This window comes from Rhodococcus sp. MS16, assembly GCF_013277795.1.
Classification (GTDB): Bacteria; Actinomycetota; Actinomycetes; order Mycobacteriales; family Mycobacteriaceae; genus Rhodococcus_F; species Rhodococcus_F globerula.
The window spans coordinates 510719-741404 of record NZ_VBTM01000003.1 but is presented as its reverse complement, the minus strand read 5'-3'; the positions used below and the strand labels follow the sequence as shown (position 1 = coordinate 741404).

200 protein-coding genes and 4 pseudogenes (1 of these 204 only partly in view) are annotated in these 230686 nt (G+C 61.4%); 116 read left to right on the top strand and 88 right to left on the bottom strand.

All coding sequences use genetic code 11. The features are described from left to right. Positions 1-309: 309 nt before the first annotated feature. A complete protein-coding gene (thrS, locus tag FEZ60_RS08465) occupies positions 310-1545 on the top strand; it encodes a threonine--tRNA ligase (protein WP_172935908.1) in 1236 nt (411 codons plus the stop codon). Here the strand turns inward: thrS and FEZ60_RS08460 are convergent. Further along, on the bottom strand, positions 1542-1988 hold the full coding sequence (locus FEZ60_RS08460; RefSeq protein ID WP_003945852.1) for a MarR family transcriptional regulator: 447 nt from the start codon (positions 1986-1988) through the stop codon (positions 1542-1544). The two genes, thrS and FEZ60_RS08460, sit on opposite strands and share 4 nt — an antisense overlap. Positions 1989-2131: 143 nt before the next feature. Here FEZ60_RS08460 and FEZ60_RS08455 point away from each other — a divergent pair, with 143 nt between their 5' ends. After that, entirely contained in the window at positions 2132-3313 is a 1182-nt protein-coding gene (locus FEZ60_RS08455) for an MFS transporter (protein WP_172935907.1), read from the top strand. 123 nt (positions 3314-3436) lie between these two features. Here the strand turns inward: FEZ60_RS08455 and FEZ60_RS32870 are convergent, their stop codons facing one another. From FEZ60_RS32870 to FEZ60_RS08440, 3 genes are all read right to left on the bottom strand, one after another. Then, positions 3437-4483, bottom strand: a complete 1047-nt coding sequence (locus tag FEZ60_RS32870) for a transglycosylase family protein (RefSeq protein WP_172935906.1) — start codon at positions 4481-4483, stop codon at positions 3437-3439. A gap of 1019 nt (positions 4484-5502) precedes the next feature. Then, a complete protein-coding gene (locus tag FEZ60_RS08445) occupies positions 5503-6231 on the bottom strand; it encodes an acetoacetate decarboxylase family protein (protein WP_172935905.1) in 729 nt (242 codons plus the stop codon). After that, on the bottom strand, positions 6228-7067 hold the full coding sequence (locus FEZ60_RS08440) for an SDR family oxidoreductase (RefSeq protein WP_084702952.1): 840 nt from the start codon (positions 7065-7067) through the stop codon (positions 6228-6230). Before FEZ60_RS08440 ends, FEZ60_RS08445 begins: the two co-directional genes overlap by 4 nt. A 135-nt stretch (positions 7068-7202) precedes the next feature. Here FEZ60_RS08440 and FEZ60_RS08435 point away from each other — a divergent pair, with 135 nt between their 5' ends. Continuing rightward, a complete protein-coding gene (locus FEZ60_RS08435; RefSeq protein WP_172935904.1) occupies positions 7203-8408 on the top strand; it encodes a cytochrome P450 in 1206 nt (401 codons plus the stop codon). On the opposite strand, the gene FEZ60_RS08430 is transcribed toward FEZ60_RS08435, so the two are convergent. Beyond that, positions 8397-8831 (bottom strand): cupin, encoded by a 435-nt coding sequence (locus tag FEZ60_RS08430; RefSeq protein WP_033232441.1) that lies wholly within the window; start codon positions 8829-8831, stop codon positions 8397-8399. The genes FEZ60_RS08435 and FEZ60_RS08430 overlap by 12 nt on opposite strands. A 186-nt stretch (positions 8832-9017) precedes the next feature. After that, positions 9018-9542: a hypothetical protein gene (locus FEZ60_RS08425; RefSeq protein WP_033232439.1), complete on the bottom strand. Its 525-nt coding sequence runs from the start codon at positions 9540-9542 to the stop codon at positions 9018-9020. A 273-nt stretch (positions 9543-9815) separates the two neighbouring features. Between FEZ60_RS08425 and FEZ60_RS08420 the strand changes: the two genes are divergently transcribed. Then, positions 9816-10442 carry a hypothetical protein gene (locus FEZ60_RS08420; protein WP_172935903.1) on the top strand — a complete coding sequence of 209 codons (627 nt, stop codon included), beginning with the start codon at positions 9816-9818 and terminating at the stop codon, positions 10440-10442. 24 nt (positions 10443-10466) lie between these two features. Here the strand turns inward: FEZ60_RS08420 and FEZ60_RS08415 are convergent. After that, positions 10467-10598, bottom strand: a pseudogene (locus FEZ60_RS08415) (glutathione-dependent formaldehyde dehydrogenase); the annotation flags it as partial. On the opposite strand from FEZ60_RS08415, the gene FEZ60_RS08410 reads away from it, so the two are divergent. Further along, the gene (locus tag FEZ60_RS08410; RefSeq protein WP_095888202.1) at positions 10572-10841 is read left to right on the top strand and encodes a DUF4235 domain-containing protein; all 270 of its coding nucleotides are present in this window, start codon (positions 10572-10574) and stop codon (positions 10839-10841) included. The pseudogene FEZ60_RS08415 and the gene FEZ60_RS08410 overlap by 27 nt on opposite strands. A 45-nt stretch (positions 10842-10886) precedes the next feature. Beyond that, positions 10887-11390, top strand: a complete 504-nt coding sequence (locus tag FEZ60_RS08405) for a TspO/MBR family protein (protein WP_080711651.1) — start codon at positions 10887-10889, stop codon at positions 11388-11390. A gap of 334 nt (positions 11391-11724) precedes the next feature. Here the strand turns inward: FEZ60_RS08405 and FEZ60_RS08400 are convergent, their stop codons facing one another. The 4 genes from FEZ60_RS08400 to FEZ60_RS08385 form a co-directional block, all read right to left on the bottom strand. Continuing rightward, complete coding sequence (locus FEZ60_RS08400; RefSeq protein WP_233363998.1) at positions 11725-12678, bottom strand: PQQ-dependent sugar dehydrogenase; 954 nt, start codon at positions 12676-12678, stop codon at positions 11725-11727. A gap of 352 nt (positions 12679-13030) precedes the next feature. Then, positions 13031-13543 carry a cyclophilin-like fold protein gene (locus FEZ60_RS08395; protein ID WP_095888204.1) on the bottom strand — a complete coding sequence of 171 codons (513 nt, stop codon included), beginning with the start codon at positions 13541-13543 and terminating at the stop codon, positions 13031-13033. A gap of 109 nt (positions 13544-13652) precedes the next feature. Further along, complete coding sequence (locus FEZ60_RS08390; RefSeq protein WP_172935902.1) at positions 13653-14696, bottom strand: NAD(P)-dependent alcohol dehydrogenase; 1044 nt, start codon at positions 14694-14696, stop codon at positions 13653-13655. Between the two features lie 46 nt (positions 14697-14742). After that, on the bottom strand, positions 14743-15972 hold the full coding sequence (locus tag FEZ60_RS08385; RefSeq protein ID WP_202025787.1) for an MFS transporter: 1230 nt from the start codon (positions 15970-15972) through the stop codon (positions 14743-14745). 205 nt (positions 15973-16177) lie between these two features. Here FEZ60_RS08385 and FEZ60_RS08380 point away from each other — a divergent pair, with 205 nt between their 5' ends. Both FEZ60_RS08380 and FEZ60_RS08375 read left to right on the top strand, forming a co-directional pair. Continuing rightward, positions 16178-17074, top strand: a complete 897-nt coding sequence (locus FEZ60_RS08380) for a helix-turn-helix transcriptional regulator (protein ID WP_033232431.1) — start codon at positions 16178-16180, stop codon at positions 17072-17074. A gap of 138 nt (positions 17075-17212) precedes the next feature. After that, positions 17213-17569, top strand: coding sequence for a hypothetical protein (locus tag FEZ60_RS08375; protein ID WP_095888206.1), 357 nt, complete (start codon positions 17213-17215; stop codon positions 17567-17569). Between the two features lie 2 nt (positions 17570-17571). Here the strand turns inward: FEZ60_RS08375 and FEZ60_RS08370 are convergent, their stop codons facing one another. From FEZ60_RS08370 to FEZ60_RS08355, 4 genes are all read right to left on the bottom strand, one after another. Beyond that, complete coding sequence (locus FEZ60_RS08370; RefSeq protein ID WP_033232660.1) at positions 17572-18654, bottom strand: ABC transporter substrate-binding protein; 1083 nt, start codon at positions 18652-18654, stop codon at positions 17572-17574. Positions 18655-18732: 78 nt separating this feature from the next. Continuing rightward, positions 18733-19530: an ABC transporter permease subunit gene (locus FEZ60_RS08365; RefSeq protein WP_172935901.1), complete on the bottom strand. Its 798-nt coding sequence runs from the start codon at positions 19528-19530 to the stop codon at positions 18733-18735. Continuing rightward, positions 19527-20357, bottom strand: coding sequence for an ABC transporter permease subunit (locus tag FEZ60_RS08360; protein WP_033232426.1), 831 nt, complete (start codon positions 20355-20357; stop codon positions 19527-19529). Before FEZ60_RS08360 ends, FEZ60_RS08365 begins: the two co-directional genes overlap by 4 nt. After that, a complete protein-coding gene (locus FEZ60_RS08355) occupies positions 20354-21154 on the bottom strand; it encodes an ABC transporter ATP-binding protein (protein ID WP_033232658.1) in 801 nt (266 codons plus the stop codon). Before FEZ60_RS08355 ends, FEZ60_RS08360 begins: the two co-directional genes overlap by 4 nt. Before the next feature lie 155 nt (positions 21155-21309). Here FEZ60_RS08355 and recC point away from each other — a divergent pair, with 155 nt between their 5' ends. From recC to recD, 3 genes are read left to right on the top strand one after another with little or no spacing between them, the layout of a single operon-like run. Further along, positions 21310-24588 carry an exodeoxyribonuclease V subunit gamma gene (gene recC / locus FEZ60_RS08350; protein ID WP_172935900.1) on the top strand — a complete coding sequence of 1093 codons (3279 nt, stop codon included), beginning with the start codon at positions 21310-21312 and terminating at the stop codon, positions 24586-24588. 2 nt (positions 24589-24590) lie between these two features. After that, entirely contained in the window at positions 24591-27899 is a 3309-nt protein-coding gene (locus FEZ60_RS08345) for a UvrD-helicase domain-containing protein (protein ID WP_172935899.1), read from the top strand. Continuing rightward, entirely contained in the window at positions 27896-29761 is a 1866-nt protein-coding gene (gene recD, locus FEZ60_RS08340) for an exodeoxyribonuclease V subunit alpha (RefSeq protein ID WP_033232420.1), read from the top strand. Before FEZ60_RS08345 ends, recD begins: the two co-directional genes overlap by 4 nt. On the opposite strand, the gene FEZ60_RS08335 is transcribed toward recD, so the two are convergent. From FEZ60_RS08335 to FEZ60_RS08315, 5 genes are all read right to left on the bottom strand, one after another. Continuing rightward, positions 29749-30405, bottom strand: a complete 657-nt coding sequence (locus FEZ60_RS08335; RefSeq protein ID WP_242484470.1) for a helix-turn-helix domain-containing protein — start codon at positions 30403-30405, stop codon at positions 29749-29751. The genes recD and FEZ60_RS08335 overlap by 13 nt on opposite strands. A gap of 89 nt (positions 30406-30494) precedes the next feature. After that, a complete protein-coding gene (locus FEZ60_RS08330; RefSeq protein WP_172935898.1) occupies positions 30495-32045 on the bottom strand; it encodes an AMP-binding protein in 1551 nt (516 codons plus the stop codon). Between the two features lie 124 nt (positions 32046-32169). Continuing rightward, on the bottom strand, positions 32170-33063 hold the full coding sequence (locus FEZ60_RS08325; RefSeq protein ID WP_172935897.1) for a hypothetical protein: 894 nt from the start codon (positions 33061-33063) through the stop codon (positions 32170-32172). A gap of 38 nt (positions 33064-33101) precedes the next feature. Continuing rightward, a complete protein-coding gene (locus FEZ60_RS08320) occupies positions 33102-34292 on the bottom strand; it encodes an aromatic ring-hydroxylating dioxygenase subunit alpha (protein WP_172935896.1) in 1191 nt (396 codons plus the stop codon). 195 nt (positions 34293-34487) lie between these two features. Continuing rightward, complete coding sequence (locus FEZ60_RS08315; RefSeq protein ID WP_172935895.1) at positions 34488-35282, bottom strand: enoyl-CoA hydratase; 795 nt, start codon at positions 35280-35282, stop codon at positions 34488-34490. A gap of 201 nt (positions 35283-35483) precedes the next feature. Here FEZ60_RS08315 and FEZ60_RS08310 point away from each other — a divergent pair, with 201 nt between their 5' ends. The 4 genes and pseudogenes from FEZ60_RS08310 to FEZ60_RS08295 all read left to right on the top strand — a co-directional run bounded on the left by FEZ60_RS08310 (position 35484) and on the right by FEZ60_RS08295 (position 39761). Beyond that, the gene (locus FEZ60_RS08310) at positions 35484-36284 is read left to right on the top strand and encodes a crotonase/enoyl-CoA hydratase family protein (protein ID WP_172935894.1); all 801 of its coding nucleotides are present in this window, start codon (positions 35484-35486) and stop codon (positions 36282-36284) included. A gap of 48 nt (positions 36285-36332) precedes the next feature. After that, the gene (locus FEZ60_RS08305) at positions 36333-37526 is read left to right on the top strand and encodes an acetyl-CoA C-acyltransferase (RefSeq protein ID WP_172935893.1); all 1194 of its coding nucleotides are present in this window, start codon (positions 36333-36335) and stop codon (positions 37524-37526) included. Positions 37527-37584: 58 nt separating this feature from the next. Beyond that, entirely contained in the window at positions 37585-38568 is a 984-nt protein-coding gene (locus tag FEZ60_RS08300) for a nitronate monooxygenase (RefSeq protein WP_172935892.1), read from the top strand. Between the two features lie 33 nt (positions 38569-38601). Beyond that, a pseudogene (locus FEZ60_RS08295) lies at positions 38602-39761 on the top strand (acyl-CoA dehydrogenase family protein). A gap of 85 nt (positions 39762-39846) precedes the next feature. On the opposite strand, the gene FEZ60_RS08290 reads toward FEZ60_RS08295, so the two are convergent. Next, positions 39847-40443 carry a TetR/AcrR family transcriptional regulator gene (locus tag FEZ60_RS08290; RefSeq protein WP_172935891.1) on the bottom strand — a complete coding sequence of 199 codons (597 nt, stop codon included), beginning with the start codon at positions 40441-40443 and terminating at the stop codon, positions 39847-39849. Positions 40444-40514: 71 nt separating this feature from the next. Between FEZ60_RS08290 and FEZ60_RS08285 the strand changes: the two genes are divergently transcribed. The 15 genes from FEZ60_RS08285 (at position 40515) to FEZ60_RS08215 (ending at position 62237) form a co-directional block, all read left to right on the top strand. Beyond that, a complete protein-coding gene (locus FEZ60_RS08285) occupies positions 40515-41675 on the top strand; it encodes a Rieske 2Fe-2S domain-containing protein (RefSeq protein ID WP_172935890.1) in 1161 nt (386 codons plus the stop codon). An 8-nt stretch (positions 41676-41683) separates the two neighbouring features. Further along, complete coding sequence (locus tag FEZ60_RS08280; RefSeq protein ID WP_172935889.1) at positions 41684-42319, top strand: PaaI family thioesterase; 636 nt, start codon at positions 41684-41686, stop codon at positions 42317-42319. Between the two features lie 42 nt (positions 42320-42361). Further along, positions 42362-43609: a CoA transferase gene (locus tag FEZ60_RS08275; RefSeq protein ID WP_172935888.1), complete on the top strand. Its 1248-nt coding sequence runs from the start codon at positions 42362-42364 to the stop codon at positions 43607-43609. A 327-nt stretch (positions 43610-43936) separates the two neighbouring features. Further along, a complete protein-coding gene (locus tag FEZ60_RS08270) occupies positions 43937-45481 on the top strand; it encodes an AMP-binding protein (protein WP_172935887.1) in 1545 nt (514 codons plus the stop codon). Between the two features lie 297 nt (positions 45482-45778). Further along, entirely contained in the window at positions 45779-47335 is a 1557-nt protein-coding gene (locus FEZ60_RS08265) for an AMP-binding protein (protein ID WP_172935886.1), read from the top strand. A 1-nt stretch (position 47336) separates the two neighbouring features. After that, a complete protein-coding gene (locus FEZ60_RS08260; protein WP_172935885.1) occupies positions 47337-48710 on the top strand; it encodes an MFS transporter in 1374 nt (457 codons plus the stop codon). Between the two features lie 16 nt (positions 48711-48726). Continuing rightward, positions 48727-50874, top strand: a complete 2148-nt coding sequence (locus tag FEZ60_RS08255) for a molybdopterin-dependent oxidoreductase (protein WP_172935884.1) — start codon at positions 48727-48729, stop codon at positions 50872-50874. Between the two features lie 60 nt (positions 50875-50934). Further along, positions 50935-53178: a molybdopterin-dependent oxidoreductase gene (locus tag FEZ60_RS08250; protein ID WP_172935883.1), complete on the top strand. Its 2244-nt coding sequence runs from the start codon at positions 50935-50937 to the stop codon at positions 53176-53178. 11 nt (positions 53179-53189) lie between these two features. Next, positions 53190-54842, top strand: a complete 1653-nt coding sequence (locus tag FEZ60_RS08245; RefSeq protein WP_172935882.1) for an FAD-dependent oxidoreductase — start codon at positions 53190-53192, stop codon at positions 54840-54842. Between the two features lie 126 nt (positions 54843-54968). Then, positions 54969-56492, top strand: coding sequence for an AMP-binding protein (locus FEZ60_RS08240; RefSeq protein ID WP_172935881.1), 1524 nt, complete (start codon positions 54969-54971; stop codon positions 56490-56492). Positions 56493-56497: 5 nt separating this feature from the next. Then, positions 56498-57241, top strand: coding sequence for an SDR family NAD(P)-dependent oxidoreductase (locus FEZ60_RS08235; protein WP_172935880.1), 744 nt, complete (start codon positions 56498-56500; stop codon positions 57239-57241). 282 nt (positions 57242-57523) lie between these two features. Next, positions 57524-58735, top strand: coding sequence for an ABC transporter substrate-binding protein (locus FEZ60_RS08230; protein ID WP_172935879.1), 1212 nt, complete (start codon positions 57524-57526; stop codon positions 58733-58735). A 93-nt stretch (positions 58736-58828) separates the two neighbouring features. Then, on the top strand, positions 58829-60826 hold the full coding sequence (locus tag FEZ60_RS08225) for an ABC transporter permease (protein WP_172935878.1): 1998 nt from the start codon (positions 58829-58831) through the stop codon (positions 60824-60826). Then, positions 60826-61518: an ABC transporter ATP-binding protein gene (locus FEZ60_RS08220; protein WP_172935877.1), complete on the top strand. Its 693-nt coding sequence runs from the start codon at positions 60826-60828 to the stop codon at positions 61516-61518. Before FEZ60_RS08225 ends, FEZ60_RS08220 begins: the two co-directional genes overlap by 1 nt. Further along, entirely contained in the window at positions 61515-62237 is a 723-nt protein-coding gene (locus tag FEZ60_RS08215) for an ABC transporter ATP-binding protein (protein WP_172935876.1), read from the top strand. The genes FEZ60_RS08220 and FEZ60_RS08215 overlap by 4 nt, the downstream gene beginning before the upstream one ends. A gap of 80 nt (positions 62238-62317) precedes the next feature. Here FEZ60_RS08215 and FEZ60_RS08210 read toward each other — a convergent pair whose 3' ends face one another. Then, positions 62318-63154 carry a glucose 1-dehydrogenase gene (locus FEZ60_RS08210; protein ID WP_172935875.1) on the bottom strand — a complete coding sequence of 279 codons (837 nt, stop codon included), beginning with the start codon at positions 63152-63154 and terminating at the stop codon, positions 62318-62320. Positions 63155-63304: 150 nt separating this feature from the next. Here FEZ60_RS08210 and FEZ60_RS08205 point away from each other — a divergent pair, with 150 nt between their 5' ends. The 8 genes from FEZ60_RS08205 (at position 63305) to FEZ60_RS08170 (ending at position 72665) form a co-directional block, all read left to right on the top strand. Beyond that, entirely contained in the window at positions 63305-64114 is an 810-nt protein-coding gene (locus tag FEZ60_RS08205; RefSeq protein WP_138871834.1) for an enoyl-CoA hydratase-related protein, read from the top strand. A gap of 34 nt (positions 64115-64148) precedes the next feature. Continuing rightward, on the top strand, positions 64149-65186 hold the full coding sequence (locus FEZ60_RS08200; RefSeq protein ID WP_172935874.1) for an LLM class F420-dependent oxidoreductase: 1038 nt from the start codon (positions 64149-64151) through the stop codon (positions 65184-65186). Continuing rightward, entirely contained in the window at positions 65183-66664 is a 1482-nt protein-coding gene (locus FEZ60_RS08195; protein WP_172935873.1) for an acetyl-CoA acetyltransferase, read from the top strand. The genes FEZ60_RS08200 and FEZ60_RS08195 overlap by 4 nt, the downstream gene beginning before the upstream one ends. A 92-nt stretch (positions 66665-66756) precedes the next feature. Then, positions 66757-67071 (top strand): hypothetical protein, encoded by a 315-nt coding sequence (locus FEZ60_RS08190; RefSeq protein ID WP_138871837.1) that lies wholly within the window; start codon positions 66757-66759, stop codon positions 67069-67071. After that, entirely contained in the window at positions 67068-67496 is a 429-nt protein-coding gene (locus FEZ60_RS08185) for an OB-fold domain-containing protein (protein WP_172935872.1), read from the top strand. The genes FEZ60_RS08190 and FEZ60_RS08185 overlap by 4 nt, the downstream gene beginning before the upstream one ends. Next, entirely contained in the window at positions 67493-68677 is a 1185-nt protein-coding gene (locus FEZ60_RS08180) for a transporter (RefSeq protein WP_172935871.1), read from the top strand. The genes FEZ60_RS08185 and FEZ60_RS08180 overlap by 4 nt, the downstream gene beginning before the upstream one ends. Before the next feature lie 28 nt (positions 68678-68705). Further along, positions 68706-70166 carry an aldehyde dehydrogenase gene (locus FEZ60_RS08175; RefSeq protein WP_172935870.1) on the top strand — a complete coding sequence of 487 codons (1461 nt, stop codon included), beginning with the start codon at positions 68706-68708 and terminating at the stop codon, positions 70164-70166. Between the two features lie 54 nt (positions 70167-70220). Next, on the top strand, positions 70221-72665 hold the full coding sequence (locus tag FEZ60_RS08170; protein WP_172935869.1) for a CoA transferase: 2445 nt from the start codon (positions 70221-70223) through the stop codon (positions 72663-72665). 60 nt (positions 72666-72725) lie between these two features. Here the strand turns inward: FEZ60_RS08170 and FEZ60_RS08165 are convergent, their stop codons facing one another. From FEZ60_RS08165 to FEZ60_RS08155, 3 genes are all read right to left on the bottom strand, one after another. Next, positions 72726-73025, bottom strand: a complete 300-nt coding sequence (locus FEZ60_RS08165) for an antibiotic biosynthesis monooxygenase family protein (RefSeq protein ID WP_172935868.1) — start codon at positions 73023-73025, stop codon at positions 72726-72728. Positions 73026-73093: 68 nt separating this feature from the next. Further along, on the bottom strand, positions 73094-74245 hold the full coding sequence (locus tag FEZ60_RS08160) for an acyl-CoA dehydrogenase family protein (RefSeq protein ID WP_172935867.1): 1152 nt from the start codon (positions 74243-74245) through the stop codon (positions 73094-73096). Positions 74246-74261: 16 nt separating this feature from the next. After that, positions 74262-75431 (bottom strand): SRPBCC family protein, encoded by a 1170-nt coding sequence (locus FEZ60_RS08155; protein WP_138871844.1) that lies wholly within the window; start codon positions 75429-75431, stop codon positions 74262-74264. Between the two features lie 153 nt (positions 75432-75584). Between FEZ60_RS08155 and FEZ60_RS08150 the strand changes: the two genes are divergently transcribed. From FEZ60_RS08150 to FEZ60_RS08140, 3 genes are all read left to right on the top strand, one after another. After that, positions 75585-76553, top strand: a complete 969-nt coding sequence (locus FEZ60_RS08150) for a GNAT family N-acetyltransferase (RefSeq protein ID WP_172935866.1) — start codon at positions 75585-75587, stop codon at positions 76551-76553. Positions 76554-76788: 235 nt separating this feature from the next. After that, positions 76789-77613: a mycofactocin-coupled SDR family oxidoreductase gene (locus tag FEZ60_RS08145; RefSeq protein WP_138871846.1), complete on the top strand. Its 825-nt coding sequence runs from the start codon at positions 76789-76791 to the stop codon at positions 77611-77613. Positions 77614-77632: 19 nt separating this feature from the next. Next, positions 77633-79129: an aldehyde dehydrogenase gene (locus FEZ60_RS08140; RefSeq protein WP_172935865.1), complete on the top strand. Its 1497-nt coding sequence runs from the start codon at positions 77633-77635 to the stop codon at positions 79127-79129. A gap of 78 nt (positions 79130-79207) precedes the next feature. On the opposite strand, the gene FEZ60_RS08135 is transcribed toward FEZ60_RS08140, so the two are convergent. From FEZ60_RS08135 to FEZ60_RS08125, 3 genes are read right to left on the bottom strand one after another with little or no spacing between them, the layout of a single operon-like run. Continuing rightward, positions 79208-79828: a TetR family transcriptional regulator gene (locus FEZ60_RS08135; RefSeq protein WP_172935864.1), complete on the bottom strand. Its 621-nt coding sequence runs from the start codon at positions 79826-79828 to the stop codon at positions 79208-79210. Between the two features lie 56 nt (positions 79829-79884). Continuing rightward, on the bottom strand, positions 79885-80757 hold the full coding sequence (locus FEZ60_RS08130; protein WP_172935863.1) for an alpha/beta hydrolase: 873 nt from the start codon (positions 80755-80757) through the stop codon (positions 79885-79887). Between the two features lie 22 nt (positions 80758-80779). Then, positions 80780-81559, bottom strand: coding sequence for an SDR family oxidoreductase (locus FEZ60_RS08125; RefSeq protein ID WP_172935862.1), 780 nt, complete (start codon positions 81557-81559; stop codon positions 80780-80782). Between the two features lie 97 nt (positions 81560-81656). Here FEZ60_RS08125 and FEZ60_RS08120 point away from each other — a divergent pair, with 97 nt between their 5' ends. From FEZ60_RS08120 to FEZ60_RS08090, 7 genes are all read left to right on the top strand, one after another. Next, entirely contained in the window at positions 81657-82619 is a 963-nt protein-coding gene (locus FEZ60_RS08120; RefSeq protein WP_172935861.1) for a PDR/VanB family oxidoreductase, read from the top strand. Between the two features lie 59 nt (positions 82620-82678). After that, the gene (locus FEZ60_RS08115) at positions 82679-84091 is read left to right on the top strand and encodes an MFS transporter (RefSeq protein WP_172935860.1); all 1413 of its coding nucleotides are present in this window, start codon (positions 82679-82681) and stop codon (positions 84089-84091) included. Between the two features lie 209 nt (positions 84092-84300). Next, positions 84301-85176, top strand: a complete 876-nt coding sequence (locus tag FEZ60_RS08110; protein ID WP_172935859.1) for an SDR family NAD(P)-dependent oxidoreductase — start codon at positions 84301-84303, stop codon at positions 85174-85176. Between the two features lie 112 nt (positions 85177-85288). Beyond that, entirely contained in the window at positions 85289-86521 is a 1233-nt protein-coding gene (locus FEZ60_RS08105; protein WP_172935858.1) for a cytochrome P450, read from the top strand. A gap of 129 nt (positions 86522-86650) precedes the next feature. Then, complete coding sequence (locus FEZ60_RS08100) at positions 86651-88168, top strand: AMP-binding protein (RefSeq protein WP_172935857.1); 1518 nt, start codon at positions 86651-86653, stop codon at positions 88166-88168. Between the two features lie 34 nt (positions 88169-88202). Next, the gene (locus FEZ60_RS08095; protein ID WP_172935856.1) at positions 88203-89045 is read left to right on the top strand and encodes an enoyl-CoA hydratase-related protein; all 843 of its coding nucleotides are present in this window, start codon (positions 88203-88205) and stop codon (positions 89043-89045) included. Positions 89046-89154: 109 nt separating this feature from the next. Continuing rightward, positions 89155-90459, top strand: a complete 1305-nt coding sequence (locus tag FEZ60_RS08090) for a hypothetical protein (RefSeq protein WP_045068530.1) — start codon at positions 89155-89157, stop codon at positions 90457-90459. 68 nt (positions 90460-90527) lie between these two features. On the opposite strand, the gene FEZ60_RS08085 is transcribed toward FEZ60_RS08090, so the two are convergent. Further along, on the bottom strand, positions 90528-91829 hold the full coding sequence (locus FEZ60_RS08085; RefSeq protein WP_033232418.1) for a TrpB-like pyridoxal phosphate-dependent enzyme: 1302 nt from the start codon (positions 91827-91829) through the stop codon (positions 90528-90530). 358 nt (positions 91830-92187) lie between these two features. Between FEZ60_RS08085 and FEZ60_RS08080 the strand changes: the two genes are divergently transcribed. Continuing rightward, positions 92188-92766 carry a TetR/AcrR family transcriptional regulator gene (locus FEZ60_RS08080; RefSeq protein ID WP_172935988.1) on the top strand — a complete coding sequence of 193 codons (579 nt, stop codon included), beginning with the start codon at positions 92188-92190 and terminating at the stop codon, positions 92764-92766. Here the strand turns inward: FEZ60_RS08080 and FEZ60_RS08075 are convergent. Continuing rightward, positions 92744-93619: an aldo/keto reductase gene (locus tag FEZ60_RS08075; protein ID WP_045068533.1), complete on the bottom strand. Its 876-nt coding sequence runs from the start codon at positions 93617-93619 to the stop codon at positions 92744-92746. The genes FEZ60_RS08080 and FEZ60_RS08075 overlap by 23 nt on opposite strands. 51 nt (positions 93620-93670) lie before the next feature. Between FEZ60_RS08075 and FEZ60_RS08070 the strand changes: the two genes are divergently transcribed. Then, complete coding sequence (locus FEZ60_RS08070; RefSeq protein ID WP_033232415.1) at positions 93671-94495, top strand: Cof-type HAD-IIB family hydrolase; 825 nt, start codon at positions 93671-93673, stop codon at positions 94493-94495. Here FEZ60_RS08070 and FEZ60_RS08065 read toward each other — a convergent pair. From FEZ60_RS08065 to FEZ60_RS08015, 10 genes and pseudogenes are all read right to left on the bottom strand, one after another. Beyond that, positions 94492-95013 (bottom strand): CinA family protein, encoded by a 522-nt coding sequence (locus tag FEZ60_RS08065; protein WP_045068535.1) that lies wholly within the window; start codon positions 95011-95013, stop codon positions 94492-94494. The two genes, FEZ60_RS08070 and FEZ60_RS08065, sit on opposite strands and share 4 nt — an antisense overlap. 159 nt (positions 95014-95172) lie before the next feature. Further along, positions 95173-95726 (bottom strand): annotated as a pseudogene (locus FEZ60_RS08055) (catalase); the annotation flags it as partial. A gap of 152 nt (positions 95727-95878) precedes the next feature. Next, on the bottom strand, positions 95879-96760 hold the full coding sequence (locus FEZ60_RS08050; protein WP_092806198.1) for an alpha/beta fold hydrolase: 882 nt from the start codon (positions 96758-96760) through the stop codon (positions 95879-95881). A 215-nt stretch (positions 96761-96975) separates the two neighbouring features. After that, positions 96976-97641 (bottom strand): hypothetical protein, encoded by a 666-nt coding sequence (locus tag FEZ60_RS08045; RefSeq protein ID WP_033232412.1) that lies wholly within the window; start codon positions 97639-97641, stop codon positions 96976-96978. Positions 97642-97764: 123 nt separating this feature from the next. After that, a complete protein-coding gene (locus tag FEZ60_RS08040) occupies positions 97765-98529 on the bottom strand; it encodes an SDR family NAD(P)-dependent oxidoreductase (RefSeq protein ID WP_033232411.1) in 765 nt (254 codons plus the stop codon). 425 nt (positions 98530-98954) lie between these two features. Beyond that, positions 98955-100007, bottom strand: coding sequence for an acyl-CoA dehydrogenase family protein (locus tag FEZ60_RS08035; RefSeq protein WP_033232410.1), 1053 nt, complete (start codon positions 100005-100007; stop codon positions 98955-98957). After that, positions 100004-100969, bottom strand: a complete 966-nt coding sequence (locus FEZ60_RS08030; protein ID WP_033232409.1) for an acyl-CoA dehydrogenase — start codon at positions 100967-100969, stop codon at positions 100004-100006. Before FEZ60_RS08030 ends, FEZ60_RS08035 begins: the two co-directional genes overlap by 4 nt. After that, the gene (locus tag FEZ60_RS08025) at positions 100966-102126 is read right to left on the bottom strand and encodes an acyl-CoA dehydrogenase family protein (protein WP_033232408.1); all 1161 of its coding nucleotides are present in this window, start codon (positions 102124-102126) and stop codon (positions 100966-100968) included. The genes FEZ60_RS08030 and FEZ60_RS08025 overlap by 4 nt, the downstream gene beginning before the upstream one ends. Continuing rightward, a complete protein-coding gene (locus tag FEZ60_RS08020) occupies positions 102126-102998 on the bottom strand; it encodes an enoyl-CoA hydratase (protein ID WP_033232406.1) in 873 nt (290 codons plus the stop codon). Before FEZ60_RS08020 ends, FEZ60_RS08025 begins: the two co-directional genes overlap by 1 nt. After that, positions 102995-104536 carry a FadD3 family acyl-CoA ligase gene (locus FEZ60_RS08015; protein ID WP_033232405.1) on the bottom strand — a complete coding sequence of 514 codons (1542 nt, stop codon included), beginning with the start codon at positions 104534-104536 and terminating at the stop codon, positions 102995-102997. Before FEZ60_RS08015 ends, FEZ60_RS08020 begins: the two co-directional genes overlap by 4 nt. A 55-nt stretch (positions 104537-104591) precedes the next feature. Between FEZ60_RS08015 and FEZ60_RS08010 the strand changes: the two genes are divergently transcribed. The 4 genes from FEZ60_RS08010 (at position 104592) to FEZ60_RS07995 (ending at position 108525) form a co-directional block, all read left to right on the top strand. Further along, the gene (locus FEZ60_RS08010) at positions 104592-105821 is read left to right on the top strand and encodes an acyl-CoA dehydrogenase family protein (protein ID WP_172935855.1); all 1230 of its coding nucleotides are present in this window, start codon (positions 104592-104594) and stop codon (positions 105819-105821) included. Continuing rightward, a complete protein-coding gene (locus FEZ60_RS08005; RefSeq protein ID WP_172935854.1) occupies positions 105822-106634 on the top strand; it encodes an SDR family oxidoreductase in 813 nt (270 codons plus the stop codon). It begins immediately after the preceding gene. Between the two features lie 74 nt (positions 106635-106708). Continuing rightward, the gene (locus FEZ60_RS08000; protein ID WP_045068555.1) at positions 106709-107365 is read left to right on the top strand and encodes a TetR/AcrR family transcriptional regulator; all 657 of its coding nucleotides are present in this window, start codon (positions 106709-106711) and stop codon (positions 107363-107365) included. 11 nt (positions 107366-107376) lie between these two features. Further along, entirely contained in the window at positions 107377-108525 is a 1149-nt protein-coding gene (locus FEZ60_RS07995) for an acetyl-CoA C-acetyltransferase (protein ID WP_033232400.1), read from the top strand. 41 nt (positions 108526-108566) lie between these two features. Here the strand turns inward: FEZ60_RS07995 and FEZ60_RS07990 are convergent, their stop codons facing one another. Together FEZ60_RS07990 and FEZ60_RS07985 are read right to left on the bottom strand one after the other, a co-directional pair. Continuing rightward, positions 108567-108887, bottom strand: coding sequence for a DUF4333 domain-containing protein (locus FEZ60_RS07990; RefSeq protein ID WP_172935853.1), 321 nt, complete (start codon positions 108885-108887; stop codon positions 108567-108569). Between the two features lie 99 nt (positions 108888-108986). Next, a complete protein-coding gene (locus tag FEZ60_RS07985) occupies positions 108987-110384 on the bottom strand; it encodes a cytochrome P450 (protein ID WP_172935852.1) in 1398 nt (465 codons plus the stop codon). 95 nt (positions 110385-110479) lie between these two features. On the opposite strand from FEZ60_RS07985, the gene FEZ60_RS07980 reads away from it, so the two are divergent. Beyond that, positions 110480-111079 (top strand): TetR/AcrR family transcriptional regulator, encoded by a 600-nt coding sequence (locus FEZ60_RS07980; RefSeq protein WP_033232397.1) that lies wholly within the window; start codon positions 110480-110482, stop codon positions 111077-111079. A gap of 16 nt (positions 111080-111095) precedes the next feature. Here the strand turns inward: FEZ60_RS07980 and FEZ60_RS07975 are convergent, their stop codons facing one another. Beyond that, complete coding sequence (locus FEZ60_RS07975) at positions 111096-111974, bottom strand: bile acid:sodium symporter family protein (RefSeq protein WP_172935851.1); 879 nt, start codon at positions 111972-111974, stop codon at positions 111096-111098. Between the two features lie 128 nt (positions 111975-112102). Between FEZ60_RS07975 and FEZ60_RS07970 the strand changes: the two genes are divergently transcribed. The 6 genes from FEZ60_RS07970 (at position 112103) to FEZ60_RS07945 (ending at position 117020) form a co-directional block, all read left to right on the top strand. Beyond that, the gene (locus FEZ60_RS07970) at positions 112103-112375 is read left to right on the top strand and encodes a DUF2277 domain-containing protein (RefSeq protein WP_033232393.1); all 273 of its coding nucleotides are present in this window, start codon (positions 112103-112105) and stop codon (positions 112373-112375) included. Positions 112376-112380: 5 nt separating this feature from the next. Continuing rightward, entirely contained in the window at positions 112381-113802 is a 1422-nt protein-coding gene (locus FEZ60_RS33085) for an alpha/beta hydrolase (protein ID WP_172935850.1), read from the top strand. Between the two features lie 67 nt (positions 113803-113869). Further along, entirely contained in the window at positions 113870-114865 is a 996-nt protein-coding gene (locus tag FEZ60_RS07960) for an aldo/keto reductase (RefSeq protein WP_172935849.1), read from the top strand. A gap of 47 nt (positions 114866-114912) precedes the next feature. Then, a complete protein-coding gene (locus tag FEZ60_RS07955; RefSeq protein ID WP_092806214.1) occupies positions 114913-116187 on the top strand; it encodes an MFS transporter in 1275 nt (424 codons plus the stop codon). A gap of 53 nt (positions 116188-116240) precedes the next feature. Continuing rightward, the gene (locus FEZ60_RS07950) at positions 116241-116666 is read left to right on the top strand and encodes a DUF6325 family protein (protein WP_045068561.1); all 426 of its coding nucleotides are present in this window, start codon (positions 116241-116243) and stop codon (positions 116664-116666) included. Between the two features lie 36 nt (positions 116667-116702). Then, positions 116703-117020: an SHOCT domain-containing protein gene (locus FEZ60_RS07945; protein WP_045068564.1), complete on the top strand. Its 318-nt coding sequence runs from the start codon at positions 116703-116705 to the stop codon at positions 117018-117020. A 3-nt stretch (positions 117021-117023) separates the two neighbouring features. On the opposite strand, the gene FEZ60_RS07940 is transcribed toward FEZ60_RS07945, so the two are convergent. Continuing rightward, positions 117024-118004, bottom strand: coding sequence for an endonuclease/exonuclease/phosphatase family protein (locus FEZ60_RS07940; RefSeq protein WP_172935848.1), 981 nt, complete (start codon positions 118002-118004; stop codon positions 117024-117026). A 251-nt stretch (positions 118005-118255) separates the two neighbouring features. After that, positions 118256-119671 carry a wax ester/triacylglycerol synthase family O-acyltransferase gene (locus FEZ60_RS07935; protein WP_172935847.1) on the bottom strand — a complete coding sequence of 472 codons (1416 nt, stop codon included), beginning with the start codon at positions 119669-119671 and terminating at the stop codon, positions 118256-118258. Positions 119672-120099: 428 nt separating this feature from the next. Between FEZ60_RS07935 and FEZ60_RS07930 the strand changes: the two genes are divergently transcribed. From FEZ60_RS07930 to FEZ60_RS07900, 7 genes are all read left to right on the top strand, one after another. Further along, entirely contained in the window at positions 120100-123375 is a 3276-nt protein-coding gene (locus FEZ60_RS07930; RefSeq protein WP_141486536.1) for a protein kinase, read from the top strand. 100 nt (positions 123376-123475) lie between these two features. Further along, positions 123476-125404, top strand: coding sequence for a molecular chaperone HtpG (gene htpG, locus FEZ60_RS07925; protein WP_045068594.1), 1929 nt, complete (start codon positions 123476-123478; stop codon positions 125402-125404). 155 nt (positions 125405-125559) lie between these two features. Continuing rightward, a complete protein-coding gene (locus FEZ60_RS07920; protein WP_045069662.1) occupies positions 125560-126099 on the top strand; it encodes a DinB family protein in 540 nt (179 codons plus the stop codon). A gap of 82 nt (positions 126100-126181) precedes the next feature. Next, the gene (locus FEZ60_RS07915) at positions 126182-127762 is read left to right on the top strand and encodes an FAD-binding oxidoreductase (RefSeq protein ID WP_045068597.1); all 1581 of its coding nucleotides are present in this window, start codon (positions 126182-126184) and stop codon (positions 127760-127762) included. Continuing rightward, positions 127759-128676, top strand: coding sequence for a diacylglycerol kinase (locus FEZ60_RS07910; RefSeq protein ID WP_172935846.1), 918 nt, complete (start codon positions 127759-127761; stop codon positions 128674-128676). The genes FEZ60_RS07915 and FEZ60_RS07910 overlap by 4 nt, the downstream gene beginning before the upstream one ends. A 51-nt stretch (positions 128677-128727) precedes the next feature. Continuing rightward, entirely contained in the window at positions 128728-128922 is a 195-nt protein-coding gene (locus FEZ60_RS07905; protein WP_033232380.1) for a hypothetical protein, read from the top strand. Between the two features lie 47 nt (positions 128923-128969). Next, complete coding sequence (locus tag FEZ60_RS07900; RefSeq protein ID WP_172935845.1) at positions 128970-129656, top strand: TetR/AcrR family transcriptional regulator; 687 nt, start codon at positions 128970-128972, stop codon at positions 129654-129656. A gap of 8 nt (positions 129657-129664) precedes the next feature. On the opposite strand, the gene FEZ60_RS07895 is transcribed toward FEZ60_RS07900, so the two are convergent. Beyond that, a complete protein-coding gene (locus FEZ60_RS07895) occupies positions 129665-130849 on the bottom strand; it encodes a metallophosphoesterase (protein ID WP_033232377.1) in 1185 nt (394 codons plus the stop codon). Positions 130850-130972: 123 nt separating this feature from the next. Here FEZ60_RS07895 and FEZ60_RS07890 point away from each other — a divergent pair, with 123 nt between their 5' ends. Further along, positions 130973-131590 (top strand): GyrI-like domain-containing protein, encoded by a 618-nt coding sequence (locus FEZ60_RS07890; RefSeq protein ID WP_033232375.1) that lies wholly within the window; start codon positions 130973-130975, stop codon positions 131588-131590. On the opposite strand, the gene FEZ60_RS07885 is transcribed toward FEZ60_RS07890, so the two are convergent. From FEZ60_RS07885 to FEZ60_RS07875, 3 genes are all read right to left on the bottom strand, one after another. Then, a complete protein-coding gene (locus tag FEZ60_RS07885; RefSeq protein WP_172935844.1) occupies positions 131569-132465 on the bottom strand; it encodes an oxygenase MpaB family protein in 897 nt (298 codons plus the stop codon). The genes FEZ60_RS07890 and FEZ60_RS07885 overlap by 22 nt on opposite strands. Positions 132466-132579: 114 nt before the next feature. Further along, positions 132580-132969: a S4 domain-containing protein gene (locus FEZ60_RS07880; protein ID WP_033232374.1), complete on the bottom strand. Its 390-nt coding sequence runs from the start codon at positions 132967-132969 to the stop codon at positions 132580-132582. Positions 132970-133028: 59 nt separating this feature from the next. After that, complete coding sequence (locus FEZ60_RS07875; protein WP_172935843.1) at positions 133029-134624, bottom strand: MFS transporter; 1596 nt, start codon at positions 134622-134624, stop codon at positions 133029-133031. Positions 134625-134733: 109 nt separating this feature from the next. Between FEZ60_RS07875 and FEZ60_RS07870 the strand changes: the two genes are divergently transcribed. After that, positions 134734-135183: a MarR family winged helix-turn-helix transcriptional regulator gene (locus FEZ60_RS07870; protein WP_172935842.1), complete on the top strand. Its 450-nt coding sequence runs from the start codon at positions 134734-134736 to the stop codon at positions 135181-135183. A gap of 69 nt (positions 135184-135252) precedes the next feature. On the opposite strand, the gene FEZ60_RS07865 is transcribed toward FEZ60_RS07870, so the two are convergent. From FEZ60_RS07865 to FEZ60_RS07830, 8 genes are all read right to left on the bottom strand, one after another. Next, entirely contained in the window at positions 135253-136101 is an 849-nt protein-coding gene (locus FEZ60_RS07865; RefSeq protein ID WP_033232372.1) for a 3-hydroxybutyryl-CoA dehydrogenase, read from the bottom strand. Positions 136102-136186: 85 nt separating this feature from the next. Then, the gene (locus FEZ60_RS07860; RefSeq protein WP_045068613.1) at positions 136187-137344 is read right to left on the bottom strand and encodes an acyl-CoA dehydrogenase; all 1158 of its coding nucleotides are present in this window, start codon (positions 137342-137344) and stop codon (positions 136187-136189) included. Between the two features lie 149 nt (positions 137345-137493). Beyond that, a complete protein-coding gene (locus tag FEZ60_RS07855; RefSeq protein ID WP_172935841.1) occupies positions 137494-138186 on the bottom strand; it encodes a TetR family transcriptional regulator in 693 nt (230 codons plus the stop codon). Positions 138187-138269: 83 nt separating this feature from the next. Next, the gene (locus FEZ60_RS07850) at positions 138270-139784 is read right to left on the bottom strand and encodes a polysaccharide deacetylase family protein (protein WP_172935840.1); all 1515 of its coding nucleotides are present in this window, start codon (positions 139782-139784) and stop codon (positions 138270-138272) included. Between the two features lie 76 nt (positions 139785-139860). Continuing rightward, positions 139861-141648: a glutamine--fructose-6-phosphate transaminase (isomerizing) gene (gene glmS, locus FEZ60_RS07845; protein ID WP_172935839.1), complete on the bottom strand. Its 1788-nt coding sequence runs from the start codon at positions 141646-141648 to the stop codon at positions 139861-139863. 123 nt (positions 141649-141771) lie between these two features. Continuing rightward, positions 141772-142794 carry a glycosyl hydrolase family 18 protein gene (locus FEZ60_RS07840; RefSeq protein WP_172935838.1) on the bottom strand — a complete coding sequence of 341 codons (1023 nt, stop codon included), beginning with the start codon at positions 142792-142794 and terminating at the stop codon, positions 141772-141774. Positions 142795-142861: 67 nt separating this feature from the next. Beyond that, positions 142862-143839: an NAD-dependent epimerase/dehydratase family protein gene (locus FEZ60_RS07835; RefSeq protein WP_172935837.1), complete on the bottom strand. Its 978-nt coding sequence runs from the start codon at positions 143837-143839 to the stop codon at positions 142862-142864. Continuing rightward, positions 143836-145212, bottom strand: a complete 1377-nt coding sequence (locus tag FEZ60_RS07830; protein ID WP_172935836.1) for a nucleotide sugar dehydrogenase — start codon at positions 145210-145212, stop codon at positions 143836-143838. The genes FEZ60_RS07835 and FEZ60_RS07830 overlap by 4 nt, the downstream gene beginning before the upstream one ends. A gap of 774 nt (positions 145213-145986) precedes the next feature. Between FEZ60_RS07830 and FEZ60_RS07825 the strand changes: the two genes are divergently transcribed. Further along, positions 145987-147309: a glycosyltransferase family 2 protein gene (locus tag FEZ60_RS07825; protein WP_202025782.1), complete on the top strand. Its 1323-nt coding sequence runs from the start codon at positions 145987-145989 to the stop codon at positions 147307-147309. Here the strand turns inward: FEZ60_RS07825 and FEZ60_RS07820 are convergent. After that, positions 147288-147908: a TetR family transcriptional regulator gene (locus FEZ60_RS07820; protein ID WP_172935835.1), complete on the bottom strand. Its 621-nt coding sequence runs from the start codon at positions 147906-147908 to the stop codon at positions 147288-147290. The two genes, FEZ60_RS07825 and FEZ60_RS07820, sit on opposite strands and share 22 nt — an antisense overlap. A gap of 121 nt (positions 147909-148029) precedes the next feature. Between FEZ60_RS07820 and FEZ60_RS07815 the strand changes: the two genes are divergently transcribed. Genes FEZ60_RS07815 through FEZ60_RS07780 form a run of 8 tightly spaced genes read left to right on the top strand, consistent with a single transcriptional unit; the run spans position 148030 to position 157245 of the window. After that, a complete protein-coding gene (locus FEZ60_RS07815) occupies positions 148030-148722 on the top strand; it encodes a tyrosine-protein phosphatase (RefSeq protein ID WP_172935834.1) in 693 nt (230 codons plus the stop codon). A 45-nt stretch (positions 148723-148767) separates the two neighbouring features. Next, the gene (locus tag FEZ60_RS07810) at positions 148768-150294 is read left to right on the top strand and encodes an ABC transporter substrate-binding protein (protein ID WP_172935833.1); all 1527 of its coding nucleotides are present in this window, start codon (positions 148768-148770) and stop codon (positions 150292-150294) included. After that, a complete protein-coding gene (locus FEZ60_RS07805) occupies positions 150291-151238 on the top strand; it encodes an ABC transporter permease (RefSeq protein ID WP_219110844.1) in 948 nt (315 codons plus the stop codon). The genes FEZ60_RS07810 and FEZ60_RS07805 overlap by 4 nt, the downstream gene beginning before the upstream one ends. After that, positions 151228-152088, top strand: a complete 861-nt coding sequence (locus tag FEZ60_RS33080) for an ABC transporter permease (protein WP_172935831.1) — start codon at positions 151228-151230, stop codon at positions 152086-152088. The genes FEZ60_RS07805 and FEZ60_RS33080 overlap by 11 nt, the downstream gene beginning before the upstream one ends. Then, positions 152085-153080, top strand: coding sequence for an ABC transporter ATP-binding protein (locus tag FEZ60_RS07795; RefSeq protein ID WP_172935830.1), 996 nt, complete (start codon positions 152085-152087; stop codon positions 153078-153080). Before FEZ60_RS33080 ends, FEZ60_RS07795 begins: the two co-directional genes overlap by 4 nt. Next, the gene (locus tag FEZ60_RS07790; protein ID WP_172935829.1) at positions 153080-154105 is read left to right on the top strand and encodes an ABC transporter ATP-binding protein; all 1026 of its coding nucleotides are present in this window, start codon (positions 153080-153082) and stop codon (positions 154103-154105) included. The genes FEZ60_RS07795 and FEZ60_RS07790 overlap by 1 nt, the downstream gene beginning before the upstream one ends. A gap of 6 nt (positions 154106-154111) precedes the next feature. Beyond that, the gene (locus FEZ60_RS07785) at positions 154112-155500 is read left to right on the top strand and encodes a family 1 glycosylhydrolase (RefSeq protein ID WP_172935828.1); all 1389 of its coding nucleotides are present in this window, start codon (positions 154112-154114) and stop codon (positions 155498-155500) included. Beyond that, positions 155500-157245 (top strand): glycoside hydrolase family 3 N-terminal domain-containing protein, encoded by a 1746-nt coding sequence (locus tag FEZ60_RS07780; RefSeq protein WP_172935827.1) that lies wholly within the window; start codon positions 155500-155502, stop codon positions 157243-157245. Before FEZ60_RS07785 ends, FEZ60_RS07780 begins: the two co-directional genes overlap by 1 nt. A gap of 1 nt (position 157246) precedes the next feature. On the opposite strand, the gene FEZ60_RS07775 is transcribed toward FEZ60_RS07780, so the two are convergent. Further along, the gene (locus FEZ60_RS07775) at positions 157247-158854 is read right to left on the bottom strand and encodes an AMP-binding protein (protein ID WP_172935826.1); all 1608 of its coding nucleotides are present in this window, start codon (positions 158852-158854) and stop codon (positions 157247-157249) included. Between the two features lie 157 nt (positions 158855-159011). On the opposite strand from FEZ60_RS07775, the gene FEZ60_RS07770 reads away from it, so the two are divergent. The 12 genes and pseudogenes from FEZ60_RS07770 to FEZ60_RS07715 all read left to right on the top strand — a co-directional run bounded on the left by FEZ60_RS07770 (position 159012) and on the right by FEZ60_RS07715 (position 172832). Continuing rightward, a complete protein-coding gene (locus FEZ60_RS07770) occupies positions 159012-159863 on the top strand; it encodes a LuxR C-terminal-related transcriptional regulator (protein WP_172935825.1) in 852 nt (283 codons plus the stop codon). A 32-nt stretch (positions 159864-159895) separates the two neighbouring features. After that, positions 159896-160444: a GNAT family N-acetyltransferase gene (locus FEZ60_RS07765; RefSeq protein WP_172935824.1), complete on the top strand. Its 549-nt coding sequence runs from the start codon at positions 159896-159898 to the stop codon at positions 160442-160444. Positions 160445-160625: 181 nt separating this feature from the next. Continuing rightward, complete coding sequence (locus FEZ60_RS07760) at positions 160626-162053, top strand: amidase (protein WP_172935823.1); 1428 nt, start codon at positions 160626-160628, stop codon at positions 162051-162053. A 259-nt stretch (positions 162054-162312) separates the two neighbouring features. Next, positions 162313-163947: pseudogene (locus tag FEZ60_RS07755) on the top strand (class I adenylate-forming enzyme family protein); the annotation flags it as partial. Between the two features lie 90 nt (positions 163948-164037). Further along, a complete protein-coding gene (locus FEZ60_RS07750; RefSeq protein WP_116102378.1) occupies positions 164038-165483 on the top strand; it encodes a carboxyl transferase domain-containing protein in 1446 nt (481 codons plus the stop codon). Between the two features lie 11 nt (positions 165484-165494). After that, positions 165495-166490, top strand: coding sequence for a nitronate monooxygenase (locus FEZ60_RS07745; protein ID WP_245005914.1), 996 nt, complete (start codon positions 165495-165497; stop codon positions 166488-166490). A gap of 196 nt (positions 166491-166686) precedes the next feature. Next, positions 166687-168267 carry an ABC transporter substrate-binding protein gene (locus FEZ60_RS07740; protein ID WP_172935822.1) on the top strand — a complete coding sequence of 527 codons (1581 nt, stop codon included), beginning with the start codon at positions 166687-166689 and terminating at the stop codon, positions 168265-168267. Between the two features lie 134 nt (positions 168268-168401). Continuing rightward, positions 168402-169343 carry an ABC transporter permease gene (locus FEZ60_RS07735; protein ID WP_033232363.1) on the top strand — a complete coding sequence of 314 codons (942 nt, stop codon included), beginning with the start codon at positions 168402-168404 and terminating at the stop codon, positions 169341-169343. Beyond that, complete coding sequence (locus FEZ60_RS07730; RefSeq protein ID WP_080711646.1) at positions 169340-170230, top strand: ABC transporter permease; 891 nt, start codon at positions 169340-169342, stop codon at positions 170228-170230. Before FEZ60_RS07735 ends, FEZ60_RS07730 begins: the two co-directional genes overlap by 4 nt. Continuing rightward, the gene (locus FEZ60_RS07725) at positions 170214-171263 is read left to right on the top strand and encodes an ABC transporter ATP-binding protein (protein ID WP_045068627.1); all 1050 of its coding nucleotides are present in this window, start codon (positions 170214-170216) and stop codon (positions 171261-171263) included. Before FEZ60_RS07730 ends, FEZ60_RS07725 begins: the two co-directional genes overlap by 17 nt. Beyond that, positions 171260-172099, top strand: a complete 840-nt coding sequence (locus tag FEZ60_RS07720; protein ID WP_051730357.1) for an ATP-binding cassette domain-containing protein — start codon at positions 171260-171262, stop codon at positions 172097-172099. The genes FEZ60_RS07725 and FEZ60_RS07720 overlap by 4 nt, the downstream gene beginning before the upstream one ends. Before the next feature lie 10 nt (positions 172100-172109). Next, complete coding sequence (locus tag FEZ60_RS07715) at positions 172110-172832, top strand: hypothetical protein (RefSeq protein WP_172935821.1); 723 nt, start codon at positions 172110-172112, stop codon at positions 172830-172832. Here FEZ60_RS07715 and FEZ60_RS07710 read toward each other — a convergent pair. Next, on the bottom strand, positions 172826-173554 hold the full coding sequence (locus tag FEZ60_RS07710) for an IclR family transcriptional regulator (RefSeq protein WP_033232627.1): 729 nt from the start codon (positions 173552-173554) through the stop codon (positions 172826-172828). The two genes, FEZ60_RS07715 and FEZ60_RS07710, sit on opposite strands and share 7 nt — an antisense overlap. A 51-nt stretch (positions 173555-173605) precedes the next feature. Here FEZ60_RS07710 and FEZ60_RS07705 point away from each other — a divergent pair, with 51 nt between their 5' ends. Genes FEZ60_RS07705 through FEZ60_RS07665 form a run of 9 tightly spaced genes read left to right on the top strand, consistent with a single transcriptional unit; the run spans position 173606 to position 181940 of the window. Further along, complete coding sequence (locus FEZ60_RS07705) at positions 173606-174433, top strand: class II aldolase/adducin family protein (protein WP_233363947.1); 828 nt, start codon at positions 173606-173608, stop codon at positions 174431-174433. Between the two features lie 45 nt (positions 174434-174478). After that, positions 174479-175657, top strand: a complete 1179-nt coding sequence (locus FEZ60_RS07700; protein ID WP_095968543.1) for an acyl-CoA dehydrogenase family protein — start codon at positions 174479-174481, stop codon at positions 175655-175657. A 39-nt stretch (positions 175658-175696) separates the two neighbouring features. Next, positions 175697-176836, top strand: coding sequence for an acyl-CoA dehydrogenase family protein (locus tag FEZ60_RS07695; protein ID WP_116102313.1), 1140 nt, complete (start codon positions 175697-175699; stop codon positions 176834-176836). Further along, complete coding sequence (locus FEZ60_RS07690; RefSeq protein WP_172935820.1) at positions 176829-178040, top strand: CoA transferase; 1212 nt, start codon at positions 176829-176831, stop codon at positions 178038-178040. Before FEZ60_RS07695 ends, FEZ60_RS07690 begins: the two co-directional genes overlap by 8 nt. After that, positions 178037-179308, top strand: a complete 1272-nt coding sequence (locus FEZ60_RS07685) for a CoA transferase (RefSeq protein WP_045068632.1) — start codon at positions 178037-178039, stop codon at positions 179306-179308. The genes FEZ60_RS07690 and FEZ60_RS07685 overlap by 4 nt, the downstream gene beginning before the upstream one ends. A gap of 12 nt (positions 179309-179320) precedes the next feature. After that, complete coding sequence (locus FEZ60_RS07680) at positions 179321-179845, top strand: MaoC family dehydratase N-terminal domain-containing protein (protein WP_172935819.1); 525 nt, start codon at positions 179321-179323, stop codon at positions 179843-179845. An 18-nt stretch (positions 179846-179863) separates the two neighbouring features. Continuing rightward, positions 179864-180319, top strand: coding sequence for a MaoC/PaaZ C-terminal domain-containing protein (locus FEZ60_RS07675; protein ID WP_033232356.1), 456 nt, complete (start codon positions 179864-179866; stop codon positions 180317-180319). Further along, the gene (locus tag FEZ60_RS07670; protein ID WP_172935818.1) at positions 180319-181521 is read left to right on the top strand and encodes a thiolase family protein; all 1203 of its coding nucleotides are present in this window, start codon (positions 180319-180321) and stop codon (positions 181519-181521) included. The genes FEZ60_RS07675 and FEZ60_RS07670 overlap by 1 nt, the downstream gene beginning before the upstream one ends. A 2-nt stretch (positions 181522-181523) precedes the next feature. Then, positions 181524-181940 carry an OB-fold domain-containing protein gene (locus tag FEZ60_RS07665; RefSeq protein WP_116102305.1) on the top strand — a complete coding sequence of 139 codons (417 nt, stop codon included), beginning with the start codon at positions 181524-181526 and terminating at the stop codon, positions 181938-181940. A gap of 51 nt (positions 181941-181991) precedes the next feature. Here FEZ60_RS07665 and FEZ60_RS07660 read toward each other — a convergent pair whose 3' ends face one another. Beyond that, complete coding sequence (locus tag FEZ60_RS07660; RefSeq protein ID WP_033232351.1) at positions 181992-182645, bottom strand: PadR family transcriptional regulator; 654 nt, start codon at positions 182643-182645, stop codon at positions 181992-181994. 168 nt (positions 182646-182813) lie between these two features. Here FEZ60_RS07660 and FEZ60_RS07655 point away from each other — a divergent pair, with 168 nt between their 5' ends. Next, positions 182814-184286: an AMP-binding protein gene (locus tag FEZ60_RS07655; protein WP_172935817.1), complete on the top strand. Its 1473-nt coding sequence runs from the start codon at positions 182814-182816 to the stop codon at positions 184284-184286. A 16-nt stretch (positions 184287-184302) separates the two neighbouring features. Here the strand turns inward: FEZ60_RS07655 and FEZ60_RS07650 are convergent, their stop codons facing one another. The 11 genes from FEZ60_RS07650 to FEZ60_RS07600 all read right to left on the bottom strand — a co-directional run bounded on the left by FEZ60_RS07650 (position 184303) and on the right by FEZ60_RS07600 (position 199531). Further along, positions 184303-184983 (bottom strand): 3'-5' exonuclease, encoded by a 681-nt coding sequence (locus tag FEZ60_RS07650; protein ID WP_033232348.1) that lies wholly within the window; start codon positions 184981-184983, stop codon positions 184303-184305. 82 nt (positions 184984-185065) lie between these two features. Further along, the gene (gene menC / locus FEZ60_RS07645; RefSeq protein ID WP_172935816.1) at positions 185066-186199 is read right to left on the bottom strand and encodes an o-succinylbenzoate synthase; all 1134 of its coding nucleotides are present in this window, start codon (positions 186197-186199) and stop codon (positions 185066-185068) included. A gap of 7 nt (positions 186200-186206) precedes the next feature. Beyond that, positions 186207-187013, bottom strand: coding sequence for a GNAT family N-acetyltransferase (locus FEZ60_RS07640; RefSeq protein ID WP_095888252.1), 807 nt, complete (start codon positions 187011-187013; stop codon positions 186207-186209). Continuing rightward, positions 187003-188154: a M20 family metallopeptidase gene (locus FEZ60_RS07635; protein WP_141486516.1), complete on the bottom strand. Its 1152-nt coding sequence runs from the start codon at positions 188152-188154 to the stop codon at positions 187003-187005. Before FEZ60_RS07635 ends, FEZ60_RS07640 begins: the two co-directional genes overlap by 11 nt. Next, entirely contained in the window at positions 188151-191501 is a 3351-nt protein-coding gene (locus FEZ60_RS07630; RefSeq protein WP_172935815.1) for a serine hydrolase, read from the bottom strand. The genes FEZ60_RS07635 and FEZ60_RS07630 overlap by 4 nt, the downstream gene beginning before the upstream one ends. Beyond that, a complete protein-coding gene (locus FEZ60_RS07625) occupies positions 191498-192289 on the bottom strand; it encodes an ATP-binding cassette domain-containing protein (RefSeq protein ID WP_095888255.1) in 792 nt (263 codons plus the stop codon). The genes FEZ60_RS07630 and FEZ60_RS07625 overlap by 4 nt, the downstream gene beginning before the upstream one ends. Then, positions 192286-194133 carry a dipeptide/oligopeptide/nickel ABC transporter permease/ATP-binding protein gene (locus tag FEZ60_RS07620; protein ID WP_242484466.1) on the bottom strand — a complete coding sequence of 616 codons (1848 nt, stop codon included), beginning with the start codon at positions 194131-194133 and terminating at the stop codon, positions 192286-192288. Before FEZ60_RS07620 ends, FEZ60_RS07625 begins: the two co-directional genes overlap by 4 nt. Position 194134: 1 nt before the next feature. Then, entirely contained in the window at positions 194135-195148 is a 1014-nt protein-coding gene (locus FEZ60_RS07615) for an ABC transporter permease (RefSeq protein ID WP_242484465.1), read from the bottom strand. Positions 195149-195240: 92 nt separating this feature from the next. Continuing rightward, on the bottom strand, positions 195241-196674 hold the full coding sequence (locus tag FEZ60_RS07610; protein ID WP_242484464.1) for an ABC transporter substrate-binding protein: 1434 nt from the start codon (positions 196672-196674) through the stop codon (positions 195241-195243). Positions 196675-196986: 312 nt separating this feature from the next. Then, the gene (locus FEZ60_RS07605; RefSeq protein WP_141486513.1) at positions 196987-198588 is read right to left on the bottom strand and encodes a helix-turn-helix domain-containing protein; all 1602 of its coding nucleotides are present in this window, start codon (positions 198586-198588) and stop codon (positions 196987-196989) included. A gap of 28 nt (positions 198589-198616) precedes the next feature. Next, a complete protein-coding gene (locus tag FEZ60_RS07600) occupies positions 198617-199531 on the bottom strand; it encodes an SDR family NAD(P)-dependent oxidoreductase (protein WP_033232345.1) in 915 nt (304 codons plus the stop codon). A gap of 84 nt (positions 199532-199615) precedes the next feature. Between FEZ60_RS07600 and FEZ60_RS07595 the strand changes: the two genes are divergently transcribed. Together FEZ60_RS07595 and FEZ60_RS07590 are read left to right on the top strand one after the other, a co-directional pair. Beyond that, entirely contained in the window at positions 199616-200233 is a 618-nt protein-coding gene (locus FEZ60_RS07595; protein WP_033232344.1) for a TetR/AcrR family transcriptional regulator, read from the top strand. Positions 200234-200320: 87 nt separating this feature from the next. Further along, positions 200321-201742 carry a cytosine permease gene (locus FEZ60_RS07590; RefSeq protein ID WP_116102375.1) on the top strand — a complete coding sequence of 474 codons (1422 nt, stop codon included), beginning with the start codon at positions 200321-200323 and terminating at the stop codon, positions 201740-201742. Here FEZ60_RS07590 and FEZ60_RS07585 read toward each other — a convergent pair. After that, complete coding sequence (locus FEZ60_RS07585) at positions 201623-203236, bottom strand: PucR family transcriptional regulator (RefSeq protein ID WP_172935814.1); 1614 nt, start codon at positions 203234-203236, stop codon at positions 201623-201625. The genes FEZ60_RS07590 and FEZ60_RS07585 overlap by 120 nt on opposite strands. Before the next feature lie 106 nt (positions 203237-203342). On the opposite strand from FEZ60_RS07585, the gene FEZ60_RS07580 reads away from it, so the two are divergent. The 3 genes from FEZ60_RS07580 (at position 203343) to FEZ60_RS07570 (ending at position 206194) form a co-directional block, all read left to right on the top strand. Continuing rightward, positions 203343-203822 (top strand): nucleoside deaminase, encoded by a 480-nt coding sequence (locus FEZ60_RS07580; RefSeq protein ID WP_172935813.1) that lies wholly within the window; start codon positions 203343-203345, stop codon positions 203820-203822. Beyond that, on the top strand, positions 203819-204775 hold the full coding sequence (locus FEZ60_RS07575) for a 2-oxoglutarate and iron-dependent oxygenase domain-containing protein (protein ID WP_033232342.1): 957 nt from the start codon (positions 203819-203821) through the stop codon (positions 204773-204775). The genes FEZ60_RS07580 and FEZ60_RS07575 overlap by 4 nt, the downstream gene beginning before the upstream one ends. A gap of 267 nt (positions 204776-205042) precedes the next feature. After that, a complete protein-coding gene (locus FEZ60_RS07570; protein WP_045068640.1) occupies positions 205043-206194 on the top strand; it encodes a magnesium and cobalt transport protein CorA in 1152 nt (383 codons plus the stop codon). A 48-nt stretch (positions 206195-206242) separates the two neighbouring features. Here the strand turns inward: FEZ60_RS07570 and FEZ60_RS07565 are convergent, their stop codons facing one another. Beyond that, positions 206243-206863, bottom strand: coding sequence for a hypothetical protein (locus FEZ60_RS07565; protein ID WP_092806276.1), 621 nt, complete (start codon positions 206861-206863; stop codon positions 206243-206245). A gap of 89 nt (positions 206864-206952) precedes the next feature. Here FEZ60_RS07565 and FEZ60_RS07560 point away from each other — a divergent pair, with 89 nt between their 5' ends. From FEZ60_RS07560 to FEZ60_RS07535, 6 genes are all read left to right on the top strand, one after another. After that, positions 206953-207999 carry an ATP-dependent DNA ligase gene (locus tag FEZ60_RS07560; RefSeq protein ID WP_033232338.1) on the top strand — a complete coding sequence of 349 codons (1047 nt, stop codon included), beginning with the start codon at positions 206953-206955 and terminating at the stop codon, positions 207997-207999. Beyond that, positions 207999-209042, top strand: a complete 1044-nt coding sequence (gene ligD / locus FEZ60_RS07555; RefSeq protein WP_033232336.1) for a non-homologous end-joining DNA ligase — start codon at positions 207999-208001, stop codon at positions 209040-209042. Before FEZ60_RS07560 ends, ligD begins: the two co-directional genes overlap by 1 nt. A 49-nt stretch (positions 209043-209091) precedes the next feature. Beyond that, a complete protein-coding gene (locus FEZ60_RS07550) occupies positions 209092-209604 on the top strand; it encodes a DUF6764 family protein (RefSeq protein WP_033232335.1) in 513 nt (170 codons plus the stop codon). 107 nt (positions 209605-209711) lie between these two features. Then, positions 209712-210923, top strand: a complete 1212-nt coding sequence (locus FEZ60_RS07545; RefSeq protein WP_095888677.1) for a serine hydrolase domain-containing protein — start codon at positions 209712-209714, stop codon at positions 210921-210923. Between the two features lie 14 nt (positions 210924-210937). Further along, on the top strand, positions 210938-211804 hold the full coding sequence (locus FEZ60_RS07540) for a hypothetical protein (RefSeq protein ID WP_095888261.1): 867 nt from the start codon (positions 210938-210940) through the stop codon (positions 211802-211804). A gap of 81 nt (positions 211805-211885) precedes the next feature. After that, positions 211886-213568 carry an FAD-dependent oxidoreductase gene (locus FEZ60_RS07535; RefSeq protein ID WP_141486508.1) on the top strand — a complete coding sequence of 561 codons (1683 nt, stop codon included), beginning with the start codon at positions 211886-211888 and terminating at the stop codon, positions 213566-213568. A gap of 10 nt (positions 213569-213578) precedes the next feature. Here the strand turns inward: FEZ60_RS07535 and FEZ60_RS07530 are convergent, their stop codons facing one another. Then, positions 213579-215366 carry an ABC transporter ATP-binding protein/permease gene (locus FEZ60_RS07530; RefSeq protein WP_141486507.1) on the bottom strand — a complete coding sequence of 596 codons (1788 nt, stop codon included), beginning with the start codon at positions 215364-215366 and terminating at the stop codon, positions 213579-213581. 283 nt (positions 215367-215649) lie between these two features. Between FEZ60_RS07530 and FEZ60_RS07525 the strand changes: the two genes are divergently transcribed. Both FEZ60_RS07525 and FEZ60_RS07520 read left to right on the top strand, forming a co-directional pair. Continuing rightward, on the top strand, positions 215650-216567 hold the full coding sequence (locus tag FEZ60_RS07525) for an Ig-like domain-containing protein (protein WP_033232330.1): 918 nt from the start codon (positions 215650-215652) through the stop codon (positions 216565-216567). Between the two features lie 21 nt (positions 216568-216588). After that, a complete protein-coding gene (locus tag FEZ60_RS07520) occupies positions 216589-216915 on the top strand; it encodes a YnfA family protein (RefSeq protein WP_033232329.1) in 327 nt (108 codons plus the stop codon). Between the two features lie 65 nt (positions 216916-216980). On the opposite strand, the gene FEZ60_RS07515 is transcribed toward FEZ60_RS07520, so the two are convergent. The 4 genes from FEZ60_RS07515 to FEZ60_RS07500 form a co-directional block, all read right to left on the bottom strand. Then, a complete protein-coding gene (locus FEZ60_RS07515; protein ID WP_033232328.1) occupies positions 216981-217652 on the bottom strand; it encodes a GNAT family N-acetyltransferase in 672 nt (223 codons plus the stop codon). 107 nt (positions 217653-217759) lie between these two features. Continuing rightward, entirely contained in the window at positions 217760-218173 is a 414-nt protein-coding gene (locus tag FEZ60_RS07510; protein ID WP_033232327.1) for a hypothetical protein, read from the bottom strand. A gap of 58 nt (positions 218174-218231) precedes the next feature. Then, complete coding sequence (locus FEZ60_RS07505; RefSeq protein ID WP_033232325.1) at positions 218232-218723, bottom strand: nitroreductase family deazaflavin-dependent oxidoreductase; 492 nt, start codon at positions 218721-218723, stop codon at positions 218232-218234. A gap of 1 nt (position 218724) precedes the next feature. Then, a complete protein-coding gene (locus tag FEZ60_RS07500) occupies positions 218725-219888 on the bottom strand; it encodes a steroid 3-ketoacyl-CoA thiolase (protein ID WP_045068661.1) in 1164 nt (387 codons plus the stop codon). 175 nt (positions 219889-220063) lie between these two features. Here FEZ60_RS07500 and FEZ60_RS07495 point away from each other — a divergent pair, with 175 nt between their 5' ends. Further along, entirely contained in the window at positions 220064-221314 is a 1251-nt protein-coding gene (locus tag FEZ60_RS07495) for a cytochrome P450 (RefSeq protein WP_033232323.1), read from the top strand. A gap of 212 nt (positions 221315-221526) precedes the next feature. Here FEZ60_RS07495 and FEZ60_RS07490 read toward each other — a convergent pair whose 3' ends face one another. From FEZ60_RS07490 to FEZ60_RS07465, 6 genes are all read right to left on the bottom strand, one after another. Then, the gene (locus FEZ60_RS07490; protein ID WP_172935812.1) at positions 221527-221907 is read right to left on the bottom strand and encodes a VOC family protein; all 381 of its coding nucleotides are present in this window, start codon (positions 221905-221907) and stop codon (positions 221527-221529) included. 153 nt (positions 221908-222060) lie between these two features. Then, positions 222061-222471, bottom strand: a complete 411-nt coding sequence (locus FEZ60_RS07485) for a nuclear transport factor 2 family protein (protein WP_033232322.1) — start codon at positions 222469-222471, stop codon at positions 222061-222063. Positions 222472-222479: 8 nt separating this feature from the next. Then, on the bottom strand, positions 222480-223343 hold the full coding sequence (locus tag FEZ60_RS07480; RefSeq protein ID WP_033232321.1) for a TIGR03619 family F420-dependent LLM class oxidoreductase: 864 nt from the start codon (positions 223341-223343) through the stop codon (positions 222480-222482). 33 nt (positions 223344-223376) lie between these two features. Then, positions 223377-224558 (bottom strand): thiolase domain-containing protein, encoded by a 1182-nt coding sequence (locus FEZ60_RS07475; protein ID WP_033232320.1) that lies wholly within the window; start codon positions 224556-224558, stop codon positions 223377-223379. Beyond that, the gene (locus tag FEZ60_RS07470; RefSeq protein WP_033232319.1) at positions 224558-225628 is read right to left on the bottom strand and encodes a thiolase domain-containing protein; all 1071 of its coding nucleotides are present in this window, start codon (positions 225626-225628) and stop codon (positions 224558-224560) included. The genes FEZ60_RS07475 and FEZ60_RS07470 overlap by 1 nt, the downstream gene beginning before the upstream one ends. A gap of 11 nt (positions 225629-225639) precedes the next feature. Beyond that, entirely contained in the window at positions 225640-226617 is a 978-nt protein-coding gene (locus tag FEZ60_RS07465) for an OB-fold nucleic acid binding domain-containing protein (protein WP_179300839.1), read from the bottom strand. A gap of 73 nt (positions 226618-226690) precedes the next feature. Here FEZ60_RS07465 and FEZ60_RS07460 point away from each other — a divergent pair, with 73 nt between their 5' ends. Then, positions 226691-227728: an LLM class F420-dependent oxidoreductase gene (locus tag FEZ60_RS07460; protein WP_045068664.1), complete on the top strand. Its 1038-nt coding sequence runs from the start codon at positions 226691-226693 to the stop codon at positions 227726-227728. A gap of 64 nt (positions 227729-227792) precedes the next feature. On the opposite strand, the gene FEZ60_RS07455 is transcribed toward FEZ60_RS07460, so the two are convergent. The 3 genes in view from FEZ60_RS07455 to FEZ60_RS07445 are tightly spaced (each overlapping or abutting the next) and all read right to left on the bottom strand, a layout consistent with a single transcriptional unit that may run on beyond the window. Next, positions 227793-229217 carry an NAD(P)/FAD-dependent oxidoreductase gene (locus tag FEZ60_RS07455; protein ID WP_095888263.1) on the bottom strand — a complete coding sequence of 475 codons (1425 nt, stop codon included), beginning with the start codon at positions 229215-229217 and terminating at the stop codon, positions 227793-227795. Beyond that, the gene (locus FEZ60_RS07450; RefSeq protein ID WP_095888264.1) at positions 229218-229502 is read right to left on the bottom strand and encodes a (2Fe-2S)-binding protein; all 285 of its coding nucleotides are present in this window, start codon (positions 229500-229502) and stop codon (positions 229218-229220) included. It lies immediately after the preceding gene. Beyond that, positions 229492-230686, bottom strand: the 3' portion of a protein-coding gene (locus tag FEZ60_RS07445) for an FAD-binding oxidoreductase (RefSeq protein ID WP_172935811.1). The gene runs 11 nt beyond the window's last position; 1195 of the gene's 1206 nt are visible here — the last part of the coding sequence; its start codon lies beyond the right edge, outside the window; the stop codon is at positions 229492-229494. The genes FEZ60_RS07450 and FEZ60_RS07445 overlap by 11 nt, the downstream gene beginning before the upstream one ends.

Here is a 230686-nt window from a genome sequence, read left to right as displayed (position 1 = left end):
GAGAACCTCACGTTCGGACATGATTGCCGAAACTTCGCTCTTCGTGGGTGTTTCCTTCGCTACTACTGCGCCTTCCCAGTTGCGTCAGCATAGATCCCCGGTAATCCGGGCCGTCGATGGGTCGGAAGTTAATGTAACCTGACGTACATGGTCAGCTTTGCGCACAACACGACGACGCCGGTTTCCTTCCGGCGCATCGATTAGCACCTGCTGACCGAACCCTTTTCCGCCCCGGGAGTTATCGCCCCGGGGTTGTTCTGTTTCTTCGCTCCGATGCGCGACTCCCCTTGAACGATTTGGAGAGCTCTCATGAGCGTTGACCACCGCGAACTCGGACGCGAGCTGGAATTTTTCACCACCACCCCCATCGTCGGAGCGGGCCTTCCGCTCTGGTTGCCGGACGGCGCGATCATCAGGAGCGAACTCGAGAAGTTCGCGGCCGAGCAAGCTGCTCGGTCCGGATGCCGCGGTGTCTACACCCCGGTGATGGCGAAGAAGGAGTTGTACGAGAGATCTGGGCATTGGTCCAAGTTCTCGGAAGACATGTTCCCCGAAATGCAGATAGGTGGGGAATCATTTCTTCTTCGTCCTGCTAACTGTCCTCATCACGCACAGGTATTCGCCGCGCGCGGCCGTAGTTATCGCGAACTCCCTTTCCGCCTTCGCGAACTCGGCTCGATGTTCCGTAGCGAACTCTCCGGTGTTCTCAGCGGACTGAGCCGCGTCAGGCAGATCAATCTCGACGACGCACACGTCTTCTGCACTCGTGACCAAGTTCGAGCCGAAGTGATCGTTGCGATCGACGCGATCGAGTACTGCTACTCGACTCTCGGGATTGCCGAACGGGAATATCGGCTTTCGATCAGAGGGGCAGTGAGTGGAGGGGCAGCGGGGCAGTACCTCGGCACCGACGAACAGTGGGCCACCGCCGAGGATCAACTTCGCAGCGCACTGAATGCGCGCTCGATCGACTACGTGGAAGCCAAGGGAGAGGCTGCGTTCTACGGGCCCAAGATCGACGTCCAAGTGCGAGATGCGAACGGCCGCGAAGAAACACTCTCGACCGTCCAACTCGACTTCAACCAACCGGAGCGGTTCGGGCTCGAGTACACAGCGGAGGACGGAACCAAGGATCGTCCGGTGATGATCCATCGAGGCCTGCTGGGTTCGATGGAACGTATGACCGCGCTCTTGATCGAAAGGTTCGAAGGTCGGATGCCGCCGTGGCTGGCGCCCAACCAGGTCTCGATCCTGCCCGTCGGCGACCGGCATCAGGATGCGGCCGAGCGTCTACGGGCAGATCTCGAGGCTCGCGATGTCCGCGTGGCCGTTGCGTCCGAAGGGTCGTTGGGACGCCGCATCCGCGAGGCTCGTACTCATCGGGATTCGTACGTCGCCGTGATCGGGGACAACGAAGTGCGGGGCGGCACCGTCGACACTCTGATCCCGGCGCGGGATGAGCGGGCCGTCGTCGACGCGGGAGTGTTTGTCGATCAGGTGGTCGCGGACATCAACGAGCGTGCCCTGCTTCCGGCAGGGTTCTAGCCGACGGGAAGTTCGTGGAGCGCCCGCACCAACGGCGCGAGTTCGGGTGTCTTGCATGCCTCGTCGAGTGCGGCTTCGAGGGTGGCGTCGTGTGTCGGCCGTGCGCTTTCGAGAAGCTCGCGGCCGGCCGGTGTCAACTCGGTGTAGATGCCTCGACGGTCGTCGGCGCACAGGATTCGGGTCAGTAGTCCACGATCTTCGAGACGGTTGACCAATCGCGTCGTGGCACTGCTGCTCAGCGCGGCAGCGCGAGCCAGCTGGGCCATGCGCATGTGCCAGCCGTCTTGGCGGCTCAACGCGTCGAGGACTGTGTATTCGACGACGGACAGTTTGTGCTCACGCTGGAGAGCGCGTTCCAATTCGGTGTCGAGGGCGCCGTGCAGCGCTGCGAGCGTGCGCCACCCTTGCGAACGGATTTCGACGGCGTCGTCGGCGATCCCCATGTGATTCTCCTTGTCCGATTCCTGCCGCTCCAGGTTACCAGCTTGCGCATGTAGCGCGCGCGTGCAACTATTTATAGCGCGCATGCAACTACTGCACACGCCCGCTAACGGCTTACGCGTAAATCTGTGAAAGGAACATCGAGATGCCATTGGGTCTCATTGCCCTCGCTATGGGCGGGTTCGGGATCGGCCTCACCGAATTTGTCATCATGGGCCTGCTGCCCGAGGTCTCCGCCGATTTCGAGGTCACCGAAGCCGTAGCGGGCTACCTGATCTCCGGCTACGCACTGTCCGTCGCGATCGGTGCAATTCTGGTGACTGCGGCCGTCATCCGGTTCGAGCGCAAGAAGGTCCTACTCTCGCTGATGGTGCTCTTCATCATCGGCAACCTGATGTCCGCGCTGGCCCCCTCATACGAGGTGATGATGGGTGGGCGCATCGTTGCGGCCCTGTGCCACGGCGCGTTCTTCGGCATCGGATCGGTGGTCGCCGCCGGAATGGTCGCACCGGACAAGCGTGCAGGTGCCATCGCAATGATGTTCTCCGGGTTGACCATTGCCAATGTTCTCGGCGTTCCGTTCGGCACGATGCTCGGCCAACAGTTCGGATGGCGCTCGACATTCTGGGCGATCACCGTCATCGGCATTGTCGCGCTGATCGGGATCGCGGCTCTGGTGCCTACGACGCCGGCACCAACGACGGGCGGCGGCCTGCGCGGCGAACTCGGAGCCTTCCGCAACAAACAGGTGTGGCTCTCGATCGCGATCACGATTCTCGGCTACGGCGGAATGTTCGGCGCGTTCACGTACATCGCGTTCACTCTCACCGAGGTGAGTGGCTTTGCAGCGTCCAGTGTTCCGTGGTTGCTGATCCTTTTCGGTTCCGGTCTGTTTGTCGGCAACGTCCTCGGTGGGAAGGCCGCCGACCGTTCGCTGACGAAGGCGCTGGTCTGGATTCTCGCGATCTTGACCGTCGTTCTGATCGTGTTCGCGGCGTCTGCAGAGAGCAAGGTCATGACCGTGATCTCACTGTTCTTCATGGGCGCCTTCGGTTTTGCGACGGTACCAGGGCTGCAGATGCGGATCATGAATTACGCGTCGGAGGCGCCGACTATGGCGTCGGGCGCCAATATCGCCGCTTTCAATGTCGGAAATGCATTGGGCGCGTGGCTCGGTGGTCTCACCATTGCCGCGGGGCTCGGCTTCACCTCCCCGATCTGGATGGGTGCCGCCGTCACCGTGGTCGGTTTGGTGGTGCTGCTCCTCGCGTCGTCGATGGACAGGTCGGAGAAGACTCCGGAGCGGGACGGCGTACTGGTCGGGTAGTGCCGGGTTGTCCAGGTCCGTACCCCCACTTCACCTGAGCGAACGTACCTTTCGGCGCATCCAAGGCGGCAAAAGGTACGTTCGCTCAGTCGGGCATGAGCCCGCAGCAGCTGACTTCCAGCATCAGAACTTGATCAGATCGCCCACGAAGATCTGGTCGGGATTGGTGATCCACGCATTCATGGCCCACACCTCTTGCCAATTCTTCCCTCTTGCCGAAGCGAGGTCGAACAGCGTATCGCCTGCGGACACGGTCACCGTGTCGCCGACTGCCGACGTGGCAGGCTCTGGTGCCGGAGCATTCAACGCGGGTGCGAACGTCGGTCCGGGCGTGACGCTAGCCCCGGTATCGCACGCGCCGGTCGACTTCAGGAAGGCGACGGGATCGACGGCGCCGCCGCTGTGAATGCGCAGATGCAGATGCGGGCCGGTCGAGCTGCCGGTATTACCCGTGGCACCGATTTGGTCGCCGGCCTCGACGTGAGAGCCTTCACCGACCCACGTTTCGGAGAGGTGGCCCATCTGGATCTGCTCGCCGGTATCGGCTTCGAGCTGGATGTAGGTTCCGTATCCGCCGGGGTCATATGGTCCGGCAACCGAGATCGTGCCCGACGTCGGGGCATGGAGGACCGTTCCGACGTTGACCGCGAAGTCCGCTCCATCGTGTCCGGCGTGGAACCCCTGCGAGAGCACCCCATCTACCGGCCACTCCCAACTGCAGCTGTTACCAGCATGAAGAGGGGCTACGTGGATGGCTTCTTCGGCAGAAGGCAGTGTCGATGAGATCACGTTGGCTGAACCAGGGGTGACTCCACCCCAGCCGAGGTGTGTGCCACACACCGGCCACGCACCGATGCCCTGAGCGTCGAGTGTTGCCTCCGCTGCTGCGACTTGATCCGCGACCGACGCCATGTCAGCACGGGCCGGTGCATCGGCTGGCTTGTAGGCATCCCACGTCGACTGCGTGAACTGCAGTCCGCCGTAGAACCCGTTGCCCGTGTTGATGCTCCAGTTTCCGGAACTCTCGCACATGGCCACTTGCGACCAGTCGTGTGCGCTGGCTACGCCCGTGTTGGCGAAGGTGCCGATGGCTGTCAGAGCGCCTGCTCCGGCAGCGAGTGTGATGAATCGTGTGGCGTGAGAACGGTGGTGTTTCCTGTGTTTTCCCATGATCTTTTCCTTGATCGGTGTCGGCAATCTCGCGGCACGCAGCGGTGATCAACTGCTGAGCAGCGTGGTGTACGAGATCGCCCATGCTGGAAGGCGATTGAAGATGAGTTGACAACAAGTGCGCCAACAGTTCTCGCTATCCGTGGACAATTATTTGCATTGACCGAATTGGTCAGGCCAATCTCTTTGTTACAGAGCGCTTCTCGGGTGAAGAGGGAGCGTGCCGATAGTTCCTTCCGGTTTCATGGTCACGATTTGTGAGTCACGCCAAGGTTGTTGCCTCGCCCACATGCGTACAACGGCCCAATTACCCGGTGGCATACCTGTTTCGCGGATTACGCCAATTTTTGACAAGTCGAACCAAGCCGACCGGTACCACGTTTTTCAGGGCAACTGGTCGATGAACTCCACGTTGGCCGATTGGGTGGCCTTGCTGGTATTGCCGGGTATTCAACTGTGCCAGAAGGATTCTGGGTGGACCATCATGTCCTGGGAACGTTAGCAGCGGGTCTGGCGCGATCGGGCTGAGGAAACAGACTGACCGAGTTGCCACTGGTTCATGGCGCAGAAACTATTGATTTCTCACGCGGCATTATTGTCTTCGGGCCAACTCGGGGGCAGGTGAGAAATCATTTTCGTAGTGCGAGCGGCGTCGTTTGGCGGGGTAGGTCTACGGCAAAGCTACATGTCAAACAGGTTGGACCCTCGGCATTGATTGCGAAGGTAGTGACGCGCGATGACCCGAAAATAGGTACCCGAATGGGTCATTCGACCCGTGTGAGGAGAAACGCCGGATGCCAGAGTGGAGCACACGGATTCACCCGAAGCTGTTCCACAATAGAAAACTTGCGACACGCCTTGCGCTCCCAGTGATCGATTGGCGCAACCCTTGTGAGGGATCTGTGTCGCACCCTGAGGGTCGCAGTCTGCGCCCGGGGATGAGCCCTCCTGCGGAGTCCCGACAAAGGTGGCACCGCAGGAGGGCATTCAAACGCGTTCGCGCAATGAGGCAGACGCCGTCAGATGGTTGTCGCCTCACCGAATGTCATGGAGAGGTTGGTGATCGTGGTTGTCATCAAAGCTCGTTTCGGCAGGCCGAGCCGTCGTAGTTCGGCGGCCATCGGGTGGGTGCCAAGCTGGAGCTCCGCACCACCAGGGCGAGATTTGACGCCGGTGGGAGCCATGTCCCACGACGTACAGCGGGTGATGCCGTCGAGATGTGAATATGCGGCAAGTGACATGTTCGCTCCCGAGCCGGGAACGCTCACTCCCGATTTCACGCTCAACTGCGCGATGAGTTTGCCGTCGTGAGATACCGAACCGCGTTTGACGGAACCGACATGCTCGGTATCGAACTCCGCCATCACCTTCGGGAATCCCCAGATCTCACGGCCGGCGGCCTTGGTGAACTCGCCGTCGACGGGCAGTTCATGGATGAGGGCGCCCGCTGTGCCGGACGTGAGCGCACGAAGGTCGCCCAGCACCGAAATTTCCGGTGGGGCGGTATGGCTTCGCACCATGTATGTCACGCCGAATTCGTTGTACGGTCCCAGATCTCCGTCCACGTAGTCGACAAATACCAGTCCGCACAGTGCGCGCCCCGGGCGGAATTGCAGAACGGTCAGTCCGGTGTGGTTGATGATCGACTGGGCAGTAACACTCGGAACGGAGAACATCGCCATGAACGCGGAGGCGGTACGGACTTCTACGGGCATCTCGACGGTCTTGCCCAGGATGGTATAGCTCATGCCACCACCCCGCGGAGTCCGTCGGCGCCGTACACGGATTCGAGCATCGAGCGGAAATCCGGTCCGCGACGCAGCATTTGACCGCCGTCGACGTTGATGATCTGTCCGGTGATCCACGTGGAGTCCGGTCCGAGGAGGAATGTCGCGAGTGCTGCGATGTCCTCCACTTCGCCGACACGTGCGAGGGGAGTGTTGGCCATGTAGTCGTCGAGAATCGGTCCACCGTCGGTGATGAGCGCGACCAGATCGGTCCGGGTGAGGCCGGGACGAATCGCATTGACTCGAATATTGCTGGCACCCAGTTCATCTGCCGCCAACTGTACGAGATGGTCGACGCCGGATTTCGACACGCCGTACGCTCCGAACCATCGATGTGTGTTGCTGCTCGCGATCGACGAGATCGCCACGATGGAACCACCGCCTCCGGAGACGAGGGCACGTGCGCCGTGCTTGATCGTCAGCATCGTGCCGGTCACGTTGAGGTCTACCGTGCGGCGCCACGCATCGACGTCGAGTTGGGTCACCGGGGCGATGGTTTCGTTGCCACCGGCGCAGGCAACAACGCCGTCGAGTGTTCCCGTTGCCTCGACCGCGGATGCGACTGCAGCGATGACCTCGGCTTCGACGGTTATGTCGGTGGGTACAGCAGTGACGGAGCCGGACCCGTTGCGGGCACGAATCGAGTTGGCCGCAACATCGAGTTTGTCCTTGTTTCGTCCGCAGATCGTGACGTGGGCACCGGCTCCGGCGAGCGCACCGGCAATGCCGAATCCGATGCCGCTTCCGCCTCCGGTCACAAGTACCGATCTGCCTGCAAAGGCGGTGTTGTCGCCCATGTCCATCTCCCGGTTGTCGTCTGCGCGGTGTACACGGATCGAGGTGGGCCGAAGAACTTCGGCAATAACGCCCCGAGCTCTATAGGAACAGGTTCTACTTGTTGAGGCAAGGGTTTCTCGAGAGAGGACGGCGAGATGGCGAATCGGCCGAACTTCGACCTGATCGACGGGCGCTTCTATTCCGGTGATCTCGGCGATGTGCGCGACGCATACGCGTGGATGCGTGAGCACGAACCCGTGTACCGAGACAGCGCGAACGGCATCACCGCCGCTGCAAGCTACGCCGCCGTCATCGCGGCCGAGCGAGACCCTGCGTTGTTCTCCAATGCCGGCGGCATCAGACCCGAAACCGGTCCGCTTCCGCAGATGATCGACATGGACGATCCAGAGCACCTCACGCGTCGACGCCTCGTCAATGCCGGATTCACCAAAAGGAAGGTCGAAGCAAAACGCGATCGGATTCGACAGATCTGTGACCAGTTGATCGATGCTGTCTGTGAGAGCGGGGAAGCGGACTTCGTGGCCGATCTTGCCGCGCCGTTGCCGATGGCGGTCATCGGCGACATGCTCGGTGTGCGTCCGCAAGAACGCGCGGTGTTCCTGCGGTGGTCGGACGATTTGGTGAAAGCGCTGGGTAGTAACGCTTCCCCAGAGCAACTTCAGGCGATGATGGCGGCGTACGTCGATTTCACCGAGCACATGACCCGGACGATCAGGGAGCGTCGGTCAGCCCCAGCAGACGACTTGATCAGCACGTTGATTCACAGCGAGATCGACGGAGAGGCGCTGTCGGACCAGGAAATTGTCAACGAGTCGTTGTTGATTCTGATCGGCGGCGACGAAACAACGCGCCACGTGCTCAGCGGAGGGATGGAACAACTACTGCGCCACCCAAATCAGTACCGAACGCTGGCCGCCGACCCGGAGATGATTCCGTTGGCGATGGAAGAGATGCTGCGATGGTCGTCGCCGATCAAGAACATGGCCCGCACACTTACCCGCGACACGGATTTCTTCGGTGCGCGTCTGAAAGCGGGAGAGAAGATGCTGCTGCTCTTCGAGTCGGCGAACTTCGACGACGCTGTGTTCGTGGATGCGCCGCAGTTCGATATCGGTCGGACACCGAACCCACACGTCGCGTTCGGGTTCGGCACGCATTTCTGCTTGGGTAATCAGCTGGCGAGGCTGGAAGGAACGATCATGTTCGAGCAGCTTTTCCAGCGTTTACCGGGGATGGAACTGGCGACGGACGCACCACTACCGCGTCGCGCCGCCAACTTCGTGTCCGGCATCGAATCGATGCCGATACGATTCCCGCTCGCCAATCTGCTACCCGGGTAGTTGGCAGTTGGGCGCTGCCGCGTCCTCGGACAAGGGACTGCCCGTGGGGTTGACGTAAACGACAAGGAGAACCAGGGGAGTGGTCTGCGAATTGTTGCCGATGTGAACGTGATCCGATCCGCTCGGTTCGATGAGGGTGTTACCGGTCTGATAGAAGCCGTCGACCGAGCAATCGGATCGGTAGTGGCTCAAGGTGCCGCCGGCAACGGCGGCGTACAGAACACCGTCGTGGAAGTGCCAGCCGGTGGATCCACCCGGGTCGACAGTGATTTTGCGCAGCACATAGTCCTTGTCGCCGAACGTCACCTGCCCGAGGATTTCGCCGTGCACTCCGGTGCTCGGTGTCGCCGACGCGACGGTGGGAGTCACCGCAAGACCGCAAGCTGCAGTCAGAGCAAGTAGAACTCGATGTCGTATACGCATGAGCAGGCCTCTCGAATGGGTGTGCTCATGAGTGTCCCCCGGCAATGCTTGAATTGTCGGATATTAGGGACTGTGGTTGTAAACAGTCAGGAGTATTACGCGGACAACGCAGTTGGTACGTGAAGTTCTGTTTCGGCAAACCCGTTCCTCGTCCGGAACGTTGCCTCCGAGGTGATGTCCGTGGTGTTACCCGTGCTCGGTGTGGGACTTTTCCGAGTCGGGACGATTGAACGCATCAGTTGCGGCACGGTGGTGCAGATCCGTCACCGTGGAAATCTGCTTTGATACCAGTGCATTGAGTTCGCGATGCTGGTCCTCGGTCTCGCCGGCCGGGATATCGCGCAGAACTTCCCACATCGCACTTTTTCCGCAGAGCGCGGTTCGCATGACTTCCAGGGCAGCTAGTTTCACGAGACGACGCTGCCACAGTGCATCGATGTGAACCAGTTTTCTCAGCCGATTCAATCCCGCATCGATCACCGGATAGCGAGGTAGCGAAATTTCCTGAGTGTCTTCGATCAGTTGCAATAACTGTCCGATTTCGTACTCCAATTCGTTCGGCAGCGAATCCAGCCGTCCCTCCGCCCACGATCCGTAGGAGTCGACGAGCGATCTCGCGAGCTGTAGACCCAACATTGCACCACAGAGGTGTGTGACCAGGTAGGCCGTGGCGATGTGTTCCTCGGATGATCGAGATTGATTTCCGAACATGTTCGCCCTTCCTTGATGCTGTGTGCAGTGTTTTCCTTCGCGAGATGCTCGCGATCAGCTGAACGCGGTGGCGCCGATTTATGCGTGGAGCACGGCATATGTGGGATTGTGCTTGCTGATTCTTCGTTTGCCGACAGTGGCTTCAGGGTATTCCGAGAGTGGTGATCGCGGTAGAGCAACTAGCCGTGTGTATCCGTCGATACTACAGTCGCGCGCGACTTGTCGGGACTTGATCGAGCGGCCCCTGGTTCGCGCACGACAAGGAGTGGAATCATGTTTCGTCAGAATGCATCTCGGCACGAGAGGCATGAATCGTCTGCAGGCGATGCAGCCCCGGCAAATGACTACGCAGCCTCTGATCGCGCGGCGGTGCCGGTTCGAGAAACAACGCCTGGTCGGATGTGGGTGCCTCGCACCCGTGGTGCTGTCAGTGGCCTGGCCCTGATTCTGCTTGGACTCTGGGGAGCGTTTATACCGTTTGTGGGTCCGTACTTCTCGTTTTCTTTCACGCCGGATGAGGCGTGGACCTGGACTTCCGCTCGGGGTTGGCTCGAAGTGTTGCCGGGTGCAGTGACCGTGGTTGGCGGGATCCTGCTCTTGTTCAGCGCCAACCGCGCCGTCGCCGGCTTCGGCGCGTGGCTCGGTGTTGTCGGCGGCGCATGGTTCATCGTCGGACCGGTGCTGGCGCCCGTGCTGCACATCGGAGACCCTGGAAGCCCGACAGCAACCCGGCCCGGATTTCAGGCATTGCAACAGTTGGCGTTCTTCGATGGCCTCGGTGCGGTGATCCTGTTTTTCGGCGCGGTCGCTGTCGGGCGTCTTTCCCTGCGAAGTCATCGAGACGTGCGACGCGCGCAGCGACTCGCAGATACGCACGTTGCAGATACACCAGCCCCATGACGGCGAACTTCGACGGCATCATGAAGGCATGATGCCGTCCACCCATTTCTTGCCGTTTGCCTGTCCCAGGCGAAGCTGAATCTGCTTGTCGAACATAGTCATCAGTGGAAGTGGATCGATCATCCCGCCATGGAGCACGCTCAGCGAATTGCTGCCACTCCACTTTCGCTCGCAACGAGTGTTCTCGGCGGAATCGCCGCCGGTGCTGTGTTTCAACAAGTTTGGAAGCGTGTCGCGCACGAGGGCGAAGCGCCTGACCCGCACGATCTGACCAGGTCAAGCAAGGAGGTTCTCATTTCCGCAGCACTGCAGGGAGCAATTTTTGCAGTGGTCAAAGCGGCAGTGGATCGCATGGGTGCAAAAGGCTACCGCGCACTCGCACATGAGAATCCGGTCTGACTTCGGCTTCACCGCGACCACACCGACGACGGTAGGGATAGATTGATGAGCGAACAGCTACTGAACCGGCTTCCGAAGAATTTGGCGAGGACCGGAGCGTTTACCACCCTCACGGCTCTCGTCGGGTCTGCGGCCGGCCGTAGCCCCGAAAAAACATCGTGGTTCAGGAACTTGCGCAAGCCGGCATTTCAACCGCCGGCCGTTGTTTTTCCGGTCGTATGGACCGCCTTGTATGCCGATATTGCTGTCAGTTCCGCCATTGCACTTGATCGACTCCAAGAGGAGGGAGACCGTGCCGATGAACGAAGGTTGGCACTGGCACTACTGGCTAACCTCGCCGTCAATGCAGGCTGGAGTTGGGTCTTCTTTCGCTCACATCGACTCGCTGCTGCACCCGTCATCGCGGCAGCCCTAGCTGTCAGTAGTTCTGATCTGGCGATGCGAGTTGGGCGCGTCGACCGCTCTGCGGGCCTTGCACTGGTTCCGTATCCGCTGTGGTGCTCGTTCGCCACAGTCCTCTCTGCTGCAATCTGGAGAAACAATCGCTAAAAGTAGGATTGCGAGATGCACAAAGTTGCTAGTCGACGCCGGAGTGGAGCGAAATCGACTGCAACAGTTGTGGAATCGTAATGTGTCTCAGAAACCCGTCTCACCTTCTTCGGTGCCACCAGAGCGCCAGGATCACGTTTTCTACGTTGATCGGGACGGTGACGGCGCAGATGGTTGGGGATGCTTCTGATTCGCGGCGACAAGTCGTATGAAACACGAAGCGATTGCGCCGTACGACAGTGCTGATGCTCAAGATTTCAATCCAGATCCGTTGCTACGGAATCATTCTCGAACCGGTTGCGGGTGGGGTCAGGTTGCCGGCTGACGATGCCTCTTACCGCATGCTTGGATGCACACGGAGGATGCGGTCGTCCTCGGGACCCGGTTCGCCGCGGCCATCGGTGTTGTTGGTGATGAGCCACAGGTCCCCGTCCGGGGACTCGGCGACATCGCGGATGCGGCCGTACTCGCCGCTGAAATAGTCGGTCGAAGTGGCAGGGTGGGCGCTCGGGACAGCTCGCAGGACCTGACCGCGGAGATTGGCGATGAACAGTGTCCCTTCAATGTTGACCATGCCACTGGGGCTGGCCTCGCTGGGCTCCCACTGCTGTACGGGGTCGGTGAAACCGTCGGTGTCGGCGATGCCTTCGACAGTAGGCCACCCGTAGTTGCTGCCGGGGGTGATGATGTTCAGTTCGTCCCAGGTGTCTTGTCCGAATTCGGTGGCGAACATCGTTCCGTCGTCAGACCAGGCCAGACCCTGAGGGTTGCGGTGCCCGTAGCTGTAGGTGAGTGAGTCCGGGAACGGGTTGTCTTCGGGGACATCACCGTCGGGGGTCATCCGTAAAATCTTCCCGGCAAGGGAGGCTGGGTCCTGTGCGGTGCCGCGCTGTCCGGCATCACCTGTTGCGGCGTACAGCATTCCGTCGGGGCCGAACGCGATCCGTCCGCCGTCGTGCCATCCGGCGGCCGGGATCTGATCGATGATGGTCTGTGGTTCGCCGAGCGAGAGTGATCCGGCTGTTCCGGTCACGGAATACCGCTGGATGCGGTTTCCACTCGATGCTGTGGAATACACGTACAGCCGACTCTGATCGTCGACCGCCATACCCAGGAGACCACCTTCGCCGCTGCCGGTGACGCCTGTGACCGTTCCGATTTCGCGTGCGGTGCCGTCCTCTGCGAGTTCGAGGATTCGCGCGCTGTCGCGTTCGCTGACCAGGGGTGTGCCGTCGAGGAACACCACCGACCACGGGGCTTGCAGGTTTGTCGTGACGTGGGAGGGCACGGATGTCCCGAGAGACGGGTGCGCCGTTGAGTGAGAGGAAGTAGAGGTCGTCGCGGAGGGTATGGGCTGCGCGGTGCACGAGGCCAGGAGAGCGCCCACAGTGAGTCCTGCGGCGATAAATGTGTACCGGGATGATGTGCGGGTCATAGCTCTCCATGTTTGCCGCGGATTCGCGGTCGGTGTGGATGGTCAGGATGGGTGTCGCCGTCACGTTGTCGCCGCGAGGCGGGGGTCGATGTGTGCGGCAGAGTTGTTCGGATTCGTTTTCGAAATCAATAGTGGCGAAGTATCTCTCGGGGTTCAGCACATCTGGCAGCCTGTGCCCGTGGGCAGAAGTTTGTTGGCTCGGTATCTACTGCTGGTGGACCACTTCGGCGGTGACGTCTCCGCCCTCGAGGCGGCTCAGCTGCTCGACGGATCCGTCGTAGGTGCCCAGGTGAATGGTCTGATCCGAGTAGCCGATGCCGTCGGTGTCGTAGTAGAAGCCGATATTCCCCCACGGTGCGTAATAGATGAGATCACCGTCCTCGGGGTCGGATCCAGGCGAGCGGTCTGTCTCCAGTTTTCGGGGCAGTTGGCTGATCTTTTCCCTTCCCGCGAATTCTTCGACTGACAATGTGAGTGGAAGCATCGAGAGGAAATCACGGGTTGTGGGATTGTCCGATTCGATCGTGACGTCGACTGCAGTTTCACCCGAGGTGAAGCGCACTACGGTTCCTTCGGCAGAACTGCTAGCAGAAGCGATGCCAGGTGGGAAGGTGGCGGAAATTGCCGACGTCGAGGAGGCGGGCCCCGCAGGGGTCGTGCATCCGGCGGCGGCGAACACGATTGCCGCTGATCCTGTGATGAGGAGCTTTCGTCGCATCGTTTTCCTTCTTCTCGGTTGCAGTTCACAGGTTCGGCCCGCAGTGAACGGGACCATCGCCTAGGTGTGGCCGAAGTTCTGCCCTCCGGCCACACCGGAAACGTGGGGTCTAGACGAGGGTCGCAGTATCGATGACGAACCGGTACCGAACATCGGAGGCAAGGACGCGTTCGTAGGCATCGTTGATCTGATCGGCGGCGATGAGTTCGGTTTCGGGAGCGATGCCGTGCTCGGCGCAGAAGTCGAGCATTTCCTGGGTCTCGCGGATGCCGCCGATCGCAGACCCGGCGAAGGAGCGTCGCCCCAGGATCAGCGAAAATACGTTCACCGGAAGCGGTTCCGGCGGTGCGCCGACGTTGACAAGGGAACCGTCGAGCGTCAGCAACTTCAGGTAGGAGCTGATATCGATTTGTGCGCTGACGGTGTTCACGATCAGATCGAAGGTGTCTGCGAGATCGAGGAACGTTGCCGGGTCACTGGTGGCGTAGTAGTGATCTGCACCTAGACGCAAGCCGTCGTCCTTCTTGCTCAGCGTCTGGGACAGGACGGTGACATCGGCCCCCAGCGCGTGTGCGATCTGGACGGCCATGTGGCCGAGTCCACCCATCCCCACGATGGCAACTTTCTTGCCGGGGCCGGCGCCCCAATGTTCGAGTGGTGAGTAGGTGGTGATGCCGGCGCACAGCAGTGGGGCGGCCGCTGCGAGGTCGATGCTCACCGGAACGCGAAGGACGAAGTCTTCGTCGACGACGACGTGGGTGGAGTACCCGCCCTGGGTGATCGTGCCGTCGCGGTCCACGCTGCCGTAGGTCGCGATGTTGCCTTCGCGGCAGTACTGCTCATCGCCGCCACGGCAGTTGACGCATTCGCGGCACGAGTTGACCATGCAGCCGACACCCACACGATCACCGACGGCGTGCTTGGTGACGGCGCAGCCCACTTCGGTGACGATGCCGACGATTTCGTGGCCGGGGGCGAGGGGGTAGTTCTGGGGGCCCCAGTCTCCGCGGACGGTGTGGATGTCCGAGTGGCAGATTCCGGCGTACTTGATTTCGATGAGCACGTCACTCGGGCCGACGTCGCGGCGTTCGATGTGTGTGCGGCGTAAGGGTTCGGTTGCAGACGGGGCGGCGTAGGCGGTGACGGTGTGCATGTTCTATCTCCTGGTGTGTGGTCAGTCGGATGAGTGTGACGGTGGGCTATCGGGCGGGGAATGCTGTGCGGCGGGCAGTGAATGCGATGGAGACGGCAATTGCGGTGAGCCCGATCATGAGGAAAGGCAGGGCCATTCCGTCGAAGGTGCTCACGAGTACGGCACCCAGGACTCCGGCCGCGAAGATGGCGACATTGAACGCGACCCCGAGCATGGAGTTGGCGATGTCTGCGTTCTCGCCGCTTGCTGCGCTGATGGCTGTTTGCAGCTGTGGCGCCGCGCCGCCGAAGGCGACTCCCCAGAGAACAACGGCGACGAGCACCGCAGCGGGCGAGTGGCTTCCGGCAACGAAAACTACACCCGCGGTGAGGAAGAGGAAGAGGCTGCCTAAAATCAGTGGCCGAGGGACACGGTCGATGAGGGCGCCGGTGATCGCGATGCCGATCAGTGCGGAAACCCCGAACACCATCAGAGCCACGTCTACGGAGATCGGCACATTCGCGGTCCGTAGATAGGTCGCGATGTAGGTGTAGAGCGTGTTGTGCGCGAGCATCCATGCAAAAATGACGACGAGTATGACGGTGACGCCGGGAATGGCAAACAGCCGCACGAGGGGGACGCGTGATTCCGCAGGTTGCCCTGGGGCGTCGGGAACGATCGTCAGGGCGAGGACGGCGGTGACAATAGTCAATACGGAGATGACTCCGAAAGACCAGCGCCAGTCGAATGTTGTGCCGAGCCACGATCCGAAAGGCGTTCCTATGGCCAAGCCGAGGGGTGTGCCGATCGAGGCAATGGTGAGGGCTCGCCCGGCAATTTCCGGGGCGGTGATGCGGCGTGCATATCCTGCGAGCATTCCCCACACCAGACCGGAGAAAGCACCGGCTGCGAACCTCGCCGTCAACGTCGCCGCGATATCCGGGGAGAACACGGCGATGGTGTTGGCGATCAGGAATCCCAGGATGCCGACGAGGAACACAGGTTTGCGTCGCATGCCGCGGGTGAATGCTATGGCCGGGATGGTGAGTACCACGGTACCCAGAGCGTAGGCGCTGACCAGCTGTCCCGCGGTCCCTTCGGCGATGTTGAGGCCGCCCGCGATTTGCGGCAGGAGCCCGGCGGGCATCGTTTCGGTGGTGATGAGGATGAACCCCATGAGCGCCATGACGAGCAGTGCATGCAACGGTAGGCGGCCGTGTGGATACGACGAGTCCACGAGTCTGGCCGGCATCGATGTGGTTGGCTCGACGATACCGTCGTTGGAAGTGGATTGCATTAGTACGCTTACGGTTTCGATCGACTCGGTGTCTGAATTCAAGGTGGGTTCGTTTCTTCCTTGTGGACGGCCGCTGAAAGTCGCAGGCGAGACCTTCGTCTCTCGATCACCAGCACACCACTCATTGCGCATAGCAGGGAGTCCCGGTTGGTGGGGGTACTACAAGGGACTCCCTCGACACCGGGACCTCGACTAGCGTCGACGTATGGACAATCGAGCGGAAGTCCGGGAATTCCTGACCTCACGTCGCGCCCTGGTCACTCCGGAACAGGTCGGACTCCCAGCGGGAACCAACCGGCGGGTCGAGGGGCTTCGCCGCAGTGAGGTCGCGACCCTGGCCGGGGTGAGCATCGAGTACTACACACGGATAGAACGCGGCGCAATCAGCGGCGCCTCACCCGAGGTGCTCGACAGTCTCGCCAAGGCACTGTGCCTTGATGATGCCGAGCGGGCGCATTTGTTCGATCTCGCCCATGCAGCAAGTCCCGTGGCCAGGCCCCCGCGGCGCCGCAATTCGAAGACGTGGCTGCCGCACCAGAGTCTGCAGTGGGCCCTCGACGCGATCACCGCCGGCCCGGCATTTGTCCGCAACGGACGCATGGACATCCTTGCCGGCAACATGCTTGCCCGAGCGTTCTACGGGGACGTCTACGACATGCCGGGCCAGCCGCCGAACATCGCCCGGTACACCTTCCTCGACGAGCGGGCACGAGACTTCTACCCCGACTGGGACCTCTTTGCCGAGGTGACGGTTGCCATCTTGCGCACCGAAGCCGCCCGCGACCCACACAACAAGGAACTTCACGACCTTATCGGCGAGCTCAGCACCCGTTGTGAAGACTTTCGTCGTCGGTGGAGTGCACACAATGTCCGACACCACGGCACCGGGTCAAAGACCTTCCACCACCCAGTTGTCGGTGAACTCACCCTGGCGTACGAGGGCCTCGAGATGGCGGCCGAACCCGGCCTGACACTGACCATCTACTCCGCAGAGCCGGGCTCCGGATCCGAACAAGCGCTGCGACTGCTCGCCTCATGGGCTGCCAGCGAATACGGTGCTCCGGTTCCCGCTTCGCCGGCAAAGGAATCCACCGGCCACTGACTCCGGGATGCACTTTGCTACATACCGGATCGCACACCGATAGTCGGTCAAGTCTGGGACAGAGCCGGCGACCTCGGTTCGCGCTGATCCCTGATTGACACGCCTCACGTCGGCTCCGGGCGTCAGTAGGATTGCGTGATGCACAAAGTTGCGAGTCGACGCCGGAGTCAGCCGCCGCCCGCGCGGTTCTTGTTCGAAGCTCTGATCGATCCGCATCGGGAGCCCGTTCGGCACTGGCTCGATTTGCGGGACAACGAGATTGAGCCGAGGATTATCGAGGCGGTTGAACCGGAGTTGGTGGTCTGGTCTTCGATCTGGCCCGACCGCCCGGATGCGATAATCCGTTTCGACATCGAGGCGGTCGGCAACAGTACGACACTGTGTTGGACGTTGTTCGTGGAGGATCCGGTCCCGACAGAGTCCGAGGTTGTCCGCTTGCGCAAACGGATCAACACACTGATCAACGCGAACCTGCGGTTCACCTTCGGTCAGTAGCGTCAGATGAGATCCGGGTTTTCGGCGTATACCTCCTCGAGGATCGACAGGTCGAACAGTTGATCTGCTGAGATCTCCAGTCCGGCTTTGGCCAATGCCGCAATGTTCTGTTCGATCAATGCCGGGGTCATCGTGAATAATCCGTTTGCCTTGGTGTCGGCCGAGACCACAAGATCGTTCTGTGCGGTCGCTTCCTTGGTCTGTTCCTCGAGTTCGAGGTTCTGGTCCTTGCCGTACACCTCGACTGCGAGGCGGGCGGATTCTGCGGGATCGGCGACAGCGTCGCGCCAGCCCTGGATTTCGGCCTTCAGGAAGGCTTTGAGCTTGTCTCGCTCGTTGTCGATGGTCGATTGCAGGACGGTGAACGATTCGGCTACGAGTGGCAGATTGTAGTCCGCGAATAGGAAGTGGGCGTTGGGAAAACCTTTTGCCGCCAGGGTGATCGGCTCGTTGGTGACGTAGGAGACCCAACCGTCTACCTCGCCGTTTGCCAGTGGGCTGGGGTCGAATTGAGCGGGCACTATGGTCATCTGACTTTCGGTGAGCCCGTTCGCGGCCAGGAGAGCGCCGAAGACCAGCTGATTGGAATCCTGGACACCGATCTTCTTGCCGATCATATCCTGCGGCGAATTAATCGGTGCTGCAGCGGAACTGACAATCGCAAACGGATTCTTCTGGAAGGTTGCGCCGACGATCTTCGCCTCGAGTCCGTCGAGAACAGCGGGAGCGGTGAGCTGCGGAGCTGACATGCCGATCCACACCTTGCCGGTGTCCAATCCGGCTTCGACACCGGTGCCGGCGGCGCCGCCCGCAACAAGTTCGACGTTCCCGAATCCGGCGTCCTTGTAGTAGCCCTTGTCGAGGGCGAAGTATTCACCGGCAAATTCGATGTTCTTGATCCAGGACAATTGCACTGCAACAGTTCCGAATTCGGATCCGTCGTCGGAAGTGCCACCGCTCGAGGCTGTGGAATCACTACTGCAGGCGAGCAATGACGCGCTGCCTGCCACAGCGATGCCGGTCAGTGCGGAGTAACGGAAGAAAGCTCGGCGGTCCACCTGGCGAACGGGCTTGAAAGGCGTCATGAACCGGAACACTAGGGGCAGTCGATTTCGTCGAGTTTGCTTGGCGGACACTATTTGTTGAGGTTGTGTTAACAGTTCTCACGCTTTGCCTGCCGAAGGACCGAAATGGGACAAGGCGAGGTTCTCGAAGATTCCGACAATGGCGTAAAGGATGATCGACACGACCGTGATCACCACGATGGACGCCCACAACTCGTTGTACTGGTAGCGCGGAATCGCCTTGATCATGCTCGATCCCAGGCCTTGACCGCTACCGAGCCACTCGCCGATCAGCGCTCCGATCAGTGCTCCGGGCACAGAGACGCGCGCGGCGGCGAACACTGCGGGAAGTGCCGAGGGAACCGACACCATTCGCAGTGCAGTCCAACGACTCCCGCCGTATGCGGCAATGAGGTCCTGAGCTTGCGTTGGCGCTGCCCTCAATCCGACCATGATCATGACCAGTGCGGGGAAGAATACGACGATGGCGACCATTACTGTGACGCCGACGATTCCGCGTCCGAAGATCAACACGATGATCGGGGTCATCGCGACGAGCGGCACGGACCGCAGCAGCATCGCTACCGGCATGAATGTCTGTTCTACGGTGCGGGATACGACAAAGATCGAGGCTACGACAATCGCGGCCGTCATTCCGACGGCAAATCCGACACCCGCATCGCGCAGGGTGATGAGCAGATTGTCGAGGATTCCGGCCCTCGCGTCAGCGGATTTCGGTCCGGAGAACAGGTATTCCCACAGATCGGCCGGTGTTTTTCCCACGCGCGGTCCGACTTGGGGAAAGGCGTTGAGAAAGACGACCCAGATGACGAGTAGCAGTGCGGACGCAATGGCGATCGGAGCGAGGAATCTGAATGTTCCTCGTACCGCGGTCATTTCTGTGCTCCCGGAGCCGACGTCCACGGTGTCACGATCTTTGCGACCGCGGCAACGAGGGCGTATCCCAGGCCGGCGAGCAGAGCTGCGGCGATAGCCATTCCCCACGTCCGAGGGACGTTGTACGACGATTGTGCGGCCGTCAAGGCAACTCCGATTCCGCTGTCGACACCGCCGAGGTACTCACCGAGGATGGCGCCGAGGACAGCCGACGGCGCGGCAATCTTGAGAGCGGCAAATGTGCTCGGAAGTGCGCTCACCAGTTGTACTTTGGTGAACTTCTGCCAGCGCCCACCGCCGTATGCGGCGACCAGGTCGAGGCTCGCTTTGTCGGCGGATCGTAGGCCGGCGAGAGTTCCGACCATGGTTGTGAAGAAGCAGTACATCGCCGCCAGGAAGATCGTCGGGGTCCGTCCACCGAAGACCACCAGGATGATCGGGCCGAGGGCGAGCAGTGGTGTGCAGTAGCTGAGGATCGCAAGTTGAGTGGCGAGACTCTCGATCGGCGGGATGAGAACAACCAAGACTGCCAGGATGATCGCCAGCAAGTTTCCCCACAGGAAGCCTTGTAAGGCGCCGTAAGCGGTGACAGTGAAATTGGGGCCGTAGAGCGCCCAACCGTCGTCGAACATCGTCGAGATCACAACCCACGGTGTGGGGATCGTGCCGCCCGCAACGCCGGCAGCCGCGAGAATCCACCAGATTGCTATCAGCCCACAGATTCCGATGGCGCCGCCGAGCCAGGTGGGACGTGTGAAGCCCCGCCGCCTCGTCGGAATGGGTTCTGCAGCTGCGGTGGCAACATTTTCGATATCGGTAATTGTCATGCAACGCCTGCTTTTCCGAACAGGAGACCCGACAGGTAGTCGTGGATCGCGTGGAATTCGGGCGTACGCATCATCTCGGGGGTGCGCGGACGAGGGAGATCGATGGGAACAACTTCGAGGACACGTCCGGGCCGAGGACTCATGACGGCAACAACATCCGAGAGGAACACCGCCTCCGAGATGCCGTGAGTCACCATCAACGTTGTCGCCGGTTTCTCGGTCCAGATTCGAAGTAGTTCCATGTTGAGACGTTGGCGGGTCATGTCGTCGAGCGCACCGAATGGTTCGTCGAGGAGGAGGACACTCGGCTTGACGACAAGCGAGCGAGCGATCGAGACGCGCTGACGCATACCGCCCGAGAGTTGAGCGGGTTTTGCCTTCTCGAATCCTTCGAGGCCGACAAGAGCGATCAGATCGGCTATCAACTCCGGGTCCGGATCGATTCCGGCGACCTGGAGTGGCAGCTTGATGTTGGAAGTCACGGTCCGCCACGGGAGGAGAGCAGAATCCTGAAAGGCGATTCCGAGTTCCCGGCGTTTTGTCAGTTCGGCGGGCGTTTGCCCGTTGACCAGCGCAGTTCCCGCGCTCGGAGTGTCGAGTCCGGCGAGGATGCGCAGGACAGTGGACTTACCGCAGCCGGACGGCCCGAGCAGGGACAGGAAAGTTCCCTCGCTCGTCTGCAATGAGACGTCGGTCAATGCGGTCACCGACCGCCGTCCCATCGTGAAGGTCTTACCGAGGCCCGATATGTCGAGACCTGTTCCGAGAGGACGAGGTGTGGTGATGGGACTGGTCATTTCCGCACAGTACGAAGGTTCGATTGCAGGCATGTTGCCTGCTCGTCACTGCTGTGTGAGGGGCTTGCGGCCGCGGGTGCGAGTTCGTGTCGCACTCGCGTGGTGAGATGGACGCATCCGAGTTCAGGACATCGCGGGATCGAAAGGGGCGAGGGTTGCTGAAGCTGTATCGTGCCGAGCGCGCCGACACGTTGGTCTGCGCTCTGTCCACTCTTCTCCGCTCGCCGTTGTCGGATCCGTTTGCCCGGGAGATAGTCGCTGTGCCGGCAAAAGGGGTGGAACGCTGGCTCAATCAGCAGCTTTCCTCACGATTGGGCACTGCGACGGAATCCTCGCAGGACGGCATCTCCGCGAACATCAGCTTTCCCTCGCCGGTTCGACTGGTCGACGACGTCCTCGCTACGGTGAGTGGTGTCGGCGCGGACAATGATCCGTGGGCGCCGACGCGCTTGGTGTGGACAGTTCTGGGTGCCATCGATGATTCCATTTCCGAACCGTGGTGCGGCGTGCTTGCCAAGCATCTCCGTGGACACGGGGTGGGGCGACGCTTTGCGTCGGCGTCGCATGTCACCGATCTGTTCTCCAGCTACGCGGCGCAGCGTCCCCAGATGCTGATCGAGTGGGCGGCCGGTCGGTTCACCGACGGCCACGGGTTACCGCTTGCCCAGGACTTCGAATGGCAAGCCAAGTTGTGGACGGTTGTCGCGGAGCGAATCGACGTGGCAGGTCCGGCCGAGCGACTCATGTCGGTGTGCAGCCGGCTGAGTGATGACGCTACTGTTATTTCTCTACCGGAACGTATTTCGGTGTTCGGTCCCACCCGACTGCCAGTTGATCAGCGAATGATTCTCGAGGCCTTGGCGACTCATCGAGACGTGCACGTCTGGCTGCCACATCCAAGCCCCGCGCTGTGGGACGAGATGAGCTCCCAATTGTCGTCGGGGGCGGTCGCCACTCGCCGTTCGGACGACAACTCTGCGTTGATCTCGCCGAACCCACTGTTGTCCAGTCTTGCCCGTGATGTTCGTGAAATGCAATCAAGTCTGGCAAACACCGATCTCACTTCGGAATATCTGCCTGCTACATCAGGCGCACCGACCCTTCTGGCGGCAATACAGGCGGACATCGTGGCCGATCGTGCCCCTGCGGGTGGAGTGAAACCCGATGGGAGCGTACAGGTTCACGCGTGCCATGGCGCGGCTCGTCAGGTCGAGGTCCTGCGAGAGTGCCTGTTGCGGTTGTTCGAAGACGATCCGACGCTCGAACCCCGCGATGTCCTGGTGATGTGCCCGGATGTCGAAACATATGCGCCCCTGGTGCGTGGCGCGTTCGGGCAGGGTGTTCAGGGACACCCCGGTCACCGCCTTCGCGTCCGCCTTGCTGATCGTGGTCTGCGTCAGACAAATCCGATGCTGGCTGTGCTGGGCACTCTGCTCGAACTGGCAGACGGCCGCGCCACGGCCAGCCAGGTTCTCGATCTTGCCACCAGTGTGCCGGTACGTACCCGATTCGCGTTCTCCGACGATGAATTGGAGCGTCTGCGCGAGTGGACCGGAGCGGCCGGGGCGCGATGGGGCATCGACATCAGGCAGCGGGCAACGTTCGGTCTGGCCGGTTTCAAGCAGAACACGTTCAACACTGCCGTTGACCGTATTCTGTTGGGAGCCAGCGCAGACGAGTCGGAAAATGCGTGGCTGGACCTCGCATTGCCCCTTGACGACGTCGAAAGCACAGACATCGACCTCAGTGGCCGCTTTGCCGAGTACATCGACAGACTGGCGGTCTCGTTGCGTGATCTCGCGGGCCCCCATTCGCCGTCGGATTGGCTTCGGGTGTTGCTCAGAGCGTTGGACCTTCTCACCGATGCGGCACCGGACGACGCCTGGCAGAGTGCGTCGGCACAGCGAATTCTTGCGAGTGCGGTCGAGTTCGGTTCTGACACCACACTTCAACTCTCCGACATCCGTGCACTTCTTTCGAAGAGTCTGGCGGGGCGGCCGACTCGGGCCAATTTCCGTACCGGTGAATTAACCGTGTGCACCATGGTGCCGATGCGGTCGGTACCGCACCGGGTTGTTGTACTGCTCGGACTTGACGACGAGGTGTTTCCGCGCTCCGGCGGCGTCGACGGAGACGACATCCTGGCTCGCGATCCTGTTGTCGGGGAGCGGGATCTGCGTAGCGAAGACAGGCAACTGCTGCTCGATGCGGTGATGTCGGCCGGTGAACACCTGCTGCTGCTGTACACCGGTGCAGATCCCGTGACCGGCGCATCCCGCCCACCGGCTATTCCGCTCAGCGGGTTGCTCGATGTCCTGAAGTTGGCGGTGGGACCGAACGACCTGGACCAGGTTGTGACCCGGCACCCGTTGCAGTCATTCGACAAACGGAATTTCGAGGTGGAAAAACCGTTCAGCTTCGACGCCGCAGCGTTGGCAGGCGCCCGTGCCATCACCCAGGCGCCGGTCCCACCGCCGTCGCTTCGGTCGGCGTCGTTGCCGTCGATACCGCCACGCGACGTCAACCTCGCGGACCTGGCATCGTTCCTCACTCACCCGGCGCGGGGATTCCTGCGCCAGCGACTCGGTGTGCGGGTACCGGAACTCGGCGACGACATCGCCGATTCACTCGACGCGGAACTCGACGGGCTTGCGACCTGGGAGCTGGGAGATCGAATGCTCCTCTCTCGCTTGACCGGACGCAGTTCGGCGGACTTCCGGGCTGCTGAATGGCGGCGAGGCACGTTGCCGCCGTACAAACTGGGCAGCGCCGTGTTGGGTAACATCGAGTGGGTAGTGGATCAGTTGGCGTCACTCGCACTGCCACACATGGTCGGAGATGCCGCTTCCGTCGACGTTGCAGTCGATCTTGGTGGAGGTAGACGGCTGAGCGGAACCGTGACGGGAGTGTACGGAAATTCGGTTGTGCGGGCGCAGTATTCGTCGTTGGCGCCCAAGCATCGGGTAAGCGCGTGGGTCAATTTGCTGGCGCTTGCCGCTGCCGGCGATCACGGGCAGGTCAATGCGATCACGGTGGGGCGCGGTGGAAACCAGCGCGCGGCAACACGTTCCGTTCTGTCCGCTCCCGAGAACCCGCTCGATGTCCTTCTTCAGTTGGTCGATCTGCTCGATCGGGGTTTGCGCGGTCCGATTCCGATGTGGGTCAATACCACCGCCGAATACGCGAAAAGGCGTTTTGCCGGACAGTCGATCGACAATGCCATGAGCAGTGCCGAGGCCACATGGGGGCGGCAATTCAGCGACGGTGACGATCCCAGCAATGTCTACGTCTTCGGTGAATCCAGTTCCTTTGCCGACCTCGCCGCTACGGCGCCACTCGAGGACGAATGTGTCTGGGCCGAGGAGCCAACCCGGTTCGGCGTCCTTGCCAACCGGTTGTGGTTGCCCGTGTTGCTCAACGAAAGTGCGGAGTAGTCATGGACTTCGACCTGCTTGGCCCCCTTCCTTCCGGCACAACGGTATTGGAAGCAAGCGCGGGCACGGGTAAGACCTACGCGATTGTGGGTCTGGCAACTCGGTGTGTCGCCGAAGGTGTGGCGGATATTTCGCAGGTACTGCTGGTTACGTTCAGTAGGGCTGCAACACAGGAGCTTCGGGAGCGGACGCGTGAGCGATTCGCTGGTGTATCGGCTGCGCTGGCCGACCCGGACCGTGCTCGTCACTCGGACGACGTGTTGATTCGTCATCTGGCATCTGCCGGCGACGAAGAGGTGGCACGTCGTCGCCGCCGACTTCTGCAGGCACTCGCGGAGTTCGATTCCGGCACCATGACCACAACGCACAGCTTCTGCCAACGGATGCTCGACGGTCTGGGTATCGCGGGTGAGCGGGAACCGGATGCGACGTTTGTCGAATCGGTTGACGATCTGATCGACGAGGTTGTGTCCGATCTTTACCTCGTCCGCTACAGCGCCCTGGATACGTCCCCACCGTTTTCTGTGAAGGATGCGCTGGCGATCGCGCGGAGTGCGGTCGCAGACGGGCAAGCTGTACTCGAACCCGATGCCGACGAGGACACCATCCCGGGGCAGCGGGTGTTGTTCGCGGCGGCAGCGCGGGATGAGGTCGAACGACGCAAACGTGCCAGGGGGATTCGCGACTTCAACGACCTCCTGACGTTGCTGCACGGGGTGCTCGCCGACCCCGACTACGGACAGGAAGCCTGTCGCCGCGTGCGCGAGAAGTTTCGTGTGGTCCTGATCGACGAATTCCAGGACACCGACCCACTGCAATGGGATATCTTGCGCCTCGCGTTTCACGGGCACACCACGTTGGTTCTTGTCGGTGACCCCAAGCAGGCTATCTACGCGTTCCGTGGAGCGGAGGTGCTGAGCTACCTCGACGCCGTACAGCAGGCCGATTCGCATCAGGAACTCACTACCAATTGGCGCAGTGACCCCGGTCTGCTGGCTGCGCTCGAGCATCTGTACGGCGGTGCCGCGCTGGGTAACGACAGCATCGTCGCTCATCCGGTTGCGTCGTCGCACAAGGTTTCCCGGCTTCCCGGGCAGCCGTCGATGCGTTTGCGTTATCTGCCGCGCACCGGCGCAGGTCCGCTCAATCGGTCGCAATTTCCCGCGGTCGGCAGATTGCGGAGCCGAATCGCCGACGACTTGGCCGCCGACGTCGTGCGCGTGCTCTCGAGTGGTTCCGAGCTGAGTCTCGGTGGTGTGAGCCGGCCTGTTGTACCCGGCGACATTGCCGTCCTGGTGCGTAATCACAAGCAAGCCGAGATGATTCGTGGCACGTTGGAACTCGTCGGTGTTCCGTCTGTATTGACCGGCGGCTCCAGCGTCTTCGCGACGGCGAGCGCAAAACACTGGCTATGGCTGTTGCAGGCCGTCGAGCAGCCTCACCGTGCAGACCGGGTGCGACTGGCTGCGCTGTCGCCGATTCTGGGCCATACGCCCGAGGCGATGGATTCCGATGGCGACGCCGTCGTGGCTGCCGTGTCCGGGCAGTTGCGAATGTTTGCCGAGCTGTTCCAGCGAATCGGGTTTGCGGCGGTGTTCGAAAAAATATCGGGTGAAACAGGTTTGGAGCGAAGAATCCTGTCGTCGCCGTCCGGCGAACGTGATTTCACCGATCTGCGTCACGTGGCGCAATTGCTCGGCCGAGTCGCGGCCGAAGAATCGTTCGGCCTGAGCGCCCTCGTACGGTGGTTGGGGGATCGGATCAAGGACCCGGCGTCGGGAAGCGTGAGTGATCGCAGCAGACGTCTGGACAGCGACGCAGCGGCAGTGCAGATCGCCACGGTTCACGCCAGCAAGGGCCTCGAGTTCCCGATTGTGTACGTGCCCTTCGGTTGGGACAGCGTCGGCGGATTCGCCGCAGCGACCCAGATGCTCCACGACGGCGACGGACGCCGGATTCTCGACGTCGGTGGGGCTGAAGGGCCGGGTTACAACACTCGGAAGCTGACTGCTGAAACGGAGGGAGCGGGCGAAGAGTTGCGTCTGCTGTACGTGGCGCTCACCCGGGCGCAGTGTCAGCTTGTTCTTTGGTGGGCACCGGCATACGGTACGTCGCGGTCTGCGTTGCACAGGTTGCTACTCGGGCGTACACCCGGAATCGTGGAGCCCGCCCGAGTGGTGAAAGTACTTGATGACGGCGCCATTGCCACGCGATTGGAATCGTGGCCGGCGGACCACTCGAACGTGATTTCCGTCGAGTCGGTCGGGCCGCACCCACCGTCGGTCGATCGTTGGTCCGAATCCGTCTCGGAGACCTACGAGTTGGAGGCAGCCCGCTTCGATCGTGACCTGGATACGCTGTGGCGCCGGACGTCGTATTCGGCGTTGACGGCGGGCGCTCATCATGCGCCCACCACCGGCAGTGAGGTCGAGGATCCGGGGAAGGACGACGAACCGGCGGACTTCGTGGACGTCGGACCCGTGGAAGCCTCACCGCTGGAGGCATTGCCGTCGCCGATGAACGGACTTCCCGCGGGCGCCGCGTTCGGCACGTTGGTTCACGAAATTCTCGAAGTTGTCGATACCTCCGCTGTGGACTTACGCAGCGAACTCGAGATGCGATGTGCACAGGCGGTTTCTGCGCGGGCTGCGGACCTGGACCCGGTGGCGCTGGCGAATGCGCTCTTTGCAGTCATGCACACGCCACTGGGCTTCGGAACGCTGGCGACAATCGATCCTTCGGATCGACTGCCGGAGTTGGACTTCGAATTGCCGCTGGCCGGTGGTGACGATCCGGTGTCATTGACGGTCACGCTGCGTCAGGTGGCCGAACTTCTCCGAAAGCATCTGCCGCACGACGACATTCTGGCGGGTTATGCCGATCACCTGGGCCGGGTCGACGCCATACCGATGCGGGGATTCCTGACCGGCAGTATCGATGCAGTACTGCGCATTCCGGGGCCGTCGTTCGTGATCGTCGACTACAAGACCAACAGGTTGGGGCGCGGTGATCTCACGGCTGCGCATTACACCCGGGACCTGATGGCAGCTGAGATGATTCGCTCGCATTATCCGCTCCAGGCTCTGTTGTATTCGGTTGCATTGCATCGCTATCTGCGGTGGCGACTTGCGGATTACGATCCGGGGCGGCATCTGGGCGGAGCGCAGTATCAGTTTGTCCGGGGGATGCTCGGACCGGAAAGTCCGCCGGAATGCGGTGTATTCGAGTGGAAACCACCGGCCGCGCTCATCGTCGAGTTGTCGGATCTGCTCGCGGGTCGATCTTCGCCTGACGTACTGGAGTTCTCATGACCGAAGCGCAGTTGGCCCAGCGAGCACGTGGGATCGTGCGCACGTTCAACGAGGCCGGGGTCCTTCTGGCCGCCGACGTCCACGTTGCTGTCAGATTGTGCACGCTGGGCGGGGAACCGTCGCCAGGCGTGATGTTGGTGGCCGCGTTGGCGGTTCGGGCGGTGCGCTCGGGATCGGTTTGCCTGGATCTACGACGCATGCAGGATGTCAGCGTCGACGGGGCCACCGAAGCCGAACTTGCCGCGTTACCCTGGCCGGAACCTGAAGCGGTGATCAGCGCGTTGCGGTTGAGCCCCTTGGTGATCGGCGGAACTGCCGGGCCGTTGCGACCGCTGCGACTGGTGGATAGCGACGACGGAGAGTTGCTGTACCTGGATCGGTACTTTTTGCAGGAGCAGACAATTCGTCGCGTACTGGACGAGCGAGCCGAGACGCATCCGACAGTCGACACCGAACAGTCGCGCACCCGATTGCAGACAACTTTTCAGGGGGATTCAGGCCATACCAGTGGCCCTGACCGTCAGCGCATTGCGGCAGCCCTGTCGCTCACACACTGGACAACGGTTATCGCGGGTGGCCCGGGTACCGGCAAAACCCACACGGTGGCACGTATTCTTGCGCTGCTTCTCGAAGAGCACGGCAGCGAGTTACGAATCGGTCTGGCTGCGCCCACCGGCAAAGCGGCTGCGCGATTGCAGGAGTCGGTGCGCGAGCAGGCGGAGCAGTTGAAACTTCCGGCAGACCTCACGGCGATGACGCTGCACCGTTTGTTGGGCTGGCAACGGGGCAGCGCCAGCAGGTTCAAGTACAACGCGTCCAACCGCCTGCCGTTCGATGTGATCGTGGTGGACGAGACGTCGATGGTGTCGTTGACGTTGATGGCTCGATTACTCGAGGCCGTGCGTCCTGACGCGCGACTGCTGTTGGTCGGAGATCCGGATCAGTTGACGTCGGTGGATGCCGGCGCGGTCCTCGCGGATCTTGTTGCACGACCGTCGAATGCGGAGGGAAACAAGGCGCTGGCCGACATTGTCGGTGCGGACTTGGAACCTGGAGGTACTGCCGAATCACTCACCGCGCACGATCGTGAACGTCTCCGCGGCGGCATAGTTCAACTTTCCCGTGGCCGACGATTCGGCGGAATCATTGCGCAGTTGGCAAGCGCGGTTCGGGAGGGCAAGGCAGAGGAGGTTATCGGCCTTCTTCGTAGCGGTGATCCCGCCGTGTCGTTTCACGCGCCCGAAGACCTCGACGCGCTGCGTTCCGATATCGTCACGAGCGCTGAGTCCGCGACTGGATTCGCGAAGCAGGGTGACGCGATGAGAGCGCTGAAAGCGATGGAATCGCATCGGCTTCTGTGCGCACACCGCGACGGCCCGTACGGCGTCAGCCGGTGGGCAAAACAGGCCATGGACTGGGTGGGGGCTGAGGCAGGGGAGTTCCTGAATCCTGAACAGTGGTATCCCGGCCAGCCGCTGTTGGTCACAGCCAACGACTACGAGGTCGGCATCTACAACGGAGATACCGGAGTCATTGTCGAGGGCGAGGGCGGAGTGCTCATGGCAGCCTTCCAGCGCGGCGACAACAATTTCCAGTTGCACCCGAGCTCATTGTCCTCCGTGCAGACGGTCTATGCGATGACCATCCACCGAAGCCAGGGCAGTCAATACGACACCGTCTCCGTCATGTTGCCGGCCGAGGCGTCGTCGCTGCTCACTCGGGAGTTGTTGTACACCGCGATTACTCGCGCGCGAACTCATGTTCGCGTGATCGGAACAGAGGAGTCCGTGCGCGCCGGCGTCGAACGCCAAGTGCTCCGGGCCAGTGGCTTGCGGCGTGCCATCCGTCCCTACGACGGTTGATCGAGCTGGAGCTCGCGGCGTGAGTAGTCTGCTTCGGCACCGTCCATGAAGACCCGCAGCATCTCGGTGAAGAGCTTCGCGTCCGACCAGTTACCCTGCTGCATAGACTCGTTCAGTTGGTCGTCGAACTGGTCAGGATTGGCGAAGGGGGCCATTGCGGGGCGTCCGGTGGCAACGCACATAGCCGCCCCGATGGTCATCCGATGGGTCGCTTCGAGAATGAACATCTGATAGTTGGTGGGGACATTCGCAGCGGCCAGTACCAGGCAGTGCTCGGCGTAGAGCTTTTCGAGCAAACCGCGTGGGAAGTACTCGACGACGAGCGGTGCGGCCCGAGAATGCTTCAGGAGTGTCTCCCGGAATCTGACCGAGGCCTCGATCAGCCATTGTTTCCAGTCGCCTCCGACGGGAGCGGGTGTTCGCGGAGTTTCCATGACAATGGATCGCGCCACTCCTGCGAGGATTTCGGCCTTGTCGGAGAAGTGATTGTAGAGCGAAGGAGCCTTCACTCCCAGTGCCGCCGCGATTCGTTCGAGACTCAGCGATCCCGGACCGTCCGCGTCGGCAATTTCGATTGCCGCGCGGATCACCGTTTCACGTTGTATCAATGGTTTCCGGCCCATACCGACCCTTACTTCGATCATGCCGTCACCCACGTGTGCGGCAAGTCCTCACATCATTATGGCGTGGGTGACGTCGCGGCCGGCAACCTGCCCGGCATGAACGCTCCCGCTCAGGAAAGTCGGTCGGAGGTTTCCAGGTGCCGTGGCGAAACCTGTGCGGCCCGCTGGGGTAGATCATTGAATTGCACACGAAGAGGGGCCTTGTTGATCTTCATTCCCGCAGTCCGCGGCAACGGATCGGTGAGGAACTCCACGTACCGCGGGCTCTTGTACCGCGCCAGCCGGGCACGACAGTGCTCGACGACGGCTTCTGCCGTCAGGGATCCAGCGGCTCGGAGGAGCACCGCGGGTGTCTCTCCGAAACTGTCGTCGGGCACTCCGATGACGGCTACTTCGAGGATTCCCGGGATCTCCATGATCACGCGTTCGATTTCCGCGGCGTAGATGTTCATACCACCGGAGATGATGACGTCCTTGATTCGGCCCACAATTCGAATCGCGCCGCTGGCGTCCCGCGTTCCGATGTCACCGGTATGCAACCAGCCGCCCTCGAAGTTTGCCTTGGTGAGTTCGTCGTTGCGCCAGTATCCAGCGGCTACGCCCGGACCGGAGATCAGGATTTCTCCCGGAGTGTCAGGGGCGCAGGGTGTTCCATTCGCATCGGCGATCATGAACTCGTTGAGAACGCCTCCGAGCCCAACGCTGTCGGGCTGATTGAGTGCCATGTCCACCGAGGGAATCGTTGCGTTGGACTGTGATTCGGTCAGCCCGTATACCTGGCGCAATCCGACGCCCTTGTCCGACCAGGCCCGGATCAGTTCCACCGTCACAGGATTACCTCCGGTGAAAGCTACTGTCAGGGAAGAGAGGTCCGCGCTCGCAAATTCCGGGATCGCGGCCATTTGTTCGTAGAAGATCGTGGTGGCACCCAAGTGTGTGATTTTGCAGTCGCGGATCAGCGCCAGAGCAACGCTGGGATCCCAGTCGGGGAGGAAGACTGAACTGCCGCCGAGCGTCAACGGCCCGAGGAAGCCGTTGAGGAGTCCGGCCGCAAACGACATCGAACTGACGTTGAGTGACCGCGCTCGCATGAAAGACGGTTCTTGCAGGCACCACTCGAAGAAGGCGCTCAGCAGTGATTCATGGGTGTAAACAACGCCTTTGGGGTGTCCGGTCGACCCCGACGTGGAGAGAATGCACACCGGATCGGTACCGGGGCTCTGTAGCTTCGGCAGAGCCACGATCGCGGTGGAAGAGTTGCCGATCTGCTCCAGATCCAGGACGGGGAACTGTACCGACGTCTCGGAGAGTGCTGTTTCTACGGCGGTCCTTGCGTGTGCCGCGGAGATCACCACTCGAGGTTCGAGTTGTTCGACGGCCGGCCCGATCTCGGCGGGACCATTTCGTTCGTTGAGCGGACAAATGATCGCACCGAGTTTGAGTACCCCGAGTGCTGTGGCGGCCCACGTGGTGGAACTACGGCCGATGATCGCGACACGGTCACCGTGTGAGACGCCGTGCGCCATGAGTTCGGCAGCTGCGCGTGCGGCGGCGCTGTCGAGTTCTTGCCAGGACAGTTGTGCCCCGCCACATTCGATTGCCGCAGCGTCAGGCTGGCGTGTGGCCCACGCATTGAGTGGTCGGAGAATGTTACTGGGCATCTAAGACATCCTTAGCTGTGTGCAGGAGTGTGATCCAGGTCTCCCAATAGACTAATGTCATTAGGCAAAAAGTCAACAGTAAGTATCTACTTCGTAGGGAGCCGTCTCGGGGGGAGGTGAAGATCTACTTCGGTTGACTTTCAATGCAATTCGATGATCGGGAGAACAGAATGTCGGTTCGGTCATGTTGGAATGCTGCTGATCGGAACGCGCCGAATAGCTCGTCGTCCAAGGCGTCGACAGTGGTTTCGATGGATTCGGCGCCAAATTCCCAGAGGAAATCCACCGCAGAACGGACTGCGGCAATCAGGGGCGAACCTGTTGGCGCGGAACGTGGTTCCGTGATCGTCAGGCTCCGGATCGTTCCCACCCCGTTGTGCACGTCCACATCCACCGTCGCGGTGTTGCTGACGATCCGTGTAGCAGGACTAGTTCGCTTGTCTCTTAGTTGGTCCCAGACGGTATCCGTACGCTGCTCTTCGCGGCATTCATCGATGTGCACGGCGGGGGTGCGGGCTGAATCCGATACCGCCCGGGAATTGCCGTAGTCGCGGTGGGAGGGAAGCAGCAGATGATGTCGTTGGCCGATCACGACCGCATCGAAGCGCATTCCGAGGCGCAGGGCGGCAGGATGTGAACCGTATGCACAACCGAGGAACGCTGTGGTGTCGCTGTCGATCCATTGTCTGGATTCCGATTCTTCGTTGCCGAGTTCCTCGAACACAGCGGTAGCGACGCCAGTCGAGCGGAAGTCCGGATCGACTGTGAAGTCGATCGTTGCAATCTGTTCTGGTGTTGTGATCACGGTCAGTACTGCTGCCAACTGGGGTTCGCTCGATACGGGCGCGTTCCAACGATGCAGGAGCGTGCGAACTTCGGCGGTGACGCAGTGCGCGGATGCCGGTGTGGATTGCCGGTGCGGGGCGGAGAAGTCCATCTCGGCGTCGGCTGCTCGGGCGCGATCCAGCAAGCCGACGGCGGCACCGGTGGGGAGGCCCCGGTACCAGTTCAGTGACATGACGGAGGGATCCTCGACACTGGATTTCTCCGGCATGGTCAGGCCTCCGAAGTCCCGTAGATGAGCCGGTCGACTTCGCGGCGAAAGAGGTGGCTGGACAACTCGTTTCGGCCGAGCAACATCGTTCCGGCATCCATGCTGGACAGCACTCGTTGTGAACCGTCGAGGATGGGGAAATCTTCATCGTGGAGTATCGAGACCAGAAAATTCCAGTTCTTCTTCCAGCGTTTCTCCCAGTGTTCCTGGGCTAATCCACTGTCCTCGACGGTAGGAGCGAGGATCCGCATCTGCATGATCGACTCGTTGGGGTTTGCCCCTACCGGACGAAATGTCAGGATCTCAATGTGAGTGGCGTGTTTGAGCAGCATGGTATTCGGTGCGAGGTAGCAACTCTCGATCGTGTGCTTCTCCATTGACTCGTCCCACGTGACGTCGTGACCGATGAACTGGTCGACGCTCTTTCGGCCGGTGAGAAACCAGAAGTGTCGTCCGTAGTCCTGCAGCGTTACGGCGTTGGTGTGCAACATCTTTCCGGCGGTATTCGGGTGCGCGTACTTCACGTGGTAGTTGTCGAGAAAACCGTCCTGCAGGATCTTCCAGTTCGTAGGGCGGCGGTAAGTGTGGGGATCTATGCTTACGAGCTTCTCGACATTGAAGTCGGCGAGAATTGCGTCCATCTCGGGACCCAACCAGGCTGCTACGTCGATTTCTCGGTGAGCATTGTCGATTACCCAGATGAATCCGTGACGTTCTTCGACGGGTATTTCTACCAGTCCGAATTTCGAGCGATCGAAGTCGCCGAATGTCGTGTCGAGCGTGACCGTGCGAAGTTCGCCGTTGGGATCGTAGGACCACCGGTGATAGACGCATGAGAAGATGCGGCATTTTCCGGATTCTTCCGACACGAGTTGGGCGCCGCGATGTCGGCACGCGTTGACGAATGCCTTGACGCTTCCGTCCTTTTGTCTGACCACTACAACCTTGTTGCGCGGGAGTTCGACTGAGATGAAGTCGTTCTTGCCTGCAAGTTCCGAGGTGTGCGCAACGATGAACGGAACTTCGCCGAAGATTTTGTCTCGTTCGAGTTCGGCACGTGCCGGATCCGTGTAGTCAGTGGCCTTGAACAGGGCGATCTCGTTCCACTGGTCGGTGACGGAGTCGTTGAGGTGGTTGAGCAAGTTCCGAAGGGCTTGATCGCGGATGCCCTGCAAGTCGAGGTCGACGCTCATGATGGGGATCTCCTTCTTCGTCCATGCGCAGTGCTTGGGGTACATGCCACCGAATATGTTGCGTTGCATTCGGTTTCGAAACCGCGGTGCACCGTGGTGCACCGCTCGTCGGCGACCCTCTCGACTAATAAACTATCGCCATTAGTCTTGGTGCGTCAAGCATCGGTTTGGCGAAGGCGTCCCTGGAGTGTCTGGTCAGGCGATAGTCGCTCGCCCGAATGCGGCGGGACGCTTTTCGCGGAAGGCCTGAACGCCCTCGCTGAAGTCGGGTTCGCTGATCAATTCGAGCTGCCCTGATCGCTCACGCTCCAGTGCGTTGTGTATTTCGGTGAGAGTCGCCGCATTGATCGCGGATTTCGTGGTGCCAAGTGCGTGAGCAGGGCCGTCGGCAATCCGCCGAGTCAGTGCTCCGACGGACTCGGCGAAGTTGTCGTCCGGATATGTTGCGGCAATCAACCCGATGTCGGCGGCAGTCGCCGCGGGGAGACGTTCTGCGAGCAAAGCCATCCTGAGGGCTCTTGCACGTCCGATCGATGCTGCGACGAGTGCAGTGGCGCCGCCGTCCGGCATCAACCCGATCTTGGTGAATGCGAGCAACAGGTAGCTGGATTCGGTTGCGACGGTGAGGTCACATGCGAGCGCCAGGGACACGCCAACTCCTGCGGCCGGTCCGTTGATCGCACCGATGACCGGATGGGGAAACGTGATGATTTCGGTGACGGAGCGGTTTGCCGCGTCGATGGTGGCGGGGGACGGTGGGTCGGAGATCTCCTCGATGCTCGACAGATCGGCACCAGTGCAGAACGTTCGTCCCGATCCTGTCAGCACCGCAACCCGGATCGCAGAGTCATTGCGGTAGTGGTTCAGCGTTGAGGCGATCGCGTCGAGTGATTCCGTGGTGACGGCGTTCATTCGAGACGGGCGGTTGACGGTGATGCGGAGAACGTTGCCGTCGACGGTGACGTCGATGCCGGCGAGATCATTACTCATGTGTTTCCAATCGGTGTCTTATTGGCAAGGTGGTCGTTCTTGCAGCGGAATAGCTTTCGCCCCCGCTGCCGCAACCTGGCCGGCGGAACGGACTCGACGATGCGTCTTCGCTGTGAATGTTCTGATCTGTTGTTGATCGATATTACCTAACTACTGTAGGTTTGGGCGATCTGCAGTTTTCGACAATTACGGAGGGCACACATGGCCGACCAGTCGACCGTGATCGAGTCGGCGGCGCTGTATGAGCGCCGCGGTGGGATTGCAATCATCACTCTCAATCGCCCACGGGCATTGAATGCTGTCAATCAGGCGCTGTCGACGGCAGTCGGTTCCTTCCTCGAACAGGCGGATTCCGACCCGCAGGTGCGGGTCGTCGTCATCACGGGCGCCGGTCGGGCATTCTGTGCCGGCGCAGATCTGAAGGCGCTCGGCGGGGGAGAAGATCTATCCGCCCGAGGACATCGCGAGTGGGGTTTTGCCGGGTTCGTCGAGCATTGGATCAGTAAGCCGACCATTGCGGCGGTTAATGGGTTTGCCCTCGGAGGCGGTACCGAACTGGTGCTGGCCAGCGACCTCGCAGTTGTCGACGAGACCGCGTCGTTGGGGCTTCCCGAGGTGAAGCGGGGGTTGTTCGCCGCAGCCGGCGGGGTGATTCGGTTGGCGCAACAGATCCCGCGGAAAGTGGCCCTCGAGATGGCGTTGACGGGCGAACCGATCACCGCTGCGCAGGGTAAGGAATTGGGTTTGGTCAATCGTGTTGCACCCGCAGGCACAGCCCTCGAGGTTGCACTCGAGTTGGCTGAACAGATCGCCGCGAATGCGCCACTGGCGGTGCGTGAATCGAAGTCGGTGATCCATCAGACCGCGTCGGGTGCGGATTGGGAACCGGATGTGTGGGCCGCAAATGCGAAGTCCATGAAAATTGTGTTCACGAGTGCCGATGCAGCCGAGGGGCCTGCGGCGTTTGCGCAGAAACGCGCACCCGTGTGGCAAGGGCGCTGACGCCGCGCTGACCTGCACCACCGACATCCTTCGATCAAAGGAAACAACATGACCAACGCAGTAATCGTCGACGTAGTTCGTCTGGCTTCAGGCAAGGGCAAACCAGGCGGTGCGCTGTCGGGAACGCATCCGGTGGAACTCCTGGCACATGTGTTGCGCAGCATCGTCGAACGCAACGGGATCGACCCGGCGCAGGTCGACGACGTGATCGGCGGTTGCGTGCAGCAGGTAGGCGAGCAGTCACTCAACATCACCCGCACGGCGTTGCTCTCGGCCGGATTCCCGGATTCGGTGCCCGCGACCACGATTGACCGCCAGTGTGGATCGAGCCAGCAAGCCGCTCATTTTGCTGCGCAGGGTGTGATCGCCGGCGCTTACGACATGGTGATCGCGGCCGGTGTCGAGTCGATGAGCAGGATTCCCATGGGGACGGCGTCGATGGGACAAGACGCGTCAGGACCTGGGATCGTGGCTCGCTACCCGGAAGGGCTGGTAAATCAAGGTATTTCGGCGGAACTGATCTCGGCGAAATGGAAACTGGACCGCGAGACCCTTGATGCGTTTTCTGCCCAGTCACATCAGCGCGCTGCTGCTGCCGCGGCCGCCGGATACTTCGACAAGGAAATCCTGCCTATCGAGGTGGCCAACGCGGCCGGAGAAACAGTGCTGCACACGGTTGACGAGACCGTGCGCGCCTCGACCACCGCTGACGGTCTGGCGGGGCTGCGGCCGTCGTTCTACACCGAGGAGTATGCGACGCGGTTTCCCGAGGCACCGTGGCAGATCACGCCGGGTAACTCCTCGCCGTTGACGGACGGTGCATCAGCGGTGCTGATCATGAGCGAGGAGATGGCAGCCAAGCTCGGACTGACGCCGAGGGCGCGATTCCGCGCGTTTTCGGTGGCGGGCGACGATCCGGTATTCATGCTCACCGCGCCGATCCCCGCAACCCACAAGGTCCTCGCCCGTTCGGGGCTGAGCATCGACGACATCGACGCCTACGAAGTCAACGAGGCGTTTGCGCCGGTGCCGTTGGCCTGGGCACACGAGTTCGGTGCCGATCCGGCCAAGCTCAACCCGTGGGGTGGTGCGATCTCACTTGGACATGCCTTGGGATCGTCGGGTACTCGCTTGCTGAGCACGCTGGTGTGCCACTTGGAGGCTACCGGTGGCCGCTACGGACTGCAGACGATGTGTGAGGGTGCCGGAATGGCAAACGCGACCATCATCGAACGTATCTGACTCTGTACCAACACATCTGATCAGACTGATAATCACCCGATTCGCGAGGAGCTCTTCTGTGCTGACCACTGCTTTCACCAAGACCTTCGGAGTTCGTCATCCCATCGTGCAGGGCGGCATGCAGTGGGTCGGGAGAGCCGAATTGGTGGCGGCCGTTGCGAACTCCGGCGCACTCGGCATGATCACAGCGCTGACTCAGCCGACACCCGACGATCTTGCCAAGGAGATTGCGCGAACCCGCGAGCTCACCGATCAACCATTCGGAGTCAACCTCACGATTCTCCCCGCGATCACACCGCCGCCCTACGACGAATATCGCCAGGTGATCATCGACTCCGGGATCAAGATCGTCGAGACTGCCGGCTCGAACCCCGGCCCGCATCTGCCTCAATTCCACGCGGCCGGGGTGAAGGTTCTCCACAAGTGCACCAGCGTCCGGCATGCGGTAAAGGCCCAGGATCTCGGCGTTGACGGAATCAGTATCGACGGGTTCGAATGTGCCGGTCATCCGGGCGAAGACGACGTACCCGGCCTGGTGCTCATCGCCGCAGCAGCGGAGAAGATCAGCATTCCGATGATCGCGTCCGGCGGATTTGCCGATGCGCGAGGGTTGGTCGCTGCCTTGGCACTTGGCGCCGACGGTATCAACATGGGTACGCGGTTCATGTGCACCGAAGAATCGCCGATTCACCGCAACATCAAGGAAGCGATCGTTGCGGCCACCGAGGTCGACACCGAACTGATTTTCCGGTCACTACGCAATACCGCCCGTGTGGCGCGTAACAGCGTGAGTCGAGAGGTCGTCGAAATTCTCTCCAACGGTGGTCAATTCGAGGACGTACGTGATCTTGTCGCGGGTGCGCGGGGACGAACCGTGTACGAGAACGGTGATCCTGAAGCCGGCATCTGGACCGTCGGAACTGCGCAGGGTTTGATCCACGACATTCCCACCGTCGGTGACCTGGTTAATCGTATGGTCGCCGAGGCCGAAGCTCTGATTGCCGAGCGCCTTGTCGGTGTCCTCGATCCGATAAACGCCTGACCCTGAGCAGATCAACGGTTGAGGAGAATAACCATGCAACGCAGTCTCTTCGAGACGGACCACGACGCGTATCGGGACACGGTTCGTGAGTTCCTGGCCCGTGAGGTCGAACCGTACTACGAGCAGTGGGAAGCCGATCGGCTCATCGACCGATCTGCGTGGCTCGCGGCGGGCAAGTCCGGCATCATCGGTCTCTCGATACCGGAGGAGTTCGGGGGTTCCGGAGTCGGAGACTATCGCTTCCGGTGTGTGGTCTCCGAGGAAATCGCGCGTGCGGCTACCACGTCGTTCGGGCAGAGCGTGACCTTGCAGGACGATATTGCGATCCCGTACATCAAGGATCTGGGCACCGAGGAACAGAAGCGGCGATGGTTGCCTGGAATGGCGGCCGGTGAACTGATCGGGGCAATTGCCATGACGGAGCCTGGCGCCGGGAGCGATCTGCAGGGTGTCAAGAGTACTGCCGTTCTCGATGGCGATCATTGGATCCTGAACGGCCAGAAGACCTTTATCACCAATGGTATTCATTCCGATCTGGTGATCGTCGTGGCCCGCACCGACCCCAGTGCCGGATCGAGAGGGTTCTCGTTACTTGTGGTCGAGCGAGGGATGGAGGGATTCAGTCGCGGGCGAAAGCTGCACAAGGTCGGCCTTGCCAGTCAGGACACCGCGGAACTGGTCTTCGAGAACGTCCGGGTGCCCGCCACAAATCTGCTGGGCGCCGAAGGGCGTGGCTTTGTGCACCTGATGGAGCGTCTGCCTCTCGAACGGCTGTCTATCGCAGTCAACGCGATTGCCGCGGCTCGATCGGCTTCGGCTGGACTAGCCGGTATGTGTTCGAGCGCAGAGCGTTCGGAAAGCGGATCGGGGATTTGCAGAACACTCGATTTGCTCTCGCGGAGATGTTGACCGAGATCGAGGTGACCGAGTCTCACGTCGACCGGTGCGTTCTGGCCCTCAATGCGGGGGAACTGTCTGCTGTCGACGCGTCGAAAGCGAAGTGGTGGGCCACGGAGTTGCAGAAGCGAGTGGTCGATCGTTGTGTGCAGTTGCACGGTGGGTACGGCTACATGATGGAGTATCCGATCGGACGTTCCTACGTGGATACGCGCATTCAGACCATCTACGGCGGTACCACCGAAATCATGAAGGAGATCATCGGCCGCGACATCGCGGCCGGGTTCACCTCGTGATCGAACTACCTTTAGCGATGAGGGCGAACGACCTGTGGTCGTTCGCCCTCATCGCGTCAGCGCTCATCTGAAGCCATGACCCGGATCAGCGGGGGAGAAGCGATGGCACGAAGAAGTGGCGCATCTTGTACTTGAATCGATCCAAGGCGCCATCGTCGTCGGTGAGCGCGCTGATGTACATGATTTCGATCTCGGAGATCCATTCGCACAGCAGGCGCAGGTCGATGTCGGCGCGTATCTTGCCGCTCTCCTGAGCGTCGGACAGAATCGGTCCCCACAATTCGTAGGTCAGTTCGATTGCCTTGCCCGATTCGTTGAGAAGTTTGGTCGACAACTCCATTTCCTCAGGTGAGACCAGCATGTTGACCACAGGATCCTGGCGACCGCTTTGCACGTCTTTGCAGATACCCTCGACGATCTGGTCCTCGATCGTGGGCAAGCTGGCGATGAAAGCACGCGCCGGTCCCATGTTCACCTGCGCGCGTCGCACGATCGACGCTGTGATCAGAGCTTCGCGATCGGTGAAATACCGATACACCGTTGCGCGCGAGATCTTTGCGGCTCTGGCCACATCGGCCATAGTCGTTTTAGTCATGCCGAATCGCTCGAAGCACGACTCCGCCGCATTCAGGATTGCGATCGTCACGTCTGTCGACGCATCGGGTTCCGTCTTTGAGGTCATCGGTGAAGAATACCGCCACCCAGGACCGTGAGGCACTAGACAATCTTTGTCTCATGTGCCAGGCTTCACGTATGGAGCGTGAAGACAAGATCGAACTCACCAGGCGCCTTATCTCGCACGTGGACAACGACACCACCGATTATGCGGAAGATTTGATGCGCGTTCCGTTTTCGGCCTTCGACGACCCCGAGCTCGCAGCGCGTGAACGGGAAGTGGTTCGGCGCTTCCCGCACATCGTCGCTCACGTGGACGAGTTGAAGAAGACGGGTGACTTTGTCACTACGGATCTCATCGGAACCCCGCTGCTGGTGGTCAAGCAGTCCGACGGAAGCGTCAAGGCGTTCTCGAACGTGTGCCGCCACCGTGGTGCCAAGGTCGAGTTCGCCGAATCCGGATGCAAGCGAATCTTCAGTTGCCCGTATCACAATTGGGCGTATGGACGCGGCGGCGAACTGCGCGGGATGCCGCACGCGGAGGGTTTCGAGGGAATGGACCGCCAGCAATACGGACTGGTCGAGTTCCCGTGCGAGGTGCGCCACGGTCTCGTGTGGGTGGTGCCGACGGTTGGTGCCGACTTGGACATCGAGCACACCCTGGGCTCCAAGCACGACGCCGAGGTGATCGCGACGGGCATGGCCGACTCGTTCCAGGTTCGCAAGGAAACGTGGAAGCTCGGCATGAACTGGAAGATCGCCGTCGACGGAGTGCAAGACTCGTATCACCTGTGCCAACTTCACACCAAGACGGTGTGCAACTACCTCGAAGGCAACATCACCGCATTCGATCTCGTCGATCGATCATGGCGAATCGTCGTGGCGCGCAAGTCGATTACCGAGGTGCGCGATGCAGACCCGGACTCGTTCGACGTCCGCGATTACTCGCTCGCGAATTACACGATCTACCCCGGGACCATGCTTGTCACGGAACCCAATCACTTCGAGGTGTGGACCATCGTCCCCGATACCGAAGATCCGAACGTTTCGTACTGCACGATTCGTCTTCTTTCTCCCAAAGAACCGGAAACCCCGCGTGAGAAGCGGGTGCTCGAGAAGAACTGGGAACTGCTCATGGAGACTCTGCACAACGAGGACTGGTTCGTCACGAAAACGATCACCGACAATGCGGCGCACGGTCAGGTGGACGAATTGATATACGGCCGTAACGAATTGCCGGGTCAGGTGTTCCACAAGATGATTACGCGTGATGCACAGGAGCTGCTCGCACAACCCTGAGGAGACACATGGATGCCATTCCGGATTTAGCTGAGCAGTCCGATCTCTGGAATCCGAGTTGGATCGACCCGTTCGAGCCGACGGTCGAGCGCGAGGACGAATTCTCCGAATTGATCGACGCGTTGCGAGCGGTTCAAGAATCGGTTGCTCGTAGTAGACCGACTCCCGCCGGAGCGGCCGATGCTGCCCGGAGACTGCGTGATATCGCACTGCAGATGGCAAAATTCGAAGTCGCCGAAGACGAGCAAATTGCCGGCCGGCGCTGGGAACTTGCCGGACGAGCGCAGTCCATGGCCCCGGCGCTACATATCGACGAAGTTACCGATACCACTGCTCGGGGCCACGTGAGCGTCGGCCGATTCCATTCCGGACGGTATGCGATGAACGGCGGTGTCACGCCGCTGATCTTCGACGAGATTCTCGCGAGGCTCGCCAATAGTGCTGGGCGTCCTTGGGGCCGCACCGCCTATCTCAACGTGAACTTTCGAGCGTTGGCTCCACTCGACGCGGTGCTGCGAGTGGAGGCGGAGTTCGTCGGTCAGGACGGGCGGAAACGGTTCATGCGGGGAGCGATGTACGACGGAGACATCCTTGTCGCTGACGTTGAAGGTTTGTGGGTAGAGCTGAAACCCGAACAGAGATAACGCTTTCAGAAGTCCTACGCGCGAATGGAAGAAGGAGAAGGCATGAGTGGATACTCGTTGCTCAGTGGTGTGCGGATACTCGAGGTCGCCCAACTCGCCCCGTCCTCGCTCGGCGGACATCTAGCCGACTTGGGCGCCGAAGTCGTCAAGATCGAGTCCGGGCCACTCGGCGATCCGGTTCGAGTCGGTGGTAGTCGGGCGATCGGGGACGAGGACGGCCCGGCGTTCATGCATTTACGTTGGAATCGCGGCAAGAAGAGTGTTGCGCTTGACCTGCGTAGTCCAGCCGGAAAGCAGGCGTTCCTCGACTTGGCGGGTTCGTGCGACGCTGTGATCGAGGGCATGCGCGGGGGCTATCTGGACTGGCTGGAAATCGGTTACGAGCAACTGCGGCAGGTGAATCCGCGCATCGTCTTCTGCTCGGTATCGGGGATGGGATCGGACGGACCTTATCGGCAGATGGGAACCGGCGGGCCGGTTTTCGACGCATATGCAGGCCTACGGGAAGTGACGACGCCAACCGACCCGCCTACCGTCGGGATGGCGGGATCGACCACACCACCCATCGCGATGTACGCGCTCGGCGCGTATGGAGCGATGGGGTTGTTGGCCGCGCTGCATCGCGCGCGTACGACCGGCGAAGCGGTGCAACTCGAGGTAGCCGGTATCGATATTGCAGCGGCATGGGTGCCGGACATGATCGATGCGGAACTCAACCGGGAGCGGTCGATTCCCAGGCCGTCATGGATGCAGGACGGTAGATTGCCGGACTGGCCACGACTGGAGGCGTACCGGACCAGTGACGGCGAGGCGATGCTCTTCGGTTCTCACGTGGACAAATTCTGGCGCAATTTCTGTGTTGCGGTAGGTCGAGAGGATCTGCTGTCCATCGACTTGAGCAGTGCCGATGACGGTGCGCCGGCTCGTGCAGATCTGGTGTGGCGCGCCCTGCGAGAAGTATTTCTGCAACGGACCAGAGCCGAATGGGTTGCTCTGTTCCTCGAACACGAGATTGCCGGTGGTCCGGTCAACAGCGTTGCCGACATGATCGCCGATCCCCACTTTCGTGCTCGCGCCAATACGTATCGAGTCGACTACGACGGGGTCGGTGAACTCGAGTTCGTGACCAGTCCTGTCCGGATTGCGGGCGAGAGATTCGCTCCGGATCTTCCGCCTCGGCTGGGTGTGGACACGATGGACGTCTTGTGTGAGGTCGCCGGTTACTCACCGGAGCGTGCACGATCGGTGGTCGATCCCGCTGCTGCCGCTCCCGTTGGAACCGGATTGTAGGCTGCGCGCTCCGACAACTTCATAGTCGTTCGCCGGCCTGGCCGCGCCACTCGTGCATGAAATCATATGCACGAGTGGCTTTTTCATGTCTTCGATACGATTCGATCCGTCGGCAGAATAGTTGCGAATTGCCTGGTAATTGATATCTATTGATGTTAGATTTACTGAGGGATGCGGTGAGCGCGATCACATCCGCGTCGATGTGGCCGACGCAGCAGTGCAGGGAAAACAAACAAGATGGTGCGATTCGATCCGGATCACACCTGTCGAACAGGTCGCGAGTGAGGATGCTTCCCGCCGCGACCGAGTCGATCTCGAGGAGAGCTCATGAATTTGGCGGACCTGACCCGGTACTGGGGGAAAACGCGGCCGCAGCAGCAGGCCATTGTTTTTGGTGACACGTCGCAGACGTGGGCGCAGGTGGATGCGATCACCGACGCGTTGGCGCGGGGTTTGGCAGCCCGTGGTGTGGGCAAGGGGGATCGGGTTGGGGTCATGATGCTCAATCGGCCTGAGTTGGCCCATGTCATTTTGGCGACGCTCAAGTTGGGTGCGATCAGTGTCCCGCTGAATTTCCGGTTGATCGGCAAGGAGCTTGCGCCGATGCTGGTCGATTCGGCGCCGCGGGTGGTGATCGTGGAGGACGAGTTGGCTTCTCTTCTCGAAGAGGGCTCTGCAGCAGTAGATTTCGAGATCTTTGCCGTCGGTGGTAGTGCTCATCGCCGGTACGAGTCGTTGTTGGATGTGGGTACGGCTCCGGTTGTGGACATCTCGGCTGACGATCCCGCCTTCATTTGCTACACGTCGGGGACGACGGGAGCGCAGAAGGGCGCTGTCATCACACATCGCAGTGCAATCGCACCTGGCCTGGCACAGGTTGTGGCACATGGTATTTCGGGACGTGATCGAGCGATGTGTTCGGCACCCCTGGTCTATACCGGTTCCGTGCTGTCGATCTTCATGCAGTTGGTGGTGGTACCGGGCGCAACGATGGTGCTTTTGCGCGAGTTCGATCCGGAGATCGCCCTCGATACTTTCGAACGCGAACAGGTCACGGCGACGACCACGGTGCCCGTGATCTGGGAGCGCATGACGATGCTCCCCGATTTCGGCGTTCGAAAGCTTGCAAAGTTCACCTTCGCCGGTGCCGGTGGTGCTCCGGTCAGTCTCGATCTGCTCGATTTCTACAACGATCGGGGTGTTCCACTCACTCAGGTCTACGGGCTGACGGAATCGTCCGGTATGGCGTCGTCCTTGACGTACGCCGATGCCCGCACTCGCCCGGGATTCGCAGGGCTGCCGCTGGCAGGAACCAGGATACGGATCGGTGACGGTTCGGTCGCTCCCGGCGAGGTTGGTGAAATTCTGGTGCGCGGTGAGCACGTCATGCGTGAGTACTGGAACAAGCCGGAAGCTACGACGGCCACGCTGGTCGACGGTTGGCTACACACGGGCGATCTGGGCGCGCAGGACGAGGGTGGGTTCCTCAAGGTGGTGGACCGCAGTAAGGACATGGTGATTTCCGGGGGTCTCAACGTCTACCCGGCGGAGATCGAGAAAGCCTTGCACGGTATCGACGGGTTGGTCGATCTTGCGGTGATCGGGGTGGTGGACGATCGCTGGGGCGAAGTTCCGATGGTGGTGTTTCACAGCGACCGTGCCGCTGCCGATGTCGTCGCGGACATTACCGACGTGGCCGGCCGGAACCTCTCGAAATACAAATGGCCGCGTCACGCACTTGCCTTGGATGAACCATTGCCGCGCACGTTCTCCGGCAAACTTGCTAAAGCTGTTCTCCGGGAGCGCTTTCCCATGGCTCCGACGGCGGCTGTTCCAGTAGTTCGGGCATCGGCAGTTACAGCTGCCGACTGACTTCCAGGTCCGATTGCTTGTGCCGGCTCCTCCTGCCTTGAAAACCCTGTGGCGGGAGGAGCTTTCGCATTTCCGGCAACTTCGTGAATCTGTGAGTCTGGGTCGAAACGCGTTGCGTAACTTACCTGTTGGTGCTATGTTCTCTACGGTTCCTGTGATGGCCATCACACGATCGTGTTGTCGCCGTCGGTCGCATAACTCTTCATCTCACCAAATTTCGAATCGGACGTGTCGCGCCGGCGGCTGTTGGGAATTGTTCGGATTGCATTGCAACCAGGTCGATAACGAGGAGAGCTCATGAATTTGGCGGACCTGACCCGGTACTGGGGGAAAACGCGGCCGCAGCAGCAGGCCATTGTTTTTGGTGACACGTCGCAGACGTGGGCGCAGGTGGATGCGATCACCGACGCGTTGGCGCGGGGTTTGGCAGCCCGTGGTGTGGGCAAGGGGGATCGGGTTGGGGTCATGATGCTCAATCGGCCTGAGTTGGCCCATGTCATTTTGGCGACGCTCAAGTTGGGTGCGATCAGTGTCCCGCTGAATTTCCGGTTGATCGGCAAGGAGCTTGCGCCGATGCTGGTCGATTCGGCGCCGCGGGTGGTGATCGTGGAGGACGAGTTGGTTTCTCTTCTCGAAGAGGGCTCTGCAGCAGTAGATTTCGAGATCTTTGCCATCGGTGGTAGTGCTCATCGCCGGTACGAGTCGTTGTTGGATGTGGGTACGGCTCCGGTTGTGGACATCTCGGCTGACGATCCCGCCTTCATTTGCTACACGTCGGGGACGACGGGTGTGCAGAAGGGCGCGACGCTGACCCATCGCAATGCACTGTCTTCCGGTCTGTCCTTGGTGATCGGTGCCGGGCTGTCGGCGCGTGATCGTGTCATGTGTTCGGCACCTCTCGTCTATACCGGTTCGGTTATCTCGATTTTTGTCCAGATGGTCTTGGTACCTGGCTCGACCATGGTGCTTCTGCGTGAATTCGACCCGGAGATTGCACTCGATACCTTTGCGAGGGAACAGGTGACGGCTGCGCAAACGGTGCCGGTGATTTGGGAGCGTATGACTGCTCTTCCGGATTTCGGCGTTCGCAAGCTGGCCAAGTTCACCTTTGCTACCGCCGGCGGAGCGCCGGTCAGTCTCGACCTCCTCGATTTCTACAACGACCGCGGTGTTCCACTTACGCAGGCCTACGGCTTGACCGAAGCCTCCGGACTGGTATCGACTCTCGAGTACGAAGACGCCAGGACGCGGCCGGGTTTTGCCGGTCTTGCATTGGTAGGCACCGAGATCCGGATCGGCGCTGCGGACGGCGGGTTTTCTGCGCCGAACGAGATCGGAGAGATCCTGGTCCGCGGTGAGCACGTCATGGCGGGGTACTGGAACAAACCTGATGCTACTGCCGGCGCCCTGGTCGGTGGCTGGCTGCGAACCGGTGATCTCGGCCTTCAAGACGACCTGGGGTTCCTCAAAGTGGTGGACCGCAGTAAGGACATGGTGATTTCCGGGGGTCTCAACGTCTACCCGGCGGAAATCGAGAAAGCCCTGCACGTCATCGACGGGTTGGTCGATCTTGCGGTGATCGGGGTTGCGGACGACCGCTGGGGTGAAGTTCCGATGGTCGTGTTCCACAGCGACCGTGCTGCGGCCGATGTCGTCGCAGATATCAGCGTTGTTGCGGGTGCGAGCCTCGCAAGTTTCAAACGGCCGCGCCACGCCGTCGCTCTGGATGAGCCGCTACCTCGCACGTTCTCCGGAAAGTTGGCAAAAGCAGTTCTGCGGACCAAGTTCCCGCAAGCGCCGGAATCTGCGCTTGCAGTGGGCGGGATGCATCGAATCTCTGAAAGGAACGCATGACATGACAACGACTAGAGACGTGGATATCTCGGATTTGATCGACAAGGCGCCGCTGTCTCTCTTGCAGAAGAGAACAATCGCAGTGTGTTTGATCCTGGCAATTCTTGATGGGCTCGATGCGCAGTTGATTGGTTTCGCAATTCCAGCCCTGTCCGAAGCCTGGGGAGTTTCGAAGGCTTCGTTCGGTTTGCTTCTTGCGTTGAGCGCCGGCGCTATGGTTGTCGGCAGCATGGTGTTCGGGCCGTTGTCCGACCGCTACGGACGGCGGAGAGTCATCCTTGTCTGTACGGTGATCTTCGCAGTCTTCACGCTGGCGTCTGCGCTGGCGACATCGATGTCGATGCTCATCGTGCTGCGCATCCTGGCCGGCCTGGGGTTGGGTGGTGTCACCCCGAATCTTGTTGCTCTGACCAGTGAATACAGCCCCACGAGAATCCGTGCAACGGCAGTAACCGTGGTTATCGCAGGTATGTCACTGGGTGGGTTTGTCGGAGGTTTTGCCGCAGCCTTTCTGATTCCGTCGTTCGGGTGGCAATCGATCTTCGTCATCGGTGGTGTACTTCCGTTGGTCGCAGCCGCGGTGGCATGGTTCTGGCTGCCGGAGTCCGGTCGATTCTTGGCTGCTCGCGGTGACCATGCAGGAGCTTCGAAGATCTTTGCGTCGATTGCGCCTACGGCAAACATCACCGCCACGGACCGGTTCGTGCAGGATATTCCGGTTCACGCGAAATCGCCTGTACGGGAGCTATTCTCGGGTAATCGGGCCATCGACACCGTGCTGCTGTGGGTGGTATTCGTCATCAACTTCCTGGTGATCTATTTCCTGCTGAGTTGGATGCCCTCGCTGTTCAGTAACGCCGGTCAGAGTGCGTCGACCGCGCTACTTGCGGCCGCCCTGTTCAATCTTGGTGGTATGACCGGTGCTTTGACGTTCGGCCGGATCACAGACCGCATCGGCAATGGATTTGCCGTAGTCATGGCCGGATACACTCTTGGTGCCATCTTCATCGGGGCAGTGGCAATGTTGCTCGGCAATTCGCTTCTGCTCCTGGTGACGATTTTCGTGGTGGGTTTCGGTATGTCCGGCAGCTCAGCCGGCATCATTGCGATTGCATCATCGATCTACCCGGTCTCGTCACGAGCAACAGGTGTTGGTTGGGCCTTGGGCGTCGGGCGAATCGGATCGATCGTCGGCCCGAGTCTGGGCGCAGTGCTCATCGCCGCCGGCATGGATGCCCGCACGATCTTCATGTTGATGATCGTGCCGACGATGGTCGCGGTACTGACGCTGGCAGTGTTGCAACTACGGAGTCGTCGTGAGCGTCGGGTCGAGCAATCGTCCACCACCTCGGTGTTTACTCCGGTCGAGAGCTAGCTGAGAGTTCGTAATCATGAAGACTTCCCGGTCGCGCAAGACGTCCTATTGCCGTCTGTGTCCCGCATCGTGTGGTGTCCTGCTCGATCTCGAGGACAACCAGATCGTTCGGGTGCTCGGTGATGCCCACCATCCGATTTCTGGCGGGTATACGTGCGCGAAGGGGCGCCGAGGCGCTGATCTCGCGCGCGGTCCGGATAGGTTGACGTCTTCGCTTCGGCGCACCGATACCGGCACACACGTGCCGGTATCGGTGCCGGAAGCGGTAACCGACATCGCGGCGCGCTTGAAGGCCGTCGTCGACGAACACGGACCGGAGTCGGTTGCCATGTTCATGGGGACACAACAGAACTTTGCGGCGTTGACCCCGCCGATGGCGCGTGCCTGGTTCCGTGGGACGGGTTCGCACAAGCTGTTCTCGACCATGACGATCGATCAATCCGCCAAATGGGTTGTCCAAGAGCGGATGGGAACCTATCTCGGCGGACGTCAGCGCTTCGAGACTTGCGATGTGTGGTTGCTTGCGGGGACAAATACTCTCGTCTCCGCGAATGGCGGAGACGGCGACGGTGCGGTCGTCCAGAATCCATCCGTGACACTGCGAGAAGCACGTGAGCGCGGGTTGCGGTTGATCGTTGTGGATCCTCGTCGGACGGAGACGGCAGCGCGAGCAGATCTGCACCTCGCGCCGCGTCCTGGCACAGATGCTGTGCTGTTTGCAGGCATGTTGAATCTTGTTCTCTCCGAAGAATTGTACGACCACGATTTCTGTCGACAGTATGCTGGCGACTTGCCCGAGCTTGCCGCCGCGGTTGCTGGTGCGACCCCGCAGATGGTGGAACGGGTCTGCCGCGTTCCGGAGGATCACGTGCGCACAGCCGCGCGAATGTTTGCGTCCGCGTCTCGCGGGATGGCAACAACGGGCACGGGAGTGTGCATGGGTCCGCACTCCAACCTGGCCGAACATCTTGTGGCGGCGCTCAACGTCGTGTGCGGCCGATACCTACGTGAGGGAGAGCCTGTCGACGATCGTTCGGCTCTCGGCCGATCCGTGCCGGCCCGGGCCGAAGTCTCACCTCCGGAAAGGGGATTCGAGACCGGATTCCGCAGTCGCATCGGTGGTATCCGCGCTATGCGAGGAGAATTACCGTCGGGAATTCTTGCCGACGAGATACTCGAAGACGGGCCGGATCGAATTCGAGCGCTTGTCGTCTCGGGTGGCAATCCGGCTGCGGCACTTCCTGACCGGGCCAAGGCGGTACGAGCATTCGAATCGCTGGATCTGCTGGTCTGCATCGACCCGTTGATGTCGGATACGGCGAGGCTTGCCGACTACGTCATTGCGCCAACCATGATGTACGAGCGCGATGATCACACGATGCTCATGGAAGCATTCTTTCCGATACCGTTCGCGCAGTACACCTCTCCAGTTGTCGAGGCGCCACCAGGTGCTGTCGACGACTGGCGGTTCTTCTTCGATCTTGCCGCCGCTTCCGGGCAGCCGTTTAAATTCGCCGGTCGAGTTCTTGATCCGGACAAGCCTCCGACGTCACCCGAAGCACTCGCGATGCTGGCCGAGCGCGGTCGGGTGCCCTTCGAGCGGCTCCGTACCGCACAGCACGGCTATGTGGCGGGGCACAGCGGTTCGGTGGTAGGGCCGGCACGTGCGGAAGGTCGTGGTCACAGATTGCGGCTTTTGCCGGATGATGTTTACGCAGAACTGGTTTCGGCGCTGTCGGAGTCGATTATCTCGGCTGAAGATCCCGCCTTCACGATGCGCCTGACCGTGCGTCGTATCCGTGAGGCGATGAACTCGGTTGGTACGGCGCTGGACGGACTTGTACCCGGTGGACACAATCCCGCTCATCTGAATCCTGAAGACCTGGCTCGTCTGGGTGTGAACGACGGTGATCTTGTCATGGTGCGCTCGAAGTCGGGACAGCTGAAAGCGGTCGCACGTTCCGACCGCACCGTTCCATCCGGTGTGGTGTCGATGACCCATTGTTTCGGCGACTTGGATCCTGATGCCGACCCTCGTAGTAGTGGCAGCAATGTCAATCTTCTCACCGGCCGGTCCGAGGGCGCCCAGGCGATCAACGCGATGCCGACGATGACGGCGGTACCCGTGGCCGTGTATCCACTGCCGTCGGCACTTGCCAAGTAAAACTTCGACCATTAGGTTTATGAATCAGGTCATCCCGACTGCCGGGAGAGAGGATCACCCATGACGTCGACTGTCACCGACCATTCGAGCGGTACGCACGTCGGGGCTCGGATCTGCCCGCTGTGTGAAGCTACGTGCGGACTCCTCTTCGAACTCGACGGTCGCACAGTTGTCGGGGTGTCACCAAACGTCGACGATGTCTTCAGTGCTGGTCACAGTTGCGCGAAGGGTCTCGGTTTGGGGCGGCTGGAGAATGATCCCGACCGCTTGCGGACCCCACTGATCCGCGATGGCGCCAGGGGTGAGTTCCGGGAGGCAACGTGGGACGAAGCGTTTGCCGAGATCGGTCGACGCCTACCCGAGTACGTGAGCAACGATCCCGGTAGCTGCGCCGTGTACACCGGCAACCCCGCTGCCCATCATCTGGATCCGTCGCTCTACCTCGGGACGATGGTTGCGGCCCTGCGCACCCGAAACCTGTACTCGCCCGCGAGTGTCGACACGTTGCCGAAGAACCTCGCACACATGCTGCTCTACGGCACCGGTCTCGGCTTGTCGATTCCGGACATCGACCGCACCGACTATCTTCTGCTCCTCGGGAGCAATCCACTGGTCTCCAACGGAAGCACGATTACCGCGCCCGGTATCGCTCGCCGGCTGAGTGCGCTGCGCGAGCGCGGTGGCACACTCGTTGTGGTCGATCCGGCGCGTACTCGAACCGCAGAGGTCAGTGATCTGCACGTGGCGATCAGGCCAGGCACTGATGCGCTGTTCCTGCTCGGCCTGCTCTCGGTCATTGCCGCAGAGGGACTCGCGAGTCTCGGTGATGCTGCTCCGCACGTGGACGGTCTCGATGACGCGCTATCGATCGCGGCGCAATTTCCCCCCGCTGTGGTGGCGCCGGTGTGCGGTATCGATCCGGCTGTCATCTTCACTGTTGCACGTGGTTTTGCCGGCGCACCGCGGGCAGTGGCAAACTCTCGGATCGGTTCCTGTATGCAGGAATTCGGGACACTGGCCAATTGGCTCGTCGAGGTACTCACGATCGCGACCGGTAATCTCGACCGTCCGGGTGGTGCAATGTTCCCGATGCCGCCTGCCGGTGGGCAGAACACCTGGCCGGTGACCAAGACTCCACCGTTTACCTTCGCTCGCTGGCATTCTCGCGTGCGGTCTCTACCCGAGGCGATGGGGGAACTGCCGGCAGTGTGTTTTGCCGAGGAGATTCTGACTCCCGGGCCTGGCCGCACCCGAGCGCTGGTCACCATCGCCGGCAACCCCGCGCGCTCGCTACCCAACAGCACCGCGATCGAAAAGGCCCTGGGGCAACTCGAATTCATGGTCAGTATCGACTGCTACGTCAACGAGACAACTCGATATGCCGATGTCATCCTGCCCCCACCTCCGCTTGCCACGCGTGGCCACTACGACATCGCCCTCACACACTTTCAAGTCCGCAACGTTGCGCGCTACACGCCGCCATTGCTCGATACCTCGACTGACGAGATGTCGGAATGGCACATCCTCCTACGCCTTGCTGCGATCGCGAGTGGCACCCCGAACCGTGCTGTCGGCGAGATCGACGAGGAGGTAGCGGCCGTGGCGATGCGCCGCGCAGCAAAGCTTGCCGGTTGCGGCGTCGAGGACGTCGAACGCGAGAGTGCCAGGCGCACAGGACCCGCCAGACTGCTGGACCTTCGGCTACGCAGTGGCCCGTTCGGTGACCGGTTCGGGAGCAATCCCGGAGGACTTACGTTGGCAATGCTCGAGTCGACTCCGAACGGCATCGACTTCGGGCCGCTGCAGCCCCGATTGCCTGAGGTGCTGCGAACGCCGAACGGGCGCGTAAATGTGGTACCGAAGATGATCGTCGACGATATTCCGCGCCTGAGGGCAAGTATGGAACGCTCGACGGACGGGCTGTTGCTGATCAACCGAAGGCAGCGGCGGGGAATGAACTCGTGGCTGCACAATGCATTGCCGCAACCGGACGACGGACAATGCGCACTCTTCGTGAATCCGGATGATGCAGCAGTTTTGTCCGTACACACCGGGGATCGAGTCGACGTGACCTCGGCGGTGTCGAGCGTTGTCGCCGAAGTTCGGGTGACCGCCGAGATGCGACCTGGTGTGGTGAGTCTGCCGCACGGCTGGGGTCACGACGGTAGTGGATTGCGTACGTCTGCTTCGGCGGCCGCGCCAGGCGCCAACGTCAATGCTCTCGTAGACGACGTGATTGTCGAACCACTCACTGCTTCCCCCATCTTCAACGGCGTGCCTGTCACTGTGACGCGCACGCGTTAGGAATTGCCGACATGGCCTATGTTGTCACTCAGAACTGTTGCAACGATGCGACCTGCGTTGCGGTGTGCCCCGTCAATTGCATCCATCCGACACCGGAGGAACGCGAGTACCAGAGCACCGAGATGCTGTACATCGATGCGGGCTCCTGTATCGACTGCGGTGCGTGCGCCGATGTGTGCCCCGTCGACGCGATAGTCCCGGAGGACGCGTTGACCGAGCGCACGGCACGCTACCTCGAGATCAATGCCGAGTACTTTGCCGCGCATCCGCGAAACGAACCGCCGGGTGCGCACGTGCAACCTGGCCCACGAGGGACGCGTGATGATGAAACCCCGCTTGCGCCACTGCGTGTGGCGATAGTCGGCTCCGGACCCTCCGCCTTTTATGCGGCCGAAGAATTGTTCACCACGTCCGGACTCGACGTGGAGGTGACGATGTTCGAGAGACTGCCGGTTGCCGGTGGGCTGGTCCGATTCGGAGTCGCACCGGACCATGCGAACACCAAGTCAGTAGCGAGGGTGTTCGACCGGACTGCACGACGCGACGGTTTTACATTCCTTCTCGACGTTGAGGTAGGTCGGGATGTGACGACCGAGGAACTGCTAAACCACCATCACGCGGTCCTGTATGCGTCAGGTGCATCCGACGACCGCCGACTCGGGATTGAGGGAGAGGACCTCCCGGGAAGCTACGCAGCGCGTGAATTCGTGGCCTGGTACAACGGGCACCCGGATCACGCGGATGCGACGTTCGATCTGTCGTCTCCGCGTGCAGTGGTGATCGGTAACGGTAACGTCGCTCTCGACGTGGCCCGAATTCTTGTCTCCGATCCGGACGTACTGCGACGCACCGACATCGCCGACCACGCATTGGCGGCGTTCGAGGGTAGTGACATCGAGGAGGTTGTGGTTCTCGGACGCCGTGGTCCGGAGTTCACGGCCGCCACGACGCCGGAGTTGCTCGCGCTCGATTCCTTGCCGGGTATCGACGTTGTGGTGGAAGGGCCCGTGAACGTCGACGCGTCGTCTACGACCAAAACTCGCCTTCTTGCCGAATATGCTGCCCGACAAACTGATCCGGAGAAAAAGCGCATCATCCTTCGGTTCGACACGACACCCCTCGAGTTGCTTGGATCGCGTCGAGTGGAGAAGGTACGGGTTGCGGCAACAAGTACGGGGGAGGTTTCGGAGTTCGACGCCGGCTTCGTGCTGCGCTCGATCGGATATCGGGGGCGCCCGGTTGACGGACTGCCGTATGACATGAGGTCCGGGACAGTGCCGAACTCGGCAGGGCGAGTGCAGGATCCAGACGCCGGTACTGTAAGCCGCGGCCTGTATGTTGCGGGGTGGATCAAGCGGGGGCCAACCGGTGTGATCGGCACCAATCGATACTGCGCCGGTGAAACGGTGAGGTCGATCGTCGAAGACCACCGCGCTGGGCGACTGGGAACGCCGATGGCTGATGTGCGCGCTCTTCATGCGTTGATCCTGCAGCGACGCCCGAGCCTGATCGATGGCAACGGTTGGCGTGCGATCGACCGTCATGAGCTCGAGAGCGGGCGCCGCCAGGAACGTCCCAGGGTGAAGTTGGTAGATCGGCGGGAGGCTGCGGCCATTGCACACGCCGTCATGGAAAGTTCACCGTCCCAGGGCTTGCTCAATTAACCGATGACCTTTAGATTAAGTTTACTGTGATGTGAACCACTGATGATTCTGTTTGTCGTGCGCACATCATCTTTCGGACCTATCGGTCGCATTCGTGCGGCCCAGTGAGAACGCGGGAGGCCCTTCATGAGCGGCACTGTTATCGATGCACTGACCTATTGGTCACGCACCAAACCCGATCTACCCGCGATCAACTTCGACGGCGATGTCATCACGTATGCGGAACTGGCTCGATGGGCTGACGGGGTCGCGCACGATCTGGCGGCCCGCGGAGTGAAGCCTGGCGACCGCGTCGGCTTGGTGGGTGCCAATACGCTCGAATGGTGTGCCGCCGCCCTCGGCGCGCTGAAAGTCGGCGCGATAGTGGCACCGTTCAATCAGCGCATGCTTGCCGGTGAGTTGACGGCCCTTGTCGAAGACTGCGAACCGGCCGTCGTGTACTGCGATGAAGACCTGCGGTCAAGGCTCGAAGAGGTCCGAACTGCTCGCGAAGGATTCTCGCTGGCAGTGTTCGAGCAGGATGTGCGGCCGTTGCGTACCGCCGCGCACGCTGGGTACCGCACGCCTGTTGTCGATCTGAAAGATCCGACCGCCATCGTGTTCACCTCCGGTACAACGGGCCGCCCGAAGGGCGTGATCTTCACGCACGCATCGATTTCCGGTGAAATGCACGAGTGGTCGTTGATGGAACCGATTCTGCCGAACGGCCTGCGTCCTCTCTTGGTGCTACCGCTGTTCAGTGCTGCCGGAATCATCTGGGGCATCTCTCGGGTGACGCTGCAGGGCGGAACACTTTTCCTGCAGCCCAAATTCGATCCGGAGAAAGCACTTCGGGTGTTGTCCGAGGACAAGGCAACCACGCTCACGGGGCCGCCGATCCTCTTCGATCAGATCTCCAAGGTCCCGGGGTTCACGGACGCGGACCTGAGTCACCTGACCACGGCCCACGTCGGCGGCGCTAGAGTTCCGGTCGATCTGTTGCATGCCTGGCAGGCACAGGGGGTGCAGCTTCGGCAGATTTACGGGCAGACGGAGATCGGTGGATCCGCAACAGCCATGCCGCGTGAGGAAGCCGCGCAATACCCCGACAAGTGTGGTTGGGGTGGAATCTTCACCAAGATCCGTGTCGTCGATGCAGAGGGCAACGACTGTGTACCGCACGAGACGGGCCAGATTCTGCTTCGCGGACCCGGCATGATGCCGGGCTACTGGCGCAACGAAGATGCCACCAAGGCAACCATTATCGATGGTTGGCTGCAGACCGGCGATCTCGGCAAACTCGACGAGAACGGCTACCTCACCTACGTCGATCGACTCAAGGACATGATCATCTCCGGCGGTTTGAACATCTCGCCCGCCGAAATCGAGACGGTTGTCAACCGAATTCCGGGTGTCGAGGAGGTTGCTGTCATCAGTGTGCCCGACGCGAAGTTCGGCGAGACGCCCGCCGCGATTGTCAAAACTGCAGTACCCCTGACAGAGTCGGACATCATTGACTTCTGCAATCAGAACCTGGCGGACTACAAGGTTCCGCGCTACGTGGTTTTTGTGGATGAACCGCTTCCCCGGATGGCCAGCGGGAAGATCGCCAAACGAGATCTGCGCGATTCCTATGCGGACGTCCCCGACACCTACGCGAAGGTTCGGTGACAATCATGTCGAGTGAACGTCGAGTCGCCGTTGTCACCGGTGGTGGCCGGGGCATCGGTGCCGCTATCTGTGAACGACTTGCATCCGAGGGAATGGCTGTTGCAGTTAACTATTCGCGCAGTGCGCAGGACGCGGACGGCGTGGTTGCGAAAATCGTCGCAGCAGGTGGTGTGGCAGCATCGATTCGCGCCGACATCTCTGATCCGGAGCAAGCCGCACAACTGATTTCGCAGACGACCGCGCAGTTGGGAGCGCCTACGGTGCTCGTGAACAACGCGGGCATGAATCTGGCCGGCTCGGCCCGCAAGCAGAGTCCGGCCGACTGGGATCGTGTGATCGGCGTCAACCTCTCCGGCCCTTTCTACTGCACCCATGCCGCGCTACCGGCTATGTACGAACAGAATTGGGGGAGGGTCATCTTCCTGGGGTCGGCGTCGGGTGGGCGTCGTCCGTCACCGGGGATGAGTGCCTATTCGGCGGCGAAGGCCGGCCTCGTCGGAATGACTCGTACCTTGGCTCAGGAGGTTGCCCGGCGCGGCATCACGGTCAACACAGTGATTCCAGGGTTCGTCGAAACCGACATCATTGCCTCCGGTGGCGATAATGCTGTGGAAACGCTTGCCTCGCAATGGCCTAAGATTCCTGCCGAGTCCATTGCGTCGACTATTGCCTTCCTTGTCAGTGCGGACGGACGCCATGTTTCCGGTGAGGAGATCGGGGTGTGGAAGGGCGGGCCCGTCGGGTTCTGACCGTAGATTCGAGAAGGGCACCGTTGCGCGCTTGCGTGACGGTGCCCTTTGTTTTGCAAAAGAAGTAAATTTGCCGAGACATATTGTGTAGAAATATCTTTCGAGTGTTAAGTGATTGCGAGAATCCGGACACGTCCGGGTCCTGATGTGACATATGCCACCTAATGCGTGTAGGTTACGGGGTGCCGCTGGATGCACCCGAGATACCGTCGTACGCATTGGGCCCAGTACGGCACCCCTGCGTTCAGTTCACTGACTTCCGAACTCGAAAGTGAGCCTTCGATGGCCAAATCCACACGGACACTTGCATCTCTATCGATCCTTGCCGCTGCCGCACTGCTGGCAACCGCCTGCGGTAGCTCCAGTAGCGCCGACGACGGACCCGGTTCGAACCCGGCCAGCGGTGATCCGATCAAGGTCGGCTACATCAACCAGGAGCAGGCGCCGTCGGGTTCATTCCCCGATCTTCGGATTGCAGCTGAGGCTGCGGTCAAATACGTCAATCGCGACGGTGGGGGTGTCAACGGCCGACCGATCGAACTCCACACCTGTATCACCAATGGATCGCCCGAAGCATCCCAGGGCTGTGCAAACGAGTTGGTCCGTGCCGGAGTGGTCGTCGCGATGACGGGTCTCGACTTCTCGGGGCCGGCCGCGTACGAGGTACTCAATGCCGCCGGAATTCCCTACGTCGCTTCCAACCCGATTCAGGGAACCGATTACAACGGGGAGAACGTCTTTGCCTTTGTCGGTTCTTCGGCGGGGCAGTACGCGGCACAGGCCGCTTTCCTGGCGCGGGACGGCGTGAAGTCGGTATCTGTTGTCGTGAACGACACGCCGTCGGGACAACAGGGTGCAAATCTGTTCAAGGCCGCGCTGACGAAGAACGGAATCACCGACGTCACAGTAGTTCCGGAGTCGCCGACGGCCACCGATTTCACCAGTGTGGTCACCGCTGCAACGCGTAACAATCCTGATGCTCTTTCAGTGCTGTTCGTCGCTCCGACGTGTGGACAGATCATGCAGGCGGCTCGGTCGCTCGGTTACGAGGGCAAGCTGGCGTTCAGTTCGGGATGCCTTGACCCCAATGTTCTTGCCAGCGCCGGTAATGCTGCCGAAGGAGCCTACTTCGCGCAGGAATTGTTGACCCCGGCGGTGCATGGTGATGACCCGCAGGTACAGCTCTACCTCGATGCGTTGGATCGTTACGCGGGGATCAGTTCCGATCAGGCCGGTGGTCGTTCTCCGGTCGGCTTCAGCTCGGTCATGACCTTGGCCGCGTTCCTGGCAAAAGCCGGTGACAACCCGACAACCGCGACGGTCAGTTCGGCACTGCGGTCCGCGGACGGAGTTGAAGGCTTCATGGACTCCCCGGTCGTGTGCGACGGTACGGCGCTGGCAGGCTTCTCCACGATCTGCAACGCGACGGTGCGCATGGTGACCGTTGACAATGGCAAGCAGGTTGAAGCCTCCGACGGTTGGATCGTCCCCTAATCCGGAAACAACCTGTGCGGCGGGGTATCTCGATCCGATCCTCGCCGCGCGTTGTCTCCTTCGAATGTCCCTTTGCCACAAAGGAGGTGTGCTGTGGAATTGTTCTCCTTCGGTTTGCTCGGTCTCGGTACCGGCGCTATCTATGCGATCTTCGCTCTCGGTCTCATCTTGACGTACCGCGCGTCCGGAATCATCAATTTCGGGTACGGCGCAATGATCTTGTTCGGTGTCTATCAGTTCGCCGACCTTCGCACCACGGGAGTGTTGGTGCTACCGATCGGTTCGATCGATTTTGGCAGCAGGCCTTCAGTTCTGGTGGCTTTTGCCGTCGTTCTTCTCCATTCGGCGCTGCTGACGCTGGTGATCTACGCTCTGTGCTTCCGTCCGGTTCATGCGGCGCCTCCGCTGGCCCGCGTCGTCGTCTCGGTTGGTGTGATGCTCGCGGTCCAGGCGTTGGTACTGGTGCGGTTCGGGTCGGTTCCTCGGTCCGTTGCTCCGATCCTGCCCAATGACGCCGTGACGGTCCTTGGTGCAAAGATGCCGGCAGATCGGCTCTATCTCGCGGGAATCGTGATTGTTCTCGCGGTGATACTCGGTTTTGTCATCAGCAGAACACGTTTCGGTATGGCATCGAGAGGTGCGGCGGAGAATGAGAAGGCTGCTGTGCTGCTCGGCTACCGCCCGCAGCGTTTGGCTGCGATCAACTGGTTGATCGCCGGTGTCGGCGGTACCGCGATGGGAATCCTCATTGCCCCGACAACCTCACTCGAGGCTGGTACCTACACGATGCTGATCGTTCCGGCTCTCGGCGCGGCGCTTATCGGGCGTCTGTCCTCCGTGCCGTGGGCGGTCGCAGGTGGTTTCATTCTCGGTGCCACTCAGTCGATGTTGCTCTACATCACCCAGACCGTGCCGTGGTTGCCGCAGAACGGCCTCAAACAAGGCCTGCCCTTCCTCGTGATCATCATCGCTTTGATCGTGATGGGCAACAAACTGCCCGGTCGCGGCGCCGCTGAGGAGAAGCTTCCTCCCGCACCGGCCGGGCCGATGAGGCCGTGGCTGATTGCAGTGGGGATCGCTGTGATCGCGGTGGCAATACCGCTCCTGAGTTCGCAATGGAGGCTTGGACTCATCACGACGATGACGGCCTCGATTCTGTGTCTGTCGCTCGTAGTGCTCACCGGATACGTCGGGCAGATATCACTGGCCCAGATGTCGCTGGCAGGAGTCGCCGGATTCACCCTCGCGAAGATCGGGGGCAACAGTTGGATGCCGTTCCCCGTCGCGATGATTCTGTCGGCCGGTGTTGCGACGATTCTTGGTGTGATCGTGTCCATTCCGGCGTTGCGGGTTCGCGGCTTGCACCTCGCAGTCGTGACAATTGCCGCGGCGGTTGCCATCGAGGAGTTGATCTTCAAGAATCCGAAATTCACCGGCGGCCTCACTGGATCTCCGGTGGCGCAGCCTTCCTTGTTCGGCATGGAATTGGGTATCCGCGGGGGTGGGGAGTTCCCGCAACCGGTGTTCGGGTATCTCGTTCTGGCTGTTGCATCGGTTGTTGCGATCGGGGTTGCGTTGCTGCGTCGTAGTTCGCTCGGCCGTCAGATGCTCGCGGTCCGCAGCAGTGAACGCGCCGCTGCCGCTTCGGGTATCGATGCTGCGCGCATCAAGTTGATCGGCGCGACGATTGCGTCGTTCCTTGCGGGAATCGGTGGATCTCTGATGGCGTACCAGCAGGGACAGCTGTCATTCGAGACTTTCAGTGTGATGACGTCATTGCTGCTCGTGGCGGTCGTCTACATCGGTGGAATCTCCAGCGTGTCCGGTGGACTGGTTGCGGCACTGATGTTCTCCGGTGGTTTGGTGTCGATAGCACTCGACGAGTGGTTGGGTCTCGGCGATTACGAATCGCTGATCCTTGCCATTGCTCTCGTAGCGGGCGCAGTGATGAATCCCGAGGGTGTGGCAGGCATGGTGCATCGACTCAAACTGCATCGAACCAGCGGTACCAAGACGGGCGCCGAGCATGATTCGGAACTCGAGGGCATATCCGACCAGGCTCCCGTGCTCGCCGGAATGAAGGAGGCGTGATGTTGCTCGAGACGGAAGAACTGTCGGTAGCCTTCGGCGGTGTCAAAGCCCTCGACGGTGCACATCTGTCGGTGGCGGCCGGTGAGGTTGTCGGTTTGATCGGGCCGAACGGTGCTGGCAAGACGACGTTCATCGACGCTGTGACCGGATTTGTTCCGTCCACAGGACGAGTCATGTTCGACGGCAACGATATTGCACATCTTGCTCCGCACCGACGGGCCAGGACCGGAGTGGTGCGAACCTTCCAGCAACTCGAGCTCTACCAGGATCTGTCGGTGGCCGACAACATCAGAGTGGCGGCAAAATCCACAGCGCCAGACCCGAGTGTTGCTCTGCTGGAACGATTCGGGCTCGAAGGTCTTGCCCAGGCGTATCCCGAGGATCTCTCGCACGGCCATCAGCGACTCGTGGGAATCGCGCGAGCGCTGGCTTCGGAGCCACATCTGCTTCTTCTCGACGAACCGGCGGCTGGACTCGATTCGTCCGAGTCGATCGGCTTGGTGGAGCCGATCCGAGCGCTCGCGGACGAAGGCATCGGGATTCTGCTCATCGACCACGACGTCGATCTGGTCTTTGCGGTCTGCGATCGCGTGTACGTCCTCGATTTCGGGAAGGTCATCGGTTCCGGAACGCCTGCCGAGGTGGGGTCCTCCGAAGTTGTCCGCACTGCATACCTGGGAGCAAGCGCATGAGCACTGTGTTGTCGGTCGACAATCTGTCCGCAGGCTACGGGCGGGCCCTCGCGGTGCGAGACGTTTCCTTCGAGGTCGAGGAAGGCGAAGTGGTTGCGCTACTGGGACGCAACGGTGCGGGAAAAACGTCCACGTTGCTCACACTCTCCGGGATTCTCAAAGCGCGTGGTGGAACGGTGAGCGTCGGCGGGCGAGTTGTTGCGCCGGGGCGTCCGTATGCGGCGACCAAGGCCGGAATCGCTCATGTGCCTGAGGAACGAGCGTTGTTCTCGGGGTTGACTGTTCGTGAGAATTTGATCATCGCCGGTGCGCGCGGAAAGTCGGAACTGGCGCAGGTCTACGAGCTCTTTCCGGAACTGGAGCGATTGATCGACCGACGGGCCGGTCTTCTCTCGGGCGGCGAACAGCAGATGTTGGCGCTGGCCCGCGCACTGCGTCAACGCCCGAAGGTACTCATGGTCGACGAGATGAGCCTGGGTCTTGCACCGCTGATCTGTGCTCGACTGGTGAGCATCCTTCGGGGACTTGCCGACACAACCGGCATCGCAGTCGTGTTGGTCGAGCAGCACCTGGAGCTTGCGCTCGAAGCGGCAGATCGTGGCTATGTGCTGCGGCACGGGTCCGTCGTGATGTCCGGAACTCGGGACGATTTGCTGTTGCGGCGAGCCGAGCTCGAATCGTCGTATCTGGGCGGAGCGGCCGAGCAACGCTCTGCCTGAGCATCCGCCACACTGAACGCCCGCCGCCTCCGGTTTCGCTGCGTGAACACTCACGTAGCGAAACCGGACCGCGTTGCGGGTCAGGCCTCGAAAACCCGGGTTGAGGCGGCACGTGCCTCTTCGAGGTAGTTGGCCGGCCACTTCTTGCCGAGCATGAGACCGCCGTCGACGGCGATGTGTTGTCCGGTCACGAAGGACGCGCCGTCGGAGGCCAGGTATGCCACTGCTTGCGCGAGGTCTTCGGGCTCGCCGGCGCGCGGGATCGGTTGGAATTTGTGAAGGCCACGGCGGACGGATTCGACACTGTTGTCGAGTGCGTCCGCTTCCAAGCCGGAGCCGTGCCCGACGATCCTGGTCGCGACGCCGCCGGGGATCAGAGCGTTGACGCGGATGCGAAAGGGTGCGAGTTCCATGGCGGCGGTGTTGGTCAACTGCAGTACTGCCGCTTTTGCGGCGCCGTAGGGATGCGGGCCGAAGCCCGTTCGGACTCCGGCGACGGAGGAGACGTTGACGATGCTGCCGCTGCCCTGATCACGCATGACCCGGGAGGCATGCTTGCAGCCCAAGAACACACTGCGAGCCAGCACGGCAAATGAGTTGTCCCATTCATCTGCCGACGTGTCTTCGAGGAACGTCCACGATCCGACGCGTCCGGCGTTGTTGACCATGCAATCAAGGCGTCCGAATCGGTCGACTGCAATGGAAACCGCTGCGGCGATGTCGTTTTCGCTTGTCACATCGGTGTGGAGGTAGATTGCCGAATCGCCGAGCGAGGAGGCAACGGATGCGCCGCGGACATCGTCGATATCGGCGATCAGAACCTTGGCTCCGCGCGCCACCAACTCTCTGGCAGTGGCAGCTCCGATGCCACTTGCGGCTCCGGTGACGATGGCGGATTTTCCGGCGAGATCAGTCATGGTGGCAGAACCCCTTCGATTGTTTCTTTATCTAACGTCTTGAGGTTTTAATCTAATGTCTTTAGTCTGTGGATGTCGAGACTTCACAGTCACTTCCGTCGTACGACGGTTCCATGCCCCGGTCGACGGGCCGAGTAGACGGAGAACACAATGTCCGACCTGATCCTTACCGAGCAGCCTCGTCCCGGCGTTCTGGTGATCCGACTGAACAGCCCGGAAACTCTCAACTCGATGAACGCCGACCTCGTAGAGGCGCTGTATCAGACGTTGGACGAGGTTCGCCGCGATTCCACGGTCCGCGCGATCGTCCTCACCGGAGTTGGACGGGCATTCTGCGCAGGTCTGGATCTGCGTGGTTATGGAACACCGCCTGGCGCCGCTGAAGGGGAGGGGCGGGCGCAAGCCGGGTTGCGGGTTCAGCAGCACATCGCGAGTCTTGTCGACCTGTGCCGCAGTGTTCGGGCACCGATCATTGCAGCGGTCAACGGTGCCGCAGCGGGCGGGGGACTCTCGCTTGCGCTCATGGCGGACATCCGGATTTTGTCAGAGGATGCGGTGCTGCACGCCGCATTCATTCGCCGGGGTCTGTCCAACTGCGATATCGGCATGAGCTACTTGCTTCCCCGCATGATCGGATTTTCCCGGGCGGCGCAGATCATGCTCACCGGCCGTTCCATCGATGCGCTCGAAGCCGAGCGGATCGGCCTCGCCTCGTCGGTCGAACCCGCGGACAAGCTCGTCGATGTTGCGCTCGATACCGCCGAGGCCATCGCCAGGAACAGTCCGTTCGGGGTGTGGATGACCAAGGAGGTCATGTGGTCGAACCTCGAAGCGCCGTCGCTGCGGGCCGCAATCGATTTGGAGAATCGCACGCAGATTCTCAGTGCCCTGACAAAAGATCACCGAGAAGCCGTTCAATCTTTCCTCGAGAAGCGGCCAGCCGAGTACCGGAACAACTAGTACCTGACCCCCCTGACGATTGAAGTAGGCACACATGAAGGTTGGAATTGCCGCAGGCTACTGGGGCTCGGGTCCGCCGCGTCACGTCGAGCGGATGGTGGACGAGGCAGAAGCGCTTGGCGTCGACAGTTTCTGGACAGCGGAGACGTACGGGTCCGATGCGCTGACGCCACTTGCGTGGTGGGGCGCGCGGACAACGTCGATCAAACTGGGCACTGCGGTGTGCCAGATGTCCGCCCGCACTCCGACCGCACTCGCGATGGCGGCACAGACCGTTGATCATCTGTCCGGTGGACGGATGATCGTCGGGATCGGTGCATCCGGACCACAGGTCGTCGAGGGTTGGTACGGCCAGCCGTATCCCAGGCCGCTCGAGCGCACCCGCGAATACGTCGAGATCATGCGTGCGGTGTGGGCCCGTGAGAAGCCCGTCGCGTACCAGGGCCGGCACTACCAACTGCCGTTCGACGGCGGAACCGGGCTCGGTAAGCCGCTCAAGTCGATCGTCCACCCCCTGCGTAGCGACATTCCGGTTTACCTTGGCGCTGAGGGGCCCAAGAACGTCGCGTTGGCCGCGGAGATCGCCGACGGATGGACACCGCTGTGGTTCTCGCCCAAGAGCGACGAGTTCTACCGCGCGGCGCTGGCCGAGGGATTTGCCCGTGATGGTGCCCGCCGGAGCGAATCGGATTTCGAAATCGCCAACACATGCTGGCTCGTCGAGCACGACGACGTCGAAAAGGCAGCCGCAAGGCTCAAACCGACTGTTGCTCTGTACGCCGGCGGGATGGGTGCAAAGGGTGCGAACTTCCACAACGACGTCTTTACCCGAATGGGTTGGGGCGAGGTGTGTTCCGAGATTCAGGAGCTGTACCTCAGCGGTCGTCCGGAGCTCGCGGCGCAGGCAGTGCCCACTGAGATGGTGGAAGATGTCGCTCTGGTCGGACCCGCTGACAAGATCATCGACGAAATTGTCGGCAAATGGAAGAAGACCTGTCTGACGACGTTGATTCTGGGCGGCTGGCCGAAACCGGAGAACCGCGAACGGATCCTCGACGCGGTGATGTCATGACGCTGGACCCGAGAACCCCGATTCTGGTCGGCGGCGGACAGATCAACGAGCGCTCCGGAGGCATCGAACCGGTAGATCTGATTGTCTCGGCAGCTCGCGAGGCTGCAGCAGAAGCGGGCTCGGCAAGGCTGCTCGAGCTCGTGGACTCCGTGCGCATCGTCGGCATGTTGTCGTGGAAGTATCGCGATCCTGGCGCCCTTGTCGGGGAGCGAATCGGTGCGGTGCCGCGCACAACCGGATACACCGGTAGCGGTGGTAGTTCGCCACAGGTTCTGGTCAACGGCGCAGCCCTGGACATCGCAGCCGGACGCGCTGATGTCGTGTTGATCGGTGGTGCGGAGTCGTGGCGTACCCGAATGAAGTTGCGCGCCAAGGGGGAGCGCCCGGAGTGGACGGTGCAAGGCGATTCGGTCCCGTCGGCGCCGATCCTCGTTCCCGAGGTGCCGATGACGGCGGAGAGTGAACGACGCATCGGGCTCGATCGCCCGGCGTATCTGTACCCGTTGTTCGAGCAGGCGCTGCGAATCTCCTCGGGCCGTACGGATTCCGACCATCGCGATCACATCGGCTCGCTGTGGTCCGGATTTTCTCGAGTTGCTGCCACTAATCCACACGCCTGGACGCAACGTGAGTACTCACCTTCCGAGATTACGACGCCGTCGCCGGAGAATCGTCCGATCGCCTGGCCGTACACAAAGCTTCTCAACTCCAACAATATGGTGGAACAGGCTGCGGCCCTGTTGATGTGCTCTGTCGGGACCGCTCAGCAGCTGGGTATTCCGCGCGAGAACTGGGTGTTTCCGCAGTCCGGAACCGAAGCGCACGACACCTATGCTGTCGCGGAACGCGCAGCGCTCGATCGTTCGCCCGCGATTCGGATCGCCGGTGCTCGCGCGCTCGAACTGGCCGGGATCGGTATCGCCGACGTTTCCCTGGTGGACGTGTATTCGTGCTTCCCGTCTGCGGTGCAGGTTGCGGCAAAAGAGTTGGGGTTGGCGCTGGGCGATCCGTCTCAGCCGCTGACGCAGACCGGTGGACTCACATTTGCCGGCGGACCCTGGAACAACTACAGCACTCACGCGATCGCGACACTGACCACGAAACTGCGAGCCGATCCGGGGGCGTGGGGTCTGCTGACCGCGAACAGTGGGTACTTGAGCAAGCATGCGTTCGGCGTTTACCGTACCGAGCCGGCGGCGACGGGATTCCGCTGTGAAGACGTGCAGGCGCGAGTTGATTCCGAACCGACAACAACAGCGTTGACGTCGTACGAAGGTGCCGCGAGCATCGAGTCCTTCACCGTTGTGTATGACCGGGAGGGCAAGCCCGAGAAGGGTTTTGTTGCCGCCCGCATTGCTACTGGTGAACGCACGCTTGCGGTGACCGACGAGGCTGACGAGCTTGCCCGCATGACGGAGTCGGATGTGGCCGAGGCAAAGGTTTCGGTATCCGCGGACGGATCTTTTCGGTTTCGGTAGATTGACCACATTTATCTAAAGGCTTAAGGTAAAACTATTGCGGGATTCGGTGCAGGAGCACACGGATCCGATAATCGGAGAAAGGTTCGGCAATGTCGATCGAAGACTTCCGCGCACTGTACGAGCGCCATGTGGGCTACGTGGTGTCCGGCGACATGAAATCCGCGATCGCGGACATGGTCGCCGAGAACCTCCCAACCGTATTCGACGGTGTTGTCGTGCCACGTGGCGCCGTGGACAGCCACGAGATCAAGGATGTGCGTGCCGAGGGCGATCTGCGCATCGGGGAGACCGTGTACAACACCCCGACGGGTGTTATCGGATTGCGCTCGATCTGGGAGCTACACGACGGATCCTGGAAGGCCGCCAGGCTCGAGAACTTCGCCGCAGCAGGTGAATCGAAGTGAGCGGCGAAGAGCCGTGGGGACCGACCGCGGACGGACTCGATCAGCCGTACTGGGACGGACTGCGCGCGGGTGAGCTGCGATTGCAGCGGTGCACACAGTGCCGGACCTGGATCTGGGGCCCACAATGGATGTGCGGTTCATGCCACACCTTCGATCCCGCCTGGGAGGCGGTCGAACCGGTTGGCACCGTGTACTCGTGGTCCCGAAGTTGGTACCCGTTCGTGACGGAACTAGCTGCCAAGGTTCCGTACTTGACGGTTCTCGTGGAACTTCCCGATGCCGGAAATCGAAGGGTCCTCGGCATTCTCACGGGTGCCGACGCAGATGCCGTCCAGATCGGCGACACGGTTGTCGGACACTTCGAAACTGATCAGGGCGCGACGTGGCCGATGCTGCGTTGGAGCCGTAAGGAAGGACGGGTATGAGCTCGATTGCATTGCGCGGAGCTGCTGCCGTCGTCGGAGTCGCCGAACACCATTACCGCCGGGGCGAAGGCCCGCACGGTGAGCAGCGGATGACGCTGGAAGCAATAGTCGCGGCCTGCGCCGACGCCGGCATCTCGCCGCGTGAGATCGACGGATTCGTCTCCTACGCAGGCGGTTCGAACGACGGTGCGGTCATCGGCGGCGCGCTCATGGTGAACGACGTGAAATGGTCGAACATGATGTGGGGCGGCGGCGGCGGGACCGTCGCTGCGGCCGTCAACAATGCCGTCGTCGCGATCGCGTCGGGGCAAGCTGACGTCGTCGCGGTCTATCGCGCGATGTCGCAGGAGGACACCGGGCGCCTCGGCTACGCCAAGTACCACTACGGCCCACACTTTCTCGCTCACGGAGTCGGCTCACCGGCTCAGGTCTGCGCCCTGCGTACGCAACGACTGCTCGAACATGACGGAGTGCCGCGCGAGGCGATGCGATCACTCGTGCTCGCCGCGTACCAGCACGCCCAGAACAACCCCACCGCACAGGGATACGGCCGACCGCTCGATATCGACACCTACGAGAACTCGCGCCTCATCACCGAGCCGTTCCATCTGTTCGACTGCTCGCGTGAGAGCGACGGGGCAGTTGCCTTGATTCTCGTGTCCGCGGAACGTGCCCGCGATCTTCGACAGACCCCGGCCTACGTTCTGGCCGGCGCGCAGGGTGCGCCTGGCGGATACTCGTCGATCATCGACAACGACAACCAGTACACGAGTGCAGGTTTCGCTGGGGTAGACGGCCGGCCCGGCGTCGCAGATCGACTGTGGGCGGCAGCCGGGATCGGCCCGTCCGACGTCGACGTCGTCCAGGTCTACGAGAACTTCTCCGGGCCAGCGGTCTCGGCACTGATCGATCACGGGCTGGCGCCGTCCGGCCCTGCGGCCGGCGACGTGCTGACCGTCGAAAACCTGACGGCACCGACTGGCAAGCTGCCGATCAACACCAGCGGCGGCAACATCGCCGATTCCTTTGTCAACGGCATGGGACTTGCAGTCGAGGCCGTGCGGCAGCTTCGAGGCACATCCACCAATCAAGTTGCAGATGCAAAGACGTCGTTGTTCATCGGTGGTCCGATGGCTCCGATCGTCAGCTCGACGCTGTTTGCGCACGCCGACGCGCTCTGAGCTCATCGAACCACCCGAAAGGACCGGCATGGGAAACGCGGACAACACGAGCGTGAACAGGGAATCGCTGTTCATCGGCGGCCGATGGGTCGCGCCGCTGCAGGGCGCAAGCTTCGACGTCGTGGAGGCCGCGACGGAGAAGGTTCTCGGCACCGCTGCGATGGCCGGCGTCGGTGACATCGACGCCGCGGTGGCAGCGGCGCGGGAAGCATTGCGAGGCCCGTGGGCAGCGCTCGGCAACTCCGAGCGTGCCGACCTGCTGGACCGGTTCGCGGCGGCTCTCAAGTCCCGAGGCCGCGAGACCGCGGCACTGGTGAGCCGTGAGAACGGTATGCCTATCTCGTTGTCCGGCAGCGTCAACGGTTTCGGACCATCCGTCATGGTCAGCTACTACGCGTCGTTGATTCGCAACGCCCCCACCGAGGACGTGCGCCCCAGCGCGTTCGGCGGTCGGACCGTCGTCCGCAACGAACCTGTTGGTGTTGTCGCTGCGATCACTCCGTGGAACTATCCACAACCGCTGGCCGCCATGAAGATTGCTCCGGCACTGGCTGCGGGCTGCACCGTCGTGCTCAAGCCCGCACCGGAGACAGCACTCGACGCGTATGCGTTTGCCGAGGCGGCAGAGGAAGCCGGTTTGCCGGCCGGCGTCCTCAACGTCGTACCGGCAGGGCGGGAAGCGGGTGCTTATCTCGTCGAGCATCCCGGTGTCGACAAGGTCGCGTTCACCGGTTCCACTGTGGCAGGACGCGCAATCGGCGAGGTGTGTGGTCGATTGTTGCGACCGGTCACACTCGAGCTCGGTGGAAAATCCGCTGCGATCGTGGCAGATGATGCAGACCTCTCCGTTTTCGCGGCGGGTCTGCTGGGAGTCTCGCTGGTCAACAACGGCCAGACCTGCCACGCCAGCACCAGGATCCTGGCCCCGCGATCACGCTACGACGCAGTGGTCGAGGCGGTGACCGAGACCGTTCGCGCTCTGCTGGTCGGTGATCCGCTCGAAAAGTCCACTCAGATCGGACCATTGGTCAGCGCGGCACAACGCGATCGTGTTCTCGGGTACGTCGAGGACGGGCGGAGTGCCGGCCACCGCATCACCACCGGCGGAGCAGTACCTGCCGATCAGCCGATCGGGTGGTTCGTCGAACCGACGGTATTCGAGGGTGTCGACAACGCTGCGCGTATCGCCCAGGAGGAAATCTTCGGTCCCGTCCTGACGATCACTCCGTACGGCGACGAGGCGGAGGCCGTTGCCATCGCCAACGATTCCGAATACGGGCTCGGCGGCACGGTGTGGACCTCCGACGAAGAGCACGGTTTGGCCCTGGCATCGCAAATCCACAGTGGCACTGTCGGAGTCAACCACTACGAATTGGATCTGGCAGCCCCGTTCGGTGGCGTCAAAGCATCCGGACTCGGCCGTGAACTCGGGCCGGAAGGACTCCGTCCCTATTACAGCGCGAAGTCGATCTATCTCGCGACTCGCTGACCCGCCCGAAGGGTCCCAGCCGCACGCGCGCGGCGAGACGATTGGAGCATTCCGATGACAACACCGACAACACCGACAACACCACTGACCGGGATACGCGTACTGGATATCACCGACGGATTGGGTGAGTCCAGCAGCCGGTATCTCGCCGATCTCGGTGCCGAGGTGATCCGCATCGAGTTGCCCGGTGGATCTGCATCACGGACGGCTGAGCCGATTCGCGGCGGTGTCAGCATTCCGTTTGCTCTGCGCAATGCCAACAAGCTCGGCATCGTGCTCGACGTCGAATCGGAGTCGGGCCGCGGCGAGCTGCGCGCTCTCGCGGCCGGGGCCGATATCTTGATCGAATCGCTGCGACCGGGTTGGTTGGACGAACGAGGCATCGGCGCAGCCGAATTGACGGCGCATAACCCCGAACTCGTGTGGATGTCCATCTCGCCGTTCGGGCGCACCGGCCCGTACCGTGATTGGGCCGTCACCGAGCCGGTCCTGTATGCGATGAGCGGTGTGCTGTCGCGATCCGGGGCGCCGGGCAGAGAGCCGCTGCTACCGCCGGCGGGGTTGGCCGAGGGAACGGTGAGCGTGCACGCCGCTTGGGCGGCGCTGCTGGCCTACTACAACAGGTTGACCACTGGCCGGGGCGACATCATCGACGTCTCCGCCTACGAAGTTGTCGTCCACGGGTTCGACCCGGGGTTCGGGACGCAGGGATCTGCCGCTGCGGGCCGAACCGAGGACTTTCCTCGCGGACGGCCCAACGCCTCCAACTTCTACCCGGTCTTCGCGTGCGCCGACGGACAGGTGCGGATCTGCCTCCTGGCCAAGCGACAGTGGCGATCGATGTTCGAATGGCTTGGTAGTCCAGAAGAATTCGCCGATCCGAAATACGACACGATTCCGGCTCGTTTTGCGGCGGCCGATCGGCTGCATCCGCTGATCGCCGAGTTGTTTGCCGGCGAGACCAGGGACGAACTTGTTGCCCAGGGCGCAGCGCGGGGTATCCCGGTCGGCGGCGTCCTGGCACCGAGCGAAGTACTTGCGGCTGAGCACTTCCAGGCGTCCGGCGCGCTGATCGACGCTGAAATCGCACCGAATCTGCATGCTCGAGTGCCGTCGGGTTACGGTTCGATCGGTGGGAACCGTATCGGTTTCCGCACGCGTGCACCACAACTCGGTGAGCATCAGGGGGCCGTCGCGGCCCGATCGACGCCCTCGCCCGTTCCCGCCGCGGATCGCGCATCCGGCGAACGCCCTCTCGCGGGGCTGCGTGTCCTGGATCTGGGCGTTGTCGTGTTCGGCGCCGAACTCGGCAGACAGTTCGCGGACTTCGGGGCCGACGTCGTCAAGATCGAAAACGCTAATTTCCCGGACGGTCTTCGTCAGTCGAAGCGCGGATCGGCGCTCGCGGCCTCCGTGGCCTGGGGGCATCGCAACAAGCGCAGCTTTGGCGTCGACCTGCGAAATCCGGAGGGACTGGCGCTGTTCCGACAACTGGCTGCCGACGCTGATCTGGTTCTGGCCAATTTCAAGCCGGGCACACTGAAGTCGATGGGGCTCTCGTACGACGAACTTGCCGAGATCAATCCGCGCATCATCGTTCACGAGTCCAGTGCCTTCGGGAGTACCGGACCGTGGAGTAAGCGAATGGGGTACGGACCGTTGGTCCGGGCGTCCGGCGGAGTATCGGCGTTGTGGCGGTATCCGGACGACGCAGAACTGCTGTGTGACGGGTCGACGGTCTATCCGGACCATATCGCTGCACAAGCGGGGGCCGTGGCAGTACTTGCCACGCTGATCCAGCGTGCGCACACCGGAACCGGAAATATCGTGGAAGTGGTGCAGTCCGATACAGCGCTTGTTCATCTGGGTAGTTTGCTGACCGCGGAGTCGTTGGCTCCGGGATCGATTGTTGCGTCCGGCAATTCGGATCCGTATGCCGCACCGTCCGGTGTCTTCGCGTGTGCCGGCGACGACGAGTGGTGTGTCGTCACCGTTCGTGATGACGAGGACTGGGCCAGATTGTGCGTAGTGATCGGTCGTGAAGACCTTGTCGAGGATGTCGACTGCGCAACGTCGGCAGCTCGGGTGCTCAATCGGGACAAGGTTGATCATGTTCTTTCCCAGTGGCTTTCGAATTGGTCACCGGCTGAGGCCATGAACCAGTTGCAGGCTGCGGGAATCCCGGCCGGTGCGATGGTACGGCTTCCCGAACTGCTCACCGATCCTCAGTTGACGGCGCGCAATGCCTATACCGAGATCGAACACAGTTTGCTCCCAGCGAAACTACCGGCCGCAACTCGGCTGGTTCGCTTCGGCACCATCGCGGATCCGGAACTTCGGCAGGCCCCGATCGCCGGCGAACAGACCCGCGAGATCGCGGAATCCCTCCTCGGACTCAGTTCCGCCGAGGTCGACCACCTGGTCCGCACTTCTGTGCTGCAGCCTCCTGCCGACGACCGAGCGCATGAATCACGAAGATCAGCAGAGGAATTGGTCTGATCCGCCAGACTTCCTCCGCCGCGGCCGTCCCTGTTTCCCGGGGGCGGCCGCGCAGGCGATTCACCCGGAGGTGATGGGCGTCAGGTAGTGCGTCACACGCGGCGGACCTGCGAGAAACGGTTGTAATATGCGGCCGCATTCACGGGCCTGCCCGGTACCCGGGAATGTTCGAGTGTGCGATTCGAGTGTTTCCCACCGAACCCGCAACAGATACGTGTGTTTCCGGTCGACGCTGGGCAACAGGTCGGCGCGCAGACATCCTGGCGCAGACTCCATCACCGGCTTCGCGAGATGGAACGCCGCTTCGAACTCGGTTTCGCTGCCGGCGCTGACGGTCAGCATCGCGTGTTCTTCTATCATCGTGTCCCCGCTTTCCGGATACGACTGTGGGGTGGACCGGTCCGGTCCACCCCACAGTCATGAGAGTGCTACGCCTTCAGTAGATCTCGGTGAATGATTTCCTTCATGATTTCATTCGTGCCACCGTAGATACGTTGGATGCGCGCGTCGATGTATGCCTTTGCGACGGGGTACTCCATCATGTAGCCGTACCCGCCGTGGAACTGAACGCCGGCGTCGTTGACTCGTCCCTGCAACTCTGTGGCCCACAGCTTTGCCTTCGCGGCGTCGACCGCCGTGAGCGTTCCGGCGTTGTGCGCACGGACGCAACGGTCGATGTATGCCCGGGAGACCTCGATCGCCGTCTGCAATTCCGCCAACGTGAAACCCAGGCCTTGGAACTCGCCGATCTTCTTGCCGAAGGCGGTGCGCTCCTTGACGTAGTCGAGCGTCCATCCGAACACCGCTTCCGCGGAGACCTGGGCGGCGATACCGATGCCCAGGCGCTCGAGAGGCAAACTCTGCATCAGATAGGCGAAGCCGGATCCGAGTTCGCCGAGGAGGTTCTCCTGGGGAACTCGTACGTCCTCGAAGAAGAGTTCCGCAGTGTCCTGCGCGTGCAGGCCCATCTTGTCGAGTTTGCGTCCTCGACTGAACCCCGGCATTCCTTCCTCGACGACAAACAGGCTGAATCCACGGGAGCCTGCGTCGGGATCCGTCTTGGCAAACACGATCACCAGGTCGGCCAGGATGCCACTGGTGATGAACGTCTTCGAACCGTTGATCACCCAGTCCGTTCCATCCGCCACGGCGGTAGTCCCGATGGCGCGCAGGTCACTACCCGCAATGGGCTCGCTCATCGCGATGGCGCCGATGGTCTGTCCGGTGACGAAGCCGGGGAGCCAGCGTCTGCGCTGTTCCTCGTTTGCGTGGCGGAGCAGGTAGTTGAGCACGATGTCGTCGTTGGTCGAGAAGCCCGACTGAAGGGCTGACGCTCCGACCCGCGCGATTTCAGCCTGGACGACCACGCGGAAGCGGTAGTCCACCTCGCCTGGTCCACCGTATTCTTCGGGGACGGACAACCCCAGGAGCCCTTGTTTGCCTGCGGCCAGCCAGGTTTCGCGGTCGATCAGACGATCGGCGTCCCACTTTTCGAGGTTGGGTACAACGTGCTTCTCGACGTACGAGCGCACGGAGTCGCGGAACAACAGATGATCGCTCTCGAACAGATCACTTTCCACTTGCTTTATCTCCAATTCAGTTCTGGTCGAGCAGCTTCTGCGTTTCGCGACGGAATACCTGGTTTGCGACCTCGTTCTGGCCCAGCACCATGCGGCCGGCACTTGCACTGGTCAGACCGACCTGGGAGTCGCGCAACAGTGGGAAATCCTCGGCATGCAGGACGGCCAGGAGAATTTCCCAGTTCTTGTTCCAGCGGCGCTCCCACTTTTCTTGCGAAAACTCCGTCTTTTCGACGGGCGGAACCATCACACGCATTTCCATCCGGCAACGCTGCGGATCTGTGGGGTGCGGCCGGAATGTCAGGAGCTGGAAGTGGTCGGGTTGACGAAGCAGCGTGCTGTTCGGGCCGACGAGATGGCTCTCGGTCACGTCGTTCGCTAGGCTCCGGCTTCCGGGATCCTCCTCGATCCAGCGATCGATGGACTTACGTGGGGTGACGAAGCGGCAGTGGCGACCGAAATCTTCGAATGCCATGACGTTGGTATGGATGTGCTTGGCGGCACTGTTCGGATGCGCGTACTGAATGTGGTAGCCGTCGAGGAAGGCGTCCTGCATGAGCTTCCAGTTGACCGGCTCGTCGAAACCTTCTGCGCGGAAGCAGGTCAGCGATTCGATGTCGTAGCCAGACATGATCGCATCCATGTCCGGACCCAGCCAGTCTGCGACGTCGATGGTGGCGTCGGCGTCGTCCACCACCCAGATGAAACCGTGGCGCTCCTCGGTGGGTAATGAGATCAAACCCATGTCCGACTGATCGGTCTCGCCGAACGTGTTCTCTCGGGTAATGGTGCGCAGGCTGCCGTCGGTGTCGTACGACCAGCGATGGTACGGGCACGAGAAGAGCCGGCAGCGACCCTTCTCTTCCTTCTCGACCATGGCGCCGCGGTGTCGGCACACGTTCACGAGAGTCTTGACGCTGCCGTCACGCTGACGAACGACGATGACGTTGTTGCGCGGCATCTGCAGGGTGAAGAAGTCGCCGGCCTTCGGGATCTCGGATCCGTGAGCGACGATCGACGGGACGCGGCCGAAGATGCGGTCGCGTTCGAGTTTGGCGATGTCGGTGTCCCGGAATTCCTCGGGACGGAACCACGTGAGGTGTCCGAAATCGTCCGTGGTGTCGTTGCGCAAGTGATCCAAGGTCCGGCGAATGCGTTCCTCGCGGGGTGCTCCGACTTCAGTCATGGCTCGTCCTTACGTTGGTGTGCGTCTTGATTGCCGTAAATCTAACTCATATAGGTTTAGGTGTAAACCCTCGGCCATCTCGATTTCGTTGCGAAGTTTACCGATAGTCATTAGATTTAGGGCACAAGATGGGCAGATAAGGAGCGATGGACGATGATTTCCTACCGATGGTGCGAACAGCTCGTCGACGACGATCGGGCCGAGGTTCTGGAGCTCGTGCGCACGGCCGCCGACTACGATCACGAGGCGGGTTTCACGGCAATACCGGCCGCTGACGTCGAGGCTGTTTCGCGGGCGGGTGTGGTGGTCTGGCATCTGCCGATCAAGGCTCGCCGGGACCTGAGTGCCCGTGACGATGCACCGATGCTTGTTGTTGCCTACCTGCATTTGTCGATCGACGACAGTGGTCAGGGATCGGTGGCGTACGTCGTCCATCCGGACTACCGCTCACGTGGTGTCACCACGATGCTTGTCGAAGAACTCGGAATCGACGTCACCCAACCTGGGGGGTGGGTGGGTACCGGGGCCACGGCATTGCGAGCGTGGGCATATGGCAGCCATCCCGCTTCCGAGCGCTTGACCGGACGGTTCGGTATCGAGGCCGTACGACGGTTGTGGACGCTCTCCCGAAATCTGACCGGCCCATTCGCGGTGGATCTCGCACCGGCATCGGTGCCGGCGGGGTATGCCGTCAACGAGGCGAGCGACATGGTCGCAGTCACTGAGATTGTTGGTGTGGCAGGGTTGCCGACGCGTCAAGCGGCCGAGGTTTCGGACGGGATCGCGTCGGGAACCGGGTCGGTGTTGATCGCGTCGGATCAGGGCGGTCAACCGGTTGGATTTGTGTGGTTCGACCCCGAGTTGCATGAACATCTCGAACTTCGCGCTGCCTGGGTGCGGGCGCTGGTGCTTACTCCGCAATCGCGGGGCAGCGGTCTGGGGACCGCGCTGCTCACTCGTGCGCTCGAGGAACTCGAGGCGGTTGGAGCCCAAACTTCGCTGATCCGAATAGATCCCGAAGACGAGGGTGCGGTGCGCATGCTCAGGCTGCTGTCGTACGAGCAGGAGGATGCGCATGCGTGCTTCCAAGTCGGCGTATGGAAGGAGGGTGTCGAATCGTGAAACAGCGAGACGAATGACGATTTATGTCATTTGTTGACGATTGCCTTCGGCGTCGGTAGTCTTCTGTGACACGCTTCACAGCATCTTGTGGAGAGAGTGAAATCCAACCGCGTGTAAACGAATTATTCGACAGTAGCCGTACGTATCGGTGATCAGACCCGTATGTTGTTCTGCCCCATGTAAATCAGGCATGTCTGGGCGCTCGCGGGTTGGCCGATCAGAGAGAGGACACATCATGGGCCGCGTAGAAGGCAAGGTCGCATTCATTACCGGTGCGGCGCGTGGGCAAGGCCGCTCACATGCAATTCGTCTGGCGGAGGAGGGCGCGTCGATCATTGCGATGGACATCTGCGATCAGATCCCGACGGTGTTCTATCCGATGGCGACCACGGACGACCTCGCTGAAACCGAGCGTCTGGTCAAGGAAGCCGGCGGATCGATCGTCACGTCCGTCGGCGACGTTCGCAAGATCGAGGACGTCCAGCGCGCGTACGACGCCGGCATCGAGCAGTTCGGCAAGGTCGACATCGTGCTTCCCAACGCCGGAATCATGCCGGTTATCGGGCCGGGCGAGCAGCGGCAAGCCTGGCACGACGCGCTCGACACGATGCTGACCGGCGTGTGGCACGTGCTCGAAGTAACTGTGCCCGACCTTATTTCGCGTGGTGAGGGCGGTTCTATCGTCATCACCAGTTCGGCAGCCGGGCTGACCAGTATCGGCCTCAACACCTTGCCGGGTCAGGCTGCCTACAGTGCGGCAAAGCACGGCGTTGTCGGGTTGATGCGGTTGTATGCGAAACAGCTTGCTCCGCACAGCATTCGCGTCAATACGGTGCATCCGACCGGCGTCAACACTCCGATGGTCGCAAACGCGGAGTACGGGGAGTTCATCAATACCCACCCGGATGTCGCCGCGGACGAATCGTTCAAGAACCCGATGCCTGTCGAACTCGTGGAGTCCGTCGACATCAGCAATGCCATCCTCTACCTCGCCTCCGACGAGGGTCGATACGTCACCGGTGTGACGTTCCCGGTAGACGCCGGCTACAACATCCGTTGAGTGAAGGAGCCTTTCAACCATGACCACGACAGAAACCTCGGCAGCGCCTACTCCGGTGATCGCCGATCGCGAGCAGGTATTCATCGGCGGACGATGGGTCGATTCGACCGGTGACGAGTGGATCGACCTGGTCGATTCCTTCTCCGAGCAGAAGGTCGCGCGAATCCGCAGCGCCACAACCGAAGACGTCGCCCGGGCAGTTGCAGCCGCACGCGAGTCCTTCGACAAGGGAGAGTGGGCATCGCGCACGATGGCGCAGCGTGCCGACGTGCTCGACATGATCGCGGACCGTCTGGCGCAGCGAGTCGACGAGCTCACCCCGATCGGCGTTGTCGAGGTCGGCGTTCCCATCTCGGTGAGCCGCCCCACGCAGGAAATGACGGGCGGGCTGTTTCGCGCGACCGCGGCGTTCGCTCGTGACTTCGAGACCCGTGAGGATCGAACTCGCGCCGACGGCGGCATCACTCGCATCCTCAAGGAGCCCACCGGCGTTGTCGCGGCGATCATCCCGTGGAACGGGCCGATCGGAACCATCGCATTCAAGGTTGCCCCGGCTCTTGCTGCGGGCTGTTCCGTCGTGCTCAAAACTGCTCCGGAGGCGCCGGTCTCGCCGTCGGTGTTTGCCGACATCATCGGTGAGCTTGTCGAGGAAGGGCACATTCCCGAGGGCGTCGTCAGCGTGTTGTGCGCTGACCGCGAGGTTTCGGAAACCCTTGTCACGAACCCCGACGTCGACCACATCACCTTTACCGGCAGTACCGCAGCGGGTCGACGCATCATGTCGCTGGCGGGCGAGCGCATCGCTCGCGTGTCTCTCGAACTGGGTGGCAAGTCCGCTGCCATCATCCTCGACGACGCGGACATCAACCACGTTCTGCAGAGCCTGCCTATGGGTGGGTGCCTGCAGTCCGGCCAGGCCTGCATCGCGCTCACCCGCGTCCTGGTTTCGCGTAAGCGCCACGACGAGGTGCTCGAGGCGCTGAAGGTCGCGTACGGCTCACTGCCGATGGGCGATCCGTGGGATCCCAGCAACTTCCTCGGCCCGCTTGCCATGGAGCGTCAGCGTGAACGCGTCGAAAGCTACATCGAGATCGCGAAGGAAGAGGGCGCAACCATCGCGCTCGGTGGTGGTCGCCCGGCCGGCTACGACCACGGTTTCTTTGTCGAGCAGACTCTCATCGACGGTGTGCGGCCAGACATGCGCATCGCTCAGGAAGAGGTCTTCGGACCGGTCATCTCGATCATCACATTCGAGGACGAAGACGACGCTGTCGCGATCGCGAACAACTCCGTTTACGGTCTGTCCGGAGCCGTCTACACCGAGGATCTTGATCACGGCTTCGAGGTTGCGCAGCGCATCCGGACCGGAACGATCAGCGTCAACACCTCGACGATGGACTTCACCTTGCCGTTCGGCGGGTACAAGCAGTCCGGACTCGGCCGCGAGGGTGGGATTGAAGGGCTGGAGGAGTTCTTCGAGACCAAGGCCGTACACATGCCGGCAACCGCGCAGTAGGAGTTGCGTCCCGGATTCCCGGGTGATCACACACAAACGCTCGGCCGGAATGTTCCGGCCGAGCGTTTGTGTATCCGTTCAGTTTTCGTTGCGCATGACGCCGTACAGGAAACTGCGGATCATTTCCTCGAACAGTTGTTTCTGCGTGAACTCGTTTGCCGCCATAGCTTTCGACAGCATGGGCTGCGACTCGGGATCGATGTTCGGGAAGATCGAGGAGCGCGTGCTGGGTTTGCTCATCGCCTCCGTGAGTACGGCACCGAGCGTAATTCGCTCCATGCCGTCGAGAATCTGAACATGCAACCGCGTCGGGACACCCGACGCTTCGAGGAAGTGGGCGGTCTCCTCGTATGGTCCGATCAGAAGGTCGCGCGGTAGGTACTGCAGCAGAATGGGGGCGGCATTGCGGTGCCGCAGTATCGATCGCCGCAAATTGAGACTCAGGGTGACGAAGTACTCCGGCCAGTCCGGCCCGGGCTTGCGACGCGGAATGGTGCCGGCGCCGGCAATATGACGTGCAACGGCTGACAAGATCGCGGACTTGTCCTCGAAATGGTGGTAAAGCGAGGGAGCGCGCACGCCGAGATGCTTGGCCAGACGCGGCAAGCTGAACGCGTCGAGGCCCTCGGTATCGATGATGTCGATGGAGGCCGCGACAGCAGAGGCGCGGGAGATGAGGGGCTTGGACGGTCTGGGCATGTGCGGCTTTCGGCTGGGCGGTCGGGTCTGATGCCGTTGCTCGGCACCTGGGAAGCCTAGCGGTTCGGTTGTTCCGGGATGACGGTCAGGAATTCGAGAAGGCCCTCGCTCAGGAGATCGTTGTCGTCGCCGCTCACCATGTGACCAGCCCCGCCGACATCGACCTGACGGGCTCCCGGAATGAGTTCGAGCAGGTCACGGGCCCCTTCGTGGCTTACCACGTCGGACTGTGCACCTCGAATCAACATGGTGGGGACGGTAATCGCCCGCGCTGCCGTGCGGGCGCGCGCCTCGCGAGCATCGGACTGCTCGGGCGAGTTCTCGCGGTCGGAGAGCATCCTCGGGTCCCAGTGCCAGTACCAACGCCCGTCTCGTCGGCGCAGGTTCTTTCGCAGCCCCTCGGCGTTGGGCGGGCGTCGGCGATGCGGGTTGTAGGTGACAACGGCTGCGACGGCGTCGTCGAGGCTGTCGAATCCACCAAGGCCGCTCTCCATGAAAGAGGTGATCTTGGCGATGCCCGATGCCTCTGCTCGCGGGGTGATGTCGACGAGCACGAGGCCGCGTCCGAGGTTCGGATCGGCGCCTTGGGCCAGCAGTGCCGCCATTCCGCCCATCGAGGCGCCTACGAGTACCGGTGGTTCACCAAGGTGCTGAACCATGGACGCGATGTCCCGAGCGTGTGCCCGTGGGCTGTAGTCGCCGTCTGCACTCCACTCGCTGTCGCCATGGCCGCGGGCATCGATGGCATAGGCTCGCCAACCGTTCGCGGCGAGCCGATGGCCCGTGCGCTGCCACGAATGCCGAGTTTGGCCACCGCCGTGCAGCAGCAGCACCGTGCCGGTCGATGTGCCGGAAGTGGGAGTCCAGCAATCGGCTGTCAGAGTGAGTCCGTCGCCCTGCATTCTGACCAGTGTCGTTTCTACCGTCATGATGTTCAACAGCTTTCGTGTCTCAGTGCCCGGAGGTTCCGCCGTCGACAGCGAGCGTCGATCCGGTGATGTAGCTTGCTGCGGGACTGGCGAGGAAGATTACCGCGGCATCGATTTCGCGTTGCGTCGCGGTGCGGCCGAGCGTGGATCCGGTCAGGAATTCTTCGAGAGTATCCGAAGGCATCTCGCCGATCATGTCCGTTTCGACAAATCCCGGCGCAATGGCGTTGACGCGAATACCTTTTCGCTTGGACCACTGATGTGACAGGTCGCGTGTCAGCCCGATCATCGCGGCTTTACTCGAGGCGTACGCGGCCTGGGGGAGAACGGATTTGACGAGGCCGAGGACGCTCGACACGTTGACGATACTCGAACCGGGCTCCATGACGCGGGCGCACGCCTGGGCCGCCCAGTACGCACCGAAGAGATTGACGTCGAAGACGGCGCGAAAATCCTCCGGACGCTCACGCGTGGCCGGTGCGGAATGCGTGACGCCGGCATTGTTTACCAGGATGTCGAGCTTGCCGAACTCACTGATCGTTTGTTCCGCCAGAGTGTCGCATTGCTGTGGATCGGTCACGTCGGTCGGCACGATCAGCGCGCGTCGGCCGAGTTCGGTCACAGTTCGTGCAACCGGTTCGAGAGCTTCCCTGCGGCGTCCGGCCAGAACGACGTCTGCGCCCGCTTCGGCCAGCGCGCGGGCGAAGCCAGTACCTAGACCACCGCCCGCGCCGGTGACTATTGCGACGGAGTCTGTCAGTCGGAACAGATCCAGGATGGGCGTCCGGGTGTGTTGGTTCATGCGTGTTTGCCTGCTTTCGGGTGGGGGCCTTGCCTAGATTAAATCTAATTGCATAAGATTTAAACGCAAGCGCATCCCGACAGTGGAACGAGTATCGATGAACACCACCAGCAGTCCCGGACAGCAATCGATGCGTGTGATCGCCAAGGATCCGCTTGCCGACGGTGTAGTGGCTCTACGTCTGGCCGACGCGGCTGGGGGAAGTGTCCCGATGTGGGAGCCCGGATCACACATCGACCTTGTTCTGGATACCTCGATGACACGGCAGTATTCGCTGTGCGGCGATCCCTCGGACACCTCGACCTTGACCGTGGCTGTGCTGCGTGAGGGAAGTGGGCGTGGTGGATCGATCCATGTGCACGACAAACTCGAGACCGGTGACGTCATCGAGATCGGTGGACCGCGAAACCATTTCGCGTTGGTGGAAGCCGAATCGTATGTGTTCGTCGCGGGCGGAATCGGTATAACACCGCTGCTGCCGATGCTCCGCGCTGCCCAGGCGCGCGGCGCGAACTGGCGGTTGCTCTACGGTGGACGAACCCGTGGTTCGATGGCCTTTGCCGACGAACTGGCAGAAGAGTTCGGCGAGAACGTGTCCTTGCGTCCGCAGGACGAGTACGGGATCCTCGATCTGGCCTCGGCATTGGACGCGGCAGCACCAGGCACTGCGGTCTACTGCTGTGGGCCCGAGCCATTGTTGCAGGCTATCGAAGCTGTATGCCGCGAACGCGAGCACTTGAATCTGCATATCGAGCGCTTTTCGCCGAAGCAGCTCGAGGAGGGCGCAGTCGACGACGCTTTCGACGTCGAGCTTGCCCGCAGCGGTCGCACAATCGGCGTCGGCGCGGATGAATCCATCATCGACGCGCTGCAACGAGGCGGTGTGACCGTCGACTTCTCGTGCCGAGAAGGTACGTGCGGCACGTGTGAAGTTGCGGTGCTGGGCGGAAAACCCGACCATCGTGATTCGATCCTGACCGAGGAAGAGCAGGAAGCCGGAGACGCGATGATGATCTGCGTTTCACGCAGTCGCACACCAAAACTCGTCATCGATCTCTAGGCCACCACTCGAAGGGGAAAGATGCTGATCGACGTAGTTCCCGGGACACCTGGTTGTCTATGGTGACAACTGTTTCCACCGCTCCCCGGGTAAGCCGGGCGCTGGTACCTTCGTTGTGTTTCATCGTGATGACGACGGCCGTTGTGCAGACATCGGTGGTTCCGCTTCTGCCTGCCATGGCTGAGCAACTCGATGTCGGTCCATCTGCGGTTGCCTGGGCTTTGACCGCGAATCTCCTTGCAGCCGCTGTGTGTACGCCGGTTCTGGGTCGATTGGCCGATCGGCGAGGTGCGCGCGGGGTGCTGTTGACCATCCTGATCCTGGTGCTCGCCGGATCGGTGCTGTGTCTTGCCTGGAAGAGCCTAGTCCCGTTGGTTATCGGTCGAACGTTGCAAGGACTGTCATTTGCACTGTTCCCGATCGGTGTTGCAGTCCTGCGGGGTGTGCTGAGCCCGGACCGGATGTCCGGCGCCATCGGGCTCATGTCGGGTCTCCTCGGTGTCGGAGGTGGAGTCGGCATGGTGGCAGCCGGCCTGTTGCACACGGGTGATGCTGATTATCGTCGTGTGTTCTGGCTGCTACTGGTGCTCGGTGCCATTGCGCTCGGGCTCGCATGGTTTGTCGTTCCGGCTAGTTCGCAGCCGCCGCTACCTGGCGGGCTCGACCCGCTGGGCACGGTTGCACTCGCGATCGGGCTGTCCGCGCTCTTGTTGGCGTTGGCAGAGGGAGGACGGTGGGGCTGGGGCTCAGCGCCGACGCTTGCTCTCGCGCTCGGCGGTGTACTTGTGTTGTGTGGCTGGTATTTACACGAACGGCGGGTCGTGTTGCCTCTGGTACCGCCAGGTCTGCTCACCGGGCGCGCTGTTGGCCCGACACACCTCGCGGCACTGCTCGTCGGCGCGGCAATGTACGTGCAATTCCTCGGAGCGGCGCAGTTCGTTCAAGTGGATCCCGCTGTCGCCGGGTACGGATTCGGCGCATCGGTGCTACAGGCAAGTGTTGTGTATCTGCTTCCGGGATCGATCGCCGGCGTCATCGCAGCCTCACTCAGTGGAAAACTGATCGGAAAGTTCGGCGGCGCTCGGGTTCTGATCGTTTCCTGCGTCATCGGCGTCGCAGGATTCACCCTGCTTGCTCTAGCGCACGATCATGCGTGGCAGCTGATCATCGCCTTGATCGTTGTCAACATTTTTGTCAGCGCCTCGTACGCGGCGCTGCCGGCTTTGCTGGTGGAGCGGGTTGCCGAGTCGGATACCGGGGTGGTGAACGCGATCAATGCAATCGCTCGCACCTTCGGCAGTTCGGTGGCGAGCGCGTTTGTTGCCGCCGTACTTGCGTCGATCACGTTGGCGGGTACGCAGATTGCCTCCGAACGGGCGTACGTCCTTGCATTCTGCGTCGGGGGTGTAGCGGCCGGAATGGCGTGTGTCGTGGCGATATGGGCGAGTCGTGTATCAAATGACAAAATTTGATTGACGTCTCATCAAGTGCGGAGTAACCTCAGTCACACGGCAGTGCAGCTGTCCCGCAACTCGAGCGGATCTGCGGTGACTGCAACCTCGAATTCATTGCAAATAAACCTGATTCGACCATTCGGTCCAGTCGTATCCGAGTCCTGCGAATGGGTGAATCCGTAGTACCCGGACTCTCACACACACAACTCGAACAAAGAGGAACTCACATGAAGCTTGACGGCAAAGTCGCACTCATCACCGGTGGCGGATCCGGCCTCGGTCGGCAGTCTGCGCAACTCTTCGCCTCCGAGGGCGCGTCGATCGCAGTTGTCGACATCGATCCCGAGCGTGCGGCCGGGACTGTAGATCTCGTGGAACAGCAGGGCGGCAAGGCGATTGCGATCACTGCGGACGTTTCTGTCGAGCAGGAAATTGTTGACGCCGTTGCAGCAACCGTGGATGCCTTCGGCAAGCTCGACATCGCATTTGCCAATGCGGGCGTGATCTCTCGCGGCGGCGTGCCGTCCGTTGCCGGCGGCGAGGTAGTCGAGTTTCAGGATCTCACCGACGGCGACTGGCAGGCAGTGCTGGGCGTAAACCTCAGTGGCGTGTTCTACACCGCAAAGGCGGCAGTTCCGGCCCTGCGCGCCAACGGTGGTGGCGTCATCCTCGCAACCTCATCGGCTGCGTCGCTGCAGGCCTACCACGGTATCGCGATGTACTCCGCCACGAAGGCCGGTGTCAACGGACTCGTGCGCGGCTTGAGCCTGGATTTGGGCCGGTACGGCATTCGCGTCAACGCCATTGCGCCCACTCACGGAATGTCGCCCAACTTCCTGATGCCCGCGGGCTCTCCCGTCGTCGGCCAGTCCTACGAAGAGACTGCAGGACCGTGGGATTCGGGTATCTCCCCGATTTCGCTCAAGCTCAACCGCCCCCCGTCACTGCGCGACAATGCGCATGCAGCGCTCTTCCTCGTCTCCGAAGACTCCGCTTACATCTCCGGCGTCACTCTGCCGACCACCGATGGTGGCACACTGTCGCGCGTCGGCATGTGGTTCCCCGAGGATCAAGGAACGCCGACGCTCACCGCTGATGCCTGATGTGCGTCTTGTAGCTGATCGGTTGGACTGCGCGCCGCCGCAATAGTGTGCCCCGAGCGTGTGTTGACCGTCGAACATCTTTGATTTCGTCAACTTTTCGAGGAGTGGCTCCATGACTACCACTGAACACATACCCGCGAACCTTGTAGTCGATTTCGATATCTACGACCAGTCGCTCGCACAACCCGTTGATACGGTCCAGGCGCGGGTTGCGGAGTTGGCGGGTAAGGGCCCGGTTGTCTACTCGCCAACGCATGGCGGACACTGGATTGTGACGCGTTACAAAGAGATTCACGAAGTGCTTCGCGACACCGAGACGTTCTCCAGTTACCCGAACAACCTGGTGACCGGGCCGGGAGGCATGGGTAAGTTCATTCCGATCGAACTCGATCCACCGGAACACACCGGCTATCGCGTTGCACTGCAACCGCTGTTCAGTCCCAATCGGATGAAGGCGCTGACCGATGAGATCCGTGATGTGATCAACGAGTTGCTCGACGGATTTGCCGGGAAGGGTGAAGCCGAGTTCATTTCGGAGTTCGCCCATGAGCTTCCCACTCGCGTGTTCCTGACTCTCATGGACTGGCCTGCCGACGACGCACCGATGTTCACCGAGATGACCGACACCGTCTTGATGGGAAAACCTGGTGCAAGCGAAGAGGAGTCGAGTCAGGCCACCGTTGCGGCCGGGCTCGAGATGATCGGGTACTTCCAGAAGATCGTCGACGAACGTCGTGCCAACCCCGGCGATGACATCACGTCGACGCTGATTCACACCGAGGTCGAACTCGAAGACGGAAAGCGACTGCTGACCGATGAAGAGCTCAATCGGATGTTCTTTCTTCTTCTCATCGCCGGTCTGCATACAGTGCAGGGATCGTTGGCGTGGAGCATCATTCACCTGTTCAACAATCCGGACCAGCGTGATGCCCTCGTCGACGACGAGACATTGATTCCGAGCGCGGTCGAAGAAATCCTCCGTATCGAAGCTGCGGTGATACCGGGGCGGGCCGCAACCCGGGATGTGGAACTCGGTGGTGTGCAGATCAAGAAGGGTGAGCAACTGATCCTGATGTTGTGCTCGGCAAATCGGGACGACACCGAATTCGAGGATCCAGAAGAGCTGAACCTGGAGCGACATCCCAATCGGCACTTGTCATTTGGATCTGGTGCGCATCGTTGTATAGGCTCGCACCTGGCTCGTATCGAGTTGTCGTTGGCACTCGAAGAACTACACCGGCGAATCCCGGACTACGAATTGATCGAATCCGATCCGCCGATCCTTCATGCCGGTCAGGTGCGTGGTTGTGCGCGTCTGCCGATTAGGTTCACTCCGGAAGCGTGATGCGTAGCCCATGCCGTGTCCCAAGCGCGGCATGGGCCCCCTCGCTGTGCGATGCTCCGATTCCTGATTCCGGCTGAATATTCCCAAATAAGTTGAACAAGACAGTAATCAGAGAGATTGAGGAATTACATGGCAGCGACGATTGGCTCTGCCCTGCAGTGGTGGGCGCGGACCAGAGGTGATCAGAATGTGATTGTCGTCGACGGCGAGGTGCTGACCTATCGACAGTTGCAGGACTGGTCGAGCCGTGTAGCTCGGCGACTCTCCGAATCCGGTATCTCGCCGGGTGACCGCGTGGGACTTCTCGGTCCGAATTCACTCGAGTGGCCGGTGCTGGCTCTCGGTGTGATCAAGGCGGGTGCGGTCCTGGTACCGCTCAATCCTCGGCTCAAGCCTGCCGAGTTGCGGAAGATCGTCGATGATTCCGGGTCGACTCTGGTGATCACGCCGGAGGAGTACGCCGGCGGCGTCGCGGAGGCTGTTGCACTCGGCAGTGGCTTCGACGTCCGGCGGTTCGACGAATTCATCTCTCTACGTGAGGGATCGGCGGACGACTTCCGAGTCGACATCGATCCGGACGACCCCACCGCGCTGATCTTCACGTCCGGGTCGACTGGCTTGTCGAAGGGCGTCATCTGCACCAATCGAACACTGCTGAGTATCGTTTTCGAGGCCAGTCTGACCGAAGAGGGTCTGCGTCCGGGGACAACAACTCTGCTTGTGCTTCCGTTGGTGTTCACTCCGGGTCTTGTGTGGGGTCTGTTGATGACAACCGTGCTCGGGGGCACACTCATCGTCGAGAAGGACTTCAACCCCGGCCGGGCAGCAAAGTTACTGGGCGAAAACGACGTTCAGGCAATATTCGGTGTTCCCCTGATCTTCGACGCCATCTCGCGGGCACCGGAGTTCGAGACAGCGGATCTGTCGTCGTTGCGCACTGCGATTGTCGGCGGCGCTGCCGTCGCGCCGGCGTTGCTCGAGCGTTGGGCTGCCAAGGGTGTTGCGCTCCGTCAGATCTACGGAATGACCGAAGCGGGAGGTGTTGCCACTGCGACACCCGTCGCCGAAGCTTTTGATCATCCGGACACCTGTGGAAACGGGTCCATCTTCACGTCTGTGAAGGTGGTACGTCCTGATGGAACCGAAGCCGAACCAGGTGAAGAGGGCGAGATCCTGCTGAGCGGTCCAGGTGTCACGCCGGGGTACTGGAATGATGCCGACTCGACCGCGGCTGCCTTGCGAGACGGATGGCTGCACAGCGGCGACCTCGGTACGCGGGATTCCGAGGGACGCGTCAAGTTTGTCGACCGCCTCAAAGATCTCATCATCACCGGCGGGATCAATATTTCTCCGGTCGAGATCGAGCGAGTAATCGGCGAGATGGACGGAATCGAGGAGGTTGCGGTTATTGCCGCAACGGATCCGCGATTCGGTGAAACCCCGGCAGCGATCGTCACAGTCACCGGATCGGTAGACGAGGCTGCGATCATCGAGCACTGTGATCGTTTGATGACCGACTACAAAGTGCCGCGCTACATCGTGATCCGAAACGAGCCCCTGCCGCGTTTACCAAGCGGCAAACTGTCGAAGACGGCCATCAGGTCCGAATACTCGGATGTTGCGGACCGATTCGAGAAGATGCGCTGACTGCGCGTTGGGATGATCAAGATTGGAAAATGCAGTGACTGGTATCGGTAGTGAGTCCGTAGTCGTTCTCGAGCGGGATCGCGAGATTGCGATCGTGCGACTCAATCGTCCTGATCGACTCAACGCGTTCACCCTCGAGATGCGGGATCGGATCCTCGAGATTTTCGACGAGTGCGACGCCGATGATTCGGTGCGGGCAATCGTGATCACCGGTACCGGTCGCGCATTCTGCGCCGGTGCGGATCTTGCTGCGGGCGGCGATACCTTTGTGCTGGAGAAGGACCCGAACGAGTCCGGAGCGCCGGCGGATTCGGGTGGGGAGGTAGCTCTGCGCATCTACCGGTCGACAAAACCGGTGATTGCGGCGATCAACGGACCGTCGGCGGGTGTCGGTGTCACCATGACCCTGCCCGCAGACATTCGGATCGCGTCGGACACTGCCAAGTTCGGGTTTGTCTTCACCCGGCGTGGTCTGGTTCCGGAGGCGTGCTCGACGTGGTTCCTGCCGCGAATAGTCGGCATCTCCACTGCACTGGAGTGGGCATTGGGCGGAGCGATGGTTCCGGTCGCGGACGCACTCGAACGGGGCTTGGTTCGTGAGGTGGTTCCTGCCGAACAGGTACTACCGCGAGCCATCGAGGTTGCGCGCCAACTCACGTCGGGAACCGCTCCGGTCTCGGTGGCGCTGACCAGGGCAATGATGTGGCGAATGCTGGGCGCGTCGGGTCCCGAAGTGGCACACGGCGCGGAGTCGATCGGCATCTATGTGCGGGGTACCTCGGACGACGTGAAGGAGGGGGTTGACGCTTTCCTCACCAAGCGAACGCCGGACTTCCCGGACGCTGTGTCGAGTGGGCTGCCGAACCTCTTCGAATAGGCAGTCGTCTGCGTCGTTCGATCTCGCCGGTTGAGTGCGTTTGTATCTGGGTATGTACTTCTGTGCATGCTCCGCTGTCGATGCTTCATCGAGAGATACGAGACACTAGATGGACTCTGCTGATGCTGAACCCCTCAGTAAGTCGGAACGCGCCGAACTCGAGAAGTTACGCGCCCAATTTGCGGCTACCAAGCCGACTGAGCGGCAACGGGCTGAGCATTCGGGGCTTCGGTGGATCGGCGTCTGGATCTTGCTCATTTTGATTCTTGTGCTGTCGTTCGCCGGTGTTCTCGCGCGTTATGCACGCAGCGAATTGCTCGATTCCGAACGCTACGTGCAGACGGTGGCGCCGCTGGGGTCGAATCCCGTCATCCAAGGTGAGATCACCAACCGGATCACGGATGAGATCGATTCACAGTTGGACATCGAGAAGGTGACAGCGGACGCGTTGGCAACGCTGACCGAGAATGCGGAGCGGGTGCCGCAGGTAGTGGTCGGTCTCGCGCCGGTCATTGCTGATCAGGCAAAATCGTTCATCCACCAGACAGTCGGCTCCGTGGTGTCCTCGGACGCATTCGAGAATCTGTGGGTCGAGGCGAATCGTGAAGCCCACCAATCCTTGACGGCGGTATTGACCGGCGACACGCGAGCTGCGGTCGATATCAGTGACAAGGGTGAGGTCAGCATCTCGTTGGCCCCGCTGATCGAGAAGGCGCGCAGCGCACTCGTCGATCGTGGGTTTGCTTTTGCCGACAAGATTCCCGATGTCGACAAGTCCTTCGTGATCTTCGAATCCCCGAAGTTGGTCAAGGCTCAGCGTCTTGTGTCTGCGCTGGACAAAGCGTCCTCGGTTCTTCCGTGGGTGATCATCATCCTCGCAGCCGGGGCAATCTGGTGCGCGCCCAAGGGATCGCGTCTGCGGACTTTGTCGCTGGTCGGAATCACCGTTGCCGTGGCGATGGCGCTCCTCGCGGTCGCACTCAGCATCGGGCGCGCGGTGTACCTGGACGACATTCCTGCAGACGTGTTGTCGCCCGCGTCAGCCGGGGTTATCGTCGACACCCTTCTCCTGCCGCTCAAGACCAGCCTGCGGGCCGTCTTCGTTCTCGGCGTTGTGATTGCGATCGTCGGCTATCTGACGGGTGGATCGTCGTCGGCGCTTGCCGTGCGCCGCGGATTCAGCAAGGCAGTCGACTCTGTCAGATCACCGAGTACGGATCGTGAACCACGTGCCATCGAGACGATATGCGCAAAATATATTGTGGCGCTTCGCGTTTTGGTCGTTGTCATCGCCGTGGCTGTACTTGTCTTCTGGCGCTACCCGTCGGGAGTTGTCGTAGCGGTGACGGTGCTTGTGACAGTGCTCGCGTTGGTTGCGCTAGAGGTGATTGCGCGGCCGGCTCGGGTGCATTAGGGCCTTCGGCCCCGTGCGCCTTTTTGGTAGTTCCGACTACCAAAAAGGCGCACAGGGCCCGCAGGGCCTCAGACGTACGGCGAGTACGCGGGCAGATCCAGCTGACCGTTGCCGGACAGGCCGATCACGATCACCTCAGGTTCGGTGACGGAACGCGCGTGAGCGATCGCACCCGCAACTGCGTGGGTGGATTCCGGAGCCGGGATGATGCCCTCGGCGCGGGCGAAGATCAGACCGGCGTTCAGTGCATCGTCCTGATCGATGGCGATGGCATCCATCAGTCCCAGATTGACAGCATGGGAGACCATCGGCGACATACCGTGGTAGCGCAGTCCGCCGGCGTGGATGGCCGGGGGAACGAAGTCCTTGCCCAGGGTGTGCATCTTGAGCAGTGGGGTCAGGCCGGCAACGTCACCGAAGTCGTAGCGGTACTCGCCCTCGGTGAGGGACGGGCAGGCCGACGGCTCGCAGGCAACCAGACGAGTCTTGGTGCCCTCACGCAGATTCCGTCCCAGGAACGGGAAGGTCAGGCCGGCGAGGTTGGAACCGCCGCCGGCGCAACCGAATACGGTGTCAGGGATGGCGTCGCCGGCTTCTTCGAGCTGAACCATGGCTTCCTGGCCGATGACGGTCTGGTGCAGCATGACGTGGTTCAGGACGCTACCGAGTGAGTAGTGCGTGTTCGGATCCTGCGCGGCAACCTCGACTGCTTCGCTGATCGCCATGCCCAGGGAGCCCGTGGTGTCAGGGTGCGATTTCAGCAGTGCGCGACCGGCTTCCGTCAGATCCGACGGCGACGGGTGGCAGATTCCGCCGTAGGCCTCCATCTGGATGCGGCGGTACGGCTTGGAGTCGAAGGACGAACGGACCTGCCACACCTCGACGTCGAGTCCGAGCAGCGCGCCGGCGAAGGACAGCGACGCGCCCCACTGGCCGGCACCGGTTTCGGTGGTGAGCTTGGTGGTTCCCTCGATGGCGTTGTAGTACGCCTGAGCTACAGCGGTATTCGGCTTGTGCGAACCGACGGGGCTTACGCCTTCGTACTTGTAGTAGATGCGGGCAGGCGTTCCCAGTGCTCGCTCGAGGCGGTGTGCGCGGAAGAGCGGGGAGGGCCTCCACATGCCGTAGATCTCGCGGACGGTCTCGGGGATCTCGATGTACCGCTCCGTCGACACTTCCTGCGCGATGAGATTCATCGGAAACAGCGGTGCCAGGTCCTCAGGACCGAGTGGCTCGCGAGTGCCCGGGTGCAGGTGCGGGGGAACGGGTTCGGGGAGGTCGGCCGCCAGGTTGTACCAGTGCGTCGGAACCTTCGACGGGATGGAAACGCCCAATGGTTCGAGCGAACGGTTGAGTGGGGTGGTGGTCAACTAACTCTCCTTCATGGATTTCGGTACCTGGTTCGCGGTATCGGGTGATCCAATGCTGGAGCGTTGCGGACCACCCGATCTCGTCTGGGCAGCACACAGTTGCGGCTGACCGTCAGCGGTCAGGCCACCAGCTGTGCGGGGCGGGGAAGGTCACGAGCCGATGGTACATCGAGTGCCCGCATGGTTGCTGAACCGTCTCGGTCTGTGGACTGGGCGAGGATCGAGTGAGCACGGTTTGTCTCGAGTGAGCATGGACTTCAGCAGGCAGGAAACCGTGCTCACTGTGCAGAAAGGGTGCTAGCTCCGGCACGTACCATGAACCCGACAGATGAACGAGATGAACGGAGGCGCAGTTGCGATGGCAGGCCTGACCTCGCGCGAGCGGATGATCCGCAGCGCCGTCGAGTTGATCAGCCGCAACGGCATCGACGCGACCTCGTTCAACGACGTGATCAAGCACAGCAGCGCCCCGCGCGGGTCCATCTACCACCACTTTCCGGGCGGCAAAACCCAGCTGATGGTCGAGGCCGTGCAAGCTGCAGGCGCCGTCATCACGCGTCGGATCAGTGCGGCGTCGGCTACCGGATCGCCGGCCGACATCATCGATGCAGTCGGCGATATCTGGCGTCGCAACCTCGCGAACTCCGATTTTGCGATCGGCTGTCCGATCATCGCCGGTGGGCTCGCCCGGGCGAGCGAACCCGAAGTTGCGCAGGCCGCTGCCGAGGTTCTGGCGGGTTGGCAGACACTTGTCGAGACCGCGCTTGGTGAGGCAGGCTCACCGCCGGATCAGGCGCGATCGATGGCAAATCTGACCATCGCCTCGATCGAGGGGGCCGTTGCGCTGTGTCAGACGACGCGCAGCATCGAGCCCCTCGAACGAGTGATGGCAACCCTGCAGGATCTGTCGGAAATTACTGTGGCGCACCGATATTAAGTTCGTCCGGATGTGCGCCGACGCGAGTGCCGTCGTCGAGCGTGGCGATTTCGCTTAGGTCGAGTTCGGTGAGTTCGAAGTCGAACACGTCGATGTTCTCCGCGATGCGGGCATCGTGCACGGACTTCGGAATGACGATGAGGCCGTTCTGCAGATGCCAGCGGATCAGTACCTGCGCGGCCGACTTGCTGTGCCGATCACCGATTCGGGTGATGATCGGGTCCGTCAAAAGTGTGTTCGGCTTCGACGCCGGACCCCATCCCGCGTTACTGGTCCCACCGAGTGGGCTCCACGACTCGACCGCAATTGCGTGCTCGGCAGCCTTGGCGCGAATGGCGTGCTGGGGGAGATGGGGATGCAATTCCACCTGGTCCACAGCGGGAAGCAGCCCACCTCGGTCGACAAGAAGTTGCAGGTGGTGGGGTTCGAAGTTACAGACGCCGACGGCTTTCGCGCGGCCTGATTCAGCGATCTTCTCCATGGCGTCCCAGGTGCGGAGCAGTCGTTCCTTGTCCTGGAGCGGCCAATGGACGAGGTACAGATCGACGTAGTCCACGCCCAATTTCTTGATGCTGGTATCGAACGCTGCCAACGCCGGTTCGTAGCCCTGATCGGAGTTCCATAGCTTTGTGGTCAGGAAAACGTCCTCACGGGCAACGGATGATGCCGCGATGCCGCGTCCTACGCCCTCTTCGTTGCCGTACGCGGCAGCGGTGTCGATGTGGCGGTAGCCGGCGTCGTCGAGCGCAAAGCGCACGGCGTGTTCGGTTTCGTCGTTGGTGGCCTGCCAGACTCCTAGGCCGAGTTGCGGGATCGTGGTTCCGGAATTCAGGCTGATGTCGGGGATGCTCATGTATTCAGGCTAGCGAGGCTGCAGGCGGATTGCCTGGCATCATGTATTCACGTGACCCGAATCCGAATGTTTGCCACCGACCTCGACGGCACCCTGCTGCGCTCCGATCGAACGATTTCGGAGCGGACGGCGCAGGCGATGGAGAGCGCACGCCTGGCGGGAATCGAAGTGGTGTGGGCGACGGCTCGGGCTCGGCATTCGGTGCATACATTGGCGAGCTCATGCGGGTTCCGGGGCAAGGCCGTGTGCGCCAACGGTGCTGTGATTCTTGATCTTGCCGACGGTACCCCGAAGATCGTCGACACTGTATCGATCGAAACATCCTTGGCAGCAACAGCAATGGAACAAATCCGCACCCTCGTTCCCGGCGTCGTGTTCGCGAATGTCGGGCCGACACAGTTCTTTGCGGAACCCGAATACGCTGCGCTGTGCGACTTCACGGATCACCACAGGCACGTCCACGAGATGGTTCTTGCCGATACGTTGCCGCTGGAGATCGAACCGATGGTGAAGATTGTTGCCCGGCATCCGGACGTGTCGAGTTCCGATCTCTACCGAACCGCCGCGGCAGCCGGAATTACCGGCGTCGAACTCACTCATTCCGGTGCCCCGTACATGGAAATGGCGGCATCCGGGGTGTCCAAAGCCAGTGCACTCGCACAATTGTGCGCCGCTGAAGGCATTGACCCGTCGGAGGTCGCGGCCGCAGGTGACGCCGTCAACGACCTGCCGATGTTGATGTGGGCAGGTACCGCCTTGGCGCCGTCGAACGCGCTACCGGAAATTCTCGAACTTGCAGACCGAGTGCTGGCGAGCAACGACGAGGACGGGGTGGCGAGCTACCTGGAGGAATTGGCGTCTTCGAACCACGGCTAACTCGCCAGTCTGGTGTGATCGCCGCCGGCGGCATGCTGCGCTAACAGTTTGATCGCATGCTCGACTGTCGCGGCGAGAATGTCCTCCGGCTCGCCGCTGAATACCTGTTTCTCAGTCTCGGCGACACCATGATCGACAACCCCGAACCACACTGTTCCAGGATCTTGGTCCTCCTGGGGTTCTGGGCCTGCCTCCCCGGTGACGGCCAGAGCCAGCGTGGCACCCATCAGGGTTGCAGTGCTGTGGGCCATGACTCGCACCGCGTCTTCACAGACGACGGGGCCGTCCGGAACGTGGAGCACGGAATGCTTGACCGCCGGACTGTACGCGACAATCCCACCACTGAACCAAGACCCGGCATCGGGCGCCTTTCCCAGGTGCGCAGCGATATTTCCGGAGGTCAGCGACTCTGCTGTTGCGACAGTCAAACCGCGTCTTGTTGCTGCGGTTGCCAATTGCTCACATACGTCGTCGAGGCCGCGTTCAATGGGGAGTTCAGGTTGCGGATCGGTGCTCACCTCTATTGTCCTTTCAGTTCGCAGAAGAAGTGTGAAAACGTTCCCATACCCGGTGCGTTTTCAGCAGTTCTGTTACGGCGGTGACTGCTTCCTCCGGGGTCGGGGCAACTACCACCCCGAATGCCGAGTCGTCGATTCCGGCAGCCCCCAGTGCAAGAATACGGGAATGTTGTTACCTACCAAGTCGAATACACCTTCCTCGGTGTAGAACTTGGTCGCGAACCCGCGAGTGTCGCGCACAGTATCGGCTGAGCCGCGTGAGCCCAGTACCGTCGAGAAGCGAGCGAATGTGGGGTTTGTGTTCCTTTGGCAAAAAGTGCTGCCTTGCAGATACTTTCGTCGGATCCGTTCGCGACGGAGTTGCCGTGAGCGGCAGCCCCACACGCATGCACAACCCGCTCGGGAATGCGCTCGTGATCGAAGTGAGTGATCTTCTCCCGGAGATGATGATCCTGAAGGAGCGTCGGACCACGTTCGCTGACGGTCAACGATTGGTCGGTCTTGTAGAGGTGAGTTCCGATCGCAGTCGTGAGAAATTCGCCTTGTTGTGCCCGGCCGTGGCTGTCCGTCGCGGGCTCGGCTCCTGCGACAGTACGTACTTCGGGCTGTCTCTGATCTTCTTCAGGAGACAGCGGCGGGCGTGGTTGGACGGGCTCTCGGAGGTCCGGCGCCCTGGGAGCAGGTGCGCCTGGGATGTACGGTGATGAAGGCATCGGACAGCCCCTTCTGTTCGTCACACATCGTGCGAAGAGAATTCCTCTGACAGAGCCCTACCCAACAGATGATTCGACAAACATGGTGCTGCTGAGAACCGGTCGTGTTGTTATTCGACCATCGGTAGTGGACGCGAGGCGCGGCGGCAATTTCAGCCCGTGACGGCTTTCGGTCCGAAGCCCACACCACAATCTGTCATGAACTCCGTGAATACGCGATCGAACCGGTCCGGGTAGTCCAGGTGCGGGAAATGTCCTGCGCGGGGGAAGATTTCGACACGACCCAGGGGTAGTTCGGCGCGGGCGTTCTCGGTGTGCGCGTTGGGGATGATGGTGTCTTCGGCGCCCCAGACCAAGAGTGCCTGCAAGTTCTGGAACTTCGCGAAATGTGGTGTAGCGGCCACGGTTTGGCCCTGGTAATTGATCACCGAGCGGGCAGTGGCAAGGAAAGCCTGCCGGGTTGCGGCGTCGGATACCGTCGCAAGGCTCTTGCGAGCTTCACTGGCGCTGGCACCCAATTTGAACAGCCCGATCTTGTTGAACAGTTCGAGAGCTTTGTCGGTGACGTCGGTCAGCGTCTTGGACGCCAGGACGGGAAGAACCAGTTCGCTGCCGGGCAAGGTTGCGGCCCGAAGGAGTGGGCTGACTTCGGGGCCCAGGCCACCGCTGGCCACCAGGCACAGGCGCTCGACGCGGTCGGGGAACAGATACATGGCTTGCATGGCAACACCGCCGCCGAGGGAGTGGCCGACCAACGTGGCGGAGGGGATGTCGAGTGCTTCCAGGAGATCGCGCACGGTCGCGGCGTGGGCACTCAGGGAGTAGTCGCCGGCCGGCTTGTCGGACGCTCCGTGCCCGAACAGGTCGGGTGCGATGACGCGGTAGCGCCGCGACAGCGTCTCGATCTGCGGTTCCCAATTGGTATGTGCGCCGAGAAGGCCGTGGATCAGGACGACAACGGGGCCTTTGCCCTGGTCGACGTATTTCAGCTGGTCACCGTGCAGTACAACGGTCTGCAATTGATCGGTTGCCATGGTTGAGCCTTTCGGAGCGGCCGGTTTGTCCAGCGCTCGCGTGTTGTGATGGCCGCATCTCCGCCCCGACGCGGATTCACGGTATTTGTGACCGGGAGTTACCCCAGTTCCCTCAGTATGCCCATTGCAGGTCGTCCTGTCGTGGTCATACCGGGTGTTGTGACGAACCGCGATTGCTGTTGCGGCGGGAGACGTAGAACTCACTTGGCTGCGGATCAGGCAAAATCCTCGAGCTTTCCGAAGGTCAGGCCAACATCCCAGGGATGGACGTTCCACGTCTGGATGGCTGTTGTGGCGAAGATGCCTGCCGCTTCGATGGTCTCCTGCGACGCCGGCGCCGCGACGGAAACCCCTGGTTGATCGCTGGGAACCTCAGGCCAGACGCCGGTATCAGCGGGTGCGGGTGCTGCCTCCATGACGGCATTGGCTGCGCCGTCCTCGCTGATCACGGCAAACAGACAATGCGGCTGCGCTGGAGCGTCCCAGCCGCCCTGTTCTACCAGCCAGAATTCGCTGCGCGCCGCAGCGGAGAGAGCAACGTGTGCGAGTGCCAGCTCGAGTTCGTCCCACGGATCTCCGTCGACGGGGATGGGTTCGCCGAGTTGGAACGATCCGGCGGCTGCGGCGTTGTCGGCAGAGGCGAAGCGCGGTTGCACCGACAGGGTGCCAGACTGTGTGTCCAGGAAGGCAATTTCTCGAGATCTGTTGTCCGGCATCATGGTACGGGCGATACGTCCACGACCGAGCAGCTCGGCAAGACCTTCGGGATTATCGATGCTCCACAGACGGGTCTCGTCCTCGGACCAGGTGCGGATCATTCCACTGACGACGGGACTGATCAATACGGGTTCGAGATTCGTAGTGTCACTCTGTTCACTCATCGCGCGCTCCCACCGAAGTTCGTACCGCCGGACGGGTGCCAGGGGACTCTCGGACAAGTATGCCGCCTCGCGCTGTGCGCCTTTACTAACCGCGGACGGTTGGTAAAGGCGCACAGTAGGCGATCACATATGCGTGCCGCCATCGATTCGGATTTCGGTTCCGGTCACAAATGAGCCGTCCTCGGATGCGAGCATCGCGATCACGCCTGCCACCGCGGACGGGGGAGCAAAACCGTCACCGATGGCCGGTAGCAGCTTGCCGAGCAACGTGTAGTCGATATCGGCGGGGAATCCGGGGTCGGACGTCATTCCCGACGCGATGCTTCCTGGCGCGACGGCAACGGCACGCAGTCCCTGCTTGCTGTATTCGAGAGCAAGTGCATGCGTAAAGGATTGGATACCGCCCTTGGACGCCGCATAGGCCGCCATGTACGGGTGGGCAAACGTCGCGGAGGTGGAACTGAAGTTGACGACAACACCGCTGCCACTTTCCAGCAGAGCGGGAAGCGCCTCGCGTGTCATGAGAAAGGTACCGGTGAGGTTGACGCCGATGACGGTGTTCCAGAAGTCGAGCGACATCTCGTGGGTGCGTTCGGAGCGCAGAATTCCAGCGGCATTGACGAGGACGTCCAAACCACCGAGTGCCGTGATCGCAGAACCGATCTGTTGCCGAACGGAGTCCTCTTTCGAGATGTCGACGGTGACGACGGTGAGGCGGTCGCCATGGCCGGCGGCAGCTGCTGCGGCTCGAGTGAGTTCGAGTCCTGCTTCGGAAATATCCGCGGCAACGACGGTGCCGCCTTCTTCCAGGATTCGAGCCACCGTGGCTTGCCCGATGCCGGACCCGGCACCGCTGATGAGGATGCGCTTGTTGTCGAATCGGTTCATGAAAAATCTCCGGTCTGTGGAAGAAAACGGCGCTGCTACTTTTGATTCTCCGGAGAAGAAAAGCTCGAAACCAGGGGTTATCCCATTGAGCGAACACGTGGCAGTCGACGCTGAGCGAACCAGTGGCAGTTAACGCACTGCCGCAATCCAATTTACGTACAGCGCAAGGCTGTACGTAGCGCGGCGCTGGTCGGGTCACCGCGAGATGAAAGGAGGAATCCTGCTCGCCGACCATGCATTCCCCAACCGCCATGAGTCACGGGTGGAGCGAGTTTGACGCCAAAGCTCTTTGACCGTATTCCTGCTGCGAGGTCTTCGGCGAGCGTTAGGGCGAAAGATGCAACTTCGTAACGTGATCGTGCTGTGTGCTCGACACAAAAGCCCCCTCGGCCTTTGCGAGGCTGAGGGGGCTTCGGGTGTCGTTGCTACAGGCCTGCGGCCGTTGCCAACTCGGGCAGGTATGCACTCGGCTGGCCGAACAACTGCGCGCTGCTGTGCGCGCGCTTGAAGTACAGCTGAGCGTCATGCTCCCAGGTGATGGCGATTCCGCCGTGCAACTGAACGGCTTCGGAGGTGATCTGCTGGAAAGCCTCGGAGCAGTAGACCTTGGCGATCGCTGCGTCACCGACTGACTGTGTGGCCACTGCGGCGTAGGTCATGGACCGAGCCGTCTCGACCAGCGTGTACATGTCGGCCATCCGGTGCTTGAGGGCCTGGAAGGACCCGATTGCGCGACCGAACTGTTTGCGAGACTTCGTGTATTCCACCGTCTGTTCGACGATGGCTGCGGCAGCACCCACCTGTTCGGCGGACAGTGCAATCAAGACAACCGTTCGGATGCGATCGACCAGATCCGCAGACCATGCGAGAGGCCGCCCGCGAACACCGGAGAACGTGACCTCCGAGAGCGTCCGCGTCGGGTCCATGGTGGGGACGCGTCGGCGGGAAACACCTTCGGCTTCGGGATCGACTTCGTAGAAGCCGTCGGCCGTCAGCACCAGTAAGGTGTCGGCGACGTGTCCGTCGAGGACATAGGCAGCGGTGCCGTTCAACGCGTCTTCAGTGGCGGAGACTCCGAAGGAATCCCAACCGCTCGCACCCGCCCAGCACAGTGCAAGTGTGCTTTCGCCGGCAGCAACGCCGGGGAGCAGACGCGAGCAGGCGTCGGCATCGCCCGAGAGCAACAGGGCCTGCGCAGAGAGAATCGCGGAACCCAGCATCGGCGACGGCGTCAGCGTGCGTCCGAGTTCTTCCTGGACCACATGAACTTCCGCCAAGCTTGCTCCGACGCCGTCGAACTCCTCGGGAATCGCCAGTGCGGCGACGCCGATCTGCTCACACAGCTTGCTCCAGAGAGCGGCGTCGTAGCCGCTGTCCGTGGTGATGGCGGTGCGGACGGAAGCTGAGTCTGAATGCTTGCTCAGGAGGTCGCGTACCGACGCGCGCAATGCTGCCTGGTCTTCGGTGTCGATGCTCATGACGCAACCAGGGATGCGACGACCCGGGCGCGGTGCTCGGACGGAGTGCCCCACGCGGTAAGCAATGCTCGTACCTTGGTGAGCCACAGCGAGAGATCGTGTTCCATCGTGTATCCGATGGCGCCGTGAACCTGGAGCCCGACGCGAGCGGCCTTGTAGGCGGCGTCGCCGCAGGCAACCTTGGCAGCGGAGATGTCACGCGAGGCATCGGCCGACTGATCGCGCACCGACAGCGCGGCACCGTGTAGGAGCGGGCGAGCCATTTCGAGAGAAACGGCAACCTCGGCCAAGTGGTGCTTCATGGCCTGGAACTGTCCGATGACCTTGCCGAACTGCTTGCGCTGCTTTGCGTATTCGGTGGTGACCTCGAGGAGAGTCTGCCCGAGGCCCTGAAGCTGAGCAGCAGTGGCGAGGGCGCCCATGTCGAATGCGGCGGAGAAGTCGGCGGAGCCGAGCGACTCGCCGGCGGATACCTCGAAGAGCTTGCGCGAGAGGTCAACCGACGCCTTGGCTTCGCCGGGAACGCCGAGGCTGACTTCGCCGTCCTGTGCCAGCAGAACCAGGTCAACAGAGTTGGCATCGAGCGCAAACGGTGTGTGCGGGGGAGCTGCGACCGTGGCGAGCGAACCTTCGGCAAGAGCGGAGAGGCGCTCGGGTGCAACAGAAGCCAGCAGAGTCGGTGCTACTGCGATGGTTTCGACGACCGGGCCAGGTACCGCATGGCGACCGAGCTGCTCGAGAGCAACAACCAGGTCGACGGCGTCGGCGCCCAGGCCGTCATGCTCTTCGGCGATGACAAGTCCGTTGACGCCGGTCTCGGCGAGGCGCTGCCACAGCTTCTTGCCTGGTGCGGTGTCACCGTCGTTCCAGGATCGGATGACGGCGGGCATGTCGGACTTGGTGAGCAACGCATCGATGCTCGCAGCGAAGTCCTGGTGGGAGGAGTCGAGCGCGAATCTCATCGGTCCGCCTTAGGTAGGCCGAGCAGACGCTCAGCGATGACATTTTTCTGAATCTCGTTGGTGCCTGCGTAGATCGGGCCGGACAGGGAGAACAGGTATCCGTCCATCCAGTTGTCGGCCAGTTCAGCTTCGGGGCCCTGCAGTTCGAGGGCGGTCTCGTGGGTAGCGATGTCCCACTCGGACCAGAAGACCTTGTTGATCGAGGACTCGGCACCGAGTTGTCCACCGTCGGCGAGACGGGTGACGGTCCCGAACGTGTTGAGCTGGTAGGCGCGAGCGCCGATCCAGGCGTCGGCGACCTGATTGCGCAGAGCGCTGTCGTCCGTGCGTCCGCTGGCCTTGTACAGCTCGAGAAGGCGGTCGACGGTCGCGAGGAAGCGGCCGGGGCTACGCAGCGAGAGGCCACGCTCGTTGCTGGCGGTGCTCATCGCGACGCGCCATCCTTCGTTGACGCTGCCGATCACACCGGACTCACCCGGGTTGGCCGGGTCGTCGGGAACAAAGACGTCTTCGAGGAAGATCTCGGCGAAGCCGGGCTCACCGTCGAGCTGATCGATCGGACGCACGGTGACGCCGGGCGAACGGAGGTCGAACATGAAGTAGGTAATGCCCTTGTGACGCTGTGCATCCGGATCGGAGCGGAACAGGCCGAAGCCCCAGTCCGCGTAGCTGGCGCGTGAGCTCCACGTCTTCTGGCCGTTGAGCAGCCAGCCGCCGTCGACCTTCTTCGCGCTCGAACGCAGGCTGGCGAGGTCGGAACCGGACTCGGGTTCGGACCAGGCCTGTGCCCAGATGTCGTCGGCGCGTGCCATGCGCGGCATGATGCGTGCCAGCTGCTCGGCGTTTGCATGTTCGAAAAGTGTGGGAGCCAGCAGGAAGATGCCGTTCTGGCTCACGCGTCCGGGTGCACCCGAGCGGTAGTACTCCTCCTCGAAGATGACCCACTCGAGCAGTGACGCGTCGCGTCCGCCGAGTTCCTTGGGCCACGAGACAACGGCGTAGCCGGCGTCGGCGAGAGTGTGCTCCCACTGACGGTGCTCTTCGAAGCCCTCGGCGGTATCCATCGACTTCAGGGGAGTGGCGGGCACATTCGCCTCCAGGAACGAGCGGACCTCGTCACGGAATGCGGTTGTGGCGTCGTCGAATACGAGATCCACTAGTTTGTTCCTTCCTGCGGTGTGCGAGCACTGGCAGCCATAGCTTTGGCGTCGAGACCACCAAGCGAGTCTTTGCCTACCTCGGCGTTGTGAGCGTGAGCGAAGTGATGCAGACCGAAGACGGAATCGATGCCGTTACGCATCCCCATCTGATCCTCACACTGGTTGACGGCCTTCTTGGTGAGTGCCAATCCGAAGCGCGGCATCTCGGAGATGCGTTCGGCAAGTGCAAACGTCTCCTTCTCGAGATCGTCGCGGGAAACAACGCGGTTGACCATGCCGATTTCGTAGGCACGTTGCGCGGTGAATCGATCGCCGGTGAAGAGCATTTCCTTTGCAAATCTCGAGCCCACCATCCACGGATGGGCAAAGTACTCCACACCGGGGATGCCCATGCGGACAACGGGATCGGAGAAGAACGCGTCGTCGGCGGCGACGATCATGTCGCAGACCCACGCGAGCATCAGGCCGCCCGCGATGCAGGCGCCCTGGACCATGGCGATGGTGGGTTTGGGGATCTCCCGCCACCGGCGGCACATTCCCAGGTACACCTCCATCTCGCGCGCGAAACGTTGGTCACCACCGGGCTTGTCGACGTGATCCCACCACATGGCGGCTTTGTTCTCGTACTCGACGTGATGGTCGCGGCCCGGAGTTCCCAGGTCGTGTCCCGCACTGAAGTGCGGGCCGTTGCCTGCCAGGACGATGACTTTGACGTCGTCGTCGTCGACAGCGCGCTGGAAAGCGGCGTCGAGTGCGTACGTCACTACCGAGTTCTGGGCATTGCGGTAGTCGGGACGGTTCAGGGTCACGACGGCCACAGTGCCGCGGACCTCGTAGGTCACGACATCGGCTTCGAAAGGAACGGTCATGACTGTTCCTCGCGCAGAACTGTTTTGAGGACCTTGCCGGAGGGATTACGCGGGAGGTGATCGACGAAGCGCACTTCGCGCGGCACCTTGAATCCGGCGATCTTCTCCTTGAGGAAAGCGATGACGGATTCTTCGGTCAGTCCGGCACCGTCGAGCTGAGCGATGTAGACACGGCCCACCTCACCCATCCGGTGATCGGGAATGCCGATGGCAGCCGATTCGTGGACACCGGGCAGGCGAGCCAGCATTCCTTCGATCTCGGCGGGGTAGACATTGAAGCCACCGCTGACGTACATGTCCTTGAGACGGTCGGTGATGTCGAGATATCCACGCTCGTCGAGGGTTCCGACGTCTCCGGTGTGCAGCCAACCGTCGGCGTCGACGGCCTTGGCTGTGGACTCGGGATCGTCGAGATATCCGAGCATGACGTTCGGTCCGCGAAGCAGGATCTCGCCCTGGTCGCCGATCTTGACCTCGAAATCAGCCGTCGCGCGGCCCGAGCTCGTGGACACCGTGACCGGGTCGTCGTCGGTGCGGCACATGGTGGCCACCACTGCTTCGGTCAGGCCGTAGGCGGTGAGAACGGCGTCGAACAGTTCGCTTTGCATGCGCTCGACCAACGCGACGGGAACCGGAGCGGCGCCCGTGATGGCGATGCGCAGCGACGAGAGGTCGTACTCGCCGCGGCGAGGGTGATCGAGGATCGTCTGGTAGATCGTCGGCGCGCCCGGGAGGATGCTGACCTTCTCACGGTTGATCAGTGACAGGGTCTCGTCGATGTTGAAGACGGACACCGGCACGATGGTTGCACCGTTGAGAAGGCAGACCAGAATTCCGGCCTTGTATCCGAAGGTATGGAAGAAGGGGCTGATGATCAGGAAGTTGTCATCGGCAGTGACCTCGGCATTGTCTCCCCATGCCTGTGCGACGCCGATCGACTGGCGATGAGCGCTGATGGCGCCCTTGCTGCGACCCGTCGTACCGGAGGTGAAGAGGATGTCACTGACATCGTCGGGCGTCACCGCTGTAGCCCGAGCGTCGGCTTCGGTGCGGGTGTCGTCCGTCGCGAGGGCGAGGAAGTCCTCGAACTCGATGACGCCGGCGCGAGCGTCGTCGCCGTCTACCGGTACGCGGATCACCGTCGGAATCGACAGGTCGGGATTAGCGTCGAGCAACTGCTGGTATCGATCGGCCTTGAGGAACTTGCCGACGACTACCAGGGCAGCCGCGTCGACGCGCTCGACGATGTCGAGTGCCTCGGTGCCCGTGTATCTGGTGTTGATCGGGATAATTGCTGCTCCGGCGTACTGCGCGCCCAGCAGTGCAATCACCCAGTGGTGGGTGTTGGGCGCCCAGATGACAACACGGTCGCCTGCCTTCACTCCACGTGTGATCAGTGCGCCCGCAAAATCACGAACACGCTGGTGCAACTGTGCAAAGGTCAGTCGGGTGTCGCCATCGGCAATTGCCGCGAGCTCACCGAACTCCTCGGCGGCCCTGATAAGGGCTGATGGGATGGTTCTCGGTTGATCGGTCACTGGACTCCTACCTGACACGCTACCTAGCAAGTGCTTGGTAGGTTATCTTACATATGTGGACCAGAGCGAGAGCCCGGACGGGCAGATGACCGACGACGAGTTTGCGGCAGAAGTTTCGCAGTGGCTGGCAGAGAACCTGACCGGCAAATTTGCCCAGCTCAAGGGTAAGGGCGGACCGGGCAGCGAGCATGAGTTCTTCGAGCAACGCCTCGAGTGGGACAAGCATCTCGCGGCCGCGGGCTGGACGTGCCTTGGATGGCCAAAGGAGTTCGGTGGCCGCGGAGCGACCATCTCCCAGCAGGTTGTCTTTCATCAGGAGTACGCGAAGTCGGGTGCCCCGGCACGCGTCAGTCACATCGGCGAGGAACTTCTCGGTCCGACCCTGATCGCTTACGGAACCGACGAGCAGAAGCGTCGCTTCCTTCCGGGCATCAACACGGTCAGCGAGCTGTGGGCGCAGGGGTACTCCGAGCCCGGAGCCGGCTCCGACCTTGCCAACGTCTCGACGACGGCCCGTCTCGAAGACGGCAAGTGGATCATCAACGGCCAGAAAGTGTGGACGTCGCTCGCGCACGTTGCGCAGTGGTGCTTTGTCGTGTGCCGCACCGAGGTCGGATCCAAGCGTCACCAGGGCCTGAGCTTCCTGCTGGTGCCCTTGGATCAGCCCGGTGTGACCGTGCGTCCCATCCAGCAGCTCACCGGCACCTCCGAATTCAACGAGGTCTTCTTCGACGGCGCCGTCACGGACGCAGACCTCGTGGTCGGCGAACCGGGCGAAGGCTGGAAGATTGCCATGGGCCTGCTCACTTTCGAGCGTGGTGTGTCAACACTCGGTCAGCAGATCGGGTTCGCCCGCGAACTTCAAGGCGTCGTAAACCTGGCGAAAGCCAATGGCAGCGACCAGGATCCGCACATCCGCGAGAAGATCGCCCGCGCCTGGGTCGGGCTACGCGTCATGCGCGCCCACGCTATGCGTACTCTCGACGCGGTCGACGCCGGAACCGGTGGCGGCGAAGCATCCGTCGCAAAACTGTTGTGGGCCAACTGGCATCGCGACCTCGGGCAGCTCTCGATGGACGTCCAAGGTGCGTCGTCGTTGGTTGCACCGTGGGAGAATTCCGAAGGCCAGCCATCGGACATCACCGATCCCGAACATCTCGAGTTGGACGAGTGGCAGCGACTGTTCCTCTTCACTCGCGCCGACACGATCTACGGCGGCTCCAACGAAATTCAGCGCAACATCATTTCCGAGCGTGTGCTCGGTCTTCCCCGAGAGGCTCGCTAAATGTCTGACTCCACAGTGGTTTCGCCCTTGTCCGTAGCGCCGGAGGAAACTCCGGGCCACGGATTGCTGAAGGGTAAGAAGGCCATCATCACCGCCGCTGCGGGAACGGGTATCGGTTTCTCGACCGCGCGTCGTGTCCTGATGGAAGGCGGCGACGTCCTCGTCTCCGACTTCCACGAGCGTCGTCTCGGTGAGACCGTCGAGAAGTTGAAGGCCGAATTCCCCGGCCAGCAGGTCGAATCGATCATCTGCGACGTCTCCAGTACCGCACAGGTCGACGCACTCTTCGACGGCGCAGCCGAGAAGCTGGGTCGCATCGACATCGTGGTCAACAATGCAGGCCTCGGCGGGGAAACACCGGTCGTCGACATGACCGATGACCAGTGGGATCGTGTCATCGACATCACCCTCAACAGCACGTTCCGTGCGACGCGCGCCGCACTGCGCTACTTCAAGAGCGTCGAGCACGGCGGTGTTCTCGTCAACAACGCATCGGTTCTCGGCTGGCGTGCACAGCATTCGCAGGCCCATTACGCAGCGGCCAAGGCCGGCGTCATGGCCCTGACGCGTTGCAGTGCGATCGAGGCTGCCGAGTACGGCGTCCGCATCAACGCCGTCTCGCCGTCCATCGCCCGCCATGCCTTCCTGGCGAAGGTCACCAGCGAAGAACTGCTGGACCAGTTGGCGTCCGGTGAGGCCTACGGCCGCGCGGCCGAGGTGTGGGAAATCGCTTCGGTGATCGCGATGCTGGCGAGCGACTACACGACATACATGACCGGTGAGATCGTTTCTGTTTCTTCGCAGAGGGCGTAGGCCTGCCGTGCGCCTTTCTGGTAGCACCGACTACCAGAAAGGCGCACAGTGAAGCCCTGGATAGGATTGAAATCATGACGCCATCCCGAAATTCCGACGACACCGCAGGAAAATCCGGTCGCCGCGACGAGCTTCTCGCGATCGCGGCCGGCCTGTTTGCCGACCGCGGAGTACGGGCGACGACGGTACGCGATATTGCCGATGCAGCCGGGATACTGTCGGGCAGTCTCTATCACCATTTCGATTCCAAGGAGTCGATGGTCGACGAGATTCTGCACCAGTTCCTCGACGACTTGTTCGGCAAGTACCGCGAGATCGTGGCTGCAGGTCTTGACAGTCGGGCAACGCTCGAAGCGCTGATCGTCACGTCGTACGAAGCGATCGACGCGTCGCATTCGGCCGTCGCGATCTATCAGGACGAGGTCAAGCACCTGGTAGCCAACGAGCGATTCTCGTACCTGGTCGAACGCAACACCGAGTTCCGGGACCTGTGGGTGGGAGTGCTCGAGGCGGGGGTCGCCGACGGAAGTTTCCGCTCCGATCTCAATATCGAACTGGTCTTCCGCTTCATGCGCGACACCGTCTGGGTTGCCGTGCGTTGGTATCGGCCGGGTGGCACATTGACCGCGCACACTGTTGCAGCTCAGTACCTCGCAATTGTTCTCGACGGACTCTCTGATCCGTCTGCGGCAGCTGCCGCACCCAAAACTACTGCTGCACTATCGAACTAGGAGTAAAGATCATGTCCGAGGTTTACATCGTCGATGCTATCCGCACCCCGATCGGTAAGCGCGGCGGCGCACTGTCGGGAGTGCACCCCATCGATTTGGGCGCACACGTCATCAAGGCGGTTGTCGAGCGCACCGGCATCGATCCGGCAGAGGTCGACGACGTCATCTTCGGTTGCGTCGACGCCATCGGTGGCCAGGCCGGCAACATCGCCCGCATGTCTTGGCTCGCAGCAGGATTGCCGCAGCACGTTCCCGGTGTGACGGTGGACCGTCAGTGTGGTTCCAGCCAGCAGGCCGTCCACTTCGGTGCGCAGGCAATCCTCTCCGGCACCGCAGACCTGATCATCGCCGGTGGCGTGCAGAACATGAGCCAGATCCCGATCTCGGCAGCCATGATCGTCGGCCAGCAGTACGGATTCGACACTCCCTCTTCCGGTTCCGTCGGCTGGACCGAGCGCTACGGCGACCAGGAAGTGTCGCAGTTCAAGGGCGCAGAGATGATCGCCGAGAAGTGGGATGTCAGCCGCGAAGACCTCGAGAAGTGGGCACTGCAGAGCCATGAGCGCGCCAAGGCCGCCATCGCAGCAGGCCGTTTCGACAACGAGATCGTCACCATGGGCGACGCGACCGTCGACGAAGGCCCCCGTGAGACCAGCCTCGAGAAGATGGCGTCGCTCAACGTCCTCGTCGAAGACGGCCGGATGACAGCTGCTGTCGCAAGCCAGATCTCGGACGGAGCGAGCGCACTGCTCCTGGCGTCGGAAGAAGCCGTCAAGAAGCACGGCCTCAAGCCCCGCGCCCGGATTCATCACCTCAGCGCCCGCGGTGACGACCCCATCTTCATGCTCAGCGCGCCCATTCCGGCAACGCAGCATGCGCTGGAGAAGACGGGGCTGACCATCGAGGACATCGACATCGTCGAGATCAACGAAGCCTTTGCTCCCGTTGTCCTCGCGTGGATCAAGGAAATCGGCGCGGATCCGGCCAAGGTCAACGTCAACGGTGGCGCAATTGCCCTCGGTCACCCGCTCGGCGCCACCGGCACCAAGCTGATGGCAACGCTGCTCAACGAGCTCGAGCGCACCGGTGGACGCTACGGCCTGCTCACCATCTGCGAGGGTGGCGGCACCGCAAATGTGACGATTATCGAGCGTCTCTGACAAATCTGCTGTGCGCCGTTGTTAACAACGGCGCACAGCAGTTAGTTCGGGGTATCGGCCACCTGCACGTCGAACTTGACGTTGTCGCCGTCGACGCTGGTCACAGTTCCCGTCACGTCGTATTCGGTGCCCTGGTCGGTCAAGGCGCACACGACGGTCGCACCGACCTCCGCGTCGAGTCCTTCTGGGCAGGTGACGTCGTCGGGTGCCCTACCGACGGTCGCTGCAAGCTGGCTGGACATCTGGGCTGCGACTTTGTCGGCAGGTACCTGCTTGTCGCCGACGCTGACCGATGCCGAGCACGCTCCGGAAGCCAGTGCGGCAGCTACGCAGATTGCCGCAACAAGGTAATTTCTCTTCACTGTGTTCTCCCAGGTGAGCGCGGTTCCAGCCTCGGACCGGCAGGCCCTCGCTGATAGTAGACCTGGAATCAGCTCTTTGGACGATTCGGGCACGATGGATCAGCGTCGGCGAACCGACAGCGTGAACCCCTCCGGCATCAGGGTCAGACGCTCGACAACTTTCAACCGGTACTCGGGATCTGGTTCGACGGTGTACTTCTGCAGGATCGTTCCCAGAACGAGAACTGCCTCATGGATGGCGAATTGTCTTCCGATGCACGCGCGTTCGCCGGTTCCGAAGGGTTTGTACGTGTGGGCGGGGCGCGCTTTGATATTTGCGGGCAAGAATCTGTCCGGATCGAAGGCTTCCGGATTGTTGCCCCATACGGGATCTCGGTGCAGCGACGGGATGAGGACAAGCATCCAGTCGCCCTTCTTCATCGGGTATTTGCCAATCAACGTGGTGTCCTGCCGAGCGGCGCGGGCATAGGCCGGGGCCGTCGGCCACAGCCGCAGTGATTCGTCGAGGACGCGTCGGACGTACCTCAGTTTTGCGATCTTCTCGAATGCCGGTTCTTCCGTGCCCCACACGGCATCAACTTCCGCCTGCGCTTTGGCCAAGACCTCCGGATTCTGCGACAGGTAGTAGAGCGCGAACGACAAAGCGCCGGAGGTTGTTTCATGCCCAGCGACCAGGAATGTCACGACCTGGTGCCGGATGTTCAGCTCGTCGATCCGGTTGGGATCATTCTCCCGGGCAGCGCGCAGCATCAGTTCCAGAAGATCTTCGTGTGCGCCGCCGGGGCTCTCTCGCCGAGCGCGGATCACCTCGTCCACAACTTCGGCCATGTACGCCTTGCGCACGTCGTCGCGTTGGTCTGCTCGCCGTGCGAGGCGTCGGCCGAGGGCTGTGGATTTGAGGAACGTAGTCCGCTGTGAATGGGACAGGGTGCCGATCATCGCCTTCACAAACGGATGCTGTTCTTCGCGTTCGAACGAATCGAAGGAGTAGCTGAACCCAGTGCGACCGATTGTCTCGAGCGTCAATTTGGTCATGTCAGCCGAGATGTCGATGGGGGAGTCGGTGCCATGACGGTCCCAGTACGCAACCAGTTCGCCGGCCACGTCGAGCATCGTGCGGTGGTACGAGCGCATGGCTGTCTGGCTGAACGCGGGAGCCAGAAGATTGTGGGCCTTGGCCCAGTTCGGTTCGCTGTTGTAGGCCGTGAAGAGTCCGTCGCCGCCGATCCCTCGTAGGGCTTTGACGCCGGGTGCCAGGTGTTTTGCAAACCTGGACTCATCGGAGAGGTCGGCAACCATGTCTGCGCCGGATACGAAGACAAAGCGATTTCCGACTACGTTGCGTTCGAAGATCGGGCCGAGTTCGCGGCCGATGCTCACGGAGTTCTGCAGTGGTGTACGGACGTTGACACCCAGAATGTCGCCGAGGAGGGGGAGGCGCCAGGCCGGATGCGGAATAGCAGGCGCGCCCGTGTTCGGCGTTGCGTCGACGCTCATCGTTGTCCCCCGAGAAGAGTTCGCTTACTGAATTGGTGTCTAGTACGCAAAGTACGCCTTACTGAATCGGTGTCAAGTAGTAATCTGAGTTCGCCATGGTCACCCCACGTAAGCGTCTCGATCGCGAGCAGCGACGCACGCAACTCCTCGACATCGGTGCGCAACTATTTGCCGACCGGTCGTACGAGGATGTCTGGATCGAAGAGGTCGCCGAAATCGCGGGCGTCTCGCGTGGGCTGATGTACCACTACTTTCCGACCAAGCGCGACTTCTTCGCGGCGATAGTCGAGCGAGAGTCCCAGCACCTCCTCGACGTGACGGCGCCGGATTCGACGCTGCCCATCCAGGAGCAAATCGCGGCTGGGCTGGATGCCTACTTTGCGTACGTGAAGTCGCACAGTAAGGGAGTGCGCGCAATCAATGTCGGGACGTTGTCGGCTGAAGCGGGTATCCGGGCAATAGTCGAGCGCGAGTTGGAACAGCAACAGATTCGGATCCTCGACGCGCTGGGATTCGACGACGAGCGCAGGCAGATTGCCGCTGTCGCGGTGCGCGGCTGGATTGCCTTCGTTCGTGCGGTGTGCCTGAACTGGCTCGATCAACCGTCGATTCCGCAGGAAGAATTGCGTGTGATCTGTCTTCGCACTCTTGCCGGGGCGCTCGGAACGGATCTGAGCAGCACGCAAGAGAATTAGCGAAAACAGGCTGATCTCAGTCGATCTCGGCCATATTTCGAGATTTTCGCGTGATGACCGCACCGAATGCCGCGGCCAACGGGAACATGACGACGCCGTAGACCGCGGCCGGTACTGCCAGACGCACGTTGTCCATCAAGCTGACGGCAATGGTGATGGCCAAGGTGCTGTTGTGGATCCCGATTTCCATCGAACTGGCAATGGCTTGGCGGTCCTCGATACCGAAAAGCTTGGGAACGATGTATCCGATCGACAGACTCAGCAGGCAGAACAGTGCTGCGACAACTCCGATGTCGACGAGGTAGTCCGCAATATTCTCGCGCTCCGATATGACAGTGCCGACTATGACCAGCGCCAGCACGATGGCCGACCCGATGCGCACCGGCTTGTCCATTCGCTGGGCAAAAGCGCTACTGCGCAGGCGAACCCACATCCCGATTGCCACCGGAATCAGGACGACGGCAAAAACCTGCACAACCTTCGTGAACTGGAGGCCGAGGGTGTCGTCGGCGTCGGTAGGTTCGAAATAGCCGAGGGCGAAGTTGGTGATCACCGGCAGGGTAACCACGGCGATCACTGAATTTACTGCTGTGAGTGTCACATTGAGCGCAACATCGCCGCGAAAGAGGTGGCTGAACAAGTTGGCTGTGGTGCCGCCCGGCGATGCTGCCAGGAGCATCATGCCGACAGCGAGCAGGGGATCGAGATCGAAGGCGGTGACAAGCCCGAACGCGGCGGCCGGCAGCAGTATCAACTGGCAGACGAGGGCGATCGAGACTGCTTTGGGTGCTTTTGCGACACGGGCAAAGTCCTCGAGGGTCAGTGAGAGTCCGAGGCCGAACATGATGATCGCGAGTGCAATCGGAAGACCGACCGATGTGAGAGCTGAGTCCATGTGGCCACTTCCAGTCACTTGGGGAGAATTTTACTGAAACTACCGTGATGCTTGGGTTTGCGTGGCCATTTGGATGCATTCGTGTATCGGTCCGTGACGAGGTGGCTGAGCGCGGTTATCGTCGAACTATGTGCCGAAACATCACCGAACTCCGAGGACTCGAACCAGCTGCCACAGCGGAGGAGATCGAGGCAGCCTCTCGCCAATACATACGTAAGGTGAGTGGGATTGCCAAGGTCTCCGATGCCAACCGTGATGCCTTTGAACAGGCAGTTCGCGAGGTCACCGAAACCACGACGCGTTTGCTGAGTGCACTGCCGCCGCGCAAGCAGCCACCCCAAACCGTCCCGCCGTTGCGTCGACCCGAGGTTCAGGCTCGAATCGCTGCTCGTTCGTCCTGACCCGAGTGGATCTCACTGACATCGACGTGTGGGACGTCGAACCACTCGAACAACTTGCCGGAGGACTCGAGGGTGTCCTGGTTGCGCACCGTGTTCGAGACATGCGACGACGGCTGGACTTGTTGCGCAGGGAGGCTGCCTCCGACGAATTACAGATCCGTGAAGACGGTTCGGTATCGGCAGTCGCTCCCATTGCCGAAGGGCATCCCCTTCACGTTCACGCAGAGCTGCTCTCGGCTGCCGCGCGTGAGTTGATCGGGGAAGCTCTGCTGGTATCCGCGGATCTGCACCACGCACTGTCCGTGCGGTCGCAGGTGGGTACGGATCTGCGGGACAAGGCTTTTCGTGTCAACGAAGAGTGGCGCGCTTTCAGTCCGGCGCGCCGACGAGAAATAGTGCAGCGCGCGCCGGATCTGATTGCGAATCTCGACGGTATCCCGACAGGTGTGCGCAGTCCGGTGAATCTGCGACGTGTGCAGGCCGAACGGGCACGGCTACAAGATGATTCGGTGCGTATCTCTCAGGAACTGCACCGCGAATACTTCGGTGGACGTTTGAGCAATACCGGTGCGGGCCTCTGGTATGCGCAGCGGAAACTCGAGGATCTGAATGCGCTGGACGAGCTCCTGCACGAACAACCCGATCGCAAGCTGGTCCTGATGGATATGCGTTCCGGCGAGCGCGGGTTTGCCGCGATAGCGATCGGCGATCCGGATACGGCTGATCACATTGCCGTGACCGTTCCGGGGCTCAACACCAATGTCAAAGACTCACTGCGCGGAATGGTCGGGGAGGCAACACGATTGCGCGACGAGGCACAGCGTCAGCTCCACAGTGCCGGACGTGACGAAAGCGTTGCCACGATCGCCTGGATCGGATACGACGCCCCTCAAGTCATCGGCCCCGGAAAATTCGACCTCGGTCGGGCAAGTTTCGACGTGAGCCGTTCCGCGAAAGCGGGTATCGCGGCCGATGCACTGGGGAGTTTCTTTCACGGCCTGCGAGCGGGCGCTGCGAAGCCGGATGTGCACATCACCGCACTCGGTCATTCCTACGGATCCCTCGCGACTTCGCTTGCGCTGCAACGGGGTGCAAGTGCATCGGTCGACGATGTGGTGTTCTACGGATCTCCGGGTGTGCGAGCAAAGGTGGAGGCGGATCTCGGGATCGCGGATCGACACGTCTACGTCATGAAGGCCGAAGGGGACAGTATCGCCGGCTTCGGGCGCTTCGGTGGTGATCCGACGCGTACGGAGTTCCAGCGATTGTCCACAGCGGAGGGAATCACCCCCGACGGCGTGAAACATGAACGCGCCTTCGGGCATGCGGAGTACGCAAGAACCGGAGACAACGGTGAATTGCGGATGACAGGCTACAACCTCGCCGTTGTGGTGGCGGGGTTGCCGGAGCTTGCTGTCCTGGCCTGAATGCGCCGCCGGTAGTTTCGGTACAGACTGTGAGGGTTGTTCCTTCATTCGATCTCGAGGAGTGTTCATGCCTGTTTCCACCGTCACCCTGGCCGAAGGTCTGACCGTTAGCGCGCAAGGCTACGGCGCTATGTCGGTAGCCCCCGTGTACGGCCCGGTGGATCCGGCAGAAGCACTCGCGACGCTTCATCATGCGGTGGATATCGGGATCACCTTCATCGACACTGCAAACATCTACGGCGACGGTGCGAGCGAGCGGGCCGTGGGTAAATTGCTCGAAGGTCGGCGCGACGAGGTTCAGTTAGCCACCAAGTTCGGGTTAGTGGGCGGCATGTCGGCAGGTCAGCGGGGGATCAACGGCGATCCGGCCTACGTGGCACAGGCACTCGAGGAATCGCTCGGTCGACTCGGCGTCGACCACGTCGATCTCTACTACCTCCATCGTGTTGATCCGAGCGTTCCGATCGAGGACACCGTGGGCGCGATGGCAGAGCAGGTGAAGGCCGGCAAGATCCGCCACATCGGGCTTTCGGAAGCAACGGGAGACGAACTGCGCCGCGCCTATGCGGTCCATCCCATCTCCGCGATTCAGTCCGAATGGAACATCTCGAGTCGCGACGTGGAGAACAAGGTGGTGCCGGCCGCCGCTGAGCTCGGCGTGGGATTTGTTCCGTTCTCTCCCGTAGGACGAGGGTTCCTCGCAGGGTCGTTCGATCCCAGCGAGTGGGGCGAGAACGATCTGCGTCGACGCTTCCCGCGTTTCACGGACTCCGCGCTTGCCACCAACCAGAAGGTGCTCGACGTCGTGCGCGACGTGGGCGTCGAATCGGGAGCCACTCCGGCGCAGGTGTCACTGGCGTGGCTCGACGCCAAGGGACGGCATTACGGTCTGCCGTCGGTGTCCATTCCCGGCACCCGTTTTGCGGCGCGCGTGAGCGAGAACGCCGGCGCACTGGACATCGTGCTGACCGAGGATCAGATCGCCCGACTCGACGCGCTTGCGGCCATCACCGAAGGGGAGCGTTCGGCAGATCTTAACTGGATCTCGCAAGGCCGCGAGTAGTCAAAAAAGCCGTAAGCCTGGCGAACTACTAGTAAGATAACTGCGCGATGAAAAAAGTGTGGTTGGTCTGGGGTATCGGTGTATTCGCGTATGTAATCGCCGTCCTTCACCGCACTTCATTTGGTGTCTCGGGTCTGGCTGCAGCAGAACGTTTCTCGATTACTCCCAGTGTGCTGTCCAGTTTCGTAGTGCTGCAGATCGTGGTGTACGCGGGTATGCAGATCCCGGCGGGAGTGCTGCTCGATCGATACGGCTCTCGCATCATGATCGGCGTCGGCGCGTTCATCCTGACGTGTGCGCAGCTGACGTTGGCGTTCACGGAATCGCTGCCCGTCGCGATTGGCGCACGCATCGCGGTCGGGGCCGGCGACGCTCTCACCTTCATCTCCGTGCTTCGACTGGTTCCGCAGTGGTTCCCACCGCGGCAGGTACCACTGGTGTCACAGTTCACGGGAATTCTCGGTCAACTGGGACAAGTACTTTCGGCCCTGCCGTTCATGTTGCTGCTGACCGGGACCGGTTGGACGCTGGCTTACGGCAGCGCGGCCGGCCTGGGGCTACTCGCTTTTGCATTGGCGCTCAGCCTGATTCGTGATTCTCCGCCGGGAACCGAGATTGTTGCGGTTCCCGCCGGGGCAAAGGAGATCGGCCGCCAGATCAAGACGGTCTGGATGCGTCCGGGCACACGCCTCGGGTTCTTCAGTCACATGGGTACACAATTCTCGATCACGACATTTGCGTTGTTGTGGGGAGTTCCGTACCTGTCGTCGGCGCAAGGCCTCGACGCCGCAACAGTCGGTTCGCTACTGACCCTGTCGGTGATCTCCGCCATCGTTGCGGGCCCCATCCTCGGCATCCTCACCGGCCGGTATCCGATGCGCCGATCCTGGCTCGTTCTTTCCATCATGGTGAGCAGTGCGGTGATGTGGACGATCGTGCTGGCCCGCAGCGAACCGTCACCGCTGTGGTTGCTGACGATATTGATCATCGTGATCTCAATCGGCGGTCCGGGTTCGGTGATCGGCTTCGACTACGCCCGCACGTCCAATCCCAGTTCGTCGATGGGCACCGCTCAGGGAATGGTCAATATCGGTGGATTCCTGGCGTCGTTGATCGTGATCCAGGTGATGGGTGTGATTCTCGGCCACATGGGCGGCTATACCTTCGACGGCTTCCGGGTGGCCTGGTTGGTTCAGTACCCGGTCTGGATTCTCGGCATCATCGGTGTGCTTGTCACCCGGGGCAAAGCCCGACGCCAACTCGAGGCAGACGGAGTTCGGTTCCGTCCGATGCGCGAGGTTCTCCGAGGTCGTCGGCAGTAATTCATCCGCGACGGGTGAAGCGAGTGCATGTGCGCTCGTACCACCCTTGATGGATGAACGATCCATTGGACATCGGCCCGGTTGAATTGGTGGTGCTGGGGTTCCCAGGTTCGAGAGTGGACCCGGATACCGTCGCCGCATTGCAGAATATCGTCGAGCGTGGGTTCGTGACCCTGCTCGATCTCGTGTACATCGCCAAAGATCTCGATGGCAGCATCAGGCAGGTCGACGTCGATGAAGACCTCACCGACATCGGCCTGGCGATCCTGTCGATCGAGGCAAAGGCTCTGATCAGCGACGAGGATCTCGACGTGGTTCGTGAGTCCCTGGAACCAGGTACCTCAGCGGCAGTCATCGTCTACGAGCAGACGTGGGCGCGAGACTTCACCACCAAGGCCCGCGCAGGCGGTGGCGAGGTAGTTCTCCATGTTCAGATCCCACACGACGTCGTAGTGGCCGCAGTCGCTGCGGCGCTCTAGGTAGCTCAGGCATCGTCTCAAGCAGAGGAGATCAGCATGGTTTTTCGAGGTGGACGCAGAGGACGGCCGGGATTGCTCGGCACCGTCGCGCGCACAGCAGTGGTGGCCGGAACGGCAAAGGCGACGTCCAATGCCATGGATCGGCGTAGCCAGCGGAAGGCGAGCGAGCAGCAGGCGCAGTATGAGCAGTACGAGCAGCAACAGGCGCCGCCCCCGCAGCAGCAGGCCGCCCCGGCAGCGCCGCCGGCCGGTGACGACCTTGTCTCGAAGCTTCAGGAACTAGGTCGATTGCATCAATCGGGGGTCTTGTCCGACGAAGAATTTGCGGCGGCAAAAGCGCGGTTGCTCAGTTAGCTTTCACGCCAGCGTGATGTCGGCAATCAGACCGTGATGGTCGGATCCTTTGACGTCGATACGCTCGAGTGACGTCGCCACCGCGCCTCTGGTGAGGATGTGGTCGATGCCGACTATCGCGGGATACGGCTTGTCGGTCGGGTAGGTCGGGATCAGACCCGCACCTACCTGATCGGCTGCGCTGACGTACCCGTTCGTGAGGAGATCACGAAACTCCTTGTGTGAGTAAGTTGCATTGAAATCTCCGCTCGCTATGACGTTATCGCGACCGTCGACGTCGGCCAGGTAGCTGCCGAGCGTGCGCTGTTCCGCTGCCCAGACCGAGGCGGGCGAGATGTACGGCGGTGCGGTGTGGACGGCAAACAGTGTGACCGGCTGCGCCAGGCCGACATTCAACTCGGCCGCGAGTGTTTCGGGGGAGAATCCGTCCAAACTTCGTGTGGCGGACAGAGGGAAGCGACTGTAAATTCCCGCTCCACCTCCGCCGCCGCCATAGGGAACCAAGAACTGGTGGGGCAGAACATCCTCGAGCCCAGCGGTTTTCAGCGCGTCGGCCGCACCTGACGTCAACTCCTGCACCGTCAACACGTCCACGTCTCGATCGCGGACGGTGGCAACCAGAGATTCCGGGTCCGCGGAACCTACCATCAGGTTCGCCTGCATGATTCGAATGGACGGTCCGTGCGCGGCGCCGGTCGGCCCACCCACGTACAGCGGACCCACCGACCACGTGAACAGGCCAAGGACTACCGCCGATCCTGCGCACAGGATCCAGCGTCGGCCGAAGCCTGCGATCACCCCACCGATCAGGGGTGCAAACATCGCCACCGGGGCGAAGGACGCCAGAACAATCACCACATTGCGCTCTACGGCCAGACGCGTTGCGATCAAGGCAACAAGCCCGACGACGATTCCCGCCACCCCGATAATCATCGCGAGGCGACGTAGAGTTCGTCGTCGGGTTGTTGTCGTATCGGTGTGCATGTTCTCTATAGAAGCAGAACACCAAGATTCAGAGTCCGTGTCAGAGGGTATTTCTTGCCCTGCGGTCCCGGTCACGGTCGGCGAACATGACCTCCATCCGAGCTTTGATCTCTGCGGTACTGATTGCTCCACCGCGTGGGGCAGAGTTCGTGGCGGTAATCGGGGATGTCGAGGATTGCGGAATCTGGAAGCCCATGGTGAATGTCCCTGTCCTGGTTGGAAGATGTGGCGATCTTTGCAGGAGTGGTGGATTACAGGCCGGCGCCGGTTTCGAGGAGTTCGAGTTCGGTGCCTAGGTGATCGAGCAGGGGGTTGAGGTCCGGAACGGCTCTTCGGCAGCTGGTCAGCCCGAATGAAATCTGATCGTCGCTGCTGGTGCAGGTGATATTGAGAGCTTGTCCGGTTGTCGGGATCGACAGCGGGTGGAGGGTGTCGAGACGGAATCCGTTCCAGTACAACGGTGTACGCGGACCGGCAATATTGGAGATGATGATGTTGAACGGCGGCCGCTGCGGTCCCCGCTGCCCGACAAGCATTTCCATTCCGAGGGGAGCGATTCCGAGGGCGCTCATGGCGAGCACCTGGGCGGGACTCATCGCGCGGAGTGAGTCTTTTCCTTCATTCATGCAATTGCGTATCACGTCGAGTCGGTCGGTGGGGTTGTCGAGGTGAGTAGCCAAGTTGCACATGAGCAGTCCCACGCGATTACCGCCAGCGGTGCGATCGTCGGCGTTGTCGGTGGCGCGCAATGACACGGGGACCATAGCAACCAAGGGGGCGGACGGTAGCGCGTCTCGCTCGTGCAGGTAGTGGCGGAGGGTGCCGGCGGACATTGCCAGAATGATGTCGTTGATGGTGGCGTCGGAGTGCTTGGCCAGCAATCGGATCCGTTCGAGAGGGAAGGAACGGGCGGCGATGTGGCGGCTTCCACCGATCGGAACGTTGAACAACGAGTGGGGCGCGGTCACGGAGACAGCGCTGCCTTTGCCGCGTACGGCGCGGTCCATGGTGCGGACCGTCGTCGGTATCAGTCCGGCCACCTCACCGACGGCGGCCCGAGATGCTCCCCACAAGGTTGCAGGTAGGGACGATCCTTGCGCGCTGGACTTTGCCGAGACCGGTGTCGGCACCGATCTCAGTGAGTGCGGAACCTGCCAGGGGGCGGACATGTTTCGACGGTGGGGATCTTCACTCATGCTCTCGCGGAGCAGCCTCATCGCGCTGGCTCCGTCGGCGAGGGCGTGGTGGATCTTGGTGTACACGGCGTAGCGGCCGTCGGTGAGCCCTTCGATCAAGTGCATTTCCCATAGTGGGCGGCTGCGGTCGAGCAGAGTGCCGTGCAATCTCGAGATCAATGCGGTGAGTTCGGTCATGCCGCCCGGGGTGGGAAGTGCATCGCGGCGTACATGGTGCTCGATGTCGATCTCGTTGTCGGCGAGGGTTTCCCATCCCCACTGGCCAAGCGAGGTGAGGGAGCGCCGGGCCCGCTTACGGAACACTTCGGCTACTTTGCCGCCGGTGAGGGCGATATCGAACATCGCGCGCATGTCGGTTGCGGATGCTCCGTCGGGTGGGGTGAAGATCGCCAGGCCACCGACGTGCATCGGGTTCTCGCGGGACTCGCCGAGAAGAAATAGCGAATCGGTGGGTGCCATCGGTAACAGCATGCATGTCCTTCACTCATGAAGTCGGGGTTGGTGCGCGTAGGTCTTCCCGAGAACTGGTATTCGAGTGGGTGTTATCGATCGGTCGTGGACTTTCGGCGTGGTCGAAGTCACATTGAAGTATCTCGCTATCGGTTCTACAGCCCGGGCACGGTCGGCGCTATTCGACATGTCAGGGCACTGACCTGGACGTTTGCTTAGGTGGCAGGTAGGGCATTGTGGGTTGAAACTAATCATCAAAATGAAGTGATATGTCTCACATTTCGAGTGTTGGTCGGTACCTGCGTCCGTTCCGACCGCACTCCTTTTTTGAGGCGTCTGCGCCCGGGTCGCGAAAGTGCGCTGCGTTGACGGCCAGGCCCGTGTGGGCACATTATCGAGAGGTAACGCGACGGTGCATCATCGACGATGCCGCGGAATCGAAGTAGCACATGGACGAGAACGATCCACTCCAAACGCGTCGTGACGTGCTTCCGTTCATTTCGGATGAGCTGCGAGAGGCGGGATTCGACGATGCCCGTGAGATCGGGCGCGGCGGCTTCGGTGTGGTGTACCGCTGCACGCAGGCCGGGCTGGACCGCACGGTGGCCGTGAAGGTCCTTACCGCCGACCTCGACGAGGAGAATCGGGCGCGCTTCTTTCGGGAACAGCGAGCGATGGGGCGACTGACCGGGCATCCGAATATCGTGGGTGTCCTGCAGGTTGGAACCACCGATACCGGTCGTCCCTACTTGGTGATGCCCTACCACCGTCAAGGGTCCGTCGACACCAAGATTCGCGAGAACGGCCCGCTCGACCTGGAGGAAGTCCTGCGGCTCGGGGTGAAGATGGCGGGGGCGCTCGAGACCGCGCACCGACTCGGCATTCTGCATCGCGACGTCAAGCCTGCCAATATTCTGCTCACCGACTACGGCGAACCGGCCCTGACGGACTTCGGAATCGCACACATTGCAGACGGTTTCAAGACCGCGACCGGCACTGTCACGGGCTCGCCCGCGTTCACTGCCCCGGAGGTTCTCGGTGGTGAACCGCCAAGTCCCGCCTCGGATGTGTACGGGCTCGGGGCCACTCTGTTCAGCGCCCTCACCGGGCACGCGGCATTCGAGCGCCGCAGCGGCGAGCAGGTTGTTGCCCAGTTCCTACGGATCACCGCGCAACCGGTACCCGACATGCGCGAGCACGGTTTCCCCGACGACGTATGTGCCGTCATAGAGAAGGCAATGTCCCGCGATCCAGGGGACCGTCCTTCTACGTCGGTGCTCGGTGAGAATCTTAGGGAGTTGCAGGTCCGCCGCGGTTTGCCGGTCGATGAGATGGCGCTACGCGCCGCCCCAGTGGCCGACCCACGGGATCCGCAGCCGCCGTCGGCGCGATGGCATCCACCCGCATCGCCGGTGGCTCGGAAAGCCGATAGAAATCTGCCGCTGGAGCTGACGAGCTTCGTCGGTCGTCGCACCGAGCTGGCGGAGGTGAAGAATCTGCTGTCGGTGTCCCGGCTGGTGACGTTGACGGGGATCGGTGGTGTCGGTAAGACGCGTCTCGCATTGCGGGTCGCGAGCAATGTCCAGCGGGATTTCGCCGATGGCGTGTGGCTGGTCGAGCTGGGCGAGTTGCACGACGAGTCGCTTGTGGTCGGCGCGGTGGCCGCAGAACTCGGTGTGCGCGACCAGTCGTCGCGGCCGTTAACGGAGATTTTGGTGGAGTTCCTGGCCACTCGGACATTGCTACTGGTCCTCGACAACTGCGAGCAGGTGATCGATGCCGTGGCGGGATTGGCCGAAGTGCTGCTGCGTGCGTGCCCGCAGCTGCGGATTCTGACGACCTCGCGCGAGCCCCTGGGTATCGGCGGGGAATCGGTATTGCGAGTGTCCCCGCTAGCGGTCCCCGACCCGGATCGGGAGCCGTCGCTGCGGGGCTTGCCCCGGTACGACGCGTTGACGTTGTTCGCCGAACGTGCGGCCGCTGCGGTGCGCGGCTTCGAAATCACGGAGGAGAACAAGGCGACGGTAGCTCGGATCTGCCAGCGTCTGGAAGGGCTGCCGCTGGCGATCGAGCTGGCGGCTGCCCGACTGCGCGCGATGTCGCCCGAGCAGATCCTGCAGCGGCTGGACGATCGTTACACGCTCCTGACCAGCGGCAGCCGGGGCGCGCCGACGCGTCAGCAGACCTTGCGATGGAGTATCGACTGGAGCTACGACTTGTGTACGCCCGGCGAGCAGCATCTCTGGGGCAGGTTGTCGGTGTTCGCGGGAAGTTTCGAACTCGACGCGGCGGAGGAGATATGTCGTGGCGACCTGACACCCGAGGGGCTGCTCGACACGTTGGGGTCGCTGGTGGACAAGTCGATCCTGATCCGGGAGGAATCGGACACAGTGGTTCACTTCCGATTGCTCGAGACGCTCCGTGACTACGGCCGGGAGAAGATTGTCGAGACCGGCGAGTACGAGGTGCTGCGTCGTCGGCACCGGGACTGGTACCAGCAGTTGGCGCTCGACGCGGCAGCCGGATGGATCAGTCCCCGGCAACTCGAGTTGATTGATCGGCTAGACCGGGAAGTTCCGAATATGCGGGAAGCGCTCGAGTATTGCCTCTCCGACAACGACGACGGAGTCGCTGCCGGACTGAGTATGTCCACCGCGCTTTATCACTTCTCGCTGACTCGCGGTCTGTACACCGAGTCGCGGCATTGGCTCGATACTTTCCTGGCTCGCGACGCCGGAAAGCCCACGGTGGAACGCATTTGGGCGATACACGCCGACAGCCTCCTGGCAGTGGTGCAGGGCGATCTTTTGGCAGCAACCGCGTTGGTGGAGGAGGGGCACGCTCTTGCCGAGCACCTCACCGACCCCCTTGTTCACGGACTCCTCGACCAGTTGGACGGGATGCTGGCGCTTTATCGCGATGATCTTCCCCGCGCATCCTCGGGGCTGGAGAGCGCACTGGAGGTTTTCGACACTCGTGGTGATCTCACACTGCAAGTGGGCGTGCTGCAGATACTCGGGTTGGTGTACGAGCTGCTCGGTGAAACGAAGCGGTCTGTTGGCTGTTACGAAAAAGCGCTCGCGATCTGCGAATCTCACGGGGAATCGGTCTATCGGTCGTACACCCTGTGGGCCATGGCTGTCGCGGTGTGGCGGCAGGGTGATCAAGATCGTGCCGTGGCGTTGCTCGGGCAGGCGTTGCAGCTCACCGAGCAGGTGAACGATCCACTCACCTGCTCGGCATGTCTGGAGGTGTTGGCCTGGATTGCCGCCGCGGAACCGGATCCTCGACGCGCCGCCGTGCTGATGGGAGCAGCAGAGGAGTTGGGTCACTCCGTGGGCAGCATTACGATCGTCTTTCCCTCCCTGCAGCCTTACCACGAGGAAGGTGCGGCGACGACGCGGCGTGCATTGGGAGAGAAGGCATTCGGGACGGCACGTCGTCAAGGTCGACTCATGAGCATGAATGAGGCGGTCGCATTTGCGCTCGGCCGGCAACCTCTGGATACAACGCCCACCGGGGCGTCGGTGGTGCTGACCAAACGTGAGCGTGAGGTCGCCGAACTCGTCGCTCAGGGACTGACGAACAAACAGATTGCTGCCAAATTGGTGATCTCGCTCCGCACCGCACAGGGCCATGTGGAGCACATTCTCACCAAACTCGGATTCAACTCGCGTGCGCAGATCGCAGCATGGGTGGTCGAGAAGTCGGGCGGGCAGGCCTGAATGTGCTGCGCACAGCAAGTGATTCGCGGGCGCCGTTCCTGGGCATTCGAGGTCAAGTAAAATCCCCGGGACCAGTAACGAAGAAGAGAAAGGGATCGAAGTGACCGCGCATACCGAGCAGCTCGAGTTCCAAGCAGAAACACGTCAGCTGCTGGATTTGATGGTTCATTCAATCTATTCGAACAAGGACAGTTTCCTTCGTGAGTTGATCTCCAACGCTTCGGACGCGCTGGACAAACTCCGTCTCGAGGCATACCAGGACAAAGACCTCAACGTCGACGTCTCCGATCTTCATATCGAGATCGACATCGACAAGGACGCACGCACGCTCACGATCCGCGACAACGGCATTGGTATGTCGCGTGACGAGGTCGTCGACCTGATCGGCACGCTCGCGAAGTCCGGCACTGCCGAGGTCCGTCGCAAGCTCAAGGAAGCAAAGGATGCCGCAGCTTCCGAGGAACTGATCGGCCAGTTCGGTATCGGTTTCTACTCCACGTTCATGGTCGCGGACAAGGTGACGCTGCTGACCCGCCGCGCCGGTGAAGACCACGCGACGCGCTGGGAGTCGACCGGCGAAGGCACGTACACGCTCGAGCATGTGAACGAGGCGCCGCAGGGCAGCTCCGTGACACTGCATCTGATGCCCGAGGATTCCGAGAACGGCCTGCACGACTACACGTCGGAATGGAAGATCAAGGAACTGGTCAAGAAGTACTCCGACTTCATCGCGTGGCCCATCCGTATGGATGTCGCTCGCACGTCGACGCCGGCCGAGGGTGAAGAGCCCGAGGTCACCATCGAGACCGAGACCATCAACTCGATGAAGGCTCTGTGGACTCGCTCCAAGGACGACGTGTCCGAGGAGGAGTACAAGGAGTTCTACAAGCACGTCAGCCATGCGTGGGACGAGCCGCTCGAGGTCATCCCGATGAAGGCCGAAGGTACGTTCGAATACCAAGCGCTGCTGTTCATTCCGTCGACGGCGCCGTTCGATCTCTTCATGCGTGAGCGCAAGGCCGGCATCCACCTGTACGTCAAGCGCGTCTTCATCATGGACGACTGCGAAGAGTTGGTGCCCGACTACTTGCGTTTCGTCAAGGGTGTTGTTGACGCACAAGATCTCTCGCTCAACGTCTCTCGAGAAATTCTGCAGCAGGACCGTCAGATTTCGGCGATCCGTCGTCGACTGACCAAGAAGGTCCTCTCGACGATCAAGGACATGAAGGCAAACGAGCCCGAAAAGTACTCGACCTTCTGGACCGAATTCGGCCGCGCGCTCAAAGAAGGCCTGATGGCCGATGCCGACAACCGTAAGACGTTGCTCGACATCTCGTCTTTCGCCTCGACCAACAGTGAAGACGGCGTGACCACTCTCGCCGAGTACGTCGAGCGCATGAAGGACGGTCAGGAACAGATCTACTTCATGACCGGCGAATCTCGCCACCTCATCGAAAGCTCCCCGCACATGGAGGCTTTCAAGGCCAAGGGCCTCGAGGTTCTGGTTCTCACCGATCCGGTCGACGAGATGTGGGTCGACGCTGTTTCGGACTTCGACGGCAAGACCTTCCAATCGATCGCCAAGGGTGAGGTCGACCTCGACACCGAGGACGAGAAGAAGGCAGCCGAGGCTGAACGTGAGGAGAAGGAAAAGGAATTCGGTGCGCTGCTGACGTGGCTGACCGAAACCTTGTCAGACGACATCAAGGAGACGCGGCTCTCGACGCGACTCACCACGTCGGCTGCCTGCATCGTCGGCGACGCATTCAGTATGTCGCCGACGCTCGAGAAGATGTACCGGGCGTCGGGGCAGCCGGTTCCGCACAGCAAGCGGATCCTCGAACTCAACCCGTCGCATCCTCTCGTAACGGGTCTGCGCGATGCGCAGGCGGCAGATGGTTCTGCTGAAAACCTTACGGAGACAGCGCAATTGTTGTACGGGATGGCATTGCTCGCCGAGGGTGGCGAGTTGAGCGATCCGGCGCACTTCACGCGCCTGCTGGCTGACCGTTTGGCTCGCACCGTCTGATCTTCGTTCCCGTTCGGTTGAACTCCCGGCATTCGCCTTCATCGGCGGATGCCGGGAGTTTTTTTGTGGAGAAGTTCTAATGAGGACCGTTTCTGTCCGCATTGGGTTCTACCGTTGTTTTCACAGGCAAGATCCCACAAACAAAGGACGAACCGATGAACGCATCGACCAGCACCCTCACCGGCGAGCGCGCGGACCTTATCCAGACCTTGCGCGAGCATCGCGGGTTTCTGCTTGTCACTGTTCGGGGCTTGACCGACGAACAGGCAGCGTCGCGGCCCACCGTGAGTGAACTGTGCCTCGGCGGATTGATCAAGCATGTGGCCCACACCGAGCGGGGATGTGTGGATTTCATCCTGGAAGGCCCATCCGGTATGGGTGGGGATGTTGATCCGGCGAAATTCACGCCGGAGATGCTTCAGGCGCGCGTGGACGAGTTTGCCATGGTGGGAGACGAGACCTTGGCCGGCATTGTGGCCGAATATGAGCAGATCGCGGCGAGGACGGATGAGTTGGTGGCATCCTTGGACAGTCTCGACATCTCGCATCCGCTGCCGTCTGCGCCGTGGTTCGAGCCTGGTGCGCGCTGGTCGGCCCGGCGTACGCTGCTCCACATCATTGCCGAGACTGCCCAGCATGCAGGCCATGCGGACATACTTCGCGAAGCGATCGACGGTTCCAAGACAATGGGATGATCGACCCACCTATGTTTACACATCACACTGATGTGTAACACTGGTAGGCATGAGTACCGAGAAATCTGCCTTGCAACCGCCGATGCAATGGGACGCGTGGGGCGATCCAGCGAAGAAGCGTGAGCTGTCGGACGCGGTCGTAGCTTTGCTGACCGGATTTCTTGGTGTATCGGCCCCGAAGCAATCCCGACTGGCCATTGGGGACGTGCGAGTGACGCCGTCCGCTCTGTCTCAGGCGCACGTCGACGCGCTGGCTGACGTGGTCGGCGCGGAGTACATAACTACCGAGGATTCGGATCGGATTCTTCGAGCCGGTGGCAAGAGCACCCCGGACTTGTTGCGCCGCCGAAGCACCGAGCCCCAGGACGCGCCGGATGCAGTAGTCACACCCGGCACGGACGCCGAGGTGGAGCAGGTTCTGCGGTACTGCGGGGCCAACAAGATTGCCGTAGTGCCGTTCGGCGGCGGTACCAGCGTCGTCGGCGGATTGGATCCCATCCGGGACGGGTTCGACGCGGTACTTTCTCTTGATCTTCGACGGTTCGATCAGCTTGTCTCACTGGACGAGGAATCCGGCATCGCCACGTTCGGCGGCGGAACAACGGGACCGCGCGCCGAGGAATTACTGCACGAGCACGGCTTCTCCGTCGGGCACTTCCCGCAAAGTTTCCTCTTTGCCACGCTCGGTGGTTTCGCGGCGACGCGTTCCTCGGGACAGGCGTCGGCCGGTTACGGACGTTTCGAGGATATGGTCCAGGGTCTCACTGTGGTCACCCCGAGTGGTGTGCTCGAGACCGGTAGAGCGCCGGCATCGGCCGCGGGTCCTGATCTCGGGGAACTGTTTGTCGGCTCCGAGGGTACTTTCGGCGTTATTACGCATGTGCGAGTGCGGGTTCACCGACTTCCGGAGACGACGGTTCGGGAGGGATGGAGTTTTCCCGACTTCGCTACCGGCGCAGCAGCATTGCGCGAGCTCGTCCAGGAAGGGTCAGCGCCGACAGTGCTGCGGTTGTCGGACGAAGCCGAGAGCGGGGTGAACCTGGCGACCACCGACAAGATCGGCGAAAATGCCTTCACGGGTGGCTGCCTCGGCATCACCACCTATGAAGGCACGGCCTCGCATACCGCAGAGCGAATGGCAGAAGCCCGCGCAATTCTCACCGCGCACGGCGGAACGTCTCTCGGCGCTGAGCCTGGAAACAGTTGGGAACACGGACGGTTCGATGCACCGTATCTGCGTGACGCACTGCTCGACGTCGGCGCGCTGTGCGAAACTCTCGAGACGGCAACGACGTGGGGCAATCTTGCGAACCTGCGCTCGTCGGTCACAGAGGCATTGACCAAGGCATTGGTCGAGCAGGGCACCCAGCCGCTTGTGATGTGCCATATTTCGCACACGTACAAGACCGGTGCATCCCTGTACTTCACCGTGGTGTGCGCTCAGACCGAAGATCCGATTGCTCAGTGGCATAAGGCCAAGACAGCAGCCGGCGACGCCATCATCGCTGCCGGTGGCACGATTACTCATCATCACGCTGTCGGTGCGGACCATCGGCCGTGGATGAAGGACGAAATCGGTGAATTGGGCGCGAATATTCTTCGCGCAGTAAAGAATGCAGTGGACCCCGCCGGCATCCTCAATCCTGGAAAGCTGATTCCTTGAGTCAAACCCGCAGTCAGATCGAGAAGGTAACCGTCCTGATCAATCCGATGGCGGGACATGGGCATGCGCCCACAGCCGGCCGCAAAGGTGTTGCGCGACTGCGTGAACGTGGAGTTGCCGTCACCGAGATCATCGGCACTGATGCTGACGACGCCAAGAAATTGGCGCGTCGGGCGATCGAAGACGGTACCGACGCTCTCGTGGTGGTCGGTGGAGACGGTGCCATCAGCATCGGACTGCAAGCGGCGGCGCTGACCGACACGCCGATCGGACTCATTCCGGCGGGCACGGGAAATGATCACGCCCGCGAATTCGGTATTCCCACAGGTGATCCCGAAGCTGCCGCTGACGTGATTGCCAACGGAATCGTGCAGCAGTCAGACCTCGCGAAGATCACGCTGGCCGACGGGTCCGTTGTGTGGTCAGGCACGATCATCGCCAGTGGCTTCGACTCGTTGGTCAGCGAGCGCGCGAACAAGATGACCTGGCCCAAGGGGCGAATGCGCTACAACCTGGCGATGCTTGCCGAACTGGCGAAGATGCGGCCGCTGCCGTACCGGATCGAACTCGACGACGAGGTGATCATCATGGATGCGACGCTCGTGGCAGTCGGTAACGGGCGATCCTACGGCGGCGGCATGCTCATTACGCCTGGTGCGTCCAAGACCGACGGTTTGCTGGATCTGACTGTTGTCGGGCATGGTTCACGACTGCGTCTGGTGCGCCTCTTTCCCCGGGTCTACAAGGGAACACACATCCATCTGGACGCGGTATCGACGTACCGATCCAAGAAGGTCCGGCTCATCTCCGAGGGCATCATCGCTTACGCCGACGGTGACCGAGTGGGGCCGCTACCGATCACGATCGAAGCAGTGCCGGAGGCTCTGAGGATTCTGAGCGCTGAACCTGTGTAACCGGAAGGGGTTTTGCCGTCCCGGCGCAGGCGGTGGTGTCAGACTTCCCCGATGAACGAATCGTCGAAGTCGGTGAACCGCCGCACTGCGTGGACGTCGGAACAGGTGGCGGATCTGGCCGAGGAGGTTCGATCATTGGCTACGCGGGCGCAGGGCGTCGATCTCACGTCCGTCGACACTGATGCGCTACGCCGCGAATTGGCGTCGAGGAGTGCTCTGCCGCGGCGCTCTCCGTCGGAGAACTGATTCGCTGGGCAGATAACAATAGACTGGTGGTCTGATATTCTGGCCGGATGGTGGCGACTCACGGATTTCAGCGCGCGCGCAAACCGGAGCAGATCGAGGCTCGGCGATGCGCCATTCTCGACACCGCCCGCGCTCTACTCGGATCCAGGTCCGTTGCAGACATCAGTTTGCGTGAACTCAGTGAAACCGTCGGACTGGCAAAGTCGAATGTGCTGCGGTACTTCGACAGTCGTGAGGCCATCTTCCTGGAAGTCCTGGACGAGAACTGGGTGGCATGGCTCGACGGTTTGGAAGCCTCGGTGATCCCGACCGACGACAGCTCGCCGTTTGCCGCCGAGATCCATCTGGCGTCGACCATCGCGGAATCGCTTGTCCCTCAGCGTTTGCTGTGCGAACTGCTGAGCGTGATGGGGAGTGTTCTCGAGAGGAACATTTCGGAGGACTTCGCCCGCGACTTCAAGAAACGTGCAGCGGTCAACACGACTCGGCTTGCATCACTTGTGCATTCGCAATTGCCTGATCTTGCAGATGAGGACGCGGCACATTTTGCCAAGGCAACTCTGGTGATCGTCGCAGGAATGTGGCCATACGCTGAACCGGCAAAGTCCATGGCTGTTGTTCTAGGTGAGATGCACGCACCACCCGCCGCGGAAATGTTTGCCACGGGGCTCCGGGAAGGTCTGGTCAATCAACTCGTCGGGTTGTCGGCACGGGCGGCAACCCGAACGAGCTGACTGACATCTCAGGAGCTGTGCAAGGTCAGTACGGTGATCTCGCTCGGCGCGAAGACTCGGAACGGTGGGCCCCAGAATCCTGTGCCACGGCTCGTGTACAGCTGGGTGCGTTCGCCGTGACGGCTGAGACCCGACACTGACGGTTGATCGAGTTTGACCAGGAAGTTGAAGGGCCAGATCTGACCGCCATGGGTGTGTCCGGCCAGCTGTAGATCAACTCCGGCAGAAGCGGATTGGGGAACCTGCTTCGGTTGATGGGCGAGCATCAGGATTGGCAGTTCAGGATCGGCTCCTGTCAATGCATCCTCGAAGTTCGCACCGTGTCCTTCCAGCCGTGACCCCAATGCGGTGGCGTCGTCGACGCCGGCGATCACCAGGCTGTCGTCGCCCTTGGTGACAACGATGTGGCGGTTGTGGAGCGAGTCCCAGCCGATCGACGTCATATAGTCGAGCCACTCCTGTGCTTCATGGAAGTACTCGTGATTGCCGGTCACGTAGACGCGGGCAAGCCTGGCGTCCACCGAACTGAGCGGAGACGTTTGGTTGCGTCGCTGCTCGACTGTTCCGTCGGCGATGTCTCCGACATGGGCCACGATGTCCGCGTCGAGTTCGTTGACGGCGGCAACAACCCGAGACGACCACTTCGCCCGGTTGATCGGACCGAAATGGGTGTCGGTGATTGCGACGACACGAAGCTTGTCCATGCCGGCGCCGAGGCGCGGAATCGTGACGTCCACGTGCTTGATCCGTGGCAATCGCATCGCTTCGCGATAACCCCAGATCAGTAGAGCTGCCGAGATGATCAGTGCCGCAACGGCAACAACGCGTCCGCGAAGTGGGTTCTCCACCCCGCCGACGAGTAGGCCGAGCCGCAAGACCTCGCCGAGCAATGTCCAGACGAACACGACCCAGATGATTCCGAGGAGCGCATCGCCGACCAGTCGAAGTCGATCACGATCGGTGTGTCCGTTGCTCAGCACCATGCTGGCGGGCAGGGCGATCAGGAGGGCAGCAAACACGACGGTGCCGATAATCGTCACGGCGCCCGGCCAGTCCGGTCGAATGACCAAGCTCCACCAGGGATAGGCGAACAGCAATGCCAAGATCGAGGCGACGATCGCGCTGATGGCGACGATCCTCAGTGGCTTGCGGCGCTGGACGTGGGCAACTTCGGTCGCCGGTGGTGTAGTCACCCCGTCCAGAGTAAAGGTCCAGTGGTCTATTAACAAGGGGACGGCGGTCCGCTATTTGGACGTCGGTACCTTCGGATAGGTTGCGAGGCGTTGGAACTCGACCCGAGACCAGGTGGGTGGCACATGGAAAAGTTCGACGTCAAAAAGGCATACAAGGAACTGTATGCACCGAGTCGGCGCGATTTTTCGCTGGTGACCGTGCCGCGTTTCAGTTACTTTGCCGTCGATGGCCACGGTGATCCCAATACCGCCACCGAGTACTCCGAGGCGCTCGAAGCGCTCTATGCAGTGTCCTATGCCACCAAATTTGCGAGCAAGAAGGAACTGGACCGGGACTATGTGGTTGGCCCGCTCGAAGGATTGTGGCGGGCCGACGACCCCGAGGCGTTCGTAACGCGCGACAAAGCGTCGTGGGACTGGACGATGATGATCTCGCAACCGGAGTGGATCACGTCAGCCGAACTCACTGCCTCGATTACCGCAGTCGGTGCAAAGAAGAACCTCGCAGCTCTCGACAAGGTGCGGTTCCTCGAACTGGAGGAGGGCCTGTCTGTGCAGATCCTCCACATCGGGTCGTACGACGACGAAGCTCCGACCTTGGATCGCCTGCACCACACCTTCATTCCGGCGAACAATCTGAGTTTCAACGGTGATCATCACGAGATCTACCTCAGTGATGCACGCCGGACGCAGCCCGAGAAGCTCAAGACGGTTCTGCGTCAGCCTGTTTCGAGGCCGTGATTGCGGATCCCGGCATACGCGCGTGGTGCATATCGTGCGCGAAGTGGCAGAAGATGCCAGAAACGATCCGACAACGTCAGAAAGCGCGCGAACCAGACGTATATGCGCTCATCTCGCGCAGTCCATTCCCATTCGAGGGTCTGACGTGCCTTGTCGGGCATCAGTGCCTTGCAGATCCAGTTCGAGGCAGCAACCGTCGGGCGCGAGATGAGCGTCCACGCCCAACGTGGCACCTTGGGTGGTGGGGCGATTCGGTGTTCGGCGACGCGTGTCGACCACTTGGTGGTGTGGGTATTGATCAACTGATTGTCGAGCATGTCTTCCCAGTATGTGTGAAAGCTCGCGTAGTTGTCGAAAGCCGGCCGATCAGTGAGACCGTAACAGCGCCACCACGTTACGGCTTCGCGGACGAGTTGATCCTTCTGTTCTTCGGTGAATTTCTTGTACGCAAACCGCTCGTTGAAATCGAGGATTACCTCGAAGAACGTAACGTGGGTCCACCAGAAAGTGTCCGGAGCCAGTGCGTGATACCGCCGGCCGGTTTCGTCGGTTCCCTTGAGCTCGGTGTGAAAGTTGCGGACGAGCGTTCCGGTGCCGTGATCGTTCCGGTCGTACACAACTCCGTAAATGGGGGGAAGCGAGCGGAACAGTCGATCGAGAGGGTCGGTGAAGAAGTTCGAATAATCTTGCAGCGCACCGCTGACCGCTGGATACATGTTCTGAAGAGTTCCAGCGCGTGCGAGGTACAGCAAGCCGCGATTGTCGCCGAAGTGCAACCACGTCAGGGAGCCGGGTCCGATGGGAGCAGCTCGAAGTGTTCGTGGCTCGGGATTACTGACCGACTTCTCGGAAACCGTATCTGCATCATTGGTCATTCGGGTGACCTCTTGCCTCTCGCGCGGACATGACAACGCATGTTGTCATGTTTTGACTTTCGCGTCACCGAGCAGAAATGTCAATGGTTATGCGGAGATCGACGCCATCGAAGTTCAGAGATCGATGCCCCGTAGTTTCTCGAGATCCCGTCGTTCGCGCTTGGTGGGGCGGCCCGCTCCGCGATCGCGCATCGGTATCGACGCCAACAATTCCGGGGGCGGGGGCGGCGGTGAAATGTCCTTCAAGCAATCGTCGACCAGCACTGCGCCAACTCGTTTGGTGATGGGCTTGACCACGACCACGATGCGTTCGACGCCCGAAACGCGTACCCGAACCTCGTCGCCGGCTTTCACTTGCTGAGCAGCTTTTGCCGAAGTTCCGTTCACCCGCACATGGCCGGATCGGCACGACGCCGCAGCCTGGGACCGGGTCTTGAAGAGGCGGACAGCCCACGTCCAACTGTCCACGCGGACACTGATCGCGTCGGGAGGTAGTTGGGCCATGGCCACGACGATACCGGCCGCGCGAGTGGTGATGGGTCGCGCACCTTCCGTCGATGCGACTACGGAACCTTGAGAGTTGGGGAGGCGTCCGCCGGCTCGTCTTGCTCTATGTCCGCTAGTTGCTCGATACCGGTCTTGGTGCCGAGAACGGCATTCGGGAGGAAGATGACGCAGATCAGGGCAATGACGGCGAACGGAATCGAAATGAGGAATACCTCCCCGACTCCCTGCCCGTATGCCGATTCGACGATGTCGCGTACGGGATCTGACAACGTGTCGATGTTCGGGAGTGCCCCCTCCGTCAGTCCGCTTGCCGATCTCGCGATACCGGATTCTTGTAGCCCGTTCTCGATTTCGGTATCGACTCGCGCAGAGAGGGCTGCTCCGAGCATCGTCACGCCAAGGACGCCGCCCAAGCTGCGGAAGAATGCGGCGGCCGAGCTGGCCGCGCCGATCTCGCGCACGTCCGTGGCATTTTGTACAACAAGGACAAGGTTCTGCAGCAGCATGCCGAGGGCGAGACCGACGAGCGGTAAAGCAAGAAAGAGCACGACGATATTGGTGTCGACTCGCAAGGTCGAGAGCAGGATGCTGGCCACGGTAAGTAGAGATGCTCCCGTGATCAGCCAGGGTTTCCAGTGCCCGGTTCGAGAGATGAGCCCACCCACGACAGTGGATGCGATGAGGTTTCCGGCGACTTGGGGGAGCGTGATCAGGCCCGCTCCGGTGGCCGATGCGCCGCGGCTGAGTTGCATGTACTGGCTGATGAAAATGGCGACGCTGTAGAGGACTATGCCGACGCACACGCTGGCCACGATCGACAGCGTGAAGGTTTTTCCGCGGAACATATGCAGGGGGAGTACGGGGTACTTCACCTTGCTCTCGACAACCAGCGTCACGGCAATCAGCACCGCGGTGCCGATGCCCATGCACCAGGACACTGCGGAGTTCCACTCGAATACCTTGCCGCCGAGCGAGAGCCAGATGAGGAGTGTCGAGATCGCGGCAGTGAGAAGGACCGATCCGATGTAGTCGATCCGTCCGGTGCCCTTTCGTCTCGGCAGGATGAGCTTCAACTGGATGACGATCATCGCGACTACCGCAAAGGGGATGACGATGTAGAAGTTCCAACGCCAGCCGATGGTATCGGTGACGAGGCCGCCCACGAGAGGTCCGCCGGCGGTGCCTGCCACGACGACAGCCCCGAGGACGCCCATGTACTTGCCGCGTTCGCGAGGGCTGATGATGTCCGAGATAGCGATCTGAGAGAGGGTGATGAGCCCGCCGGTTCCGATTCCCTGAACCAGCCGCGCTGCGATCATCAGTGTGGGTTCACTCGCGAAACCGGCCGCAAGTGAGCCGATCATGAAGATCCGGAGCGCGATGTGCAGGAGAAGTCGACGGCTGAAGAGGTCGGCCAGCTTGCCCCAGATCGGTGTGCAGACGGTGACTGCGAGCAGTGATCCGGTGACGACCCAGGTAAGGGTCGTCTGATCGCCATGGAGATCGGTGACAATGCGCGGGAGGGACGTGTTGATCACCGACGTCGACAACACGGCGACAAGCATTCCGATGAGGATTCCGCCGAATGCTTCGTTCACTTGGCGTCGAGACATTGTCGGCGCTGGTCCGCTTTCGCCGGTCGATTCCGTCATGGGGTTCCTCGCCTAGCCGTCAAAGTATGTGACCGAAGTCAATCACATTTAGTTGATTTCAGCAACTATATTGCGGAACGGGTGACGTGGAAGGTCCTATGCTGACCAGGTGAGGTCGACAAAACCTGAAGCTGATATTCACGCGATTCAATGGGCAATCCGGCGGCTGGTGCAAGGTTCCCGGAAGACGCTGATCGCCGACGCGGGTGCGGCTGTACCGGAGATGACTCCCGCTGCTTTTGTCATCATGACGCGCGTCGTCGATATGTTTCCGGTGTCGCCCGCGGCCATCATCGCGGTTACAGGTTTGGACCGAAGTGTCGTGAGTCGAAATCTGACTGCTCTGACCAAACAGGGCTATGTGGTGTCCGAATCCGATCCGGATGACGGCCGGGTCTCGCTGTTCTCTCCGACGCCGGACGCTGCGGCAAAGTTCGGTGAGGCGAGCAGGGTGAATCGTGATCGGATCGCCACCGCGATCGACGACTGGTCCCCAGAGGATGTGTCGACGTTCGTCACATTGTTGGAGAGATTCAACAAGTCTGCCTACGAGAGCTGAAGGATACAGAAAGACTTTCGGCCCCACACCTTCGGAAAAGTATGGGGCCGAATGCAAATGCCGAACAGGTTACGCGTAGTCGTAGAAGCCGCGACCGGTCTTCTTGCCGAGGCGGCCGGCGTCGACCATGCGGCGCAGCAGTGCCGGGGGAGCGTAGTGCGGCTCGGCGAACTCTGCGTACAGCGACTCTGCCGCTGCGAGAGCAACATCGAGGCCGACGGTGTCGAGGAGCGTCAGCGGGCCCATCGGGTAACCGCAGCCGCCCTTCATTGCCTCGTCGATGTCTTCGGCGGTGGCGTAACCGGAATCGAGCATCCGGATTGCCTGGCACAGGTACGGGATGAGCAGTGCGTTGACGATGAAGCCCGAACGGTCGCCCGCACGAACTGTCTTCTTGCGCAACGTGTTCTTCGCGTAGTCGGTGACCGCGAGGACAGTCTCTTCGGACGTGGTCAGGCTGACCACGATCTCGACGAGCGGCATGACCGGCACGGGGTTGAAGAAGTGAACGCCGACAACCTGGCCGGGGCGCGAGGTGGCCTTGGCGATCTTGATGACGGGGATCGACGACGTGTTGGTCGCCAGGATTCCCGCAGGCTTCACGATCTTGTCGAGCTTGCCGAAGATCTCGTACTTGAGGGCTTCGATCTCGGGAGCAGCCTCGATCACCAGATCGCGATCGGCGAACTCTTCCATGTCCAGGGTGACGCGGACGCGAGCGATGGCGGCGTCTGCTTCTTCCTGGGTGATCTTGCCCTTGGCTACGCCGCGGTTGATCGACTTGGCGATCCGCTCGCGTGCGGAAGCGGCAAATTCTTCCTTGGTTTCGAGCACCAGTACCGAGCTACCGGCTTTTGCACATACCTCGGCAATGCCGGCACCCATGGTGCCGCCGCCGATTACGCCTACAAGTTCCACAATTCTCCTCAAAATTAGGGGCAAGCCCCTGTGCGCCGTTCCGGTAGTCAGAACTACCAGAAAGGCGCACGGGGCGCGAAGCGCCTTACTTCAACAGCGCACGCGACATCACGACGCGCTGGATCTGATTCGTGCCTTCGTAGATCTGCGTGATCTTGGCGTCGCGCATCATGCGCTCGACGGGGAAGTCAGTGGTGTAGCCGGCGCCGCCGAACAGCTGCACTGCGTCGGTGGTGACCTCCATGGCAACGTCGGAAGCGAAGCACTTGGCTGCGGCGGAGATGAAGCCGAGGTTCTTCTCGCCGCGCTCTGCGCGAGCAGCGGAGGTGTAAACCATCAGACGTGCGGCTTCGACCTTCATTGCCATGTCGGCGAGCATGAACTGCACAGCCTGGAAGTCGCTGATGGACTTGCCGAACTGCTTGCGATCCTTGGTGTAAGCCAATGCCGCGTCGAGGGCGCCCTGAGCAAGGCCGACGGCCTGTGCACCGATGGTGGGACGCGTGTGGTCGAGGGTTTCGAGTGCCGTCTTGAAGCCGGTGCCTGGTGCGCCGATGATGCGGTCGCCGGGGATGCGGCAGTTCTCGAAGTACAGCTCAGCAGTGGGGGAGCCCTTGATGCCGAGCTTCTTTTCCTTCGGTCCGACGACAAAGCCCTCGTCGTCCTTGTGGACCATGAAGGAGGAGATGCCGTTTGCGCCCTTGTCGGGATCGGTGACAGCCATGACGGTGTACCAGGTGGACTTGCCGCCGTTGGTGATCCAGCACTTGGAGCCGTTGAGGATCCAGTCGTCGCCGTCGGCCTTTGCGCGGGTGCGCATGGCGGCTGCGTCGGATCCGGCTTCGCGCTCGGACAGTGCGTACGACGCCATTCCGCCGTTCACGAGGTCCGGGAGAACCTTGGCCTTGAGCTCTTCGGAGCCCTTGAGGATCAGGCCCATGGTGCCGAGCTTGTTGACGGCGGGGATAAGTGAGGAGGAGCCACAGACGCGAGCAACTTCTTCGATGACGATGCAGGTGGCAACGGAATCGGCGCCCTGGCCGTCGTAGGCCTCGGGAACGTGGATGGCGTTGAAGCCCGACGCGTTGAGCGCGGTGAGTGCTTCCTCGGGGAACCGGGCGTTCTCGTCGACGTCCTTGGCGTGCGGCGCGATTTCCTTCTCGGAGAGTCCGCGGATAGCTGCCCGCAGCTCGTCGTGCTCTTCGTTCAGAGAGAAGAGATTGAAGTCTGGGTTTCCGGCCATGGGAGCACTCCTTGATGGAAGGTGGATCGAACGGCGCCAACAGAACCAGCATGGCTCGTCGGCGGACTGGTGCCAATGACGTCAGTCAAACACGGCACTCAGTGCCACGTCAAGGGAATGGGGTGTGACGTTGCGGTGTACGACAAGTATCAGCCGAGTTGTTCGTGAATTTTTTTGCTGATCTCTTCAGCTGAAGTTCCCGGAGGAAATGCCACTACCAGCACAGACTTCTCTTCTCGTGGACTGGACTTTGAACCAGGGGCAACGCCGTACGTGCGACGCACATTCAGCAGTGCTTGGCGCAGTGCGTCGGCTGTGGCGTCGGAATCGCCCTTGATCATGCTGCGCAAGAGGTAGTTGTGGCACGCGGTGACAGCGGCGGCGAATCCGACAACCTCGAGCACCGGTTCGCGCGGGACAGCGCTGCGCAGATAGTCGACAAAAAGCCGCTCGTACCGGAAACCTGTCACCAGTTCGCGGTCGCGCAAAGCAGGAACGTGCTGCACGACGCGGTATCGCCGCATCGACAGATCACGATTCTGCTGGAAGAAGTCGAAGACCAGACCGGCTGCTTCACAGACCGACGCCCACGGATCTGGCGACTCAGTGGACAGGAACTGCGCGACATGCGCGAGAAGCGACTCGTGATCGGCGAAGATCACGTCTTCCTTGGAACGGAACTGCCGAAAGAACGTGCGACGCGATACCCCGGCAGCAATGGCAATCTGTTCGACGGTGGTGGCTTCGTAGCCGTTCTCCGAGAACAACCGAATGGCTTGGGACGCGACATGGACGCGGAACTCTGTCGGATCGGTTCCGGGAATGTCTGGACGCTCATTCATGAATGCCAGTATCCACACTGCTTGTCGAATGACGGGCCTCGTACCTAGGACTCCGCTCGTAGTGCCGGCGAATCCCGCTTCGCCTACTCGGCTTCGATCGGCGCGAACGGTTGGCCGGGCAGAGTGTGTCCGGGCCCTGGCACAAACAGCGTGATCTCTGTTGGCGGACCAGTCGTAGTCGTCGTCTGAGGCTTTTCCGATCTCGACTGTGGCGCGGTAACGCCGATCGGAGGCGCTCCGATGGTGTCGTATAAACCGTAGTCGTCGGTGATGAGTTCACCGTCACTGAACAGGCTGAGCCCGAAGCTGATTCCGGTGAATCCGTCCGGAATCTGCGGAGTGGTCCATTCCGCTTCGGTGTAGCTGTCCTCAGGCCCGAACCAGGGACTCGCAGTCCAGTACGACCAGGCCCCAACAGCGTTACGCAGATAGACGGCAAACTGCGTGTTGGTGGTCGCGGTGTACCAAGCCCGTATTGAGTACGCATGACCTGGTGTGACGCTCGGTGCGCAGTTGCCGAGGTCGAGGGTCGGGATCAATTTACCGTCTCCGTCGACGTGTGCGGACATCGTCAGCTTCTGGGCTGTCGTGCCGGTTCTGCCGGGCGAAACAGGAGCGACGGCCCGGGAGTTGGTTCCGTACCCGCCTGCGCTCCAGCAGTCGGGAAGCCCTTGTGCTCCTGTGGTCTCGAGGCTTGGGTTCTGCAGTCCGTTGACGCCGGGGGCCGGAGCGGGCACAACCGCTCCGGGGTGCGCCGGCGTCGTGAATCCGCCGATTACCTGTCCGACGGTTTTCACCTCGGTTGTGTCGCTGCGCGCGGCAAGCCACGTGGCGAACTGTTCGAACAACGCCGGTGTGACGGCGAGTGGGCTGCAGTTGTCCGCGCATATGTTGTGGAAGGTCAGTTGTACCCATCCTCCACCGGTGTTCTCCGCGTTGGTCACGGTGTTTTGTAGATCTTCCAGCGTCCAGGTGTTGTCGACCTGTGCAGGTGCTCTGGTCGACAACCTGTTTCGGGGCGGCGTCGACTCCGCGTAATCGCAGTTTTCGCAACCGAACCGGGTCTTGAGATCCCCGAGTCTGCGGGCACTGTTGTATCCGCAGTCCGCGACAATCGATTGAGCCGCAAGGTTCATGGAGGCAAAGGGATAGGCGAAGTTGGCTGCGGGTAGACCCCAGTTGCTCAGATTGACTCGATCGTTGCACACCTGTCGAGTCACTTCCGCGGCCGGCAGTGCTGCAAGATCTGCGTGTCCCACTGTGTGTCCCGCTATCTCGTGACCGTCAGCGGAGAGAGATCGTAGATCGGCGAGGGTCAGGTGGCCTGGCGCGCCCACGAACCCGGTAATGACGAAGTACGTTCCCGCAAGGCCCTTCGACGTCAGCACCCGGCCGGCAGCAAGTGTGTCGGCATTGGAGTCGTCGAACGTCAAACTCACGATGGTGTTACCCGAATCGACGGGCGGGATGGTTGTGGGCGGCGAGGTTGTCGAATTGCCACCGAACGATCCACTCGATCCTGACTCGAACGGCGCTGCCTGCGCGACCGACCCGACGGGCATGTCGAACGCGACGAGGGCTGCGCTCGCCGCAACCATAGCGGTAGAAAGCAGTACTGTGGTAGTTCTTCTGCTACACAACAATATTCATCTCCATCGGTGTCGGGCAATCGATCTATTCCACGGTCACGGATTTGGCAAGATTTCGTGGTTTGTCGACATCCCTTCCCAGTTCGAGCGCGACGGCTCGGGCGAGAATTTGCAGTGGGACGACGGCTTCGAGCGGACCCCACGGAGTCGGTTCACCGGTGAGTACAGGAATTGTGCTTCCGTCATAGCCGACAGTGACGACTCGGGCACCGCGAGCACGAACTTCGGAAATATTCGCTCTCAGTCTCGGGTCGCCGTTTTCGACGGCAACCACGGGCGTTCCCGGCTCGATCAGCGCAAGTGGGCCGTGCTTGAGTTCGCCTGCGGGGTAGTGCTCGGCCCAGCGGTAGCTCAATTCTTTGAGCTTCAATGCGCCTTCCGCTGCGTAGGGGAGTGCGGAACCGCGTCCGAGGAAGAGGAAACCGCTTGCTGTGCTGAGATCGTGTGCGATCGCCGGCACTACGCGGCGCGAGATTTCGAGTGCGGTGGTCAGCTGTACCGGTAGTCGGCGCAACTGCTCGACAAGTTCGAGGGTTGCCGTCACAGAAAGTCGGCCCGATGACACCAGAGCAGACAACACAGCGCAGACTCCGACAATCACCTGGGCAACAAATGTTTTGGTCGCTGCGACGCCGATCTCTGGGCCGGCGGAGTATGCCAATACTGCGTCGGCGCGACGGCTCAGCGTCGAGTGCGGATTATTGGTCAATGCGAGTGTGCGCACTTCCGTCGGTACCGGGTGGTCGAGCGCTCGCAGGACGTCGGCTGTTTCTCCGGACTGGCTGATCGCGAGACGCAGGGTGCGAGGCAGGACGACGTCGTAGGCAACTTCGCTGCCGAGCGTCAGGGTTGTCGGAACTGCGGCGAGGCGCCCCAGTGTTTGCGCAATAACCCGTCCCGCATGCATCGACGTGCCGCAGGCGATGATCTGCAACGCGTCGAACGGGGGCAGCCCGAGCTCGTCCCACAATCGTCCGTTGGCGATGGCCGGACCCAGCTCGTCGATCAATTTTGCTGCCAGCACTGGCTGTTCGTCGATCTCCTGATCCATGAAGTCGGAGTGTCCTCGTAGTTCAGCCGGCGAATGCGTCCGGGCGAAATCGACGGGTGTCGGTGGATCGATCATCAGTCCGGAGTTGCGCCACCGAAGGGTCTCGCCGGCTTCGACCACATCGCCGTCTCTCAATATGTGGAATTCCGATGCCCACTCGGATACCGCTGCCGGATCACTGGTCACGAAGGTTCCGGCATCGTTGTGCGCCAGTAGCAGCGGTGAGTGATGAGCCGCTGCGACGAGCCGTCCCGTGCTTTCCTCGAGGACTGCCAGAGCCCACGAGCCTTCGAGTTGCGTCACGGCAGTCTGGACGGCATCGAATAAGTCGGACGATTCGGCAAGGCGCGCCTCGATCAGGTGGCAGACGACTTCGCTGTCCACGGCAGAGGAAAACTGATGCCCTGACGTCGTCAAGGTTGCGCGAAGCTCGTCGCAGTTCTCGATTATTCCGTTGTGCACAAGACTGATTCGTCCGGTGCAGTCGCAATGAGGGTGTGCGTTGGCTTCGTCGACGGCTCCGTGTGTGGCCCAGCGTGTATGGCCGATTCCGACGTTACCGAGTCGGGGTCCGTTCCAATCGTTCACCCGGTGTTCGAGGTCGTCGATACGGTGAACGGTGCGTATTCTCGCGAGAGTTCCTATCTCGGTGCTCACGGCGATTCCAACTGAATCGTATCCTCGGTACTCGAGATTCCGGAGTGCGGACAAGAGGACCGGCGCCGCGTGATCGCGGACTCGACACGCGACGATTCCGCACATCAGCGGGACTCGTGTCGCTGGAACATATTCAAGCGAGATGACGGGACGGAGAATGTGTTCACGGAGACTTCCTCGGAGAGTGGGGGTACGAGCGGTTGAAGTGATGTCGACGGTGACGGCAGGTCAGGAAACTACATCCCAGATTTCGGGGTCCTCGCCGCCGAGTCGCCACAGTGCGATCCCGTCCAGTTGATAGTGCTGTGCAACAGCGATTTTCGGCGCGATGCTGCGGGCGTCCTCGAACCAGACTTCGTGGGTTACGTCGCCTGTTCGATACGTGAAACGATTGGATCGACTGACCGGATCCCAGGCCGGTGTTGCAGAGTAGGTGACGCTCAGTTCCACCGCTTCCTTCCAGGTCAGTGGCGTGCCGCTAGCGCCGGTCCAGTCGTATCCGTACAGCGGGATTCCGAGCAGGAGCTTTTCCCGGGGTATCTGTTCTGTTGCGTACTGCACGACGCTGTTCACCCAGTCGTATGGTGCGATCGGACCGCTAGGGCTGTTCTCCCAATGCCGGTCGTACGCCATCACTACCACTTTGTCGGCAGAACGTCCGATAGCTGCGTAGTCCTGCGCCAGGTTGCGTGTGTCGTACCCGGCGTCGTCCTCTTTGGGGTGGACCGTGACATAGAGGACCTTGCCGATCTCCCGTATCCGGACGGCAAGATCGGATACGAAGGAGGAGAACAATTCTCGATCGTCGGTATGGAGATCCTCGTAGTCGATCTGAACACCGGAAAATGTATCCGACGCGGTGAGCGTGGTCAACGAATCGATATGCGCAGCGCGGAGAGACGGATCGCGCAGAATACGTGCCACGGTGGTGCGATCCCAGCGTCCAGCGGTGGTATTCGCGACCGAGGGCACAACCTGCAGATGGTCTGCCTGCGTGCGAATCTCGTCAATTCGATTGACGGCGTGTTCACTTGAAGGCTCTGGTACAATCGACCCGTCTGCGCCGACCGAATACACGAAGGGTGCGGCCACGTCGATGTCTTGGGACTGATCCTGCAGAGAATCCAGTGCGCTCTCCGAGTCCCAGTGTGGCAATGCGGCGACCACACGAGAGCCCGCGGGAACAACGGTGGTCGAACTCATGCCGAGGAGGCTGGCACTGCCGATGACGGCCGCTGCAGTAATTGCCACCAGAACTCCAAACCTGTTTCTCTGCATTGTGATCCGCGAATTGCGGCGTCCCAGCCTGGACATCCGGTCAGTGAACAGCGGGCGCCAGCGCTTTCAGGTCGCCGGTTATATGCAGGATGATTTCGTCCACAGTTGTCGTGGGACGAAATCCGACCAGATCACGAGAACGTGTGTTGTCGGGAACACGCCGACGCATGTCCTCGTAGCCTGCGGGGTACGCCTGGCTGTAGGGGACCAGGGTGACGGGGCTCGGGCTTCCGGTGAGCTCGATGATTCTACGAGCAAGGTCGAGAATCGAGATCTCCTGTGAGCCGCCTAGATTGAATGCCCGACCGAATGATTCGGGGGTTTCGAGGATGCGAACGATGCTCGGAACGACATCACCCACGTAGGAAAAGCAGCGTGTTTGGCGACCGTCACCGAACACGGTGAGAGGCTCTCCGTTCAGTGCTTGCTGCACAAGATTGGGGACAACCATCCCGTATCGACCGGTTTGGCGCGGTCCAACCGTGTTGAACAGTCGGACGATGGCCACATCCAGGCCGAGTTCGCGCCAGTACGCATGGGCGAAGGCCTCGTCGATTCCCTTTGCCGCAGCGTAGGTCCACCGCGAGATCAACGGGGATCCGAGGATACGGTCGGAATCCTCATGCAGGCTGTCGGAGGTGTTCTTTCCGTAGATTTCGCTGGTCGATACCAGGAGCATGTCCGCCCCGGCTTCGAGGGCAGCGTCGAGAACGTTCTCGGTGCCGTGGATGTTGGTGCGTAGGCTCTCGAGTGGCCGGTCGACGATCAGACGTACCCCGACCGCTGCTGCCAGGTGAAATACGCGGTCGACTCCTGCCATCACGTCGTGGACGCATCGTCGATCCGTGACGGTGCCCTCGACGAAACGAAAGTTCTTGTGTCCCGCGACAGTCGCAAGATTGTCGAGTGTTCCGGTGGAGAGATTGTCGAGGACGACCACGTCGTCTCCGGAGTCGAGGAGATGCTCGACGAGGTGACTTCCGACAAAGCCCGCTCCACCTGTGACGACAGTTTTCATGATGCGCGCCTTTCGTCGATGTTCGTTGTTTCAACCGTCACGGCGAGGGTTGTCTGTCGGTAGGTCATGTCGAGTACTGCTCGAGCGGCAGGCAGCCAACTGAGATCGACGTCGGAATGAGCGGTGTGCACGAGAATCAAATCTGCTCCGAATGCGACAGGATCGTCGATTCCTGTGAGTACCGCGCCGCTCCGTAAGGTGAGGGTCTCGAAATGCGGGTCGTGATAGACCACGTCGGCGCCCTCCGCAAGCAGGGAATCGAGGATTTCGAGTGCCGGCGACTCTCGGTGATCCCCGACATCGGGCTTGTATGCAACGCCGACAACAACTATGCGCGTCCCGCGCAGACCTTTGCCTCGATCGGAGAGGGTGTGGAGAATCTGTTCCAGGACACGGTGCGGCCGGGCCGAGATGGCAGTCATCGCCTGCTCGATCAGCGGCGCGCCGAGTCGCTCCTTACGTAGCTGCCACAAGAGATAGTGCGGATCGCAGGGTATGCAGTGCCCGCCAACCCCTGGTCCGGGATAGAAAGGCATGAACCCGTACGGCTTTGTGGCGGCAGCAGCGATCACGTTCATCACATCGATGTCGAGCGTGAGGCAGATTTCGGCAAATTCGTTGGCAAGGGCGATATTGACTGCGCGAAACGTGTTTTCGAAAAGTTTGGTTGCCTCTGCCACTTCGGGAGAGTCGACGCGGTGCAGCCGTGTCGTGTACCGGAGCAACACGGACGACGCCGCGTCTGTGCAGGCCGGCGTAGCTCCGCCGATCACTCGGGGAACCTCTTCGTGGCTGAATCGATCGTTGCCGGGGTCGATGCGTTCGGGGCTGAACGCGACGAAGACGGCCGATCCGACGGGCAGGTCACGGTCCGTGAGGGGATCGATCAGCAAGTCGCGAGTGCACCCCACATACGACGTCGACGTCAGCATCAGTACCTGGCCCGTGACCGCATGATCCACGACGGTGGAACAAGCGGCGCCGAGTGCTTGGAGATCCGGAGTCAGGTGCTGGTCCACCGGTGTGGGCACGCAGACGATGACGGCGGCAGCCTCACGCAGTCGGTCTGTGTCGGTGGTGGTTTCGAAGGCCGGATCATCGACTGCGACGGCAAGTCGAAGGCGATCGGTCTCGAGAAGATCGACATTCTTCTGATCGATCGCCACGAGCCGCTCTGTGCTGACATCGATTCCGAGGACGCGGGCGCCGGCTGTGTGAAAGGCCAACGCCGTAGGAAGGCCGACGTAGCCGAGGCCGACGATCGCCACGTCGAAGGAAAATGTCCCATGCGGGGGTGGACTGTCCGAGATGAGTTCGACCAGATTGCCATTATCCCGAGGAAACTCTGTGGCTGCTGACGTATTGGGTTGCATCACATTCTCTTTTCGATAAGACGGCGTCGTATGCAGCGCTGGTGTACCTGCATTCCACTGCGGAAGCAGTGCCGAGATTTCAAGCAGTAGTCGAGGTCAGGGAAGATACTGCGAATTTCCGATCCACCTCATGGCTGCGCAATCTGAACCTTGATGCGAGGAGGTAGCTGTGAACCGTCAAATCGGACGTTTCGGACTCGATATTTGCATGAATGCTCGGGGTCGTCAAGGTATGCGCGGGATTCAACTTGATAGCTGTCGAATGGTTTGAGGATGTTCGATTGGTGGTAACTGGAGATGTTACGACTGCAAAACCGAGCCTGCGTGATACGTAACCGCTGTTTGTGTCGCATTTTCTTGATGGGTATGTCTGCAAATCGGTACCGACGTGAACTGTGCCCTGGATTTGCGGAAAGTCGACGGTGTCAAGGTGAACTCTCGGAGTGGGCATCGTGGAGCGAGACTTCTCGTATAGGGGCGCGAGCCGCGAAGATTTACTGTAAGTTCACAAACGGGGCAATTCGTACAGTGATTATCTCCGGCAAGAATCACCGCTATTGATATTCGGGAATTGTCGATGTGATTATTTCGACGGGCTGGGGAGGTTTGGAATTAGTTCCGAGTGATTTCGTTTCTGGAGTCGATGCATTTGGTCGAGTGGATGGAATGTGGCTGCATGAATCAGTTTTGTCGTCTCACGAGTTCGCTGACGTCTGGGGGACCCGGGCAGGGTCCGACCTATTACGCCGGTCCGGTGTGGGCAGGAGGTGATCTGTGATAGCGATAGTCGTTCTGTCGATTGTCATGTTCGGGGTCAATGCGGTCTTCTGGTCTGCGGTGGGCGGGATGAGGAGGATCGAGCAGTTCCGGCAGGAGAGAATTGCCGGGCCATCCGGTGGGCAAGTAGCTGGTCGGGGAGCGCGGAGTGCCGAACGGTTGACCCCGGACGACGTAGCGATTCTCATTGCGGCCCACAACGAGGAACTCGTTGTCGAGCTCACCATCGGGTCTGCATGTTCGCTTGTTCCCGCATCGAACGTCCACGTTGTCTCCGATGGAAGTAGTGACCGAACAGCGGATCTGGCGCGGTCGGATGGTGCGCGAGTGCTGGAACTTCAGCCGAACGTGGGAAAAGCCGGAGCACTGGCTGCCGCGATCGAGAACTTCGGGCTTTCGGAAAAATACGCAGTGGTTCTACTGCTCGATGCAGATACCCGGTTGTCCGCCGACTACCTGGAAACGGGTCTACCCTATTTCGACGATCCGGATGTGGTTGCGGTGGCGGGCCGTGCGGCCACCAACGTCGATCCGACGCCAGCTACCCGGCTCGGTCGAATTCTGGTTGCGTATCGTGAACGTGTCTATGTCGCAATGCAATTGCTGATCAAGTACGGGCAGGCGGCCAAGCGTGCAAACGTGGTCTCGATCGTGCCGGGATTTGCGAGCATGTACCGGACAAACATTCTTTCCCGGATCGACATCGATGCTCCCGGTTTGGTGATCGAGGACTTCAACATGACATTCGACGTGCATGCTCAACAGTTGGGGAGGATCGCCTTTCATCCGAGTGCTGCAGTGGCTTACACCCAAGATCCGGACAGCTTCCGTGAATACACGAATCAGGTGAGGCGGTGGACACTCGGCTTCTGGCAGACCGTGCGCAGGCACCGTGTACGAGCCGACAAGTTCTGGCTGGCGCTGAGCTTCTACATTGCAGAATTGATAATCAGCAGTGTGGTGTTGCTGCTTTTTGTTCCGCTGCTCGTGGTATCACTGGCCGCTGCCGCAGCTGCGCGCTGGATGCCGGCACCACCTGAACCCCTTGTGGAATTTGCGAATACGCTACCGCCGCTGTACTTGGTGCTGGGATTGCTGATTCCGGATCTGATCCTTACTGTCCTTGCCGTGGTCACGATGAAACGGCCCCGGTATCTGTTGTACGCACCGATCTTTCCGTTGATTCGGATAGTCGACTCCTACCTCTGTCTGCGTTCCTTGGCGCAATCTCGGGCCGGCGGCTCGAGTGGAAGGTGGACCAGTCCGACGAGACGGGCAGTTGTGGATGGTCGTGCTTCCTATCCGGAAGAGTTGGTGTGACGGGCCAGGTCGACCAGTTCTGTCATGGCGCCGAGCCAACTTTCCGCGTGAGCACCTGCCGGGTTGGTCCGGAAGAAGTGCGTGATGATGATCGAGCGGAAGAACCCGGCCATCACTTCGGCGCGGTGGTCGAACACCGACTCGACCACGTCGAGTCGGCACTTGGTGGCATCTCGCATGCGCTCGGTGGCCTCGTCGGCTATTTCCGATGCGTACCGAGAGACTGCGGGCACAACCAGCAACGAGGTTCGCAGGTTTCGTCGAACAACGGTCTCCGGCGACAGTTCACGGGCGTCGAATTGCGTCACGACGCCCATCAACGCAGTGAGTGGATCAAGTTCTGGCGGTGCGGACCGATATCCGGCAATGATCTCCTCGAAGGATTCGAGTGAGAACAGTGTTGCTTCCTTGGTTCTGAAATAACGGAAGAACGTGCGCGGTGCGACTTCGGCAGCATCGGAGATCTGTTCGACGGTGGTGTCCGTAAAACCCTGGCGAAGAAAGAGTTCGACAGCGCATGATCGGATCGCCCGACGCGTGATGTCCTTCTTGCGTTCGCGTCGACCGATGTCCGATGCTGCCCCACCCGTGTTGTTCATAAAGGCATTTTGACGTAGCGACCCGCGTTTGGGGTACTCGAATCCTGTTGTTCACCATTTCGACGGCAACTTGTGGCATGAATGCCAACTGGCAGTCGTGCCACTTTGTGACTGTGTGTTCATGGCAACCTCCACTTCCGCGTTCGGGCTCCCGAACGGTCGACTACTGCTTGGGGATTCCGAGGCGTCGTATTCGGTATATCGCTCTGCTGCAGCAAGTTTGGCCACTTCCGATGAGCTTGCCGCGGCGCCGGACACAATGACCTGGCTCGATTTGCGGACACCGCAGGAGCAAGCCGCAGACAGTGGGCCAGGCCTACCGCCGAGTTGGGTGGTCGAACGGGTGAATGCGCACCCTTCTGGCGATCTGGCACTGACTGAGCAGAACGCGATAGTGCAGCAGTTCATCAACGGAACAGTATCTTTCGGCCAGTTCTACGTCGCTCTGCTCGAGCGATCCTCGGCCGAGTTGGCGCGCGCTGTCAGCGTTGTCGTGCGAGCGAACGGCCCGGTGCTGCTGACCTGTCAGGTCGGGCGTGATCGAACGGGAGTTCTCAGCGCACTCCTCTTACTCGCGGTCGGGGCTACGCGGGACGAGGTGATCGCGGACTACCTGCGAACAAACGACGCTCTCCTCGTTCTCGCCGAGCGGCTGCCCGAGATGCCGAAGGAGTTCGATTTGACGTGTCTGGCAACCGATATCGAGCTGGCGCTCGATTACATCGAGCACCGCGGTGGAGCGCAGTCCTATCTGATCGCTTCCGGATTGCCCCCTGAAGACCTTCACCTGCTGCTCACTCGATTCTCCCGCTGAACACACCAGCAACCCACACCAAAGACAGCCTTCGAAAGGATTTTCGTGAAGACCTCACGACGTCTCATCACCGTAGCTGCGGCCTTGGCCGTAGCGTCGACACTTGCCGCCTGTTCGTCCGGGGGAAGCGCAGCCACTTCGGGCGAGCCGGTCGACGGCGGTACGGTCACCGTCGGTATGGATCGTGACATCACGTCGCTCGATCCGGCCAAGGGGGCCATCACGCAGCAGCCCACATTCATTCTGGCGAACGCGTTGTTCGATCCGCTGTTCACCTACGCCGACGACGGCGCGGTAGTGCCACTCTTGGCGCAGAGTCTGGAAAGTGATGCTGCACAGACCAAATGGGTGATGAAACTTGCCTCCGACGTGACGTTCAGCGACGGCAGCCTGCTGGGAGCGCAGGCAGTGATCGACCACATCACTCGCTTGGCGGATCCGGCGACAGCGTGTGCGTGTGCACGGGACGCCAAGAGCATCGTCGAGATGACGGCCGTCGATCCGACAACCATCGACTTCACTCTCGACCGTCCGAACTCCGCCTTCAAGAATCTGTTCACCCGCCAACTCGGTTACGTGACGTCGCCGACGCTCGACGAATTCGGCGTCCCGCTCGGTTCCGGCCCGTACGTCCTGACCGGAAATCAGTCCGGAACGTCGATCACGATGGATCGCAACCCCGAGTACTGGGGCGAGCGTGGGCACGCTGACTCGCTCGACTTCAAGATCCTCCCGGACAGCGACTCCCGGTACCAGAGCCTGGTTTCCGGAGAGGTCGATCTCATCTGGTCCGAAAGTTCCACACAGTTCCTGCAGGCGCCCACTGACGGGTTCACGGCGTCGACCGCGGACACCGGAATGTCGACGGGCCTGTTCAATACCAAGGTGGCACCGTTCGACAGCCCTGTGGTGCGTCAAGCCGTTCAAGCCGCGATCGACCGGGACGTTCTGCGCAGCGTCGTGAACGAAGGCACCGGCGACGTGAGCTACGGGCCGATTCCGTCGACGTCGTCGTACGAGCAGACTGCCGAGTACCCTGCATTCGATCAGGATCGTGCCCGGAAACTTGTTGCGGAATACGGCAAGCCGATCTCTTTCACCTACACCTCCGACAACCGTCCGCAGTCGCAGCAGCGGGCAACCGTCATCAAGCAGATGCTCGCCGATGTCGGAATCGAGGTGACGCTCAACCCTGTGGACACGACCACGTGGGGCACGGTTCTGCGCTCCGGAGATTTCCAGATGGTCGACATGACGACCAGCCTTTTCGGTGACGCCGACTCCGGCAGCACCAGTTTCTTCGCCTCGACCGGAGTGTCGAACTTCTCCAAGTACGCCAACGCGGACGTCGATGCCTTGATCAGCGACATGCTCGGTGAGCAAGATCCGGATCAACGCTCCGAACTGCTCAACGATATTGCCGCGCAGGTCTTCGTCGACGCACCGGTGGTTTTCTACACCCAGAACGTCGACGGCTACATCATGTCCGATCGTGTCGGCGGAGTGCCGGATGTCTCTACCCGGTCGATCATCTCGGTTCGCCCGAGTGAGTTCTGGGCAGCCACGTCGTGATTCGCTCCACCGCTGTTCGAGGAGGGCGAGCGCTGCTCGTGCTCGCTCTCCTCGGGCTGGTGACCATGGCTTTGCCCGCACTGCTTCCCGGTTCGCCGGCCATCACTGTCCTCGGGCCGGAGGCCACGGCGGAACAGATCGCGCAGTTCACCAGCATGTACCACCTCGACGACAATGTTTTCGCGCGATTCGGGCGCTGGCTGAGTTCTGCCGTGACCGGTGATCTCGGCACGTCGATCATCACGAAGAACTCTGTGGGAGAGGAACTTCTGGAGCGTCTTCCGGTGACTTTGGAACTACTGGTGGCGAGTCAGATCATCGCACTGGCAATCGCGATCCCGGTTGCCCTGCGCTCGGCGTGGAAGCCTGGCTCGATCTTCGACCGGGTCGCCACCCTATTCAGCTACGTCACGCTGTCGACTCCGGGATTTGTTCTCGGGGTGCTGTTGATCTACATCTTTGCGATCTGGTTGGGGTGGCTACCGGCCACGGGATGGGTCAGTTTCACCGACGACCCCGTCGGCAACCTTCGCTTCCTGATCCTGCCGGCGTTGACGATGGGACTGACCGAGGCAGCCGTCTACACCCGAACACTGCGCTCGGATGCAATGGACACTCTCGACCAGACCTACATTCATGCTGCCCGCAGTCGGGGGATGAGCGGCACCCGCTTGCTGAGTGCCCGTGCTCTACGGCCGTCTTCCCTGCCGTTGCTGACCATGGTGGGCATCGCAGTCGGCGGGGCGTTCGGCGGAGCTGTACTGGTCGAAACTCTCTATGCCGTACCGGGAATCGGCCGACTGATACAGACGGCAATAGCCGGGCGTGACTTCCCCGTCGTCGAGAGTGTCGTGATCATTGCCGGTGTGGCCGTGGTCGTCGTGACGATTCTCGTGGACCTCACCTACCGATTGATCGATCCGAGGATTGCCCGTGAGCTATGAATCCGTTGCTGTCACAGAGCCTCGGTGGGACGTGCTGGGAGACCTGTGGCGCGGAGTCCGGCGAGCGCCGGGAATCACCCTTGCTTCGGTGTGGCTCGTCGCGCTGTTCGGCGCAATTCTTCTCTCCAACTTCACAGATCTCATGGATCCGCTCGAAGCGGACTTCGGTGCAGCCAGGCAAGCGCCGAGTGCCGCCCACTGGTTCGGTACCGACTCCACGGGCCGAGATGTCTTCGCGCGCACAGTTGCCGGTGCACAATCTTCGTTTGTAGTCGCCCTGATCACCTTGACGGTGGGCATGGTCGGCGGCAGCATCATCGGGATACTTTCCGGCTACCTTCGTGGGTGGACCGACCGTGTTTCCGGCTTGCTCATCGACGTGCTCATGGCGTTTCCCTCGTTGATTCTGGTGATGATCGTGGTGTCGTTCCGAGGCCCGAGCCTGCTCACGATCGGAACCACTATCGGAGTACTCACCACTCCGACCTTTGCCCGCGTCACGCGTGCTGCGACACTGAGCGCACGTGAACGCGAGTACATCCAGGCAGCACGTCTGATGGACACACCCCGGTGGCGAATTCTTCTGGGCGACATAGTTCCCAACGTCGCTCCGGTTGCCATCACCTTTTCCTTCACCGCGATGACCGGTGCCATTGTCGGGGAAGGTTCACTCAGCTTCCTCGGCTTCGGGCTGGTACCGCCGACGCCGTCCTGGGGCGGGATCATCGCCGACGGGCGGAGTTTGCTGGCCACCGCTCCCTGGGTGACCTTGGCACCTGCAATTGCGTTGTGCGTGACGGTGTTGTCGATCAACCTCATCGGTGAGAGAGTCAAGGAGAAACTTCGATGACCCAGGTCCTTCCGCCACTCCTGCGGGTCGAGAACCTGTCCGTTCAGTATACGAAGCCCACTGGCACTACCTACGTGTTGGAAGATGTTTCGTTGACTGTCCGGGCCGGGGAGTCGCTCGGAATCGTCGGTGAATCCGGCTCGGGGAAGTCGGTACTCGCGCGGATGATTCTCGGTGTCGAGTCTGCGCGGGCCGCAGCCAGTGTCCAAGGGGCGATCTACTTCGACAATCGCGAACTGACCGGCTTGGCAGCACGCGAGCGGGCCGGGTTGGCCGGTGTCGACATCGCAATGATCTTCCAAGACCCCATGACGTCACTCAATCCGGTGGTTCGGGTGCGACGCCAGTTGATGGAGTCGGTAAGCAATCGGCAGCGGCTGAGCCGAAAGGCGGAGCGGGAGGGCGCTGTCGAACTTCTCAGGGCGGTAGGGGTTCCGGATCCGGAGCGACGCGTCGACGCGTATCCGGCGGAGTTCTCAGGTGGTATGCGGCAGCGTGTCGGCATTGCTGCTGCCATCGCGGGCAAACCACGGTTGCTGTTGGCAGACGAACCGACCACTGCGCTCGACGTCACCATCCAGCGCAAAGTGCTGGATCTGCTCGACGGCCTGCGGCGCGATCTGGGCATGTCGATGCTGCTGGTCACCCACGATCTGGGTTTGCTGACCGGTCGAGCCGAGCGCACGGCGGTGCTCTACGCCGGGCGCATGATGGAGACGGGACCGACGGTCTCGGTGACCACCACACCGGCTCACCCGTACACGCGTGGTCTGCTCGATTCGATTCCGCGGGTCAGTGGCCCGTGGCGCCGTGAATTGCCGACCATCGCAGGTTCGCTGCCCTCGATGGCGGCGCCGCGGGTGGGGTGTCCGTTTGCCCCTCGCTGCCCGATTGCGTTGCCCCGCTGCTCGAACGAACGACCGCCGATGACCACCGTTGCATTCGGCCACGAGGCCGCGTGCTGGAATTTGGGCGAGAAGGGCACATCGTGATGACACAGGCAAATTCGGTCAGAGATCGGGTGGGAACCGCTGAACGAGACGGGAATCAGGCGCCGGCACTACGGACCGCCGGATTGTCCGTCAGCTTCGAAACTCCGCGAGGGGTACTGCGCGCGGTGACCGACGTTAATCTGACACTGCATTCCGGGCGAATCCTGGCGCTGGTCGGAGAATCCGGATCGGGGAAATCCACCGTGGCGCGGTCGGTTCTGGGTTTGACCGCCCGCACCGGTGGCGAGGTCTTCTACGAGGGCCGACCGCAAGCCGCGGTGCGTGAGCGTCGCGGCCGTGCCGATCGCAAGCAGATGCAGATGGTGTTCCAGGATCCGGTGGCCTCTCTCAATCCCCGTCGGCAGATTCGGGACATCGTGGCCGAGCCGCTGGTGGTCCGCAAGATGGATCGGGCGGCGCGGCGGGCGCGGGCGGAGGAATTGCTTGCCGAAGTGGGGCTTGATCCGGACGCGTACGGCGAGCGGTTGCCGAGGGAGATCTCGGGCGGGCAGGCTCAGCGTGTAGCCATTGCCCGCGCTGTGGCCGCAGAGCCGTCGGTTCTTGTTGCGGACGAGCCGGTTTCAGGTCTCGACGTGTCCGTCCAGGCGACTGTACTCAACTTGCTCCGGGAGTTGACCGACCGGCGGGGTCTGTCGATTCTGTTCATCTCCCACGATCTTGGTGTTGTTCGGGCGCTGTGTGACGATCTTGCCGTTCTGTACCTCGGACGAGTGTGCGAGACGGGCCCGACGGAGGAGGTGCTGGCAGCCCCGGCGCACCCGTACACCGCGGCTCTGCGTGCAGCCGTCCCGGAACCTGGTGAGATGCTCGGCGAACTCGGCTTGTCCGACGTTGAGCCACCATCACCACTGAATCCGCCGAGCGGCTGCGCTTTTCGAACTCGATGCCTCCGCGCTCACGACCGATGCGCAGCGGACATTCCGCAACTTCGCACTATCGCACCGGGTCGTCAGGTGGCTTGTCACAGCCCGCTTGTCGGATCCGACCAACAAGCAGTGAGGTGAAAGAACATGCGCGATTTCGGCCCGGAATTCCTCTGGGGGACGGCAACGTCGGCTTATCAGGTGGAGGGCGGTTGGAACCAGGACGGAAAGGGACCGTCGATCTGGGATGACTACGCGCACAACGGTTTGTGTACTCCGGATGGCACGAACGGAGATGTTGCTGCCGATCACTACAACCGGCTCGGTGAGGATCTCGACCTGATCGGGGCATTGGGAGCCAAGATCTATCGGTTCTCGGTGTCGTGGCCGCGGGTCCTTCCCGGTGGCACCGGGAAGGTGAATGCTGCCGGCCTGGACTTCTACGACCGCCTGGTCGACGGTCTTGGCGAGCGCGGTGTCGGTGCGGCGCCAACTCTGTATCACTGGGATCTACCGAGCGCGCTGCAGGAACGTGGCGGCTGGATGAATCGGGATATCGCGCAGTGGTTTGCCGAGTACACGGCGATTCTCGCGGATCGGCTCGGGGATCGGGTGGCCCAGTGGATCACACTCAACGAGCCGCTGGTCCCGACGGTGGGCGGGTACGTGGCCGGTGCGTTGCCGCCGCACCAGAAGCTGGGGCGCGCCGGACTGGCCAGTATCCATCACATGCTGCTTGCACACGGCCGGGCAGTCGAGACGTTGCGGGAATTGGGAGTGCCTGGCCAGATCGGGACGACGCTGTCGCTGTCCGGAGTCGAACCGGCAAGCTGGTACCCGGACGACGTGGAAGCGGCACGTAAGGCCGCACACTTCACCGAGGCGCTCTTTCTGGATCCGTTGTTGACCGGCAACCATATCCCGGAACTCGACGATGAACTGCGCTCTCAGGGCGTGGTGAAAGACGGCGACATGGAGACCATTTCGTCACCGTTGGACTACCTCGGGGTCAACTGGTACGCCACCATGGGAGCTGCCGCACCGCACAATGCGCATCGGTACACCGAGAACGTGCCAGACGCAGCACGGTTGTTCACGGGGGCGAACCCTGAACTCGAACGCTTCGGCTTTGCGATTGTTCCGCTACCGGGCTGGGAGTGGGGCGGCAGTCACCGGCAGATCACGCCGGGCGGTCTCGGGCATCTGTTGCGGTGGATCGACGACAGCTATCCCGATCATCCGCCCTTCGTCATCGGCGAAAACGGCCTTGGTCTCGTGGACGAGAGTGGGCCGTGCGGCCCGTACGACGACATCGTGCGGGTCGAGCACATCGACGCTGTGCTCGACGATCTAACCGAGGTCATCGCGTCGGGAATCGACGTTCGCGGTTTCTACGTCTGGTCGCTGATGGACAACGTCCAGTGGAATTACGGATTCACTCAACGGTTCGGATTGGTGCACGTGGACGCGCAGACATTGGTGCGTACCCCGAAGACCTCGTTCCGGTGGTACCGACATGTAGCAGGAGGAAACTGATGAGTGACAAGACACTACCGTCGTCGCGTTCGGTCGATCTGACCGCGGCACCATTCCATCTCGGGGTCGAGGACGTGGAATGGGTACGGACGACAATTGATTCGATGAGTCTTCCCGAGAAGATCGGGCAGCTCTTCGTCAATCACAATGCACATTTCGACAATGCGTATCTCGATCGCCTGGTTGACGAGTTCCGCGTCGGTGGGATACGGCATCACACCGCGCCGGCCGCCGAGGTTTCCGCAGTGGTGCGACGGGTGCAGGAGCGGGCGAAGGTGCCGCTGTTGGTGGCGGCAAACATCGAGGCCGGCGGCGACGCCACTGCCAGCGAGGGCACCCTGGTGGGCTCGGCACTGCAGTGCGCGTCGGCGCCCGACCTGACGGCGTCCCGCCGCATGGGATTTGTCGGCGGCGCGGAATCTGCTGCCGTGGGCTGCAATTGGTCGTTTGCCCCGGTCGTGGACGTGCACTACAACTGGCGCAACACGGTGATTGCCTCGCGCGCGTTCGGTGACGATCCCGACGTCGTGATCGATCATGCCCGGGCCTACTCCGAAGGAATTCGAGACGGAGTCGCCGAACGCCCGATGGCTCTGTGTGCCAAGCATTTTCCGGGTGACGGGGTGGACGAGCGGGATCAGCACATGGTCACCTCCGTCAACACGATGACAACGGCGGAGTGGGACAACAGTTTCGGGAGGATCTACCGGAACATGATCGAGGACGACATCGCCTCGATCATGATCGGACACATTGCGCTGCCGGAGTATTCGCGGCAGCTTCGCCCCGAGATCGACCGGATTCTGCCGGCGACCATAGCGCCGGAACTGGCCGACGACCTGTTGCGTGGACAACTCGGGTTCAACGGTCTGATCCTCACTGACGCCACTCACATGATCGGGTTCACCGCGGCATTGCCGCGGCGTGAATTGCTTCCGGCAGCAGTCAACGCGGGCTGTGACATGGTGCTGTTCTTCCGTGATCCGGTGGAAGATCTCGAGATCATGCGCACCGCCGTCGAAACTGGTGTGGTCAGTGCCGAGCGGCTGGATGTCGCACTCCAGAGAATTCTCGGACTCAAAGCGTCTCTCGGATTGCATCGAGCTCAGATCGCGGGAACACTTGTCCCTGACGACGACGCGCGGGCCGTGGTCGGCTGTGACGAGCATCGGGCCATCGCGGCTGACGTCGCCGATCAGACGGTGACGCTGGTCCGCGACACCGGCGTGTTGCCGCTCGACGTGGACACCCATCGCCGGATCCGGTTGATCTGCCCACCGGATCTGCTTCGATACGGCGCGCCGCCCAGCTACCAGGGCGCGATGAGGGCGGAACTGGAAGCTGCGGGGTTCGAAGTCGAGGACTATCCGCCGGCGTTGCCGAAGTCATTTGCCGAGATTCTCGACCACGTCGGCAGCTCCAACCGGGACTTCGGAAAGTCGTGCGACGCGGCGATCGTTGTGGCCGGGTTCCACGGGATCGGCCGGCAATCGTCGGTGCGACTTGCGTGGTCGATGCCGTTCGGTCCCGAAATGCCCTGGTACAGCGCCGAAGTTCCGACCATCTTCGTCTCGCTCGGGCTGCCCAACCATCTGGCCGACGTGCCGATGGTGTCGGCGCTGATCAATGCTCACGCGCCGACACCCGAGGTGATTCATGCCGTCGTACAGAAGATCCTGGGCCACAGTGAATTCCGGGGCTCGCACAACAACAAGGTGTTGTGCGGGTTGACCGAAATACTCTGAACTACTTCGTTATCGCCCGGAGCTCGAACTTGAGAACCTTGCCCGTCGGTGTGCGAGGAAGATCCAGGGGAAAGACGATGTCCCTCGGAACCTTGTACCCGGCGAGCAAGGACCGGGTGTGCGCGACAAGCTCTTCGGCGGTCGCAGTCATGCCCTTGCCGAGGACGACAAACGCTTTGGGACGCTCGCCCCACTTCTCGTCGGGAACCCCGATCACCGCAACGTCGATCACCGCGGGGTGGCTCATGATCGCCTGCTCCACCTCGACGGTAGAGATGTTCTCGCCACCGGAGATGATGATGTCCTTCGCGCGGTCCTTGAGCTGAATGTATCCGTCGGGATGCATGACGCCGAGGTCTCCTGAATGGAACCACCCGCCGGCAAAGGCTTCCGCGGTTGCGGCCTCGTCACGGTAGTACCCGAGCATGACGTTGTTGCCGCGGAGCACGATCTCGCCCATGGTCTGACCGTCGGCGGGAACGTCGTTCATGTCGGGGTCGACGACCCGTGCATTTTCCGCCTGGACCATGCCAACGCCCTGCCGGGAAAGCAGCGCGGCGCGTTCGGACTGTGGCTTCTCGTCCCAGGCTTCCTGGTATTCGCAGATCGTGTACGGCCCGTACACCTCGGTGAGGCCGTACACGTGGACGACGGTCACACCGATGTCCTCGAGCTTGCCGATGATCGTCGGCGACGGGGGAGCACCTGCGGTGGTGATGCGAAGGGCGTCGACCTTGTGGGCCTGATCCGCGTCGGCGATGGTGGAGCAGACAGTTGGTGCGCCGCACAGGTGGGTCACGCCCAAGTTGTCGATCGCATCCCAGATCGAATCGGCGCGGACGGCGCGCAGGCAGATGTGGGTGCCGGCGGCCTGGGTAACTGCCCACGGTGTGCACCAACCGTTGCAGTGGAACATCGGCAGTGTCCACAGGTACTTGGTGGAGCCGGTGAACCCGTTGTGGAAGGTTTCACCGAGGGAGTTCAGGTACGCGCCGCGGTGGGAGTACATGACGCCCTTGGGTTTTCCGGTGGTACCCGACGTGTAGTTGATGGCGATGCACTGCTGCTCGTCGTCGACCCCCCAGTGCAGTGGCTGATCGGCGATCGCTTCACCTTCTGCCAACAGATCGGCGTACTGCCCGGTGACGATTCCGGTGGGAACCTTCGGGTACGGGACGGTGGAGTCCGGGATCTCGATGATCTCGCGCAGGCTCGGCACGTTTGTTTTCGACGACGCGACGGAACCGACGAACTCGGAGTCTACGAACAGGATCGTGGTTCCCGAGTGATCGAGAATGTACTCGAGTTCAGGTCCGGCGAGGCGCGAGTTGAGGGCGATCAGGATTCCGCCGGCCAGAGGCACGGCAAAATGCGCAAACAGCATTTCGGGAATGTTCGGCGCCAGGTAAGCGATGCGATCGCCGGGCTGGATACGGTCCCGCAAAACACGTGCCAGAGCGGCTACCTCGTCGCCGAACTCGCGGTAGGTGTACGTCCGATCACCGTGAATGACGGCGGTGCGATCTGGGAACACCGACGCGCTGCGTTCGAGAAAGCGCAGCGGGCTGAGCGGGGTGTTGTTGGCTGTGAGTGCGGTGGGTGCAGACACGGGTTCCTCCGAGGTTCGCGTGGTCGGACGTTGCAGCTCACCCGTCACGGTGAATGTGATCGGCGCTACAAACGCTCGTGTTGGACGATATTGGGCTAGCCCACCAGCCGCTACCCTACGAAGTGGGTATCCGCGTTTTCCCCGACCAGGAGTGCACGTGAACAGGGTTTTAAGGCCGAGCGACGACGACGCGTTGCGGGCGGCGCTGCGCCGGCTGCAGCCTCAGACGGAACTGCCGGTCCTGTTCGGTGGGGGAGTGAGCGGCAACTCCTTGACCATCACCAGCTACGTCGGTACGCACAGCACTCTGCTGCGCAACCTCGAGATCAACGCGGCATGCGGACTCGGTGGGCGGGCTATCGCCGAGCAGCGCACAGCTGTGGTGCAGGACTACGCCAATTCGTCTCAGATCACCCACGACTACGACTACGAGGTCGGCACCGAGCGAATCGAATCGTTGATGGCGGTTCCCGTGGTCGTTCGAGGGAAAACCCGCGGCGCGCTCTATGGCGGACTGCGCGCCAACCTGCCGATCGGAGATGTTGTTGCAGACAAGATGATGCGTGCGTCCTACTCGTTGGCACGCGAAATCGAGATCCGCGACGAGGTTGATCGTCGTGTCGCGATGATCGACACTGCTGCGGTGGAACAGGTTTCGAGCCGCGAGGCAAAAATATCGGAGACGTTGACGGAAAGTTTCCTCGCGTTGGGTGAGATCGCGGCAGGTCTGCAGGACGAGAAACTCAGTGCGCAGGTTCACGCCGTCGAGGCAAAACTTCGGGCCTTGACGGCGCCTGCAGAGATCGCGAGTGCGGTAGTGCTGTCGCCGCGTGAAACGGACGTGATGAGGTACGTCGCGTTGGGGCTGCGCAACGCCGAAATCGCGGAGCGTCTGTCCTTGAGCGTCGAAACCGTCAAGACGTACATGCGCAATCTCATGGCCAAACTCGATGTGCGAAGTCGTCATGAGGCGGTTGTCGAAGCTCGTCGTCACGGTCTGATTCTGTGATCACGCACAAATAGAGGTGCAAAGATACCGGCATGGGTCGTCGCATCATTCTGAATACCGAACGACTGACGTTGACGACTTGGCTCCCGTCCGACTTCGAGGACCTCGCTGCGCTACACGCTGATGCCCTGACCATGCGGTTCATCGGGTACGGACGACCAGACACTCGGGACGAGGCGCAGTCGCGGCTGGACGGGTATCTCGATGAACAGAGAACTCGGGGTTGGACCAAGTGGCGCGTGGAGAACCGCGCCGGCGACATGATCGGCCGGGCAGGATTCGGTGAGTTCGGCTCGAGTCGTGAACTGGCGTATGCCTTTCGGCGGGATCAGTGGGGGAATGGTCTCGCTACTGAGGTTGCCTCGGCGTTGGTGGACTGGCACTTCGAATATCCGGCGTTCGACCTGCCGTCGCGTAGCCTGTGCGCGCATGTAGAGGCCGGACATCGAGCGAGTATGCGGGTGCTCGAGAAGGTTGGCTTCGATTTTGTGGACACGCGCGAGTACAAGGGTGTTACCTGTGCGTTCTTTCAGTTTCCCGTCGTAGCGCTGCCCGGGCCGGCCGGGAAATCCGACGCGTAGCCGATCTGGGACGTGAAAGTTATTTTCGGCCTTCACGAACCCTTACCGGCGATGGCCTGCTTGATTGCGATCCGCCATCGCGCTTGTCCCGGTAAGCGGAATCCTCGAGACCCGCCGCCGTTGTGGTTGATATGACGGACCTCACAATCGCACAAGCAGCACACGAGTGATGAGGGCATCGATGCAGGATTTGTTCGACAACAGTGACATGACGGGCCTGGCCGGGGCGATTCGCAAGGGGGACGTATCCGCCAAGGAGGTCCTGGAGTTCAGCCTTGACCGGCTCGACGAGCGGAACCCGGCCGTCAATGCAGTGATCAGCGAGCGCCGCGACGAAGCTCGGAACGAGGTCGCTGCCGGTCTTCCCGAAGGCCCACTGCAGGGTGTGCCGTTCGTGATCAAGGACCTCGGACTTGATGTCGCGGGTCTGCCGAGTACCAACGGATCTCGTTTGTTCGCCGATGCTGTGGCGCAGGAGGATTCGACGCTCGTCGAGCGATACCGTCGTGCGGGTCTGGTGATTGTCGGTAAGACGAACACTCCGGAGTTCGGCAAGAATGCGAGTACCGAACCTGCACTGTTCGGCCCTACCCGCAACCCGTATGCACTCGATCGCTCACCCGGTGGGTCGTCGGGAGGCACGGCTGTAGCTGTTGCAGTGGGAATCGTGCCCGCGGGCCATGCCAGTGACGGCGGCGGCTCGATCCGCATCCCGGCGTCTGCCTGCGGCCTGGTTGGTCTCAAGCCGAGCCGTGGTCGTACCCCGACGGCGCCGGCACGAACTCTGTTTGCGTCGCCGATGGGTGTTCACCACGCGCTTACTCGCAGTGTGCGCGACACCGCTCTGCTCCTCGATCTTTCCGCTGGACCCACTGTGGGCGATCCGTACGTGATCCTGGCGCCGAAGCGGCCGTACGTCGAGGAAGTGGGCGCGGATCCCGGACGCTTGCGGATTGCTCTGAGCAACGCGCTACCGGACGGCACGCCGGTGGACCCGGAGTGTGCGGCCGTCACCGCGAGCGTCGCCGGTCTGCTCGAAGAACTCGGCCACCATGTTTCCGAAGGCGCCCCGGACTTTCCGCTCGATGCACTGACTTCCGGGCTTTCCGTGTTGATGGGCATACCGATGACCATCGAGGTCGATGCACGACTCGAGGCCGTGAACCGCGCAATCCGCGACGACGACCTCGAACCGATGGCTCGGATGATCTACGACCGCGCGAAGTCCGAAACCGCGACCAATGTAGTCAAGGCGCTGCAGGAACTCGAGCGAGCAGCGCAGGTGATCGGTGCGTTCTTCGTCGATCACGACCTGTTGCTGACCCCGACGATGGCTCGCCCGGCCGCTCCGCTTGGTCTCCTCGATACGGCAAATCCCATGTCGATCTGGGAGCACTCGGCCGGATACAGCGGATTGACCAGTCCGTTCAACAGCTCTGGTCAGCCCGCGATTTCCTTGCCGATGGGTCATGACTCGGCCGGTGTGCCCATCGGCGTCCAGTTGGTTGCCGCCTTCGGGCGCGAAGATGTGCTGATTCAGGTTGCGTCGCAACTCGAAACGGCACGCCCGTGGTCCATCGCTCCGGTGTGGCCGCCGACCCAGGGATAACAGTGCGACAGCAGCGGCCCGGCGGTGGTTTCATGTCCGCTGCCGGGCCGCTTTGTCGTGTGTGGAGGCGTTCGACAAGCCCGCGGAAATTCAAAAAGTATTTCTAATCGAAATATCGCATATCGAACGACTTTTCTGCGTAGTATCCACAATGAGCGGTGGTGAGTAGTTGCGTCGGTGTGGAGCGAACAGGCTCCGATCCACACCGGCGGGGCCGCCCAGCGCGATCGAACTGCGTTGTCACAGAAATGGATCAAGGATGGTCGTTCAACCGGACATGGCATATCGGCGCTCTCTGGCCGTGGCAGAACTGACAGGCCCGGGGCAGTTGTTCGAGGTGGCTGAAGAATCCGTGCGCGGGCACGTCATGCCGGTGTTCAAGAATCGCACGCATACGCTCCGTGAGCTTCTGGCCGCGTCGGTCGAGCACGGCGACACCGAGTATCTGGTGTGCGACGAACTGCGGATTACCTTCACCGATCACTTCGCGCGTGTGGCATCACTGGCAGAGGAGTTGCGAGGCACGTACTCGATCGGCAAGGGCGACCGCGTGGCGATTCTGTCTGCGAACAACGCACAGTGGATCATCACCTTCTGGGCGGCGACGTCCCTCGGGGCGATAGCGGTCGGGATGAACTCGATGTGGTCGGCTCCCGAGATCGACTACGGCATGAAGCACTCCACTCCGAAACTTGTTGTCGCCGACGCAAAACGACGAGAACTTCTCGGTGAGGTCGGCGTGCCGGTACTGTCCACCGAAGTCGACGTACCTCGGTTGTCCACGCTGCACGCCGACGCGGAACTGTCGACCTGCCCCATCCACGAGGACGACCCTGCCGTCATCTTGTACACCAGTGGCACAACCGGACGGCCGAAAGGTGCGACGCACTCGCACCGGAACGTCATCACGGCAAACGACTTTCATCGATTCAACGACGCCTTGGCAACGCATTTCGGAAACCCGCCCGCGAACCGCCGGTTTCTGCTGTCGAATCCTCTCTTCCACATCGCGTCACTGCACAACCTTGCCGTGCCACGATTGTCGATCGGGGACACCGCAGTCATCTACAGCGGGCGATTCGAGATCGAACGCGTGCTGCGTTTGATCGAGCGCGAGCAGGTCACCAACTGGGGTGCTGTGCCGACCATGGCGAATCGCCTTGTTTCACATGGTGATCTGTCACGATACGATCTGTCCTCGCTCAAGACGATATCACTGGGATCAGCGCCGTCGTCACTCGCACTGAAGGAGAAGGTTCGCGAACTGCTGCCGGTGGCAGGGCGTTCGTTGGGGACGACGTACGGGCTCACCGAGTCGTCGACCGGGGCCACCTTGGCGACAGCTGCCGATCTGGAGGAGTACCCGGATTCCGTGGGCCGCCCCGTCGTCACGATGAGCGTCGAGATCCGGGACGACAACGGTCATCGGCTCCCGGACGGTTACGAGGGTGAGATCTGCCTACATGGACCGCACGTGATGGTGGGCTACTGGAACAACGATGCGGCGACGGCCGCCGCGCTCGACGATGAAGGATGGCTGCGTACAGGCGATTTGGGATTCATGGCCGACGGTCACCTCCGCGTCAGCAGTCGTAGATCGGACTTGATTCTGCGTGGTGGGGAGAACGTCTACCCCGTCGAAGTGGAGAACGTCCTGAGCGAGCACCCGTCGGTGCAGGAATGCGCGGTGATCGGAATTCCCCACGCGGACTACGGCGAAGAAGTGGCCGCAATTGTTGTGGTCGAGGAGCCGGGATCCGTCTCGGAGGCAGAGTTGCTCGGGTACGTGCGGGAGCGTCTCGCTAAGTACAAGGTGCCTTCCCGATGGCGACTGACCACAGAACCGCTGCCGCGCAATGCAACCGGAAAGGTCGTGCGTAAACAACTCGACGTTGACGGCGAACCGGCGATAGTCTCGGAGAATCGTCATGCGTGGACTTCGCTGCTGACGGCACTCGACGAGCGTCGTCGGGCTGCACAGGAGATGGGTGGCCCCGACAAGCTACTGCGGTACCGGCGGTTCGGGCGCGTTGATGCGCGCGAACGAGTATCGAAGTTCCTGGACGAGGATACATTTCAGGAAATCGGCGTACTGGCCGGCGACGCGTCGATCCCGTCCGACGCCTTCGTTGCGGGGTCCGGACTTGTCGACGGCCGTCCGGTGCTGGTCGGTTCGGAGGATTTCACGGTTGCCGGCGGATCCATCGGAACGGCAGCGGCCACCAAGCGCGCCCGGATCGCAGAACTTGCCAAGCGCGAGCGCACTCCACTGGTGATGATGCTCGAAGGTGCCGGGCACAGGGCAACCAACGCACTGCACCCGCACCGGCCGGCGCCCAACGATCTGCAGGCAATGGCCGAGCTTGCCGGATTGGTCCCGACGGTTTCGATTGTGTGTGGACCCTCGGCTGGGCACGGGGCTCTTGCTGCACCGATGTCGGATTTTGTCATCATGGTCAAAGACCACGCCGCGATGTTCACAGCCGGTCCACCGCTGGTGGAGGCGTCGCTCGCCGAGAAGGTGACAAAGGAAGACCTTGGCGGTAGCGCCGTGCACGCTGAGGTGAGCGGAATCGCCGACAATGTTGCGGCGGACGTAGACTCGGCGCTCGAGTTGACGCGTAAATACCTGTCCTATTTCCCGTCGAACGCGTGGAGTCGCGCGCCACTGGCCGATCCTGACACTTCGGTTGCGGCGCCGCGCTCCCTCGATTCTCTTCTCGACGTAGTTCCGCCGAATCCTCGTATCCCGTACGACATGCACGACGTGTTGTCCGTGATGGTGGACGAGGGCACCCTGTTCGAGCTGCAACCGCAGCACGGTTCTTCTGTCATCACAGTGCTGGCAAGGATGGGTGGCCGGGTCGTCGCCGTTGTCGCCAATCAGCCACTGGTGCTTGCCGGTGCGTTGGATGTGGCCGCGGCGGAAAAGGCATGCCGGTTCATCGAGATGACCGGCGCTTTCCATATCCCGTTGATCTTCCTGGCCGACAACCCGGGCGTTCTTGCTGGAAGTAAGTCCGAACGGGACGGCATACTGCGGGCGAGTGCTCGGATGTTTGCGGCGCAGCATCGGTCCACCGTGCCGAAAATGCATGTGACAGTGCGCAAGGCCTTCGGATTCGGGGGCTCGGTCATGGGTCAGAATGCTTTCGACAATCAAACCGTGTCGTTGTCGTTTCCGGGAGGGATGCTGGGAGGTATTCCGGCTGCCGTGGGTGGGAGCACCTCGAAGGCGGACGAGCGGACACAGCGTGCATTGATCGAGAACGAGGCTGCAGGTCCGTGGCGTCTGGCAAGTTCGGTGACGTACGACGACGTCATCGATCCACGCGAACTACGCAACGCGCTGCTCGGTGCGCTGAGGCTGTCGAGTGGGCGAGATGCGGAGCCGGTTGCCCCGGTGGTGCACACCGGATACCTGCCCTAGTGAAATCCGACGTGCCACCGGGCTTTCGGACCAGATTCGGCGCTCGACTGCGGATTCCGCTGATCGCCGCACCCATGCTGAGAGTGAGCGGGCCGGACCTCGTGTCGGCAGCCTGCGCGGCGGGCGTCGTCGGCGCCTTTCCGACGGCAAACGCGCGCACGGCAGAGGAACTCGATTCGTGGCTGGCGACATTCGATCGTGCCCATGAGGAGAGCGGCGGAGAACTGGCACCGTACTGCCCCAATCTGATCATGAGAGCGCCGCGACTGGCAGACGACGTTGCGTGCTTGGTTCGCCGCCGAGTGGAAATGGTCATCGCGAGCGTAGGCTCACCGGCCCCGATCATCGGACCGCTCCACGATATCGGCGCTGCGGTCTTTGCCGACGTCGGCACGCTTCGTCATGCCGAAAAGGCAGTTGAAGCCGGTGCGGACGGACTCGTGCTGCTCTCGGCCGGAGCGGGTGGGCAGACGGGGTGGATGAACCCGTTTGCCTTCATCCGTGGTGTCCGTGAGTTCTTCGACGGTACAGTCATTCTCGCAGGTGGAATCTCCGACGGGCAGGCGTTGTGGGCTGCCGAGGTGGCAGGCTTCGACGCGGCGTACATGGGCACACGTTTCATCGCGAGCGACGAGAGTTCGGCGTCGGCGCCGTACAAGGACATGTTGGTCGAGAGCACGATGGACGACGTGGTGTTGACCAACGCTTTCACCGGACTGCGGACGAACATGCTTGCTCCGTCCATCAGAGCGCAGGGGCTTGATCCCGACACACTGAACGAGCAGATCTCCGTGAAAGAATCGGCCGAGCTGTTCGGACCGGGGTCATCAGAACCGGGGCCGAGAAGGTGGACCGACGTCTGGAGTGCGGGCCATTCGGTGTCGGGGGTGAAACGACGCAGCCCCCTTTCGGAAGTAGTTCGCGAAACAGTCGCAGAGTACGAGGACGCCCGAGCGAGAACACGTTCGGTGCTGGAGCAACGACGTGCAGCGAACGCAGACTCCTGAGCAGACGTATTTCGATAGTCACCTTCCCGGTGATCGGGACAAGGATGGATAACTCCTGTGCAGGTTGCCATTGTCAAAACTAGTTCCGAAAAAACGTATACCTAATAGACATATCCGGGTTAGTCTGCCTGTGAGCCGAAGAGACCGTGTGCGTGGGGTTTCTCGCCGACTTTGATCTATCTCGAGAGGGAATTCGATGAGCGGAAAATGGAACGGCAAAGGCAAAATTGCCGCAGTGTCGCTGGTGGCTGCCTTGGCCGTCGCGGGATGCGGCGGGGGCGGCGGCACCAGCACTGCAGGCGGCTCCACTGCATCGGCCGCGGATATCGACCGAGCGGCCGTACTTCGCGTCACCGCGTCTGCGCCGACCCGAAACCTCGATCCGTACCTCCAGACCAGCTACGGCGGTTGGGGATATCTGACTCCGATGTTCGATCGCTTGACCATGGTGGACAAGGACGGAAATCTTGTTCCGGGACTTGCGGAGTCGTGGGAGTTTTCCTCTGACGGTGGCTATCTCGAGCTGAAATTACGAGACGACGTTTCGTTCCACGACGGCACCAAGTTCGACGCCGCCGCCCTCGCCGCAAACGTCCAGCGTGGAAAGACGATGGCAGGCAGCACGGTTGTCGCCGCGCTCGACGACATTACGTCCGTTGATGTTGTCGACCCGACTACTGCCCGGCTGAACCTGACCAAGGGTTCCGGTGTGGAGCTACCCGGGCTGTTCAGCACCAATGTCGGCATGATGGTCAGCCCCAAGACCATCGAAGCCGGCACGGACATCCGAAATGATCCGGGCCAGAGCGGATCCGGACCGTACACCGTCACCAACTACGTACCCGAGGAATCTCTCGAGGTTACTCGTGCAGAGGGCGACTACTGGGATCCAGCGGCCGGACTGCTCGGTGGAATCAGCTTCAAGACCATGCCGGACGCGACAACGCGTTTGAACGGAATGCAGACCGCCGCCACCGATATCAGCTGGGTGAGCTCGGCCAACGAGATCGTTCAGGCGCAGTCGCTCGCGGACCGCAACGTGCTGGGTATTGACAAGGTGAAGTTCCGCAATGTGCTTGGTGTCTTCATGCGAGCACGTGACGACCTCGCGAAACCCGAAGTGCGCCAGGCTGTTGCACACGCCATCGATCCCGAGGCCATCAGCGCGCTATTCTCGGGAACCTGCACCCCGTACCGACAGATGTATCCGGAATCGAGCTGGGCGGCCGACCCGTCGTACCAGTACCCGTACACCTTCGACGTGGACAAGGCCAAGAGCCTGGTCTCCAGTGCTGGTGGAGCCAAGATCACACTGACCTTCGGTGCCGGAACAAATACCGAAAAGCCTGCCAACGTTATCCAGTCCTCGCTGGCAGCAGCAGGATTCGAGGCGGAGCTCAATCCCGTTCCGAACACCCAGAACGAGCCCGGCTACATCGCCGGCACCTTCCAGTCGATGGTGTCGAACAGCTTCAGCCCCAAGGTAGACCCCGCTGAGACCGTCAATACCTTTGTCGTGGGTCCCTACGACTTCGGCAACGGCAATCCCGAGATCGCCGCACTGGCGACAAAGGCTGCCAACCCGACGTTGTCGCAGGACGAGCGGGCCGGGCTGTACCACGAGATCTGGTCGAAGACACTGGCCGAGGCCATGTTCGTCCCGATCTGCAATCAGACGAACGCGACGATCTTCAGTGACAAGGTAGTCAACGCCGACAACATCCCGTGGGTTGACACCGGAATCTTCGATCTGCGCTACGTCGGAATGACCAAGTAGCACTGCAGATTCAGAAATCTTGCTGATAGACCGATCTGCTTCGCAGGTGATGCGACAAAGAATTCACGCAGACGCATCACCTGCGAAGGGGAACCGCCGACAAGACCGGCTGTAAGCGCCGGTGAGGGGTGCTTATGTTGCGTTACGCGGGGCGACGGCTGCTGGCGGCGGTGCCGCTGTTGTTGATTGTGCCTTTGATGATTTTTCTGTTGATCGATTTGGCGCCGGGGGATCCGGCTGCGATTCTTGCCGGTGATGATCCGACTCCGGAGCGGTTGGCCGAAATCCGGTCGACACTTCACCTGGACGACAACATCTTTCTGCGGTACGTCCGGTGGGTGGGCGGTGTTCTGCAGGGTGATCTGGGTACGTCGTTTCTGTCGAATCAGTCGGTGACGGAGCTGATTTTCCGCCGGATGGCGACGACGTTGTCGCTGGTTGTTTTTGCGATGGTGCTTGCGGTGACGATCGGGTTGATCTTGGGTGTTGTCGCCTCGCTTCGTCCCGGCGGAATTGTCGATCGTCTGGTGAATGTGGTGGCGTCGATTGCGATCGCGATTCCCGCGTTCTGGTTCGGTCTGGTGCTGGTGTCGGTATTCGCGGTGACCAATCAGATCTTCCCGGCCTTCGGGTATGCGCCACTCTCAGACGGGTTTGTGCCGTGGATTCAGCACCTCATTTTGCCGGGTACTGCGTTGGCGTTGTTGCCTGCGGCGGAGGTGACGTTGCAGCTGCGGTCGTCGCTGGGGCAGGTACTCAAGAGCGACTACATCCTCAACGCGGAGGCGAAGGGTCTCGGGCGCGGACGTGTCGTGTTCAAGCACGGACTCAAGAACGCGTGCATCCCGGTGGTCACGGTGCTCGGTTTCCGTGTCGCGGAAGTGCTGGGCGGTGCGGTGACCATCGAAATCATCTACAGCATGCCGGGGTTGGGCTCTCTGGCCGTGAACAGTGTCCAGAACCACGATATTCCAGTGCTGCTCGGGTTTGTCCTGTTCACCACCGTGGTGGTGGTGCTGGTGAACCTGCTTGTCGACATTTCCTACGGCTACTTCAACCCTAAGGTTCGCGCATGACTGATCCGAAGGTAGTGACCACATCCGAGACGGCGGAGCGGCCTGCGAGGGGCCAAGGCTTGAAAGCTGTTCTGCGTAAGCCGGTGACGATGGTCGCGGGTATTTTCATCCTGCTTCTGGTGATCATGGCGGTGTTCGCTCCGATTCTGGCGCCGCACGATCCGTATGTGCAGGACCTGGTCAACCGATTGCAGCCGCCGAGTGCAAATCATCTGCTCGGCACCGATGATTACGGCCGAGATGTGTTGAGCCGGTTGATCTACGGCGCGCGGATTTCGTTGACGGCGTCGTTGCAGGCGGTGAGTGTGGCGCTGATCCTTGGGCTTCCACTCGGTGTCATCGCCGGTTATCGCGGCGGCTGGGTCGATTCGCTGATCACCCGGGTGATGGATGCGTTGATGTCGGCTCCGTCACTGGTGCTGGCGATCACGATCGTCGCGGTCCTCGGTTCGGGAATCACCAATGCGATGCTTGCCATCGGTTTGGTCATGGCGCCCAGGTTCTTCCGGGTTGCGCGGGCGTCGACGATGGATGTGCGGCACGAGACATACATCGAGGCCGCAATCGCGTTGGGCTGTCGTCCGGGCAGAACCATTATCAGGCATATCCTTCCGAACGTGATGCCGCCGGTGGTGCTGGTCATCTCCGTCTCTCTCGGTGCTGCGGTTGCGGCGGAAGCGAGCCTGAGTTTCCTCGGCCTCGGGGCGAAGGCTCCGGCGGCGAGTTGGGGTTCGATGCTCAGCACCGCGGCGTCGAATATGCAGTTGGCGCCGTACCTGGTGTGGCCTCCCGGCGTGATGATTTTCTTGACGGTCCTGTCCTTCACCTATCTGGGCGACGGTGTTCGCCGATCTTTGCTACGGAGTCGTAATGGTGACAATGACTGATCTGATGCGTAAAGAGCAGTTCGATGCGAGCACTGAACCACTGTTGCGGGTTCGGGATCTGACCATCGAATTCCCCAGCGGCGGAGGCGGTTGGCAGACGACGGTCGAAGGTGTCTCGTTCGACGTCGGTGCCGGCGAGTCGGTGGCGTTGGTCGGTGAGTCCGGATCAGGCAAGACGGTGTCCTCGCTTGCGGTGATGGGTTTGACGCAGGCTACCGGCGGCCGGATTTCGCGGGGTTCCATCGAATTCGACGGTCGTGATCTGACGAAGGTTCCGGAGCGGGAGTGGCGCAAGCTCCGCGGTACCGGAATGGGCATGATTTTTCAGCAGCCTATTCGCAGTCTCAATCCGGCCTACACGGTCGGTGATCAGATCGCTGAATCCGTGCGCAAGCACTTGGGTTTGAGCCGCAAGGAAGCAATGGCTCGGGCGGTGGAGATGCTCGAATTGGTGCAGATTCCCCGGGCGAAGGAGCGGGTAGGCGATTATCCGCATGCGTTCAGTGGTGGCATGTGTCAGCGTGTGATGATCGCGATGGTGATGGCATGTAATCCGCGGTTGCTGATCGCGGACGAGCCGACTACTGCGCTCGATGTGACGGTGCAGGAGAAGATCCTCGATCTGTTGCGGGATTTGCAGGAGCAGACCGGTGTGGCGTTGCTGTTCGTCAGTCACGATCTTGCGGTGGTGGCGGAATTGTGTCAGCGGGTGGTGGTGATGTATGCCGGTGAGATCGCGGAAAACGCTGCGGCAGAAGAAGTGTTCTTCCGTCCCCAGCATCCGTACACGTCGGGTTTGCTGGCTTCGATTCCGCAGCCGGGACTGAATACGGATCGTCGGCTGCATGCGATCCCGGGCGGGATTCCCGCGGCGGCCGATTGGCCGACAGGATGCCGGTTCTCGCCGCGGTGCCCGCATGTGGCGCCGGGACTGTGCGATGTGGAGCATCCTGCGATGGCGCAGGTTCCGACCGGAGAGGCGCGATGCCTGCGTGTGCAGGACCTCGATCTGCAGGGAGTGAGTGTGCGATGAGTCTTCTCGAAGTGAAGAACGTGTCGAAGTCGTTTGCATCGGGCCGCGATTTTCTGGGCCGTCGCACCAAGTGGTCGCATGCGGTCAAGGACGTCAGTTTCAGTCTCGAAGCCGGTGAATGTCTTGCCGTGGTCGGGGAGTCGGGTGCGGGTAAGTCGACGGTGGGCCGGATTGCCTTGCGGTTGATCGAGCCGGATACCGGTTCGATCACGTTCGATGGCGTTGACGTGCGGGCCGCAAAACCTGCCGAGTTGCGTTCGATGCGCCGCGGTATGCAGATGATTTTCCAGGATCCGCACAGTTCTCTCAATCCGCGGATGACCGTTGTTGATGCTGTGGTGGAACCGCTGATCGTGCATACCGACATGGGTCGGGGTGAGCGTGAGAAGTTGGCGACGGCGATGTTGGACAAGGTGGGGATCGGTTCGCGTTATTTCGGCCGGTATCCGGCGGAGCTTTCCGGTGGGCAGCTTCAGCGTGTTGCAATTGCTCGGGCGTTGACGTTGAATCCGAAGATGATCGTCTGTGATGAACCTGTTGCTGCGCTGGATGTTTCGGTGCGGGCGCAGGTGCTGAACTTGTTGCGGGATCTGCAAGAGGAACTGGGTCTTGCGTATCTGTTCGTGTGTCATGATTTGGCGTTGATCGAAGTGATCGCCGATCGTGTGCTGGTGATGGCGCGCGGTGAGGTTGTGGAAAGTGGGTCGGTGGAGGACATCTTCCGTCGCCCGCAGCAGGAGTACACCCGAACATTGCTCGACGCTATTCCGGTACCCGTTCCACGATCTGTCCGTGGGCAGGAATTCGAGGGCGTCCGAGCCGAACCTGTCAGTTGAGGAGAATTCGATGACATCGGCACCGATGGCAGTGGCACCCGCACAGTCTCGAACCATATTGCGTACCACGGAGTCCGGCGACTTCCTGATGAGTGACTATCTAGGTGAGCACTCCGACGGTTCGGCAACCGGGGGCTTTCAGGCGTATCTTGTCGGCCAGAAGGCGGAAAAGCTTCGGCCCCACTATCACGAGGTGGATCAGTTTCAGGTAGTTCTCGACGGCAGTGGACGCCTCGGTAGGCACGCCATCGGCGCGGGCACTGTGCATTACAGCGATGCGTACACGGTGTACGGGCCGATCTTCGCCGACGCTCCCGACGGTCTGTCGTACTTCACCCTTCGGCTCGACCCCGCCGCTGGATTGAACTACATGCCGGAATCACGCGTCAAAGGTGAGACGCGAGCCGGCGAACATTTCACCTGTGCGATCGACGACGCCGCAGGAGAGACGGGAAAGCTGGATCTACTGGCCCGTACCAGACGTGGCGCCGCAGCATTCGGTGTTGCGCTCGACCTCGGTGGGGTATTGAACGCCGATGCACTCGCTGAATGTGTGGGCCGGGGGTATGCAGTTGTGTTGTCCGGCAGTGTTGCGTTCGGCGACCGCACATTGCCGTCCGGAAGTCTCATTCCGTTCGAGTCTGCTGTTGCACTGGAGGGGCTTTCGGGACAGTCCGATCGCACGAACCTGGCCCTGGTTGTCTTCGCGACGCTGAGTGAGCCCACTCAGTAGGAGCCGCCGAGTTGATCCGCCGCCGATCGGAGCAGCTCGCCGTACCGCGCGAAGTACTCCTCGGTGAGTCGAGTCGCCGGCCCACTGATCACGATCGCAGCCAGTGGCGATCCCGACGCATCCAGCACCGCTGCGGCGAGGCTGGTTGATCCTTGCTGGACGGCTTCCTCGCTTGCGGCCCATCCACGCCTGCGTATCTCCTGGTACTCGGCATCTGCGAGGAGGAGATCGGGCTGACCCGAGCTGTTCATGCGTTCTTCCTGCGACTGGTACGCGTGGATGACCCGTCCCGCTGCACTTGTCTCGGGTACGTGTATCTGCCCGGGCTTCAGGCCTGTCCGAACCATGTGGGTACCTTCAACCACCCCGAGGACGATCATGTGTTCTTCCTCCGCGACAGCGAGATGTACTGTCTCGCCGGTTGTATCCCGAATCTTGGTCATGACGGGTTGTGCTCGGGCAGCCAGCGACGAGCCGTTGTAGACCTGTCCGGCTACGACAACACAACGGGTGGAGAGCTCCCAGCGGGGTGGAGCCTCGCCGACAGGGTGGATCCATTGCGCTTCATGGAGGGTTGCCAGGGTGCGTTGCATGGCGCTTTTGTCGACCTCGAGTAGCCGTGAAAGCGCGGTCAAGCCGATTGGCTGATGGGCAGCAATGGCTTCGATGACGCGGAGTCCGCGCGTGAGTCCACTGATTGTCTTGACTGCGATCTGAATCACCCCTACTGTGATTAAAGAATTGATACACAGTATCACATAGAGATACTTGCTGTGAAGACGATCTTCCTGAAAGTTCGCACTTTCCTTCCCGCTGGCGGTCCAGTGCACTACCGAGAGGTTGCTGTGAAGAAGTTCAAACCCACTGTCGATCAATTGATCCCGAACCTGACGCCGGCGGAGGAGATAGTTCTGCTTGCGCGAGCTCTGTGGGCCGAGGGGTACCGGGATCATCTCGCCGGGCATATCACGTACAACCTCGGTGACGGCACCATGCTGTGCAACCCGTGGCTTCTCACCTGGGAGGAGATCCTCCCCGCCGACATCATTCGTATCGACGTAGACGGCAATGTCCTACAGGGCGATTGGCCTGTCCCGCTGGGAATTCCTCTGCACCTTGCGCTTCACCGAGCACGTCCCGACGTCGGCATTGCGCTACACAATCATTCGGAGTTCGGAACGGTCTGGGCTGATCTGGGCGAGGTTCCACCCGCTTACGATCAGAGTTCCAGCCTCGGCGGCGGTGAGGTAGTGCTGGTCGACGAGTACGACGGCGGCGTCGACAACATGGAGGCAGCCGAGGCCGCGATCCGGTCGATCGGGCCCGCTGATCGCGCACTCCTGGCAGGACATGGCGTTTTTGTCACCGGAAGTACCGCCGCAGCAGTCTATTTGCGGGCGGTCGCTCTCGAACAACGTTGTAAGAATGCCTGGATGATCCGGGTGGCCGGTGGACCGGAGAAGACAGCTCTGCCCGACTGGTGGCTCGATCGAATGGCCGGTAGTGACGGAAACAGCTACCACGGCTTCTGGGAGGCTGCGGTGCGCGCTGCGTTGCGCTCGGATCCTGAACTGGCCGAGAGCCTTCAGGCCTCCCAATGAACAACCAAGGCTCTGCGGCCATCAGCCACTCTGGAACGGATACCCATGGATTTTGAACTAGACGCAGATCAGCGAGCGTGGCGAGAGGAGATACGCACGTTCCTTCGCGACAATGTCACACCGGAACTGCGCGCGGAGATGGCCGAGCACGATCTCGAGTTCATCGGCGGCGAGCTCACGGCCTTTCGCCGGAAGATCGGGGCAAAAGGGTGGTTCGGGCTCAATTGGCCCAAGGAGTTCGGTGGGCTTGGTCTCGGTGCGGTGTATCAGCATCTTCTGGTCAGCGAATTCGAGTACTGGGGCGTGCCGGGACCGGACTTGACCGTTACGTCGGTGGCTCCGATGATCATGCGCCACGGCACGCAACAGAACCGGGAAGAATTCCTGCCGCCCATTGCACGCGGTGAACTGACCTGCGCCGTCGGTTATTCCGAACCCAATGCCGGAACAGACCTTGCGAGTCTGAAAACCCGGGCGGTGCGTGAGGGCGACGAGTGGGTAATCAACGGTTCCAAGATCTGGAACAGTATGGCGCAGCGCGTCACTCACGAATGGCTGTGTGTTCGCACCAATACCGAGGTGCCCAAACACAAGGGTATCTCGGTGATCATCGTGCCGATCGACGCTCCCGGTGTTGTGATTCGTCCGATCACCGCGTGGTCCGGATATCGAACCAACGAGACGTTCTTCGACAACGTCCGTGTCCCAGCGACCAACCTGATCGGTGAAGTCGACAAGGGATGGAAGTACATCACCGGTGCACTGGATCTCGAACGTGGTGCCCTCACGAATGCAGGTGACCTGCGCAGAGCCGTCGACGATCTGTTGATTCTCGCGCGGGAGATCCGAGAAGACGGAACACGTCCGCTCGACAACGCAGATGTACGCCGCAAGCTCGCTCAGTTGGATGCGGATGTCGAACTCGCGCAGCTCATGGGATTCGAGGCGTCGTCCCTGCTCGAAAGTGGAACCATTCCGTCGGTGCTCGTCAGCGTCGAGAAGATTTTCTCCAGTGAACTCAGACAACGGATTGCCGATGTCGGAACGGCGATGCTCGGTCCGGCAGGTTTGATCGCGGGATCGGACCCTCACGCAGTGATGGCAGGAAAATTCGAGCGACTGTACCGCGCCGCGCCACTGCTGCGATTCGGTGCCGGAGCCAACGAAGTTCTGCGAGATGTTATCGCCCAGCGCGGGCACGGCCTACCGAGTTACGGACGCTGACATGATTCCGACCTTCCTTGACGGCGTAGGAGTTTGCCGATGAAACTTGTTGCTAACCAAGACCAACTCGATCTGCAGGCAATGTCGGCTGCCGTCCTGGCCAAACAATGCCCGATCAGTGTGGTACGAGAACTGGCAGAACCGATGTCCGAAAGCAGCCCGGACAAACTGATGACGGCGCTTGCCGAGGTTGGTGTACTTGGCCTGGCGATCGATGAAGAATACGGCGGCGGTGGAGCCAGCCTGTACGAACTCGGTGTGTTCTTTCGGGAGGCCGGCCGGGTTCTCTGCCCGTCGATTGTCTACAGCACACTGCAATTCGGTATTGCCGTCGGGCGACTGGCTACGCCGGAACAACGCAGGCGTTATCTGCCTGCGCTGGCCGAAGGTCGACTTCGCGCCGGCGTTGCCGCCTGGAATCCCGGGGACGCCGGCGATATTCGACCCACTCTGACCGCAACACCAGCTCCGGGTGGGTGGCTGCTCAACGGAACCCTGCCATTTGCCGTGAACGCCTCGATGTCCGACGTGGTCCTCGTGACTGCTCGCACATCGGTGTTTGCCGAACCGGAACGGTTGATCTGCGCCTTCGTCGAGCGGACAGCCGAAGGTTGGAATGCCGTCCCATTGTCGAACATGTCCGGAGAGAGGCTATCTCGCGTCGAACTTGTCGACGTGTTCGCCTCGGACGCGGCCGTTTCTCTCGGGGGCAGCGGAAATGGGCTGAGCGCCGACGATCTTCGGTGGGTCGCCAATGCGGCAGTGGCGCTTCAATGCATGGAGATGGCAGGCGGCGGCGCCGCAGTTCTGGATCGCACCGTCGACTACATTGCCCAGCGTGAGCAGTTCGGGCGTCCGATCGGTAGTTTCCAAGCCGCACAACACATTGTCGCGGACATGCACATCGCGCTCGAAGGTGCCCGCTTGGCTGCCGCGCACGCGGTGTGGTGGGTGGCTCGCGGTGAATCCGCCACCCGTGCGGTCGCGATTGCAAAAATGCAGTGCAACGAGGCCTACAAGCGCGCGACCCTGGACGCACATCAATTGCACGGTGGTATGGGGTACGTCCTCGAGACTGATTTGCACCTGTGGTCGGAGCGGGCGAAGGTCACGGAAATCCGATACGGCACAGCAGATATTGCGGCGGGTTGGCTGCAGAAGGAGCTGAACCTTGCCTAGCGAAGCGAAACCCGGACCGCGGCAGGCACTTCAGGATCTTCGGATCGTGGATTTGTCGAGGTGGGTGGCAGGAGAATACGCAACAAAGATGTTCGCAGATTTTGGTGCGGACGTTGTCAAAGTCGAAAAGCCGGAGACGGGCAGCTTGACGCGGGCGTGGGGACCGTTCCCCGGCGACGTTCCGAACGTCGAGCGAAGCGCACTCTTCCTGCATCTGAACACCAACAAGAAATCGCTTGTCCTTGACTTGACCTCGGATTCCGATCGGGAGGTTCTCCTGAACCTCGTGGACACGGCGGACGCGGTGGTGGAGTCCTTCCGTCCCGGCCAGCTGGAGAAATTGGGCCTGGGACCGGAAGTGCTGCACGCGCGCAACCCATCGCTGGTGATCACGCGGATCAGTGCTTTCGGCCAGACCGGACCGTACCGGGATCGTGAAGCGAGCGGCCTGGTCCTTCAGGCTGCCGGTGGCCCGATGAACGCAACTGGTGCGGCTGATCGTGCGCCGTTGCGTAAACCGGGACTGCTCGAGCACTACACGATCGGCCGTACCGCCGGCGAAGCCACGCTGGCGGGAATCTTCAGCGCCAAGCGCACAGGAGAAGGTTCCGTGATCGACGTGTCCGGGCAGGAGGTTCTGCTCGCCGGCGCCGACCGGCGAGCGTCGTACCTCGTTTCGGCGGCGTATTCCGGCATGAATGCTCCACGCGGAGTGCGAAGCCCGCACCGGCACGGCGCGACGTTCACCGGACCGTTCCGGGCCAAGGACGGATTTGTGATGCTGTACGTGACCAATCAGGCCTTCTGGAATCGGTTGGTCGACATAGTCGGCGAGCACGACGATGCGTTCCATACGCGGTACCACGGGCGCGAGACGATCATGGGAAGGGATCGTGACGAGTTCATGGAATATGTCACCGAGTGGTTCGCGCAGCGGCCCAAAGTCGCCATCATGGAACAGTGCGAGGCGGCACGTATTCCCGTCACGGCGTATCTCGACGTCTCGGAATTGTTGAGTCACGATCACTTTCGTAGCCGAGGCGCATTTGTCAGCGGTACACATCCGGTTGCGGGCACGTTGGAGTACACGGGTGCGCCGTGGCGGATGGCCAACGGGTACCAGTTGCGTCATACCGCACCAACTCTCGACCAGCACGGCCCACAGATCCGTGAGTCACTGACACAAACAGGGGAGCGAGTATGAGTTATCCGCTCGAAGGGATTCGTGTTGTCGACCTGACGGTTGTGTGGTCCGGCCCCGGTGCGACAGCGATGCTGGGGGACTTGGGCGCAGAAGTGATACGTGTGGAGGGGAACAACCGCGTCAGCCGACAAGTTTCGGCAAAGACAACGAAGGAATCGATCGCGCAGACCGGGTATCACGGCGGCACCTATCCGGAGAAGGATCCCGGCGAGCGACCGTACGACCGCACAGCTCTCTTCAACTGGCATTCCCGGAACAAACTGTCGGCGTGTATGAATCTCGATACCGCTGAGGGACACGCAGCTGTGATCGAACTGATCAAAGTCAGTGATGTTCTGGTGGAGAACAATTCCAACGGAACTCTCGAGAAGTTGGGGCTTGGGCACGAGCGTTTGCTCGAACTCAACCCTCGATTGATCGTCGCTCGCATGCCACCCCTCGGAATGGCCGGACCGATGAGTGACTATCTCGGTTACGGCCCCAATTTCAACTCGCTGGTGGGGATTGCCGCGATGGACGGTTACGAGGGTGAGGAAGCCGACTCGGCCGGCGAGAACTACCACATGGACGAGGCAGCTCCGGCAGGTTTGGCCTTTGCGGTGATGGCCGCACTGTTGGACCGCGAGCACACCGGCGTTGGGGGACTTGTCGAGTTTGCGCAGGCGGAGAACGTCATGGCGGAGATCGGGGAGTTCGTGCTCGACGCGCAGGTGAACGGGAGAGTTCCGGAGATCCTCGGCAACTCCGATCCTCATGTGCTGCAGGATGTTTACCTCAGTGCGGATGAGGATCGGTGGGTGGCGATATCCGTTCGCAGCGATCGCGAGTGGACGGCATTGGCCTCGGTAATCGGCGGGGACGAACTTGCAGAAATGGGCGCCGATACAGTCGCCAGACGGACAAACTCCGCGTCGATCAGGGATCGAATTGCGAAGTGGGCCCGCTCGATGTCGGCTTCCGAGGTTGTTTCGGTGTTGCAGGAGTGTGCCGTTCCCGCGGGTGAAGTGATGAGCGAAACCGGATTGCTCGAAGACGACCATCTGCGCGAGCGTGACTGGTTCCAGGAGCGGTCACATCCGTCGGTGGGAACCTATCGATATCCCGGACATCCCTGGCGGGTAGAGGGATTCGATCTGGCATTCGGGCGGGTACTCCCAGGGTTCGGTGAAGACAACGAGTACGTCTACAAGAAGATCCTCGGCTATTCCGATGAGAAGTATGCCGAACTCGAGAATTCCGGACTGGTCACCGACCATCAAATAGCGTGAGAGAGAAAGAACATGACTGAAAACGTAGCCGTGATTCCGGATCCGGAATCTCTGATCCCCGACAATGTTGCCGAGCGTGTCGGGGAGGTGGTCTCCCAGGCGAGCGGAGCTGTGGTCGCGCGGGACTGGCAACGGTGGGCTGTGGCCGTCGGCGAAACCAACCCGCTGTACTTCGACAGCAACTATGCCCGTGAGCACGGCTATCGCGATATTGTCGCTCCGCCGCTGTATTTGCAGTACGCGATTCTCGGGGTGACGCCGATACCGGAACTTCGGGTAGACGGCTCATCCGGTGCTGCCTCCGGGAATCTTGTTTTCCCGTTGTGCCCCAAGCGAATGGCAGGTGGCGAGAACACCACCTTTCTTCGGTCGGCCTACGACGGAGATGTGATCACCAGTGTGCGCGTCGTGGATTCGGTGGTCGAGAAGCGCGGTCGGTCCGGCCGATTCGTTCTGGTGACGTGGAAGACCACGTATACCAATCAGAACGACGAGGTTGTTGCCGAAGCGACCACCTCGATGATCGCCCGACCGTAGCGCGAGGAGTTGAAAGTTATGTCAACACAAGTATATTTCGATGATATCAACACCGGCGACACGATTCCGGTGTTGGCTGTCAGTGTCACTGCACTGCAGATGTTCCTCTTCAGCGCAGCGACGTACAACGGGCACCGCATTCACTACGACCGGAGTTGGGCTGTCGACGTCGAGGGCTATCAGGACGTCGTTGTACAGGGCCCGCTTCAGGCGGCGCTTCTGGCGCGCGTTGTCACCGACTGGATCGGTGGCGGGGGATCGTTGGTGAACTTCTCGGCCTCGAACCGGGCTGTGGCCTTTCCCGGCGAGCCGTTGGAATTCACGGGGACAGTGACCGGAAAACGCGACGAGAACGGTAGAGCGCTGGTCGATTTGGAACTTGCCGGAGTGCGGGGTGGTGAGGTGCTGATGCCGGGAACGGCCACCGTGCTGCTGCCACGCCGTGACAGTGCTGTCTCCGCCGGAGCGTCCTGATGGCGGGACTGCGCGGTGAGGCCGCCATCGTCGGGTTCTGTGAATTGCCCGCCCAGCGCAAGCAGACCCGTCCTGAGTTGTTCACCATCGAGCAGTGGGCAATGCTCTCGAAGCTGGCAATCGAGGATGCGGGTCTGAAGGCGTCGCAGATCAATGGTCTTGTCACGCATGGTATTGCGGAATCCGATATGTTTGCCCCGGCCACGTTGTCCGAGTATCTCGGGATTCCCTTGAACTTCGGTGAGCGAGTAGACCTCGGCGGCGCAACGGCGGCAGGGATGGTGTGGCGAGCTGCCGCAGCCGTCGAACTCGGTATCTGCGACGCGGTACTGGTCATTGTTCCTGGGTCGTTCATGACACCGAAGTCGCAGATTCAGCCCGCTGTGGATCCAGGGTATCTCGGTGCCTCGAGTGGCAAGTTCGGTTCTCCTCAAGCCGAATTCGAGATTCCGTACGGTAATCTCGGCCAGAACGCGCCGTACGCCCAGATCGCTCGGCGGTATGCGTCGGAATTCGGGTACGACGACCGTGCCACCGCCAAGATCGCGGTGGACCAGCGAACCAACGCCTGCAGTACTCCCGGTGCGGTGTTCCATGGAAAGCCGATCACGATCGACGACGTTCTGGCGAGTCCGATGATCGCCGATCCCATTCGGATGCTCGAGGTTGTGATGCGGGTGCAAGGTGGAGCAGGCATTGTCGTGGCGAACGCTGACATCGCGCGTCGCGGTCGCAACAGGCCGGTCTGGGTCAAGGGGTTTGGCGAACGCCTGTCGTTCAAGACACCGACCTATGCAGAAGACATGGTGCGCACCCCGATTGCGAAGGCTGCGGACACGGCATTCGACATGGCGGGTATCTCACGCTCGGCAATCGATGTCGCGTCGATCTACGACTGCTACACGATCACGGTGGTGATGAGCCTCGAAGACGCGGGCTTCTGTGAGAAGGGGAAGGGTATGGAGTTCGTGTCGTCGAGAGACCTGACCTTCCGAGGGGACTTCCCGTTGAATACCGCCGGCGGCCAATTATCCTACGGGCAAGCAGGAATGGCGGGCGGGATGCACCACGTATGCGATGGCGTACGTCAGGTGATGGGCCGATCCGGGGCGGCGCAGGTTGCCGACTGCAATACCGCTTTCGTGACCGGGAACGGCGGCATCATGAGTGAGCAAGTCGCACTGATACTCCAGGGAGATTAGGGATGTCGAACGAAAAGCCGTTTCCGGAACCGACGCCGGTGTCCGCACCGTTCTGGAATGCTTTGCGAGAAAGCAAGATAAAGATTCAGTACTCGCCGTCATCGGACGAATTTGTCTTCTATCCGAGATTGCTGGCTCCGCGCACGTTGGCCGACGACCTCGAGTGGCGTGAAATCAGTGGATTGGGCACGCTGTACACCTATACGGTGGCTGACCGTCCCACAGCACCGCCGTGGTCGGATGCGTTGCCGCAGATGTTGGCGGTGGTGCAGTGGGACGAGGGGCCGCGGTTCAGTACCGAACTGGTCGATGTCGGCGATCTGGAACTGACTGTCGGTATGCGCGTGGAACCCGTGTTCTGCGACTATCCGGATCGAGACATCACGCTGCTGAGATACCGCCCTGTATCGCACTGCTGAGATATCGGCCTCGAGCGCTCTGACACCTTCAGTATCAGAGCGATACGAGCATTAGTCTTCGTGTTTGCGGAGCTCGTCCGGGGTGCGGGGTTCAGGCTTCTTCCGGCGTGCTTTGCCGGCGCTGGATTTGTCGGATCCGAGTCGAGAAATGTTCTCCAACATCCAGTTTGCGCGGTCACGCTCTGATTCGTAGTACATCTCGGACCATCGCAGCACCAGTTCGGGATATGCCCATCCAGCTTCTTCGGACGCGCCTTCGGCGTCGGCAATTGCGCGGATGCGCATCTTCTCGGACTGGTCGCGATGTTCGGTGAGTACCGATTGCAGTTTGTCAGGGTCGGCCAGATGGCCGAGCCACATCCTGAGCATTACGCCGTGTTTGAGCACTGCGGGTTCGACCGGCGATTCGTTTGCCCACGTCGCTACCGCGTCGGTTCCGGCCGGAGTGATCGCGTACAGGCGCTTACTCTTGACGTCGTTTGTGCTCACCACGCGGGACGTGGCAAAGCCGTGGGCCTCGAGATTACGCAGTTCGCTGTAGATCTGACTGTACGACGGTGCCCAGTAGAAGAATCGCAGGCTCCAGTCGGCCCATTTCTTGAGGTCGTAACCGGAGAGTTCGGATCCGAAGGACAGTAGACCCAGGACGGCCCAACTTGTCGGTCGCAGAGTGGGCGCGTCTGCAGGTGTTTTGTCCTTTGCCATAGTCGAAAGATTACCTGGCGGTAGACCTAAAGAGAGTATTTCGGTTAGAAATATGCTGGCAATATGTCGTAGAAGGTGCCTGTGAACAGCTGTCTGCGTGCCGCTCCCGTAGGACCACTGAGCGGGAGAGGCGTCAAGCCTACGTCGGCCGAGTGTTTCAATGCAGATATGCCGCGTGATCTTTTGGTATCGACGCTCGACGCGCTCTGTGTGGATTTGGCACACCGGTGCGGAGACCGGGTGGCATTGCTCGACGGCTGCCAGGAGATCACCTACGGCGAACTGACCGATCAGGCACTGCGAGTGGCCGCTGTTCTGGCAGATTCCGGTGTGCGACCGGGTGCACGGGTGGTCCTCAGCGGCCGGAATACCACCGACTGGGTCTGTATCGCACTCGGGATACTGTGCGCTGGGGCAACCGTTGTTCCGGTGGGCCACGGTGTCAGTGGTCCCGAATATTCACGGATCCTTGATGTCACCGAACCGGCGCTCGTAGTCGACCAACCACGGATCGCCGACATCATGGCAGCCGCCAGAACTACCGCCCCTCACCCGGATAGACCGGCAGCGGGGCCCGACGACATCGCGGTGATTCTCTCGACCTCCGGCTCGACCGGGGTGTCCAAGCAAGTTCCCATGACCCACGGACAGCTGTCGCGGTTGTACTCGGCAGTGGCAGACCGGCTCGAGCTGACCAGTGCGGATCGAGTGATCGGTGCCGTCCCGTTTGCACATTCGTTCGGTTTCAACGGTGTGCTGCTGACCGCAATGTGCGCCGGAGCCTCGGTACGCGTCGTCGAACACTACGACAGAGCCGACCTTGCCGATGTGATCGTCCGTGACCGCGTCAGCGTGGTGATGGGGCCGCCGACCATCCTCTTCGATCTGGTCGGCAGTGGCCGCGACGACATCGGGTTGGTATGCAGAATGGCGGTGAGCGGCGGTTCCGAAGTACCGCTCGACCGCATGCGCGGAGCCTGCCGTGAACTCGGAATCGTGAATATGGTTGTCGGCTACGGGCTTACCGAAGCCTGTGGAACCGTCGCCATGGGCAGTATCACCGAAGGCGAATCGGGTTCGCTCGCGATGTTGACCCCCGTCGACGGACTCGAAATTCGGATTGTCGACGACTACGGCTATCCGCTGCCTCCGGACGAGGACGGCCACGTTCTCTGCTCCGGGTACAACATCATGCACGGATATCTGCGAGGGGTAGACGATCCGGAATCAACGCCCGACGACGCCGTAGACGGTGACGGGTGGTTGCGAACCGGCGACATCGGTTGGTCGGACGACGAGGGGCACCTGTATATCGTTTCGCGGGCCAAAGACACGGTGATCGTCAGCGGATTCAACGTCTACCCGCAAGAAGTGGAGACGGTATTGATGGATCACCCGTTGATCCTCGAAGTCGCGGTGATCGGCGTGGCCGACCAACGGCAAGGCCAACGGCTGGTTGCCTGCATCATTCCGGCCCACGGATACTCCGTCGATTCCGAGGATCTGATCGATTTCTGCAAGGAACGGTTAAGTGCCTACAAGGTGCCGCGCATCTTTGTCGAGCTGGAGATGTTCCCGACAACGCACACCGGCAAACGATCACGAGAAGAACTACGCAAGCAGGTTTCGCAGAGATTGTGACCTGTCCGCACAGGTATCAAGCTACGAAATGAATAGGCCACTGGCCGTTCACATCTGAAACGTCTTTCCCTTGACTGCTCAGAAACTCGGCAAAATCCCGTTGACGTTCGGCGTGCCACTGTGCCTGATCGACCATGAGATCAAGATCGTTGATCTCCGGAAAACGCAGTGCTAGTTCTCGTGCCAGAGCTGCCGCGGCCATCGCGTCGGCCTCTGCCTCGTGCGCGGATTCGAGTGTGATTCCGTAGAACTCGCAGACCGCAGACAGCGTTCGCTTTCCCTTGCGGAACTTGTCCATCGCGCGATCGATCACGTAGGGATCGACAACCAAGCCGGGAACCAGCGCCGGTTTGCCGATTCGTAGGCCTTCGGAGTGCATGACCGTGAGGTCGTAGGACGCGTTGAACGCAACAACCGAATGATCACGTGCCCACGAATTGTGGAGAGCCTCACGGATCTCCTCGTAGCCCTCGGCGTAGTCCTGACCGTGCTCAGCCGCATATTCGGTGGTGATGCCGTGAATAGCGATGGCCCCGGCCGGAATATCGACGCCCGGGTCGAGTAACCACGTGCGGGTTTCGACACTCGAGCCATCCACGACGGCAACACACGCGCTGACGATCCGGGCTGTGGATGGATCGCGCCCCGTGGTCTCGAGGTCGAACGCGCAGATCGGGCGATCGGACCAGTTGTTCATCGGGGGCCTTTCGGTGTTCAAGTTCATGTCCGGTTCACTATGCACGCAGGCACCGACAAGAACTGCCACGAACCCTCTCGACCTACATTGAGTCGGTCCCGACAGTAAATCGCTCCAGCACCTCCAGGCGCGGAGTCACACCGAAGCCCGGCCCTTGTGGCACAGCGATGTGCCCGTCCTCGATGACAAACGGTTCGGTGATGTCCTCGGCGTAGAACCGGTCCGATGCCGAAATATCGCCCGGTAACGTGAAGCCGTCCAACGCCGCAAGCGCCGTGTTGGCAGCGCGGCCGATTCCCGTCTCGAGCATTCCGCCGCACCACACCGCGACGCCGTGAGCTGATGCCAGGTCATGGATGCGTTTAGCCTCCAGGTACCCGCCGACCCGACTCGGCTTGATGTTGATGACGGACGCAGCGCCCAGCGTGATCGCGTCCGCGGCATCCTTGGCGGATTCCACCGATTCGTCGAGGCAGATGGGCGTACTGAGCGCTGCGGCAAGTGCGGCGTGCTGCACCAGATCGTCCTCGGCCAGTGGCTGTTCGATGAGGAGCAGTGCAAATTCGTCCAGCCGGCGCAGTAATGGGGCGTCGACGAGGGTGTAGGCGGCATTGGCGTCGACCTGCAGGGGAACGTCGTAGCCGAATTCCTTGCGTACTGCGGCAACCGGTTCGACATCCCAGCCAGGTTTGATCTTCAGTTTGATGCGGACGTAGCCCTGCGACAGGTAGTTGCCGACGGTCCCGAGCAACTGGGGAATGCTGTCCTGGATGCCTACCGATACTCCGGAGGGCACCCGTGTGCGAGTGGCACCGAGGTAACGGGCGAACGACTGACCGCGTGCCCGCAACTCTGCGTCGAGGAAAGCCATTTCGACAGTCGACTTCGCCATCCGGTGGCCGACGATACCGGCGAGCGCGTGGCCGACTGTTTCGGCGGACAGCGGGCCCGTCGACTGCGCCTGGCGAAGTACGGGAATCAGATAGTCGCGCAGAATCATTCGCGCACCTGCGGTGTACTCGGCGGAGTAGTACGGGTCGCTCAGCGCGCCGCACTCGCCCCATCCGGTGGTCTCGACCGGGCCGTTCGGGCCGTCAGCAGTGCCGGTTACCTTCATCACCAGCGTGTTGCGCTCGTACTGCGTGCTGAAGGACGTGGTGAACGGAGAGACCAGCGGTATGCGCAGCTCGCGCAGTTCTACGGATTCGATATGCATCGGTATGTCATTCTCCGGGTGTCGCTCGAGTTGTGGTGAACGTGTAGAAACCGCTGGGGTCGAAGCCGGTCGAGTGCCATTGCGTCGATGCCACGAGCGGCGCAAGATACTCACGAAGGGCATGCCGCCACACGAAGGCAGAGGCACGGTCGATCCTTCTCAGCTGCTCTATGTCCCTGGGTATTCCGACAGCGATGTCGGCGGCGTCGGGTGGGATCTGAATCATCCGCGGTTCGCCAGTTGCAGTGGGGTGGAGCACCTTCACAATATCGGTCAGGTTCGCGCTCGACCGCGGTCCGGGGGCGGAGCCGTTGAGGTTCCAGCTCACCAACATTCGATCAGTGGCATCACCGGAATTGATGCCGTCCGTCATCGAGCCGTAGAAGTTCGGAGTGTATTCGGAGGGCTCCGCGCCGAGGCGTTGGATGTTGAAGTACGCATTCCGTGCGACGAGGGGATCGAACGTCCACCGGATGGTGTGGACCCCGCGTTTCAGACACCAGTCCCGTTGATGAAACTTGAGTGTGCGGCCGATTCCCTGGCCGGCGAACTCGGGCAGTACTCCGGCGATATGTGAATGTAGAACCTCGCCGAAGGGTTCGACGAAAAAGCCGACACAACCGCCGATCAAACTGTCCTCGGCAAACACTCCGACCACGTAGTGGCCGCCGTGGTGGAGTGCGATGAGCATCGCAGTGCCGAAATGCGCAGGGCCCGGACTGGTGGCCCAGATCTTGTCGAAAACTGCGGAGAGTTCGTCGATTTCGTGGACGTCGACCAGTTCTCGGAACGTGATTGTCGGGCTACTCGACACGGGAAATACCTTCTGTCGTGATCGACCGGATCATGCCTGCCAGCAGTGCTGTTCTCGGTGCGATCGCGGATATACGTGCATGCTCGGTCTCGGCATGGGCGCCACCACCGACGCCGCCCAGGCCGTCGAGGGTGGGAATTCCGAGCCCGGCGGTGAAGTTCCCGTCCGAGGCGCCGCCGACGGCGATTCCTATGGGCGGAGTCAGATCATTGTGGAGCGCAACATGTTCCGCGAGCGCCAGCAGCGTCGCAGACATGGCCGCTTCCAGGGGTGGCCGGTTCACTCCACCCGATACCGTGATCGCCGCATCGGGATGGCGTGTGCACAGGCTTCTGATGTTCGAGTCCACGCGGTGCTGCTCGGCCGCACTGGTCGCGCGCACGTCGATGTCGACACATGCTTCGGCGGGAACGGTATTGGTTGTGGTTCCGGCCGAAAGCACTGTAGGTGTGACCGTGGTGCCCAGATCAGGGGCCGACATTGCAGCGATGGTGATGACCAGGTGAGCGAGCTCCACTGCGGCGTTGATGCCCTTTTCCGGCTCCAAGCCGGCATGAGCCGCGCGACCGGAGACCTGAATTCGATACAGTGACACACCTTTACGGGCAGTCTTGAGCTCGCCGTTGTCGCCGCCGGCTTCCAGGACGAGCACCGCCCCCGCTGCACATTCTTCGATCAACGAGCGCGAAGTGGGTGAGCCGATTTCTTCGTCCCCGGTGATCAGCAGTGTCACGCCGTCGAGCGCGTCGACGCTGTGTAACTCCCGGACCAGGGCAAGCGCGTGAATTGCCTGAACAACACCAAGTTTCATGTCGAGCCCGCCGGGACCCCGCAATGCGCCGTCGGTGACGGTTGCAGGCAGGCGCGCCAGGGTGCCGATCGGCCAGACCGTGTCGTGGTGTCCGAGAAGCATCAATTGTGGCGGTGACGTTCCGAAGTTGACCAGCAGATGGGTCCTGCCCTCGACCACAATGGACTCTGCCCGCGCGCCGAGTCGCTCGTGGACGAGGTCCGCGGTGGCCTTCGCGCTGCGGGTAACCGCGTCGAGGTCGTTTGACGGCGACTCGACTTCGATGAGCGTGAGGGCGTCGTCGATGATCTGGGGGAGGCGCTGTTCGGCGAGCTCCAGTAGTGCGGTCATTTCTCGCTCACCCGTGGGTATGCGCGGCTTCCGAAATGCAGCAACTGCGTACTCGCCTTGCCGGAGAACGTGATCCGAGACCAAGCCGACATCTGCGGCAGTCTGGTTGCAAAGACTCCTGGCCGAACTTCCAGCAGATCGAGATCCGCCGATGTGGTGATCTCCTCGGAGCCGGACGGATTGGTGTGCTCGGTCCGGGTGACTTTCAGGGAGTTACCTTTTCGTTCGACCGCAAAATCGGTAGCCGCATCACGGAAGATGCCGCACAGCGTATCCAGTTCAGCGGCAGAGGATGTCGTGCGATTTTCGGCATCGCCAGGTGAGAACTCCGGCGTAGCTCTCACGCCGGCGATCGACTCCGCGACTTCGGCACGGATGTCACCCGACAGTGCGTCCATCGCTCCGCCGTTGGTCATGAGAACAAGTGCAACACCGCACGACGGAATGACATCCAAATATGCCTGCTGCCCGAGTGTCGCACCCTTGTGGCCGTGTACGGGCACCCCGTCCCAATCGTCGAGTAGCCAGGTCGTTCCCATTCCGTCGGCGGCGCTCGCGACGTCTCCGATGGGCATGTGCTGCTCGATCATGGCGAGATGCGTCGAGCGACGCAGGAGGACGGGATCGTCACGCATCGAATCTTGTGCGAACAATAGTAGATCTTCGGCGCTGGAAGTGATGAGGCCGGCCGGACCCATGGAGCGAGTGATCAGGAAGTGTGGTGTCGGCTCGGTCTTTTCGGCAACGTCGACGTGGCCGACTGCCGCAGAGTGCAGCGCCGTCTCCTCCGGCAAGGTGGTGGTGTGGCGCAGCTCGAGCGGCTCGAGTATTCGGTCCCGCAGCACTGCATCCCAGGTTTGCCCGCGCAGGACTTCGACGATGCGCCCGGCAATTGCAAATCCGGTATTGCAGTACGACCAGCCGGCGCCGGGCGGAAAGATCTGCACTACCGATTTCAGCTCTGCCACATAATGTTCCAGGCAGTCGTCGCCACGCCCGTTGTCGAGGAATACGTCACCGTCGATTCCGCTGGTATGGGTCAGCAGGTGACGCGTCGTGATCGACGTGCTTGCGGCTTCGTCGGCAACTGCGAAGTCCGGCAGGACTTTCCGGATCGGTGCATCGAGGTCGAGCTTTCCTTCCTCGACGAGTTGCATGATCAGGGTAGCTGTCCAGACCTTGCTGATCGACCCCATCTGGAACACCGTGTTCGGCGTGACGGCAACGCCCGTGCGGGTACTGACAACTCCGGACGAGACGACAGTGCGCTGGAATCCGCTGCGCGTGGTCGTCAGAATCCCCAGCGATGCTCCGGGGACACCGTACTTCGTGGTGAGTGTGTCGAGTCGGTACTGCCAGTAGTCTCGATCGACACTGCGGCGTGTGGGGTACGGCGACAGGTGCCGCTCGATCCAGTCGACAAGGCGGGCAGCGTAATCGACCCGGTGTGACGGCCGGCCCGTGAGGACAAATGCATGTGACGCGTCGGGATAGACCACAAGTTCGGTGTCAACACCGGCCAGACGGAGTCCACCGAACCACTGTTCCGCCTGGTTGACCGGGCACAGGACGTCGCTACCGCCGTGGAGGACAAGTGTTGGGGTCGTCACCTTCGCGACACGGCGAATTGGCGCGAGTTCATCTGCCCGCGAAGTGAACTGATCGAATTCGAGCGTCTGCAGAAGAATGCCTGCGTCGGAAGCGCCCACGATGTGTGCCAAATCGCAGACGAGCCCACCGGCAACCGCAACGGCAAATCTATCCGTGGTTGACGTCAGCGCGGCTGTCATGAATCCGCCGTAGCTGTAGCCGACAACCGCCAGTTGAGCTGGATCGGCAACGTCCTCGGCGATCAGAGTGTCGATCGGTTCGAGGAGATCAGCGCGGTCAGCCTCCCCCCACGCGTCGTGAACGCCGTCGAAGAAGGAATTCCCGTAGCCGTCGCTACCGCGAGGGTTGATCATCAGGATCGTGTAGCCACGGCTGACCAGTGCGCCGTGATACGGATTCATCAACGACGGCGTACCCGTCCACGCATTGTGCGGGCCGCCGTGAACGTCGAGAACCAGCGGGCCTGCGCCACCGACGTTCGGATCGCGCAGTATCCAGGCCTGAACGCGGGTGCCGTCGCTGATGTCGAACCAGCGCTCGGTGGCTTCCGGAAATTCGATGTGCTGTGTTGTCGTCGAATTCAGATCGGTGACGTTATCGACGTCGAGGGTGTCTACATCGACAGTAGCGATTTCGGCGAAGGACGTTGCCGTGGTCAAAGAAACGACAGCGTGGCGTCCGGAAACGGCGAGCCCGGAGATCACAGTTTGCCCGCCGGTCAGAAGTGGCTTGACAGAACCTGTTTCGAGATCGAGACGGTGAAGCTCCGTGGAGCCGTGGTGTCGAATGCAGAAGACGATGGTGCCGTCCTCGGTGAAAGCCGGTGCGGCGCCCGGGTATCCGGTACCGCCGGGCATCACATTGCGATCGAGATCGGCGGTGAGGCTGCGATCGGCAACCTGTCGGTCGCGATGGAGCAGTAGTAACTCGTTGTTGTGGATTGCCGGGACGTGCCAGCCGACAGCGACCACAGCGGTGGCGTCGGACGTCCACAGCAGCGGGCCAACCACGCCGGTTGCCTTTCCCAACATACTTGGAGGGGAACGGAGTTCGGTGACCGAGATGATCCATGCCGAGGTAGCCATGGTCACGTCGGCGTCGTCGTCCATCGCTGCGGTGAAGGCCAGTTCCCGCCCATCGGGGCTGTACACGTGGTGGGATGCGTCCCAGTCGCCATCAGTCAGACACCGAGACGCGCCGTCGGTGAGGTCGAGTTCGAAGAGGTGCGCCCGTATGTTCGCGCGGATACCCGATCCGTCGACCTTGTAGTTGAGCCGACGGGTGACGAGGGGACGAGTGGACGTCGATACCGCGCGGTCGACGGAGGCGACAAAGGCAATCCGGCCACCGTCCGGCGAGAACACGGGCGCTCCGGCGCCGAGTGGGAATTGTGCCGAGGTAGTCAGCTGCTTCGGCACACCGCCGGCCGCGTCGACCGTCCACAGTTGCGGAATGCCCGCGGAATCGGGTCGGACGAATATCAACTGCGTCGAGCCTGGTCGCCACGCCGGCGACGTGTCGGAGGGGCCGGCCGTGAGCTGCACCGCTGGGGAAGCCAACCAGATCGAGTGAGCAGTGGTGTCGTCGTCGAGGTGTGATTCGGTACGTACATAGGCGATTCGGCCCGATGTGGAGACGGCGATGTCGGACGGTGTCACCACAGAGGTGTAGTCCTCGATGGTTGCCGCACGCCGGCCAGGTGTCTTCGGTGTTGTCGGTGTTGTCGGTGTTGTCATCGGAACATCGGCTCCCCGAGTTGTGGAACAGCGGACAGGAGTGTGGCGGTGTACTCCTCACGAGGAGAATCGATCACGTCGAGTACCGGGCCGTGCTCGACGATTTCACCTCCGAACATCACCGCAACGTGGTCGCAGACATAGCGGATGACGGCAAGGTTGTGGCTGACGAACAGGACAGTGAGCCCGAGCTGCCGCTGTAGGTCCATCAACAGATTGAGGACGGAACCCTGCACGGAAACATCCAGTGCAGAAGTGATTTCATCAGCGAGCAGCACTGACGGCGCAGCGGCGAGCGCTCGGGCCAGGGCAACGCGTTGTCTCTGACCGCCCGACAATGAAGCCGGGTAGTCGTGAGCTTTTTCAGGCGGCAGGCTGACCGTGGTGAGAAGCCTCGCGACTTCGGCGGCCCGCTCTCCTCGACCGCGTCGTGCCCGGTCACGTCGCTCGGTGGCGCGAAGGGCCTCGGCAAGGGACTGGCCGATGGTCATTCTGGGGTCGAGGCACGAATACGGATCCTGGAAGACCATCTGAATACGGTGGCGTAGTAGTGCATTTGCACCGCGCGCGTGAGCGACGTCGACACCGTCCAGCAGGATCGAACCCGAACTGGGCTCGGCCAGTCCTACGGCTGCACGTGCCAGAGTGGACTTGCCGGAACCGGATTCACCGACGAGGCCGACTACCGATCCCGACGGGATGACGAGGCTGACGTTCTTGACGGCGTGGAATCGCCGGGAACCACTGCCCAGGTGAACGTTGACCTCACGAAATTCCATATTGCTCATCGCATCTCCTCGGCGAGCGACATCAGATCGTCCAACTCGACGTCGACGGCGCTTCCGGAACCCTGTGCCTGCCACGCTTCGTCGACTGTGGCCAGTGGCTTGTCACGATCGGTGGTCATGGTGGGAACCGCGGCAAGAAGTGCCTTGGTATACGGATGCTGTGCGCGTCCGCCGATCAGGTCGTCTACGGCGATGTCCTCGACTATCTCGCCGGCGAACATGACCAGTACCCGTGTACAGATTCCCGTGATGACAGCCATGTCGTGGGAGATCAGGAGGATGGCGGCGCCGGTTTCCTCGCGGACGTTGTGCAACAGCCCGAGAACCTCCCGTTGCACGGTGACATCGAGGGCGGTGGTGGGTTCGTCGGCGATGATCAGTGCCGGTGTTCCCATCAGACCCATCGCGATCATGGCACGCTGACGCATGCCGCCCGAGAATTCGTGTGGATACTGTTGTGCGCGCCGCTCGGCATCGGGGATCTTGACTGCAGTCAAGCGGTCGACCGCCGCCTTCTTGGCTTCGGACTTGCTCATTCCTTCGTGAAGCCAACCGATCTCGGCAACCTGATATCCGACTTTGAGAGACGGATTCATCGACGACATCGGATCCTGGAACACCATTGCCAGACGAGTGCCGAGCTGGCGGGCGACGGTGCGTGACGATCCGTTGTCCGGTCGTACCCCGTCCTTCATCAACACGGTGCCGTCGAACTCGATCAGACCGGCATCGACCACGGTGGGGTGGTCGGTGAGTTGTGCGATTGCCATGCAACTCAGCGACTTTCCGGATCCTGATTCGCCGACAATGCCGACGGTCTCGCCGCGTCCTACGGTGAAGCTGATGTTGTTGACAGGTCGACGCCATTCACCGTTCCCGGGGACGGCGACCGACAGGTTCCGAACGGTGAGCACGGCATCATCTGTTTCCGGTATCGAATCCGACGCCGCGCCGCTGGCGTTGAGTGGCGTCCACTTCGGGAGGGCGCGGGTGAGCGGACTGCGCACGCCTGCGCCGCGAGCGATGGCTTCGCCGACCAACGTGAAGGTCAGACCGGCAAGAACCACGGCAATCCCAGGAGCCAGCGCGGTAGCGGGGTTCACGAAGATCTTGGACAGGCCTTCGTTGAGCATCCGCCCCCAGTCGAACGAGGGTGGCTGAATGCCCAACCCGAGGAAGGACAGGCCGGCAAAGACGACCAGACCGGTTCCCACAGCGATGGTGGCGTTGACGATGAGAGGTTCACGGATATTCGGGAGGATGTGACGGAAGAGCAAGCCAGGTTTGGTGATCCCGAGGATTCGGGCCGCATCGATGAAGTCGCGCCCGTTCACCGACGACGCGAGTGCGTAGGTCAGACGTGCAAACGCCGGCGCGATCGCGAGACCGATCGCGATCACCGCACTTCCTGCACCCTGCCCGAAGATGATCAGGAGGAAAATGGCCAGGAGCAATCCGGGGAAGGCAATCGCAAAGTTGAGGAATGCCACGACGATTCGGCCGATCCATCGAGGAGCGAGTGTGGGGAGTGTGCCGAGGGCGATCCCGAGTGTGACGCCGAGGCTTACAGCTCCGAGAGCCATGGCGACAGACAAGCGGGCTGCCGTCATGGTTCGGGCGAAGACGTCGCGTCCGCCGGCGTCGGTGCCGAAGAGGTGTTCGGAACTTGGACCTTGTGAGAGGGCGCGCGGATTGCCGGCAACTGCGGCGTCACCCCAGATGATCGGTCCGAATATCACCAAGGCGATCAGGGCAACGAGAGCGCTGGCAGCCAGGATTCCGAGTGGAGTACGCAGAGTTGCAACGATCCAGTGTCGTTGAGTGGTTGTCGGTGAGCTGCTCAACTCAGTTCTCCCGGATCGTGGATCGTGGGTCGATGAGCGCAAGCACCACGTCGACGATGAAGTTGACCAGTAGGACGATGCTGCCGTAGACCACAACCAGGGTCTGAGCGAGGGGGTAGTCCTTCTCGGTGATGGACTTGACCAGCGCCAAACCCATTCCCGGCCAAGCAAAAATGCTCTCGACGAGTACCGTGCCCGCGATCAGGCCACCCAGGAGCAGCCCGGCGAGGGTCAACGTCGAGGTGAGCAGATTGGGCATCGCGTGGCGGAAGTACAGACGCGCCATCGGCATTCGTTTCGCGCGAGCGGTCCGGATGTAGTCCATGTCCAAGACCCCGAGTGCCTCGGCGCGAACGATGCGAGACATGGAGGCCGTAGCTCCGATCGACATCGCGGCAACCGGAAGAATGTAGGTTTCGATGCCGCCTCGTCCCGCAACCGGCAGGATCGGGAACGTGACGGCAAAGAGGTAGACCAGGGCTGTACCGAACATGAACTCGGGAACGACGGCAAGAGCGCCTGACGTTGCCGTGTAACCGATCTCGACTCCGCGTCGGCGCCCGCCTCGCGTCAGGGCCGCGAAGGCGAGCCCGATCGGAATTGCCAGCACCAGCACGGTGATGACGGTGAGGACGGCAAGTTCGAGGGTGGCGGGCAAGCGTGAACCGATCACCTCGAGGACCGGAGTCCTCAATGTGATCGAATCGCCGGGATCCCCCGTCAGTAACCCGCCGATGAATCGAAAGTACTGCTGCCACAAAGGAAGGTCGTAGCCAAGCGCAGACCTCGTCGACTCCACGAGTTCGACGGGTGCGTTCATCCCCAACGCCAACCGAACCGGATCGCCCGGAATCAGTTGGAGCATCAGAAAGGCAGCCGTCACCAGTGCCCAGAGGGAAATCACGAAGGTGCCGAAACGACGTAAGAGGTACGCCGGCCAGCTGTTTGCGTCGAATCGTTTTGTTCGAACTATCGGCGCCGAAACGGATTTCACGGCTTCACGCATTGCGCTCATGGCTGTCTTTTCGAGGTGTCGGGAATGAGGAGACAGGCGCTACTCACGGGCAGCGGCCGGGACTCGATGAGTCTCCCGGCCGCTGATACCGCTTACTGGTAGAGCCGCAGGGCGGAACCGACGTACGTGCGACCGAACGCGAGACCGGCGTTCTTGAAGTACACAGTCGTGAGCTTGTCTGCGAACGGCACCGCCGACACGGACTTGATGATCTGCGATTCTGCGTCAGCCCACGCTGCACAGGCGTCGTCGCCGACCAATCCTGATGCCTTGGCGGCTGCCGCGTCGTACTCGGGGTTGGAGATCGAGGAGAAGTTGAGTCCCTCGGCAGGCGCCGGTCCGGACAGGAACGGAACCAGCATGCTCGGCAATGCCACGTTGATCGGCTCCCACGCGACGTCCCACGCGGTGTTGTCCTTGCCACTGAGCAGTACGTCGACGATCTTGTTGGAATCGCCGCCGGTGATCACGACGGTTGCGCCGAGTTCTGACCATGCCTGTTGGGCGAGGTCGGCTGCAGCGTTTGTCGAATCGCCGAAAGTCTCGTAGGTGAGGCGGATGTTCAGCGGAGCGCCGTCCTTGCTTCGCTTCCCATCGGAGCCGGCTGTCCATCCGGCGGCGTCGAGGGTTGCCTTTGCGGCACTGAGATCGAAGTCGGGAAGGTTACCCTCGATCGAGTTGTATGTACATGCGCGCGGTTCGACGGACACCATGCTGGTCGAACGCTCGCCTCGGCCGCCGGTGAACACCTCGGTCAAGTCGTCGAGGTTGAGTGCCTGCACAAGGGCTTTACGTACGGCCGGGTCGCTGGTCGGGTTTCCAGCGATGTGGTTGAAGAACATCTCACCGCCCGGCGACGGGCGTTTCACGGTGGTCAGGTTTGCCGAGTCGAGTCGATCCTGATCCGGTCCGGAAACCTCGGCAGCATTCAGATCGCCGGCCAGGAGTTGATTCGTGGAGGTACTGGCGTTGGTGACGATTGTGGCGACCACGTCCTTCGGCACACCCGCCGTCGACGATGTTGTGTCATCCGGACCCCAGCTGTAACCGTCGCGGCGAGTGTACGAGTAGTGATCATTTGCCACGGCCTCGGTCATCGTGAACATGCCGGAACCGATCGTGGCCTTGTTCGCGGCCGTCGGATCGTCGAGTCCGGCGTCGCACATGATCGGTACGCGAGCCAGATTCAGCATGAGGAACGGCGACGGTTCCGGGGTGGACACGGTGACGGTCCGCGCTGCGACATCGGCTGTGGCACTCGCGGTTTTCGGGACGTAGACACCGCGAAGTGCAGATCCCTTGGATTCGTCGGTGATGAAGCTGATGTTATCGGCGACGGTCTGAGCCGTGAGCGCAGATCCGTCGGAGCAGGTGACGCCGTCACGAATCGTGAACTCGACCGAAGTCGGTGTCTCGGTCCATTTCTCGGCGAGCCAGGGCTGGGTGACGCCAGTCTCGGGGTTGGGGTAGACGAGATTGTCGTAGCTCAGCCGCGCCAGTTCGTGTGCGGGCGTCGCAGCTGTCATGAGTGGGTTGAGCGCTCCGGGATCCGCGCCCAGCGCAAGCGTGAAGGTGCCGTCGGTAGCGGGTTCACCACCACCGTCACCTGAACCTGATGCTGCCCGAAGAACACGCGGACAGCAGAAGAACCGCGCCGGTTCCGGCAGCGAGTAGTGCGTAGGACCGTTGTTTCATGGTGCCTCCGAGAATGAAAGCCTGACCCGAGCGAAACCACGTGCAGCGGGCGCGGAATGAATGACGACCGCTTGATCCTGTCGCACCGAGAGGATCAGGGCATCGTCGTCTTCTACGAAAATTCGGAGGGTTCTTGTAGTGACCTACGAAGGATTCGGATAAAACAGACGAATCTGGAGCATTAGGCTGAAACGCGTCTCCGCGTCATTGAGGTCGATTCCGGCAATTCCGGCAAGCTTCTTGAGTCGATAGCGAAACGTGTTCACATGGACGTGGATCAGAGCCGCCGCGGCGGGAATGTCACCGAACGTGTCGAGCCACGCCCGAAGAGTCTCCACGAGGTTGATGTCGTGTTCGCTGTCGTACTTCTGTAGTAACGCGAGCGGCCCGGACGGTTTCTCGTTCTCGTCGGCCAATGCATCGGACAAACGAAGCAACAGTGAATCGATCGGCACATCTGCGGCCCGGGCGACATTGCGGAGTGTGGAATTCCAACTCGATCGCAGAACCCGCAGAGCGCGGTCGGCCTCACCCCGTGATGTCTCCAACGATCGCGCGCCGGTCACTGTCGTCCCGATCCCGATGACAACAGATCTCTGGGATCGACTCCGGTCGGCGAACTCGGACGCGATGTGCCGTATGTAGTCGTCGTCGGTCTGTTTCCGGGTGTGCGGGACGACGGCGTAGACCGTGCCGCCGATCGGAGCCGCAATCGACATCGGAAATGATTGGTGCAGAAAAGTATTGAACGACGAGGCGAGATTGTCGACGTCGGCTTCGGCGTCCACCGGCACATCCGTATTGGATCGGAAGGCAGCGGCAAGCACTGTCGCCTTGGCGCGTCCGTATCCGAGTCTCTCGGCGGCCGCTTTGGCCGCAGTTCCACCGTCGAGCAACGTGATTACCTCACTACGACGCAGTCGCTTGGCAGAATCGGCCGCAAGCCTGGCACGGAGCATGCTCATCGCAGCTACGGTGGCGGCTTCGACCAGTGCTTTGACCTGCACATCGTTGGGCTCTTCGTCCACTATCACCCAGATCGATCCGAGAATCTGCGTTGCCGCATGGATTCTCATGCCGACCCGGGGTCTGACGCCGGGCCCGATGCTGGGCAGGAAGACCGGCAGGGCAGATCCGTAGATCCGATTGAAGACACCCAAGGACCGGAGCTGGTCGGAATAGTGCTGCGGCACTTGGTGACCGAGAACGCTCTGTTTGCGGGCCTCGTCGCCGCGCGCCTGATCCGCCGAGAATGCGAGGATGCGGCTGGACGGATTCTCGATCGTGACAGGACCGTTCATCACGTGTGCGATCGAATTGGCAAGATCGAACAGATCGGCTTCGGCGGTCGACGTCTGATCACCGCGAGTTCCGGATTCCAGGATCTCGTTGATCAAGGATGCGCTCTGGAGCCAGCTCGCATCCTTGATCATGCCGAGTAGTGCGATGTCGGCGTCGTCGAGCGCCAGAGCAACGTCGTCGACGATGTTCAGTGGCTCTTTGACGATCAGCGCTGCGGCGCCGGCGGCACCGTATTCCCTTATCGCCGTGGCGATGTCGACGGTGCCGACAAGGCCGGCGCCGAGAACGACAGCGCCGGCGCTGCCGCGGACCGACTGCGGGCCCTCGTGCAGGACTACATGGCTGAACGTGCGGGCGCTGGTGACGCGACTACCGCCGCGCAGGAACGTCATACCGAGTCTGTCGACGATGTCGACTATCGATACTCCGCTGCTCGTACGCACGATCACACTCTACGGGCAGGGAGGTCGCTCAGGCTGAAGGTTGCTCGGCCACTGCCTTCCCCACGAAACGGTGGGTCTGATCGAATGCAGCGGCTACCTGGATCGAGTTGGTCATGTCACTGATTTCAGCCCAGCGTTCGGCGACCACCTCGGGCGAGAGCGCCTCCTGCGGGATGTAGACGCCCTGCGACTCCTCCATCCGGGCGATCGCGAACACGCCGGCGCCGGCGCTGAGGATCGTCTTGGTTGGTGCGTCCTCGGAGACCATGAACAGCGCGCCCGGTGAGATCGACTCGGGAGCAAGGAGTGCAAGGGTCTTCTCGTCGAGCAGGTCCTCGGTCATGCGGGTAGCCGCCGTCGGGGCAAGTGAGTTCACACGAATGCCCTTGCGCTCACCTTCGATGGACAACACGTTCATCAAACCGACGACGCCCGACTTGGCGGCGCCGTAGTTGGCCTGGCCGAAGTTGCCGTAGATGCCCGACGCGGACGTGGTCATGAGAATACGGCCGTAGTTCTGCTCGACCATGTGCGGCCAGACAGCCTTGGACACGATGACCGAACCCATGAGGTGAACGTCGATGACCTTGCGGAAGTCGTCCAAGTCGGCCTTGATGAACGACTTGTCGCGCAGGATGCCGGCGTTGTTGATGAGGATGTCGACGCGCCCCCACTTCTCGATAGCAGCGGCGACCATGGCGGCAACTGCGTCGGCGTCGGTGATGTCGCAGTGATCTGCAAGCGCTTCGCCGCCAAGAGTCTCGATTTCGGCTACTACCTTCGCGGCTGCGGTATCGGCGCCGCCACTGCCGTTGACGGATCCGCCCATGTCATTGACCACAACGCGTGCGCCGCGAGCGGCGAGCGCCATGGCGTGAGCTCGGCCGAGACCGCCGCCTGCACCAGTGATGATCGCGACCTTGCCTGAGAAATCCAATGACATGGGAAAAACCTCTCTGATCTGGGATACTACTGAGTATTACTATGTCAAAATGTGGAAACAAGTCAAGGCAGTGAAGGGCGAACGATGAGTGCTGACGCACCTGATATGCGCTCGGTGATCATCGAGACCGCGGCAGACGCATTTGCGGCAGACGGATATGCCGCCACGACCATTGACGACCTCGCCGATCGCGTCGGCGCCACCAAGGGTCTTGTCTACTACCATTTTCGGTCGAAATTCGATATCTACCTGGCTATTTTCGAGCAGGGTATGAGCAGGCTCAGAGCGGAAGTCGACGGAGAAGTGGCGGCGGGCGGCACCGGATTGGTCAAGCTCGCGGCGATGTCGCGGGCGCATCTGATCAATCTCATGACGCACCTCGGACATCATCATGCAATCCACCAGGGCGTGCGGGGGCAGATGAGTTCGGCGCTCAAACCGCGCCAGCAGCAGGCGCTCGTCGAACTCAACGCTCTGCGCTTGGACTACGAGAAGCTTTTCGAACAGGTGATGATCGAAGGAGTCGCAGACGGTTCGATCCGCGCCTCGTCACCGCGCATGGCGGCAAAGGTTCTGCTCAGTAGCCTTAACGGTATCGATCTCTGGTATCGCCGTCGCGAGGGCCAGTCGGTCGCCGAAACCGAGGCGCTGGCAGACGAGATCGTCGAACTCCTGATCGGCGGGTTGCGCGCGGAACACTAGCGCGGCGCCAGACTGTCCGTAGAACTGACTGTCGTGGCAGACAGTCTGTCGGTTGTCGCAGCTCTCGCCTCACCCCAAGGTTCTCTTATGGCAATTACCGAGGGTGTAACCGGCGAGCAGACCGGGGTGGATCGCGAGTACGGAGATCGCGTACTTGCCGTCGAACCTGGCGGAAACGAGTTCATTCCCGACGAGGATCGCCACGGCACCCCTGGTCAGCTGTTCTGGACGTGGATGTCCCCGAACCTCGAATTCGCCACGATCTTCATCGGAGTTCTATCCGTATCCGTATTCGGGATGACGTTCTGGCAGGCGACGCTCGGACTGGTCATCGGAACCGCTCTCGGTGCGGCCGCGCACTTCGTGCTGTCGGCACGCGGACCGTTGCACGGTGTGCCGCAAATGGTGCTCGGCCGATTGGGTTTCGGATACCGAGGTAACGCTCTGCCGTCGGCGTTCATGTCGATCATGTGCGGCGTCGGATGGTTTGCAACCAACAGTGTCAGCGGCGCTTTTGCGCTCAACACCCTGACCGGATTGCCGCCGGTGCCTTCACTGTTGGTGATCGTCGTCATCCAGACCGTGTTCGCTTTCTTCGGGCACAACCTGGTTCAGGCTTTCGAGCGATATGCGTTTCCCGTACTTGCCGTGATCTTTGCCATCACTGCGATTGTCATTCTGACAAAAGCCAATCCAGGTGCGCCGGCGATCGAGGGCGGCGTCGGTGGACTCGGCGGTTTCCTCCTTACCGTAGGCACCGCGTTCGGGTACGCCGCCGGGTGGACGCCCTATGCCGCTGATTACACGCGCTACCTTCCGGCGTCGGTCTCGACATTCCGAACAGGTCTGTTCGCGTCGGCCGGACTGTTTGTCTCCTGCGTGGCACTGTCGGTGGTCGGTGCGGCATCGGTCACGATCGGCGCGCCGTCGTCGGATAACCCTGCCGACGCGTTCACATCCAATCTTCCTTCGGCACTTGCCAATCTGACGCTACTGGCCATCGCGCTCGGTGCCGTCGCCGCGAATGCGCTCAATGTCTACTCCGGCTCGATGGCCTTTGTGACCATTGGATTGAAACTCCCGGTGAAAACGCAGCGAGCCATGGTCGCGATGGTTTTCGGAGTTGTCGGATTCCTGGTTGCGTGGTGGGCACTCGCCGACGCAGCAGCAAGCTACGAAGCTTTCCTCCTTGTTGTCGCCTACTGGATCGGTCCGTGGCTCGGCATCATGTTCGCCGACCAATACCTGCGCCGCGGGCAGCGCATCGACAATCTCCTCTACGACCCGGAACACACCAACTGGGGTGGATTCTCAGCTTTCGTGATCGCACTCCTCACCTCGGTTCTGCTGTTCTCCAACCAAGAGAAGTTTGTCGGGTACGTCGTACGGTCAGTGCCCGAGCTGGGCGACATTACGTTCTTCGTGGGATTTGTCATCGCGGGCGGGCTTTACCTCCTCGTCAACGGTTCGAAGATCTCGCGCGACAAGCCGGTGAGCGCACAGCGCTAGAAGCAGAGTCGCGTACATCGACGGCGCCGACGGGTCGTATCCGAGTAGCGCCCGGATACGGTCGAGTCGCTGATAGAGCGATTGCCGGCCCAGGTGCAGCGCAGCCGCCGAACGTGTTGCGCTGCAACCATGACGGAGATGAACCTCGAGTGTTCTGGTGAGATCACTCGAATGGGTGTCGTCCCAGGAAATCAGGGGAGCGACGACGGCAACCATCCGCTCCCGAACGTCCACCGGCAACTGGTCCACCGCGAGTTCCGGGGCCAGTTCACGAGTGGTTGTCACCACGCGCCCGGCGAGCCAGGTCCGACGAGCCGACGTCGCAAGGCGAAGCCCTGATCGGGCAGCATGAAGTGCCGCACTGACCTCGGACGGAGTGAACGCACATGGGTATCCGATCACCACCGTGACTCCGTCGGTGATGTTGGACGACAGGGATGTTCCGAATGCCGCACTCACGGCTCCGACAGCATCGATCGTCTTGGCCGGCACTGCAACAAGACCGAACGTGCTGGCATGTACTTCGGCTCCCAAGTTCGGTTGGCCGAGGAGTTTGGCCGCGGAATCGAGGAGGCGAGTGGCGATTCGCGCACCAGGGGAGTCGATCGCGATCGCAACGACGCGGTGGCCGGGAGTGGGATGGAACCCAGCGGCCGCGGATCTGACGCGAAGGTCGATCTGCCGTACGTCGGTGCGCTCCAGCAGATCCGACACGAGAGTAGCGGCCGCCCGCTGGGGACGACCGGTCAGGTTTCCCGAATAGGTCAGTGCCAACCCCAATGAACCGGCTGAGCGCTGCAACAGCCCGTGCAACGTTGCCGGATTCAGTGTCGAACCAGGCCCGGCCGTCAGAGTCCCCCAGGCTCCGTCTCTGGAATGGATAGCGGCAGTGGCAGTTCCGGCGTCAGCGGCACGCCAGGCTGACCGATCGTCGTCGACGCCATGTGCTGCGACGAGGGCGCCACTGCCGCTTGTCACGATCAAAGGGCACCCCGTTACGTTACTGATGCGCTCGAGCAGAGTGGCCACACCACTGCCCGCCATCAACTCGAGTTCGAGCACGCGAGCGAGATCATTTCCCAGGCGCAGCACAGCGACTTCACGCGAAATGATTTCGGTATTTGCGTTCTGACACAGTTCGATGAAAGGGACAACAGTCCGGAGTGCGATCAGCGGCATTCCCATGATCGCCGCTTCCTCGATCATGTCCGACGGAATCGCGTCGAAGGTTCGGCCGAGTTCTACGGCAACTCCGGCGACGTTTCGGTTCCCGACCTCTCGCAGATAGTGCCGCCTGGTCCCCGGATCGACCCCGGACAGACCCAAGCCGGTGGTGAGCAACAACTCGTCCCCGGACAGCAACGGGCTGATCTCGTAGATCTCGCTCGAATGGACCCAGCGGACCACACGTCCCAACTGGCTGCCACCGGCCAGAACCTGTGGATCGGCCCCACGGAACTGGTTGTCGAGTAGCTCGCGCACGGTCAGAGTCATCGGTTGGGCGTTCCTCACTCTGGGCGACAGTATGTCCACACTAGGGGCGGCTCGTTACAACAATGTGTCAGTTGTGGATGTAGTCGGAACAGCAGAAAGTAGAGGGATGTCGACGACTGTGACGAGCGCTTCCCGCGCTCTCGACCCCCAGACAATGTTGCAGGCAGCGATATCCGAGGCCGAACTCGGCCGCAGTGAGGGCGGAATTCCCATCGGTGCGGCACTCTTCGCGTCCGACGGCACCCTTCTCGGTAGTGGACGAAACCGTCGAGTCCAGCACGACGATCCGTCGGTGCACGGTGAAACCGACGCCTTTCGTGCGGCCGGAAGGCAACGTGACTACCGGCAGACCATCATGGTCACCACGCTCTCGCCGTGCTGGTACTGCAGCGGGCTCGTGCGTCAGTTCAACATCGGATCCGTGATCGTCGGTGAAAGCGTGACATTTACCGGTGGGCACGAGTGGCTCCGCGAAAACGGGGTGTCTGTCACCGTTCTGCGAGATCAACACTGCATCGATTTGATGGCCGAGTTCATCGAAACAAACCCGGCACTGTGGAACGAAGACATCGGAGTAGCGGAATGAAGGCTGTATCGACCGTGGATATTTCCCTCTGGCGGGCGGGCGGTCCGGGCGCTGAAGCTGTCGCGCGTGAGGTGGACGAAGGGCTGCAACGTGCGGGCTTCCTTCTCGTGCGCGGGCATGGGATCACCCGCGAACTTGCCGCAGACGTGCGAGCCGCGGCCCGGAAGTTCTTTGCGCTACCCGAGTCGACCAAAGCGAAGTACGCCGCAATAGTCGGTGAACGCGGATGGATCGGCCCGGGGATGGAGGCCAACGGCTACTCGGAGGGAACCGAGACCCCGCCGGATCTCAAGGAGACCTTTGCGATCGGGGCTGAAACTCGGACGGGCGATCCGCTGGTCGACGACGTCTGGTTTCTCTCCAACGTCTGGCCGAGCGAGGTTGCCGAACTACACGAGCTCTTGACCGTCTACACCGCGCAGATGCGTCGACTGTCGGACGATTTGCTGGAGATGTTCGCAGCTGCACTAGGTTTGGCGAACAACCCGTTCGACGGGCTTGCCGACCTCCCCACGTGGACGTGCAACATCAACCATTACCCACCGATGAGCGTCGTGGGTGAGCCTGAGCCGGGACAGTTCCGCATCGGTCCGCACACAGACTTCGGAACGGTGACAGTTCTCGATCGTGAGCTCGGATCCGGTGGACTGCAGGTGTACACGGACGAAGGCGGATGGGAAGACGCCCCGTACGACGCAGAAGCGTTGACGGTCAACATCGGAGACCTCCTCGAATACTGGAGTGGGAAACGCTGGCCGTCGGGCCGGCACCGCGTACTTCCTCCCCAAGCGGACGCTCCGGAGGAAGATCTGGTCTCGCTCATCTACTTCTACGAACTCAATCACGATGCGCTAGTCACCCCGTTGGAGTTGCCGATCGGGCGAGTGTCCGGCCTGGAACCCGTCGTGTCGGCCGATTTCATCAAACTCAGGCTGGACGCGATCACTCTCTAGTCGGCGAGAATCCCTGGTTTGTCCCGTTCTCGGAAGAGGGGTAGTGTGTGGGCGTCGTGCGCCGTCCGAGCGCATGGCGAATGAGCAGTAATTCAGGGAAGAGGAGGTGTGGCTTGTAATGCGTGGCCAACCTCCGAGTACCAACTGAAGCTGTAGATCGCCCGGGTTGCCGGGTATTTTGCTGCAGCTTCATCGTGTGTTCATCGGCCTCTGCTTCACTGTGAAGCGCGCCTTGGCCGTTCACTCTTCCTTGAAAGCTGTTGCAGCATGTCTGAATTCAAGTCCCGCCGGTCGTCCTTCCCGCGTCGCTCGGCAGGTTTCGGTGATAGTCGAACCGGTCACACGCCCGTCGCCCGCACCGTCGTGAAGGCCGCAACGACCGATGCGATTGCGCCTGTGGAAGCCACGGTCGTGAATAGTGGTGTGTACCGCGACGGAGCTCGGATCGCGTCGCCGTCCACCCTCGCCGAAGCGTTGTCGTGCCTGCCGGATTCGCAGTCGATGGCATGGATCGGGCTGTACCGTCCCGACGACACTCAATTGTACGCTGCAGCACAGCATTTCGATCTTCACGAGTTGGCTGTCGAAGACGCGATTGCCGCACATCAACGTCCCAAGCTCGAGCGATACGGTGAGACACTCTTTGTCGTGTTGCGCGCTGCGCGCTATCGCGACGAGACCGAACGCGTCGAATTCGGTGAACTGCATGTGTTCTGCGGTCCCAACTTCGTTCTTACTGTCCGCCACAGTGAATCACCGGATCTCACGGCCGTGCGAACCAGAATGGAGAACGATCCCGATCTCCTCCGTCTGGGGACCGAAGCTGTTCTCTACGCAATCCTCGACGCCGTCGTCGACGGCTATGCGCCGGTTGTCGCCGGCCTGCAGAACGACATCGACGAGATCGAGACCGAGGTATTCAGCGGCGATCCCGGAGTGTCGCGTCGTATCTACGAATTGACCCGTGAAGTGATCGAATTCCAGAGAGCCACACGGCCGTTGCTCGGCATGCTGCGTGGGCTGTCGGCAGGATTCGACAAATACCACACGGACGAAGAACTGCAGCGCTATCTTCGCGATGTCACCGACCACGCGACAACAGTGGTCGAGCAGGCCGACGGGTTCCGTCAACTGTTGGGAAACATCCTGACCGTCAATGCAACCCTGGTATCGCAGAATCAGAACGAGGAAATGCGAAATCTCACGCAGGCGAGTTACGCGCAGAACGAGGAGATCAAGAAAGTGTCGGCCTGGGCGGCAATTCTCTTTGCCCCGACACTGATCGGAACTGTGTACGGCATGAACTTCGACGACATCCCGGAACTTCACTGGCAGTTGGGCTATCCGTTTGCGCTCTCGATGATGGTGCTGACGTGTGGAAGTCTCTACACGATTTTCAAGCGGCGAGGCTGGCTCTGACCGTGCGCCTTTATCAACCGCGGGCGGTTGATAAAGGCGCACAACAGGTTAGAGCGTTGCCGTGCAAACGGTGAACTTGCGTTCGGCGTGCTCGAATCCCGAATCTGCTTCGGAACCACAATCTTCGATGGACGTCGAACCCTGGAGGATTTCGATTACCTGGACTACGTCGCTTCCCGAATCGGCGCAGTCGATACGGGCCGGCTCGTCGTCGAGGCCACCCGGTCCTAGATCCATGCATCCGCCGACGACCCAGTCGATGTCGAGACAGACCGCGCCCTGTTCCTGGCCGAGCAGAGTCTCGTAGTAGGTCTGATCGATGTCGGACGCGCACTCATCCGACGTGGGGGCTTTGGCGACAACCTTGTAGTTGGATTCGTCGCTGCCGCACACGGCGTGGTCGATTTCGGCGTCGTTCGTGGTGCCGCCGATCTTGACGCAGTCGCCGATGTTCACGTCGATATCCACGTCGCCGCCCGCGTCGGTGCCCTCTTGGCCGTCGATCTTCGAGGTGGTGGTGCTCGCTGACGTGGTGGTCGAATCTGCCACGGTGGATGATGATTCCGCGATGGCTTTAGGCTCGACGTCAGATCCGCACCCAGTGGCGAAAATGGCGATTGCAGACGTCGCGATCAGTGCTGTGCACAGCCGTCCGACGATTCCGGACATTCAAGTCTCCCTTGCTGATCTTGGATTATTCGGGCTCTATTCCACTTCACTGCTAGTCGAATAGCGAATCGGGCTGTCAGTATGAGTGGGTGGACCTCCCTCAGATGCCGCCGCTCGCCCCGATGTTGGCGAAGGCCGCTACGACAGTGCCGGTACAACCCGAATCCGACCAGCCGACGTGGTCGTACGAACCGAAATGGGATGGCTTTCGGTCGATAATCTTCCGCGACGGGGACGAGGTAGTCCTCGGTTCACGCGGAGGAAAAGACCTGGCTCGGTACTTCCCCGAAATCGTCGAAGCGGTGAAGGCGGAACTGCCGGACAAATGTGTGGTGGACGGCGAGCTTGTCGTGCCCCGGGAAGTGAACGGCGTGACGCGGCTGAGTTGGGAAGCGCTGTCCGAGCGCATCCACCCCGCAGCCAGTCGAGTGACGCTGCTCGCCGAACAGACACCAGCGCAATTTGTCGGATTCGACCTGTTGGCGTTGGGAGATCGGGACGTAGCCTCCGAAGATTTCACCGTTCGACGCGCATTGCTGGTCGACACGATCGGCGGCGGTCCGAGCTGTCATGTCACAGCTGCAACTTTCGACAGCGGTGAGGCGATGCGGTGGTTCGAGATGTTCGAAGGCGCTGGTCTTGACGGTGTGATCGCCAAGAAGCTGGTCGGCCCCTACCTGCCGAACAAGCGCGAGATGATCAAGGTCAAGCACGCCAGAACCGCGGATGTCGTACTGCTCGGATACCGTCCGCACAAGAGTCAACCGGGTATCGGTTCGATGCTGCTGGGTTTGTTCGACGGCTCCGATTTGAAGATGGTCGGTGGCGCTTCGGCATTCACCGCGGCGCGGCGAATCGAGTTGCTGGAAGAACTCGAACCACTACGCGTCGGCGACGACGTGGTGGCGGAAGGCGAGGCAAGTCGATGGAAGTCGGCCGCCGATCGCTCGTGGGTCCCGCTCCGCCCGGAGCGGGTGTTGGAAGTGGCATACGACCAAATGGAAGGGGAACGCTTCCGGCACGCAGCGCGCTTTCTGCGGTGGCGTCCGGATCGGGTTCCCGACGAGTGCACGTTCGATCAGTTGGAGGTTCCGGTGCGGTACGACTTCGCGGATGTCCTTGCAGGTGGTGTGTGATGGCCAGTCCGGCAGTGGAACTGGATGTCGACGGAATCGCGGTCCGTCTCTCCAGCCCCGACAAGATCTACTATCCGCAATTGGGCACCGACGGCGGGACCAAGCGTCATCTTGTGGAGTACTACCGCACAGTGGCGTTGCAGGGCGCCGCGGTGGCCGCCCTGAAGGATCGACCGACACACCTGCAACGCTTTCCCGACGGTATCGAGGGCGAAGAGGTCTACCAGAAACGATTGCCGGCGAAACGACCTGAACATGTCGAATCCTGTGAGGTGACGTTTCCGTCCGGGCGCAAGGCCGACGTCCTCCGAGTGCAGAACGCTGCCAACATCGTGTGGGCGGCAAACCTCGGAACCATCACGTTTCATCCGTGGGCAGTGCGCTGCCCGGACACCGATCATCCCGACGAATTGCGGATCGATCTTGATCCGCAGCCCGGAACCGGTTTTGCGGAGGCCGTCGCGATCGCCGACGAGGTACTGCGTCCACTTCTCTCGGAACTGGGCCTGGAAGGGTTCCCCAAGACGTCCGGTGGACGGGGCCTGCACGTCTACATTCCGCTCGCGCCGCGTTGGGATTTCATCGAGGTTCGACACGCGGGAATTGCACTGGCTCGTGAAGTCGAACGACGCAGCGGCGATCGGGCGACAACGGCCTGGTGGAAGGAAGAACGTGGTGAGCGGATCTTCATCGACTTCAACCAAAATGCCAGGGACAGAACGATTGCCGCGGCCTATTCTGCGCGCAAAACTCCGATTGCAACCGTGTCGACGCCGGTGACGTGGGACGAACTGCGCGACGTACACCCCGACGACTGCACTATCGCGACGGTCCCGAATCTGCTCGCCGACCGCGGTGATCCGATGGCAGCGATGCACGAGAAGGCCTTTGAACTCGATGTTCTCCTGGAAATGTTCGAGAAGGACATCGCAGCAGGATTGGGAGACCTCCCATATCCGCCCAACTACCCCAAAATGCCGGGTGAACCGAAACGGGTACAACCGAGTCGCGATCGAGATCGGAAGCAGACAGAAACCGAGTAGCGTCTGAATCGGACAAATCCGAGACTCGCGAGTGCATTGTGAGGTTGAAATGGATCACCGGGGCGCACGGGTTACAGGATTGATAGTGGGCGGCGGGATAATCGCAGCTCTGAGCATTGTCGGCGCTACTTCGCAGGCGTCGGCCGCAACATTGGACTGCTCTGCGAGAGGGCTCGATCAGACTCTGGTGGACGGCTCGTCGGCGTGCCGGGCGGTTGCCGATGCGGACAGTTCCGCCATCTCGCATGTCGAAGGTGACGGAGTAGGGGCCGCAGACTCGCGCGACGGCGGCACGTCTGCTGGGCTTGCGATGTTCGGTGGCGTCGCGGCCGCGGAAACTCGCGGTGGAATGCTTGCTGCCGTTGCTTTCGGGCGGGATTCGTTAGCTCTCGGGCGCACCGCATCGCCGTTTGCGGTCGTCCTGGCAGGCCCAGGCGGTCGCGCTGCTGTCGGTGATGCCGACGTTGGCGCAATCTGCGCCGGGGGTCCTGCGCTGGTTTTCAATATCGCGACTGCTCAGGGATGTTTCAGCGATGGAATTTCGACCTGGACGCTGCCGTGACGGTGCCCCGCACTACAGTTCACTTCGTGACACCGGTCACAAAGATGTAAAGCTGTGGTGGGTCGATCAGGGCAGCTGCCGTGATCAAACGGGGATCGGAGGACGCGATGACTGCAAACGCACGACGCGGTTCAATCGCACGCACAGAGGTGCCGGCGCGGACCGAACTGTACGTCGATCGTCGATTCCTGCCACTGGCAGACCGGTTCTTTGCGATGTACCGGCAACCGCAGCAAGGCGGCGGCGCTTTGGTTGCCTACCAGGGCGGCGAGAAGGTCCTCGACATCTGGGCCGGATATGCCGACCGTGACCGCCGCTGGGACCACGACACCATCTCACTTTCGTTCTCCACGGGCAAAGGTGTGGCCAGTACCGTCGTACATCGTTTGGCTGAGCGTGGATTGATCGATTACGACGCGCCGGTCGCGCAGTACTGGCCCGAGTTCGGTGCCGCTGGCAAAGACAAGATCACCGTTCGTGACTTGATGACGCATCGCGCCGGCCTGCACAAGGTGCGTGGATTGATGCGCAATCCGCTCGATCTCATGGACTACGACGCAGTTGTTGCCGCACTGGCTGCGAGCAAGCCGGATCCGCGCCGGCTGAAGGGCCCCGGATATCACGCGGTGACATACGGATGGTTGGTAGCCGAATTGGTTGCGCGGGTGACGGGACTGCCCTTCACGGACGTCGTCGAGGCGGAGATCGCGAAGCCGCTCGGTGTCGACGAATTCTGGTTCCGCGTACCCATCTCCGAGCGGACGCGTATCGCGAAGCTGTTTCCGCACATCAATCCAGCGGGTCTCAACTGGGCGTTTGCGTCTACGGTTCTCTCTCATGTCGGCCCCACTCGCGGTCTGGCCGAGGCTGCGATGCCCGACGGATTCGACGTGATGGTTCGTAATCCGGCGGTGCATGACACAGTGATGCCCGGTTGGAACGGAGTCTTCAGCGCGCGGGCGCTGGCGAGGATGTATGCGGCAATCGCCAACGGCGGCATGCTCGACGGAAAGCGGTTCCTGAAAGAGTCGACCATCGATCAGATGGCGACCATTCAAACGCGAGAACGTGACTACGTACTCGCGGTTCGGCCCAATTGGGCGCTGGGTTACCACCCGCCGATCATCGCGGCACGGCGTCAACCGCGAAACGCCATCGGACACTACGGCGTCGGTGGGTCGGGCGCATATGCCGATCTCGACAGCGGCTTGTCGTTGGGTTTCACGACCAACCGATTGGGTAGTGCCGTAACAGCACTTGGCGACCTTCGTCTCGCCAGGCTGGGAGCCGAAGCACAGGAGCTCGCGCGTCGGGGATAACGAGTGAGGTGAAAATGGTCGTAGATCTTGCGGCAGCAACACGATTTCTGGCCGGCAACGGCCGGATACTCGACCGTCACCGGTTGAATTTAGTTCTGGGGCAAGGTGATCGAGATGCTGCATTGGCGGCGGTCGACGGCTACCGAAATCCCGACGGCGGATACGGCTGGGGTCTCGAGCCGGACCTGCGTTCGCCAGGTAGCCAACCCGGTGGAGCACTGCATGCGTTCGAGGTTTTTGCCGATGTCGCCGCGGTGACCCCGCGGGCCCTGGAATTGTGTGACTGGCTGCAGACGGTATCGACCGTCGACGGTGGTCTGCCCTTTGCTCTTCCGATTTCCGAACCGGCTGGGTGCGCACCGTTCTGGGTCGACGCGGATCCGTCGGAATCGTCGTTGCAGATCACGGCCATCGTGTGCGCCACGGCGTTGCGGGTAGCCGAATTCGATTCCGCAGTGGCCAAACATCCCTGGCTCGATTCGGCGGTTCGGTTCTGCCTGGGTGCGATCGAGCGTGCCGAGACGTTGAGTGCTCTCGAATTGGCATTTGCGTTGCAGTTCCTCGATGCGGCGAACGAGGTCCGGTTGGTGGCAAAACTCGGTGCGCTCATTCCTCCGGACGGATTGGTGCACGTGGACGGGGGAGCTGTCGACGAGTACATGCGTCCGCTCGATTTCTCGCCGTATCCTTCAGGTCCGACCCGCACGCTGTTCAGTGCGGGAGTGATCGATGAGGAACTGTCCGCATTGGCGGCGAGGCAGTGCGACGATGGCGGATGGATGGTGGATTTCGACAGCTATTCACCCGCTGCCGTGCTTGAATGGCGTGGTCATGCCACAGTTTCGGCAGTTGCCCTGTTGAAACGCAATGGCGTGATCTGAAAACCGTTCTCGCGCCAAATTGGAACACGTTATAGTCTGGAAAGTGGATGTGCTTATGTGTTTCAGGGATAGGGGAGAGCTATGGCGTATGTGATCACGCAGCCGTGCTGTAACGACGCCTCATGTGTGGACGTGTGCCCGGTCAACTGCATTCATCCGACGCCTGACGAAGCCCAGTTCGCCACCACCGAAATGCTCTACATCGACCCGGACACCTGCATCGACTGCGGTGCGTGCGTGGATGAGTGCCCGGTCGATGCCATCTACTCCGACAACGAACTTGCTGAAGCCGACGCGCCGTACCTCGAGATGAACGCGTCGTACTTCGAGAAGCATCCGATGGGGCCGGACTGGCCGGAGCCGATCACCATGGCCAAGATCGCTCCCGAGTTGGGGACGCTGCGGGTCGCCATCGTCGGTTCAGGGCCGGCGGCGTGTTACGCGGCGATGGAACTGGCCGGCAAGCCGCGGGTCGAGGTCGACATTTTCGATCGCCTACCGACGCCGTACGGGTTGGTCCGAGCAGGCGTGGCTCCCGATCATCCGGGTACCAAGGGCGTCACCGACCAGTTCCGCGCTGTCGTGTCGAAGAAGACGGTGCACTGCCACTTCAATGTCGAGGTGGGCAATCATATTTCGCATACCGAACTGCTCGAGCATCATCATGCGGTGATCTACGCGGTAGGTGCGGCAGGTGATCGCAAGCTCGATATCCCGGGCGAAGATCTTCCGGGAAGCCATGCTGCAACCGAATTCGTGGCCTGGTACAACGGTCATCCGAGTTACGCCGATCGCAGTTTCGATCTGTCCGGGGAGCGGGCCGTCATCGTCGGCAACGGCAACGTTGCACTCGACGTCGCCCGCATCCTCGTCACCGACCCGGAGGTTCTGGCCAAGACAGACCTTGCGGATCATGCCCTCGAAGCGTTGCGCAACAGCAATATTCGTGAAGTGGTGATTCTCGGTCGTCGAGGTCCGGCGCAGGCCGCGTACACCAACCCCGAATTGCTGGCGCTGGGCCAGATGGCGGATGTGGACGTCATTGTGGATCCGGTGGAGGCAGAACTCGACGATTCGAGTCGGGCTTTTGTCGAGAGCGACGCCGCAGAGCCGTCGGTGTTACTCAAGGTGAAGCAGGCCCAGGAATTTGCCTCGCGCACAGCCGATCCCACACGTAAGCGCATAGTTCTGCGATTCCTCACCTCCCCGGTCGAGATCCTCGGCGACGGCAGTGTCGAGCAGGTTCGCATCGTGAAGAACCAACTGGTCGCAACACCCACCGGTCAACTGTCCGCACGGCCCACCGAGGAAACCGAGGCCCTCGACACCGGACTGGTATTGCGTTCGGTCGGTTATCGAGGAACGCCCGTCGCGGACCTACCGTTCGACGATGCTCGAGGCGTGATCCCCAACGAGAACGGCCGCGTGATCGATCCGGAATCGGGGATGCCCATGCCCGGCGTCTACGCTGCGGGGTGGATCAAGCGTGGCCCGACCGGTGTGATCGGCACGAACAAGTACTGCTCGGCTGAAACCGTGTCCATGATTTTTGACGACTTCGCAGCTGGGCGCCTTGCAACGCCAAGTGCGGAAGCGGAGAAGTTGACGGTACTTCTGGCCGACAGGTCACCGGATCAGGTGGACTACCAAGGTTGGCAGCGGATCGACAAGGCCGAGCGCGCATCCGGGGCGGCTGTCGGTCGTCCGCGAACCAAGCTCATTTCGATCGAATCGATGCTTGCGGCCGCTCGCGAGGAAAGCTAGCGGAGATCGTTCAACCTACGTGCTCGGTGAGAGACCACTGTCCCGAACCCTGCAGTTCGAGTTGGCGATTGTGAAAGACGTTGAGCGTGCTGCGGTGTCCCACGCTGACCATAATGCTGTCGGGCAGTTCGCTGCGCAGCATGCGGTAGAGCGTGTACTCGAGGCCTTCGTCGATCGCGGATGTCGCTTCGTCGAGGAACACGGTGCGGGGCTTGGCCAGAACTACCCGGGCGAACGCCAGTCGCTGTTGTTCGCCCGGAGAGAGGATTCGGGTCCAATCGGCTACTTCGTCGAGACGGTCGGTCAAATGCGGAAGATGCACCTGGTCAAGTACCGCTCGGAGCCTGCTGTCCTTGGCGATCGAACGATCCGGATACGCCAGTCCCGTGCGCAACGACCCCAGCGGCAGGTACGGGCGCTGGGAAAGGAAAAGCGACCTACCCACCGGCCGGGTAACCGAACCGTCCGCGTAAGGCCACAGTTGTGCGATGCTTCGCAGCAAGGTGGTCTTACCGCTTCCCGACGCACCTTTGACGAGCAGGGCGTCGCCGTGATCGAGTGTCAGATCCAGCTCGGCGATCAAAGTCTCTCCGGAAGGCTTGCATACGTGGAGTTTTCGGATGACAAGCTGATCTCCGGCGTCTGAAACGTCGAGCGTCGGTAGTGCCCGGGCTCGCTTGTCGGCGTCGGCGAGGCCGGTCAAGCGTATGAGGGTGGCGCGAAAGCTCGCGAAATCGGCGTACGACTCACGGAAGAACGACAAAGATTCGTGGACTTGGCCGAACGCCTGCGCGGTTTGCATGACGTCGCCGAAAGTGACCTGTCCCTTGAACAACCGAGAGCCCTGCACCAAGAACGGGAAGATGACTGCGGTCTGGTTCACGGCGAGATTGAAGCCACTGAACTTCAGCGTCCGGAACACGATGGCCCACATGTTGCGGATCACCGCAGCGAAGCGTGTTGCGAGCGTGCGACGTTCGACGTCCTCGCCGCGATAGAACGCGATACTTTCGCCGTACTCCCGCAATCGCACCAAGGCATAGCGAAAGGTCGCGCCGAGCTTCTCGTTCAGGAAGTTCAACATGATCAGCGGTCGGCCGATCCAGAATGCCAGCGCGGTGGTCACCAATACGTAGATGTAGACCAGGAAGATCATCGCGCGCGGAATCTCGGTACCGAAAATGGTCAGCGGTCCGGAGAGATTCCACAGGATCGCGGTAAAGCTCACTATCGACACCATCGCGGTGACCGCACCCATCGACAACGTGCGGGAATAGGTCACGAACGAGGTGATATCGGTCTGGATGCGCTGATCCGGATTGTCGATCGGGTTATGCAGGAACTCGCCGCGGTAGTACGCAAGACCGTCGAGCCAATCGTCGGTCAGGGTGTTGTTGAGCCAGATGCGCCACTTGATGTCGAGGGCCTGGCCGACGAAGTACGTGAGGAGCGAACTCACGACGTGGATGACCGCCAGGACGGCGAACACTCTGAGATAGTGCCAGAACCCGGCTTCGTCGAGGTTCTGAATCGTGTCGTAGAAATCCTTGTACCAGTAGGAGAACAACACCGTCACGCGCACAGCCCACACCGTGAGCAGCAGCAGTACTGCAAGAATCAGTATTGGAACGGGGCTGCGCCTGGGGTTGAAGTACGGCCAGGCCATCCGTCGAAACTGGCTGCCCCAGGCAGTGAAGCGGGCCAGCAGAATTGCCGTGATCGCGAGGGCGGCGGCGGTGATCGTATAAGCCTTCGCCAGCCACAGCGCACTGTCCGGAACTGCGGTGCTCCAGTTCACGTGCACCTCCGTCGCAGAACGGAAAAGGCGATCCCGTCGGGTACGGAAGCTGAAAAGCGGATTCACCGAAGTGGATGCCGCCAAACCTGGAACACCGTGCTCCCTGACCGTTGACAGCTACGGTTCAGCGAACCTTCGTATTGCTGGATTTCTCGTTTTATGTGTTAATTACAAGGGAATTGTGCGGTTTGCTCCGAATGGCGCGTTGGCGTCGATGCCAGGCGGGTATCGACGCCAGCCTCGCATGACCAGCAAATGCACGTTGTCGAAGGAAAGTAGTGAGATGGTCAGCAAGCGAGTGCGTCGGACATCCCGGATAGCTGTAGCGGTTGTCGGAGTAGTGGCTGCAGGCCTCACATTTGCCGGACCGGCAGCGGCTTTCCCGCTCTTTCCCGGTGGTCCGGAGATTCCAGTACCCGTCGTCGCCGGTGTTGCCGGCCTTGATCCGGCGCTCCCGGGTTTCATGGGCACGGCGGATCAGATTCCCGCCCCGGTTCCCAACTTCTCGGCACCGTCGGTCAACCCGTCCAACGGTGAGCGTGTCGGAATCGCTCAGCCGATCATCATTCGTTTCAACGAATCGATCGACGACCGCGCCACCGCGGAACGCGCAATTCGCGTCACCACCAATCCGCCGGTCGAGGGAAACTTCTACTGGATCAACAACAGCCAGGTGCGGTGGAAGCCGACGCAGTTCTGGCCCGCGAACATCGCGGTGACCGTCGACGCCGGTGATTCGCATTCCACGTTCAGCATCGGCGATGCACTCGTCACGGTTGCGGACGACAACACGAAGCAGATCACCGTCACTCGCAACGGTGAAGTGGTGCGCACCATGCCGACGTCGTTCGGCAAGCCGGGCCACGAAACCCCCAACGGCACGTACATCGTCGGCGAGCAACTGCGTGACATGTACATGGATTCGTCCACCTACGGCGTTCCGATCGATTCACCCGAGGGCTACCGGACCTACGTCGAATACGCGTCACGAATTTCCTACAGTGGAATCTTCGTCCACGCGGCACCGTGGTCCGTTGCGCAACAGGGATTCACCAACGTGAGCCATGGCTGCCTCAATGTCAGTACCGAGAACGCCAAGTGGTTCTTCGAGAACGCAGGCAAGGGCGACCCCGTGATCGTGCAGAACACTGCCGGTGGAATCCTCAGCGGCGCCGACGGACTGGGTGACTGGAACCGCTAGAAGCGCCTTACAGTTCTGGGCATGACCGTTGCTCGTTCGCTTCTGCTGTTCGTTCTTGCCGCCGTACTCGAAATCGGTGGAGCCTGGCTGGTGTGGCAGGGAATTCGCGAGAACAAAGGCTGGATCTGGGTCGGCCTCGGCGTGATCTCACTCGGCCTGTACGGGCTGGTCGCGACGATGCAGCCCGACGCGAACTTCGGTCGAATCCTGGCCGCGTACGGCGGCATATTTGTCGCTGGATCCTTGCTGTGGGCAGTGGTGATGGACGGTTTCCGCCCTGACCGTTTCGATATCGCCGGCGCGCTGATCTGCCTGGTCGGGGTTGGCGTGATCATGTATGCGCGGTAGGGCCTTCGGCCCTGTGCGCCTTTTTGGTAGTGGTCGCTACCAAAAAGGCGCACAGGGGCTTGCCCCTAAGCCTTCGCCCGAACCACCAGAACAGTGCCGGGGAACTCGGCTGCAAGTTCGCGGCGAGCGTGCTTGATGCACGCGGTGCCGTAGCCCTTCTTCCGTGCCTGCGGAGCGATCCAGATCGCGACGTTCACTTCCTGATCGGTGAGCTCACCGAAAACCAGGCCGACACTCTTCGGGGTATCAGACGAAAGGTCCTCGGCGACAAACCAAGCCGCGCTTTCGTCGTCGATCCGCCCCAAGCCTGCAGCGCGCTCCGATTCGACGCGATCCGAAGCCCACGGAGCGCCGCCGTCGTCGAACTGCTCCGTGGAGCGTTCCGCAAACAGTGCGGCATCGTCGGTGCTGTCGGTGAACGGGCGCAGGTTGAAGTTCGCGCCGCTGCTTGCCGGGCGATCCACGGCGGTCCATTCCAAGGTGGCGTCGAGGTTCTCGAGTTCGCCCTGGATACGGTCGCGTGCCGCCTTGGTCAGTGCGCTGAACTTGAGGCCCAACACGGCTTCCGCGTTGGACTCCGACGTCCCGAGCAGTTCTGCAACCGTCGCGACTGCTGCCTGATGATCGGCGCTGTCGACAACGGCGTCCAGGACCTCGTGTCGGCGTTCCAAGGCGCGAACAAGTGCGGCGGTGAGCTCGCGACGGTCCAGGATCTGATCTTGAATGTGCGTCGTCATAAATGCGACTCCTTGCTGTTCGAGGCTACGTTGTTCGAGGCTACAAACGATTGCCGTGCGGACCGTACTGGTCAATACTGCTCCACCTTGCACGTTATGGCACGTGTTCAGCCTGTGGTGCGGCGGACGAGCCGTTCGTAGCGCTGACGTGCAGCCTGGGTGCTGCCGAGCCCGAGTCCGAACGCGATGTCCTGCCACGTCATTCCGCGTTTGCGTGCGAGCGCGAGGAAGAGCGCTTCGTCCTGGTCCATTTCGGCGCGAGCCTTGGGGATGAGACTCAAGGCGGCCATGATGTCGGCGTCGTCGACGTCCGGTTCACCGGGTTCGCGTGTGCTGCTGCCCGCGGCGAGGCCGCCGACGACGCGGATCGCGCCGTACGGTTCGAGCATGTGGGGGAGGGATTGCCTGGCGCGTTGGCCCTCTGTTGATCCGTGGCGTTCGTTGATGCGAAAGAGCCCGGCGTACTCGCGATGTGCGCGCTCACGGCCGGGCTCGATCGGTCGAAATGGGTCATCGGTCATGCTTTTCAGGTTTGCACGATCCGTTGGCAATGTAAACACTTCGTTGTAAACAAGTTGTTCACTTGTTTGCGAGCGGCTCACAGACGACGACCGGGATAACCCGATCCGTCCAGGCTTGGTAATTGTCGAAGTCTGCGTACATCGCGACCAGTTTGGGCCAGAGTCGGGCGCGTTCCTCGTCTGTGGCGACACGAGCTTTCATCGACTGCACGCGCGACTTGATCTGGACGGTCACCACAGGATCGGCCTTGACGTTGAGGTACCACATCGGGTTCTTCGGCAGACCGCCTTGTGACGCCACCAGAATCACGTTGTCGTCGTCCTCGAGAAAAAGCAGCGGACTGATCCGTTCCTCGCCCGACTTTCGGCCAGTGGTTGTGAGCAGGCAGATCGGCAGCCCGCGTGGAAACGCGCTGCCGACCCGCCACTTGCTGCCCAGCATTCCGTCGGTCGCCCGATACATCGCGACGTTGGCTTTCGACATCCACTTGATGATCGTGACTGTCACCGGAGCGTCGAGTCCCTTGGGTTTAGCTGGGGGAGTACTCATGTCAGATGCGCTCGATGATCGTGCCGGTTGCCAGTGCGCCGCCCGCGCACATCGTGATCAACGCAGTCGAACCGTCGCGCCGCTCGAGTTCGTGCAGAGCCGTCGTGATCAGCCGCGAACCGGTGCTGCCGACCGGATGGCCGAGTGCAAGCGCGCCGCCGTTGACGTTGACGTTGTCGAAATCCGGTCCGTGAACCTGCGCCCAGGACAGTGCAACCGAAGCGAAGGCCTCGTTGACCTCGAACAGATCGAGATCGCCGATCTTCATGCCGCTCTTCTCGAGTACGCGGGTCGTGGCCTGAACCGGACCGTCGAGGTGGAACTCGGGTTCGGATCCGACGAGGGCCTGCGCGACGATGCGGGCGCGTGGCTTCAAGCCGAGAGCGCGGGCCTTGTCCTCGTCCATGAGCAGGACGGCAGCTGCACCGTCGGAGATCTGCGAAGACGTTCCGGCAGTGTGGATTGCGCCCTCCATGACCGGCTTCAACCGAGCCAGGGACTCGGCCGTCGTGTCACGCAGACCCTGATCGCGATTGACCAGCTTGGTCTCGCCGGTCAGGTTGCCTTCCTTGTCGACCTGGGGTGCGGACAGTTCGAGCACCTCGCGGTCGAAGCGGCCTTCTTCCCAGGCCTGCTTGGCGAGGGCCTGGGAGCGGACGCCGAGAGCTTCGAGGTCCTCACGGGTCAGTCCGCGGCGACGTGCGATGCGCTCGGCGGCTCCGAACTGGTCGGGCATGTCGATGTCCCAGGTGGCGGGACGGCGTGGTCCGGCGAGAGTTCCGACATTGGCCCCAAGCGGGACCTGGCTCATCGCTTCGATGCCGCAGGCGATTCCGGCGTCGATCGCGCCGGTGGAGATCAAGCCGGCGATCAGATGATTGGCCTGCTGAGCGGATCCACACTGGCAGTCGACGGTGGTGGCACCGGTCTGCCATGGCAGTCCGGCGTGCAGCCATGCGGTGCGGGTGATGTTGTTGGACTGTGCGCCGGCTTGGGTGACGCAGCCGCCGATCACCTGCTCGATCAACATCGGGTCGATTCCCGAGCGATCGAGAAGACCCTTCTGAGCAGCTCCGAGAATTTCGGCAGCGTGCAGGCCGGCGAGCCAGCCTCCACGCTTACCGATCGGTGTGCGGACGGCCTCGACGATTACTGGTGTGCCCACGGTGGGTTCCTTTCCTTGTATTGAAAAAGTAGAACAAGTTCTTAGCAAGAAGCAAGAGGTGTCTACTGTTTCCTTTCCTAGTAAGCAGGCTTGTGTTTCAATGTAAGTAGAACGTGTTCCACATTACGGATGGTCATCACCTCGGTGATGAAAAGGCTCATGGCAGGAGACATCAGTGGCACAGCCCGCAATCCCCCAGGGGATCGACTTCACGGACCCCGACATCTACGCAGAGCGGATGCCTTTCGAGGAATTTGCTCAGCTGCGTAAGACCGCTCCCGTGTGGTGGAATCCGCAGCCGCCGGAGATCGGCGGGTTCCAGGACGAGGGCTACTGGGTGGTCACTCGGCATGAAGAGGTCAAGGACGTCTCGCAGCGCAGTGACATCTTCTCGACCCACGAGAACACCGCGATCCCGCGTTTTGCCGACGACATCCCGCGTGAGAACGTCGAAATGCAGCGATTCATCCTGATCAACAAGGATGCTCCCGAGCACACCAAACTCCGCAAGCTGATTTCGCGCGGGTTCACGCCGCGAGCGATCAACAGCCTGCGCGACGAACTGACCGAGCGTGCCGAGCAGATCGTGAAGACCGCTGCCGAGAGTGGTGCCGGAGACTTCGTCACTCAGGTGGCGTCGGAACTTCCGTTGCAGGCGATTGCCGAGCTTCTCGGTGTGCCGCAGGAAGACCGTATGAAGCTCTTCGACTGGTCCAACCAGATGACGTCGTACGACGACCCGGAGTTCGACATCGATCCGCAGGCCGCGTCGATGGAGATTCTCGGGTACGCGTACCAGATGGCGGATCAGCGCAAGAAGTGTCCCGCCGATGACATCGTCACCAAGCTCATCGAAGCTGACATCGACGGAAATGAGCTCTCCCCTGAGGAATTCGGCTTCTTCGTGATCCTTCTTGCGGTCGCGGGAAACGAGACCACTCGCAATGCGATCACACATGGCATGGTGGCGTTCCTGGACAATCCCGACCAGTGGGAGCTGTACAAGAAGGAGCGTCCCAAGACGGCTGCCGACGAGATCGTTCGTTGGGCCACGCCGGTCACGTCCTTCCAGCGCACCGCTCTCGAGGACACCGAGCTCGGTGGACAGCAGATCAAAAAGGGTGATCGCGTCGTGATGATGTACGCGTCGGCCAACTTCGATGAAGACGTCTTCGAGAACCCGACGAAGTTCGACATCATGCGCGACCCCAATCCGCACCTCGGATTCGGCGGCACCGGTGCGCACTACTGCGTCGGCGCGAATCTGGCTCGCCTCGAAATCGACTTGATCTTCAACGCGATCGCCGATCATCTTCCCGACATCAGCCGGCTCGGAGATCCTCGTCGTCTGCGCTCGGGCTGGCTCAACGGCATCAAAGAGTTTCAGGTTGATTACAAGACCGGCGGCTGTCCGGTCAAACACTGAACCAGCCCTATACTGAGAGGGTAACCGGCAGGTAAGTATGTGTATGTAGGTATGTGTACGGAATCGAAGGTTGGCGCTGCGCTTTCGACTGCACAGAACTACAGTTGACGTTCTGAGGAGCCACTAGCTGGCTACTTGGAACTACGGTGGCGTCTGTGGGATCCCTCATCTCCCGCAGGCGCCACCGTTTGTAGTTCCGGGGGCGGGTTGTTTCAGCCCCCGTACGGTTTTGTGATGGCTTCCAGGAAGTGCCCCGACGGGTCGAGGAAGTAGACACCGCGCCCACCGTCATTGGTGTTGAAGCCGGTGCTCGATTTCCGCGGATCGGCCCAATGATCGAGTCTCAGATCGAGTATCCGCTGGTAGATTCCGTCGAAGTCGTTCTCGGATACCAGGAATGCGTAGTGCTGCGGTGAAATCTCAGCGCCTTCGTCGACCTGCGCGTAGTCCAGCATCACTCCGTGCTCGAGTTCGACGGAGAGGAAGTATCCGGCCGGCACAGGATCCGGAAGACCGAACATGTGAGTGAAGAACCACGCAGACTCTTGTCGGTCTTTTGCGGCGATGATGGTGTGATTGAACGAAATGGTCATTGAAGAACCCTTGGGGTACGACGCCTCCATGCCTGGCGCAGTCCGCCATCGACACGCGACGATAAGAACCAGGAAACCATTTTCGTGAATCCGACGCAACAGTGAGGGCTCCGGTCAATATGACCGGAGCCCTCACTTGATCGTTTTGTTCGGTCAGGCTTTGCGAGCTGTTTTCATGGCGCGCTCCACTTCCCAGAATGCGCGAAGTGACTGGATTTTGCCCTCGTCGTTGACGCGGTAGACAAACACGCCTTCCGCATCGACGACCATGCCACCAACCGTGCTCCGAATCTTCCCGATGTTGACGTTCTCGTTACCGCACACCAGGGAATCGTCGATGAGGAATTCGAGCGACTCCGTCGTGGCGATCGTCATGTCGTAGAACTTGGAAATGGCTTCGCGGCCGTGATGGCCTTTGCCCTCGGGATCGAAGCCCGACGGGCCGACGGGATCTTCGACCCAGCCGTCCTCGGCAAAGAGATCCAGCCAGGCTTCCTTGTTCTTCCCACTTGCCGCTGCCCGCGATGCATTGCCCGCTACACGGGCGGGATGTTCGGTGGTCATCGTTTCCCTCACTGAATGTATTTCTCGGCGAACCTGCGCATGGAATCCTGTTTTGCCTCGAGTGGTGCGTCGAAGCCGATGCCGTCGAAAACCCAAGGAACCGTGATGATGTCGGTGACACCGGCGTCCTCGAGTTCGGCGTAGCCGTCTTTTCCGAACCGGTCGACGCATACGGTCTGGATCTCGTACGGTTCGTTCTCCTTGCCGTACTCGGCGCGCAGTTCGCGCAGTCTGGCGATGACGCCGACCAGATCGTCGAACTTGATCATTGCCGACGTCCAGCCGTCACCCACCCGCGCCGCGCGCTTGAGAGCAACCTCGGTGTGGCCACCGACGTAGAACGGAACCGGTTTGGTGGGAGTCGGACTCATCTGTAGGCGATCGAAATCGAAGAACTCGCCGTGGTACTCGACCATACCGCCGCCGAGGATCAGCTTGATGACGTCGATCATCTCGTCTACCCGGGCACCGCGACGCTCGTAGGGAGCCCCACACCACTCGAATTCTTCCGGAGCCCAGCCGATTCCGACGCCGAAGCCGAAACGGTTGTTCGTCAAAGCGGCGACGGACCCGACTTGGCGGGCGAGGAGCACCGGATTACGACTACCCAGCTTCAGTACCTGCGTGTAGAACTCGATTTTCTCGGTGACAGCGCCCATCGCGGCGGCGGCGATCAGCGGATCGACCCAGGGGGTTTCGGCAGTCCACATCCGAGACCCGTCCGGCGTGTACGGGTAGTCCGCCGTCTGGGTTTCCATGAAGAACAGTGAATCCGGCAATGCAATGGACGTAAAGCCGCACTCTTCAGCGGTTTTGGCGATACCGGGCAGCTGATCCAAGGGGTTCATCGCAACCCCGACGGTGTACTTCATTCTCGACTTCTCCCTGATCGACGGTTGGCGTGTTTACGTGGTGGGGCGTTCGGAGCCGACGACCCACATCGCGAAGTACTGTGAGCCACCGCCGTACGCGTGACCGAGGGCCTTGCGTGCATCGGCTACCTGGTGGTCGCCTGCCCTGCGCATTACCTGCATCGCGGATTCGGCAAACCGAATCATGCCGGACGCGCCGATCGGGTTGGACGAGAGAACCCCGCCCGACGGATTGACGGGGAGCTTGCCGCCGATAGCTGTTTCGCCGGCTTCGGTGAGCTTCCAGCCCTGTCCTTCCTCGGCAAATCCGAGGTTCTCGAGCCACATCGGTTCGAACCAGGAGAACGGCACATAGATTTCGGCGCAGTCGATCTCGCTGAGCGGATCCGTGATTCCGGCGGCCTTCCAGAGCGCTGCCGCAGCATCGCGTCCGGCCTGGGGGTTGACCTGGTCGCGACCCGCGTAGGTTGTCGGCTCGGTGCGCATCGCCGTTGCATGAATCCACGCGACGGTACGGCCTCGAGCCTCGACCTCGGCGGCGGCCTCTTCGTTGCCGATCACCAGCGCGCACGCGCCGTCAGAGGACGGGCACGTCTCGTCGTAGCGAATGGGATCCCACAGCATTTGCGACGCCTGAACGGATTCGACGGTGATATCGGGCTGCTTGAGGTGTGCGTATGGATTGATGCTGCCGTTGAGACGGTCCTTTGCGGCAACAATGGCACCGATGTGCGAGGGTGCCCCCGAGCGGCGGATATACGAACGGACGTGCGGCGCAAAGTAACCGCCGGCCCCGGCGCCGACCGGCATGTTGAAGGGAATCGGCGTGGACAGTGCCCACATCGCATTCGACTCCGACTGCTTCTCCCACGAAACCGTCAGAACCCGTTTGTGAACTCCGGATTTGACGAGGCTCGATGCCACGATCGCTGTCGAACCACCGACAGACCCGGCAGTGTGGACACGAAGCAACGGTTTCCCGTTGGCGCCGAGAGCATCCGACATGGCGAGTTCCGGCATCATCGATCCCTCGAACAAGTCGGGGGCCTTGCCGATCACCACGGCGTCGATGTCGTCCCAGCCGACATGTGCGTCGAGCATCGCGGCGTCGATCGCTTCGCGGACCAAGCCGGCCATCGACACGTCGTGACGCTTTGCGACGTAATGAGTCTGGCCGGTGCCGAGCACGGCCGCGAGTTGTGGCGTTCCGGCCATCAGTTCCGTCCCTCCAATACTGCTACCAGGTTCTGTTGCAGCACTGGGCCGCTGGTTGCATGGGCCAGTGCGCGATTCGCCTGGCCTCCCCAAATTGCCTGCGCTGCGTAACCGATACGTTCGAGACCACCCGCAAACATCGGGTTGCCGCTCAGCGGGCCACCAGACGGGTTGATCGTCGTTGCATCCGTGAGACCGATTGCCTCCTTGAGGATCAGTTCCTGATGGCTGAACGGTGCGTGGAGTTCGGCGATGTCGATGTTGCTGACATCGCCGCCCGTAGCAGCCTTCGCGGCGGATGCCGTCGACGGTGATGTCGTGAGATCACGTGCTCCGAGGTTCGGAGAGTCGATGCGGTGTTCGATGCCGGAAATCCAGGCCGGGCGCTCGCACAGGTCACGAGCGCGGGTGCCGGATGCCAGAACGATAGCGGCTGCTCCGTCGGTAATGGGCGCACAATCATGGGCGCGCAACGGATCTGCGAGGAAGGGACTGGCAAGCAAAGCCTCGATGTCGACCTCGCCGGCGAGCTGCGCGTTGGGGTTGCTCATCGCGTGACGACGGCTACGAGCGGTTACCTCGGCCATATCCTCGTGCGTCCACTTGCCTGCGTCGATACCGAGTCGTGCCTGCAGTCCGGCAATGGATACCGAATCGGGCCACAGTGGCGCAACAAGATACGGATCGAGTTGCATGGTGAGGATTTTGCGCAGGTGTCCTGCGGACGACTTGCCGAAGCCGTACACGAGGGCGGTATCGACCTCACCCGTCAAGATCTTGATCCACGCCTCGTAGAACGCCCAGGCCGCGTCCATCTCGACGTGGGACTCGTTGATGGGCGGAACGGCACCGATGGAGTCGATAGCCGAGATGAAGGAAAACGATCGTCCGGCAAGATAATCGGAAGATCCCGAGCACCAGAAACCGATATCGGATTTGGTGATTCCCAGGTCTTTGTACAGTTGCTGGAAACAGGGGACCAGCATTTCGACGCCGTTGGTGGTGCCGTGGGTCTCGCGTACGTGCGGGGCTTGTGCAAAGCCCACCACTGCGATGTCTGCAGAAGTCATGTCAGAAGCCCTCACAGGTGGTGTTGGAAGGTGGAGTACTCGGCGTCGGGTTCACCGGTCGGCCTGAAGTATTCGATGTTTTCGAGCGTGTAACCCCACTCCTCGCGTGGCTTCCACTTGGCCTCGACGCGCATCCCCATGCGCACGTCGGCCGCGTCGCATTCCAAGATCAGATGCAGGAACGGAATGTCCGCGCCATCGAGCAGCACGTAAGCCGCGACGTACGGAGGCTTGATCCGCTGGCCGAGAAACGGAACGTTGACGATGCAGAACGTCGTGACAGTGCCCTTGTCCGGCAGTTCGACCTGTTCCTTCGTCGGAAATCCATTGGTGGGATTGGCGCCGCGCGGGGGAATGTAGACCTTGTCGCCCGGGCCGCTACGTCCGCCGATGAGTTTGCCCTCGGCGAGCCCGCGGAGGTAGAAGCTCTCCTCAGCCGACGCGGAGTGCATGAAGTTCAAGTCGATAGGCGTCGTGATCATGGTGACTGGATCCGCGCTCGAATCGACTGAGGCGATACCATTTTCGCTTTCGCCAGGCTCGAAGCACTCGATGTCCGTGATCTGACCGACTCGCTCCGACGCCCACCGAGCGCGCACGCGCATACCGGTGCTGATTGCGCTGGGGGAGTCGACGTCGACCGCGTGAAGCATGGCGGTGTCTGCGCCGTCGAGCTTGATGAGGGCCCACGCGAACGGCTTCGTGAGCGGTTGCCCGTCGATCGGTTCCGGCATCCACGACCAACTCACGACGGTTCCGCCGTCGGACACTCCGACGAAGTCTGTGAGTGGTTCGGCGGTATCCGGATCGAATTCGGGTGGCGGCACAAAAACTCGACCGTTCGACCCGCGCGCCCCGATCACCTTGCGATCACGCAAGGCAGTTACGAATGCGCCGATGGTCGGCCCCGTCGATCTGGTGTAGTCGAAATGGAGATTCAGTGGTGCGCTCAGTGGCTTTTCGGCCACCCCGCTCTTTCCGATGGTCACAAGATCGAGTAGAACAGGTTCTAGAGATTGTGGCAAGGGTCACTTCTGATCACCGGAGACGTGGAGGCGCAAGATGAAGCTTGGGTTGCAACTCGGATACTGGGGCGCACAGCCCCCCACGAACGCTCCGGAACTGATCGAAGCAGCCGAGAACGCGGGCTTCGATTCGGTCTTCGCCGCGGAGTCCTGGGGGTCCGACGCTTTCACGCCACTCGCCTGGTGGGGATCGCGAACAGAGAACCTTCGGTTGGGCACGTCCGTCGTCCAGATCTCTGCACGCACGCCCACCAGTTGCGCCATGCACGCGCTCACACTCGATCATCTCAGTGGTGGTCGGACCATCCTGGGGCTCGGCGTATCCGGGCCGCAGGTTGTCGAAGGGTGGTACGGGCAACCGTTCGAAAAGCCGCTCGCGCGCACCCGTGAATACGTGGACATCATCCGCCAGGTCCTCGCTCGCGAAAAACCCGTCGCCAGCTCCGGACCGCACTACCCGCTGCCGTACAACGGGCCCGGAAGTTCGGGTCTTGGCAAGCCGCTCAAGGCGATTACGCATCCATTGCGCGCCGACATCCCCATTTGGCTCGGCGCCGAAGGACCCAAGAATGTTGCCCTCGCCGGCGAAATCGCCGACGGTTGGCTAGCCATTTACTACACACCGCGCCTGGCACCTATGTACAACAAATGGCTCGACGAAGGATTCGCGCGCGCCGGAGCGCGTCGTAGCCGTGAAGACTTCGAGGTAGCTGCCACCTGCCAGGTCATCGTCACGGACGATCGCGCAGCAGCCATCGCCAAGCTCAAACCCATGACAGCCCTCTACGTGGGCGGAATGGGCGCACCGGAGTTGAACTTTCACGCCCAGGTCTACAAGCGCATGGGTTACGAGAAGGAGGTCGACGAGATCGGCCGGCTCTTCATGTCCGGTCGCAAGGAAGAAGCTGCGGCGGTCGTCCCCGACGAAATGGTCACCGAGACCATGATCATCGGCAACCTCGACGAAGTTCGGGCCGGCGTGAAGCGCTGGGAAGAGGCCGGCGTCACGATGCTCCTCGTGACCTGCCGCGACGCCGATCATGTACGGGAATTGGCGGCAGCGGTGCGGGGCTGACGACCGGATGACGACAACACGAGCGCGCCTAGGCCGGATCACTGGCCGAGGCGCACTCGCATTGTCATGAGTCGAGCCAGGTCAAGGATTGAACAGGCACCGGCTTCACGGGGAGATGTGCTGTGAAGTATCCGGTTTCGGGCAACGGCACCTCTCGCTCGGCTGAAACGATGCCGCTGACGGTGCCTTCGCAGTAGCGCCCCTGACATGGCCCCATTCCGCTTCGGCATTGAAGCTTGACGGCACTCGCGGTGGAAATGAAGGGATTGTCGTCCAGTGTCGTCTGAACGACCGCGCGGGTGACGAGCTCGCAACGGCAAATGGTTGTCTCGGGGGTGGCGAGGGTCGTCATAGCGTCACGTTTCGGTTCGAACATCGTTTGCACCACCGACGAGAATTTTTCTGCGCGACCGACATTGTCCTGTGCCTGCGCGAATGCCTTGTCGGAGGGGGCATCCGGTGCCGACAATTCACGGGCGATCGCAAGGCCCGCCAAAGCGCCTTCGGCTCTGGCCTGATCTGCCCCACCAACCCCGGTCGGTTCACCGGCGACAAAGATCCCGGGTGCGCTGGTTTCCATTCGACTGTCGTGGGCCACCACCCACCCACCCTTGGGAGAATTCCAGACCATGTCGCAATTTGCCTGCCGGGCAAGCTCGGTGGAAGGAGAGAATCCGTATCCGAGGACAAGCGTCGACGTGGCCAGACGACGGCGTTGCGTCGAGACTTTCCAGTTTCGATCCACCTTGGCGAGTTCGACTGATTCCACGCAGCGATCACCGAAGGCGCCCGTGACGATGGTGCGAGTACTGATCTTTACTCCACGAGCGACAAGCCTGGCGACTGCCAGAGCTGATTCGGCGAGGAGATCGGCGTGGCCAGGTACGGCGCGGCGCGCGGCCACAAGTTCGCGAGGGGTGGGGATACCGCGAGCAAAGGCAAGTTCTGCGACGCGTGCGCCTTTGGCGACAAGTTGGTCGGCCACGATGACGAGCAGCGGGTGGGAACCGGCAAGGACAAGGTCGTCGCCGGCCAGAACCTGCTGGCTCTTGAGGAGACTCTGCACAGCACCGGCGGTCATGACGCCGGGCAAAGTCCATCCAGGGAACGCGACGGGAAGATCGTAGGCACCGGTGGCTATCAGGAGGCGTCGAGCCGGTAGAGCGCCGTTGAATTCGGGCCCCGAGACAGCGAGTTTCAGTGAGATTTCATCCTGGTCTCGGTCACGAAGTATTCCGTACGCCGTTGTCGACGCCAGGTGCTTGATCGACGTGTGGGTTTCGAATCGAGTGATGAGTTCTGTGGCCCAACCGTATCCGGCGGTGGGTTTGAGTTTCGCGTCAGTGAACTCGACCGGTGGTTGGCGAAAGATCTGACCGCCGGCACGTGTCTGTTCGTCGATGACGACTACAGCCAGTCCGGAGTCGGCTGCCGAGACGGCAGCGGCCATGCCGGCGGGGCCGGCACCGATGACGGCGAGGTCGTACATTCACAATCCCTTCGTGGATTCGATTTCCATGCCGTCGCGAACCGGGGTGATGCAGGCGCGAACAAGCGGTTGGCCGTCAACGGTGACGGCGCAGTCGAAGCAGGTCCCCATGTTGCAGAACGGCTGCCTGGGGTCGCCGTCGCGGGTGGTGCCGAACTCGTCGATTCCCGCGACCAGGAGTGCTGCTGCAACCGTGTTGCCGGCATGGGCCGAAACGGAATTACCGTCGAAGACGATCTCGAGCCGCTTTCCGCGGCTCGTGGGTAGGTTTCGACTAGGAGACATCGATTCCTCTTTCGTATCGACGGGGATCGTACGGAGCCAGATCGATCCCCGGTTTCCGCCCGAGGACAAGTTCGGTGAGGACCTGAGCGAAGCTCGGCCCGAGGGTGAAGGCAGAACCGCCGGTGGCGACATAGGCTCCCGGTGCGCCGGGGACAGGACCGACCAAGGGGAGTTGATCGGGAGTGACTGTCGTGGTTCCGACCCACGTGCGCAGGGCAGGAAGGGATCCGACGCGCGGGACGACCGCAGTCGCGGCTCGGGCGTTACCTGCAACCGACGAGCGGAGCAACTCCGGGCGAACCGAAAAATCCGGTGCGCCAACGGAGTCGGTCATGAGCCGGGCCGGCCATCCACCGCCGATCAGTACGTTTCCGTCGTGAGATTGCTTGAGTGACAGTCTTGCTCCAGCGTGCTGAACCAGATGCGGAATGAACTTCTCGGTTTTTGCGGTGACGGTCATGGTCAGCGCCAAGGGAATGGTGGGGAGGTACGCGCCGATCATGTCGCCGAGTTCGGTAGTCCACACGCCCGCCGTCAGGATCAGCGATTCTGCCTTGACTGTGGTCGGGTTGTGCTGCTCACCGGACTGACGGTCGGCCACGGTTACCAACCATGAAGACCCGTTTCGTCGGATGCCGGTGACAGCCGTACGGGTCCGCACCGTTGCTCCCAGTCGAATCGCCGCTCGTGCCATGGCGGGACCGGCGGTTCGCGTGTCAGCCTTTCCTTCTATCGGACAATATGACGCTGCCACAACGGATTCGGACAAATATGGTGCAACTTTTCGGACTTGCTCGGGGCCGAGAACCTCGACGTCCAAACCCCACGACCGTTCGATTTCGGCCTTGGTTTCGAGCAGCGACGCTTGTGCTTCGGTCTCCGCAAGCATCAGGCCGCCGACCTGCGCCACCCCGAGTGGCTCGCCGACCTCTCCGGACAGATCTGCCCAGAGTTTTGCGGCTTCGAGGTGCAGGGGCATCGCCTCGGCCGCCTGTTTTGCCGCCTCGATGCCCTTCTCGATCATTCTGTACTCGAGTTGGAAATGCAGACTACCCGCATTCTGCCCCGAGGCGTGCTGGTTGATCTGATCCCGTTCGACCAGCAGAACATCGGCGCCTTCGCGGGCGAGCATCCACGCCGCTGCACAGCCGAGTAAGCCACCACCGACAATGACGGCGTCGAAT

What these genes read in the sequence shown, in the direction of transcription:
- thrS (WP_172935908.1), top strand. Translation starts at nt 310, where the DNA reads ATGAGCGTTGACCACCGCGAACTCGGACGCGAGCTGGAATTTTTCACC.
- FEZ60_RS08460 (WP_003945852.1), bottom strand. Translation starts at nt 1,988, where the DNA reads ATGGGGATCGCCGACGACGCCGTCGAAATCCGTTCGCAAGGGTGGCGC.
- FEZ60_RS08455 (WP_172935907.1), top strand. Translation starts at nt 2,132, where the DNA reads ATGCCATTGGGTCTCATTGCCCTCGCTATGGGCGGGTTCGGGATCGGC.
- FEZ60_RS32870 (WP_172935906.1), bottom strand. Translation starts at nt 4,483, where the DNA reads ATGGGAAAACACAGGAAACACCACCGTTCTCACGCCACACGATTCATC.
- FEZ60_RS08445 (WP_172935905.1), bottom strand. Translation starts at nt 6,231, where the DNA reads ATGAGCTATACCATCCTGGGCAAGACCGTCGAGATGCCCGTAGAAGTC.
- FEZ60_RS08440 (WP_084702952.1), bottom strand. Translation starts at nt 7,067, where the DNA reads ATGGGCGACAACACCGCCTTTGCAGGCAGATCGGTACTTGTGACCGGA.
- FEZ60_RS08435 (WP_172935904.1), top strand. Translation starts at nt 7,203, where the DNA reads ATGGCGAATCGGCCGAACTTCGACCTGATCGACGGGCGCTTCTATTCC.
- FEZ60_RS08430 (WP_033232441.1), bottom strand. Translation starts at nt 8,831, where the DNA reads ATGCGTATACGACATCGAGTTCTACTTGCTCTGACTGCAGCTTGCGGT.
- FEZ60_RS08425 (WP_033232439.1), bottom strand. Translation starts at nt 9,542, where the DNA reads ATGTTCGGAAATCAATCTCGATCATCCGAGGAACACATCGCCACGGCC.
- FEZ60_RS08420 (WP_172935903.1), top strand. Translation starts at nt 9,816, where the DNA reads ATGTTTCGTCAGAATGCATCTCGGCACGAGAGGCATGAATCGTCTGCA.
- FEZ60_RS08410 (WP_095888202.1), top strand. Translation starts at nt 10,572, where the DNA reads ATGGAGCACGCTCAGCGAATTGCTGCCACTCCACTTTCGCTCGCAACG.
- FEZ60_RS08405 (WP_080711651.1), top strand. Translation starts at nt 10,887, where the DNA reads ATGAGCGAACAGCTACTGAACCGGCTTCCGAAGAATTTGGCGAGGACC.
- FEZ60_RS08395 (WP_095888204.1), bottom strand. Translation starts at nt 13,543, where the DNA reads ATGCGACGAAAGCTCCTCATCACAGGATCAGCGGCAATCGTGTTCGCC.
- FEZ60_RS08390 (WP_172935902.1), bottom strand. Translation starts at nt 14,696, where the DNA reads ATGCACACCGTCACCGCCTACGCCGCCCCGTCTGCAACCGAACCCTTA.
- FEZ60_RS08385 (WP_202025787.1), bottom strand. Translation starts at nt 15,972, where the DNA reads ATGCAATCCACTTCCAACGACGGTATCGTCGAGCCAACCACATCGATG.
- FEZ60_RS08380 (WP_033232431.1), top strand. Translation starts at nt 16,178, where the DNA reads ATGGACAATCGAGCGGAAGTCCGGGAATTCCTGACCTCACGTCGCGCC.
- FEZ60_RS08375 (WP_095888206.1), top strand. Translation starts at nt 17,213, where the DNA reads ATGCACAAAGTTGCGAGTCGACGCCGGAGTCAGCCGCCGCCCGCGCGG.
- FEZ60_RS08370 (WP_033232660.1), bottom strand. Translation starts at nt 18,654, where the DNA reads ATGACGCCTTTCAAGCCCGTTCGCCAGGTGGACCGCCGAGCTTTCTTC.
- FEZ60_RS08365 (WP_172935901.1), bottom strand. Translation starts at nt 19,530, where the DNA reads ATGACCGCGGTACGAGGAACATTCAGATTCCTCGCTCCGATCGCCATT.
- FEZ60_RS08360 (WP_033232426.1), bottom strand. Translation starts at nt 20,357, where the DNA reads ATGACAATTACCGATATCGAAAATGTTGCCACCGCAGCTGCAGAACCC.
- FEZ60_RS08355 (WP_033232658.1), bottom strand. Translation starts at nt 21,154, where the DNA reads ATGACCAGTCCCATCACCACACCTCGTCCTCTCGGAACAGGTCTCGAC.
- FEZ60_RS08345 (WP_172935899.1), top strand. Translation starts at nt 24,591, where the DNA reads ATGGACTTCGACCTGCTTGGCCCCCTTCCTTCCGGCACAACGGTATTG.
- recD (WP_033232420.1), top strand. Translation starts at nt 27,896, where the DNA reads ATGACCGAAGCGCAGTTGGCCCAGCGAGCACGTGGGATCGTGCGCACG.
- FEZ60_RS08335 (WP_242484470.1), bottom strand. Translation starts at nt 30,405, where the DNA reads ATGATCGAAGTAAGGGTCGGTATGGGCCGGAAACCATTGATACAACGT.
- FEZ60_RS08330 (WP_172935898.1), bottom strand. Translation starts at nt 32,045, where the DNA reads ATGCCCAGTAACATTCTCCGACCACTCAATGCGTGGGCCACACGCCAG.
- FEZ60_RS08325 (WP_172935897.1), bottom strand. Translation starts at nt 33,063, where the DNA reads ATGTCACTGAACTGGTACCGGGGCCTCCCCACCGGTGCCGCCGTCGGC.
- FEZ60_RS08320 (WP_172935896.1), bottom strand. Translation starts at nt 34,292, where the DNA reads ATGAGCGTCGACCTCGACTTGCAGGGCATCCGCGATCAAGCCCTTCGG.
- FEZ60_RS08315 (WP_172935895.1), bottom strand. Translation starts at nt 35,282, where the DNA reads ATGAGTAATGATCTCGCCGGCATCGACGTCACCGTCGACGGCAACGTT.
- FEZ60_RS08310 (WP_172935894.1), top strand. Translation starts at nt 35,484, where the DNA reads ATGGCCGACCAGTCGACCGTGATCGAGTCGGCGGCGCTGTATGAGCGC.
- FEZ60_RS08305 (WP_172935893.1), top strand. Translation starts at nt 36,333, where the DNA reads ATGACCAACGCAGTAATCGTCGACGTAGTTCGTCTGGCTTCAGGCAAG.
- FEZ60_RS08290 (WP_172935891.1), bottom strand. Translation starts at nt 40,443, where the DNA reads ATGACCTCAAAGACGGAACCCGATGCGTCGACAGACGTGACGATCGCA.
- FEZ60_RS08285 (WP_172935890.1), top strand. Translation starts at nt 40,515, where the DNA reads ATGGAGCGTGAAGACAAGATCGAACTCACCAGGCGCCTTATCTCGCAC.
- FEZ60_RS08280 (WP_172935889.1), top strand. Translation starts at nt 41,684, where the DNA reads ATGGATGCCATTCCGGATTTAGCTGAGCAGTCCGATCTCTGGAATCCG.
- FEZ60_RS08275 (WP_172935888.1), top strand. Translation starts at nt 42,362, where the DNA reads ATGAGTGGATACTCGTTGCTCAGTGGTGTGCGGATACTCGAGGTCGCC.
- FEZ60_RS08270 (WP_172935887.1), top strand. Translation starts at nt 43,937, where the DNA reads ATGAATTTGGCGGACCTGACCCGGTACTGGGGGAAAACGCGGCCGCAG.
- FEZ60_RS08265 (WP_172935886.1), top strand. Translation starts at nt 45,779, where the DNA reads ATGAATTTGGCGGACCTGACCCGGTACTGGGGGAAAACGCGGCCGCAG.
- FEZ60_RS08260 (WP_172935885.1), top strand. Translation starts at nt 47,337, where the DNA reads ATGACAACGACTAGAGACGTGGATATCTCGGATTTGATCGACAAGGCG.
- FEZ60_RS08255 (WP_172935884.1), top strand. Translation starts at nt 48,727, where the DNA reads ATGAAGACTTCCCGGTCGCGCAAGACGTCCTATTGCCGTCTGTGTCCC.
- FEZ60_RS08250 (WP_172935883.1), top strand. Translation starts at nt 50,935, where the DNA reads ATGACGTCGACTGTCACCGACCATTCGAGCGGTACGCACGTCGGGGCT.
- FEZ60_RS08245 (WP_172935882.1), top strand. Translation starts at nt 53,190, where the DNA reads ATGGCCTATGTTGTCACTCAGAACTGTTGCAACGATGCGACCTGCGTT.
- FEZ60_RS08240 (WP_172935881.1), top strand. Translation starts at nt 54,969, where the DNA reads ATGAGCGGCACTGTTATCGATGCACTGACCTATTGGTCACGCACCAAA.
- FEZ60_RS08235 (WP_172935880.1), top strand. Translation starts at nt 56,498, where the DNA reads ATGTCGAGTGAACGTCGAGTCGCCGTTGTCACCGGTGGTGGCCGGGGC.
- FEZ60_RS08230 (WP_172935879.1), top strand. Translation starts at nt 57,524, where the DNA reads ATGGCCAAATCCACACGGACACTTGCATCTCTATCGATCCTTGCCGCT.
- FEZ60_RS08220 (WP_172935877.1), top strand. Translation starts at nt 60,826, where the DNA reads ATGTTGCTCGAGACGGAAGAACTGTCGGTAGCCTTCGGCGGTGTCAAA.
- FEZ60_RS08215 (WP_172935876.1), top strand. Translation starts at nt 61,515, where the DNA reads ATGAGCACTGTGTTGTCGGTCGACAATCTGTCCGCAGGCTACGGGCGG.
- FEZ60_RS08210 (WP_172935875.1), bottom strand. Translation starts at nt 63,154, where the DNA reads ATGACTGATCTCGCCGGAAAATCCGCCATCGTCACCGGAGCCGCAAGT.
- FEZ60_RS08205 (WP_138871834.1), top strand. Translation starts at nt 63,305, where the DNA reads ATGTCCGACCTGATCCTTACCGAGCAGCCTCGTCCCGGCGTTCTGGTG.
- FEZ60_RS08200 (WP_172935874.1), top strand. Translation starts at nt 64,149, where the DNA reads ATGAAGGTTGGAATTGCCGCAGGCTACTGGGGCTCGGGTCCGCCGCGT.
- FEZ60_RS08195 (WP_172935873.1), top strand. Translation starts at nt 65,183, where the DNA reads ATGACGCTGGACCCGAGAACCCCGATTCTGGTCGGCGGCGGACAGATC.
- FEZ60_RS08190 (WP_138871837.1), top strand. Translation starts at nt 66,757, where the DNA reads ATGTCGATCGAAGACTTCCGCGCACTGTACGAGCGCCATGTGGGCTAC.
- FEZ60_RS08180 (WP_172935871.1), top strand. Translation starts at nt 67,493, where the DNA reads ATGAGCTCGATTGCATTGCGCGGAGCTGCTGCCGTCGTCGGAGTCGCC.
- FEZ60_RS08175 (WP_172935870.1), top strand. Translation starts at nt 68,706, where the DNA reads ATGGGAAACGCGGACAACACGAGCGTGAACAGGGAATCGCTGTTCATC.
- FEZ60_RS08170 (WP_172935869.1), top strand. Translation starts at nt 70,221, where the DNA reads ATGACAACACCGACAACACCGACAACACCACTGACCGGGATACGCGTA.
- FEZ60_RS08165 (WP_172935868.1), bottom strand. Translation starts at nt 73,025, where the DNA reads ATGATAGAAGAACACGCGATGCTGACCGTCAGCGCCGGCAGCGAAACC.
- FEZ60_RS08155 (WP_138871844.1), bottom strand. Translation starts at nt 75,431, where the DNA reads ATGACTGAAGTCGGAGCACCCCGCGAGGAACGCATTCGCCGGACCTTG.
- FEZ60_RS08150 (WP_172935866.1), top strand. Translation starts at nt 75,585, where the DNA reads ATGATTTCCTACCGATGGTGCGAACAGCTCGTCGACGACGATCGGGCC.
- FEZ60_RS08145 (WP_138871846.1), top strand. Translation starts at nt 76,789, where the DNA reads ATGGGCCGCGTAGAAGGCAAGGTCGCATTCATTACCGGTGCGGCGCGT.
- FEZ60_RS08140 (WP_172935865.1), top strand. Translation starts at nt 77,633, where the DNA reads ATGACCACGACAGAAACCTCGGCAGCGCCTACTCCGGTGATCGCCGAT.
- FEZ60_RS08135 (WP_172935864.1), bottom strand. Translation starts at nt 79,828, where the DNA reads ATGCCCAGACCGTCCAAGCCCCTCATCTCCCGCGCCTCTGCTGTCGCG.
- FEZ60_RS08130 (WP_172935863.1), bottom strand. Translation starts at nt 80,757, where the DNA reads ATGACGGTAGAAACGACACTGGTCAGAATGCAGGGCGACGGACTCACT.
- FEZ60_RS08125 (WP_172935862.1), bottom strand. Translation starts at nt 81,559, where the DNA reads ATGAACCAACACACCCGGACGCCCATCCTGGATCTGTTCCGACTGACA.
- FEZ60_RS08120 (WP_172935861.1), top strand. Translation starts at nt 81,657, where the DNA reads ATGAACACCACCAGCAGTCCCGGACAGCAATCGATGCGTGTGATCGCC.
- FEZ60_RS08115 (WP_172935860.1), top strand. Translation starts at nt 82,679, where the DNA reads ATGGTGACAACTGTTTCCACCGCTCCCCGGGTAAGCCGGGCGCTGGTA.
- FEZ60_RS08110 (WP_172935859.1), top strand. Translation starts at nt 84,301, where the DNA reads ATGAAGCTTGACGGCAAAGTCGCACTCATCACCGGTGGCGGATCCGGC.
- FEZ60_RS08105 (WP_172935858.1), top strand. Translation starts at nt 85,289, where the DNA reads ATGACTACCACTGAACACATACCCGCGAACCTTGTAGTCGATTTCGAT.
- FEZ60_RS08100 (WP_172935857.1), top strand. Translation starts at nt 86,651, where the DNA reads ATGGCAGCGACGATTGGCTCTGCCCTGCAGTGGTGGGCGCGGACCAGA.
- FEZ60_RS08090 (WP_045068530.1), top strand. Translation starts at nt 89,155, where the DNA reads ATGGACTCTGCTGATGCTGAACCCCTCAGTAAGTCGGAACGCGCCGAA.
- FEZ60_RS08080 (WP_172935988.1), top strand. Translation starts at nt 92,188, where the DNA reads ATGGCAGGCCTGACCTCGCGCGAGCGGATGATCCGCAGCGCCGTCGAG.
- FEZ60_RS08075 (WP_045068533.1), bottom strand. Translation starts at nt 93,619, where the DNA reads ATGAGCATCCCCGACATCAGCCTGAATTCCGGAACCACGATCCCGCAA.
- FEZ60_RS08050 (WP_092806198.1), bottom strand. Translation starts at nt 96,760, where the DNA reads ATGGCAACCGATCAATTGCAGACCGTTGTACTGCACGGTGACCAGCTG.
- FEZ60_RS08045 (WP_033232412.1), bottom strand. Translation starts at nt 97,641, where the DNA reads ATGAGTGAACAGAGTGACACTACGAATCTCGAACCCGTATTGATCAGT.
- FEZ60_RS08040 (WP_033232411.1), bottom strand. Translation starts at nt 98,529, where the DNA reads ATGAACCGATTCGACAACAAGCGCATCCTCATCAGCGGTGCCGGGTCC.
- FEZ60_RS08035 (WP_033232410.1), bottom strand. Translation starts at nt 100,007, where the DNA reads ATGAGCATCGACACCGAAGACCAGGCAGCATTGCGCGCGTCGGTACGC.
- FEZ60_RS08030 (WP_033232409.1), bottom strand. Translation starts at nt 100,969, where the DNA reads ATGAGATTCGCGCTCGACTCCTCCCACCAGGACTTCGCTGCGAGCATC.
- FEZ60_RS08020 (WP_033232406.1), bottom strand. Translation starts at nt 102,998, where the DNA reads ATGACCGTTCCTTTCGAAGCCGATGTCGTGACCTACGAGGTCCGCGGC.
- FEZ60_RS08005 (WP_172935854.1), top strand. Translation starts at nt 105,822, where the DNA reads ATGTCTGACTCCACAGTGGTTTCGCCCTTGTCCGTAGCGCCGGAGGAA.
- FEZ60_RS08000 (WP_045068555.1), top strand. Translation starts at nt 106,709, where the DNA reads ATGACGCCATCCCGAAATTCCGACGACACCGCAGGAAAATCCGGTCGC.
- FEZ60_RS07995 (WP_033232400.1), top strand. Translation starts at nt 107,377, where the DNA reads ATGTCCGAGGTTTACATCGTCGATGCTATCCGCACCCCGATCGGTAAG.
- FEZ60_RS07985 (WP_172935852.1), bottom strand. Translation starts at nt 110,384, where the DNA reads ATGAGCGTCGACGCAACGCCGAACACGGGCGCGCCTGCTATTCCGCAT.
- FEZ60_RS07980 (WP_033232397.1), top strand. Translation starts at nt 110,480, where the DNA reads ATGGTCACCCCACGTAAGCGTCTCGATCGCGAGCAGCGACGCACGCAA.
- FEZ60_RS07975 (WP_172935851.1), bottom strand. Translation starts at nt 111,974, where the DNA reads ATGGACTCAGCTCTCACATCGGTCGGTCTTCCGATTGCACTCGCGATC.
- FEZ60_RS07970 (WP_033232393.1), top strand. Translation starts at nt 112,103, where the DNA reads ATGTGCCGAAACATCACCGAACTCCGAGGACTCGAACCAGCTGCCACA.
- FEZ60_RS07960 (WP_172935849.1), top strand. Translation starts at nt 113,870, where the DNA reads ATGCCTGTTTCCACCGTCACCCTGGCCGAAGGTCTGACCGTTAGCGCG.
- FEZ60_RS07955 (WP_092806214.1), top strand. Translation starts at nt 114,913, where the DNA reads ATGAAAAAAGTGTGGTTGGTCTGGGGTATCGGTGTATTCGCGTATGTA.
- FEZ60_RS07950 (WP_045068561.1), top strand. Translation starts at nt 116,241, where the DNA reads ATGAACGATCCATTGGACATCGGCCCGGTTGAATTGGTGGTGCTGGGG.
- FEZ60_RS07945 (WP_045068564.1), top strand. Translation starts at nt 116,703, where the DNA reads ATGGTTTTTCGAGGTGGACGCAGAGGACGGCCGGGATTGCTCGGCACC.
- FEZ60_RS07940 (WP_172935848.1), bottom strand. Translation starts at nt 118,004, where the DNA reads ATGCACACCGATACGACAACAACCCGACGACGAACTCTACGTCGCCTC.
- FEZ60_RS07935 (WP_172935847.1), bottom strand. Translation starts at nt 119,671, where the DNA reads ATGCTGTTACCGATGGCACCCACCGATTCGCTATTTCTTCTCGGCGAG.
- FEZ60_RS07930 (WP_141486536.1), top strand. Translation starts at nt 120,100, where the DNA reads ATGGACGAGAACGATCCACTCCAAACGCGTCGTGACGTGCTTCCGTTC.
- FEZ60_RS07920 (WP_045069662.1), top strand. Translation starts at nt 125,560, where the DNA reads ATGAACGCATCGACCAGCACCCTCACCGGCGAGCGCGCGGACCTTATC.
- FEZ60_RS07915 (WP_045068597.1), top strand. Translation starts at nt 126,182, where the DNA reads ATGCAATGGGACGCGTGGGGCGATCCAGCGAAGAAGCGTGAGCTGTCG.
- FEZ60_RS07905 (WP_033232380.1), top strand. Translation starts at nt 128,728, where the DNA reads ATGAACGAATCGTCGAAGTCGGTGAACCGCCGCACTGCGTGGACGTCG.
- FEZ60_RS07900 (WP_172935845.1), top strand. Translation starts at nt 128,970, where the DNA reads ATGGTGGCGACTCACGGATTTCAGCGCGCGCGCAAACCGGAGCAGATC.
- FEZ60_RS07890 (WP_033232375.1), top strand. Translation starts at nt 130,973, where the DNA reads ATGGAAAAGTTCGACGTCAAAAAGGCATACAAGGAACTGTATGCACCG.
- FEZ60_RS07885 (WP_172935844.1), bottom strand. Translation starts at nt 132,465, where the DNA reads ATGACCAATGATGCAGATACGGTTTCCGAGAAGTCGGTCAGTAATCCC.
- FEZ60_RS07880 (WP_033232374.1), bottom strand. Translation starts at nt 132,969, where the DNA reads ATGGCCCAACTACCTCCCGACGCGATCAGTGTCCGCGTGGACAGTTGG.
- FEZ60_RS07875 (WP_172935843.1), bottom strand. Translation starts at nt 134,624, where the DNA reads ATGACGGAATCGACCGGCGAAAGCGGACCAGCGCCGACAATGTCTCGA.
- FEZ60_RS07860 (WP_045068613.1), bottom strand. Translation starts at nt 137,344, where the DNA reads ATGGCCGGAAACCCAGACTTCAATCTCTTCTCTCTGAACGAAGAGCAC.
- FEZ60_RS07855 (WP_172935841.1), bottom strand. Translation starts at nt 138,186, where the DNA reads ATGAATGAGCGTCCAGACATTCCCGGAACCGATCCGACAGAGTTCCGC.
- FEZ60_RS07850 (WP_172935840.1), bottom strand. Translation starts at nt 139,784, where the DNA reads ATGGTTGCGGCGAGCGCAGCCCTCGTCGCGTTCGACATGCCCGTCGGG.
- glmS (WP_172935839.1), bottom strand. Translation starts at nt 141,648, where the DNA reads ATGTGCGGAATCGTCGCGTGTCGAGTCCGCGATCACGCGGCGCCGGTC.
- FEZ60_RS07835 (WP_172935837.1), bottom strand. Translation starts at nt 143,839, where the DNA reads ATGAAAACTGTCGTCACAGGTGGAGCGGGCTTTGTCGGAAGTCACCTC.
- FEZ60_RS07830 (WP_172935836.1), bottom strand. Translation starts at nt 145,212, where the DNA reads ATGCAACCCAATACGTCAGCAGCCACAGAGTTTCCTCGGGATAATGGC.
- FEZ60_RS07820 (WP_172935835.1), bottom strand. Translation starts at nt 147,908, where the DNA reads ATGAACAACACGGGTGGGGCAGCATCGGACATCGGTCGACGCGAACGC.
- FEZ60_RS07815 (WP_172935834.1), top strand. Translation starts at nt 148,030, where the DNA reads ATGGCAACCTCCACTTCCGCGTTCGGGCTCCCGAACGGTCGACTACTG.
- FEZ60_RS07795 (WP_172935830.1), top strand. Translation starts at nt 152,085, where the DNA reads ATGACCCAGGTCCTTCCGCCACTCCTGCGGGTCGAGAACCTGTCCGTT.
- FEZ60_RS07790 (WP_172935829.1), top strand. Translation starts at nt 153,080, where the DNA reads ATGACACAGGCAAATTCGGTCAGAGATCGGGTGGGAACCGCTGAACGA.
- FEZ60_RS07785 (WP_172935828.1), top strand. Translation starts at nt 154,112, where the DNA reads ATGCGCGATTTCGGCCCGGAATTCCTCTGGGGGACGGCAACGTCGGCT.
- FEZ60_RS07780 (WP_172935827.1), top strand. Translation starts at nt 155,500, where the DNA reads ATGAGTGACAAGACACTACCGTCGTCGCGTTCGGTCGATCTGACCGCG.
- FEZ60_RS07765 (WP_172935824.1), top strand. Translation starts at nt 159,896, where the DNA reads ATGGGTCGTCGCATCATTCTGAATACCGAACGACTGACGTTGACGACT.
- FEZ60_RS07760 (WP_172935823.1), top strand. Translation starts at nt 160,626, where the DNA reads ATGCAGGATTTGTTCGACAACAGTGACATGACGGGCCTGGCCGGGGCG.
- FEZ60_RS07750 (WP_116102378.1), top strand. Translation starts at nt 164,038, where the DNA reads ATGGGTGGCCCCGACAAGCTACTGCGGTACCGGCGGTTCGGGCGCGTT.
- FEZ60_RS07740 (WP_172935822.1), top strand. Translation starts at nt 166,687, where the DNA reads ATGAGCGGAAAATGGAACGGCAAAGGCAAAATTGCCGCAGTGTCGCTG.
- FEZ60_RS07735 (WP_033232363.1), top strand. Translation starts at nt 168,402, where the DNA reads ATGTTGCGTTACGCGGGGCGACGGCTGCTGGCGGCGGTGCCGCTGTTG.
- FEZ60_RS07730 (WP_080711646.1), top strand. Translation starts at nt 169,340, where the DNA reads ATGACTGATCCGAAGGTAGTGACCACATCCGAGACGGCGGAGCGGCCT.
- FEZ60_RS07725 (WP_045068627.1), top strand. Translation starts at nt 170,214, where the DNA reads ATGGTGACAATGACTGATCTGATGCGTAAAGAGCAGTTCGATGCGAGC.
- FEZ60_RS07720 (WP_051730357.1), top strand. Translation starts at nt 171,260, where the DNA reads ATGAGTCTTCTCGAAGTGAAGAACGTGTCGAAGTCGTTTGCATCGGGC.
- FEZ60_RS07715 (WP_172935821.1), top strand. Translation starts at nt 172,110, where the DNA reads ATGACATCGGCACCGATGGCAGTGGCACCCGCACAGTCTCGAACCATA.
- FEZ60_RS07700 (WP_095968543.1), top strand. Translation starts at nt 174,479, where the DNA reads ATGGATTTTGAACTAGACGCAGATCAGCGAGCGTGGCGAGAGGAGATA.
- FEZ60_RS07695 (WP_116102313.1), top strand. Translation starts at nt 175,697, where the DNA reads ATGAAACTTGTTGCTAACCAAGACCAACTCGATCTGCAGGCAATGTCG.
- FEZ60_RS07685 (WP_045068632.1), top strand. Translation starts at nt 178,037, where the DNA reads ATGAGTTATCCGCTCGAAGGGATTCGTGTTGTCGACCTGACGGTTGTG.
- FEZ60_RS07680 (WP_172935819.1), top strand. Translation starts at nt 179,321, where the DNA reads ATGACTGAAAACGTAGCCGTGATTCCGGATCCGGAATCTCTGATCCCC.
- FEZ60_RS07675 (WP_033232356.1), top strand. Translation starts at nt 179,864, where the DNA reads ATGTCAACACAAGTATATTTCGATGATATCAACACCGGCGACACGATT.
- FEZ60_RS07670 (WP_172935818.1), top strand. Translation starts at nt 180,319, where the DNA reads ATGGCGGGACTGCGCGGTGAGGCCGCCATCGTCGGGTTCTGTGAATTG.
- FEZ60_RS07665 (WP_116102305.1), top strand. Translation starts at nt 181,524, where the DNA reads ATGTCGAACGAAAAGCCGTTTCCGGAACCGACGCCGGTGTCCGCACCG.
- FEZ60_RS07660 (WP_033232351.1), bottom strand. Translation starts at nt 182,645, where the DNA reads ATGGCAAAGGACAAAACACCTGCAGACGCGCCCACTCTGCGACCGACA.
- FEZ60_RS07655 (WP_172935817.1), top strand. Translation starts at nt 182,814, where the DNA reads ATGCCGCGTGATCTTTTGGTATCGACGCTCGACGCGCTCTGTGTGGAT.
- FEZ60_RS07650 (WP_033232348.1), bottom strand. Translation starts at nt 184,983, where the DNA reads ATGAACAACTGGTCCGATCGCCCGATCTGCGCGTTCGACCTCGAGACC.
- menC (WP_172935816.1), bottom strand. Translation starts at nt 186,199, where the DNA reads ATGCATATCGAATCCGTAGAACTGCGCGAGCTGCGCATACCGCTGGTC.
- FEZ60_RS07635 (WP_141486516.1), bottom strand. Translation starts at nt 188,154, where the DNA reads ATGACCGCACTACTGGAGCTCGCCGAACAGCGCCTCCCCCAGATCATC.
- FEZ60_RS07630 (WP_172935815.1), bottom strand. Translation starts at nt 191,501, where the DNA reads ATGACAACACCGACAACACCGACAACACCGAAGACACCTGGCCGGCGT.
- FEZ60_RS07625 (WP_095888255.1), bottom strand. Translation starts at nt 192,289, where the DNA reads ATGAGCAATATGGAATTTCGTGAGGTCAACGTTCACCTGGGCAGTGGT.
- FEZ60_RS07615 (WP_242484465.1), bottom strand. Translation starts at nt 195,148, where the DNA reads ATGAGCGCAATGCGTGAAGCCGTGAAATCCGTTTCGGCGCCGATAGTT.
- FEZ60_RS07610 (WP_242484464.1), bottom strand. Translation starts at nt 196,674, where the DNA reads ATGACAGCTGCGACGCCCGCACACGAACTGGCGCGGCTGAGCTACGAC.
- FEZ60_RS07600 (WP_033232345.1), bottom strand. Translation starts at nt 199,531, where the DNA reads ATGTCATTGGATTTCTCAGGCAAGGTCGCGATCATCACTGGTGCAGGC.
- FEZ60_RS07595 (WP_033232344.1), top strand. Translation starts at nt 199,616, where the DNA reads ATGAGTGCTGACGCACCTGATATGCGCTCGGTGATCATCGAGACCGCG.
- FEZ60_RS07590 (WP_116102375.1), top strand. Translation starts at nt 200,321, where the DNA reads ATGGCAATTACCGAGGGTGTAACCGGCGAGCAGACCGGGGTGGATCGC.
- FEZ60_RS07585 (WP_172935814.1), bottom strand. Translation starts at nt 203,236, where the DNA reads ATGACTCTGACCGTGCGCGAGCTACTCGACAACCAGTTCCGTGGGGCC.
- FEZ60_RS07580 (WP_172935813.1), top strand. Translation starts at nt 203,343, where the DNA reads ATGTCGACGACTGTGACGAGCGCTTCCCGCGCTCTCGACCCCCAGACA.
- FEZ60_RS07575 (WP_033232342.1), top strand. Translation starts at nt 203,819, where the DNA reads ATGAAGGCTGTATCGACCGTGGATATTTCCCTCTGGCGGGCGGGCGGT.
- FEZ60_RS07570 (WP_045068640.1), top strand. Translation starts at nt 205,043, where the DNA reads ATGTCTGAATTCAAGTCCCGCCGGTCGTCCTTCCCGCGTCGCTCGGCA.
- FEZ60_RS07565 (WP_092806276.1), bottom strand. Translation starts at nt 206,863, where the DNA reads ATGTCCGGAATCGTCGGACGGCTGTGCACAGCACTGATCGCGACGTCT.
- ligD (WP_033232336.1), top strand. Translation starts at nt 207,999, where the DNA reads ATGGCCAGTCCGGCAGTGGAACTGGATGTCGACGGAATCGCGGTCCGT.
- FEZ60_RS07550 (WP_033232335.1), top strand. Translation starts at nt 209,092, where the DNA reads ATGGATCACCGGGGCGCACGGGTTACAGGATTGATAGTGGGCGGCGGG.
- FEZ60_RS07545 (WP_095888677.1), top strand. Translation starts at nt 209,712, where the DNA reads ATGACTGCAAACGCACGACGCGGTTCAATCGCACGCACAGAGGTGCCG.
- FEZ60_RS07540 (WP_095888261.1), top strand. Translation starts at nt 210,938, where the DNA reads ATGGTCGTAGATCTTGCGGCAGCAACACGATTTCTGGCCGGCAACGGC.
- FEZ60_RS07535 (WP_141486508.1), top strand. Translation starts at nt 211,886, where the DNA reads ATGGCGTATGTGATCACGCAGCCGTGCTGTAACGACGCCTCATGTGTG.
- FEZ60_RS07525 (WP_033232330.1), top strand. Translation starts at nt 215,650, where the DNA reads ATGGTCAGCAAGCGAGTGCGTCGGACATCCCGGATAGCTGTAGCGGTT.
- FEZ60_RS07520 (WP_033232329.1), top strand. Translation starts at nt 216,589, where the DNA reads ATGACCGTTGCTCGTTCGCTTCTGCTGTTCGTTCTTGCCGCCGTACTC.
- FEZ60_RS07515 (WP_033232328.1), bottom strand. Translation starts at nt 217,652, where the DNA reads ATGACGACGCACATTCAAGATCAGATCCTGGACCGTCGCGAGCTCACC.
- FEZ60_RS07510 (WP_033232327.1), bottom strand. Translation starts at nt 218,173, where the DNA reads ATGACCGATGACCCATTTCGACCGATCGAGCCCGGCCGTGAGCGCGCA.
- FEZ60_RS07505 (WP_033232325.1), bottom strand. Translation starts at nt 218,723, where the DNA reads ATGAGTACTCCCCCAGCTAAACCCAAGGGACTCGACGCTCCGGTGACA.
- FEZ60_RS07490 (WP_172935812.1), bottom strand. Translation starts at nt 221,907, where the DNA reads ATGACCATTTCGTTCAATCACACCATCATCGCCGCAAAAGACCGACAA.
- FEZ60_RS07485 (WP_033232322.1), bottom strand. Translation starts at nt 222,471, where the DNA reads ATGACCACCGAACATCCCGCCCGTGTAGCGGGCAATGCATCGCGGGCA.
- FEZ60_RS07480 (WP_033232321.1), bottom strand. Translation starts at nt 223,343, where the DNA reads ATGAAGTACACCGTCGGGGTTGCGATGAACCCCTTGGATCAGCTGCCC.
- FEZ60_RS07475 (WP_033232320.1), bottom strand. Translation starts at nt 224,558, where the DNA reads ATGGCCGGAACGCCACAACTCGCGGCCGTGCTCGGCACCGGCCAGACT.
- FEZ60_RS07470 (WP_033232319.1), bottom strand. Translation starts at nt 225,628, where the DNA reads ATGACTTCTGCAGACATCGCAGTGGTGGGCTTTGCACAAGCCCCGCAC.
- FEZ60_RS07460 (WP_045068664.1), top strand. Translation starts at nt 226,691, where the DNA reads ATGAAGCTTGGGTTGCAACTCGGATACTGGGGCGCACAGCCCCCCACG.
- FEZ60_RS07455 (WP_095888263.1), bottom strand. Translation starts at nt 229,217, where the DNA reads ATGTACGACCTCGCCGTCATCGGTGCCGGCCCCGCCGGCATGGCCGCT.
- FEZ60_RS07450 (WP_095888264.1), bottom strand. Translation starts at nt 229,502, where the DNA reads ATGTCTCCTAGTCGAAACCTACCCACGAGCCGCGGAAAGCGGCTCGAG.